This is a genomic window from Marinomonas mediterranea MMB-1 (assembly GCF_000192865.1).
GTDB classification, from domain to species: domain Bacteria; phylum Pseudomonadota; class Gammaproteobacteria; order Pseudomonadales; family Marinomonadaceae; genus Marinomonas; species Marinomonas mediterranea.
This window is the reverse complement of the sequence record NC_015276.1, coordinates 1-230,686: the sequence shown is the minus strand read 5'-3', so window position 1 is coordinate 230,686 and position 230,686 is coordinate 1. Positions and strand designations below refer to the sequence as shown.

The window sequence follows — 230,686 nt, the reverse complement described above, 5'->3', positions numbered from 1 at the left end:
CAGCAATATCACTCTTCGCCAGCAATTCATCACTCTTTTCACCATACCAATTGTTTTCTGCTCTTTGACACTTTTTGTACTGAGCATCATCAGAACGGTGCCAATCGCAAATTCGGTAACTTCCCTTTTCGCCATAATAAGTATTGTTAGGGTTTCCGATCACCCCCATATGAGACAGTCCTATAATTTTTTGATCTGGCCAGTAAGTATTCACTACCGCTTTTCGATCTGATTGAGCTTCGGCTTGAGTTCGACTGTATAAAAGAACTTGGTTGGTATTTCCAATCATAGCCTCATCAAATAAGGTCAAAGTAACCGACGAATCCACCGTCGCATCTTCCTCAGAAAGTGCAATAAACACAGGAATGTCTTTTGGATTATCGTGTACTAGCCCACGCACCTCTTTCGCAATACGATACGCCTCAACAATCGCGGGCGTGGGAATAGAAGCGTATTTGGCATAATCATCCGTTTTGTATCGATCTAACCAATCCGTGAACAACGAAACAACAGGGCTTAGCCAGTCGATACTGGTGTTGATTTTAAAAAGTGGGGAAAGAAGAATAACACCACTCACTTTATCTGGGTTATGCCAAGCAAACTCCGTGACAAGTGCACCACCAGTTGAAAACCCAGCGACAAACACTTGATCAAGCTTTGCGCTGAAATGAGCAAAAGACGCTTTAACAGTCTCGCGCCAATCATCACGCGACACAGTGAGCAGGTCTTCCTGTTTCGTACCGTGCCCCGGAAGTAACATCACCCGGACATACAAACATTGGGCCGCCAACGCCTTAGCTGTATCACGAACAGAATAAGGCGAGTCCGAAAGCCCGTGGAGTAACAAAACGCCACGCTTGACCTTTTCTTCAGTATCGCAATCCGTGCCTGGACGCCATTCTTTGGGCAAAACCGCCTCGACTTCAACCTCTTTATTGTCAGGGTTCACCCATTCTTTATTCGCCAAGAGATAAAGCTTGACCCTCGCTTGATACGTTTCAAACGATTCATTCATTTCAATCACGTAAGGGTTTGCGGCCCAAATGTGTGTAGCAAGCAAAGACACAACGCCCAAGACAAAGTAACGAATGAACACACTGATTCTCCCTAATAATATTGGCCAACTCTTTACTATGATATCCTATCTGAGTTAAATCACTAACATCGGTAATCAGTGCGATGCCTAATTATATTCCAGTTAAAGTCGAGCCTCTCTGGTTCCCACTCGTAAAAAAGTTTTACCAAGCCTATTACCCCAGTGGAAAGCCTAATAAATCAGAACCGTTATGGGTCATTAAAGATGGCGCAACGATTTTATCGGCGTACAGGTTAAAACCCATCGAAGGCGATATCCAGCTCCTCACTGCGATGGTAACACACCCGGACAAAAGACAAACGGGACTTGGCGCAACGCTACTAGCTGGCTCGTACTCCGCATTGAAAAGCAAACCTACATATTGCTTCGCTCTGCAAAACGTTGTGCCGTTTTATCTTAAAAACCACTTTAAAGAGATTACGCCCGAGACATTACCAACGGCGCTCAAGTCTCGTTATTTGAAGTACTTATCCAGCAACCCAGGTCTGACTCCGATGCTTTTCATCGGATAATACCCACAATAAGCCAAACTCTTTGCTTGAATACCAAGCTCGCCGATCTAGTCTTCAAAATAAATCCAAAATACTTATTTATAACGCGCTCCTTAACAAACACTTAATTTTCTAGATTCATCTGAATCCCCACTATCTGCATTGACCAAATCGTTTTATCTACATACCTTTCAGCAAAACAATAACGTTTCAGCTACCGAGGTGTCCTATGAGCATCACATTGCCAAACAATTCCATCATGTTAAAACCAGACTTTACGTTTGGTGTTGCCACTGCGTCATTCCAGATAGAAGGCGCAAACACTGAAGACGGCCGACTACCCTGCATTTGGGACACTTTTTGCGCGACGCCAGGAAAAGTACTTAATGGTGATGATGGCTCCGTCGCTTGCGATCACTACCACCTTTGGAAGGAAGACGTTCAGCTTATTAAAAGCTTAGGGGTTGACGCTTATCGCCTTTCTATTGCTTGGCCACGTGTTATGGACGAACAAGGAGAGCCTAATAAAAAGGGCCTATTGTTTTACCGTAATTTGATAAAGGAGCTAAAAGCGAATGGTATTAAGGTGTTTGCAACCCTCTATCACTGGGACTTACCGCAGCACTTAGAGGACAAAGGCGGCTGGCTTAATAGAGAAACCGCGTATCGATACGCAGAATATGCAAACCTTATAACAAACGAATTAGGTCAATGGGTCGATTCTTGGGCAACGTTCAACGAACCCTTCTGCGCCGCTCTTTTGGGCTACGAGGTCGGAGTCCACGCTCCTGGGCTTGCCAAGCCAGAATACGGGCGTCAAGCAGCGCACCACATTTTGCTTGCTCATGGCTTGGCTTTGCCTGCTATTCGAGCAAACTCCCCAACTGCCGATGTGGGCATCGTATTAAATATGAATAGAACCTACGCTGCCAGTGACAAGTCGGAAGACCAATTTGCCGCACTAATCAGAGAAACTTTGGATAACCAGTTTTTTATTGAGCCCCTACTCAAGGCTCAATACCCTAAGTTACTCAATAAAGTACTGCCTCATTATTTACCGACAATTCTCCCTGGTGATATGGAAATCATTGCTCGTCCTATTGATTTTATGGGCATGAACTTTTACACCTGTAATCACAATGAATACGATGAAGAAAACCTCTATCGGGAGGTCAAAAAAGAGAATGTGGAGTACACCGACATAGGCTGGGAAATTGCACCTCAAGCGTTTAGCGAATTACTTATTAACTTAAACGAGCAATATGACCTCCCCCCAATGTACATCACAGAGAACGGCGCCGCTTGCGCCGATACAATTGAAGCTGGGAAAGTAGACGATGATCAACGAGTGCGCTATTTACAAGGGCACATTAATGCAGTCAATGATGCAATCAATGTGGGGGTCGACATCCGTGGCTACTTCGCATGGAGCTTAATGGACAATTTTGAGTGGGCAGAAGGCTACAGCAAACGCTTCGGTTTAACGTATGTTGATTACGAAACTCAAGAACGCACCATTAAGCGAAGCGGTTACGCTTATCGCGACCTGCTCTTAAGTCGACAAAAATAAAACAAGGGCTGCGGTTGTATAGAACAATCGCAGCCACAAACGGCCATTGTATACAGCGATGAAAAAGCACAATTTTATCAGGCAGCTAGACTCGCTAAAATGCGCCAGACCTATTAACTCCTACTGAAACACACGTCACTTTTCTTAAACGTGCTAACCTGAGACTCGGGTGTTACACTCATACACGGACACATTTGGAATCAGGTTACGACAACGATAAGGATATTGACGTGATTTCTTTAAAACAGCTTTCTTACGCGCTGGCAATAGAAAAAACGCTTCACTTCAAAAAAGCAGCGGAGCAATGCCACATAAGCCAATCAGCTCTCAGTAGCGGCCTAAGTGACTTAGAAGAAAAACTTGGCGTGCAGATTCTGGAGCGAGATAACAAAAAAGTACTGGTCACTGACATAGGAAAAGAAGTTCTAAAACGTGCCCATAAAATCATGCTAGAAGTTCATGAACTTGAGCATTTGTCTGATCGCTTTAAACCACCTCTTAGCTTTCCTCTTAGCCTTGGCATCATCCCCACGGTCGCGCCATTTATCCTTCCAAAGCTGATGTCTGAGCTAAAAATAACCCACCCAAAATCCAATATTGCAATCATAGAAGAACAAACCGCCCAACTATTAGAAAGTCTACGTGGGGGCACTATCGATGCTGCGGTAATCGCTTTACCGTATCCATGCGAAGGGCTAGAAGTACTGGAGTTTTGGGAAGAAGATTTTTACTGGATTTGTCTCAAAGATCACAAATTCGCTCATCAAAAGCACGTTTCCAGTAAGCAAGTTGCCGAAAGCAACTTAATGCTTCTTAGCGAGGGACACTGCTTTAAAGATCACGCTCTTGATGTATGTGATCTCAAACACCAATTTCCACAACCCGACCTAAGAGCAAGCCATTTAAATACATTAATTCAAATGGTGCTGGGAAATATGGGAAACACCCTTATTCCCGAAATAGCCAAAGAGCAATTGACTAACATCAATTCTAATCTTCGTGCCGTTCACCTCAATGAGCCAGGCCCACATCGCCGACTTGCTTTTGTCATCCGTCCGAATTACACACAGAAGTCCAGTATTTTAGAACTAATAGAAGTATGCAAGCGCACACTAATGTAGTTTGAAAACAAGGATAAAAACACCAACAATCGATTTATCAAATCATTATGTTCGATTCTTTCTGATGTCCTTCTGAGCCTAATTCCTTTATTGCTATTGGGGTCGTTTCAGAACAAAACTAAGGGAATAAGAACATGAAACTGAAAATCACCGCCCTATCTTGCCTAGCAATCCTATCTGCCACCCATTTAGCTCACGCGAGCGCTGGAAATACTAGTCTACCGGAACCTAGCAATCGCTTTTGGTGGCCTAAGACACTAGACCTAAGCCCACTTCGAGCTCATGACGTAGCCTCCAATCCATATGGGAGCAATTTTGACTACGCGTCAGAGTTCCAATCTTTGGACTTAGCGGAAGTAAAGAAAGACATCGAAAAAACACTAAAAACCTCTCAGCTGTGGTGGCCCTCTGATTACGGACACTATGGCCCATTTATGATAAGAATGGCGTGGCACAGCGCTGGAACTTATCGTGTTGGTGATGGACGAGGTGGTGCTGGCGGAGGACAACAACGCTTTGCACCTCTAAATAGCTGGCCAGATAACGCCAACCTTGATAAAGCAAGACGTTTGATGTGGCCCGTGAAGCAAAAGTATGGGCGCAAACTGTCATGGGCAGATTTGATGATTCTAAGTGGTAATGTTGCACTAGAGTCTATGGGCTTTAAAACGCTCGGATTTGCAGGCGGACGCGAAGACGACTGGGAACCAGATCACGTCTATTGGGGGCCAGAGAACACTTTTTTAGACGACAAGCGCCGCACTAAAACAGGAGGCCTAAAAGGTGATCTCGCCGCCGTGCAGATGGGACTCATTTATGTAAACCCAGAAGGTCCTGGTGGCAATCATGACCCCCTTTCTGCCGCGCAAGATATGCGGCTATCATTTGGGCGAATGGCGATGAATGACGAAGAAATCGTCGCGCTGGTCGCCGGAGGGCACACGTTAGGCAAAGCTCACGGCGCACATAAGCCTGAACACTGTGTCGGAGCGGAACCGGAAGCCGCAGCCGTTGAAGAGCAAGGACTTGGCTGGAAAAACAAATGCGGCAAAGGCAATGCTGAAGATACCGTTACCAGTGGTCTTGAAGGCGCATGGACATCAACCCCAACTGAATGGTCTATGCAATATCTAGACAACTTGTTTAAGTTTGAGTGGGTAACAGAAAAAAGTCCCGCTGGCGCGACTCAATGGGTTCCAAGCGACCCTTTTGCCGACAACTTAGTTCCGGATGCGCACCAAAAAGACGTACGGCACGCACCCATTATGTTTACAACGGATCTAGCACTAAAGAGAGACCCTGAGTTTAGAAAAATTTCCGAACGCTTCTTAAATAACCCTAACGAATTTGACCATGCGTTCGCAAAAGCTTGGTTTAAACTCACTCACCGAGACATGGGACCAAGAGCTCGATATGTTGGGGCCGAAGTACCAAGTGAAGAAATGCTATGGCAAGATCCAATTCCAGCACCTAGCTATAAACTCATTCAAGCGGATGATATTAGCGACCTCAAAGCACGCATACTAAGTTCAAACCTTTCAGATCCGGCTATGATTAAAGCCGCTTGGGGCGCAGCATCTTCTTATCGCGCCACAGACATGAGAGGAGGAACAGATGGAGGGCGTCTACGCTTACTTCCGCAAAAAAACTGGACAGTAAATGACCCAGCTGAGTTGGAGGTGGTACTCTCAGCGCTTGAGAAGGTTCAATCGGATTTCAATGAAACCCAACAAGACGGTACTCAGGTTTCATTTGCCGATCTTGTCGTACTAGCAGGTAATACCGCAATTGAACACGCCACACATCAAAGCGACCCATCCATGAAGCTTTCTTTGCCTTTCAGCCCTGGTCGTGGAGATGCTAGCCAAGCACAAACGGATGTCGCGTCTTTTTCGTTCCTTGAACCCAAAGCGGATGCATTTAGAAACTACTTTTCAAAAGAAAGCTTTTACCCGCCATTAAAAGCGATGGTAGATAAAGCCAACACATTAAACCTCACAGTGCCCGAAATGACAGTCTTGTTGGGCGGTCTACGTACCCTCAACGTAAACACTGCGGGGGATCAACGGGGGGTCTTAACAAGCACCCCAGGCGTGCTCTCTAATGACTTTTTCATCAACCTCCTTGATATGTCGGTAGAATGGAAAAAGTCCGATATAGAAGGCGTTTACAAAGGCTATGATAGGGAAACACAGGTTGAAAAGTGGTCTGCCTCTTCCGTAGATTTGATCTTTGGCTCCAATTCAGAGCTACGCTCAATCGCTGAGGTTTATGCCTCAGAAGATGGCCGTATTAAGTTCATTGAAGACTTCATCAAAGCGTGGACAAAGGTGATGAACGCAGGTCGATTTAATCTAGAATAAGCAAACATCACGTGGCTCTTCTTTTACCTTGAAGAGCCACGTACACTAACATCAGGACTAAGTCAGTCCCCATAGTATAAACAGCCCTAGTACAGCATAAAGCAAACTAACCAAACGAATAAACTGCATATAGACCCAATTTACAGCATTCGCTTTGATGTAATCGGTCCCAATTTGCCAACCTGCTAAAACAGAATTTAAACAAACAATGAGCAAAGTGGCACTACTGTATAATTTGAACCAAAGCGGCGAAAACAGTTGGACCCATGATTCGTAATTCAATTGGGGAGCGGAGATAAATAGGCTAATAAATACAACACTCCACACACAAATCAAAAGATTCGAGAGCCTTTGAAACAGCCACTCTCTCGTCCCGCTTCTACAGTCTCTTTTCAATATTAAAGCCATACCCAAACTCCTGTGCAAAGACTCAGAAGAATCCCAATGGCAATAGCAACATTTGCAATCATTTTTCCACTTTCGAGCTCTTCAAAATATCCCATATCCTGAACAAGGTGCTTGAGTGTCGCCACCATGTAATACCCTAGGGCGGTTAACATCCCCCAAATGACAAATTGAATCACGAAGTAGTCCGCAAGAAGGGAAGATACATAGCCAAAGCCGTCTTTCGAGTTTAGTGAAAAGTAAGCGTTGACTAAAAACACGCCAAAGCCCACCCACAGGATGACTGCCGATATTCGATGTAAGATCGATGCAATAGCCGTTATCGGAAGACGAATTGTTTTAATGTCCAGATTCACTGGACGTGCCTTGCTCATATTGTAACTCCCTCAATTATTATTTTTTTATTTTATTGAAAATGAGACCTATTTTCATCTAATATTTTATATTGTTGTGTAACACGAGCATAGCCTCATGATCTCTATACATATTCAGCGTGGTATTCCCTCGCACTACCATCAAGATGTAGTCGACTTGTATTACTCAGAGTGTGAAAGATTCGTCGCAGGTACGACCATTGACGCAAATGTCCTTAAAACGGTGTTAGCGCACACGATTAATTGGGATTACGCGTTATACGCCTTTATCGATAGCAAGCTAGCAGGCGTTGCGGGGTTTCAGATAGAAAATCAAAGCTTCACAAGTAAGCTAACACCACCACAACTATTGAAGCTAATTGGCCTAAAAGCGTGGTTAAGTTATGCGTGGAACCTAATGCTTAATACTCCCCAGCCATTGCATCTGACATCAAAAAGTATCCTGCGACACAACGGCTTGGTCGTAGCGGACCATTACAAACGCCTTGGAGTAGGAGAAACGCTGCTTAACGCTCTGGCCTCATTTGCACAGCACCACGGGTTTGAGGCACTTAGCCTTAATGTCGAAAGAAATAATCAGGCGGCAACGTCGTTGTATTTGAAACTAGGTTATCAAACCGTGAAACGATCAAAAAAAGGGCAGGATTTAATGTTACGAGAACTAAAAAGCCGAATACTTCTCTCGAAATGCTCGGCTTTTTAATTAGAAAAGGAAGCTGATTTAAACGATTCGAGTAAGCCAGTTATGCGTATCTGGCGCCTTACCCCATTGAATATCATTCAAAGCCTGACGTAGTTTTTGAGCAATCGGCCCGGTTTCGCCTGAGCCGACTTTATGCTCTTGACCGTTATGAATCAAAGTACCGACAGAGGTCAGTACCGCAGCGGTACCCGACAGCATCGCTTCAACACCCGGCTTAGCGGCAAATTCAAGTAACTCAGTCACTGTAAAGTCGCGTTCCGTCACTGTCATACCCAGATCAGCGGCAAGTGACAGAATACTAGAGCGTGTTACGCCATGAAGGAAGGACGTATCCAGTGCTTTCGTAATAATTTCATTGCCATCAACGAGTAGAAAGTTCGCCGCTCCCGTTTCAGTCACATCGCCATTAGGACAGAAAAGCACTTGGTCGGCTTCTACATCTGCTTTCGCTTGCATCGTCGGTTGCAACGCACTCGCGTAGTTACCACCACTTTTTATCATTCCCATGTGAGGCGCACAACGCATGCCCGTTTCATCTAAAAGAAGACGAAGCGCACGCGAACCGCCCGCAAAATAGTCGCCCACTGGAGACAAAAGAACGTATAGCATTGACGTCAATGATGGCGCTGCTGCCTTACCAACGGCCGCTTCTGTTCCAAAGTGTGTTGGACGAATATACATTGAACCCGGTGGTTCTGGGACATCGTCAGCAAATTGCGCGACCACGTCTTTGATCATTTGAGCGACTTGCTCTTCATCAATTTCAGGCAGAGCTAACAAACGACTGCTTTGTGCCAAACGTTTAATGTTTTGATCCATTCGGAAAATATGAACGCTGCCATCTTCATGGCGAAACGCCTTCAAACCTTCAAAACACGTACTAGAATAATGCAATACGTGAGCACCTGGGTGCATTTGAATGCTGTCTGAAGAAACGATTGCTGCATCAGACCATTGGTTGTTTTCGAAATTTGTCACTGCCATCTTGGGCATGAACACGCTACCAAACGCTGCCATTCTATTTTCCTATCGACTCAAAAATATGGAAGGTCAACTTGTCACAGTTTATAAAAAGAGTTTCTTAGAAAGTGCGCAAGCTACAAGCTAAATAGTGAGATACTAAAACAGAAAACCAAATGAAGAAAGCCGACAAGGTCAAATGTTGAATATTAACCATAAAACAACGCAGATCGTGCTGGAAGGAATAGTGTACACACCTTAAACAGCGAACGCGCAAGAATCGCGTCCGCTCTTAAGAAAATACTAATGTAGGCTAATTACACGCGCTCCCCCAAATACTTTCAACCCATTGAGGATTATCGATAAATGGATTGCGGTTACCTTGTTGCTCCTGAATTCTATCGTTTCTTCGTTGTTCGTAAGAATCAACCGGATCTTCTTCATTCCACACATACAAGGTACACAAAACACCGATATTAGGATCACCTGACGACACGTTGGTATTATTCACAATCTCCAGATCGGGCATATTGCCATCACTACCATCGTAACGAGTGTCCATATAGAACATCATTCGAGCAACATCCCCTTTGACCTCATCACGAGGCTCCCAAGAATCACTGTCCGTAAAAGTGTTCGCGGCCTCACCTTGAGCGCTGCCGCCATTATCGAAGCTTTTGTTACCGCGAGAGCTGTTGACCGTTTTATCGGAAGGTCTTAAGTGATGTATATCTGTATAGCCATATTGGCCTGAGCTAGGAAACCCTAGCGATTTAGCCCAAACGTGCTCACGGTTCCAACTATCATTGTCAGAACCCGATGTACCGTCTCTGTCGTCTTTGTCGGCACTGCGTCCCGTGTAGATCAATATCACGTTATTCGTATTGTCAGGATCTTCATCTGTGTATTGCAATGCTGTCCATACTTCGCTGTACGTCAATTTAGTATGATTTGCACTGATGATTTCTTGCAGCTTTGATTTTAACGCACTTCCAGATAAACCAGTTGCGTCAGCGTAATACTCAGATTCATTGATTTCTGATCCCGTATCAGACGACGCAGCGCCACCAGAACAATCCTGAGTTAACGAACCCGTTCCAGGAGAATCGGTACCACTTACCGCCCAATCTGAAACAGAGTCCGTATCCGTGCTACTGGCTCTATAAATGGAGACATAACGCGCACTTATGTCCCAGCCTGATACTTTATTCTCCCATGCAACCAGATCTACAGCACTGGAGTTCTTATTCAGCTCAACCCAATCTCCACTGTTTCCCAATGACAGCGACAGTCCACTTATATCGGGTGAGGAGCCATACAGAGCATTAAAGCCGCTTGTACTGCGAGCAATAGTTATATAGCCACCTGCAGCGATCGTCCCAGTCAGAGAGAAGCTCGTTCCATTATCCTGCAAACTGTAACTACTTAAATTAACAGCGTCACAGCCTGGGTTATAAAGCTCTATCCATTCTTCACTACTGTCTGTGCCCGGAGTGTCATAAAGCACTTCCGATATCAGTATTTCCGAATTAGCGACCGAAGAGTAAAGCATTGCCGCTGACAAACAAAGCATGGTTCTTTTCATTATTTTTTCCCTTTTAAGGTCAATTATTTATCTATAAAACTCTCCTTGTATTAGTGCTTCCGATTTGCATGTTTCATGTTAATGTCTGTATTTGAATGAGTTATTACACTGAGAGAAACACATTCACTTAAAATATATGACAAACATAACACTGACCGAAGGGTCAAGAATTAGGCCAACTATATCTCGCTCAAATAAAGTCTTTTTTATTCAGATAATTACGAGTAAAACCATCTATATTTTTCTTTCTTACCATTTAAGAAGAAAAGAAAAAATGAATCGAAAAGGATCGATTATGCTCAAGGTTTGAACAATAGTGGTGCAATGAAGAAAGAGAATGTTCGAAGTAGTAACAACAGTTGACTTGATTATTGAATAGAGGCGATCACGTCATTTATCAGTGTCCGTGCCTCATTCAACTTTTTGCTAGAGCGTAATGAAAAAGGAAAGGCCTGCGAAGGGACACTTTCCTTACAAAAAATACTATTTTTAAAGTGGGATCGGTGCGCCAGATTTTACGGTCCGAATGGCAAAGTTGCTCTGAATGTCTTTCACATGAGGTAACTGTTGAATTTGCTTTAACACGATTTCGTAACTTTTTAAGTCCCGTACAACCACCTCAAGGCGATAATCAGACACTCCTGAAACCTCGTGACAGCTAATGACATTTTCCAATAGCACCAATGATGCTTCGAACTCGGAGGTGGCCGTTTCCTTGTGGCTGTCTAAAGAAACATCGACAAAAATAGTCATTCCAAACCCGACTTTGTCACGATTAATGACAGCACCATACCCTGTAATAACCCCCTCCGCTTCCAAGTTTTTCACACGTCGCAAGCAAGGAGATGGGGACAGATTCACGCCTTCGGCCAACTCGACATTTGACAGCCGTCCATCCTGTTGAAGGCGTTTCAAAATATCAGCATCTACCTTATCCATCACAATTAGCCCTTTTATAAACTTTATTAAATACAATTAGCATATTATGCCAACTATTCATCCATTTATAGCAAAAATAGCAAGGACATGCCTAAGCACTTTCACTGATAATGTAGCTCAGAAAATGTTCAATATTTAGTCAAAACATAACCTATTTAGCCATTTCTCTTTTATGGCATCAGCGACTTCTAAGAGGCCAAAAATGATAGCGACCGTAACAAGACCGAAAACTGCGCATTTTACATTTGCAAGTGGCTGGGAGTTTAAGCTGGGCATTATGGCCTCAATATTTACCACTCTCATTTGGGGTGTTTTTTTTATTGCCATGCGCGCTGGTGCGACTTCAGCACTGACCTCATTCGATCTCTCCATATTGCGTTTTGGCTTGGCGGCGATTCTTCTCTTCCCCTTCGTCATAAAAGATTGGCAAAAAATAAAAGCAACACCAAAAACACTTTTGCTGGGTATACTAGTCGGAGCAGGCGTTCCTTTCTTCTATTTATGCAGTTTTGGCGCCGCTTACGCACCTGCGTCGCATTCAGGTTTGATAATTACTGGTACCTTCCCACTTTTTGTCGCCGTTATTGCGGTCGTTATTTTTAAAGAAACGTTAAGCAAACAAAAGATCATCGGCTTGGCGAGTATTGGGCTCGGCATAGCGGCCCTTTTAACGCTGGCGTTTATCGGTGGTAATACAGAATATTGGAAAGGCGATCTTATCTTTCTATTAGCAGCGGCATTTTGGGCCATATTTTCCGTATGCTTGCGCGTTGCAGGTTTACCACCACTGGCAATGGCGGGATTTCTAAGTCTGATATCGACGGCTATTTTAGCTGCCCTGTTTGCATTTGGAATTGTACAAAGTGGATTTCCCAATACGCCGGTTGAACTTATCATCAGCCAACTTTTGATACAGTCAGTGTGTGTCGGGTTATTGGCGGGGTTTACTTACGGTTATGCGATCAACAAAATCGGCGCTGAACGAAGTTCAGCTATAGGGTCGTTAACGCCTGTTTTAGTGGGTTTGGCAGCAGCTCCCATTTTAGGAGAACAGCTGACCGCCGCCTCTGCCATCGGCATGATATTGGTCTGCCTTGGCGTTCTGCTCGCGAGCGGTCTAACCATTCCGACTAAGTTAAAGCTTAAACGTCGCCATCACATTAAGCGCTTGCTGCGATGAATCCGCTAAACTCTCACTCGTACTACTATTACGTTCAACCTGAGACGAAACATGCTTAGAAAGCTCTGCCACTTGCTCATTTAAAGCCTGCAATTTTTGTACAGCATCACTTTGTTGAGAAACACTCTGTATGACAGACTGACCAGCGTCATTTATTTCAGACACTGCGTTGGCTATATCCTGAAGATATTCAGACGTTTGGGATATCTCATTAGTAGTCAATTTCGATTGCTCATTACTGCTTGATATACGAGACTCAGCTTCCTTCGCGCCAGTCTGCAAACGATGAATCATATTTTGAATTTCGTCTGTAGAAGCCTGCGTACGACTAGCCAAACTACGAACTTCATCAGCAACCACAGCAAATCCACGTCCTTGCTCTCCGGCTCTTGCCGCTTCAATAGCAGCATTTAGCGCCAACAAGTTTGTTTGTTCTGCAATCCCACTGATCACATCTAATACCGACCCGATACTTTGTGAGTGTTCGGCCAGCTCAACTACGGCCTTCAGCCCTATTTCAAGATCTTTAGAAAGCTTGGTCAAGGCCTCTTCAGTCTTACGTAAAGACTCTTGCCCAATATCCGTTTTACTTACCATTTCGTGGGTAGATTGAAGCGTCGATTCCGTACTTGTTTCAACCTGGCCCTTAAACTGATCCACCTCTAAAATCGTGCCAGTCATATCAGAAAACATTCCTTCCCAGCGAGCCGTGGCGTCATAGGTATCTGAAGCTACAGACCTCAACTCCTGAGAATGGGTTTCGACATTACGGTTCAATGACACCCCTTTGGTAAGCACTTGGGAGAGCCGATCCACAAAGACATTGTAATATCGAGCAATATTCGACAGCTGATCATTGCCAGACTCAGGTAGGCGTGCGGTCAAATCGCCCTCTCCCTCAGCAATATTTCGCAACGCATTCTGAATATCGCGTAGTGGAAAGAGAATTGAGCGAAGTACAATAAACGATATCACCAAAGCAACAAGCACAATGCCTGCACCGATTAGAAAAACTCGAATCGCTTCACTTTGAAACTCATTATCCACGTCGTCTACGTAGATTCCCGTTCCCAAAATCCACCCCCAAGGACCAAAGCCTTTTACATACGAAATTTTCGAGAATGGAGTCTCACCGCCCGGCTTAGGCCAATAGTAATCAACAAAACCCTGGCCATCGGCCTTTACTATGTTGACCATTTCTTGAAAGATCGCTTTTCCATTAACATCTTTTAAGGCTAACAATGGCTTACCATCAAGTTTAGGATTTGCCGAATGCATGATCATGCTGCCTTGATAATCATTGATCCAAAAATACTCAGAGCCACTATAGCGGGTGTTTTTAATCGTTTGTGCAGCGAACTCCTGAGCTTGTTGACGAGTTAGTTTTCCAGACTGCTCTAAACTGTACATATGGTCGATTACGCCCATAGCAGTTTCGACAATCTCCCTCGTTTTCGAATACTTCTCTTCCAAGAGGCTTTCTTTACTCGCAGTGATCGTGAGATACGCTATTAGAAAAAGCCCTAACGAAAAAAATGCAACTAAACCGACCAAACGACCGTTAATCGATATACGTCTAAGATTTGTGACCATAATCACTCTACCCTAATTATTTTTATTTCAGCTTAGCGGAATATAGTAGCGTGTTAAGTAAATCAATGGCTAGTCTGATTATCATTTTTACAACTTCTTACATCACTCTTATCTTATTGTCTCAACGCTCAAATATTATGTCTGCCCATGCAGTATCGGCTTGCGCTTTATATTGCTGCCAATCGCCGTTTAGCCAGCGCTGACGGCCACGTTCTGCATAGAAAAGATAAAGTTTATCGCCAAAAAATTCCCATACTGTGCCATCTGTGCGTATTTTCCCCTCTCCTAAACTCAAAGCATTGGCACAAAAACCATTGTAGCTTGGGGCATATTCAGCAGGCTTCATCGAAAACTTATCCGCCGAGGCTTGTGATGCAAAATGCCACTCTGCGCCGTTCCATTTCACGGTAAAGCGTGGGCTTCCTTCCGCCAAACGCGATGGGCGATCTAACTCAACTTGATGGTAAGCGGTTGTATCATGACCACCAATCGCCGTATTGCTCCAGTAACTCGTACTGACCAGTTCGTTGGCAAAAAGCCCAAGGGGAAATAACAAAACTAGAGATAAAATAAGTCCACGCATGTCAGCGGTTCCTTTTGTGCAAGTAATACAGGTCTGTCGCACAACAAGGTTGATTTCTTACAAGAATCACTGAGATTCAATCTGAATCGCGACCGCTTTGCCTTGTAACCATTTAAAAGCGACGTGACTTTCGTTTTCCCACTGAATAATAGACCCAGCTAATACGTGAATTTCTTCGTTTGTTTCAGACTGTTGTAAAGCACTGTCAACCAAAGCATAGATGCCCTTAAATCTTGAAGGCAGTGACACCTCGAAAGTAAAATCACATACATCATTGAGCGGCTGAACATGAGCCTTAAACGCTCCTTTTCGAACCATAATATTTAGGTCCTCAATCGCACCACTATGAAGTGTTGCAATGGTTTCATCTCCGCCATAAAAGCAGGCCGTATCTAACGGCGCTTGCAACACATTCTCACTGCTAAATTCGCCCGAATGGGAAAGTGTCATTCCTTTTCCAGAGAGCAATACCAAGGTACGCTGTAAGCCCGAGAAATCGGAAAACATACCGTCTTCCACAACCGATGCCTGACTGATACGAAACAGAACGCCTTGTTCATCTTCCACTCGAATAATTTCCAGCGTTTCACCTAAGCCGTTTTTCCACGGCATCCGCTTGAACGAGCTTGATGGGGTAATTTGATATGTTTTAGTCACTAACCAGCCTCCTATTAAAAGATTGGTATAGTAACCTAAAAACAAGTTGTATAGACAAGTAAAATTAGCGCTACTATTTTTAGAAATACTCTAGTCAATCAACCCATTATGGAAAGTTTTGGATACGAAAAGGCTTACTCAATTCAGGGTGTTTACTTAATCGAAGTAACGCTTTTTGATCCAACGAACTCAACAGTTCTACCGTTTCTTTTTTAGCCAAATTAGTGGGCACTGCGAAAGACTCTATACGACGCAGTTCATACCACGCCTCAAGCTTTTCTGTGTCGCCAGATTCAACAGCGACATTAAACACAGCTAAAGTAAATGCACTTCGAGCATCAGACATACAGCGATCCATCGCTTTTATCGACAAAGCAAACAAAATTGTCTGTTGAGTATTTTCTGCCTGCGCCAAAAACCATTCGTCATTCAAGCTGACGGTATTCTGTTCCTCCTGTTCAAAACAATACTCCGCCCTATTTGATAAGCCCTGTTTAGCCTGCTCGAATCGTACGATTGCATCGCTCATGAATAATTTAGATTGAACAGCACTTTCATCAGCTAAAGCACATTCGCCGAAAAAGTACATTGAGAGGAGTAAAAGAACTTTGTAGCTATTATGATGCTGCATTCGCGACACACCTCCAAAACTTCTTGTCTTTACCTATAGAGCGCAAATAAGCCATAGATGCATGTTTGTAGATCATCCCTTTTCTTAATCTAGAAACAGAACTCAAAGCACTTTGAAACAGCTTCCAGTCATAGGTAGTCGCGTTCCAACCAGCGCTCAATACACCCGTTCCTGAGTATGAGGAACGCCCAGCAAAAATCTGAAAGAGCGGCGTTCCCGCTAAACCAAACTCAAGCACTTTACTTAAACGAGAGACTCTTTCTATATCATCCAGAACGGATAACGTTAAGCTACTGGGCTCGTAGCCTTCGATATGACAAAAACCTTTGTCCATTGCAAACCTTCCTTAGTTGCCTGAAACGTAAAACTAGCACGTATCTTCCGCCTGACGTTGCGTATAATATCGTCTTGGTACATAATTACCTTAACACGGCCCCTTTCAGAGACGTCAATTTTGATGCATCTGCTTAGGGGTTTTTTATTGCCAATTCCAATCTTTATACCCTTCAATCACTCCCATTGTTTCTAGAGTTATGCCTTGCTCATTCAGACACGGAAATACATCTAACAAATCTAATAGACGATTCCACCACGTAGAGTTAGGGTTTATCTTACTTAATAAGTGCTGTACCAAACAAAATTGTAAAAATGGTCTTGCCACAGAGTGAGAGCTTAGTCTTTTATGGATGTATTTGATGTCTTTTAGACCTTCTTGCTTGGGTTGCTCGATCATATTGCGATTCCAGAGGCGACTGTGATGCGCACAGACATTACGCAAATAGTTTAAACATCGTAGCCAAGACTCCAATGTTTCCCCCTTTTCTATATCGTACTTGCGTGCAATCACTGTCTGCTGCTCTGGCAGCATTCCCTTGAAAAGTCGAGATAAAGTGCCAAAATCCCATACTTCACAAGCTACCCAAATTGGAACGGGTAACCCATATTTTTCTTTTGCATGTAAGATAAACTCTTCTCTAGAACGGGATATAAGTTGTGCGTGGTTTTGAAGCCATTGATGCTGAGGTATTACGCCTGTCTTGGGGTTAAGACGCTTACTAAATATGTCTTTGAAATAGTCTGGTTCCAAATATGCAAAAGGGCTCAGTTGTCCAAGTAAATGCGAAATATCAACTCGAAGCGCTATTTCAATACGCTCTAACGCATCGAGCACTAATAGCCTTAGTTTCTTATCAAAGATATAAAGATTCACGGCACTTTCAAAGCGCGCACCACGCATAAAGTTATCAAAAACGAGTTTGGTTTCTCTTTTTTGTTTTTTATTCGGATTTTTAATAGTTGGACTATAGGCGCAACAAAGCTCCGACCTTTCTCTAAATGGATACCAATAACCACTTAGGCGGTAATATCCAATTCGTTCCAGAGAAGATAGAGCGTGACTTCTGCTGTCAACAATAAGTCCATTTGAAATGAGTTTGTCTAGTTGCTGTTCGTAGCTCAGCCACGGCTTTTCATACTTCATGTCAGCGTCCTTGCTGCACTTGGTTTACATTCTATCGCGCGTTTTAGTGCGCCTCATCCCAGTTATCACCTACACCCGCTTCCACCAGCAAAGGCACGTCGATTTCGGTGGAGTTTTGCATGATGTCGATGATTTTAGCCTGTGCCGCTTCGAGGTCTTTTTCAGCGACTTCGAAGATCAATTCATCGTGTACTTGCATGATCATTTTGACGCCTAGATCGGTGTCAGCCAGCCAATTGTGCATTTTGATCATGGCACGTTTGATGATGTCGGCTGCGGAGCCTTGCATCGGTGCGTTAATCGCAGTGCGCTCTGCTGCTTGTCGCATCATGGCGTTACGCGCTTTGATTTCTGGCAGGTACAAACGACGGCCAAAAATGGTTTCTACGTAACCTTTTTCTTTGGCGTTTTCACGAGTTGTTTCCATGTAAGTGCGCACACCAGGGTAACGCTCAAAGTAACGTTGTACATATTTTTGCGCTTCGGGGCGACTTATACCCAGCTGCTTAGCCAAACCAAATGCCGACATGCCGTAGATAAGACCGAAGTTAATCGCTTTGGCACGACGACGTTGCTCAGCTGTCACGTCATCTACTGCGACTTCAAAGACTTCCGCTGCTGTTGCTTTATGTACGTCTTCATCGTGGGCAAAGGCATCGAGTAGCCCTTTGTCCTGTGATAAATGCGCCATGATACGAAGCTCGATCTGAGAATAATCGGCCGCTACGAGTTTATGCCCTTCCGGTGCGACAAAGGCTTGACGAATGCGACGCCCTTCTTGAGTACGAATCGGAATATTTTGTAGGTTTGGATCAGTGGAAGACAAACGCCCTGTCGCCGTTACTGCTTGATGGTAGGAGGTATGAATACGGCCAGTATGCTGGATCATCTCAGGCAGCTTATCAGTATAAGTCGACTTCAATTTTGCCAGACTTCGGTGCTCCATAATCAAACGAGGCAGTTCGTAGTTCTCTGCTAACTCTTGAAGAATCGGTTCCGCTGTAGAAGGTTGACCTTTTGGCGTCTTCTTAATAACAGGCAGCCCTTGCTTTTCGAACAGGATTTCTTGCAGCTGTTTGGGAGAACTTAGATTAAATTCTTGTCCTGCTTCTTCGTGCGCTTTGATTTCAACTTCTTGCAGACGTGATGCAATTTCAGCACTTTGAGCATGAAGACGATCTGGGTCAATTAAAGCGCCTGTTTGTTCCATTTTTGCCAGAACAGGCACAAGAGGCAGTTCAATGTCACTGAACACGCTAACAAGCTCAGGCGTTTTCTCAAGCTTAGGTAAAATGGCTTGATGCAAACGCAGTGTGATATCGGCATCCTCTGCTGCGTAAAAAGCAGCTTGTTCAAGGTCAATCTGATTGAACGTCTTCTGCTTAGCGCCTTTTCCTGCGATGTCTTCAAATTTCACCGTAGAGTGACCAAGGAACTTAGACGATAAGCTGTCCATATCATGACGAGTGCCAGTCGAATTAAAAACATACGATTCGAGCATGGTATCGAATTTGATGCCACGCAATGTGATGTCGTAGTTATTCAGAACATTTGCATCGTATTTAAGGTGCTGACCGACTTTCGCTTTGCCTTCGTCTTCAAGCCAAGGTTTTAGTTGTTCAAGAACCCAGTCTCGGTCTAACTGCTCTGGGGCGTCTTCATAATCGTGTGCCACCGGAATGTAGGCAGCTTTGCCCGCTTCAATAGCAACCGAAACACCAACCAACTCAGCTTGCATGTAATTTAGAGAGGTCGTTTCTGTATCGAAAGCAACGAGCTCCGCTTGATTAAGTTGTTCTAGCCATTGGTTAAATTGGCTTTTATCCAAGACCGTTTCATATTGAACCTCAATATCGCTGACTGCAGGCGTGTCTTCGCCTTCATCCGAATCGTTCACTGTGGTACCTGCAGCCATCGGCGCTTTATCTATGTCACGTAACCAAGTTTTGAATTCCAGCTTTTGGAACCACTCTCGCAGTACCTCTTTGTTAGCCGGCTCGTTTTTCAATGCATGCATGTCAAAGGGTAACTCAACATCGCACTTTATCGTCGCTAATGTGTATGAAAGCTCCGCCATGTCGCGGTTGTCTTCCATTTTTTTCGACATGGTTTTTGAACCACGAAAACCAAGTGGTGCGATATCATCTAAGCGCTCATAGATATCTTTAATGCTACCAATGCCTTGTAACAACGCGAGGGCGGTTTTTTCACCCACTCCTGGTACACCAGGAATGTTGTCGACTTTATCGCCCATTAAGGCGAGGTAGTCGATAATCAACTCAGGGGGAATTCCGAACTTATCTTTGACGCCAGCGATGTCCATAACCGTATCTGTCATGGTATTTACTAGTGTTACTTTATCTGTAACCAACTGAGCCATGTCTTTATCGCCTGTGGAAACGATAACATCACGACCCGCCTCTCCTACTTGCTTAGCGATCGTACCAATAACATCATCCGCCTCGACACCTTCAATAATGACAAGAGGTAAGCCCATGGCTTCGATCATCCGATGGATCGGTTCGATCTGCAAACGAAGGTCATCTGGCATAGGTGGACGCTGAGCTTTATATTCGCTGTAGATTTCATCGCGAAAGGTTTTACCCTTTGCATCAAATATCACGACGATAGGCGATTCTGGGTATTTGCCGATCAGGCTACGTATCATACTGATAACGCCACGCGCCGCATTGGTTGGCTGCCCGTCACTCGTGGTTAAAGGTGGAATAGCGTGGAAAGCACGATATAAATAAGAAGAGCCATCAACCAAAACCATTGGTGCTGTTTTTGTCTGATCCGACATGGGGAATCCTCACAAATAGCCCAAATGCACTTAGACAAAAGCGCATCAAATACGGGCTATAAAATTAGTCATTAGAAATTGGTAATAGACTAACATAAGCCAGTACAGCACCCATAGCATGAACGAAATATTCAGGTCGTATAGAAACGAGTAAATTGAAGGACTGCTAGCGAACTAAGGAAAAAAGCTAATCAACGCGAGAGAAAACAGGCAAGCGTATTAAAAGAAACATTAAGGTAGGTGAAAGTAACTGGTTGTAGCGGCGCTGTTTTTCCCAAATTCATTCGTTTCTTGCGAAAACAGACGAACCTGATTACGACCACGCTCTTTCGCCTTATACAAGCAATGATCGGCTTGCTCAAAAAGCGCTTCGAATTGCGACAGTGGTCCCATGTTAGAGACACCAATGCTAACGGTTAACGCTCTTGGGGCTATGGCTCGATACTGTTCTGTACATAAACTAGCATGGAAATCATCGGCAATCGCCTTAAGCTGTTCAGGGTCGGGATTCACGATCAACACTAAGAATTCTTCCCCGCCCCATCGAACCACAAAATGCTCATTCAAATAAATCCCTCTTAGTTTAGAAGCCAGCTCCACTAATACCTTGTCACCGACTGTATGTCCGAAAGTATCGTTAATGTGCTTGAAATGATCGGCATCAACTAGAAGTGTCGCCACCTGAGTCTCACTCGCTAACGTCTCTTTTCTATTTTCAAAGCCGCGTCGGTTGTATAAATCGGTTAAGTAATCTCGTTCCGCCTCATGTTCCGTTCTTTTTTGCCGATTACGCAAGGTATCGACATATTTCCCGAAATGCATTTGATAAGGCAAGACAAAAATGAGCAGCAACATCATTGGGCCAAAATTAGTCATCAGCTCAACGCCACGCAGTGTCACAAGTTCATCCATATGAAACGCGAGGTAACTCAATACTGGAATGGTATTAAATAGAAAGAGCAGCAAGATAAATTGACGAAACTGAAACGAATGCGAAAACAAAATAGACAAGGACATGGCAACCAAGACCATGCCAGAAATCGGAGGGTACATGTCAATAAGACGCCACGTACCAAGCCATGCGCCTCCAACATAAAACCAAGTCAGCGGCGAAAAAGTCGACAAGGAAATTAACTGGATCCCAAGCTCCAATTTATTCGCATTCTCAACACTCGTTATTAAGGAGTAGAGTAATAGCAACGCCATTGCTATGGCGAAATAGCCGCAAAACCAAATATACAGCTCGGATATAGGAGGGAGTATCCAGAAAAAGCCGCAGAAAAATAGGCCAATTAAAGTGCAACCAAAGATCATAATGCGAAGAATATTAAACCCTCGTTGCTCCGCCGAAATAGAAGACAATGCGTTTTCATTTTTGACTGAAGCAAACCATTTCATCTTTGAGCCCAAACCCGCTCCTACAGTCCCATTTTCCGCTCACGAGATACAACCCACGGGAGATATAAATTTTAGAGATATAAGGCACCGTAAGACATAACCAACTAATTGTCTAGCAATAACCACCAGACTACGACTTTAGTCGTAAGCTATTTATGGCACTACTGATAAGATTGGAAACTAAGTCGTGGCTGACTGTACTCTCGTGGAAACACTCTCGACATAAAATTGCACTGGTGCACCTCCCTGCTCCTTAATATTGTCCAGAGCCTGATTCGCTTGGTCGACTAAGTCATCAAATTGTTCAAACGTTCCGATACTCGACACGCCTATATTGACAGCGACAGACTCATCATCAATGTCTTTGTACCCTGTCGCGCTCAACCAAGAATGAAAGTCGTCTGCGACATTCTCGGTTTCATCAATATCAGGATTGACCAATACAATTAGAAACTCATTTTCCCTGTATTTGGCAAGAACATGCCCCCCTTGATAAACAATGCGAAGTCTTGATGAAAACTCGACCAACAGTCGATCACTCGCATCGTGCCCATACTCTTTTTTTAGGTGAGAAAAATTATCAATTCTCGCCAACAACACCATAGAACGCGTTTTGATGCTAACGTGTTTTGCCCACTCTTCTAATCCTCTTTGATTTCGCAAATCAGTGACGTAATCTCGATCAGCTTCGTCTCGTGCTCTTTGCAATAAGGTCAACATTCGGTGGTATTTATTCGCAAATGTCATCTGATAGGGAACGACAAGCACAAAAAACACGCTCGCTGGCCCAAATGCAAACAGAAACTCCAATCCACGAGGGGACGTCAGTTCAACGGGATGGAAAAAAAGATAGGTAACGACTGGAATCGCAATTAGGAACCAGCTCCCAACAATATAATAGGGCAGTCTATTTACGTTCATCAGTAATATGACCATTGCCGATGACACAACGATAAAAGGCAAAATAGGTGGGAAGCTTTCCACTAATGTCCAGTGCTCACGCCATGCTTCGATCACAAAATACCAAGAAATAGGGATAAACGTCGTCACAAAACTAAATTGCAGACCAATGATGATCCATTTCAATTTAGACTGCGGGGCGAACTGCAAGAAAAGCCCCAAAATAGCGAGATTGCTAAAAGCATACAGCGCCCCCATCCAATGCGACTCAAATTCGGGAGGAAAAACACTATAGAGTGCGAGAAAAAATGCGGAACCGCCCAACGCCGCAACCACCATTCTCTTAAATGCGTTTTCAAACCCTAAAGGAATTGTTTTTTCATCCATATCAAACCCTTAAACAAGCACGTGGGGTCAACCTTGAGACCATAAACTACTCTGCATCCGATGGACGATAAAACTTCGTTTGGTTTCTACCATGACGTTTTGCGAACAACATCGACTCTTCAGCTTGTTTTAGCAGACATTGAAATCGTGCCGCTTTATCAATGCTAGAGACGCCCAAACTCAGCGTCACTTTATGCTCTAAGTCCTCTTTATATGGCATGTCATCTAGAGCGAGTCTGAAAGCATCCGCATTCTGTTCTCGCTTTTCTTCTTCTGGGTTTACCAGAATGATTAAAAATTCTTCTCCTCCCCAGCGGGCTAATCGGTGCTCTCCCTGATAAACCGTCCGCAATCGCGACGCCAGTTCCACTAAGGTTCGATCTCCTGCATCATAACCTTTAGTGTCATTAAGGCGTTGAAAATGATCGATGTCTGCCAAGATCACTGCAATGGACGTATCCATTGGCATGCTCTGTAACCACCGCTCAAGTCCCCGCCGATTGAGTAAATCGGTCAAAATATCTCGGTCTGCATCGCGTCGTGCCTTATTAATACGGTTTGTTAACGTTTTATACTTAAAGTAGATCCCTTTTTGATGAGGAATAATCACAAAAATAAATAAGCTGGTTGGGCCATAGGTCGCTAAAAGTTCCAGTCCACGAAGACTGAGCAATTCATCGACATGAAACACGAGATAGGAAAGCACGGGAATCGCTTGTAGCATCCAGCTGATCCCGACCGCCCAAAAAACATTTCTCGAATGCAGCAGGGTCAAGACAACGATGCTCGTCACAATGATAAAAGCAGTAATAGGGGGAAACGCATCGACTAAGCGCCACTTTCCCATCCAAGCTCCGACAACAAAATACCAATTGAGAGGAAGAAAGGTCGTTAGAAACACCGTTTTAAGAGCGGGGGCAATAAAAATAATATGGGACCGCGGCGCCAAATACGCATAAAGACTGATACAAATCAGTATGAATAAGGCATAGCAACCACTTATCAGGTAGGCTGAATACGTTGGTGGGTAAATCACGTAAAACAAAATAATCATCATACAGGCGGCAATACAGCCAACTAATATGCGATACGTCGCACTCACGAATGACTCATACTGAATAGGCGAATAACCCATTTATCACATGTCCTTTTGTCTGATCACTTCCTTTCATACTAGTTCATAATCAGAATTTTCTTGGTCGAATTGCTATTTAATCCTTGTTACGAATTGACCTTTGGATTTCAATTGTGGAGCATTAGCAGTCTTACACACGACATTCATAGAAACTATTCGAATTAGGTACCACAACTTGGCCGTTTACACTTCCCTTGCGGACTCAGACATGCGCGACTTGGTCGCTGATTATTACTTAGGCGAACTGATCTCGTATCAAGGCATTTCTGGCGGTGTTGAGAACACAAACTACTTTTTGACCACGACGACAGGGAAATACGTTCTAACTCTTTTTGAAGAATTTGAATATAAAGAGGTACCTTACTTCTTAGATGTCGTCGCACATCTGAAACACAAAGGCTTTAATGTGCCTGCAGCGCTGATAGATTGCCACGGGGAACGCCTACGTATTATTAAAGATCGACCTGCGATTATCGTCGATTGTTTTGCTGGCGGACTGCTCGATGAAACGACAATCAAGTCTTGCAAGATGATGGGGGAAACACTGGCCAAATTACATACCGCTGGATTGGATTTCTCAGAACATAGAGAAAGTCATCGAGGTATGCAGTGGTGGCGAGAGACATCGAAACAACTTGCACCGGAACTTGAACCAGAGCAAGCGCATTTGTTGCTCGAACAAATCAGTGAATTTGATGCGTTCATCGAGAAACACGACGATGAAATACCAAAAGGGACGATTCACGCTGACTTGTTTTATAACAATACGTTATTTGAAGGCGAAGAATTATCCGCTATTATCGATTTCTACAATGCTTGCTACAGTTGGTTAATGTATGACTTAGCAATCGTTGTAAATGACTGGTGTTCCGACATTGAGACTGGCGAGTTAGATATGGAAAAATATCACGCTTTGGTCAATGCTTATATTCACGAACGCCAACCAAATGCAGCAGAAATTAATGCGTGGCCTTATATGCAAAAAGCAGCTGCAATGCGCTTTTGGCTATCTCGGCTTGAAGCATGGCACGGAGCCAAACACGACGCTGAGCGACTCGCTCAACAACATGACCCGAAAGAGTTGCAGCGTATTCTAGAAGCAAGAATTCGTTACACACCAAATTTAGTGGAGTAGACCATGTCTGTTCGTCATTGTATTGCCGGTGCTCTTGCACTGCTTGGCTTTACCCTAGCTCAAGCACACCCTCATATCTGGGTGGACTCTGACTATTCGTTAAAAATAGACTCGCCGTCCGTAGATGCGGTATCGGCCCATTGGGAATTTGACCTTTTTACTAGCGCCAGTCTAATTGCCGAGTTTGATGTCGATGGGGACGGAACCCTTGATGGACAGGAAAAATTCAATACCGCCGAAGCACTAAAAAACTTAGAAAAGTCTAGTTACTTTATTCGAGTAAAAGTGGATGGCGAAGATGTGACTCCAGCTTCCTATACCGTTACCGATGTAGAAGTAAACAATCAATTGCTGCAAATGGAGCTTGGCGTTTCTCTTCCTAACAAGGTCAACCTTCAAAGCCACACGTTAAGCCTCGCGTTTGGAGACGAGTCCAATTATTTCGCGATGGTAGTACCTGAGTCTGGGTTACTCAACTTGTCAGGTAGACTAGCTGAAACCTGTACGCCAACGGTGCGAGACGCCGAAGCGTATCAGATCGAAGCATGGGTTGACTTGCGTTGTGATCCCTAACGATCACAACCATCACTATAGCGACCATGAGTGTAAAATAAACTAGTAAGTGCATCGCGTTTTTGAATTCGGTGCACACGGTAATTTTGCCTTTTCATTGCCCATATTTTCCGTACAATCCCATCTTTTAAAACGACCTTATGGCCACAAGCCATAGGGTCTTTCGTCCATCGACTTACCGGTCGATGGTGTTCATAAAATCAGCACGCTGGAAGCATAGACGACGTTTAGCCTTCCAAATCGTTGCTCTTTTAAGAACATAACGGCCCAATAGGGTCATTGTTTTCATTAGAAGACTTATGAAACGTGCTGCACTCGTTGGATACCCTTAATAATGAGTTTATTGATTTCAACTTGGATAAAGTTCTTTTTCCTATTCGCGCCATTTTTCGTTCTTTCCATGTTTCTCGCGTTAACGCGCGGCGAATCTGCCGAGGCGCGGAAAAAAGTAGCCAACAAAGCCATCATTGCAGCAATATCGATTGCAATCATATTGTTATTTTTTGGTGGGGCTTTATTCAAAGTATTAGGGATTACACTTGATTCGTTCCGAATTGGATCCGGCATTTTGCTGTTTATGTCAGCGCTCAGCCTTGTAAAAGATGGCACAAGAAACCATGTTACAGGAGGCATGCCAAACGAAGAACGAGACGATATTTCCGTCGTTCCACTTGCGGTTCCAACCATTATTGGCCCTGCCACGATAGGGACAATCTTAGTTTACGGTGCGGATTTCAAAGGCTGGGATTTAATTATCGGGTTAACTGGGCTGCTACTCGCATTAGCGACGTTACTCGTTATTCTTTATTCAGGCTCGTTAATCGAAAAATTGTTAGGTCGTACGGGCTTAAACATTTTATCTAAAATCACGGGATTAATACTCGCCGCAATGGCAGCCCAAATATTTATGAGTGGCGTCATGGGCTTTTTAGCCCCTGTTGACGTAACATAAGGACAAAACAGTTGCATCTTTAACGTCTTTGAATAAAAATGTTATAAAGTAACATTTTATAAAGATACCCTACGGAACTTTTACGCTTTCAATCACTCTGTATAGAATGTTGAGACAGTAGGAAGTACGGCTCAAACGCAGTAGGATTAGATGAAACAGAATAAAGGTTTAGGGTATTAGTGTGATAGCTTGGAAATGGTTAATCGGTTTTGGTCTGGCAATCGCTTCTGGCAGTTTATGGGCTTTTGACCTGTCGGTATATCAGGATTTTACACAATGGATCATGACGTATCAAAGAGAGTTTCATCGCAGTCTAGTTAGCGCCGTTCGAGGGCTCTCAAAAGGTGAGAATATGGCGCTGTTATGGTCCTTGGTCTCAGTCAGCTTTGGCTACGGTGTTTTTCATGCCGCGGGTCCAGGACATGGTAAAGCCGTGATCGCCTCTTATATGTTGGCAAGTAAAGCCCCTCTCAAAAAAGGCATCTCAGTTGCCTTTCTAAGTGCAATGGCACAAGGCCTTATGGCCGTTACGGTGGTTCTGATTATGGCGCAACTTTTTTCAGTTGCTGGAAAAGCCGTCCAGATAAGTCGATTTTTTGAGTTAGCAAGCTTCGCAGCGGTTGGTCTTATTGGCGTTTGGATGCTCTCTCGTATGCTTAGAGGAAAATCCAGTTGTGGTCATGACCACAGCCAAGACCATCTTCACCATCATGCTAGTACGTGTGATCACACTTACGAGCACACTTGTTCTCATGAACATGTCCATAAACATGACAATCAGCACGATCATGAACACCACGACGAACATAGCCACACATGCCAGCATGAGCACCACGAACACTCAAACGAACGAGACGTTCACTCTGAGACGAAAGCGGCAAAAAGAAGTGTTTGGGCTATGATCATGGCCATTGGAATACGCCCATGCTCGGGCGCTGTTTTGGTTTTGCTGTTCTCTGTTAGCGCCGATATTTTAAAATGGGGCATTCTATCGACCTTCGCGATGTCACTAGGCACAGCGATTACAGTTTCAATTCTTGCGATTGCAAGTGTTATGGTTAGGGGAGCAAGCACACATTGGAGTCACGGCATTTGGCGTCAACGCTTGCAAACAGGGTTTGGCTATTTTGCCTCATTTGCGCTTATCATTATTAGCGCCTCAATGATTTGGAGCGATCTGACAACCAGTCGCGCACTATTTTAATATGACAGAACAATCAAACGACACAACTCATTCAAGTCACAATCATGGCCAATGTATCGAGCAGGCGTTATCCACGGCCGAATCATTGTGTGCCGAGCATGGACAGAGACTGACCAAAGTACGCAGACGCGCGCTTGAGCTGATTTGGCAAAGCCATCGACCGCTGGGCGCGTACCAGCTGCTGGCTAAATTATCAGAAGAAGGCTTTAACTCTGCACCACCAACGGTCTATCGTGCACTGGAATTTCTACTCAGTGCAGGACTGATACACAAAGTAGAGTCAATGAACGCGTACCTAGGTTGTTCACATGCAGATAAGCCGCACAAGGGCTACTTTCTGATCTGTGATGAATGCCAAAACGTGATGGAGTTTGATTATCAAGATATTCACCAAAGCTTAATCAATAAAGCAGCAGAGCATGGCTTCCAACTTCGCTCGGAGACCATTGAATTAACCGGCTTATGCCAACGCTGCCAAAATAGCCAAAATGAGGGGCCACGCACTTGAGTACTTGTTTAGCAGAACTGTCCAATATCGGCATCACATTTGGCGAACGGAAATTGCTATCCAACATAGATGTGCGTTTACACCGAGGCGAAATCGTCACCCTGATTGGTCCCAACGGCAGTGGTAAAAGCACCCTAATTAGAACGCTATTGGGTCTACAAAGCCCAACTGAAGGAAAAGTAACGCGACATGAAGACTTGCGCATTGGCTACATGCCTCAAAAGCTTCATATCGACCCGACACTGCCATTGACCGTAAAACACTTTCTTGGGCTTGTCAGAAACGTTGATAAAAAAGACATCCTCCCAACATTAAAAAAACTTGGCATTGAACACCTAGTCAACTCTCAGGTTCGTGTACTTTCTGGCGGAGAAACTCAACGTGTTCTTTTAGCAAGAGCACTGCTTAATAAACCAAATTTACTGGTACTGGATGAGCCAGTACAAGGCGTCGATGTCAACGGACAGATAGAACTATACAAGCTCATTGTAAAAATTCGCGACGAGATAAATTGCGGTGTTTTAATGATCTCCCATGACTTGCATTTAGTGATGGCTCAAACAGACACCGTTGTCTGCATTAACCAGCATGTGTGCTGCTCTGGCACACCGCAACATGTAAAAGGTCACCCAGCCTATCAAGCCTTATTTGGAATTCCAGGCGCAGAATCATTGGCGATATACGCACACCATCATGATCACGAACACGATGAGCATGGCGACATAAAGGCCAAAACAAAAGATCAGAATGCGCATCAGCACACACAAAACTGTTCTCACTAACTCATTTAATTTTATTTACTCATATTCGGAGATTTATTCATGATCGAGCTGATGTTTAGAGCATTAGTCGGTGGACTGGGCGTCGCGGCCATTGCGGGCCCTTTAGGCGCGTTTGTCGTGTGGCGTCGCATGGCCTACTTTGGAGACACACTAGCGCACTCCGCACTGCTCGGCATTGCACTTGGGTTCCTTTTTGATGTGAATTTAAACTTAGCCATCATCGTTTTGTGTGTTGGGTTGGCAGCCGCTTTGGTGACATTACAAAAGAAACATATTATTGCGACTGACACATTGCTGGGCATCTTGGCTCATTCTTCACTCTCCTTAGGCATGGTCGCTGTCAGCTTTCTAGATGACGTGCGCATCGACCTGATGAGTTACTTATTTGGCGACCTGCTTGCCGTTAGTCAAAATGATCTTTACTGGATCTACGGTGGCGGCATTGCCGTTTTACTACTGCTTGCCGTATTTTGGAAACCACTTTTGGCAATGACGGTTAACGAAGAACTTGCAAAGGTTGAAGGGTACCCAGTTGAAACCACTCGTCTTTTACTGATGTTGCTGGTTGCCTTGGTCATCGCCATCGCGATGAAAATAGTGGGCGTTTTGCTCATTACCTCGCTAATGATCATTCCCGCTGCGACAGCGCGTAAACTGTCGCAAACTCCCGTTCAAATGGCGTCGATGGCCAGTTTGATCGGCTGTCTCTCAGTATGTGGCGGCCTCTGGGCATCGTATCAATGGGACACACCAACAGGTCCAAGTGTGGTCGTTTGCGCCGCAACGTTATTTTTGGTTGCCTACTCAATACCGACAAGGAGCAAAAAAGTAATATAAATACGCTCGCGTCTGTCATAAATCACGCCTATCCTTCGTCTAACGGTAATTCATACGAAAGGAGTGCGTTAACACTATGTTTACAAGTATAAAAAGCCGACTACGAGCTAGTTATATTCTGCTGCTCGTCTTGTTAGTCATGATTTCTGGGCTTTCTATTTCTCGCCTACAATCTCTCAACACTAATTTGGAAGAAATTGTTGAAGAGAACGCCGCGTTAGTGGAATTAAGCAGTGAGCTGAATATTCAGGCAGAAAGTCTTGCCAGTCGCTTGTTACTCTTATTTGTTTTGGAAGAGCGGGATCAACGCGTTGATATATATAAGGAGATCGACCAGCGAAACGCTCGAATGGACGCGATCCTAGAGGAAATGCAAGCCTTAGTCACTACCCAACAAGGCAGCAGTCTGGTGACTAAACTGGCGGCACAAAAAACGGCTTATCAAGCCGAACTGCAATCAACTGTTGAGGCCATTGAGTTTGGCGAACAATCTGATGCAAAAATGCAGATGGCAGGGCCCACTCGACAAGCGCTTCAAACCTTCTTAGATCAAGCAAACCAATTATCTGAACGTCAGCGTTCGATGATGGCAAAAAATCAACAAGACGTGCTCTATGAGACAGAAACGGCCAGCATCATCACTATTGTTGCTGGTATTACTGCGATCATCGCTGGACTGGTAATGTCGATCCTTATCACTAATAGTATCGTGACACCGCTTAAACAAGTGATCACGCTATTAACAAACGTGGCAAAAGGCGATCTAAGCCACAAAGCAAACATTCAAGCAAAAGGCGAATTCGAAGAACTCGTTTCAAGTGTTGAATCAATGCGCAATGGTCTAATAGAGGTCATTAAACGCATTGATAGCAGCGCACAGACCGTTGTGACCTCCACAGAGAACATGGGTCATACCGTTAACCAAGTACATACCAGCTCGCATACGCAAGACAGTATGGCAAGTGAAATAGAAAGCTCGGTCAACGGTTTAACAGACGACATCCGCAGCATGGCCTCGCATGTTTCCGTTTCACGAAACCAAGCTCAAACGGCCCACGAGCTTGCACAAAAAGGTTCGTCGGTCATATCAGCGACCTCAAAGGACATCATTTCGGTTGCAAGCTACATTGACGAAACCTCGCAAGCCGTAGCAAAACTCAATGAAGACGCGGCTGAAGTAGCCGAATTTGTCACTAATATTCGAAACATTGCCGAACAGACGAATCTTCTGGCGTTAAACGCCTCTATTGAAGCCGCGCGAGCAGGTGAAAGTGGCAGAGGGTTTGCTGTTGTCGCCGATGAGGTTCGAAATCTTGCGAATAATACAGCTGATGTTACGGAATCCATTGATAAGATCATCACGTCCATCAGTACACAAGCTTCTCAAGTGTCTAAGGAGATGGAACACGGTCAAGAGAAAATGCGCCAAGGAGTCGCGCAAATTGACAGTGTTGTAGAGCCTCTGAGCCAGTTAGAGCAAGATTCGGCCCAATCCTTAGAAAGCCTAGACAATTTAAACCAACTCGCTCAGCATCAAGCTGAGGAAGCCGAAGGCATTGCCAATAGAATTCGTGAAATTGTCGCGGCTACCCAAGAGAACAATCTCGCGGCGAAAACCTTGGCATCGCTGTCAGACGATCTAACAGGGGCAGCGAATGCCACCCAAAGCGCAACTTCGACGTTTCGTCTACCTTAGCCTAATATCTTGCTAATCATTGTAAGGTGGCTTATTTGATTGCCTTACAACATAAAAAGCCATAAAAAACGCCCACTTTTAGATGGGCGTTTTTTATGGCTTTCACATGCAAAGAGCTTTCTTTATCGCCGCATGACAATCACTCGGATAACGTTTTATTTTTTAAACAGAACACGATCCAATGACAGTGAGCCGGCTCCGCGCAGCATCAGCAATAAGCAAATGGCTAACCAAGTGCCGTGAGTTGGGTAGGCATCTGGGTACACAAAGGTTTGAATAACCAACGTCATCCCAGCAAGGCCGAGTGCGGCAAATCGAGTAAAGAAACCAAACAGAATTAAAACAGGCAAAACGTGTTCTGCAACAGTCGCTAACACAGCAGCGATCGCAGGCGGAATCAATGGTAACCCATATTCATATTCAAACAGAAAGGCCGTAGACTCAGCCAGTCTAGGCATCCCAAGTTGGAACTTCATGCTGATAATATCTAAGGAAAAACCTTCGATCTTAGTTTGACCCGATTTCCAAAATACGGCGGCGATTGAAAAACGCGCAACGAACAACACAAGAGATTCAGGTATTTTTTCAAATAATGTCGTCGATAGACAGTTAATTTTTTCAAGCATGCGGGTTCCTTAGTTGTTATTTTAAAGCTCGGTTATTCAGTTCTCGTTAGAAAAAGTGCAAAAGCATTCTAATTTGCACTTAGCTTTAGCGTTCATCTATTGCCTCAAAGAGTTGCCATTCCATGAATTTAGCCAATGATCCGCCTAAATCAAATGATTCACTGTTCGGAATAGCATCCTCAAACCCTTTACCCTCGATCAGTGCGTTTAAGAAATACGCTTCATCAGCGTTTAGCACAAAGCATTGCCCATACAAGTGTGCCTTAGCAAATAGCACATATTCCGGCATCTCAATGTCGATAGACGCAAGCTTAAACAAAGACTTAGGCTGATGCGCCCACCAAATCGACCCAACGGCATAACGGTATTGGCAAAGAAAGGTTGTTTTTGGAAGAACCAATACCAGTTTCGCGGGGTCCTGAATTTGACTTAATCGATGACGCGCTTCGTCGAGAGTCAGCGTTGGAGACTCCGCGCTGTGCGTCAACGTGAGTAAATTTCTCTCTACATAAGCAAGTTCTGCCAAATACGATACGCTTTTAGCAGGTTCAAACGCCTCTATAAACTCGGGAAAGCGGTCTCCATATTGACTCAAAATAGGAGACTGTGGCGGATTGTCTGCAATGTAAACTCGGGCCATTGCCCGAAAAAAATCCTCACCAACAAGTTGCTTAGACACCGAAAATATATCGCCTAATGCGTCGATTAAAGAAGAAAACACATTATTTCGATAAACATTGAATCTCGCTTTATTTTCTTCAGTACTGCCCGCCAACCCGCTCAATGCCGTGTCGTGATTATTCAAGAGGGAAATAACAAAGTCCGACTGATTCATACCACTTCCTTTTTCATCATTTTTCGCAACGCATCAGCGTGTTCGGCCTCTTGAATTAAGGCCGCTAACGAGGGCAAGTTCCCGTCACGTTCAATCAAAGTCGGCATATCGCCTGCTAGCTTGAGAGTATGCCGATACAAAGACCAGACATCTTGATCCACAGCAGCGTCATGGCTGTCTATTTTCAGAGGTCGAACAGGGTTTTCATCCAAGGTATGACCCGCTAAATGAATTTGCCCTACTTCGTGATGAGGAAAATTATTTAGGTAATCATATGGGTCAGTATCGTGATTGAAGCAGCTCACTTCGACATTGTTCACGTCTAATAGTAATCCACACCCCGTGCGCGATGCCATCTCGCTGATGAACTCAATTTCGCTCATATCGCTTGTTTTAAACGCGATGTAGGTGGAAGGGTTTTCTATCAAGACTCGCCTTTTCAAGTGATCTTGAAGCTCATCTATGTGATAACAAACACGATCAAGTGTGCGTTTGTTGTATGCCACTGGCAACAAATCATTGAGATACGCAGGGCCATGAGTCGACCAAGCTAAATGTTCGGAGAACACCTCGGGTTGAAAACGGTCTACAAGTCTCTTAACACGATCAAGGTGGTCTCTATCAATGGCCGTTTCAGAACCAATAGACATGCCAACACCGTGAATCGTAATGGGGTAAAGAGATCGTATCTTTTCGAGATAAAACGGGCCTGGCCCACCGTCACTAAGATAGTTCTCAGCGTGAATTTCAAAGAACCCGACTTTAGGACGAGACTCTAAAATTTCGTGGTAATAGGCAGGTTTTAAGCTCACCCCAGACAGCACCTGAGAAGGTGCGAAGGGAAAGCCAGAAGCGGAAGATCGACTTCCGCTTGACTTAAAACGGCTAAACATCAATCGTATCCGTTTTAGAATGCTTTCAGTTGACCGAATCCTGTCGAAGACGTTTCAGACTTCATATCAGTACAAGTGCCAGCGGGAACCAGTTTCCATGCATTTGCTTGATAATCCGTTTTCGAAGTACCTGCACAAGAAGTGCCCGGGCCAGCTGCGCAGTCATTTTGGCCAGCTAAGGCAACACCGTAACATTTTTCTTTGCTTGCAGCCTGAGCAGGAACAGCCACAGCCGAGATTGCGACAGCAGTACCAAGAGCCAGTGCCAAAGAAGCTTTAGATTTATTCATAACCAATTCCTCACTTTTAGACGATTAACAACAGATCATTTTATTTGTTACATTGCTTTGTCGTATCAAGTTAGGAGGTTCTTACAAAAAATTCGATATTTTTTTTGTTTTCTTTTATGTCTTACAAAACAAAGTTCTTAAGAATATAAGACGCCGCTTCTAACGGTGTTCCTTGTGAAAACTTTTCCCATGCAGCTTTAATCGCGTAATTCAAATCTGCGGTATTTCGATTCATGTTGACACCACTTGCCTCTAAATGAGCAGAGAGTTCTTCCATCCATTCGGGCTTGTGTAATATTGCGGCGGCGGTTGCAATATCTAACAATTCGTATTGTCCGCCAGTTTGGATTAATCGCACGATAAGTGCATGGAGGTGGTCAACTTCTTCTCTAGTGAAAGAAGTTTCAGATAAATGATCGATTGCCTGACCTGCATTTCCATCCCTAGAAAAGGAACTAGTTCGCATATCTTTTAGCATCATTCCCTACTCCATTTGCCAAAAACTAGTCTCTAGTAGAGAGCTTTAAAGCGTCTAAGTCAAAACTTTTAGAGCAATTAAAGCCATTTTTTTTATGCAATCCGAAATCAATTCGAATTTATTATTTTTACTATATTTATCATAAGGTTAACAACATAATTCCATATATGAAATCCACCTTTTATAGCGATTTCGTTTGTGAAATACCATATTTTTCCGCTTTGGAATCGTGCTCCGACGTTAGATGATCGAAAACGCAATGTTGCAAATTATTCGGAGATCAAAACATGATAATCAAAGGCAATTGTCAAATTGCGGGCATCGGTGCCTACTTTCCTGAACAAGTTGTGACATCAAAGGAACTGATGTTTGAAATCAACTCGGAGAAGAACTATGGCCTATCGGAAAGTTGGCTAGATGACGTATGTGGCATCGAAAAAAGACGCGTCGCTAGACCGGACGAATTACCGAGCACTCTCGCTATAAAAGCAGGCGAGGAAGCATTGAGAACGAGCGGAATCTCTCCGAGCGAAATCGATGCGGTTATTTTTTGCGGTATAAGCAAAGAGTGGATAGAACCTTCTATCGCTCATAAAGTTCAGTATGAACTAGGTTGTACTAACGCCATTTGCTTCGATGTGTCAAATGCGTGTCATGGTTTTATGAATGGCATAATGATCGCAGACCAATTTATGCAAGGCAGCAATGCCACTCATGTGTTAGTTGTTACTGGAGAAGTGACTACAGATATTACTTCCCACTACATAGATAAATTAAAAAAAAATAAGGCAGATTTAAAAAAAGAGATAGGAGCACTGACACTTGGTGATGGCGGAGCGGCTATGATTCTAACCCCCAAAACAGATACAAGAGGATTTCAATTCTATAATCTTTATACAAACGGAAAATATGCCGATCTTTGCAAAATAGGTGCAACAAAAAACGGATATAACGGACAAATGGTAATGGGAAAAATCAGTTCGATGATGATTCGCCTGCACTCTGCTATGATTGAGAAAACATACTCTTATCTGAACTGGAGTTCGCTAGATGTCGGACGCTTCATTTGCCATCAAGTCGGGAAGAAGCCCCATATTCGTATGTCTAGCATGGCTAATGTCTCGCCTGAAATTACACCCATTTCTTATAAAGACTATGGTAATATTGCTACAGTAACTATTCCGTTCAATATATACAATGCCAAACCGGAACACGGTGAAAAGGTTCTGGTTGGCGGTGCAGGAAGTGGAATGTCAATTAGCCAGAGCGGAATAATTTTTTAAGGATATAAAATGATCTGGGCGTTGCCATCAGCTCTAGCACTGTTAATTAAGTGCTATTTGTTTTTTTACTCAAATGTATCTAAGCAGAAGTATTTCTATTACTTTTTGCTGGCAACGCTTTTCCTGAACGCTATCGAACTACTTTGCTTTTTTCGACTGGGCTACGATTTCCTCCTTTTAAAGTTTTACTATTGCAGCGCAATCTTTGTTGCGCTTTATCTTTTGGTAGTATGTACAGAAATTTCAGGCGTTTTCAGGATTTTGCAGAATATTATAAGTCCCTTAATCGCCTACCTTTTGTCCGCAGGCATTTTGTTTAGCGATCTCTTGATATCAGGGTATCAGTTACTTCCAAATGGGTCTATTACCAGAATTACGGGCAACTATTACATAGTTTTCCAACTCTATATCTTAATATCTCTATTCCTAGCTATCTCTGCCTTGATCATTGGAATCGCCAAGGGTGGTGTGCTGACAAAAAAACGATGCACGGTCGCAATACTTTCATTTGCCCCCTTTATTACAATTGCGGTGCTCATCGTAATTCTAATGCAGCTGGGCTATAAGCTAAACATGGCAGGCTTTCTATCTCTAGCGAATTGCGTGATGCTATTTGCATTTATTTCCCTTACTGACAAACACAAGCTCTTTGTGATGATGAAGTTTGTGCCGTTCTCGAAAGAGCGCAAGTTTCACCTAGAGTTAAGATCCATTTTAATACGTTTTTCTCTTCCGGCATCAGGCAAAAGTGTCGATATGAAGCAGCTGTTAAAAGAAGTGGAGGAACTGGTGGTAAAACACACAAGCCAATATTTCGATACACAAAAAGAGGTTGCGAGAATCCTAAACATTTCTGAAAGCAGCCTAAGTAGAAAGCTACCAAAAAGAGAAAAGTCTTAGCGTGAAGAAGACTAAGAAATTTAACGTCAACTGTGCTAAAAGCGCACACAAAGATAGTAGAGAATAACAACCTCTAAAGTTCATAAAAACTCGACTACATAGTACAGTTTGTGAAAGGAGTAAATTATGCTATGGATAGTACCTTCAATTACAGCGCTACTAATAAAGTTTTTTTTGTTACTCAAGCCAGCCATTCGAAAACAAAGATACCTTTTGTCATTCCTTATATCGATTACTTTTCTAAATATTTTTGAACTGTTAACGCTATTCAGAATGGGATATGATTTACTAGTACTTAAGTTATATTATTGTGCAGCTTGCTTTGCAGCGGTATACCTCTTCATAATCTGCTCACAAATAACGAGTAGCTTCCGATATGTAAAACACGAAATATCTCTTCTATCCGCAGTACTCATGAGCGCAGTAGTCGTATTTTCAGATAAAATAATAACAGGCTTCACGTTGCTCCCCAATCACTCTATTACAAGAGTTGCTGGCGAGTTTTACTTTGCATTTCAAATATATGCTCTGGTCCTGCTCGCCTTGTCATTGAGAATTCTTATCATGAACACTTCGAAGCAAACAGAAGTCATTGCACGCAAAAGATCTACAATCGTATTCCTTGCTCTATCTCCTACGATCATCACTGCATTAATCGTAATGTTGCTCATGGAATTAGGAGTTTCAATCAATATGGTAGGCGTTCTTTCTGTTACACTTTGCTTTATGCTATTAATATTTAGAGGAAACTACGATGAACACGATGTATTTAGAACAATGAAATACATCCCCTATTCCAGTGAACGCGTGTTCTACTTAAAGCTTAAGTCACTGTCTAAAAAGCTGTATTTCCCTGCTTCTGGCGAAAGTGTCAATATGAAAGAAATTCTAAAAGAAGTAGAAGAGTTGGTTGTGAAGAATGCCAATCAGTACTTTGATACACAGAAGGAAGTCGCAAAAGCCCTCAATATTTCTGAAAGCAGCCTCAGCCGGAAATTACCAAAAAAGTAGAGATAACTCTCTACAGCCTCCGGCTGAGCACTTGAACAGGTTATTCTTTGGTTTCGACGTTATTCAGATCTTTGTAGACCTTAGTAATGTCGCGTAGCTCTTTCATTTGTTCGCCAAATTGACGACAAGGAGAGCACATTGCGGTATGTATGCTTAACGACAGCTTTTCTTTGGTAGACAACTTACGATCCAGTCGCTCGGACAACATCTGAGTAGCCTCTGTGCATTTCATCATCATTGTTTTGCCTCCGACTGATACCAGCAATCTTCAAGGCATTCTCGCAAACGCAAACGTGCTCGATATAACGTTACGTTAAGATGACTAACCGTCACAGCTTCATTTTCGCAAATTTCCGGCGTTTCCATTTCAAGAAATTCTCGCATCATAAACAAACGACTGTATCTCTCTGGCAGTTCGTTTAAGCAAGCATCGAACACGCGCCAAAAATGGTTGTTTTCCACACCATGGTCAGGGTCATCCCACTTTTGAGGGCGTTCGCTTTTATTCCAATGTCCATTTTTTGCAAACAGCACATCCATTAACGCATCACCGTTTAGGTTTTCGCCTTCTTCAAGCTGGCTCGCTGCAGTATGTCGTTTTTCTTTTCTTAGCAGATCAATGAGTTTGTTTTTCAATATTGAGAAAACCCATGTTTTAAACGCCGCTTTTCCCGTAAATCGATCGATGTGTTGGTAGGCCGCAAGCATAGCTTCTTGCACTGCGTCCTCAGCTAGCCCTTCGTCCCTCACTTGCAGGCGCGCAAACTTAATCATCTGATTGCGCAGTTCCTGCATATAAACAGGGTCACTAAAAGTACCAACAGAGGAAAATTCCCCTTCATTTTTGGATAACGCTGATTCCATAGTAAATCTCGGCCTGTCGTTTTATTCAAAGATTAGACGAAGCATTTGAGAAGTTATTACAAAATAATAATTTTTTATGTAATAACTCCTATCAATTACCTATTTAGAGCGCGCTAGATCAAATTGGTTCCGTCACTTTTAGTTCGATGACGCGGCTTCGGCAAGGTATTCGTCTTTTAATTTGACGTAGTTAAGGCCACTGTATCTAAAGTATTCTATTTCTTTTTCGGTTAAAGCGCGGGCTTGCTTTGCTGGTGATCCTAAATATAAGTACCCTGATTCAAGACGCTTGCCTGGGGGAACTAAAGAGCCCGCTCCGACTATGACCTCGTCTTCAATTACGGCGCCGTCTAATATAGTTGAACCCATACCCACCAATACTTTGTTGCCAATCGTACAACCATGAAGCATGGCCATATGACCCACAGTGACATCATCTCCGATCTCTAAAGGGAAACCATCGGGGTTGTACGTGCTGCCATGAGTTATGTGTAAACAAGAGTTGTCCTGAATACTGGTACGCTTGCCGATACGGATGCGATGCATGTCGCCTCGTATCGCAACCAAAGGCCACACTGAGCTGTCTTCGCCAATTTCCACATCGCCTATAACTACGGCACTGTCATCAACCCATACACGCGCTCCTAGAGTAGGTGTATGACCTCGGAATGCTTTCATTACCATCTTCAACTCCTGCTTTTTTATTAGATCAATTACATTTCAGACATTGAAATTACCACAAGACCACATATGTTATTAAACATAACCTGTGATACATATGATCATTGATTGTTATCTGTGTTATTCAGCCGATGTATATTTGGCCAACAACGACAGTACGCCACTTTCAGTTTTCTAATATGACCAACGCCAACCTACATAGATCTGCGCTGACGATGCGCCTGTCGAACTATTTAAAAAGGATACCATGTTATGTCTGAGTCCGTCTGGAGCGCGACTACCCTGCCTCAGTTTACAAAAGTCGATCCCTCTAAAATCGAATCGCAACTTGATGCTATTTTAGAAAAGAATCGATCAGCTCTCGCCGAGTGTCTAGAAAACATAGACAAACCGAGTTGGGATAACTTGATCATGGTATTGGATGAACTGGATGATGAACTCAGTCAGTTCTGGTCTCCAGTCAGCCACCTTAATTCAGTGCAGAATACGCCTGAAATTCGAGAGGCTTACAATGCATGTATTCCTAAACTCACTCAATACTATACGGAAATTGGTCAAAACCGCGCTTTGTACGATGCTTATAAAGCCCTTGAAGCGAGCGACTCAGCAGCGACCCATTCTCAGGCTCAAAAAGAATCGCTGAAGCAAGCCATTCGAGGTTTAGAATTATCGGGCGTCGGCTTAGACGGCGAGAAAAAAGAACGCTACAGCGAAATCAGCCAACGTCTGTCGGAACTAACGACCAAATTTGGTGAGAATGTCTTAGACGCTACTCAGGCCTGGTCTAAACTGATTACGGATGAAACGGAGTTAGCGGGCCTTCCTGATTCTGCATTGGCTCAAGCAAAACAAATGGCCGAAGCAAAAGGTCATGACGAAGGGTGGCTGTTCACTTTGGATTTCCCATCTTATATGCCCGTGTTAAGTTACTCTGACAATGCCGCACTACGAGAAGAAATGTATACCGCCTATGCGACCCGAGCATCAGAGCTAAGCAACGATGGTCAGTATGACAATCGTCCACTAATCGATGAGATTCTCTCTCTGCGTCATGAACAAGCACAGGTGCTTGGTTTTGAGAATTACGCGGAACTCTCAGTGGCAACAAAAATGGCGGACAGCGGTGATCAAGTGATTGATTTTCTTACTGACCTTGCATCAAAGTCAAAACCTTCCGCTGAATTGGATCTCAAACAACTGAAAGAGTTTGCGAAAGAAGAACACGGTTTAGATGACTTAAACGCTTGGGACTTAGGCTACTACTCTGAGAAACTACGCCAGCATAAATACGCGATCTCCCAAGAAGCATTACGCCCTTACTTTCCGATCAACAAGGTACTCGGAGGTCTATTCCACGTCGCCGAAACCCTGTTTGATATCGACATTCGCGAAGAGTCAGGCTTTGATACTTATCATAAAGACGTTCAGATGTTTACCATTGCAAAGAACGGTCAAGATGTCGCTCGTTTCTATTTAGATCCATTCGCTCGTGAAGGAAAACGTGGCGGTGCATGGATGGACGAATGTCGTGTCCGTCGCCGCTTAAGCGACAACCAGTTGCAACTCCCAGTGGCTTACTTAGTCTGTAACTTTACGCCACCAATTGGTGATAAGCCTGCCCTTCTGACTCACAACGAAGTCACTACACTGTTCCATGAATTTGGTCATGGTATTCACCACATGCTGACTCAAGTGGAAGTGCCCTCTGTATCGGGCATTAATGGCGTAGCGTGGGATGCCGTCGAGTTGCCGAGTCAATTTATGGAAAACTGGTGCTGGGAACCAGAAGCCCTAGCGTATATCGCGTCTCACCATGAATCAGGTGAGCCACTGCCAAAAGACCTGCTTGATAAGATGCTAGCCGCTAAGAACTTTCAGTCTGCGATGCAAATAGTCAGACAACTTGAATTCTCTCTCTTCGATTTTAGAATTCATAAAGAGTATAAAGCGGGTCTGAACGTTCAAACTGTCATCTCTGATGTCCGTGCAACCGTATCAGTAACAACGCCACCAGCGTTCAATCGTTTTCAAAATAGTTTCTCTCATATTTTTGCTGGGGGTTATGCCGCGGGATACTACAGTTACAAGTGGGCAGAAGTTTTGTCGGCTGACGCCTTTTCGAAGTTTGAAGAAGACGGTATTTTTAATACTGAAACAGGTGCTCACTTCCGTGATACCATATTGGCAAATGGCGGTTCTCAACCTGCGGCAGATCTTTTCAAAGCTTTCCGCGGCCGCGAGCCAAGCGTCGACGCACTACTAAGACACAGTGGCATCGCCGCATAAATCATCAAACTCCTCTGAAAAGCACTTTTTTAGAGGAGTGTACGAGGTACATAATGACGACGAAACGCTTTATTGCAGGGGCAGTATGCCCACGTTGCAGTGAAATGGATAAGATCCGTGCATGGAGAGACGACGAGGAAGAAAAGCAATACAGAGAATGTGTTGCTTGTGGCTATCAGGATGAGCAATCCACTAAAGTACAAGCTCAGCCGGTAGAAATTCCGACAAGAGTGAACGACCCACATGCGACGCCACCTCAAGCCGAAGCGACGGTGATCAACTTTATTCCGAATCCAGGAACAACAAAGCACTAATTGCTTATTCTGAGCAGTCTTTTTCTCATTGCCTTCTTATGATGACGCCCTTAAAGGGCGACTTAAGAAGGCAACCTTAGCTCTCATAACTCTAGCACTCAGTCCGCATAACCACTGCCAATTGCCCTAAACGACATGCTTAAGCCCAACTCTGGCACTTGCAAGCCGACCCACGCTGGAAATGTATTGCTGTTTGGTCCAGGGAAAAGGCGATATTCATTTGCCCAAGGGTAAACATCGATTGCCGCAGCGACTTTAGGAATAAGTTGCTCAGCCTTAGTACCTTGAACCGAGAGTACTTTGTCAGGTTTTGCACCAAACCAATATCGATCTGGTGTTTTTGTCTGATAATGACTGAGAGCCGGTAGCCCTCGTTTCACCCGCCAGCCAACGACTTCGTATACTTGGTAATGGTCAGCACCTTTGGCTTTAGTCGCAATCCATGTATGTACTGCAAACCACCCTCGCCAACTGAAGGCATCCGCAGCGTATACTTCAATAATAGCATCGTCCGTCGTATTAGGGTCTGCGGCAATACCTGCAGGCTCACGACTTGCCGTTCGCCAATTATCATTGGAACAGGCACTTAACATCATTCCAGCTAAAGCCAATAATACAACCCGCTTCATAACCTCCCCTTGGAGCACCTGACTCACTTTATTTAACGCTGCGCCTGACCCGCAAACCACACTAACCTGAGCATATACGAAGAATACGAGCGAGCTGGATGAGCACCGATTACCACCGTATGTAAAACAGCCTACTTTTTGGGCTGTCTCGCGTGGTATACCGCGAAGCCTCTATCGCGCTCTAATCTAGTATGGCCTCCCAACGCAGCATCTAGCAAAGGTGAGTAGCGTAGGAAATCATTAGCAACAACAAAAAGCTCACCGTTTAGGGTGAGGTGTTGCTTCACACCAATAAAGAAGCGTTCTGCAATACTGTAGTCCGTATTAATGCCTGTATGAAATGGCGGGTTGGTCACAACATAGTTAAAGCGTCCCTTCACGTGCTTCAAGCCATTCGATGCAATTGTCGTCAGAGAGTCCGTTGCGTCATTCTCGGCAAACGTCAGCTCGGTTGCTTTTAGGGCTAAGGCACTATCATCCAGTGACGTTACATTGGCGCCTGTGCGCTTGTGGAGCCACATAGAGATGACACCATCACCACAACCAAAGTCCAAAATACGCGCTTGATTGACGCCCGACATAAATCGATGTTTTTCAAGCTGTTCCAATAGTAACGCAGTACCTTTGTCTAATTTACCGTGACCAAATACGCCAGGAATGCTACAAAGCGTAAAAGTTTGCCCAGCAATGTCTTGCTCCCAGCGCGTTATCCAATCCGAGAACACAAAGTCTTGAGCCGCTTCGGTTTTCTGTGCTTGATACAACAAGCAATGTTTTGCGCCATCGAATTTACCGACTGAGGAAAGCGGCGCTTCCAGTTTTTTAACGGAGGACTTTACGCCACTCTTATTGTCGCCCACTAACCATAGAAAGCCGCCTGTTTTAAGAGCAGGCAAGACACAGGCAAGCAAGTAAGTGAGGAACTCTTTCGCTTTAGGTTGGTAAACGACAACATGATCAAACTGCTCTGCGGCGTCATTGCTTTCCCAATAGGCCGAAAATTGCAGCGCTGTGTCGTCCATTCCAAGACCACTCAAGCGCTCGAAGACAGCGTGTGACTGACACCAAGCCGACACATCGCTTTGACGCGATAACAATAGAGGAAAGTCGTCTTCTGGGTTTGCGACCAATACTTTTCCTTGAAATTGATCTAAGGAACGCTCAAGCAATTGGCTCGGGGGATTAAAGTTCATAAGTAACGGATAACTCTTCAGAGGTTAGTGGTGTGATTCGGCGCAGATACGGTGCCAGTATTCGCGTGTCTAGCTGTGTTTGAACACGAGGATAGCGTGGAGACAGTCGATCATTGAGCACAACACTATCCCAGCCTTTTGTATAGGTTATCAAATCTTCAAGAAAAGCATCACTGAATTCAAAACACCCCGTTAAAATAACATCGACATAGCTCAAAGCTATTGGACATTGTTGCGAAGGTGAATCGACACGGTCAGTGATGTAAATCCAATACGTACCATCAGGCAGCAAGGCGCCACTATAGGCTTCGATACTGTCAGGTGCAACACGCACTCGCTGATAGCCTTTTTCTCTTTCGTCGAATAGCGTCAGTTGGTCTTCAGGGACTTCAACGAGCACGCCATTACAAACGTGTGAACTGGCCGAGTCTTCTATTTTAAGAACCGCAACGGAGCTCATTCCAAACTCAGGAGACATAACGGACCAGTGGCGTTCATAGCCTGTTAATTTCACTGGCCATACCTGTCCCGTCTCACCCGTTTGGCTACGACTAATGGAATTAATAAGGCTACCATAGCCTACGATAAAATGACGGCGGATTGAGCTCATTGTCTACCTTAAAAGATCAAATCTAGGCGAGGTTAGGACAGCGCGAATTAAACGCGCTTTTCCACTGCATCCACCTAGGTTAGTGTCAGTATGAGAAGCAACATAGGATCTTGCTTCAATCAGGCAGATTGTACCTTATAAACGCATTTCGATCTTCTTTTCAAACAATAGACTAGTGGCATTATCGAGAGAATACGGAGCGGCTGGAGCATCGCAGAAACCACATAAGAAAAGGTTGGGCAACCCTTAAATAATACCGTCCAAGCTGTGTTTTCGCTCGGCCAGATACCATAAACAGGGTATCGGGTACGCCGCCAGCCAATACTAAATCATCCGATTCCAATCCCCGCTTTTTCACTAAGCTAACACGCAGACTAAAATGGCGCTCATCTTGTTCTAAAACAATCTCTTGGACTGAGGTTAAAATTAACTGGAAGCGGCCAATTTTGTCACCTTCAATATAGTCCACTGACGACTTTTTAAGATTAATATCGCCAATACAAGTGAGCTTATGACACCCAACCACGGACATGGCAAGATTCCAGACTCTTAGGACAGTCAATAACCAAAATGGGGATTTTAAATACACGCCAAGGAAATGACTAATCAGATCTGACTTAGAATGGGGGGCAGATGGCGAACTGAAGCTAAAAACCGGCCGAGGGTAATACGAAAAATACTGCATAACGGAATGTCCCTATCCTATTCAATCGCTAATCTGAGCAATCAGTTGCTCCCTATCGATTAACGTCTTTCCTTAGAAATCATGTGCGCGCATATTATACATAAGCAGATTTTATAATAAAGCTGCTAGCCGAAAGTTTGCTTAAAAAGCACGCAAAAAAAAGCGACTCAAAGCCGCTTTTTTTTGCCCATTCGCTTATACATAGCGCTCTTCATTAATGATGCTCAGTCTCATCGTCCATTTTCATATGCTTTTTATGCATACTATCAGAGCTGCCCATGTGCATTTTATTATCATGTTGCTTAATATCTTCCGGCGCGACCACTGGGGCATGAACCGCAATTTTTTCCCCATTTTTCAGAATCATCGTAAAGTGAACCATATCACCGACTTTTAATGTGTGATGCAACCCCATGATCATGATGTGATAACCACCAGGTTGAAATACAACTTGACCACCAGCAGGAACAACAATGTCCTTTACCTTGTGCATACTCATCACACCATCTTTCATTTCATGTGTGTGCAACTCAATTGACTTTGCAATGTCACTTTCGACGGCCACTAACGCATGAGATTGGTTAGACGGGTTTTCAACCACCATATAACCACCGCTGTTCGAAGCGCCAGGAGGCGTGGCACGCACTTGCAAATGTTCAAAGTTTAAAGAAGCTGCCATGGCAAAAGACGCAGACACAGAGGCAATAAGCAGTGCTGCACGAGAAATCATTCGAATCATTATCGAGACCTTAAATATTGTTAGATGCGTAGTACTAACAGAGTTAGTACTAATATTTTTGAAAGCGGCTTTTTAACGTTTACTTTTAGCGCTTGCTTCCAAATTCAGCTTTCGGAGCTCAAAACTCAGAGTCGTCACTCTAATTTTATTGCTCTCATTTCATCGTTCTAATTTCGCTAATTTAGTAAATTAGGCTAAGAAATGTGAGCAGGAGGTGCTCTACTAAACAAGTGTGGTCTAAAGGGCTGGTGAGCATCCGAAACATCGTCATATCCAAGAAGAATATAGGACGCTATCGTGTCATTAAACGGAACCTCCGTAGACAAAACTAATAGATGATCTACGTTTAGCCCACATTTACAGTTCGCGTGAATTTTATCTAAATCACTGCTCGATAGTGTTTTATCGATAACGTTGGCTGCAGAAAGGCTGTTTTCTAGGTTCTGATCCTCTAAACCTTGGTCTACCAAGCCCAGACCTTCAACTGACGCACGCGGGGAAGGCGTCACAAGCGGTAACTTCACATATTGCACACCACTCAAAAGGCTGCACACCCGAACCAACAGATAGTTGTCCTGAACAACCGGTGCACGTGGCGTAACGAGCGGCGCAATTAATACAAACACCCACACAAACAAAACTGCGTTTGCGTATTTTAAAAGGCTATTTGTATTAGGAGACTTAGGCATCATTAAACCTGATAAGATTCATGACGCCATTCTATCGCCTTACTTTTTAGAATCAAGCTAAGTAAGCCGTCAATAGCGTAATCTCCAAACGGCACTAACGCTTAGGGGCTTTTAAAAAGAACACTAACGGTATCGTGAGAATCGTAACCCACATCATTAGTCTAAAGTCTTGTAGATAAGCCAACGTCGCCGCCTGAGCATTAACTTGCTGATTCAACGCCACCAATCCTGCAGAAGAGTGAATCGAATACGTACCAGACGACTCCGCCATTTTCAGCCCCAAATTAAACGGTGTAATGAACTCCGAGAAAGCAGCATGATTAATCTGGATGCGTTGCGAAAGGTAAGTCGACACAAGCGAGATGCCAATACTGCTCCCGATGTTTCTCAACAAACTAAACAATGCCGTACCTTCGTTACGATAAATAGGATTCAATGTCGTAAACGCAATGGTAGAAAGCGGCACAAAAATCAGCCCTAACCCCGCGCCTTGAACCATACCTGTTCCAACAATCATGCTGCCTGAGACATTCAGGTTAAACTTCGTCATCTGCCACATTGACCAAGAAATCATCGACAAGCCAATCAGAATGAAAAGACGTGGGTCAACTTTTTGAGACAACTTCCCGACCATCAGCATTGCCAACATCGAACCAAAGCCACGTGGAGCCAACAAGGTACCGACATCAATAACAGGGTACCCCATGAGATTTTGCATAAAGGGCGGTAACAGCGCCATCGTCGCCAACAAGATCACGCCTACGATAAAAATAAACACTAACCCGACACTGAAGTTTCGATCTTTAAACATAACAGGGTCAATAAACGGGTTACCGGAGGTGTTGATATGGACTAAAAACATATAGCCAGCAAGCAGTGTTAGTATTGCTTCAATCACGATCTCAAGGCTGTTAAACCAATCAATTCCCTCACCTCGGTCTAACATCATTTGCAGACAGCCAATCGCAATAGACAGGAGAACAAAACCAAAGAAATCAAACTTCCTAGTCGAATCCAATGCCGTCTCTTTCACATAAGCTGCGATACCAAACCACGCCAAAATACCAAACGGGACATTAATATAAAAAACCCACCGCCAGTTATAATATTCCGTTAAGACACCACCCAAATAAGGACCAAGAATCGGCCCCACCATGACCCCCACGCCCCACATCGCCATGGCCGAACCATGCTTCTCTTTAGGGTAGGAATCCAATAAAACCGATTGCGAAAGCGGTACCAAACTGGCACCAAAGACACCTTGAAGAATTCGAAACAGAATGATTTGATCCAGTGATTGCGCTAAACCACACAAAACAGAAGAAACCGTAAAGCCCACCACAGACCAAAGGAAAATGCGCTTACGACCTAAGCGGGCAGACAAAATACCGGCCAGTGGCATACAGATAGCCGCCGCGACAATATAAGATGTCAGCACCCACGAGATTTGATCTTGCGTGGTTCCCATTGCCCCTTGCATATGCGGTAAGGCCACATTTGCAATGGTCGTATCCAACGCTTGCATGATCGTCGCAAGCATGACGGATATCGTAATAAAAAAGCGATTTACACTGCGACTACCCTCGATAACAGGTACGGATACGGCTCCACTCACGTTGCTCATAGCAATGCTCCTTAGAGAGTGGCGCCAAACAATTGACGTTGATGCTGAGTGTCGATGCTGACTTCCGAACTCATTCCAGCACGCAGTTGAGGTAAACCATTCTGAGGTTTGATATGAATACGGACAGGAAGACGCTGAGCCACTTTGACCCAATTACCTGTCGCATTTTCAGCAGGAATCACCGAAAACTCCGACCCCGTCGCAGGGCTAATACTGTCAACGGTGCCTTTCCAAGTCACGCCGGGGTAGGTATCTACTTTGATCTCGACATCTTGCCCGGGCTGCACGAAGGTTAGATCTTTTTCAGTATAATTTGCCTCAACCCATAGATTCTTATTGCCGACCAATACCATCGCGGTTGAACCAGGAGCAAGGTATTCTCCTACTTTTGGCAACTTAGACACGACCCCGTCCGCTGGCGCAGTCACATTGGCACGCTCTACATTCAGTCTCGCTTGCTCAAGTACCGCTTTTGCAGCCAAATACGTTGGGTGTAGCTCTATTGGTTGTTTAATATCCCCACCAAGCGCTTCTCGCAATCGGCGTAGGTCTTTTTGAAGTGTTTGAATTTTAAGCTGACTGACGGTTGTAGCCTGAGCACTAGAATCGAGCTGAGCGTCTGAAATGAAATGCTGGTTACGTAGGTTTTCTTGTCGCATTTGATCTCGTTTATTGAACTCGAATCGACTCTTTGCCAGCGTCACTTCGGCGAGTTTTTCATCGTATGCTGCTTTTTCGGAACGTAAGTCGATTTTCACTTGTTGAAGTTGCGCCTCTGCTTTTTTTACAGCAACTTGGTATGTCTTGGCGTCCAAACTAAATAGCAACGCGCCCTTTTTGACGACCTGATTTTCCTTTACAGCAAGCTGTTGAACCTTTCCAGAAATCTGCGTGGTGATGGGGGTAATATTCGCTTGAACATAAGCATTTTCAGTCTCAACGTAACGTCCACTCATCAAATATACGGCACTCGCTAGTAACACAGCGAGTAACGGCACACCAAACAGAAGCCCTTTTCTTTTCCAAGAGGACGAACTCACAGGCGTACCGCGTTCATGCGACGATGCCATTTCTGTCGCGGCTTCCGATTGGGCCTCAAGTGGTTGTACTTTACTCATCTCGCACCTTCTCAATGTCAATTGAATGAAAAGGAAACCGTAAATGGAACGAATTAAAAGCCTTTATTGATCACTGGGTGTAGAGAAAGAAGTATGCACTTTTTCAATTAAGTACATTAACTGTTCCACCTCTTCATCATTCAGCGCAGCCAGAGCGCGTGAGTTAATGGCCTCAACGTCATCTTTCAACACCTCTAATGTAGGCGCCGCATCTTCCTTTAAATAAAGGCGATACGCTCTGCGATCACTAGGGTCAGCTCTGCGTTCAACGAGGTTTTCGCTGGTAAGCAGATCAATCAGCCTTACCAAGGCGATAGGCTGAATGTCTAACCTATCCGCCAACTCTCGCTGACGAATCCCTTCAAAGCGTGCGACATACATCAACGCCCTTGCCTGCATGGGTGTCAACGTTTGCTCACCTTTAGAAAACTCACGAGTCATTAGCCTCTTAATGTCTGTGATATAGAAGCCGAAGTTTTTAATGTTCATCCTATTTACCGTTTCACCGTCAGTGTAAAATAGTATACATTGTATATTATATAAATATGATACTTTAAATATTCGAGGTTATTCCCTATTGCTCATTAAAAGAGGACGTCTCATCCATAATGTTTACCCCACTACGAAACAGTACTTCCTCAATACCGTTCTTCAAAAACACATCCATTAGCGTTATAACTTCTTAGTAGGCGAATCTAAATGGAGATAATACAATGACTCAGCCCTTGTTACTTATTACTGGAGCCAGTCGTGGAATAGGGGAAGCAACCGCTTTCAAAGCAGCGCAAGTCGGTTGGCATGTAATTATTAATTACAAGCAAAGCCGTGATGCGGCATTCGCATTACAACAGCGTATTGTTTCTATTGGAGGGCGAGCCGATTGCATTCAAGCTGATGTTAGTTCTAGCGAGGCTGTCAGAGCCATGTTTACAAAAATAGAGGCCGAGTTTGGACGTCTTTCTGGACTCGTTAATAACGCCGGTATTCTCGAACAGCAAATGCCCTTCACCGATACCGACCTTGACCGATGGCAGCGCGTCTTCAATACCAACGTAATCGGCACTATGTTGTGTTCAAAAGAGGCCTATAAACACATGTCTCCAAAGCATGGAGGCAACGGCGGCGCCATTGTGAACGTGTCGTCCCTAGCTTCCGTCACAGGCTCTCCGTTTGAATACGTCGACTACGCAACTAGTAAAGGAGCAATCGACACCTTCACGAAAGGTTTTGCCAAAGAAGTCGCCTCTGAAGGCATCAGAGTCAATGCAGTTCGTCCGGGGTTTATCGATACCGACATGCATGCGAGCGGGGGCGAACCGGACAGGCTGAATCGTCTTGCACCGTCGATTCCAATGCAACGAGGAGGCACCGCAGAAGAAGTCGCCAACGCCATCATTTGGCTACTTTCTGACGAGGCCAGCTATACATCCGGTACTTTTCTTGATGTGGCTGGAGGGCGCTAAGACACCAAGTCGAATATAGAAGGTTAAGCTAAATGCTTACCCATACTAATACGCTCTTCTACCTCAAACCCGACAGATTCATAGAAGGCGACAACACCTGCATTTGCAGTGCGAATCTGTAGATTCAATTTGCCACACCCAAGCGACGCGAGCGTCTCAAAGGCACTTTTAATCAATGCGGTTCCCACGCCTTTGCGACGATGGTCCGGGTGCACAGCTACTTCATACAGCCAACCGCGATGCCCATCATAACCAAGCATACACGCGCCGATAAGTTTTCCTTCTTCCCAAGAGACCAATATCAAATCATCGACTTCCAATTTTGCTGGCAAAACTAAATGAGGTGCATTGTGCGGTGGATCATTTGGGAATACGATTTCCCAAAGCTCGATCAGCTGCTCTAAATCGATAGGTTGTACTCGCCTTATTGTCATAATTATCGCTCCAAATCGTTCCCCTAGTTTTACAACAAAAATGAGGAGATCGCCATTTATCCTCGTTATGTTCAAATTTGATTGAAATAAGATCAATCAATATAAATTTTTGATCGAACTATTCACTCCACACACAGTCTTTAAGAAGGTAAAATATCGCTACAGCGTTTATTAGGCTACCTATGAAAATCAATAAATTCGAACTTATGTTCTACGCGGGTGCATTTGTTTCCATTTTTGGAGTGGCTGCCCTTGTGCGCGCCATTCATTCCGATGATCCTCTCCCAGACGATGTTGGACCCTGTATTTTGGAATCGGGGTTATGCACAGTCAATTCTCAGGACTTTAATGGGATCACCACTGTTCAGTTCGAAGATGGAATTCGCTTAAACCGTCGTATTCATACCGAATTACAATTACCGAAAGAAGCTGAAAACGCTCAGTCGATCACGTTAGTATTGGAAGGGCGAGAAATGTATTTGGGGGTGTATGAATACCCAATGTTTGAAAAAGAGAATAACCGCTGGATTAGTAAAGTCGTGATCCCCTTGTGTACGGACAACCGTATGCAATGGAAACTTCAAGTCCGCGCAATAGATGCCGACGGCGACGAAAAAGAGTGGGCTTATACGTTTGATATAGAGAACCCCAACGAGGCTGTATAATGCCTCATTAGAGTGATCAAGCCTTGATATACCGTTACAACACAGCGCCAATAAACTGACGCAGTTCTTCGGTTTCTGGCTCCGAGAGCAGCTTCTTAGAATTGCCTTCTTCCCATACTTTGCCTTCATGCATAAAAACCACTCTGTCGCCGACATCCCGCGCAAAGTTCATTTCATGCGTAACCAGTATCAGCGTCATGCCTTCTGCGGCAAGTTGCTCTAGCACTTTTAAAACGTCACCCACCAGCTCAGGATCCAACGCGGACGTAATTTCGTCGCACAATAGCACCTTAGGCGACATCGCTAACGCGCGGGCAATGGCCACTCGCTGCTGCTGGCCACCCGACAGTTTTTCAGGGTAACGATCAAATTTGTCCCCCAACCCTACTTTTTCGAGCATCTCCTCTGCGATGGTTTTTGCTTCCGCTTTGCTTTTGTTTAACACAATCGTAGGCGCTAACATGATGTTCTCACCCACTGTAAGATGTGGAAAGAGGTTGAAGCTTTGGAAAATCATGCCCACGCTTAACGCAAGACGACGTACTTGGATGTCTTCAGATGTCACTTCTTTTCCATCCAAGGTAATGCCACCTTTTTGATATTCTTCCAACCCATTAACACAGCGAAGTAAGGTGCTTTTTCCCGATCCACTTTTTCCAATAATGGAAACCACTTCCCCTGCTTTTACATCGAGATCGATGCCTTTAAGCACATGGAAGTCACCGTAATATTTGTGAACCTGATGTAGATTAACGAGAGACATTAAATTTTTTCTCCAGAATTTTGCTACTTAAAGACAACGGGTAACAAAGTAGGAAGTAGATAACCGCCACCATAGCAAACACTTTGAAGGGTTCAAAAGTGGCGTTGTTTAGCATGGTGCCCGCCTTGGTCAATTCCACAAAGCCGATCACTGACGCCAATGCTGTTCCTTTGACCACTTGCACTGAAAACCCTACCGTGGGTGCAATCGCAACCCGCAAGGCTTGAGGCAAAATGATATAGCGCAATATCTGTAGAAAGCTCATACCCAAACATCGGCTGGCTTCCCACTGCCCTTTGGGCAATGTATCGATACAGCCTCGCCAGATTTCCACCAAAAATGCACTGGTAAAAAGAGTGAGTGCCAATATCGCCGCACTCCATGCTGAAATTTCATAACCAAGCAATGAAACACCGAAGAAACAAAGAAACATTTGCATCAACAAAGGCGTTCCTTGAAACAGCTCAATGTACACCGCAACTAGCTTTTGCAATATCGAATTACGAGTCAAGCGAAGTGCCGTTAACACGAGGGCAACAAGAGTTCCACCGATAAACGCCACCAGAGAGAGAAGTACCGTCCACTGAGCAGCAAAAATTAGATTCCGTATAATGTCGTAGTTCGAAAATTCGATCATGATGACTCCCTGAATGAAAACAACCGTTTACCAATCAGTTTGAATACATATCGCATAATCATCGCCAAACCAAGATACAGGAGTGCTGTTACAAGGTAGCTTTCAAATGCGCGGAAATTGCGAGACTGAACGAGGTTTGCTGCATAAGTCAGTTCCTCCACAGAAATTTGAGAAATCACCGCAGAACCCAACATGACAATGATGCATTGACTGGTCAATGCTGGGTAAATTTTCTCAAATGCTGGCACAAAAATAACGCGTGTTAGAGTTTGCCTAAACGTCATACCCAACACCTTCGCCGCTTCGACTTGCCCTTTTGGAATGCTGCCAAGTCCGGCTCGAATAATTTCGGTACTGTACGCACCTAAGTTAATCGTCAAGGCAATCACGCTGGCCTGCCACGGCGTCAGCATTACGCCAATCGACGGCAGTCCAAAAAAGATAAAAAAGAGCTGAACAATAAAGGGCGTGTTTCGAATTAACTCGACGTAACTCGCAACAATACGACGAGGCGACGCGCCACCGTATTGACGCAATACCGCACACAACGTGCCGAGCGCAACGCCTAAAAGCGTGGTAAGTACAGTGAGTTCAACGGTGGTCATCAGACCACCGAAAAACACATCGCTGTACGGCAACAAGTCGCCAAAGTACAACATATTAGTCTGCCTTAAGCCCCAAAGCCTTTAGGCAGTGGCGCTTTCAACCACTTCATAGAAATATCGTTTAACGTGCCGTTTTCCAACGCAGTAGAAATAATGCCGTTGATTTTCGATTGTAATGCAGCTTCTCCTTCAGCTAAGCCGATGTAGCAAGGAGAATCTTTTAGCAAAAACTTCGTCTCTGGCGCGCGTTGTGGCTGACGCTTCGCAATTTCTGTCGCCACTAGGTTACCTGTTGCAATCAGCTTAACTTGACCGGTTAAATACGCGGTTAATGTTGTGTTGTTGTCTTCGAAACGACGTACATTGAGTGATTTTGGTGCGTATTTTTCAAGTTCTAAATCTTCAACAGAGCCGCGTGTTACACCCACGGTTTTGCCTGCCAAGTCAGCCATCTTCGTAACATCCACACTGCTTTCTCCAAACACACCTAAGAAGAAAGGTGCATAAGGTGTTGTGAAATCGATGGCTTTTTCACGCTCAGGATTTTTACCTAGACTTGAGATCACCAGATCCACTTTTTTAGTTTGTAAATATGGGATGCGGTTGGCACTGGTAACAGGAACAATTTTAAGATCGACATCCAGTTGATCAGCGATATAGTTCGCCATGTCAACGTCGATGCCTTGAGGTTTAAGGTCGGGGCCAACAGAGCCGAATGGCGGAAAGTCCTGCGGTACGGCAATACGAATTTCCTTACGATCTTGAATATCCTGTAATACATCCGCCCCTGCCGTCATTGCTGTCATCGCCGCGGCGACACTTGAAGCAACGATAAGGGTCTTACTTAAAAGTTGAGTCAATCTTTTCATAGTGAGGGTTCCTGCTTCCTTTGTTGATTAATCGTTTTAATTGTTGCCAATGAGGTGAAACAACTTTTGCAACCTATATGCCAAAATGAAACAAAGGTTTCCTGACTGATCGGACATAAAACAAAAAGATCTTTGTGCATCTATCTTCTACACTCAACGTCGTACGTTCTTGAGCCTTTCTAAAGCCAGCGCGAAGCATGACGAACACAACAAGAAAAAGTGAAAACCACAACTAACTTAGAGCGGGAGCGCTCTAAATCGCACCGATCGGGTGCAAGAAAGTGATAAAAACACGTATTTACTAACATGGTTGGCACGAAGAGCCGTTTCCATTACCGTATGCAATCTATTTATTAAATTGAGGTTTATCAGTGAGTACTAAGCAGGACGTTCTTGCCTTAATCGAGCAAAATTACCCTAACCTGTCGCCTTCAGCTCGTTCTATTGCAAACTATTTGCAGCAATATCCTCTGGCTATCGTAAGCCAAACATCCGCTGATATCGCTGAACAAACGAACACCTCAAAAGCAACCGTCAGTCGTTTTTTCCGACAACTGGGGTTTGAATCTCATCAAGATGCGAAACAAGCGCAACTGGCTTTGCGTGAAAGCGGCGTTCCGGTGGCGATTCAATCGGTTGGTAACTTCGATCAAACAGCTCAAGAATTTAAAAATCTCTCGTTAACGTTTGAAGGCTTGCGCCCTGAACTGCTGGACGACGTTTCCAAAAAACTGGCAACGGCCAGTCGCGTTACGCTCATTGGGTTCCGCAATGCTTATCCTTTGGCTTTGCATTTTCGCCAACAGCTTCAGCAAATACGCTCGTCAGTACGCCTACTTCCGATGCCCGGCCAAACATTGGGAGAAGACCTCTATGATATTTCTGAAGATGAAGTGGTCGTTTTATTTGGGTTTCGCCGTCGCACACACTTGTTTAAAAAGATCGTCTCGGCGTTAGAAGGAAAGACCACTCTTTTGATTACTGACCCGACAGGTCAGGTCTACAATCAGCAGGTATCTCATGTGTTGGTATGTCATATTGGAGGTGAAACCCCGTTTGACAGCTACGCAGCCCCCATGAGTTTAATCTCGATGCTAAGCAATCAAGTGTATTCCCATATGGGTGAACAAGCACACAAGCGGACTCAAGCAATCTCTAATCTGTATGACGAACTTGGAGAACTTGAGCCTTAATAGAGATTCGTACTAGGGCACTTCATACGTTTTAGGTGCCTATTCCCTCTACTCGGTTACTCGCTCTAGCCCTGCCTTTAGTATTTGTCTCGATGTCAGTCTCTCGCATCTCGATGGCTGACCTCCAGCTTCCCTCACAAACAACGCCATACGTTTCAGTTGACAAACATATGAAACGATTGTTTCATTGGAGATGGAATTGTTGCCTGAATCTTGCAAGTAACTCTTCGAAAACACTTCGAGAACTCGTCGAAGAGCGCCTTAAAAGAGAAAAAGTTCATGTTGGCTGGGAGACATTGCTGATGGATCATTCAATAACACAAAATCCGTTTATGCCGCTAAATGATCAAGCGTTAAAACAGACAGAACGTATGACATGCATGCAGGATTCAAAAGGCGTACCGCTTACAGGCATGCGCCTCGCGGTGAAAGATTTGTTTCACATAGCAGGCCTTCCTACTTCAGCTGGCAACCCTACTTGGTTAGCAACACACGAAACACCGTCACAAACCGCCTCATCTGTTCAAACACTGTTTGATAACGGAGCCTGTTTTTGCGGAAAAACAATTACAGATGAATTGGCCTATAGCTTAAATGGTCAAAACATTCATTATGGAACACCGTGCAACCCGACGAATCCGGACCGACTCCCAGGCGGTTCGACGTCGGGTTCTGCGGTGGCTGTTGCATCGGATTTTGCAGACATTGGTTTGGGCACAGATACCGGTGGCTCAATTCGAGTTCCGGCCAGCTACAATGGGCTTTTTGGATTACGTCCTACACACGGAGTCATTGCTGTTGATGGCCTTGTTCCACTCGCGCCTTCGTTTGATACCGTAGGCTGGCTCGCTCAGGATTTGGATCATTTGGAAGCGACGGCAAATGCACTCCTCGCCTCCAAGCATTCAGAAACGATTCAAAAAATCTTGATTGCAGACAATTTAATTCAGTCGGTCGAGCATGCTAACCAAATACAAACGCAGCTGGATACATGGCTCAATAACAGTGAAAAAACAGAATCGCTCGAAATTGACCTCGACGCTTGGAAGGCAAGTGAAACGTTTCGCACGCTTCAAGGTGCTGAAATCCTAGAACAACACGGTGAATGGTTAGCCGAACACAACCCCATTATTGCACCCGATATACGTATGCGCTTTAATTGGTGCAAGAGCATTTCAAGCGACGACCAAAAGCATGCAGCCATACAACGGGACACGTTTACTCGCTGGATAGATTCTGAGTTAAAAGGTGCTATTTTAATCATACCAACAACACCTGGCAGGTCTCCTCTACTGTCGACACCCGATGACGAGTTGGCCGATTACCGGATCCACCTGATGAATCTCACTGCGATTGCAGGTCTAGCAGGATTACCCCAGCTGCATTTACCAGTTTGTAACATTGATGGAGCACCGTGCGGTCTGTCACTCATCGGCCCAAAAAACAGCGATTTACAACTCATTCAACAAGCTAAAGTCTGGCTCACAAAAACAACAATAGAAGGGTAACAAAGTGACAAATTTCCGCAGCATGACCGAACACAGCCCAACCTCCATCGCGTTTACTGCGCCGCATTCTGCTGCGACAGAAGCGGGAACCAAAATACTTCAACAAGGTGGAACGGCAATCGAAGCAATGGTCGCTGCCGCAGCCACCATTGCGGTTGTCTATCCTCATATGAACGGTTTAGGTGGCGATGGATTCTGGCTAATCAGTGAACCGGGTAAAAAGCCAATTGCTATTGATGCTTCAGGAGTCGCTGCAAACGGAGCGACAACCGAATTTTATCAAGGACACGACGCTATCCCTTCCCGAGGAGGCAAAGCCGCGTTAACCATGGCGGGCGCGGTGTCCGGTTGGGACAAAGCGTTGCAAATCAGTCATGCATGGAGCAGCAATAATTCGAAAGACAATCTACCGGAAGATAGCCTCTCTTTGTCAGCACTGTTAAGCGATGCTATTAGCCACGCGAGAGGCGGCATAGAAGTCACTCAAAGCCTTGAAGATGCAAGCAAAAAAACGCATTCTGATCTGTCTGATTTACTTGGCTTCGAGACCTTTTTAAATCAAGGTAACGTGCTTAAAAAAGGCACAATCTTGGGTTTGTCCAAGCTTGGTGACACTTTAGAAGCACTCTCTCAACGAGGTCTACAAGATTTCTATCATGGGGAAATCGCTGCATCGCTTGCTGCTGACCTAGAACATGCAGGGTCACCAATACAGCTAGAGGACTTTGCGCAATACAGTGCTCAAATCGTGACACCGCTAGAAGTACGTACTCAAGCAGGCACCCTTTACAACTTGCCAGCACCGACACAAGGCATTGCGTCGCTTATTATCCTTGCTTTGTACGATCAGCTTCGCTCTCAGGTGGAAACAGACGTCGACAGCGTACACTTACTCATTGAAGCAACAAAACAAGCTTTTATCGCGCGCAATCAATACGTCACTGACTCGTCTCGCTTAGACATTGACTTGTCCTCCCTACTAAGTGAAGAGTCGCTTGACGCCATGCTAAAACAGATTTCAAACGAAGCGGCCCAACCTTGGCCGCATGTCGCGAAACAAGGCGATACTATTTGGATGGGCGCATGTGATGATCAGGGGCGGATGGTAAGTTACATTCAAAGTCTGTATTGGGAATTTGGCAGCGGCATCGTCAGCCCGTCTACAGGTATTGTTTGGAACAACCGAGGCTCCTCTTTTACATTAGAAGAAGGCTCTCTACAGCAGCTCGCACCGAAACTAAAGCCCTTTCATACGCTTAACCCTGCGTTTGCCGAACTCAGCGATGGTCGTCGAATGAGCTATGGCACAATGGGGGGAGAAGGCCAGCCGCAAACTCAAGCGGCGCTTTTCAGCAGATATGTGTACCACAGTAAGTCCTTGTCTCAAGCAATTAGTGAAGGCCGCTGGTTACTTGGTCGAACTTGGGGAGATCAAAGTCACAATTTGAAACTTGAGTCTGACATTGCAAACGAAATGGGAGACGCTTTAAAAGCACGCGGTCATGACTTGGTCACCGTTCCGGCGTGTAATGAATTAATGGGACACGCTGGCGCCGTTGTCTGCCATGCCGATGGCGCAACAAGTGCAGCCACGGACCCTCGTAGCGATGGCCGCGCAGATGCCAGCCGTTGTGAATAACGATTATTGGACGACCTTTTACGGTCAATTTTTTACAGATGTTTTGTGGAGTAGAAAGTAAATGTCATTTTTAATGGAAAATATTTCCATGTTAATAGCCATGATGGGCACAGGTGTGGTTGCAGGATTGCTGGCAGGGTTGTTGGGCGTCGGCGGCGGGATCGTCATTGTGCCAGTTTTGTTTTTCCTCTATCAAGGATTGGGCGTGAGCGCGGACTCGGCTATGCTCGTTGCAACAGCGACGTCTTTGGCTACGATTATTCCCACCTCGATCAGCTCCATTCGCTCACACAAGGCGAAAGGCAACGTTGATTTTGATCTATTAAAACAACTTGGTTTCTTTGTTTTCATCGGCGTTCTGGTTGGCAGTTATGTCGTCACGCAAGTGGAAGGTGAATGGCTCACGCTTTTGTTTGGCGTCATCGCGACCCTTTCCGCAATCAATATGCTGGTTGGCCGCAAAGAAGCCCTGTTCTCTTCTCTGCCGGGTAAATTGGGTCGTGGCATTATTGGTTACTGCATCGGCTTTTTCAGCAGCATGGTCGGCATTGGTGGCGGTACACTCACGGTCCCCACACTTACGTTCTGCAATTACCCCGCACACAAAGCAGTGGGCACAGCAGCGGCAGTGGGCTTGATCATTTCACTCCCTGCTGCGGTGACAATGCTAATCTTTGGACAAAGCCCTTCTGACGCTCCGTTCGGCACCGTCGGTTTGGTTAACCTCATTGGTTTTGCGTTTATCGTTCCTTTGACCGTATTGTTTGCGCCAGTTGGTGCTGGCATCGCAAACAAATTAGATGCCGCGAAGCTCAAAAAAGTGTTTGCCGTCGTATTAATCATTACAGGTCTACGCATGCTGTATCAGGTTTTGTTTTAAGCCCGTTTTAACATCAGCTCGTTTTGTTTAAGACCTTATCGCGTTAGCGAACACCGACTTTAGAATCCTTATAGGAGCGCATACATGCAACCTCTATCATTACCACCCAGATTGCTCATGGGGCCGGGGCCAATCAATTGTTACCCGCGAGTATTGACCGCGATGTCGACACAATTGGTCGGACAATATGATCCAGCAATGACAAACTATATGAATGAGGTCATGTCGCTTTATCGCCAGGTATTCAACACCCAAAACGAGCAAACCTTTTTAATAGATGGTACGTCCCGAGCTGGAATAGAAGCCGCCATCGTTTCGATCTTAGAGCCTGGCGATAAAGTGCTGGTGCCAATCTTCGGACGATTTGGTCACCTACTCGCAGAAATAGCAGAACGCGCCGACGCAGATGTTCACACAATAGAAGCACCTTGGGGTGAAGTCTTCAAACCAGAACAGATTGAAGAAGCCATCAAAAAAGTGAAGCCAAAATTACTTGCGATTGTTCAAGGTGATACGTCTACGACCATGCTTCAACCGCTTGATGAACTCGGCGCGATTTGTCGTGCTCACGATGTGCTTTTTTATACCGATGCGACCGCTTCGATAGCCGGTAATCCATTTGAAACGGACAAATGGCAGGTCGATGCCGTTACGGTTGGCTTACAGAAATGTCTCGGCGGCCCTTCAGGCAGTGCCCCTATCACCATGAGTGAGCGTTTTGTTCAGCACGTCCGCAAACGTCATCATGTCGAAGCAGGCATTCGGGATGCGCATCACCAAGACGCTAAAGGTCAACGCATTCGCTCGAACTACTTTGATCTATCTATGATTATGGATTACTGGGGCGAAGAGCGACTTAATCATCATACAGAAGCGGCCACTATGCTATTTGGCGCACGAGAGTGCGCACTCGCCTTGTTATCAGAAGGTCAAGAGAAGGTTCTAAAACGCCACAAGCTGGCTGGCGACGCCATGCTCGCGGGTGTGCAAGCAATGGGACTGACACCGTTTGGCGACCTACAACATAAAATGACGAATGTTGTCGGCGTCAGTATTCCTGATGAGGTCGATGGGGAATCCATCCGCAAAACGCTACTCGATACGTTTAACATTGAAATCGGCACCAGTTTTGGCCCATTAAAAGGCAAAATATGGCGTATCGGTACGATGGGCTATAACGCTCGTCAAGATGCCGTCCTACATACGCTACAATCATTAGAAACCGTATTACGTCGTGGTGGATGTAAACTGCCATTAGGTGACGCAATCGACGCGGCCATGTCTGTTTATTGCGACGAGAAATAATATGACGTCATTCAGCGAAATTAGGTATGCCAGTCTAGCAAAGCAAGTCATGCAACGTTGTGATGAACTGGGGAAAATCAGTCAATGCAGCGACTATCTCGATCGTCGCTACTTAACGACCGAGCATAAAGCTGCCAATGCTTTGGTCGGAGGCTGGCTTCAAGACGCAGGAATGACCACTTGGCAAGACGAAGCAGGGAACCTTTGGGGACGCTATGAAAGTAAAAAGCCTGACGCTAAGCGTTTTATTTTAGGAAGCCATTTAGACACGGTTCCTAATGGCGGAAAATACGATGGCATGCTGGGCGTCATTGCTCCTCTCACCTTGATCAAAGCGTTTAATCAATACGGTATCGAGTTTCCGTTTCATCTAGACATCGTCGGATTTGGCGACGAAGAAGGCACGCGATTCAGCTCAACGTTATTAGGCAGCAGGGCACTAACAGGGCAATGGGAAAAAGACTGGGAACACGTCGAAGACGACGACGGCATCAGCCTTAAACAGGCGCTAGAAGAATTCGGATTGGCATTCGACTCAGTCCTTAACGCAGCCATCGACAAAACAAACTTGTTGGGCTATTTGGAGCTGCATATAGAGCAAGGTCCCGTCCTAGAAAACCAAAATATGCCTGTTGGCATTGTCAGCGGTATTGCTGGGGCAAAGCGCTTTGATTTCACCGTACAAGGCATGGCGGGACACGCTGGCACGGTACCAATGCCACTTAGACAAGATGCACTTTGCGCCACCAGTGAAATGATCTTAATGGTAGAGAAAATCGCCACGCAACAGGACATTGTTGCAACCGTGGGGCGTATTGCTAACCGACCAAATGGCGTCAACGTCATCTCAGGTCTGACTGAATTCTCGCTAGACATTCGCAGCGCATCCGATGACAAACGCGAAGCAGCGTTAGACGACATTCTTAAAGGATTCCAACACATTGCAACAAAGCGCAATGTCACGCTGTCATCCAAACAAACACACAGTGCCAGCGCCGTTCACTGTGATGGTGCACTTCAATCAATCCTGAAAGAGGCAATCAGCGAATCGAACTATTCGCCATTAACACTGCTTTCAGGAGCGGGTCACGATGCGATGGCGATCGCAGATATTTGCCCCGTTGCTATGTTGTTTATGCGCTGTGAGAAAGGCATTAGTCATCACCCAGCGGAAGCCATCATGGAAAGCGACGTCGAGGTAACTCTGGAAGTATTAGGTCGAGCGCTGCGTAAAATTGAAGTGTAAGCGATAAGAAGAACAATGTAGATAAAGACACTCAAGATATTCTTACGAGCGCTGCCATCACAACAAAAACTGAGAAGCAGAGAGAGACTATGAACATCACACGAATCTACAACGACGCTGATGGCAGTAGCCATTTCGGTGAACTAAACATTGCGTTAAAAGAGGGTGGAGCGATTGGCTTCTTGTCTGAAAAATTTCCCGCTGGAAACATCATTTTTCGAGAAACGCCTGCCGACTATGATTTCAAATGGCACCCTGCTCCTACTCGACAGTTTGTATTCATAATAAAAGGTCGGTGCGAGTTTACGGTTTCTTCTGGGGAAACGCGCCAGTTTAGTGGTGGCGATTTAATTCTATTGGAAGATACACAAGGCCAAGGCCATTGTAGCAAGGCCCTGTTTAACGAAGTACGCCATTCAATTTTCGTGACTGTGCCGGAAGAAGTGGTTTTCGACTAACGTTGCTCTCAACAAGGCTACAACAACTATTTCTCAGGGGTCATTTAACATCCTAGCGTTTTACAACTTCGCTCCCACTATTCAGGTTGATCGAACTTAAACCGCTTATAAACAACGGCAACCCTTGGTAGTAAAAACATACATGCCATGCTAATAAAAGAGGCCTCAATAAGGCCTCTTTTAGCTTCTAACCAGTCAATCTAGACAATTTACTAGGCTTTTAGCGTAAATGCCTCAGACAATGCTTTTCTTAGCGCCTCATCCATATCAGCGTCTTTCATCTTGCCAGCTTCGGAATCAAATACATCGTAGAACTTAGGTACTGATAAGGTTGCTTTTACGTCCGCCGCAAAATAAGGCGCTGAACCTTTCGCAGCGGCTAACACACTCGCACCGCCCATTGAGCCAGGAGAAGACGCCATCATGATCATAGGTTTGTTCTGGAAAACCTTCATATCAATGCGTGACATCCAGTCAAAGATGTTTTTATAGGCCGATGAGTAAGAGCCATTGTATTCAGCAAAGGAAATGATAACGCCGTCTGCTGCCCCAATTTTGTTAAAGAACTGAGTCGCCAATTCTGGCATGCCTTCTTCGTTGCGCTCTACGCTATAGATCGGCATTTCGTAATCGTTAAGGTCTAGAATTTCAACCTCGGATGCGTCAACTAAAGACGCAGCGTACGTCACCAACTGCTTGTTGATGGACGTTTTGCTGTTAGATCCTGCAAAAGCGAGTAGTTTCATGTTCTCTCCATTTAAATATCTTAAAACACCAGTAAATTCTGGCTTATCTATAACAACCACTATAAAAGAATCGTCGTGACAGATTAACGTCACTGCGGTTAACTCTTTGTTTCCGTAGGCTCAATAATATTGGCGCATATTGAGACACGCCCTACCGCTTTGGAGGATGGTTCTCCATCCAATGCTTGGCAATATCACAGCGTCTAGTAATCCAAACCCCTTCATGAGATTGAACATAATCCAAAAAGCGCTTTAATCCCATAAAACGACTCGGCTTGCCAACCGTTCGACAATGCAGTCCTATCGACATCATTTTTGGTGCAGATGCACCTTCATCGTACAGGCAATCAAAGCTGTCTCGAAGATAATCAAAGAATTCAGTGCCATGACTAAAACCATAAGGCGACGAAAAACGCATGTCATTACAGTCTAGCGTATAAGGAATAATCAGGTGGGGCTTCGTTTTAGTCTGATCTTCGTAGTGAGGAACTTCCGTCCAAAAGGGTAAATCATCACCGTAATAATCAGAGTCGTATTGCAACTGTGGCTGTTCGGATACTAGCTTACGTGTGTTGGGAGAATCCCGTCCGGTATACCAACCAATTGGCTTAACGCCAGTCACCTCTTCGATAAGAGCCAATGCCTCGCGCATGTGCTCTCGCTCTTGCTCGATGGGCATGTCTTGGTAGTGAATCCATTTCAGACCGTGACAGACGACTTCATGCCCGCCCTCTACAATGGCTTTCGCGACCTCAGGGTTTCGCTGTAAAGCCGTTGCAATCGCAAAAATGGACAGAGGTAAACCGCGCTTCTCGAATTCGTTGAGAATACGCCATACCCCAGCGCGCGAGCCGTATTCATACAGTGACTCCATGCTCATATGACGATCTTTGTATGGTTGAGCGCCAAAAATATCAGATAAGAAGGTTTCAGCATGTTCGTCTCCATGAAGCACACAGTTTTCTCCGCCTTCTTCAAAGTTCAGAACAAACTGTAGCGCAATGCGCGCACCATTGGGCCACTCCACTTGCGGCGCTTCGTTTCGACCATAGCCTTTATAATCCCGCTCTAGATAATTTTTCATATAATCACCACCCTGTCTCAATATGAAAATATAAGCAAAAAACAAACCAAATGGTCAGCTTTAAGAGCAAAAAAATGCCCGCATTACACAATGTAAAGCGGGCATCTTATGTTTCTGAGTTGTGACTTAAATTAGTGGGCTAACATCACCAAATAATCTGGAGCCACCGCTCTAAAATCAATAGACATCGTAATGCTTAGAGCTGTTACTGTGATGATGGAAAAGAAGAACACCTGACGTGCCCAGCCATTCACATCGATATCTTTACGATATCCGCGTAGTGCCATTGCCAACCACCATAAGCTGGTTGCAGCAGCCACTACCATAAATCCAATGCCAACATAGCCCGTCAAAGGTAACAAAGCGGTCACCAATCCAAACACGGCGATATAAAGCACAATATGATGCTTGGCTTTTTGGATTCCTTCTGCAACAGGTAATACAGGAATACCTGCAGCGGCATAATCCTTATATCGGAAGATAGCGATCGCATAAGAGTGAGGCATTTGCCACAAACTGAACATCACTAACAAAATCGCTGCAGCAGCGTCAAATTGACCTGTTACAGCGCAGTAACCCACAACGGGAGGAACTGCTCCGGACAAACTACCTACCAACGTACCGTAAACGGAATGACGTTTAAAATACAAGCTGTAGAGTCCGACGTAAACGAAATAACCGAAAGCCGCAAAAAACACAGCAACTTGGTTGGTGAAATAGGCCAGCATCGCAAAACCAATTACTCCCAACACAATGCCGTGTGCAAGCGCGGCTTTTAAAGACATCTCACCTGTTACAGTGACACGGTTTCGCGTACGTTGCATCTTCGCATCAATATCTCGGTCGATACAGTTATTCACTGCACAGCCTGACGCTACTACCAAAGACAAGCCTATGACAGTAACCAGCATCAAGAACCAATCGATATCGCCACGGGCAGCTAGAAAAAAGCCGCCCGCAACCGAAATCAAATTGCCCATAATGATGCCGGGCTTCGTGACCTTTAGATAACGGTCAAAAACAGAATGACCGTTATCTTTTTGCGAGGATAAAGTTCGCTTAGTCATCAATACTGCCTAGTACATCATCATCAATACAGATTCGTAGATAATCCAAATAGACAATGCTACGACCATAATGATAATAATGGCGGTAAAGATGAAGGACAACGTATCCAGCTTACCTTCTTTCGTAAAGTTCAAGTGCAAGAAGTACTTCAAATGTACGAAGATCTGAACAACGGCTGTTACAACAATAACAGCGAACAAAGTTGCGCGATCGAAAGCACTTGTCATAACGGCCCAGAAAGGAATGACGGTCAAAACAACCGACAATACAAAGCCAACGACATATGAACTTACGCTACCGTGAGCGTCATGTGAATCGTGATCATGCTGACTCATTTACATAGCTCCCATTAAGTAGACGAAAGAGAATACACAAATCCAGATAACGTCTAGGAAATGCCAGAACAAGCTTAAGCAGCTTAAGCGAGTCACTGTGCGGCTTTCTAGCCCGCCTTTAGATACTTCGCAGAACATCACGATGATCCAAATCATACCAGCGGTAACGTGGAATCCGTGAAGGCCAACTAATGAGAAGAAGGCTGTCAGGAATGCACTCTTATCAGGACCGTGCCCAGCGTGGATCAAGTGATGGAATTCATAGACTTCCAAGCCTAGGAAGACTGCACCAAAGACAAAAGTGACCGCTAACCAAAATAGCGTGCCGCCTTTATTCTTTTTGTAAGCGCTAATCATCGCAAAGCCGAACGTAATCGAACTAAACAACAGTGCAGCAGTACCGCCACCAACCAATGTTAAGTCGAAAATATCCTTACCTGATACTCCGCCTGCAGTGTTCATAAAGAGCACTGCATATGTAGCGAAGAAACATGAGAACAGAATGCAGTCTGTCATCAGGTAGATCCAGAAACCGAACGTGGTATTACGACCGGTATCGTGGTGCTCTTCGTGGTGCGCATCAGCATGCGCAGACATGTTAGTACTCATGATTACCCCTTAGCCACGTTGTCCAGGTGAGCGTTCTCGATACGAGCCACTTCATCTGGTTGTACGTAGTAGTCAGTATCTTTCGCGTAAGCACGCATGATAAAGGCTACGATTAGACCGATGAAACTTGCACCCGCTAACCACCAAATGTGCCAGATCATAGCGAAACCAAATGCCGTTGCGATTGCACCCATAATTGGGCCAGCATTTGTGTTGCTTGGCATATGAATAGGCTCATAACTTTCTTCGCGCTTGTACGCGGTGCCTTTTTCTTTCATGTCAGTAAACGTATCGATGTCGTCAACATGTGGAATTTTAGCGAAGTTATAGAACTGTGGCGGAGAAGACAAAGACCATTCCAACGTGTGGCCATTCCATGGATCGCCCGTTTTGTCCAAGTTCTTGTCTTTTTGAATAAAACCAAGAATAAGTTGAACAAACTGAGCAGCAATACCCAATGCAATGATGAACGCACCGCCAGCTGCAATGTATAGCCAGATGTTCCAGTCAGGGTTATCCGTGTGGTTTAGACGACGAGTCATACCTAGGAAACCAAGTACATACAAAGGCATGAAAGCGACGAAGAAACCAATGAACCAACACCAGAAAGAGAACTTACCGATCTTAGGATTCAAGTGGAAGCCCATTGCTTTAGGGAACCAGAATGCAAAACCTGCAAGGTAACCGAATACCGCACCACCAATAATCGTGTTATGGAAGTGGGCAATTAGGAACAAGCTGTTATGCAATACATAGTCAGCACCAGGAATCGCTAGTAGAACGCCCGTCATACCACCAACAGAGAAGGTGATGATGAAACCGATTGTCCAAAGCATTGGCGGTTCCATACGAACACGACCTTTGTACATGGTAAACAACCAGTTGAACAACTTCACACCTGTTGGTACGGCAATGATCATGGTCATAATACCGAAGAAGGCGTTAACGCTCGCACTGGATCCCATCGTGAAGAAGTGATGCAACCATACGATAAAGCCAAGGATGGAAATCGCGCCACTGGCGTATACCATCGACTTGTAGCCGAACAATCGCTTACCGGTATACGTCGAAACAATTTCCGAGAAGATACCAAACGCTGGCAATACCAGAATGTATACTTCTGGGTGACCCCAAGCCCAAAACAGGTTGATGTACATCATTGAGTTTCCACCTAAATCATTCGTGAAGAAGTGGAAATCAAGATAACGATCAAGCGTTAGCATCGCTAGCGCTGCTGTTAAGATAGGGAAAGATGCAACGATCAGTACGTTGGCCCAAGTACAGGTCCAAGTAAAAATCGGCATTTGCATTAGTTTCATGCCTGGTGCACGCATCTTGATAACAGTTACCAAGAAGTTAACACCCGTTAGCGTTGTACCGATACCAGATATCTGGAGAGCCCAGATATAGTAGTCGACCCCGACACCGGGACTGAATTCAAGACCAGACAATGGCGGATAAGCTACCCAACCCGTCATGGCAAATTCACCAAGCCCCAAAGAGATGTTTACTAGAACAGCACCTGAAACGGCTAGCCAGAATGACAAGTTGTTCAGGAATGGGAATGCCACATCTCGTGCGCCAATTTGCAACGGTACAACAATGTTCATCAAACCGATCATAAATGGCATCGCCATAAAGATGATCATGATAACACCGTGTGCGGTGAAAATTTGGTCATAGTGATGAGGAGGCAGATAACCCTCGCTACCATTCGTCGCCACAGCAAGCTGTGTACGCATCATGATGGCGTCAGCAAAACCACGGATCAGCATCACGAACGCGAGAATGATGTACATGATACCTAGACGTTTATGGTCAACAGACGTTAACCATTCGCGCCATAGCCATCCCCACTTTTGCAATTTAGTGATAAGGCCAAACAAGGCCGCACCACCGATCGCAATCACGATCAACGTACCGATAACGATAGGATCGTGTGGGATTGAATCCCAGGATAGTTTACCTAACAAGTTCATTAGTGAGACGCCTCTTCAGTTTTAGGGGCTATACGCTCAGGCAGCACAACACCTTCCGGTTTTGTTGCGCCGTATTCAGGCTTACCGTAGAAATCGATACGACCCATATCGCCCATGTATTCCCAGATGATGTCGAAGAACAAACCATCTTTCACAGTACCGAAATACTCAACAGGGTGATATTCAGTCGGTTCAACAAGTTGCTCATAGCGCTCAGTTGTAAGCGCTTCACCACTTGCTTTTACCTTCTCAACCCAAGCGTTGAAGTCTTCTTTCGTTGGCGTTGCAATTGCTTTGAACTTCATGCCAGTGAAACCATGACCAGAGTAGTTCGCAGAAAGTCCGTCGAACGTACCTGCTTCATTAGCAATCAGGTGCAGTTTGGTTTCCATGCCCGCCATTGAGTAGATTTGACTACCCAGTTGCGGAATGAAGAAAGAGTTCATAGTACCTGCAGAAGTAATCTTAAACTCAACTGGCACATCTTTAGGGAAAGCCAGTTCATTGACAGTCGCAATACCTAGATCTGGATAAATGAACAACCATTTCCAGTTCATAGACACGACTTCAACCGTCATGTGATCTTCGTCAGATTCAATGGGTTTATATGGGTTCAACGCATGCGTTGATTTGTAAGTGATAACCGCCAAAATAACGATAATGACGATTGGAATACCCCATACAACAGCTTCGATTTTAGTAGAGTGGTCCCACTTTGGTTCGTAAGCCTCACCACTGCCTTCGCGGTATTTCCATGCGAAGTAAAGCGTCATAAGGATTACTGGGATAACTACAAGCAGCATCAGGATAGTCGCTGTAATGATCAGCTCTTTCTCCTGAGCACCGATTGAGCCTTTCGGGTCCAGCACTCCACCTTGACAGCCTGCTAGCAATGCTACCAATGCCGCCAACGCGATTTTACTTAAGTTACGAGTTAACAAGAGATTCATCCTCTAACCCTATTATTTACAAAGGCTGCAAACCTAAAGGATTGCAGGCGTTCGGTCCGACCGGTAGCCGGAAACTTCCAAACCCAACGTAACACCTCATTTCATTCATCCTATATAAAAACGCCATAAAGGATGATCCAGATCACATAGGGAATGATTATTCCTTATACGAACTGAATAGAAATTTGGTACACGTTAAGCGGAAAAAGGTGGCGCTCGGGTGGAATGTAGCCTTCGATGAAAAGAGGGTTTTACCTCTTCATTTAGCACTACATATCCCACACTTTCAAATGGTTGAAAGAGCGCAATTTGCTCGCTGTTCATGACGAACCAGCAAACAAACATAAATAGGCTGATGACACCCCAGAAAATGTACAGGGCGTATATAGGAATGTCCTTAAGGACACTATGGAAGAAATCACTGGGGTCATAAAAGCCGCAATGAGGAAATATGATCAAGTTGGCCGTAACAACAGCATATACAAATGCATACAGGCGAGCGCCCCACTTCGCATTGCGAAGGGGCTGAATCCACTCGTTTGTGCTGCTCTGCATGAATGTATTCGCCATAATAGCTCTCACGACCTACTCTAAACTCTGTCCGCGACAAATTTCCGTTAATTGTTTGAATAATTTGATTTACGGAATTTATTTCGAGGAAGTGTACACATTTGTCGCCATTTGCTCCAGTTAAGATTTGAATATTGCGGCTTTTTCGTGCGTTTTTATTCGTAAACAGACCAAATTACACTTAATTGTTAAGACACTTAAAAAAACACATGAAAAAGTTTCAACAATATTGCGTTTCTATGTAACAATATTTTAGATATGTTATGACATAACATTTAACGTTAAATTTACGCCTCTAACTCTGTTTGATATTTATACAGAATTAGATACGATCTTTTTTCAATAAGGGTTTACCAAAAATGTCTTTTAAAAAGATGAATGCGGCACTAGCCAGCTTAATCATTCTCTTCGCATCAAATGCTCACGCCGAAGCGCCGACTCCTGAGAATACTATCAAGGTTAACGCAGCCTTTGAATTTAACAGTATCGATCCGTCCGTTAGCGGCTATTTATATACACGCATGCAGGTTTTAGAGACATTAATCGATGTCGATGCCGACGGAAAGTTACAAGCAGGACTTGCCACCTCTTGGTCAACCTCTCGTGATGGGCTGACATGGCGTTTGCAACTCCGCGATGACGTTCTTTTCCATAATGGTGACGCTATGACAGCGAAAGACGTCGTCAGTAGCCTCAACGTTGCAAAAAGAAAGCAAGGCCCACTTCGTTCTGCTCCTATCGCCGATATAAGCATGGGCGACACAGCACAAGAAGTCGTTATTACTTTAACAACACCTTATAAAGTACTTGGCGCTGCCTTGGCGCATTATTCTGCCTCTATTCTTCCTGCTGGAAAATACAACTTCGAAGACAAGTTGACCGAGCTAGTGGGAACAGGACCTTACAAACTTTATGAATTTAAGCCACCTCACAAACTGGTCGTAGAAAAATTTGATCAGTATTGGGGACAAATGGCCTCAATGCCTTTCGCGAGCTATTTAACGGGACACCGCGCAGAAGCTCGCGTACTTCAGGCTCGTAGTGGACAATCGGATATCGTCTTTGGCTTGGACCCAGCGGCAGCTCCAATGCTAGCTCGATCAAATAAAGTCGAGATTATTAAATCGAAACTACCGCGTACACTTGTACTGAAGGTCAATGCTGCCCACCCTTACCTAAAAGAGATTGAAGCTCGTCAAGCGCTAAGCATGGCAATTGAGCGTAAGGGTATTTCTATGGCCGTTCTTAGAACGCCAGATTCAGCAACCACTCAATTGCTGCCGCCTTCAATGTCCGATTGGCATATCTCTGACGCGCCTAGCTTAGACAAAAACCTAGACAAAGCGCGTGCGCTTCTTGAGCAAATTGGCTGGAAACGAAACAGCGATGGTATGTTTGAGCGCGATGGCAAGCCATTCGCACTTCGTCTAATTACGTATGCAGATCGCCCAGAATTAACCACGGTTGCTACTGCACTGCAAGCACAATGGAAAAAGCTTGGCGTTGACTTGAAAGTGGACATCACCAACTCCAGTGCGATTCCAGCAGGACATCAAGATGGAACACTGAACCTAGCACTTATTGCCCGTAATTACGGTTTTATTGTTGACCCTCTGTTAACACTGATTAAAGACTTCGGACAAGAATCAGGTGGCGATTGGGGGTCAATGAACTGGCACAATCCGCAAATTCAAGTCGCGCTTAAAGGTTTGGTAAACGAAAATAACCCTGATCGTTACCGAGCAACCGCTCAAGCCTTTGCTGAAGCCGTCGCTACAGAATTGCCTGTCATTCCGATTGCTTCTTACACTCAACAGACGTCCGTTAATAAACGCATTGAAGGCTTTCGTTTTGATCCATTCGAACGTAACTTCTACCTGAACAAGATAACCATTAAGTAACCTATGAAAGACCTGTTATTTAAACGTTGTATACAGCTCATTATGGTTGCTTGGGGGGTCGGGACGCTGACCTTTATTCTGATGCGTTCGCTTCCGGGTGACATGGCGTATCGATTGGCTGCCAGTCGATACGGTCAGGATAATTTCGACTCATCAACTGCCGAGCTCATTCGCCACGAACTCAAATTAGACCAAAGTGCATGGAGTGCTTACTTCTCATGGTTAGGCGATTTACTTCAGCTAAACCTTGGTAATTCAATGGTCAGTGACTTACCCGTTATGGACACACTTTCTCACATGCTAGGGCATTCATTGCTTTTAGCCGGAGTCGGCATGGCCATAGCAATACTGTTGGCGTTTCCATTGGGCCTTTGGGCTGCAAAATACGGAGGCTGGGCGGACAGACTCACTCTGCTTTTTTCCACGTCTGTCAGAGCGTTACCTGTGTTTGTCATAGGCGTATTGCTTATACTGGTCTTTTCACTGGAACTTGAATTGCTGCCCGTTGCAGGCTTTGGTACACCCGCTCATCTGATTCTCCCTTCGCTGGCGCTGGCTATCTCGTTGGCGGCGGTTTCAAGTCGAATCATACGCAACGAAGCCAAACGTGTTTTCGATTCATCATTCTTTGAGTTCGCTCAGATCAAAGGTTTGTCTACTCGAAAAGCTTTTCAAAGACACGGATGGAGAAACCTACTAGTCCCTGTTATAGCCTTTTTTGCCATTCAGTTGATTACTGTTGTGGAAGGCGTTGTGATGATCGAATCATTGTTCTCTTGGCCAGGGATCGGGCATGGGCTTGCACATGCTATTTTCGCCAGAGACATTCCTATTATTCAGGGTGCTGCCTTGCTTATGGGCATTATGTTTGTCGTGCTTAACACGCTCGTAGACATAATCAGCTATTACTTGGACCCTCGAATTAAGCAAGAGTTTTCAGAATGATGTATACAGAAGCGAATTCACCTCCGACCCCGACGTTCAGACCTACTAATAGAGTGAAAAAAACGTTCCGTTCAGCGACGTCCCAACAGTGGTTTGGTTTCGCGATCCTCGCGACCTTACTGATATTTTCGTTCTTAGCCCCGTACTTTGCCTCCGTTGACGGTGCCGAACAAGATTTGGGCGCTATTTTAACCCCACCTAACGCAGAGCACTGGCTCGGTACCGACCATTTTGGTCGCAGTATGTGGGTTCGCCTTGCAGATGCCATCGCACTGTCGTTTGGTCTTGCCGCATTGTGTGTCCTTACTGCTTCGACAGCAGGTATAGCACTGGGCGTAATGTCCGCATGGTTCCCAACCCGCTTTGGAAAGGTTGTCGAATTACTCACAACCATTTTGCTCGCCTTACCAGGCCTAGTACTGGTTTTGATTTTTGCCGCGATCGTACCCGGCTCCTTCTGGATGCTTTACTTTGCGATCGCACTGATCCAATGGGTGGAATACTACCGAGTCGTACGAGCAATCTGCCAACCACTTATTCATTCGCCCGAAATGGAAGCATCACAGCTGATGGGATTCGGTCGTTGGTATTGCTTTAAACGCCATTTACTGCCCGCGATCTTACCTCAAGTGCTCACCATTGCAGCCTTTGGTGCGGCAAATGCCATCTTGATGATGGCGTCGTTGGGTTTTGTCTACGTCGGTATTCAACCGCCGCTTGCAGAGCTGGGCTTGATGACCGTTGAGCTTTTCCCATACTACAGCGACGCTCCTTGGTTACTCGCGGAACCCTTAGTCAGTCTTGCAGCTATGGTTCTTGGTTGTCAGCTGCTAGGGAGACGTAACGCATGAGCCTTTTAACCATCTCGAATGTGTCGGTTTATGTCGGCGACACTCAATTACTTGCTCCCGTGACGCTTACGCTGCAAGAAGGCGAACGCCTTACTATTTTAGGGCAGACAGGTTCCGGAAAAAGTCTTTTAGCCCAAGCTATCATGGGGAATCTGCCGAAAGCACTCACACGACGTGGCCAAATCGACCTTTTCGGAAAAACCAATCTTTCGCTTAAGGAACAAAAGGCTATGTGGGGCAAACACATCAGTATGCTTCCGCAAGAACCTTGGAACTCGTTAGACCCCTTGATGAGCGCCGAACGCCAGTTAACCGACACAGAATACTATGTGGCCGGAAAGACATGGTCGACCGCGTTATCCGATTCACTCGCAAAGCTGAAAAAGCTGGGGTTAGGTCACATCGGCCAAAAACGTGTCGACCAACTGTCTGGCGGTATGGCTCAACGTGTTGCCATTGCCTGCGCAACTGCTGGCGGCGCAAAGCTTGTCATCGCAGATGAACCAACAAAAGGCTTAGATGTGTCTCGTCGTGATCAAGTTGTTGCTTCATTAAAAGAGCAAACTGAGGGCGGCGCTCTACTGACGATCACGCATGACGTTGCCGTTGCAAGACAGTTGCCCGGTAAGCTCATGGTCGTAAAAAATGGACAGGTTGTTGAGCAAGGCGAATCAAGCGACATTCTTTCGAACCCCGCTCACGATTTTACCAAAGCACTGATTGACGCAGACCCTTTGCAATGGCCTAACAGTGAAAACTCGCCTTCAAGCCAAGAAAAGCTGATTTCTGCGGACGCTATTTCCGTCAAGCGAGGTAAACAAACGCTCTTTAATGGTCTCTCTCTCGATATCCATAAAAACGAGATTGTTGGCATTGTAGGCGACAGTGGTTGTGGCAAAAGTACATTAGGAGACACGTTACTTGGGCTATTGCCCGTCGAAAGTGGAAGTGTCGTAAAGCATGAGACGACTCAGCCGCAACGCTGGCAAAAACTCTATCAAGACCCGACGGCCTCGGTCACGCATTCAGTTTCATTACAAACACTATTAGAGGATCTCATTAAGTTACATAAATTAAATGCAAGTAAAGCCACGCCGCTTATGAAACGCTTAGGGCTAACCCATGAGCTGATGCAACGTACAGCATCGGAAGTGTCAGGAGGGGAACTACAGCGTTTTTGTTTGCTGCGCGCCTTGATGCTAGAGCCTGTGTTTTTATTTGCGGATGAGCCGACCTCACGTCTTGATCCGTTAACTCAAAAAGACGTCAGTGAACTACTGGTTCAAGTGGCGAAAGAACAAGGCTGTAGTGTTGTACTCGTCAGCCATGACCCAAATATGATCGAAAAACGTTGCGACCGAGTCATCCGGCTCTAAACACGATCATCGGAACCTTGCAGAGGGTGTTTGTCACCTTCTTTTCGCGGGCAATTTTTGCCCGCTTTTTTTATGCTTATCACAAATGCAGAGTGATTCAGTGTCCACCGGTTTTAGAAAATAAGTTGATCACCACTACTCCGCCGAGAATCATCGCTATGCCAATAAACGCTGGTGCATCAAGCTTCTGCTCAAATAAAACCCAACCTAAAAGAGCCGTGAGTACAATGCCAAGCCCCGCCCAGATAGCATAAGCAATGCCTACGGACATCGATTTCAACACCACCGATAAAAAATAAAATGCAACAGAATAACCAATCACGACAATCACACTCGGCACCAAGCGGCTAAAGCCATCACTGGCCTTTAAAGCAGTCGTCGCCATCACTTCAGCACCAATGGCAATAATAAGAAACAACCACGTTTTCATGTCGCCCACCTCTTTAATATTTATTATCTGAATTTAAATACTTATTGTCTGAATTAAGGAGTAACCTCACTCTATCACGGCGTGGTGAAAAGCTTAGCATTGGTCGCGACATAAAAATTTGCGTATCAATCGGGATCTATCAACAATACGATTCGAGGAACTTTTCTTTCTATTGCTGTCAGATTGAAGTACGAACGCCGTTTAAAACCCGCTCTTGGAAATCAGTGTTGATATGAAAGCATTCGCCCAACGTGTTTCTCTTATGACTCTATGCACTATCGCTGTCACTGCGTGCAGCGTTCCAGAAGATATTCGTCAGAATCAGGAAAAAACAGATCAAGTATTAGAAACGCCCGATTTGGTAAAAACGGCTTATGTTGACGCGCAGAATTCATTCGGGCCATACCGTTTGCACTACATGAGTAATGACCTACACAAAAAATTCCGAAACACCGTTGTTTTCGTACACGGGACACCCGGGAGTTGGTCGAGTTTTTCCAAATACTATTTAGAAAAAGATTTAGAACAAGAGTTCCGACTCATCTCCGTAGATCGACCCGGTTGGGGCGCATCAGGTTATGCGGGAGATTCTTTTCCTATCTCGTTGCAATCTCAGGCCACACTGATAAAACCGATGCTCAAAGCAATTTGGAGCCTGAATGACGAGCAAAAGTTCACCTTAGTCGGGCATTCGCTAGGCGGATCACTTGTTCCCTTACTGGCGGCGGAATATCCTGAATATGTCAAAAACGTCATCATTCTCGCGGGTGATATTGACCCAGAGCTCGCTGCTGCTAGATGGTATAATCACGTTTTAGATTGGGTACCATCGGCGTTAATTCCAGACATGTGGAAGCATTCAAACGACGAAGTCCTCGCCCTTTCGGACAGTCTTGAGAACAGCCAAAGTAAATTCAAAACACTCACACAACCCGTTTTGGTCTTGCAAGGCACAGACGACGAGTTAGTCCGGCCAGGAAATGCACCTCTGGCACCTAAGCTGTTTGAAAATGCATCTGTCGAGGTGAAATGGCTAGAAGGCGCAAGCCACATCATAAACCTAACGCACGTAGATGATGTGAAAAACGCCATACGCGAACTGGCGCAAAAGGAGACAGACACTCAACCTAACATTTAAGCGCGTCTCAACGAAGTAATATTGATCTTTTTACCACCGCTTTTAGAAAAAGCACGGCCAGAAGCGCAGCACAGATCACTGAAAGCCCGTTTGCCATATCCGAGTGATCGTGGCTATATGCCGGAACAATCGTAATCGATAGCTGTTCAAGCATATAATCTAACAAGAGGCCGAAAGACAATGCGCCTCCTATCACTCCGCCAAGATAACCGAATAAAGCACGTTTTCCGAGTTGGTGGGTTATCACCCCTAATGTGGCGATGTTTGTTGCTGGACCAGCCATCATAAAAACCAAAACTGCGCCGGGAGAAACGCCAGCAAGCATCAAGCCTGCCGCTATGGGAGTAGACGCCGTTGCACAAATATACATAGGCACAGAAATCAGGATCATTACAAGCATGGTCACAAAGCTATCCCCCCATTGAATCAGAAAATCCTTGGGTAAATACGTCTGAATCAATGCTGCGAAACCTAATCCAATTACCAACCATACCACCGTGTTTTCAATTAAATCCCCTGTCGCATAGCCAAAAGCCGATTTGGCTCGCTGGTAAATGCCGGAAGAAGGCGATTTTTCTGCGGTTGAGGTTTTCGAAGCGCAACAGTGAGATGAGCTCTCGCTATTGGCTTTAGGTTCTTCTAATTTCTTTTCTAGTCTCTTTTCTAATTTCTCTGGCGCGTGCTTTTGGGAGCAACAAGACGCTACTGTCGATGAAGAAGAGTGCGACAAGTTCGCCTCTTGATCACCTTTCTCCGATGACTCTACTTGGTTTTTTCCAACTAAAAGTCCCGCAAGAATGGCACTAGACACCGCAGCAATTGGCCGTACAATGGCCATAATAGGCCCCATTAACGCGTAGGAAAGTGAGATAGAATCAACTCCTGTTTCGGGAGTCGACACAAGAAAGGACGTCGTTGCAGCTTTTGATGCGCCAGCCTTGCGAAGTCCGATGGCCGCAGGGATCACGCCACAACTGCAAAGAGGCAATGGCGCACCAAACAAAGCGGCTTTTATCACGGATTTAAGATCGTCTTGTCCAAGCTGGTCTTTCATCCAATTCATAGGAATAAACGCATTCATTAAACCTGCCGCAATAAAACCCAACAACAGCCATGGAGCCGAGATAAGAAACATATTCACAAGCTCATTTAGAAATGCCATACAGACCTCCATCGTCTTCAAGCGTTTGCAAAATTGAACAGTTCAAAGCGCTTTCATCTCCACCGCAACAGGCATCCGACAACACTCTAAGGGAACGCTCAAATGCTTGTAATTCAGAGATTTTGGTCTGAATTTGTGCGCGTTTCAGATCAACCAGCTCTTTAACATCGCCGCAGGCAAAGTCCACCTTATTTTGATCAAGCGAAATCAACTCCTTGATCTCAGCAAGACTGAACCCCACGCTTTTTGCTCTTAATATAAAAGAAAGGGTTTGCTGATCTTTATCCGAATACAAACGATAGCCAGATTCGCTTCGCTTAGACGGTGCCAACAAACCGTTTTTTTCATAAAAACGCAATGTATCTGCGCTTACTCCAAGACGCTTCGCTAATGCTCCAATTTGATAATCCATTTGCCACCTCACACAGTGTTCAATGCAACTAATGCTCAATATGTGAAAGTATAAACCTTGGAGTTATATCCAAGGTCAATGACTGACTATCAATTTGTTCAACACGCATTTTTTACACTTCTAGATTTCAATTAAACAGAATGTAAAGCCCGCGAAGTCGGGTTGTCACTCTCCTCGTTTGAATCGTTGAGCTTCACTTTGCGACGATCGATAATGCCGACTTAACGAGCGATCACGCGCTCGTTTCTCAGCAAGCGTCGCGCCGTTTCTTTCTTGCTCTCTTAAAAGTTTCAAATAGTTGGCTAAGCGTCGTTCATCAAGACTTCCCTGAGCCAAGGCATTCTGTACAGCACACCCTTTTTCAGATTGATGAGAACAATCACTAAAACGACATTGTCCTGCTAAAGAGTGAACATCGGCAAAAGCCTCATTTACACCCGACTCACAATCGCTAAGTTGCAGTTCACGCATTCCAGGCGTATCCAACAATACACCACCGTTAGGGATCATATGCAGGGTTCGTGACACCGTTGTATGTCGGCCTTTATCATCATCGTCTCGGATAGACGCCGTATTCTGTACGGATTCACCCAATAGTCCGTTGATCAAAGTCGATTTTCCGACGCCCGACGATCCCATAACGGCAACGGTATTTCCCGCGGAGCATCCACTTTTTAGAAAAGCGAGGCTGCCTACATCAAGCGCATTAACCGCTTCCACAATTAGCAAAGGGTCTAATGATTGAACCTGCGAAACACAAGCATCCACATCCGTACACAAATCCGCTTTAGTGAGCACAACTGTAGGCTGTGCTCCCGCGTCTTTCACCATCGCTAAATACCGCTCAATACGATTTAAAGAGAAATCGTTATTTAGCGAAGTCGTGATAAAGACCGTATCAACATTAGCGCAAATGTATTGTTCAGAAACCTTTTCTCCCGCCGCTCGACGTGAAAACAAAGACACTCTTTCCAACACTCGATCGATCCTACCGTCTCGCAACAGAACCCAATCACCAACCGTCAAACTGGGTATATCAGATGAATGTAAAGATGAGGTAAGCACACGCTGTTTGCCCTGATCGGAATAAAAATCTAAATGGCCACGATGCTGACCCGCAAGCCGTGCAGGAATACAGTAAGACAATTCTTCAAGGGAAAGTTGTTGTTGGAAAAAAGGAGTCCAACCTAATTGAGATAGAGAGTAAATTTTAGTCATAACAAAGCCCTGATACAGGAAAAACCTGCATCCAAAATGAATCCAAATTAAGACAGAAAGTCTTAAGTTAAGGAAGCCGGGCTATAAAAACGCTAAATTGGCTTAGCGAGCTGCCCGGAAGGTCTTTATTACAATCATGAACACCCTCCAGATAAAAATAATCAGTTGAGCCTTCAATGTAGAGAAGAGTAAGACGTTAGTCAATCACGAAAGGCTGGTTACGTTGGGGTACGTCACATTAATAGGCTGGAGAATATTCAAACTTTCCAAGCCCTAACCCTCCAATAGCATCCTGACCGCAATCACCAAAGGAAGAATAAACACAACCCACTTCGCAATGATTAAATAGCGCCCGGTCGTAATCCTCGCTCCGAGCCACGCTCCGAGCATATTTCCAAACGCCAACAGCAACCCTAACTTCCACCAAAGATGACCAAACAACACCAGCAACAACAGCGATGTGGTATTAATAACCAACATCATTGGCTTTGTTTCGGCAATGGCGGAACGAACACTGGACACATTAAGAATCCGATGCGCGGCAATCATCAAAGGACCCGTTCCAATGCTAACAGCGCCTCCGTAGGCTCCCATAAAAGACCAGACCGCATTTTTCTTAAACGTACTTACGGTTCGTTTCGTATATTTCTCAAACCATGTTTGTGGCATCACTGAATACACAGAAACAAAGATTAAAATATACGGTATTACCACCGAAAGCAGCGCTTTACTTGATGCAAAATCGAGTGATACCGCCCCTATTAGCGAGAAAAAAGAAACCAGAAATAACGTTGCTCGATTGCGACCTTTTTTCTCAAACAAACCATGTTGAAAATAGTGCCTAATCGCTGCGAGCGAACCCAACGCATTTTGAAATTTATTCACCGTAATCGCATTGATAGGAGGGACACCACAGACCATCATACTCGGAATGAGTATCATCCCTCCACCGCCAGAAATAGCGTTCAATACACCAGCAAAAAACGAAACGGCAGACAAGCTAATCAACTGCTCGACCGTCAGACCCTCTATATAAACCATAATCGTCTCAATTATTTTTATTCTAATTCGGCTTCCACACTAGCTCTGAACAACAAGCGCTTTTCATTTCCGAACGCTTTGCGCGCATGTAATGCCCGCCAGTTGTTTACAATCAACATTTGTCCCGCTTTAAGCTTTTCACCTCGATTTTTCATGAACCCTGCTAAGTGAGATTCTAATTGCTCAATGGCATACACTTTCTTAGTAGACATGAGTTCTGGTTTACGATGAAAACCATTACGAATCGCCTTAATTTGAAAACGAATTGAATCATCCGACAGCACAGGCGCGACTTCTAATGGGAGCTCTTTTGACGAATCAACATGAAACGAAGGTGACATGCTGAAAGGAAACTCTGACTGACTCAAGATACTGATAATCTCCCTGCCATTTTCTTTTTCCCTCAGTGAGTCTAACAAGCGGCGATGACTTAAAATGAGATTTTCTCCACCCTGACTCGCTGGCGTGATAGACAGAAAAATCAGATATTTCATAGGGGCAGGATAGTAACTCGCATCCGTATGAAAAGGCGCATCATTTGATTGCTCAGAAAAAGACGGCATCGCTTTGTCGGGCTTAGACTCCACCCTCCAAATTGGTGACTCAGTTTTGCCTCGTTGTACTACTTTACCTAAACGGTTGCCTAATTTAATCAGTTCGCTTTGACAATCCACATCGCACAGTTCAAGCCACTGTGCAGCATCCAATAAGATCGAGCCAGACCCTTTATCTAAAGCAGTTCGGACGTCGGCTAATGACTGATCTTCGGTTAACACCTTTTCGATCGACATAGACATAGGAAGCACGTCAAACGTGCTATCACTCTGATCAACTTGAGTATTCAACATGATAATCGCTCCATCGTTAGCATATTTGAAACATATAACTAGGCACATTTACATTGCCATATCGATGAGACTAATAGATTATTCAATAGATAAATAACGATATTTATACATCAAGATGATTGGAAAAAGAGATCATGAAGAATGAGCAATTACAGGCATTTATTGCAGTAGTCGAAACCGGTACGTTTAGAGCCGCCGCTGACGCGCTTTATAAAACACAGTCAACAATCAGTTTGGCCATTCAAAACTTAGAACAAGAATTCGAGTTTAAATTGTTTAGCCGTGAGACGTACCGACCCACTCTGACACCAGAAGGGAAAGCCTTCTACAAAGAAGCCAAAGCGCTGCTCGTACAAGTACAAAACCTCACGACACTTGGTCACGAGCTTGCTCAGCCCAACGCTCCGAAACTGACAGTTTCTCTCAGCGCACGATGCGCGATTCCACCAATATTAAAAGCTATTTATCATTTTCAAACCGAGAATACCGACATTGATCTCATCATCAACTCCGACCATATGTCTGGGCTTATTGAACGGCTGGATGGCGGCGATTCAGATGTCGCAATCGGCACTCAACATGGCTTAGGAGATCAGTATGAATTTGTTCAGATAACCCAAATACCGATGATCTCCGTTGCCTCGCCCCGTTTATTCGACACCCCTTCTCAAGGACTGCTAACCCACGCCCAAATGCGTCGGCACCCACAAGTGCTCATAGAAGATCGAGGAGCCAAACCGTTTGAACATATCAACGTCATTCAGGGCGGGAAAAAGTTCTTTGTCGCCGATTACACCTTACAAAAGAACTTGGTCATGGAGGCGCTTGGCTGGGCAAGAGTGCCAAAATATATGGTCGATCAAGAAACGGCATCGGGAAGCCTACTTCCTCTCAATATCGAACACTTTAACAATCAAAGCGACGAACCCGTTTATCTCATTCGCTCTAAATCCCACCCGACCAACAATATCACTGAGGACTTTTGGAATGCCTTATTAGCAAATTTAAAAAACAGCGAATAAAAGACAATCAACTCGGTACTACCGAAACAACACTAGACGTTACCAACACCACCATCGACCAGCAGCTCAGAGCCAAGCATATAACTGGATTCATCCGACGCCAGAAAAACCGCCGCTTTAGCTAGCTCTTCGGTTCGTCCCATGCGACCCAAAGGCACAAGTTGACGAACCTGTTCCTTTAGCGCTTCTTTTTCCTTTTGAGGTAAACCGAACTTGTCGAAAGCGCCCGTCTCCGTCGGGCCAGGGCTTAGCGAGTTCACACGAATACCAAGATGTTTTAGTTCTCCCGAAAGCGTACGACTTAACGACTGTAAACCGGCTTTGCTCGCTGCATACACGCTACTTTGCGGTAAGCCAATGTGAGCCGATACACTGCCGCACAATATAATAGACGCAGAACCTGACAAAAGCGCTTGCAGTGATTGAATCAAAAAGAATGGACCTTTTAGATTGGTTGATATCACTCGATCAAAGGCCGCTTCATCCCAGTCTGCTACTGGAAGGTGTGTTACGTCGCCAGCATTAACAAAAACAATATCAAGCCTCGGAAAAGTGTCTGCAATGTAGCACGAAAGGGCTTGTTGACTGGCAATATCACCTGCGTCATTCTGGAATATATGAGCATTATCACCTAATAGTGCTTTCGCCTTTTCGAGCCCTTCGACATGACGCCCAGTAATCAAGACCTCTGCTCCTTCTGCGATAAACTGCCTCGCAGTCTCAAAGCCTATTCCTGCGCTTCCTCCTGTAATCAACGCGTATTTTTTGGCTAACCGTCCCATAAGAATTCTCCTTGAAAAAGTGATTTGGAGAAGCCAGTATGTTTACTAAAGTACCCTATTGATAGTAGGTACCAATTGGATACTAAAGGAACTTATAGCAATGACCACATTACTTCCACATTCTGACGAAGCGGATTGTATCCCCCCTTGTCCTATGGTTGATTTCGTTAACATCGTGTCAGGAAAATGGGCTATTCCAATACTGTATCGACTGATTGTAACTACCAACGCAGTTCGATTTGGAACCTTGCAACGTGCAGTCGCGCCTATCACTCAAAAAGAGCTGACCAAACAGCTTCGCGCTTTCGAAGACATCGGATTGGTAAAGCGCACCGCCTACCCAGAAATGCCGCCACGGGTCGAATATCAAATTACTGAGTTGGGAAGGACTTTAAAGCCAACACTCGATTCGCTGGCGAATTGGATGACGGAACATAAATCAGACTTGTTAGAAAAGAAGTCGCAGCCGTGAGTCGAGCACTAAGCGAATCAGACTAATTTATCGGCCTTCTCACGAGACGCTTCAATGATCAACTCCGCATTTAGACCGTCGTTTGTCATCACTCGTTGCCATGCTTGTGGAGCAGTTAAGCCGGTTTTAATATGACGCTCTGCAACGCGCTGGTTACTAACAGAAATTGGTACATCCAAAAACCAAGTTTCATCAAAGACTTCTGCCTTTAACCGATTCCAAGGTTCTTCATTGAGCAGCAGATAATTCCCTTCCACCAATACAATCTGGTCAGTCGACTTCAGCTCAATGTCATTTTCAATTGGATCACCTTTGTGATGGTCAAAACTAGGAAAAACTCCAGAACCGTTGTGTTTAGCTGCGACCAGTTCTAAAACCAATCTAACAGCATCAAAAGTAAACGGCGCACCTCGGCGGATATATGCCTCTTCTCGGTTTGGCATCTGATCAAGCTGATGACGATACAAGTGATAGCCATCCATTGGGATGATCACTAATCTATCGCCAAGCGCATCTTTAAGCTGCGCTGCAAAGGTGCTTTTTCCGCTACCCGGAGCGCCGACTAAACCGATCCAATATTGTTCACCTTGATCAAGCGTTGAGGCGAGTCGCTGAAGATATAGAATTTGGTTTGAGGAAGGCATTTTTGGTATTAACTCATTGATTAATCAAGATTTGGCAAAGACTCTCAATGCAACGCCTGCCGCCGCAGTGCGGTTTTCGACCCCTAACTTCGGAAAGATCTGTTCAAGGTGCTTGTTAACCGTTCTAGGGCTCATTTCGAGGATTTCGGCGATCTCTCGATTCGTTTTGCCGTTTGCGATCCAGCGCAATACTTCGGATTCTCGATCGGTTAGATTCAGCTCAGATTTCAGCAGTTCAACTTCCGTTGGCTTCACACCATCTTCAAGCTTGAGTAACGCTTCTTTCTGTTCTGTATAACCCATCATTTTGATTGAAAGCGGATACTCTAACCCGTCCAACTTTAACGTGTTTCCCGTTTCAGGGACGTGAGACAACCAGTGTCTGATTTGCTGGGCGAGTTCGGTTGTTTGCCATGCTTGGCTCGCTCGCGCTTTAGCTAACAAAGCATAGGTTTGCGGCGTCGCCCAAGCGATGGAACCTTGCTCCGTTGCGGTCATGAGGTATTGCCCCATACTGTCTAACGCCGATTGTGCATTGTTTGCCTGACGTGCATTGTTTAGATGTACTCGCATTCGTGCAATCAGTTCATTCGGCTGAATGGGTTTAGTGAGGTAATCGACGCCGCCCGCTTCGAGGCCTCGCACAATGTCATCAGTATCACTTAACCCCGTCATAAAAATAACAGGGATAGTCGAAAGATTAGGATCGGCTTTTAACGCTTTGCACGCTTCGAAGCCATCCATCGTGGGCATAATCGCATCCAACAAAATAATATCGGGGCGAATCCGTTTGGCAATAGTAAGCGCCTGCTTACCTTCTAAAGCCACAAGTACGTCCATGTTGGCGGCTTCCAACGTATCGTGAATTAAGCTTAATGCATCGGGCGAATCATCCGCCACCAGCACCACTTCACTTCTCACGAGATCACTTGTGGTGTTCATCATTGTTCGCTCTTAATTAACATTATGACGACGGTTTCTCTAGGTGTTGCGCCACATACTCTGCAATGGCTTCAAATTGAAAGGCTTGATACAGGGCATCAAGACTCTCACTGTGTTTTTTGGGCATCCATTTGATCTGATCGAGATTATCGAGTGTACTACGAATGCCTTTTTTATACCCCATTTCGGCGAAGGCGATCAGCTCTCTAACCAACTCATGATCTTGAATGAGTGCGTGTTGCTCCGACAACGCTTCGCTTTCTGAGGGCTCTAACCCAGATGCAAACTGCGGCTCAGACGATGCATTAGAAGATTGATAGACCCATTCAATGCCAAGCCATTGCTGTACGGTTTCAAGCAAAGTCACATTGTTAATCGGCTTAACGAGATACTGATTAAACGCGGCTTGCTCATCAGGCTTACGCTGACTTTCCTGAGCATCGGCCGATAACATTACGATCGGTGTTGTATCACCTCGATCACGCAAGAGCTTAGCAAGAGCCAAACCATCCATGCCCGGCATAGTGACATCGAGAATGAATAAATCTGGCGAGCTGGCCTCTAACTGATTTAGGCACACGCTTGCATCTGATGCTTCTAATACATTAAAGCCAATTGGCACTAAGATATCCGATAACAGCCCTCGTACAACGGGATCATCATCGACGACCATGATGGATCGTTGATAACCCTGATAACTTACGACACGCTGATGAAGATCCGTTTGTGTATCAGGCTGGTTGACCCAAGGTAGCAATAGGCTAACCGTAAACTCACTCCCGCTGCCTACCTCAGAGCGAGCTTTAAGGTCTCCCCCCATAATTTCGGTTAACAACTTAACAATGGTTAAGCCTAGCCCCGTACCTGGTAAGTTCGCGGAATAGCGGTCTCGTACACGTTCGAAAGGGTCAAAAATACGCTGCAAATACTCCTCTTTAATACCGACGCCAGTATCCACTATATGAAATTCAGCCACTTGGTTACGATAGTTAATGTCGAACGTCACTTTCCCTTTTTGCGTGTATTTCACTGCATTTGACAACAAGTTAATCAGTATTTGTCGCAACCGCTTTTCGTCGGTAATAACAAGGCGAGGTAAAGGTGCTCGAATATTAAGTTCAAATTCAATGCCTTTGCCTCGTGCCTGCATTTCAAACATGCTTTCAAGCTGCTCAATCAAATTCGGTAAATCGACTGTGTTGCGGTAAAGGTCAAACCGCCCTGCTTCGATCTTGGAAATGTCTAACAGGCCTTCAATTAAATCCGCTAAATACAGACCACTGCGCTGAATGATATCTAACCCATTTTGGTGCTGTGTCGGCGCATCTTTCTTATCGGATAACAACTGAGCGTAACCAATAATGGACTGCAACGGGGTGCGAAGTTCGTGGCTTATTCCAGTTAAATAGCGGCTTTTCGCTTCGTTTGCTCGCTCTGCCAGCTCCTTTGCATCCTGTAACGCTCGGTCCGTTTCTTGGTGGGCGTCTATCTCCTTCACCAATTTACGTGTTTGGCGGTTGGACTCCTTCTGTGCAACCACACGACTCTCATGCGCTAACAAAAACAGCCAAGATAAAACGCCCGATACAATCAATAGGGTAAAAAACAACGCCCACATCGTGTCTTGCAATAAGATGGCTTCACTGGGTGTCTCGGGTGACATTTGTCGGTAAATCAACAGCATTAAAGCGCCGTTGATTAAGTTGGTGAGCAACAGCAAAAAAGTAAAGCGCCCAAAGCGCGAGCTAATCGCCTTCACCGCTCGTTTAGGGAGAAACAGTTTTAGAAAATAATCACTCTGTGCACTGATATTCGCACTTGGCTTACAGCTCTCAAGGCAACGAACATCAAGAGAACAGCACAAGGAACAAATCGGTTGAATGTAAGCCGGACAAAAACTCATGTCTTCCGACTCAAACTCATTCTGACAAATACCGCAGGTTAAAGTCACGACGTTTGAATGTGGGCGTCGCGCTTGTTCCGCTTCGATCAAAGGAACCAGCTCTGGACTCTGACGCGCCAAGTAGTATTTTCCTTTGGTAAACCAAGCGATGCTGGGCACGCATACAAAACAGGTCGCGAGCGAAATAAAGTGACACAAGCTTTTCGCAACCTCACCAAAAGCGCCCAAATAACTGACTAAACCGATCACCGTTGCGATCAACATCGATCCCGTTCCGACAGGATTGATGTCGTACAAATGCGCCCGCTTGAACTCGACATAATTTGGGCTGAGGCCCAACGGCTTATTCACGAGTAAATCAGCCGCAAGACTGCCTAACCAGCTCACAGCACTGATCGCAAATACACTCAAGATAGCACCCAGCGCTTGGTAAATGCCCAGTTCCATTAGCAGCAAGGCGATGGTTACATTAAACACCAGCCAAACAACTCGTCCGGGGTGGCTATGGGTCAGCCGAGAGAAAAAGTTCGACCACGCAATCGAGCCGGCGTAAGCGTTGGTCAGATTGATCTTCATCTGACAAATAAAGACAAACACCGCCGCCAGAATTAACGCCGTTGTTGGCGAGGTCGTAAGAAAAAGAAAGATACGTTGATACAAAAAGGTTGGATCGGTTGCCTGAACCGCAGTCGCACCGTCCGATATGGCCAAATACGCTAAGAATGACCCTAGCAACATCTTAATCGCACCAATAAACACCCAACCCGGTCCCGCAAGCACTAACCAGAACCACCAGCGTTTTGCGTTTTCATTGGTTTTTTTCGGGAAAAAGCGCAGGTAATCCACCTGCTCCCCAATCTGCGCCATTAAGGCAAATAATACCGACGCCGCAGCGCCAAAGAGCACCCAATCAAAATGTGCGCCTTCCGGCAAATCAACGGGCGTATAATTCGACCAATCATCGATATGCTGGTACTCAGAAACCAACACCACCCCAATAGCGGCAAACTGCAACACAAGCCAAATCCATTGAGTACCGTTTTGAAAACGGCTGATTGCTCGAATACCATGGGTCACAATGGGGATAACAAACAAGGCAGACAACGCATAGCCAATCGAGAGCGGAATGCCTAGTAGAACTTCTAAGGCCGACGCCAGAATGGCCGCCTCAATCGCAAAGAATATAAAGGTGAAAGTCGCGTAGATCAGTGACGTGATGGTTGAGCCAAGATAACCAAAACCCGCTCCTCGTGTCAGCAAATCAATGTCGAGGCCGTGTTTGGCGGAGTAGTAAGCAATTGGAAAACCGGTCACGAAGAAAACGGCCAGCACCGTCAAAATAGCGGCAACAGCATTGGTAAAGCCGTAACTTAGAGTGATAACGGCGGCTAAACCTTCTAATGCGAGAAAGGCTGCTGCACCCAGTGCAGTATGACCCACGCGTTCAATCGACATGGTGTGACCTTGCTTTGACGTGTAACGCAAGGCGTAGTCTTCCATGGTTTGGTCTGCTACCCATTTATTGTAATGGCGTCTAACTTTAAAGATCTTTTGAGCAGCAGACATAGAAGCGCACCTTTAAAGCAAATCGAAGATCTTACCCCTAACCCTCCCCTTATAAAGGGGAGGGGATTAGAAGCTCCCAGTTCAGCCCCTCTCACTTAACAAGAGGGAGGGAATTAGAGGCTCTCGGTTTAAATCCTCCCCCTTAACAAGGGGGAGGTTGGGAGGGGGTAAGTGTTGTTTACGCTACAGCAAGAACAACACCAGCAAGCGCAATGACAGAACCAGAAATGCGCGTTACGATTGGTGTACCAAAGCGAGTTGCTAATTGACCTAGACCAACACCCACAAGGTGAAGTGCCGCTGTCGCAAGCGCAAAGCCCGCAGCATATTGAATGCCGTTTGCAGTAAGAGGCATTTCCGCACCGTGCGCAGCACCGTGGAAGATAGCAAATGCACCCGCGATTGCAGCACACGCCGCAACAGGAAGACGTTTAGCGCCCAGTACCAATGCACCCAACACAACAACCGACAATAGAATACCTTGCTCAACAAAAGGAACCTGCATACCAGCTACTGCCAATGCGCCGCCCATCACCATCGCAATGACAAATGCCATAGGCACTGCCCATAGCGCTCGGCCACCCATCGCTGCCGCCCAAAGGCCAACTGCAACCATAGCAAGCAAATGATCTAGACCGCCCATAGGGTGCATAAAGCCAGACATGAAACTTGATATGTGTTCATGGCCCGCGTGCGCGACTGCCGCACCGGAAAAAACTGCAAGAGAAGAAGCAGCCAATGTTTTAGCTGACATTCCTTTAGAGAAAGATAAATGCATGAAAGAATCTCCTAAATAAATAAATTAAACGACCGCTTTTGCCGGTGGTAGTTGTTTCGCTTCCAGCATCCCTTCGGACACAATAAATTGAATAATGTCATCTAAGCCTTCTGCTTTCTTCAGATTAGAAAAGACAAAAGGACGATCGCCACGTTGTGCTTTTGCGTCTTGATCCATCACATCCAATGACGCTCCTACCAAAGGAGCCAGATCCGTTTTATTAATGATCAACAAATCAGACTTAGTGATACCCGGTCCACCTTTACGAGGGATTTTATCTCCCGCTGAAACATCAATGACATAGACCGTTAAATCAGACAGTTCAGGGCTGAAAGTCGCAGATAGATTATCACCTCCTGATTCAACAAACACCACATCCAATTCACCATGACGTGCTAATAATTCATCTATTGCCGACAAGTTCATCGACGCATCTTCTCGGATGGCCGTATGCGGGCAACCGCCAGTCTCAACACCGACAATCCGATCCGCTTCCAACGCCTCGTGACGCGTTAGAAATTTAGCGTCTTCTTGTGTGTAAATATCGTTTGTCACCACCGCGATATTGTAATGTTCGCGCATCGCAGAGCACAGAGAACGTAGTAACGCTGTTTTACCCGACCCGACTGGGCCACCAATTCCAACTCGTAGCGTTTGCTTTGGTTTTGTCATTGTTTATTACCTATCTTTTAAAATTCTAATCTTGGTGGCGGATGCCTTAGACCCCTCCCTAGCCCTCCCCTTAGTAAGGGGAGGGAACAAAATAAACCTCAGTTCACCTCCTACCCCTTGCCAAGGGGAGGGGAAAAAAGAAGCCGCTCCTCCCACTTTGGTTTAGAGTGGGGAAAGAAACTGCTCCTCCCCCTTACCAAGGGGGAGGTTGGGAGGGGGTCTCGTCTATGATCTAAATAACCGTGAATACTGTGTTTCATGCAGACAACTCGCAATCGCTACGGCAGGAAGCCCTGCGCCTACATCGTCTTCATCAAGCGTTTTTGATAACTGAATGGCTTCGGTTAACACGGGCTGAAGCGAGCCAAACAGAATCTGCGCTTGAGTTTGTCCCAACGGAACCAATTTAGTCGCTGCGGCAATTTGGTTCTCAAGCCACGACCATGTAAAGCCTAATGCCGAGGTCTCAAATTCGATGTTCCAGTCCGTCACCGCTATCGCAAACAAGATCGTAAAACTCACCTCTTCAATTTTTAAAAACGGCACCTCTATCTCTAGGCTGCGCAATAACCGAGCCAAGGCTTCGCCCATTGCCGTGTCATTCAGCCTAAGCTCTTTGGTCTCTCGACACGCCAACACGAGATCATTCAATGCGACTAAGCGAGCTTCATCTCGTCGCTGCCAAGCGGACATTGCCATTCTCAAAATGGGCAAATCGACACGCGCAAACGATTGCATTAATTGCAGTGACGTCCAATCTTCAACCTGCGCTTGGTTCTTAATCCAACCTTGGTCGATGGCGTATTCCATCCCTTGTGAAAAAGCATAGCCACCCACTGGCAGACTGACGCTGCTCAGTTGCAGTAGTCGCAGTAACCCGCGATCAGTGGTGGTGATGTCCATGACTGTAAGCTCCCGATTCAGGGTTAAAGACCGCTTCTTCGTGAGTCACGACCAAACCTAGAAGATGCAACATCTCCTCCAATACATGATCGGGTTTGATCCTTAACCAACGCTCGCCAACCTCCACTTTGGTATGGCGATTTCCTAAGTGATAACACGCTTTTGAAAACGCAGCCCAATCATCACAACTGGCGTGAGCAACTGACTCAACCGCCCCGACAACTTGAATAATCTTGTCGCACTCTGAACGCAGATATTCCCCTACCAGCAACGGCTTTCCGCGCTCTAAAAAAACGCGTACTTCCTCACCATTCTCACCCGTCAACTTTAAACGGCCTCGTTCGCGCTGATCGGCGTCTAAGGTGACTCTTGTATACACGTCGTCATGGCAATGCGTGCCTAATCGAGTATAGATATCCAAAATATTCTCCGCGTTCGCTTTCATTGTTCGACTCGTCACACAGGTATAGAGGCATGACTTTCGAACCCGTTAAAAAAGGTTATACAACTGCGCCAAAGGCAGTTCTTTAGCTGGTTCACACGTTAGCAATTCACCATCTGCGCGCACCTCATAGGTTTGTGGGTCGACCATAATGTCAGGCATCCAATCATTGTGAACCATGTCTTTCTTGCTGACGGTACGCGTGTTTTTACACGCCACCAGTGAACGATCTAAACCAAGGCGGTCTTTAATACCATTTTTTAAAGCTGCATCGGACACAAAGGTCACCGACGTTGCCGCACTGGCCTTACCAAACGAACCAAACATCGGACGATAATGAACCGGTTGTGGGGTTGGGATAGACGCATTTGGGTCGCCCATCGGCGCACTTGCGATCATTCCGCCTTTGATGATCATCGACGGTTTAACCGCAAAAAAGGCAGGCTTCCACAACACCAAATCGGCCAATTTACCCGGTTCAATGGAACCCACTTCATGGCTCATGCCATGCGCAATTGCAGGGTTGATTGTATATTTTGCAATATAACGCTTAGCACGAAAGTTATCTGCACCCAGTTCTTGATCTTCCGGTAGCAGACCGAACTGTTGCTTCATCTTATGCGCGGTTTGCCATGTACGAGTAACCACTTCTCCCACTCGGCCCATTGCCTGAGAGTCAGAAGAGATCATCGAGAACGCACCACGATCATGAAACACATCTTCTGCCGCTATGGTTTCCTTACGAATACGAGAATCGGCAAACGCAACATCTTCTGGAATGTTGCTGTCCAAGTGGTGGCACACCATCAACATATCAAGGTGTTCATCAACGGTATTGTGAGTATATGGACGCGTAGGGTTGGTTGAAGACGGCAACACATTTGGCTGACCTGCTGCACGAATGATATCCGGCGCATGACCACCGCCTGCACCTTCCGTGTGATAGGTATGAATAACACGGTCTTTGAACGCACCTAAAGTGCTGTCCACAAAGCCCGACTCATTAAGCGTATCGGTATGAATCGCCACTTGTACATCGTACTTTTCTGCGACAGACAGGCAACAATCAATCGAAGCAGGTGTTGTACCCCAATCCTCATGCAATTTGAGCCCACACGCCCCCGCTTCTAACTGTTCTTCCAACGCGTCAGGCAAACTCGCATTGCCCTTTCCGAGAAAGCCTAAGTTCATTGGCATGCTGTCGGTGGCTTGCATCATTTTCCCAATATACCAAGGCCCCGGAGTACAGGTCGTGGCATTGGTTCCTGTCGCAGGTCCGGTTCCCCCTCCGATCATGGTTGTTACACCGGAGGTCAGCGCTTCTTCAATTTGTTGCGGACAAATAAAGTGGATGTGAGCATCGATGCCGCCTGCGGTTAATATCGAGCCTTCCCCTGCAATGACTTCAGTACCCGGACCAACGACAATATCGACGTTGTCCTGTACATCTGGGTTGCCCGCTTTGCCGACTTTAAAAATACGTCCGTCTTTGACGCCGACATCCCCTTTGACGATGCCCCAATGATCCATCACCAGCGCATTGGTAATCACAAGGTCGACGGCGACATCATTGGTCAATTGGCTTTGCCCCATTCCATCACGGATTACTTTACCGCCACCGAACTTCACCTCATCGCCATAGGTCGTAAAGTCTTTTTCGACCTGTATCCAAAGATCCGTGTCCCCTAAACGCACTTTATCGCCCGTCGTCGGGCCAAACATTTGAGCATAACTCGCACGATCCATCGTTTTTTTGGATGTACTCATGATTTACTCTCCTCATAAGCGGAGTCCGTTTTCAGCGTTCCCATCACATCGCCTCGAAAGCCGTAGATGGTTTTGCTGCCAGCGTATTCCACAAGCTCGACCTCTCGCCCCTGTCCCGGTTCGAAACGTACCGCCGTGCCAGACGCGATATTGAGTCGATACCCTTTCGTAAGTGCTCGATCAAACACTAACGCAGGATTCACTTCATAAAAATGGTAATGAGAGCCGATTTGAACCGGCCGGTCTCCCGTATTTTCAACGCGAAGTGTTAATGTCTGACGCCCTTCATTTAGCATGATCGCGCCTTCGGCAACGCAAATTTCACCCGGAATCATTGCAGTCCCTCCAAAAAAACAGTGCAAAAGCAAAGAATCATTTCACCCTGATGCAGAGCATCAGAGTATAAGAGTCGCTGCATTTTCTAATTAATAGGGTTATGAACCGTGACTAGCTTGGTTCCATCTGGGAACGTTGCTTCCACCTGAACTTCATGAATTAAGTCCGCCACCCCATCCATCACTTGATCAGCGCTCAGCAAGGTTTTACCGTAAGCCATCAATTCAGCCACCGTTTTACCATCACGCGCACCTTCAATTATTTCCATAGTGATGTAGGCCATCGCTTCGGGGTAGTTCAGTTTAAGACCTCGATTTAAGCGCCGTTCCGCTAACAATGCGGCGGTAAACACCAGCAGCTTGTCTTTTTCTCTCGGTAATAATTCCATTGTCGTCTCTTGGTTTTGTAAATTTTAATTGCCCTTTAGGAGATAGCCCTATAAGACATAATGACCCCACCCTAACCCTCCCCTTATTAAGGGGGGGGGAACCCAATAGATCTCAGCTCTACTCCTCCCCCTTAACAAGGGAAGAGAATCCAAAAAATCTCAGTTCTGCTCCTCCCCCTTAACAAGGGAAGAGAATCCAATAAATCTCAGTTCTGCTCCTCCCCCTTACCAAGGGAAGAGAATCCAAAAAATCTCAGTTCTGCTCCTCCCCCTTACCAAGGGGGAGGTTGGGAGGGGGTCGTTACTAAGTCGACCAAATCCTCGGCTCACACGCCGCCTTCCCCAGCAAAGCGGGGCGGATTAGTCGCCAACATTGAATAAACAGGTTCTTCATTCTCTCACTGTCGGAATTGAGGCTTCGGATCACGACAAACTCGCCCACCAACGTCGCACCAGACACGCCATCCATATCACGACAAGCTTGCTTTAACGCATCCACAAGCGCGTCATTCGCTTCACTCTGCTCGGTAAATGGCCCTGCAATCAAAACGCCGTTCACTGGGTTGGCCTGAAGACCCGCTTGCCCTGACATTAGGTCAAGGCTTTGCTTATCGATAAGTAATCTTTCCCTAAGTCGAATTCGACCATCTACATTAATTTGAATGCGTTGATCGGCTTTTCCCTCGTTGAAATCTTTTTGATTTGCTGGCAACCCAAAACACGTTATTTCCCAGCCAATAAAACGGGCGGAGCCCTGTAAGTCGATGTGGTTCGTCAATTTCGTATTGGCATCTGGATAAAGAATGGTTTCCTGAGGTAACCACTCCATCGCCGCCCCTTTCGCAACGTTTAAAAAAGTGGTTTGGCGCTGCAAGGTTTTATCAGGGCGTGCCTTATAAACTCGTCCCGCTCCGGGGGTGGTAATCAGTACATGGGTGTCTGTGGATTGTTTCGATTCGATCACCAACTCATCACCCGACACAAGGCCACCGGGCGGATGCAAAAGATAAACGTGGGCGGCTTCTTTCCCTTCTGGGTAAAACGGCTTTTGTACATACAAAGGGCCTTTGTGATCACAGGTTTTTAACACCGTGCCACGTGCCGTTTTGTCGAAACCTATCTCAAGATAGGCTTTCCATTGACTCGCTAGGGTTCTCTCACCCGCGTTGCTTACCATCGGCTCTGCCAATAGACTCATAACACCCCTTTGAGTGGTTTTAATTATTCGTTTAAGGGTTTTAAACTGCGAAAACTGTGCCGAATGACGTTACTCTTCCAAACCAATGTCGCGTAACGTCAGTCAGACAACATCACTTACACGGCCAAATACTGCTTAATCAGCTCATCATTTAGGTTTTCCATCTTGTCCGCTGCCACAATTCGGCCCTTCTCCATCAAACGGAACTCTTTTCCAACGCGCCGCGCAAAGCCCAACTTTTGCTCGACTAAGATGACAGTAAGACCTTCTTCTACATTTAATTTAAGAATCACATCTCCAATTTGTTTCACAATATTGGGCTGTATGCCCTCATTTGGTTCGTCCAAAATCAGCACTTTGGGTTCCAATACAAGCGCGCGGCCAATCGCCAATTGCTGTTGCTGACCACCTGATAGGTCCCCTCCACGTCTGTGCAGCATTTCTTTCAATACAGGAAATAGCTCGAAGATTTTCTCTGGAATGTCTTTGCTTTTTCGCACTGGTAAGCCAATGCGAAGATTTTCTTCTACTGTAAGCATGGGGAAGATATCTCTTCCTTGGGGAACATAACCAATGCCTGCGTAGGCTCGGCGCTCAGCACTTTGCTTATGCAGTGCCTCGTTATCCATTGTGATCTCGCCATTTTGAATCGGTAATAACCCCATAATGGCTTTGAGAAGCGTTGTCTTTCCAACACCATTTCGACCCATAATGCAGGTGATGGATTTTGGTACAATGTCCAAATCCAGATCCCACAAAATCTGAGTGCCGCCATACAGCTGATTTACTTTGTTAATAGAAATCATGCGTCTGCCTCTTCCCCTAAATAGACTTCGATCACGTCTTTGTTACTTTGGATTTGATCCATTGTGCCTTCGGCTAAAACGGAGCCCTGATGCAGCACCGTCACAGTACGGGCAATACTGCGAACAAATTCCATATCGTGCTCCACCACGATCACAGTACGATCACCCGCAAGCGAGGTCAGCAGCTCAGCGGTACGTTCTGTTTCCTGAGCTGTCATGCCCGCAACAGGCTCATCGATTAACAACAACCTTGGATCGGAAACCAGCAACATACCGATCTCCAGCCATTGCTTCTGTCCATGAGACAAGGCGCCCGCTTTCATAAAACGCTGCCCATATAAACCAATAATCGCCAGCACATCATTAATGCGCTCGATATCTGAAGACGACAAACGGGAAAGCAATGTCGGCAATACGCGCTTATCCGTTTTGAGAGACAATTCGAGATTATCGAATACTGTCTGCGCCTCAAAGACCGTCGGTTTTTGAAATTTTCGTCCAATGCCAAGCTGCGCAATGTCCGCTTCGTCTTTCGTTAACAGATTATGATTTTGACCAAAATAGACCGTCCCAGAATCGCACTGCGTCTTGCCGGTAATCACATCCATCAAGGTCGTCTTTCCTGCGCCGTTTGCGCCAATCAGGCAGCGAAGCTCACCGTCTCGTACATAGAGATTCAGATTGTTAAGAGCTTTAAAACCATCAAAACTCAGATTGAGATCTTCGACATAGAGAATCATTTGATTCGCAACGTCGACCTTCGCTTGCTCTGGTGTTAAAAAGGGCCACACTTGATCACGACGAAAGGTATCGCGAAGCCCTTGTAAAGGTTGATCAAACGCACTCATGACGTTGCCTCCTGTTTGGCTTTCGCTCCACGTTTTGATGTCAATTGCCCATACAAACCCACCAAACCTTTCGGTAGGTAGAGAGTCACAAGTACAAACATCGCCCCCAATGCAAATAGCCAACCGTCAGGCATAATCGCGGTAAATCGAGTTTTCGCGTAGTTCACGAGTAACGCACCAATAATCGCACCAATGAGCGTTCCACGACCGCCGACCGCCACCCAAATCACAATCTCGATGGAATTAATGGGGGAAAACTCGCCTGGATTAATAATGCCGACTTGCGGCACATACAGTGCCCCTGCAATACCCGCTATGACAGCGGAGTAGACAAACAACCAAACCTTATAGCGCTCGGTGCGATAACCGATAAAGCGCGTGCGCGCTTCGGCATCTCGTACGGCGAGCGTCACCTTGCCAAGTCGAGACGATAAAATACGTTGGCTCAAGACAAATATACCAGCAAGCAGAATCGCCGTGATCAAAAAGAGAGAGACGCGTGTTGCATCCGCTTGCAGATCAAACCCTAAGATTTCTTTAAAGTCTGTTAAGCCGTTGTTGCCTCCAAAACCCATCTCATTACGGAAAAAGGCCAGCAAGAGCGCATAAGTCAGCGCTTGCGTCATAATGGATAAATACACTCCAGTGACACGAGAACGAAACGCCAACCAGCCAAACACAAACGCCAGTAAACCGGGAACAATCACGGCCATCAGCATGGCAAACCAGAACTGATCCATGCCTAACCAAAACCAAGGCAATTCTTTCCAATCAAGAAACACCATAAAGTCAGGCAAAAGCGGATTACTATACACACCACGGTCGCCGATTTGGCGCATCAGATACATACCCATGGCATAACCGCCCAACGCAAAGAACGCACCGTGCCCCAAGCTCAATATCCCGCAATAACCCCAGATAATATCCACAGCCAACGCCAACATGGCATAACACAGGTACTTGCCCAGCAACGTAATACTGTATGTGCTGACATAAAGTGCAGAATCTTGCGGTAGCAACAGGTTCGCCGCTGATGCCAATACCGTGATGCTCAACAAGATCACCACAAACGGTAAGGTGTATTTTCCAGAGGTACGCCCTGCCGAAAACCAGTCTAGAAGCTTTGTCATTCTGCAGCCCTCCCTTTTTGCGGAAACAGCCCTTTAGGACGTTTCTGAATAAATAAAATGATGAACACCAACACAAGAATCGCCGCCAGCACAGCCCCCGTAGTCGGTTCCAAGAATTTGTTCGCAATCCCCAAGGTAAAGGCCGCCACCAGCGTCCCCATCAGGTTGCCAACGCCCCCAAACACCACCACCATAAACGAATCGATAATGTACGATTGCCCCAAATTTGGCCCAACATTCGTAAGCTGAGAAAGCGCTACTCCTGCAATACCTGCAATGCCTGAGCCTAATCCGAAGGTCATGGCGTCTACCCATTCGGTTTTCACACCCATAGCTTTCGCCATATTTCGGTTTTGGGAAACGGCACGCACATTAAGCCCTAACGAGCTTTTCTTAAGTAACAGCACCAGTGCCATAAACACCAACAGTGCGAACGCAAGAATGTATAAACGGTTTAACGTCAGCGATAAAACAGGGTTGATCTCTAGCGAGCCACTCATCCAACTGGGCGTTGAAACCTGACGGTTAAGCGGTGAGAAAATAGTTCGAACCAGTTGTTGTAAAATCAGGCTAATACCAAAGGTCGCCAACAAAGTTTCCAACGGCCGACCGTGCAAGCGACAAATCACCAAGCGCTCAATTAACACGCCCATTAAACCAGAGACTAAAAACGCAGCTGGGATCGCCACCCAAATCGAATAATCAATGTGGTTTGGCATCATGAGCTGAACAACGTAAGTCGTGTAAGCGCCCAGCATGATCATTTCACCGTGGGCCATGTTAATAACGCCCATCACACCGAACGTAATCGCAAGGCCAATCGACGCCAGTAAAAGCACCGACCCAAGACTTAAACCAAAGAAGAGTTGATCCACCAAAGCATAACGTTCGACACGTTGATTAATACTGACCAGCGCTTTCTCAGCCGCTGCCGCAATCGCCTCGTTAGAATCATTCGTAAGCTTCGTTAACCCATTGCGAACGTCATTTTCCAAACTCTCCGACAAATCTTCGATCGCGGAGAGACGAACACTTTGGCTGTTCGACTTATCCGATGCCGCAAATAAAGAAAGCGCCGTTCCCATCATGGCTTTTACATCGCGACTTTCTTCCTCGACATATAATGTCTCAAGTATGCCAATGAGGTTTTTATCCAGCTTCGCCAGTAACTCTCTTACCGCACCTTCTCGAACCTTTGGGTTTTCAGACGTCAGCTGAATACGGGCAATCACACTGCGCAGAAGGCTACGTAGCTTGTTGTTTACTTTTACTTTCTTGACCTGTTTTTTGGTTATATCTGGCCGAGACTCGCCTGAAAACATAACCTGATAAGTCACTTGTTTGCCCGATCCGACTTTTTCAACCAAAGTACGGTCAGACTTCACATAATAGAGATTGCCTGCAAGCCAAGTGCGAAAAAGAGGAAGGTAGGCATCGCCGCCTTCCGCTTCTAACTTTTCGAGCACGGCTGGCATCTTAGACAGTTTGGTTTTGGTCAGCTCGACCAGCATAGGGCTGGCTGACTGCGCCGAAGCTTCGCCCGTCGCCGCGTAAGCGGAACTAAAGGGCATCAAAGCACCTAACAACAAGCAAAGCGTCAAAATAACGTTCAAAGTTCTACTCCAAAATAGTTTGGAAGATGATCTAAAAAGGCTCTCAGCCAGCGCATGCCAGCTGAGAGATTTACCCCTGGGAGAGTAAAATTCGGATAGTTGTTCATTTACAGAAGCGCCTTAGACCTCTCCCTAACCCTCCCCTTGTAAAGGGGAGGGAATATCAATACTTCGGCCTGACTCCTCCCCTTTACCAAGGGGGGAAATAACAACACTTCGACCTGACTCCTCCCCTTTACCAAGGGAGGGAATATCAATACTTCGGTCTGGCTCCTCCCCCTTACCAAGGGAGGGAATATCAATACTTCGGTCTGGCTCCTCCCCCTTACCAAGGGGGGAAATATCAATACTTCAGCCTAACTCCTCCCCTTTACCAAGGGAGGGAATATCAATACTTAGGCCTGACTCCTCCCTTACCAAGGGAGGGAGTATCAATACTTCGGTCTGGCTCCTCCCCCTTACCAAGGGGGAGGTTGGGAGGGGGTCTCAGCACAAAGCGCTACAACTAATAGTTCTGACCAGAACACGCCTTAGTCTTCGTGTTGTAGTTGCCACACTTAACTGGGTCAGTCCAATCCGCAATCAAGTCTTTAGAACCCGGCAAGAAATCAGACCACGCATCACCTGCGACAACGCCGTCTGTTTCCCAAACCGTTTCAAATTGACCGTCGTCTTGGATCTCACCAATAAGCACTGGCTTGCTCAAGTGATGGTTTTTGTTCATGACAGCAATGCCGCCCGTTAGGTTTGGTGTTTCTTGACCGATCATGGCTTGTTCAACGGCATCAACGTCGGTCGTGCCAGCGTCTTTCACTGCATTCGCCCACATGTTAAAGCCAATGAAGGTCGCTTCCATTGGGTCATTCGTTACACGATCAGGGTTTTTAGTGAAGGCTTTCCACTGGGTGATGAACTCTTCATTCTCTTCAGTTTCAACACTTTGGAAGTAATTCCACGCTGCCAAATGGCCAACAAGCGGCGCGGTGTCCAAACCAGACAACTCTTCTTCACCTACAGAGAACGCGACAACTGGGATGTCTTCAGAAGAAATACCTTGGTTACCTAACTCTTTGTAGAAAGGCACGTTTGCGTCACCATTGATGGTCGACACCACCGCTGTTTTCTTACCTGCACTACCAAATTTGTTGATATCAGAGACGATAGACTGCCAATCAGAGTGACCAAATGGCGTGTAGTTGATCATGATGTCTTCTTCTGCCACACCCATGTCTTTTAGGTAGGCTTCTAGAATTTTGTTCGTCGTACGTGGGTAAACGTAATCCGTACCGGCAAGAACCCAACGCTCAACCCCTAGCTCGTCTTTTAGGTAATTAACAGCAGGAATCGCCTGTTGGTTCGGCGCAGCGCCTGTGTAGAACACGTTTTTAGAGGACTCTTCGCCTTCATACTGAACGGGGTAGAACATTAAGCCGTTTAGCTCTTCGATTACTGGCAAAACGGATTTACGAGACACGGACGTCCAGCAACCGAAAATCACATCCACTTCGTCTTGAGTCAGAAGTTCACGCGTTTTCTCTGCAAACAAAGGCCAGTTTGAAGCAGGGTCAACCACCACCGCTTCTAGCTTTTTACCCAGCAAACCACCTTTTTTGTTTTGCTCTTCCACCATCATTAAAACAGTGTCTTTCAGCGTTGTTTCAGAAATCGCCATCGTGCCAGACAAAGAGTGCAACACACCGACCTTGATGGTATCCGCCGCCATAGAAGGCAACGCAATAAGCGTCGCGCCAGAAAGCGCAATCGCAGAAGCAAGCGTTTTGATTTTCATGTTGAGGTTGTCCTATGTGATTTTGAATAAGTAATAGAAGTTGAGTGACGCGGCTTTTTCAGCTCTTATTCAGCTCAACTCACTCAACACAGTATTCAGAATCACATCGACAAAGGGTATGCGCGAAATGCACTAGGGGTATACGTCATTTGACGTAGTTGGGGCTAGAGAAACGCTCTCTGAAACGTCTGATATGAACGCCTAGAGCTTTCTTTAGGGATAAAATGAACTGCTCTGAACATTACAGACGAAAGCTCACTAAAGCTGCTTTTCACTTTAGTTATGAGCTTTCGCTAACTTATCTCAACGCCCTCCCTAGCTTTTATTGCTACTTAGGACGGCTATTCCCATTAAGACAAAGACACTTGAGGTGATTTTGGAGAGATATGAATTGAATTTCTTTTCGGAAAAGTACTTTTTTATATGATGGATACCAATCGAGTAGCCTATATGCACAACCGTTACGATCAAACATATCGTGAGAAACATAATCAAAAATTGCTCATTCGCGGAATGGTTAACATCGATAAACTGAGGCAAAAATGCGGATAGGAAGATAACGGTTTTCGGGTTGCTAGCCGATACTAAAAACGCCTCAAGAAAAATAGAAAAAGCAGTATTTTTCTTCACAGAAGCGCCATTATTATCTATATGAAATGACGAGTTTTTCTTAGAGAGTAAGCTCTTTAATCCAATATAAATAAGATAGCTTCCGCCAACCACTTTCGCATATAAAAACCAAGTTGGAGATGATTGGAGTAAGACACCAAAACCAAGTTGGAGATGATTGGAGTAAGACACCAAAACCAAGTGCGACCATACAAACAATCAAAAATTGGCAAAGCAAATTACCCAAAATGGTTATAAATGAGTATTTCCAGCCAAACTTTATGCTGTTTTTTAACACTAAAAAAACGTTTGGACCTGGTGCAAGCGTTGTTACGAAGTAGGCTAAAAAAAACATTAGCCAAACATGTATATCCATCTAAAAGCTCCTTCTATAAAACACCCTAACAATTCCTAAAAACACGATGAGAAAGAGTCACATCGTAGGGATGTATCTACCTCTTCCTGTGAGTCAAAGCGTTTCGCTCCCTAAATATAGTCGCGAATTCAACTCCGAAGTGCAATACCCTAAATCAATAAGCTCAATCGGCAACTAAACTAAGGGACACCCCAAATGACGTCTCTCGCATCAGAGAATAGCAATTACCCCTTGTGAGCAACCGCTTGTAAATCAAAGTTTAGAGCTTTCAATACTTTTACGACGGTGGAAAACTGCGGTTTGGAACCCACTCTAAGCGCCTTATAGAGGCTTTCACGACCAAGTCCCGAGTCTTTAGCGACCTGCGTCATTCCCTTCGCTTTAGCAACGTGGCCTAAAGCATGAATAAGCTCATCAGTATCACCTTCTTCCAACACCTGAGAAAGGTATTCAGCAATGTCCTCATCGTCTCTAAGTTGTTCTGCCATATCAAAATTTTTTAGTTGCATGATTAGCGCCACCTTTGCTCTTTAAGCTGTTTTGCAATCTTAGGTGCAGTATAAATATCATTACTTTGTGTGGATTTATCTCCTCCACCCAACATGACTATAATCTCATCACCAACTTGGGCGTAATACATTCTCCACCCAGGACCGAAGTGCTCTCTCATTTCAAAAACATCTTCACCTACGGCTCTAACATCCCCAAGTAGGCCACGAGATACTTTTTCTAGCCTGCGTGAAAGTCGAATTTTAGTTTTCTTATCTTTCAACCCGGTCAGCCAAGCGTCAAATTAGTCCGTGATTTGAACCTTGTGCATAATATTATTCCGTATCCAATTGAATACAGAATAGTTTGGTTTTGAATAGGCATCAAGATTAGGTTCCACGAATTTACACTGAACCCTCTCTTCCATACTTCGTCAAAATCAACGGAGCTATCACCAGCACCAAATACACCGTATTGAACACTAAGTTGGAAACCACACCCGATGCAACGGAACCAATGCCATCAATCACGTACCAAACAAGAATGGCGTAAAGAGTGCTTCGCATGATGGCTTTGTTTCCCGCTTCAATCGCGGGGGCAACGACCCGCCAAAAAAGAACCGCTATGGCGCCTAAAAGACCAGCGGCGATCGAGACAATCCACATGGTGTTGCGATCCAGCGGTTGGCTGAGTCGGTCTAATGGCCAATCCGAAACATCTAATATCAGCCTTGCAGGTAAGTTAATGGCGGTAAAAGGCGCGGTGGCCCAGAGTAACGCGTAGGCCGCAAATAGAATGGCGACGACTCGCATAAAAAGTGCACTCGCTGACGGTTTCATTTGGTATCCTCTTAGCAATGTGAATCTAAGTTGAGCTTACAATTCTCAAAGACGCCGAAACAATTACCTCAGAGGTAATGCAAAATGGGTAACAAGGAAAGCCATGAACGACAGCTACGGTGTGATTTTAAAAAACTGGCGTAAGCAAAGACGCTACAGCCAGCTGCAATTATCCCTAGAGGCAGGTATTTCGAGCCGGCACCTTAGCTTTCTGGAGACGGGGCGCTCGCTACCCAGTAAGGATACGGTGGTCAAACTCGGTGACTTTCTTAAGATTCCAAAACGAGAGATAAACCGAATGTTGAGTGTGTCAGGTTACGCGCCGATCTTTCGGGATAACAATAGCCAAAACGATAACGAAGGCGTCGACATGACGCCGATTCTGTTGGCGTTGGACACCCTCTTAGCGAACCATATGCCATTACCTGCGTTTGTTTTGAACCGTGATTGGGATGTGGTGAAAGCCAATCCAGCGGCCGAGCACATTATGGCTGAACTGGGGTTCGCTAACACACCGAATTTAATCGAAGGTTTTTTATTCGATGACCCGACCGACTCTCGTATCGTTAATTGGGGTGAAACCGCTTCCGTACTGCTTAGCCGATTAACCTATGAAATCGATCTAACAGGTGGTTCCAATCGTTTAGTAGAGCTGAAGCAAGCTTTGGCAAATAAGCTTCAAAGAGAGAAGCTGTCTCAGGATATCAATTACAATCAAGCGGCTTTGAGTGCCACCTTTCAACTGGGTGATCGGCAACTGACGTATTTTTCGCTTGTCACCCAAATGGGGTCCGTTTTGGACATTACGACCAGTGAATTCAAAGTTGAATTGATGTTTCCGTCGAATGAAGAAACTCGGCAATATCACGACCGACACTTAAATTCAGATCATAAATGCGACTAAGGGCTTAAAAGATAGGGACTATATGAACAATCTGAACTGGGACGATTTGAAGTTCTTTTTAGCGTTGCATGAAACCAACACAGTAAGTAAAGCCGCAGAAAGGCTCAATGTAAACTACGCAACCGTATCAAGGCGTATCGACAGGTTAGAAGACGCCCTTAAATTAAAGCTTTTTGATAGAACTCAGGATGGTTTTCTCTCGACGATTGAGGGACACGTCCTATACGAAAAAGCGCTTGAGATGCGAGAAAAAGTCGACGCACTCGGGGCAGATTTGTCACCGGAAACTCTATTCAATCAAAATACGAAGATATCCATGGTGCCTTTTTTAGCAGAACATGTCGTAATCGAAAATTTAGCACCGCTTCACCATCGGTTTCCAGAGCTTAGATTCGAAATAGAGACTTCAACCCGAAACGTCAATATCTCGAAGTTAGAAGCAGACATTGCGTTACGTCTAGAACTGCCTGAGAAAGGCGAATCCATCTGTAAAAAACTGGGTGACATAACATACGTCCTATATGGAAATGACTATTGGATTGATCGTTTGGAAAAGAACGAAAACGTTAACGTGATTACTTATTCAACGGCGTTTAGCCATTTGCCTGAATGCCAATATTTAATCGAACGCTTCGGTATAAAATCGATCAAGCTGCAAACAGACTCGATTTCTGCGCAAAAGAAAGCCTCCGAAGCGGGCTTTGGGGTCGCTCTTATTCCGAAAATCGCGGTCGATCCAAATTTAAATGTCTATCGAGAGCCGGCCAAAAAAATCAGTCGAGAAGTATGGATGCTGACATCCAAAAAAACAGCACATTCCACCGCTAAAAAATTAGTAATGGATGAACTCATCAAGATTTTCCAGCACACATTGTCCCTATAAAAAGGGAAGATTAAAGTAGGACGTTTTCCTTTTCAGTCAAACTCAATTTACAACACACATTTATGCTCATGCGATGTGCATAGATATAAATTCACTTTTCTTCATTCCAATTTAGAATCAGTTTATTCATTAAAAGGAGTGAAAAATGAGCCATTTAAATACATTACGTTCTATTGCAGGTCTAAAAAATACAGAAGTAAATTGGGATGATGCCGCTCTTCTACTGATCGATTTTCAGAACGAATACTGTGATGGAATGCTCAATCTAGGGCAAAACGGTACCGACGCATTAGCCAATGCGCAAAAGTTACTAGACATTGCTAGAGCTCATAGCGCACCCGTGTTTCATATCGTACACAAAGCAAGTGCAGCCTCCCCCGTTTTCAATTGCGAATCTGACATGTCAAATGTGGTTGATCAGCTTCAACCGACTGAAGATGAGCAAATCATTCCGAAAACAATGCCAAGTTCTTTCTTCAATACAAACTTAGAAGAACTCTTGCATTTAACAGGACGGAAACAACTCATTGTTGCTGGCTTTATGAGCCATATGTGCGTTACCGCGACAACAATAAAAGCCGTAGAATTGGGGTATAACGTTGTGGTTTGTGAAGACGCCTGTGCAACACGAAGCCTTCCTTATCACAGTGGTGAAAGTGTCGATGCTGTGACCGTTCACAAAGCTGCAATGGCCGCTCTGGGTGATCGATATGCGACGGTTGTGAAGTTAGGAGAATTCACCTAACAAGCACGTTTAAGTTAACCTGAATTAGAAGTGAGTGTGCAAAGATGCACACTCACTTCTCTTCTCTATTTTTGTCGTGTTAAAAGTAACTCGCGCCTAACACACTACTTGAGCAAGTGGACATCTATACTGCCTCTGCCGCCATCGTTAAAGGCTTTTGCAAAGTCATCGATACCATCGCCATTAAAGTCGCCCGTTATCCATTGTTGAGCATTCCAAAATCCACCTTGTTGTGTCGCCCAACGCTGCATTCTTAGGCTACCGTTGCCATTCGAAACATGTACATCAATGCTACCTTTGCCGCCGTCATTAAACGCCTTCGCAATGTCATCGTAACCGTCGCCATTAAAGTCGCCCGTTACCCATTGCTGAGCATCCCAGAATCCGCCTTGCTGCGTTGCCCAACGTTGCATCGTAAATTGGCCATTTCCATTAGACACATGCACATCGATGCTACCTTTTCCGCCATCATTAAAGGCTTTTGCCACATCAACAAAACCATCGCCGTTGAAATCCCCCGTTACCCACTGCTGAGCATCCCAGAAACCACCTTGTTGTGTCGCCCAACGTTGCATCGTAAACGCACCTTGGCCATTGGACACATGTACATCGATACTGCCCTTGCCATTGTCGTTGAATGCTTTTGCGATGTCGTCGTAGCCGTCGCCATTGAAGTCTCCGACAAACCATTGCTGTTTATCCCAGAAACCGCCTTGTCGAGTCGCCCAACGCTGCATAGACACACTGCCGTTACCATTTGAAAGGTGCACATCAATGCTGCCGCATCCGTTGTCGTTAAACGCTTTTGCTGCGTCGGCATTACCATCACCATTGAAGTCGCCAACTAGCCATTGCTGCGCATTCCAAAAGCCACCTTGTTTCGTCCCCCAGCGCTGTATTGCCATTGAATTGAGGCCATTAGAAAGGTGAACATCTAGACTGCCTTTGCCGCCGTCATTAAATGCTTTTGCTATATCAACGTTTCCATCGCCATTAAAATCACCAGCGAGCCACTGTTGGGCGTCCCAAAATCCGCCTTGTTTAGTGGCCCAACGTTGCATAACGAGTCCCCCTTTCACGTCAGATTTCAGTAGCAAATTCGGCGAATCCACGCCAGCATTCTGCACGAGATCTGCACTGGTCGCATTGATAAGGTTACGGCTCGTTTCGCTCGGTGAGCTGGTTGGGTTTGATTCAAGATACAAGGCAACCACACCAGCAACGTGTGGCGTTGCCATTGATGTACCACTAATGGTGCGTGTCGCTGAATTGTTCCCAATCCATGCGGACGTTATATTGCTACCAGGTGCGAATAAGTCGAGACACCGGCCGATATTCGAAAAACCCGATCTATTATCATCAATTGTTGTGGCACCAACCGTTAACGCCACTGGCGTTCTTGCAGGAGACACACCACACGCATCGGCGGAGGAGTCATTACCTGCGGCGACGGCATACGTTACCCCAGCATTGAACGAGTTCGTTATTACATCGTCTAATGGCGAATACGCGCCACCACCCAAACTCATATTCACCACTGCGGGACTAACATGGTTGTTTGTCACCCAATCAACCGCAGCTATAATGCCAGAATAGGAGCCACGTCCATTACAGTTAAGCGCACGCACTGCATGAAGCGTTACCTCTTTCGCGACGCCGTACGACGTGCCTCCAATAGTCCCCGCCACATGCGTTCCGTGGCCATTACAATCTTGAGGGTTAGCATCGTTATCAACGAAATCGTAACCATTACCAACCCGTCCGCTGAACTCACTATGGGACGCTAGAATCCCCGTATCGATGACGTAAGCGTGTACGCCAGAACCAGAGTTTTGATATTGAAAACGGTCGTCTAAAGGTAGATCGAGTTGATCGATGCGATCTAACCCCCAAGAAGGCGTTGGCTGTTGCACGGCATCAATCGACACCACGCCATCTGGCACAATGTATTTAACTTCATTCCGAGCTTTTAATTGTTCCGCTGCCTCATCACTAAGGTTTGCCGAAAACCCTTGAAGTGAGGAGGTGTATACGTGCTCTAATTCCGACGCGACCGAAGAAGTACTGTTTACAGAAACACTTTTAATGAGACTCTCTGCGACATCTCGTATGGACTTCCCAGCGCCAACTTCTGCTGACTGAGTTGAAAGACCTTCTTCATCGAAGACGGACTCTTTTAAGACAACCACCCACTGATTTGGGATGGTTTCGACATTACTTGAAATAAACGGCTCGACGCCTTCCGTTTGCGCCAAAGTGCTACCTGCGACAAGCATCCCTAGCGCTGTGACTAAAAACTGTTCCCTTATTGCCATTTTTCCCTTTTCTTATTCCGTTAATACTTTTTCATTAAAAAATATAATTCAGCTCCTGTGCGTAAAAAGCTACGCACTCCTTGGAGCACACAAGGTATAGGAATAAACCTTATAAATATCAATAACTCACGAAGAACCCTCTTAAAACACACACTTTTTACACATTTATAAAGTCACTGCTTTACCACTAACGGCCTTAAGACTCGCTATATCGTTCGCATACCTAGGAAAAATAAAAACCAACCTAAACGAACACCATTACCAACGAGTCATTTACAAACGCATCGCTTCTCGTGTTTGCTTGGACAAGAGTACATCAGTTAATCGTTCTAGTAGTTCCCCGCCTTCACGCCAGTAGTGCCAATACAACGGAATCTCGATGCTGGGCTGATCGGCAAATACATCGATAAGTTCACTCGCATTTTCTTCTGCTTGGTAAGTGGGTAACGCACCATAGGCACTGCCAGAAGCGACTTGTTTCACCATTCCAATGCTAGAAGGGCAAAGATAACGGGGCGACGATAGTTCAAAGCCCATTTTCATAAAGCCCTCTTCATGAATTTTATCTTTTACACCATAAATCACGGCGGGTGCGCGGTTTAGAGCATCTTGCGTCACGCCATTAGAAAAGTAAGTCTGATAGAAGGAGGGAGAGCAATAAAAGCGGTATTCCATATTGCCTATATAATGACAGCGCGTGCCACTTAGCGGTTTCTCAGTACTGCAAATGCAGGCGACAACCGAGCCTTCCTGAAGGTGCGCTAGACCCTGACTTTGATCTTCCGTGTTAATTTCAATTGCAACGTCATGCTGTCGAAGAAAAGGAGCCGTGGCGTCATGCCACCACGTCGATAGCGAATCGGCGTTCATCACGATTTTAAGCGTTGGTCTGGAGGAGTCAGGGTTATACACGCTGATCAGTTCATTTTCGAGCAGTTTGACTTTAGTAACGTGCTTTACGATTTCAAGCCCCGCGTCCGTCAGAGTTATAGGCCGTTCTCGTTTGACGAGAAGCTTTCCAACTCTCTGTTCTAAGGTACTGATACGTTGAGACATCGCAGATTGAGTGATGCCAAGTGCATTCGCCGCACGCTCAAAGCTACCTAGCGTTCCAACTATTTCAAGTGCCTCTAACAATCGATAATCCAGCATTAGAATCTCTTATTTATCATTAATTATTTTAACTTTACCTTAAGTTCGAATAAGGTCAATCTTAGCGTCATACCACACCGCGGACATTTCTATCTATGTTATCTATGATGTTAAAAGGCATCTTTTTATCCGGCAGCCTCATTGTCGCTATTGGCAGTCAAAATGCGTTTTTACTAAGGTCTGGCCTCAAAAAGCAGCATGTGTTTACCGTTGCCACCTTGTGTTTTATGGGCGATGTGTTGCTCATGTCATTGGGAATTTTTGGTATTGGTGCAATCATCCAGAGTTATGACATCGCCCAAATTATATTGGGCGCATTAGGTGCTGCCTTCCTGTTTTGGTATGGATTTTCTTCGCTAAAATCCGCTTTGCACAGCAAACATGCTCTGAATGTATCGTCTGATGATACGCAAAAGCGGGGAAAAACCTCGATTGTCTTAGCCACCCTAGCGATTACCTTTTTAAACCCGCATGTTTATTTAGATACGGTTGTCGTCATTGGCGGCGTTGCCTCTTCCTTTACATTGGATGAAAAACTGTGGTTTCTAATCGGGTCTGTCTCAGCGTCTTTTCTATGGTTTTATGGCCTAGGCTACGCTGCTACGAAGTTGGTGCCTGTGTTTTCTCGCCCAAGTACTTGGAAAATACTCGACAGCATCGTGGCTATTATTATGTTTTATATCGCGTTTGAACTTGCGAAATGGACGTACGGCATGATGGTTTAGAGGCTGTGTAATAAGCATAAAAAAGCCCCGAATCTCTTCGAGGCTTTTTCCAAAAAATATTCTGTTCGTTTTATCTTAGGCTTTTTTAACGAACTGAGACTTCAGCATCATATCGCCCGCACCATCAACTTTACAGTCTAAGTCATGATCGCCGTCGACTAAGCGTTTGATTGTCGCTTTGGTACCGATTTTAAGCACTTGAGACGAGCCTTTTACTTTTAGGTCTTTCGCCAAAGTCACTTTATCGCCATCCTGCAGTTGCGTGCCGTTTGCGTCTTTAATGAAAAGCGCGTCTTCGTCCACCTCGACTTCATTTGGATTCCAGTCGTGACCACACTCAGGGCAAACCAATAACTCTTGATCCTGATATACATACTCTGAGTTACATTTTGGACAATTTGGAAGACTCATGCTTATCGCTACCTCTTAAACCGGAATAAAAGTGCGGGCATTATACGCCTATTTTCAAAATGACGGTGAGATTAAACAAAAATGTGCATACATTGCACATTTGGTCAAACAACAGCAAAACACATGTCGGCTTCCCTACACCATGTCGGATTGATGTATTGAAACGATCTCAGTCAAGCCTTTGTCCTTAAGCGCAATCGTATAAGGTGCGTTGTGGTGGAAGTGGAAAGCCTCCTCTGAATCAAATCGCTCCCATAGCATCAGCTTCGTGGGTTCCTCTTCAAATTCATGCAGTTCAAAAAGGGTACAGCCAGCTTCTTCTCGCGTAATGGCACACAGCTCCTTAAATCGTGCTTTTGTTTCTTCCACTCGGTTTGGGTCTGTTATTCTCAATTCCGCCGTAATGAAATAGCCTTTGTCGAATTGAGAAGGTAGACCTGCTGAAGCTGTTCCATCAGAACCAGAGCCAATCTCGATGTCGCGCTCTTTGAATACTTCTTTTGCCGCGAACAATCCATTTAGCGCCGCTGGAAAACCTGCATAGAGGGCTATTTGCATCATGACTTCGACAATTTCCTGAGCGGTACAACCCACATTGAGCGCCCCATGGATATGGACTTTAAGCTGCGGGGCTGCATTACCTAGCGTGACAAGAGAAGCGATGGTCGCCAGTTCTCGAGACTTTAAATGCAGCGTTTTTCGACTATAAACATCACCAAACATGCCAATCAGGATAGTGGCAAAATCTGGCGCGATGTCCTGCAACGCGTCGATCACCCGTTCGCCTTGTTCCCCGTCTACTTCTGCCAACATGTTCCAACCAATTTGATAACGATCTGATTGCATTGCCCTTCTCCCATAGAGGTTATTACACAGTATGAAGATCGTGACATAGTTCATAACCAGAATATGTAGACCAAATTGGTAAGCCGTTTTTCAAATATGGAAAATAGTTTCTCAGATCAGACAATACCTTACAGATTTAGGCGTACAGTTAAAAAACGTTGTAAACGCCGAACTGAAATTACTTGGATGCCTATACCCGACTCGATAGGCCGTTTCGGCAACTTGGTAGCCAGATTCCAGCAGCTCCCACGCTTTTTGCATTCGGATTTCAAACAAGTGTTGTGCTGGACTGGTGTTATAAAGCTGTCGAAAACAGGATTTCAGTTTGTACTCACTGATCCCCAAAACATTGCATAAATACGCATTACTGATCGGCTTATCCATATGCGCCCGCATGTACGCTTCAACACGCGTAATGCACTCCAAATCTCTATCAGAGATGCGTTCATGACGTTTTTTGAGCGGCACATAATGACTCAACTGCTCAGACAACAAATTTAAGGCATGGAGACGCTGATTCAGCCCACAGCATTGATCTCCTAGCTGAGTCGTTCTGAAAAACTGCAAATGCGGGCTTATACGACTCTGTTCGTAAGCTAATGCTCTAAAGCTTTCACTTTTCTGCAACGGCCTTCCCATTATAGCTTGGCACCGCTCTTCTCCGACGAAGTTTTGTAACGTGCTTTCCGATACCACCAGCCTGAGTTGTTCAACCTTAGCGCCCGCGGAATACCGTCTTTCTCCACGTCCACTTCGAAAGATCGACATGGTGGTATAGCGTTCGCTAAACAAAAGGCCTTTGCCATTGATATCGGTAAAGTCAGAGGCGCCCGATAACCCAAACGTCACAATAAGATGGCGCTCGCTCCCGTCGTGGTCGGAATACTCTGTAAGTACATCGTTCGATTTAGAATACGATTTGACGACAGAAAAGCCCTCTTCGCATTCCAAACGCTCAATTCGAATGGGTTCGCAACTCCGACCAACCGCCCAGCTTGCGGTCACTAAACGTTGAACATCAGTTTGATCGTTAGGTTCGGCGTTCATTTTATTCTCCCTAATAAGCACTGAACGATTGCTCAGGCGGTGTCCACCTAAAAGGCTACCTCGAAAAAGACGACTTCTCACGACAGCATTTATGCAACACTCACATGCGAGACACTATGATCTAAGCCAGACAAACAAACGCTTTTGCAGCAATGCCATAATAGTAGACATGATGGGTACAATAACGATTGTCATAAGCAAGAGTCGAATAGGCAAGTTAAACTGCGCAACACCCGCCATTGCCGACAAATACGGAAACGCAATATCAAAGAGTGGAAAAAAGAGATTGAGTAATGGGTAGATTGCCAGCCATACAACAACCATCATTTTCCACTTTTTTGGGGGGATAAGCGCTAGGTTTTTATCCATCATAATTCTCTCCTGTTTGGATCTTTTGGTTGATTAAAAATCAGTACTAACCATTAATGATCTATCCCCAGAATAAACTACGGATGCCTCTTCCGCACTCTCCTGGGTAAGCCTTTACAAAAAACGGGGGTTATTGCGATGCATTTGACATCAGATGATGGGGGCTAGAACGCAGCATCAAGAAGGTAACCATCGTCACCGCCACGGCGCCGACTAACAACCCACCATATAGCCCCTGGTACCCGAGTTTGTCAAGTAACACACCAGCTAGAGCGGGAACCAGCATTCTGGACAACGCAAACAAACTTGACTGAAGGCTATAATCAAATGCTTCGTGCTGCTGGCGGCATTGGGTCATCATAATCCCCATTATCACGCCGGAGGACAATCCAAGAGCAATCGCTAACACCACGACCGCCGTAATAAGTTGCCACCTTTCAGGTACAGCCATGGTCAACGATAACATGATATAAAGCGCAATAATGTTGAAAACACTGGCAGACAATAACAAGCCACGACCCGGCAAGCGTTTTAATACTACGGCATAAGAAAAACTCGCTATCGCTGCAACAATACCGCCCAATGTTGCCAACCAAGCAATATCATCAAGACTGACACCAAAATCCAGTAGTGTGGGTTTCAAAAATAACCATGCGCAACCAATAAAAGGAAAATAAAAGACTAAAATAAGATGCCACCAACGCTTATCAGGTTGATGAAAATAGCCTTTTAATAAGGATAAGCCTCCCTTTTTTTTCATTGAATAGACACTCGTAGAACCGACGTTCTTCTCTTGCTTCTCTAATAAAAACAATAGAATTAACGAAAGTATTAACGCAAACATAAAGACGTAGATAGGCGCCTGCCAACCATAGTCACTGTATACGAAAATCATAATTCCACCTCCGACAATAGAGGCCAACGCCGCCACAGAAGATCGCAGAACACCATTTCTTAACTGTTCCTTTTCATCCAACAAACGAATGGCCAGAGCGTTAACAGGAATGTCCAGCCATGTCGCAAACACTGACGTTAGAATCGTGGCAAAAAATACCTGAGAAAATGAAACATGCTCAATATCTGCGCGACTCAATAAGAAAAGTCCAATAGCAACGCCGACACTCAATAGCAGACTCCATTTAAAGTAGTTCGCCTGCTTGAACGCAAAACGCTCAATGGGTGCGCCCATAAAAAACTTTAACAGAACGGGCAGCCCCGCGAGCTGAAACATGCCTATTTCAGCTCCGCTCCAACCATGCTGCCGCATCGCCAGTGGCATGCCCAAAAATAGATAGATAGTCATTGCAGTGAGAATAAAATTACTCCAACTCACCGCAAAGTGTTTGTACAGAATATGACGCTTCACGATCATCTCCCAATGGGGTGGTATTAAGAACCCTTATTAAAGAGTCCAGGTCAACTTGAGGCCAACTTCCCTCGGTGGGCTAAATACCGTCACGTAGCCATTTTGATAACCTACCGCGTTATAACTTTTATCCTCTAGATTGTTCACATAGCCAGACAAAAAGGCGTCTTCGAAAACAGGGTATCCTGCCGACAGGTTAATAACGCTGTAGCCTTTTTGCTCGTATGTATTCGCTGGGTTCAAATAGACTTTGCTGTTAAATACAGAAGAAGCGGAGACAAACCACTCGTTTTCACTGTCGTATCTCAATGTCACATGCCCATTCCATTCCGGTGCAAATGGATTCGTATTGTCTTTGTAATCTTGAGTTCCATCGACAAATTCATCAAAGCGGGTTTTATTCCAAGCCACACCGGTTTTAAGAATCAAGTTCTCAGTTAACAAATAATCAAATGATGCTTCGACGCCTTGTGATGTCGCTTGAGCAGCGTTCGTGAGATAAATAGTGCCAACAGACGGCATTTGCATCACCTGCATGTCATCGATATTCATGTGATAGGCCGCCACGCTGTATCGCAAGGACTTGTGCCTCGTCTCACCTTTCATTCCCACTTCAAAACTTTGTACTGTCTCTGGGTCGTACTCTTTATAATTCGCACTGGCTGCCGTGGTATTGAACCCGCCTGTACGCACACCTTCACTATAACTGAAATAGGCCTGATGATTTTTTGTATACTGCTTTTTAACTGACAGTTGCGGGGTCACATTTGTCCAGTCTTGCTTACGTTCGTAACTGCCTTCTGGGGTAATCTTAACTTCATCACGTGACGCTCGGGCACCAACACCAAATACCCAATTATCGGCATATTCGATGTCCAGATTTCCATACAAAGCATAGTGGCTTCCTGTCTGATCCGTTTTTAAGTCAGACAGGCCATAATAACTTTTAGAAATCGCCCTTAATGAGTGGTCCTGCGTTTCCAGATAGGCGCCGGTTAACCAATGCAAACCAGTACGCTCACCGTGGGCTCTGAATTCTTGAGACAAGGTCTTAAAATGATTATCTCTGGCAATATAACTCACTTCGCTTGCCATAAAATCAGTGTCTTGTTGCACCTTATCATCATAATCATTCAATGCCGTAATACTGGCTAAATGAATCCCTGATAGGGTGTCATGATCCAGATTAACTGAGAACAATTGACCAGAAGACTTGTTCCAACTCGCCGTTCCTGAGGACACGCTTGTATCAACTGCCGTACCGGATCCCCACAATGAGGCGCCATCATCGTAATCCAAGGTTCGATAGCGTACTTTTAAGTCCGTTCGATCTGACGCTTTCCAACGAATCCCCGCATTTAGATTACTACGTTCTCTATCATCGGCTTTTCCCCCGGAAGTTTCATTGTCAATAAAACCGTCCTGTTTCATGTACTCACCCGACAAACTAAAAAACAATTTATCCGGGCTAGCAGTCTGACTCGTGGCGAATTGCACCACTTGTTTATCTCGGCTACCAAGTCCAAGAGAAAGCAGAGTTTCATCTTGTCCATTCAGATCATTACTCTGAATAGAAATAACACCAGTCTCAGCATTGTGCCCATAAATCGCAGTTTGAGGACCTCGCGTCACCTCCACTCGATCCGTTCCGACCAAAGTGCTCTCAAAACCTTGTGCCATCAAGACGGGTACGCCATCCACCTGTAATAACGTAGAGCTGGAAAGAGCATTCAGATTCGACGTGACGCCTCGCATCACAGGAGAATTAACGCCCGATTGCCCAAAAGGTTGAAAGCTAAGTCCTGGGGCAACCCCTTCCAACGATTCCAGGCTGTCCACTCCAGTTCGGAGTAAGTCTTCAGAATAGTCTGTCGTGACATGCTGAGTCGTCTCAACTTGCTGTTGTTCCGTTTTATTCGATGTGACCAAAAGAGGAGGCAGAGACTCAGCGTTCTTAATTTCTTCAGCCATTACATTGACCGATATAACTAACGAAAACCCGAAACAACATTTACCCGGAACGCTATTGATTGAACGCTTCATTCATATCCTCCGACTCAAATAAAAAAGATACAAATAGGCTACCACTTAATGATATTGATTCTCAGTAGCATCAAATATGAGTTTGGTTCAAAAACGTATGTAATCCAGAGAAACAACCCAGAAAGGCGATTTCTACTCTTATTTTGATGCTTTAAGAGCCATAATAGCCATCTAAATAAAGGCATTTCGGAGCACTATGAATCATTTTAATTGGGACGATGCTCGTCTGTTTTTAGCATTGGCACGGCAAGGCACACTGACGGCAGCAGCAAGCGAGTTGGAATTAGGCATTGCCACCTTATCAAGGCGCATAGAGCGTTTGGAGTCCGCATTGAATACGCCGTTGTTCATACGCTCTCAAACAGGCTACAAACTCACAGAAGAAGGCGAGGAACTGTTGGAAAGCGCCGAGCACATGGAAGATGCGATCTTGTCCTTTCGCTCTCAGGCAAGCAAACAAAGTGAACTCAGTGGCACGGTTAAGCTTACCACAGCGGAAAGCCTAGCAAGTGTATTAATTCTCCCAAATCTTCCCCAATTCAGGGCGCAGTTTCCTTCCCTTGATATTGACTTGATTACGGATATTCGAACTTCAAATCTGCATAGAAGAGACGCGGATCTCGCGCTAAGAATGGTTCGCCCAACACAGGGGAATGTATCGTTTCGACGTATCGGTACTCTTGGCTACGGCCTCTACACTGGCGAAAATACGCCCGAAGGTAGCCACCTTGATCAAGAACAAACCTATATTGGCTGGAACGAACATTACCAAAATTTGCCAGCGGCTCAATGGTTAGCTCGACTCTTAAACGGTAAGCCTCCAGCGATCACCACTACTTCGGTTGGTACTCAAGTCGCCGCCTGTCAGGCAGGGCTTGGATTAGCGGTGTTACCTCACATAGTCGCCCAACACGTGGGGCTACGCTGTCTACAAACACTGTCGGATGTGGAGCAAGCCATCTACCTCGTCATCCACTCAGACTTAGCTCAATCAAAGCGAGTCAGAGCGGTGGCGGATTTTCTATCGGACTTAGTTGAGAAGCACGAAATGGCGTTAAGGACCTCAACCTAAAAGTAAGAGCAACAAAAGAAATCAGTACAACAAGAGAAAGTCGTACAACCGAGGGAGAAATTGGGCGAACCAAGCAGAAAGATCAAGCAGAGAAATCGCCCAACAAAATGTGCTTACAGGTATGAACAGCAGTAGTCAGTTACGGCGCGGATTTTAAGCTTAAACGACGCGTTAGCAGGTACGTTGAATTCTTCACCACCTTTAATCGTTTGCCACTCTGTTTCACCAGGAAGCAAAACGTCTAGATCACCCGCAGTGATTTCCATTAGCTCAGCCGCTTCAGTTCCAAACTCATATTCGCCCGGCATCATGATGCCTAGCGTTTTCTTTGTGTCATCGGCAAACATTACAACACGACTTGTTACTTTACCGTCAAAATAGACATTCGCTGCTTTTAGTACAGAAACATTATCAAACTGAGACATCTTATACTCCTAATCAGTTAGTTGGTCTTGAAGGAAGTGTATGATGAATTTGCACAACGCTCTACACAAATATAAAAAAACCTCCTTACACAAAACTCAGTATGAACCTAAAGTTCATACTGAGTCATTCAGATCTGGAAGTAACTTACCCTCGTTCTAAAACGCTTATTCTTTTGTTACGAGCCTTTTATTTAAAGTAACTTAAAATAATAGAAGGCAGAAAAATACCTGAGCCAATCGCCATTAAGCTCATTCCGATGATCGAGTAGACACCCGCTTCTACACTATATTGAAACGCGCGGACTAGCCCTAACCCATAACAGGTTGCACCTAAAGACAGGCCCATCGCTCTTTGGTCTTCAATATTAAACAGTCGAAAAATAGAAGGCGCAATGAGTGAGCCGATGATGCCGGTGCTGAAGACGAAAAATACGGCCAACGCTGAGTCTTCACCTATTTTTTCTGCGATGCATATGGCAACCGGAACCGTCACCGATTTTGACATGATGGCAAGCTGAAGGCTTTCCGATATCTGTAGGTAATAAGCAAACAAGTAAGACGCGACAGAGGCAACAAAACCAGCACAAATCACGGACACAATAATGGCGAACAGGGACGCCTTTATATGCGCAAGTTGCTTATAAAGTGGGACAGCAAGAGCGACGGTGGCGGTTCCCAACAGGGTGCTTATTAAGTCCATGCCTTCGGCAAATTGATCGTATGAAATGTCAAAGGCAATAAGGGCAACCAAAAGTAGTAGAACGGCAACAATGACAGGGTTAAAAGTATCGCGGTTGAGCTTCTTTTTCAGCACTAGCGCGACCGAGTAGCAGCCAAAAGTAAGCGCTAGAGAATATAAAGGTGGTGGCAACATGCTGACACTATTCATGATGGTCTCCTTCTCTGAAGCTTATCAGACTAAAGGTCACCGAGCACACAACAAGAGTCAGGATTGTACCGCCAACTGACGCGATTAAAATTCGCCACCACTGTTCTTAAATAAGTCCAATGTATAGCGTTATTCCCGCGCCTGCGGGGATAAAAAAGAACCCAAGGTTGTCCACTAACACACCGGATGCTTTCGCTACACTGTCGTCTACCTTCCCCCGAAAGCAAAGCCCCGTGAACAGAATCACCATACCAATAATGGCATCCGGAATAGGAGAATCAAGCATTTGAACAATAAGACTTTCTGCCATCTGACATAAAATGATGATGAAGAAAGCATGTATCATGGACGCTCCTATTTCTATGCTATTGGCTTGATAGCCTTATCGCCACTGCGCGACTCGGGCGATTTGAAGATGTCGGTCGCGTTCGACTTGGTCGATTGTCCAGTTGGCGAAGTGAACCTTGTCACCCGGTTTTTTCTGAGAAAGCAGCCCACCGCCGTACGGTGTGACACAACCCATTTTTGGATAGCCCCCAATGGTTTGCCGATCTCGCAATAACACAATCGGCTGGCCGTCATTCGGAATTTGAATCGCGCCGTAGGCAATGCCCTCTGAGATAATGCCTTTTTTGTTACCCCCTATTGGCTGACCTTGCAATCTGTATCCCATTCGGTCACTTTCAGTTGAAACAGCGTAATGATTGCCAAAGAACCGAGCCTGATCTAAGTGTGAAAACGTTGGCGCTTGGTAGCTCAAGACCATTGGTATTTCTTCACTGTTGTAGTTCGGAATCGCAAGACGAGGCACCATGCGTTGCCGATGTTGGCTGCACGCTATATACGCAAGCATATCGCCCTTTTGAAGCTTGTCTCCTTTTCCGCTGAGTCCGCCAATCTTTTCTCGAACCACCGTGGAGACGCTGCCCAATATCGGTTTTATCTGAAAACCCCATTTTACTGCGAGGTAAGCACGCAAGCCATTTTTTGGCTGCTGGAAAGCAAGCACGTCGCCAGCTTTAATCGCGTAGGTCTGCCACGGAATCACTGAGTCGCCGTTCAATGTCGCACCTAAGTCTGCGCCACATAAGGCAATACTGGTATCAGCTTGCGCCTCTAGTGTGAGCATGCCAAAGGTGATTTCAAGTTGGCTGTCATTTTCGTCGTTGTCTAATAGTGCATTTGCCCAACGAAATGCCATTTCGTCCATCGGGCCACCCGTGGTAACGCCAAGGTGCTGGTAACTATGACGACCTAAATCCTGAACAAGTGTTAATAGACCCGGTTTTATCACCTTAAAAGCCATCGAGGGAGCCTCCTTGGGCTAGAAATTCGTCTCGTGAAATGGGTTCAAACTTAACCGTATCGCCGACTTCAATGATCGCGAGGTTTTCACTTCCCCAGTCCACCAGCTGAATCGGTGTTCGACCTATTATTTGCCAGCCGCCTGGAGAGGTACTCGGATAAACAGCGGTCTGCCGTTCGGCAATGGCAACACTACCCGCGATGACTTTTAAACGAGGCGTTTCTTTTCGAGGGATATGCAAGGTGTCAGGCGTGTTACCGAGAAAAGCGTATCCAGGGGCAAACCCTACGGCGTAAGCGCGGTAACGTGTTGAAGAATGCAGACGAATGACATCGTCGACCTGAATACCACAGTGCTTCGCCACATCATCAATATCTGGGCCAACTTCCGCACCATAGTAAACAGGTATGACCACTTCACAGGTGTCGCGCTGGCCGAAATCCGAAGAGCTGATCGACGCGATCACCTCTTTAATTTGCTTCTCTATTGCGAAACGATCGTAATGGTCCATATCAAATACAACCAGCAATGTCGTATAAGACGGGACTAAATCGACGATGCCATCAATCGTTTTTAATGCTTGGTTCACGCGACTAATGTAGTCAGCGGTAAACTCGTCGATCACATCGCTGAAGGTCAGCAAACAGGCGTGGTCACTGACCAGCGCAAAGCTCGGTTTCTTTAGTTCTTGCTCGTTCATCGTCTTTTTTACTTATCAATTTAACGGCCACTTTCGCAGTCGTTAGGGCTTCACCCACTAAGGCTTCACTTATTGGACTTACATTGGGTTGAGCTAACATTGAGCTGAACTCAAAGTGGATTAGCCAAGCCCATCTACCAGGGTACGGATTCGCTTTACCGCCTCGACGGCATGTAACCCGTCGCCATGTACGCAAATAGTATCTGCGTGGACACTTAGATGTTGTCCAGACGCCGTAGTTAAGCCACCTTTTAAACTCAGCTCTTCGACTTGTTGTTCAATTCGCTCAAAGCTTTGATGTACTGCGTTTGCTTGTTTACGAGGCGTCAAACGCCCTTCATCGGTATACAATCGGTCCGAGAACGCTTCAAACCACAGCGTCACCCCATACTTACTTGCCAACGCCGTTACTTGATCTTTTTCGGGTACAGCCATCACCATAAGTATCAAACTAGGATCAATTTCAGACACGGCCTGTATGACAGTTTCTAACACAGTGAAATCTGTCATCATTGTGTTGTACAACGCACCGTGAGGTTTGACGTAGCTCACTTTGGTTTTCTGTGCCTGACAAATGCCTTGAAGTGCTCCCACTTGATATTGAATCAGGGCCTTTAATTCACTTGGCGCGATGTCCATATTGCGACGCCCAAAGCCGACTAAATCTGGATACGCGGGGTGCGCGCCAATAGTGACATTATATTGCTTCGCCAGAGCGACTGTTTTGCTCATCGTTAATGGATCGGACGCATGGAAGCCACAGGCGATGTTAGCCTGATCGACGTACGGCATAATTTGCTCGTCCATCCCCATTGCCCAAGCGCCAAACGCTTCGCCCATATCACAGTTTAATTTCATGTTTTTTCTCCTTTGAGGCTGCCACTTGAGCTGGTTGCTCAAGAACGGTGTCGGCAGCCTCGTTTTTGCTAGGCCGTTTGGCTCTATACGATGCGAGCGTTACCCGCTCTGAGACATGTTTGACGGTAAGTAAGTCACTATTTCAGGGAACATAGTCACCAATGCAATGGCTACTGCGATCAATAAGAAGAAAGGCAGTGCAGCACGAGCAACATACAAGATGTTCTTACCCGTCAAAGATTGAATAACGAACAGGTTAAAGCCGACTGGTGGCGTAATTTGCGACATTTCCACCACTAATACAATGAAAATACCGAACCAAAGCAGATCGATACCTGCGGCGTCTACCATTGGCAGCACCACCGCGACCGTCAGCACGACGACTGAGATACCATCTAGGAAGCAACCCAACACAACAAATAAGATCGTCAGATAGAAAATCAAAGCCATTGGAGACAAGTTCAAACTCGCTATCCAGCTCGCTAACTCTTTAGGGATGCCTAAAAAGCCCATAGACAAGGTTAAAAAGTGTGCGCCAATCAGGATAAAAGTGATCATACACGAGCTTTTTACCGCACCCATTAAACTGTCCATAAAGCTATGGAAGGACAACGACCCAGTAACCCCTGCGATGACTAACGCACCGGTGACACCAATCGCCGCTGCTTCGGTCGGGGTGGTAATCCCGCCATAAATAGACCCTAATACAAAGCCAATTAAGCCAACGACAGGAAGCAATTGTTTGAGTGCTTTAAACCGCGTTGACCAGCTAACTTGTGAATCCGTGTGTTTAGGTAATTCGTCTTTATGCAACATGCCCCAAATCATGGTGTAACCCATAAACAAGGCAACCAATAGAAGACCTGGTAAGGCACCAGCAATAAACAAACGCGCGATCGATACTTCTGCCGCGACACCATATACGATAAGAATAATGGAAGGCGGAATCAAAAGACCGAGCGTACCTGACCCAGCCAATGTCCCGACGGCCATACGCTCGCTGTAACCTTGCTTTTTCAGCTCGGGCAACGTCATACGACCAATCGTCGCCGCCGTCGCAGCGGAAGAACCTGAAACCGCCGCAAAAATACCGCAACTCAAAATATTCACATGCAGGAGTTTACCTGGGACACCACCCAACCAAGGCGATAGCCCTTTGAATAAATCTTCCGACAAGCGCGTTCTAAACAGCACTTCCCCCATCCAAATAAATAAGGGTAAGGCCGTGAGTGACCATGATGTGCTGGCGCCCCAAGACGACGTTGAAAACAACAGGCCGACTTGATAGTTCTCAGACAACACCAGACCTAGACCCCCAATAATAATCAGCGTAAAAGAGACCCACACACCAAATGCCAGCATAGTGAGCATGCCGACCGCTAGAATCAAAGAAACAATCGTTAAATCCAAGGTTTATTCCTCCATCGCCAATTCGTCTTCGTGACCGACGTAATTCGGCGCTTCGCCTTTTAACGCTTTGATCAAAGAATCTAACACCGCTAAATTCAACGCCAATGCACCAAAAGCAACGGGGATTTGTGGTATCCACAGTGGAACGGGGACATAACCGTACGACACTTCTTCGTATACATAGGACTCATACACCATATAAGAGCAGGCATAAGTAAGGTAGGTCGTCAGTGCAAAGCCCATTGCTAGGACGATTGCCTCCTGCCACTTACGACCCTTTTCAGAGAAACGCTGTATCAATAACGTAACGCGAATATGTCCGCCTTCGTTGAAGGTGTATGCCAAGCCAAAAAACGTAGCAGCGGCCAATGCAAAGCCGGCAAAATCTTCCGCAGACGGTACGATAAAACCAAACAATCGACCTATTATTTGCGCAAGCAACAGCAAGGTAATAGCGACGATACACAACCCTGATAGCCAGCCCGTTAGCTGGTAGCAGGTGTTTTTAAATTCATTCATATAATTCACTTGATTAGTCGTCTTGGATGGAAGAGGGATGCCAGCATTATTAATGTGCTTCTTTTTGCCAGCACCCTCTCTCCCTGACTGCTTTTTACGCTCCCCTACGTAAAAAACATAGGCTTCAACACCCACTGTCGCGGTCTTTGATTCCTCACGACAATGGGCATTCGATAACGCTCGCCTTAAGGGTTGTAACGATCAAGAATCGCGCCAACTTCTTTTGGATCTTCCGCTTTCCATTCCGTGATCATCGTGTCGCCGATCGCTTGAAGCTCTTTCACTAGTGTCTCTGAAGGCGCTTGAACGTTCATGCCATTTTCGATCAACTTAGCACGGTCATTAGCCGCACGCTCAGCTACTTTCGCCCAACCCATTTCTTCTGCGTGTTTCGCGGCATCCAATACGGCTTGTTGTGTTTCTTTGTCTAATCGACGGAATGCACGCTTGTTCACGACCACAATATTTTTCGGAATCCACGCACTGACTTCAGTGTAATTTGTCACGTAGTCCCACGCTTGGCTGTCAACACCGGTCGAAGGCGATGTGATCATGGCTTGGATGATTCCAGTACTAAATGCTTGTGGAATATCAGGCACTTGGATCGTCGTTGGTGTTGTGCCCATTAGGTCTGCTAAACGAGAAGTAGATGGGCTGTACGCTCGCATCTTCGCGCCTTCTAAATCACTCAACTGAGTGACTGGCCTTTTGGTGTAAAGGCTTTGCGCTGGCCATGCAACCGCATACAACAACTTCATGCCGCTTTTGTTTAGCTGTTTATCCACAGAAGGCTTTGCGGCTTCCCACAGTTTTTTTGCGTCCTCGAACGTCGTTGCAAGGAATGGGATGTTATCGTGCTTATAGACAGGGTGCTCATTACCCAAGATGCCTAGGAAAATCTCACCCGCTTGAACTTGACCCGTTTTTACCGCACGAGGAATCTCAGTATGCTTAACCAACGAACCACCTGAGTGCACAGTAATGTCGAGATCACCGTTGGTTTTTTCTTTGATCTCCTCTGCAAATCCATATGCAATCTGAGTCGGCAAGTTCCCGTCACCGTATGGCGTTGGCATGTGCCATTTGTCCGCAATGGCAGCCGTAGAAGCCAAACCGCTGATAAGAAGAGCTGAGGTTAACTTTTTCATTGTTCCTACCTTTTGTATGTGATGTTTAATTGAGTTTTATTATTGGTTTTTAGCAGCCATTGATGTGTCTATTACTTGCTCTCACCGTTTTTGCGTATTGAGGCAATGCAGCATTCACACCAACAGCGGGAAACGGATTAAAACACCGCCAAATCGGCGTCTAGCAAATCAGTCACCAGCATCTTGCCTGGTGCGTGTGTAATACAGATCGGCAGTTTCGCATTCTTAATCGCCAGTTGAGGCGTCACCCCACAGGCCCAAAAAACGGGGACTTCACCCTCTTTCACAGAGACTGGGTCCCCAAAGTCTGGGATTGCCAGGTCGTTGATACCGATCGAACTTGGATCGCCAAAATGCAGAGGCGCGCCATGTGCTTTAGGGAAACGGGTTGTCACTTGAATCGCTCGAATAGCGTCTTTCGGTGTATACGGGCGCATGGTTACCACGGTGTTGCCGTAAAAACGTCCAGCAGGCTTGGTTGGAATAGAGCTTTCGAACATAGAAACGTTGACGTCTTCTTCGATATTTCGAGGCGTCAGCCCGACTTGAGACAAGGCATTTTCGAAAGAGAACGAACATCCAAGAACGAAGGCCACCATATCGTCTTGCCATAACGAAGAAATGTCATAGCACCTTTCGGCCTCTTCACCATTTCGGTACACGTAATACTCCGGGATATCGGTGCGCATATCGATGTCTTCACCCAACATCGGCATCCGATAGTCGCCCACTGCGGAGACGCCGATCAACGGACATGGAACCGGATTGAGGTGACAAAACATCAAAAACTCATCGGCGTATTCTTTTGGCAAGATCACCACGTTGCCTTGCATCGCGCCCGTTGCTAAACCGCTGGTTGGGCCAGTATGCTCTTGATTGCGAATCGCCTGACGCAACGCAGACGTTTGTTGCATCAAAGTTAAAGGGCCATTTGTCATATCAAATTCCTAAGTTTTGCCACAATTTGGATTTTTTAAGAATAGAATTGGAAGCATAAAAAAGTCTAATCGTGTTTTTTTTAGGTTTTTGATCAATTTTTTTTATCAAGCGCGGGCGTCGGCATACTCCTTCGCCACTTCGGCGGCCATTTTTGCGGTCATTTCTGAGAATGGGTTGATTGGGTCATCAGAATAAGACGCAGTAAAATGCAGATCACTCGGGCTCCAGATCGATTTGATTTTCTTAAGTTTTCCTAGTTCGATATCTACATCGATCATAATGTCTGGCAAGGTTGCAATGCCCACGGCATCAATCGCTAAGCTGCGACATGCAGCGAGGGAAGTCGAGGCAAAAAATCGAGCAGGTGGGCCGTCTAAACATCGAAATCTATGGTTAATTTCCGTGTAGGGCTTGGTATTTCTGGCGTAAGTAATAATCGGCCAATTTGCTAACTCTTCCAGATAATGCAATCGATCCGGCAAATCAAGTTTAGGGCTCGCGACCCAGGATAAGGGATAGTGACAAAGCTCCACATTAACCACACTGGGCTCCGAAAGCGGCCCGAGTAGTAAGCCCAAATCCAGTGAACGCTCTTTCACGCCCACCGCCAAGTTCGTCGTCACATCGACCGTCATCTCCACTTCAAGATTGGGCATATCTTCATGAATGCGCGTGAGTAACGCAGGCAGCCAAGTGTTGGCAATGGTTTCGGAGACACCGAGTCGAAGCGTGCCTGAGTAGGCGGTCGCAACATCGGTGCGTTTTCGTAACTCCTCTGCCTGATAGAGAATTTTTTCGACATAGGGAAGCAGTTCTTTGCCTTTCGCTGTCAACGCAATGGGGCTCGATCCCCCTTCCCGTTCAAACAGTTTCACCCCCAATTCGGACTCTAAACCGGAGATGCGCGCCGAGATGGCGGGCTGAGTTGTATGCATTTGTTCGGCCGCTTTGCGAAAGCTGCCTAAGGTTGCCACCCAGATAAAGGTTTCGAGGCGTTTGTAGTTCACGTGAGACTCACTCGTTTGATCGTATTATTGTAAAAGTAGGCTCGAATCATCTTAAAATTGACTATAAATTACGCGCGCCTTTTTTATTTCAAACACAGTTATCAGGTGAAAATCAACTTAAAAGCGCAAAACGAAGAGATTCAACTCACATACCAAAAAAGCCCATTGAGCAATCAATGGGCTTCAAACGAAAATAACATCCAATAAAAACAAGGAATTAAAAAATAAAGAAAGGCCTTTCACAGCGTCGTGAGCAAAGGTCTCAAGATCGCTTAATAATCATATTTTCCCGCCGAGTATAAAGCTTGTGCTTTTTCCCAAACATCCCCGACTTGACCATCTCCAACGGGCTCGCCATCTAACTCAACGACAGGAACAATTTCTTTGCTCGAACTGGTCAACCATACCTCATCGGCATTACGTGCTTCGTCCATCGTCACCACACGCTCTTCAACTTTGATGGTTCCCTCTTTGCGTAAAATATCCAACAACACTAAGCGCGTAATGCCAGGCAGTACTTGATGGTCAAGCAGAGGTGTTATGGCGACGCCATCTTTGACAATGTAAACGTTTGAGGTGCTGCCTTCGGTGATTTCATTATTGGCATTAAACAAGATAATTTCGCTGTTACCCGCCTTATAGCCCTGTTGGAAATGCATCACATTCCCTAATAATGCCGTAGATTTAATATTGCAACGCTGCCAGCGCATGTCCTGCGTCGATGACACCACATATTGCTTAACCGTTGCTTTGTTTGCTTTTGGCTCAGGTGCAATTTCAAAGGAGAACGCATAGACCGTTGGTGTCACGTGCTCTGGGTAGGCGTGAAAACGCCTTGTATCAGGCCCACGTGAGACATGCAGATAAATACCAAGGTTAGCGCCGTCATTTTTCGACATGAGCGTCTCAGAAATATCGCGCCATGTTTCAATGCTGTAACCGAGTTCAATATCGATGGCATTTAGACCTTGCTCCATTCGCTCAATATGCGGGGCAAATCCGACCAACTTACCATCATACGAAGGGATGACTTCATAAATGCCGTCACCAAAAAGAAAACCTCGGTCCATTGGCGAAATTTTCGCTTCCGACATGGGCATGTATTCGCCATTAAGATATACAATACTCATCAATTTCTCCCATAATCAAGGTGATGTAGTGCGCATCGCAGTCGTATAGAACAACACTCATTTCCTTCTTATCTTTTCTTCTATCTTTTACCTGTTCACTCTACTTGTCCTTAAAACCCGTTAAGTTGCGTAGACCATGCAACATTTTGTCGCCATATTCGACACTAAGGCCATCTTCTGTAAGGGTGTTTTCCCGTGTAACGCCATCAACACTACCACGCTCTGACAAATAAGAAAGCACGTCCCTATTATCAAAATCTGCCAGCAGATCTTTACCTGATAACCAGCCCATCATCGCAACAAGCGCGTGGCCGCCCCAATTCGAAACATCCGCGACGATTAACTCGTTGCAACGCGTTACCGCAGGTTTAATATCAAGGCCACGCAGTGCGGGTCTGACATTCCCCATCCCGATTTCATTGCCACCATCTCCGATGGCAATGGTCGGGCAGCCAGCTTCATAAATGATTTCATCAAAGCTCGCGGAATTAACCACAATAGATTCACCGCGCATGTTGTAATAGCTAGCGTCCTCCGCTTGGCCTGGACGCTCTATCGAAATAACAAGCTGAGGTTGGTACTTTTCAAGTATGCGAGCCGCTTGTGCCATTCTGTCCGATATAAAAACGTCACCGATTGGCAATTTTTCAACGGTAAACTCCTCGGCTATCGCTGACGCTAAGGGGTCACCACACACCATAATCGGACGAGCGCCGACGGCTTCAAATGCCCGATATAGAGAAATCGCACCGACCGGCCCGTCTGTTTCAAAGGTGTCCGCAACAGGAAACCCCGTACCAATCAAGACATGCCCATCACATTCATGCATCATCATTGCAGCGCGAAGACAATAACCCTTTCGCAAGGAAGCTTGAACCGTTTTCATACCACGCAGATTACGAGAGACGAGCAAATCTTCGATCTGTGCACTTAGCTTGATCGCCTCCAGTACGCTTTCTGATGTGGTTTTCTGGGTCGTCACACTTTCATTGCCTCGTCAGAACGCGACCTTTTTTAAATCGCCTTTTACTTAAATTGCCTTTTACTTAAATCGATAAGTGTCTGAAACGGTCATTTCGCTCAGACACAGTGACGCCGCCTTGCAGATACCGTCTTGGCACTCGATCAGAAATGGAGCACACAATTTCATAGTTAATGGTTTGTAAGTCTTTTGCCGCCATGTCGACCGTACATTGATCATTGATAAGATCGACCTGATCGCCAGTCGTAATCGTTTCGTCTATTAGAATCATAGACTGATCCATGCAAATGCGACCGACAATCGGATAAAGTTTTCCTTTAATACTCACAGAACGGTTTTGGTGATAACGGAGCCAACCATCGGCATAACCAATCGGAATCACGGCGATCTTCATCGGAGCATTCGCTTCAAAGGTTGCGCCATAACCGACCTTATCCCCCGCAAGAATAGACTTTACCTGTGTGATGCGGCTATGTAGAGAAAAGGCCTGTTTCAAACTGACGGGAGAAGACATCTCATTATTGGGCGCCAAACCATACATAGCGATCCCCAGTCTTGCGCAGTTCGCGTTCGGTTGCGGCGTTTGATAAAGCAAAGCAGCACTGTTCGATTGATGTACATATTCAAACGTATTGAGATCAAGCCCCGCAGTCATCTCGGCAACGTTTTTAAGCTGCTGTGAATAATAATCTTTGCACGAATCCGCCGTGGCAAAATGCGTAAAGAGCCCCACTAGATTGATATGTTTATGCTCTCTGAGCGTCGAATTTGCTAACGCCAACGTCGCCGCGCTTGTCAGGCCAATTCGATGCATACCCGAATCCATTTTGAGGTGTACATTTACGGTAGGGCCACGGTAGTGTGCAGCTTGCATTATCCAATCCATATCATGGACCGTAATATGAATTTTATGCTCTGCGGCCAGTGAGATGTCTTCGACTCGAACCGGCCCCATGACCAAAATAGGCACGTCTTTAATCGCCAAACGCAAACTCAATGCCTCGTCTAAAAACGCAACGGCAAGGTGAGTCGCACCCGCGTCTAATGCCGCACGGGCAACCTCTACATCACCATGACCATAGGCATTGGCTTTTACAACCGCAAATAAATGCTCGTAGCCAGAATGCTCTTTTATATGACTGACATTGTGTGCGATTCGATCTAAATCGACCTCCACCCACGTATCGCGATAAAACATACGCCCCCTCAAATACTTTCAGCGCCAGTACCATCCACTGCTTAAATTACTTGTTTTGAAATTATACGCTGGAAAGAAAACAAGAGAAGGTATATAAAACTTAAAAATGAAACTATTTAAAAACAATTAACTTATAATTTTAAATTTTTCGATAAAATACTCCAACATGCCCGAAATACACAGAACTTTGCGCTAGCAGAAAAGCATCAAGAGGCACAGCCTTGTTGAATAAGGCCTCAGGTGAGAATGGGGGATGTGTAACAATGCGGATCGAACTAAAAAGGCAAAGTCATTAGGGAGTTGGCGTTTAAGAACTTAACCGTCAGGGTCAAAAACACCTTCGGTCATCAAATCCCGCAACAACACCACCCACCGTTCCATGTCTTCTTCTGCCGTATTAGAAAAACCGAGAACAAGGCCTTTCGGGGCGCTTTCAGGATCGAGGTAATGTTCTTCTAGTAAACTCAGTGTAAGGCCCTGCACGAACGCCTGAGACTTCAACCGCTGCGCGTGTTGATGATCCTCTGACAATGGTGATTTATAGCGTAAAAGAATGTGCATGCCCCCGGTTGGCTTTTCCCACTCAAACCAGTCCGACAAATGCAGCGTCAATAACGCCTCCAAAAAGTCTCGTTTCAAGCGATAATGCCGACGCATTTTGTTCAGGTGACGATAAAAAGCGCCAGACTCGATAAAATCAGAAAGAGCAGGTTGCATAGGCAAAGAAGCGGATTGCCCAATCATTATTTGACTGTCCAATACTGAACGAACAAAGCCTTTAGGCACCACCACATAGCTCAACCTTAGACCTCGAAACAGTGTCTTTGAAAAGCTACCAACGTAAAATACACGTTCTTCGGCATAAGGACGTGATTTGGCAGCTTGAAATAGCGTCACCGTCGGACGACCTTGATAGATGAATTCATTATCGTAGTCGTCCTCAATAACATAACCTTGCCCTTCGCTGAGCGACTGTAACCATTTTTCTCTATATTGAGAACTGTAACTAACACCAAGAGGATATTGCCGACAGGGCGTAAGCACGGCCGCCCAAGTCGCTTGAGTATCTGGCGGCGATACGCCACCCTCAATTATATTTAACCCTCTAAGTTCGCCAGTAAGCGAGGCATTAATCGGTAAGTACGTTGGGTTTTCCGTATACCAAAGCGCAACCTGGCTTTTCAAAAGATGTTGCAGCAATTGCAACGCATCACGGTTTCCCGCAGTGATAATAATCTGACTGGGATCGCATTCAATACCACGCAACGAATGTAAAAATTTCGCCAATTGCTCTTTCAATGCGGGGAAGCCCAAGCGGTAGTTCCCCATCAAGATATTTGGATCAGGGTTTAGCCAAGAACGCCGGACGCTCGCCGCCCACTCTCGATAAGGAAAGACGCTGTGATCCGCACTCGAATCGAAATACCGTGCAGGCGTGGCGTCACCTTTACTACCTTCATTCTTCTCGATATCGGTTACCGCGACGGAGTTTAAGCGCGCCGAAGGCAAGGTGATATGCGACACATTTGCAATGAAAATTCCTCGCTTTGGCATACTCACCAGCACGCCCTCTGCAATGAGTTGATCGTACGTATGCGTGACAACACTGCGCGAAATGCCAAGCGTTTTGGCTAAGTTACGAGTGGAAGGCAACCTTTCTTCAGACTTGACCCTTTTTTCTCGAATCGCAGTAAGGATTTGCTCTCGCAATTGTTGGTAATAAGGCGTTGTATTGTGACTCACACTGAGCGTTAAGCTGGCAATGGCACTCATAATCTGGACTGGTTGCTTATATATAAAGTGGATATTTATAACAATACCAGATCTCATTATGCTGACTCTATTGTTTCATACTATTTTTAACCGCCGTTTTAATTACTGTTTTCAACATAGTTTTAGCCATTCAATACGCTAAGCAATAACGGTCTAAAGGAGCACTTTATGAGTCAGACATCACAAGAACGAAACGAATCGATCAAAACAGAGCTTTCGACCGTTAAAAGAGGCTCTAATCGCGCTCTTTACGACACCGAAACAGTGTACAAAATCATCGATGAGACTCTTATAGGACATATCGCACAGTCTAAAGCCGGGCAAGTTTTTGTCACACCAACCTGCCATTGGCGTGACGGTGAGTATCTATACTGGCATGCTCACAGCAAAGCCCGAAATGTCCGAGATAGCGTCAAGGAAGAGAAGAAAATATGCTTTAATATCTGCGCACTTGATGGCCTAGTACTTGCCCGTTCTGCATTTCACCATTCCGTGAACTATCGCTCTATCAGTTTATTTGGTGTGCCTGAACTCATCGAAAACGACGATGAGAAAGTACGCCAATTTAAAAACATGTTGGATAAAGTCAGTCCTAATCGTTGGGATTCCTTAAGGCCGATCAAAGACATTGAAATTAAGGCGACTGGACTTGCTCGTATAAAAATTGAAGAGGCTTCTGTCAAAATGCGAGCAGAAGGTGTCAATGATGACGAAGACGACTTAGATTGGCCAGTATGGGCAGGAGTACTTCCATTAGAGCGCAGTTGGGGAAAAGCAGAACAAGATTCAGGGGCCAACCCAAAAATAGACATGAAAGAGCACCAATCATCGAATTTTGTCGAGCCAACCCCACCCTCTGCCTTTTAATAGTGCATACTTAACAAGGTCTCCTATTTTTAGTCCGCCTAAAATCGAGAGAAAAAATCGAAAAAGCCTATTACATTCAATGTAATAGGCTTTAATTTTGCATTTTATAGTCCATAAGAACAAAAAAATAGAAGAAACAAAGAACCACCTTACACCTTATTTGCACCTTTATTGTGCGCTAAATCCTTCCTAGCGCTTGATATATTTTAATAAATCGATAACCTTTGCACACTTTTTGTGCGCAAAGAGTATCAAAAGCCTTCTTTTAGTCCACTAAAAAGTCCCCTAACTCAAAAACATAACAAACGGGAGAGCCACATATGGCAGCAATAATTGATTTCCTAAACACGATATTTTGGGGTTATATCCTCATTTACGGCCTTTTGGCTGTGGGCGTGTACTTCACGTTGCGTTTAGGTTTCTTACAGATTCGTTTCTTCCCAGAAATGATTCGCACCGTTTTCCAAGCCCCCCAGTCAGACCGAGGTGGCATTTCCCCCTTTCAGGCACTCTGCACAAGCCTCGCTTCACGTGTTGGCACAGGTAACCTTGCAGGCGTAGCCGTCGCCATTGCGCTTGGCGGACCGGGCGCCATCTTCTGGATGTGGGTCGTTGCCTTAATTGGTATGGCGACCTCCTACGCAGAGAGCACCCTCGCTCAGCTTTATAAAATTCGAGATGAAAACGGACAATTGCGCGGCGGACCCGCGTTCTACATCGCAAAAGGCTTAAAAGCACCCTGGGCCGGCGCAGTCTTCTCACTCGCTCTCATTTTAGCGTTTGGTCTAGTATTCAATGCAGTTCAAGCAAACTCAATTGCGGGTGCTGTAGAAGGTGCATTTGGCGTCAACAAGGTTGTAACAGGTGTTGTACTAACACTGTTGGCAGCGATCGTGATCTTCGGCGGTATTAAACGGATCGCACGTATCTCTGAAATCGTAGTACCTGTCATGGCATTGCTATATCTGGTTATTGCTTTCTACGTTATCTTCAGCAATATCCATGATGTGCCAGCCGTGTTCGCATTAATCTTCAAAAGCGCTTTCGGCATTGAACAAGCTGCAGGAGGTGTTGCGGGTGCGCTGTTAAACGGTGTCAAACGTGGTTTATTCTCAAACGAAGCAGGCATGGGTTCAGCACCCAATATCGCAGCCATTGCAACACCAAACCCTCATCACCCGTCATCACAAGGGTTAGTGCAGGCTCTGGGTGTATTCATCGACACTATTCTGATCTGTACCGCAACAGCCTTGATGATTTTACTGTCTGGTGCACTAGATTCAGGCGAAACAGGTATTAAATTGACTCAAGCTGCGATGACCGAGCACGTTGGAGACTTTGGTAACTCCTTTGTTGCTATTGCGATCTTCTTCTTCGCGTTCACTTCGATTATCGGTAACTACAGCTATGCCGAAAATGCGTTAACCTTCCTAAAACTTGCCAACAAACCCGGTATTTTTATATTGCGCGTCCTCGCGCTTGCGATGATTCCTTGGGGCGCGTACGAAAGTGTGGCAATGGTCTTTAACGCCGCGGATGCCGCTATGGGCTTGATGGCAACCATTAACCTTATCGCTATTCTGTTCTTATCAGGACTGGTCGCTAAGCTAACACGTGATTACTTCAGCCAACGTAAGAAAGGCGGTAACCCGCGATTCGACGTCAATAACTTCCCTGAAGTAAAAGACGAAATTGATCTTAGCGTGTGGGATGAACACAAAAAGTAAACGACTCTAATAAGCTAGAATAAAAAAAGCACCGTAACAGGTGCTTTTTTTATTCTTCTAGGCCTTCTATTGCACACTCATATATAGCAACGCAGCGATATTACTTCAAGTGAACCTTATTAGCCTATTCGATAGAAGCCACATCTGTCATAGACAAATAAAAGAGTAGCAACTAACGGTTCTTTATCTGTACCCTTCGCCACTAATACTTTAGAAACAGTACTGTAGAAATGATATCTTAAAAGCTGTCGGCGACTTTTTTCGATAATTTTTGGACGATAGGCCCACTCACAAACACGATAATAAAAGCCGCCGGCCATGCAAGTATCCAAGCATGGATCCACGCGCCAAAAAAGTATGATTGTGCGCCAATGTTCAAAAAGGTAACCCAGCCAGACATCACCAAAGATAAGGTAAATGACATAAGCACGGCGAAGATAATTCGAAGCTTCATTGTTTGATCCGTATTTGTTTAGAAGTAGTGCTGCCAGTCACTTCTCTCATCAAAAAAGAAAGAAGTTCGGCTCTAAGACACCTTTTTTCTACGTTCTGATGACGAAGTAAAAAAGGTAGAATGCGATTCCACAATGTAATGACTATCTAGGCAAGAAGGAAGAACTGCCTGTATAGCAATACACTTTTATCTTAAGGCGAAGCTAATATCGCTGCAACCTACTAAAAACTGAAATACAAAGACCTTTCAGTTTATACAAGCAACATTGCTGACCGTGTGCAGAAGTGAACCCTACTTAAAGAGTACGAGATCATGGGTTTGCTAGAAGTTCGCAAGTACTCCAAATTTTGCCCAACCAACAAATAAGTCGAGTGAATCGCGACTCAGTTCTTGGTGATAAAATTCCGCGTAATCCGACACATTTTTAAACCCAACCTGAAACTCCGTTGAAATATTCTTAAAGTTATAGCCAATACCGACGGGCACTTGGAATCCTGTGAAACGTTCACTTCCGCCAGTGTATGTCCACTCCTCCTGAAATACGCCAACACCGGTAAAGCCATACCAGCCACGTCGATACAGAGACAACCCCACTAGGAAATTAGCGTTCATTTCCGTCGCGGAAAAGCCTTCAATATCGGATGTCCTAGTTGAGCTAGAGCCACCAACATCATTTCGCGTTTCTTTCTGGCCACTGGGCGCCCAATGAAAGTTAGCATCCAGCGCGACATTGTCGTTGAAGACGTATCGACTGTTAGCATAGACACCAGAAGTATAAACCGTCTGCTCCCGCGCACTGCCTTGTCCCTGTATCTCAGTACGACCAGCCCACGCAGATTGACCAAAGAATCCAACACCAAACTGAAATTTCGAATCGTCAGCAGATGCTGTGATTGGAGGTAATAAGAAAGAAGCGGCCAGACAAAGGCGTTTCATGACAGAACCCTCTAAACATGCAAAAGGAGAATACTAAACAAGCGATTCACACCCGTAAATAACACTTACAACTTTGTAAAAACCTTTACGCTTTGATGAAAGAACTCAACGACAACTTAATTAATCCCATACAGATGATTAAGTAATAGCGACCAAGCTATATTAGAGCGTGAGCTCCCACGAAAATTAGTTAAAAATAAAAGGCCTGACAGGTTCAAAAATACCGTGATAAGTGAATACGCTCAATATGTACAAAGATACTGCAGAAATTAGACAAATAATTTGCAAAATAATGTAAATAAAGGAGAGAATACGCCACTCAAATTATTTGTTTGTTATTTAAAGGATTTTAAAAAATGAAAAAAATCGTTGCTATCGCTTTGTCTTCTATGATTTTGCTACTTTCTGGCTGTGCTACTATCATGTCAGGATCAAACCAAACACTAACGTTTAATTCGAATGTTGAAGGCGTGAGCGTATATGTAGACGGTGCTTTGATCGGTAAAACACCTGTAAGTGCATCGTTCAAGAAAAACAAAGCGCAATCAGTGATGTTCTCGAAAGAAGGTTACCAATCAGTAACGCGTGAGATCACAAAAGAATTCGATCCAGTAGCTGCACTTAATATTTTCTGGGATCTTTCTACTACTGACTTTATCACTGGCGCAGTGTACGAATATGCACCAAATGCCATTTATGTAGAAATGCCTCCTAAAAACTAGATAATCGAATCTAGAGCTATCAAAGCCAGTATATGAAAAATATCGTATTAAATTGTATTCTGGCTTTACTCCTGTTTTCTCCCCCTTCGTTCTCAAATAGTTTTTCGTTTGAATATGGACTGTCAGAGTTCGTTCTTAAGAATGCGTCTCCTCTCCTTACCCAGATAAAGAAAAGGAAGGGGATGGGATATGAAAGTCTAAAAAATCAAATCGTATCCATGGGGTGCTCTCCTCAAATCCTGTCTTCTCCGTCACTATTAAATAAAACAGAAGCATATGCGTTCCATTCTGAGCTAATGCTTTATCTTAAGCGGTGCTCAACCAACAATACGAGCTCAAACCTTAGATCTGTCTTACGCAATAAAACCCCTTATCTCATCATTGCAGGTGAAAGCTTAAAGTCGCCTATGTCATACTTTGGTCACTCGCTACTCCTATTCTTAGATGAAAGAGACTTTTACTTTTCACCTGTTATTTCTGTCTTGGCTCCAACTGAAGGCCTAACCGCTTTAGAACAATTAGTAGATGGGGGTTTCTCTCACATAGACGCGGAAGTCAAGGTATTGCCACTTCATCAAATTATTGATTTTTATAACAATAAAGAATCAAGAGAGTTAAGATTTATTAGGCTAAATACCCCCGGCCTCAAGATCAAAAAGCTGATTAATTTCTTTGAAGAAAAAAGTCAAGAACAGCTAACGTACAACTTTTTCTATCAAAATTGCTCTACTTATATATTCGAAGCACTCAACCATTCATGTAACTGTTTTGGTGAAAAACCCAACATTGTCACACCATTACTCTTAGCGTATCGAGCCCAATCTATCGAAAATACTAAAGGCTTTGAATTGAAGTCACTGTTTGCTCAATTTAATGAGGGATACCGCAATTTGAGTAGCAATGACAAAAAAACAGCCAAGGAAATGTTTTTGGACCCAGACATCGAATACTCTGAAAACCCAAAAATAGGAAAGGTAGCAGTACAAGCATCGCGATTAAGCTTTGAAAGCTACAGAAGGCCATACTCATCTTACGGGAGACTACTGGACACCTATGGGAAAGATGATTCACTCTTAGATGGGCTACCCGAACATCAATCAGCAAGTGATCGAAGCAATGACGGGCTTCTCATTTCTTCTGCGAAATTTGGATTGCAAGACAATGCCATTAACTTAACACTCTCAGCCGTAGATTTTTCCCATTTCGAACAACGCAGTTTCAATGTTTTGTCTTCAACCCTCCAAGCAGCATCAATAGAACTGGTTGAAAGCAACGGGACAACTAAGATCGAATCCCTAGATCTAGTTAATATAGAAGCTATTACACCTCTAAACTTTGTAACGCGCACGCCATCTTGGAAACTAAGAATAGGTGCGGACAGAAATGAAAATAACCACCTTGAAGGTATTGCTACCGTGGGGATAGGAGGGGCCTTTTCCTATTCATCTTTCTTGTTCTATAGCATACCAAGTGTAGAAATCAGTGAACAAATCAGTTTCCCTATTTATTCTGGAATAAATTTTAAATCTGACTCTTTTTCGGCAAAATACGAATTCAGAAACCTTTCCAATCGTACTTTTAGTCTCAATAAAAGAATAAGTAGTCAGTTTGGAGCTGCCTATAGTGCTCATAAGAAAAAACACCAAGAGCTAGAACATCGGCTCACATTTTCTTATCACTTTTGATTGCAGCAGGTATTAAACGATACCTAGGGAAGGTACAAATAAGTCTTATGAGCTTCAATCTTATCAGCGAAACTTGTCTCGAATAAAGAAGCGTTATCCACACGCTGAAGCCAGTGGACTTGTTGATACCTTCCCTAGTCTCAGTCCATATTCTTTTTTGAGACTCACATTTAAAACCATACTTCCTGTTTCATATTCTTACGATAGCAAATCAATAGCGTCACCGCCCGAGCAACAAACAAACTCGCTTGCGCCAGCCAAAGCCCGTGGTTACCCATGCCTTGGCTTAAAAACCAAACAGGGAAAAACACACCAAGTACGCACAAGATCATAGTATCCTGCATTTGTTTAACACTGGTCGTGCCTATGAAAATACCATCGAGCATAAACGACCAGATCCCGAGTAGCGGTAAGGCAATCAACCAAGGTAGGTACTCTTTAGCGGCGAGCTGAACAGGTTCCACATTCGTTAATAACTCAATGATCGCTTCACCAAATAGCCAGAATATCGCGCTCAGGCCAATCGCAGCGATCAACGCCCATAAACTTGAATAAGCAATGACTCGTTTAAATAACGTCTTATTTTTACTGCCATAATACTCCCCACAAAGCGCTTCTAGTGCGAAGGCAAAGCCATCCAGTGAGTTGGAAATAATGGTTAAAAATATAAGCAATACAGCGTTTGCAGCAAGAACGTCATCGCCAAGACGCGCGCCTTGCGCCGTGAAAAACAACATAACGATCAACAGCAAAACCGTACGCACAAATAAATATCGATTTACTCTAATCAAGGCAACATAGCGTTGCCAATCGAGTACAGACGAGAGTTTCACCACCAAATTTAATTGTGCCAATTTTCGATAGGCTAGGAAAAACGCAAACAAGGTGCCTAAGTAATGCGCAATGACGGTCGCCCACGCCACACCCTCACTTGCCATGCCAAACTGATACACCGCGACATAGTCCAACACCATATTAATCACATTGATTACAAGCAGCATCCACAGCGGCCCTTTGGAGTACTGCACGCCAAAGAACCAACCAATGAGCGCATAGCCCGCTAACACCGCAGGGGCGCTTAGTATTCTCGCTTCGCAATAAAGCCGCGCCCACGGTGCGACTTCCTCACTTGGTGACATGAGATACATTGCTAGGTCAATAATAGGAGACCGAAATACGACTAAAACTAGACCGATGAAGACGCCCATTAACACTGACTGAACCAGCAAGGCTTGAACTTTATCGTTGTTTTTTTGGCCGAATGCTTGAGCCGTTAAGCCCGTCGAACCCATACGTAGAAAGCCAAATGCCCAAAAAAGGAAGCTAAAAATCGACGCCCCTATTGCCACGGCACCGAGATGAGTCGCGGTTCCTAAATGACCAACAACTGCGGTATCGACCAACCCAAGCAAGGGCGTCGTGATATTTGAAAGCATTGGGGGCCACGCAAGATGCCAAATTTTGCGATTTAACGCCGAGTTCGTCATTCAGCACCCTTTAGTGAAGAGAAATAGTCTAATCATACAAGCTCGCTATGTGGATAAAAGACAATCGAAACAAGTAAAAAATCATTGTGGAAAAGCATACAGGTTATACACATGATTTATATGAGATTACTCCGAGAACCGTCTTTTTTCTGAAACAATCTGTGGATTAATGAATTTTAACGCTTTTTACACACAACTTCGCTGAAATTATCTCCTTTTTGAGTCACTCATTCGAGATTTCAGATTTATTTTTCCACAAGAGGTTATTATACTGGCGCCTTTACTCATAAATAGCGCGAATTATCCACTGGAGTTGCAATGAAAAAATCATTCAAACCTATTCTTGAAGGCTTGGCGGTCGGCTGTGTGTTTGTCAGTATCACCATGCTGTTTGAGATCCCGATGATTATGAGCTTGATTATCGGTGCACTCGCAGCACTTGGCGGCTACCGTAATTCGATTAAAATGGATAAAGAAAAAGCGGCGAAGAATAGAATTCCTGACGAGGATAACTAAATTGGCATACGGTACTGGTGATGCGACCTACAGGGCGCTCGGGCAACTTGAAGGGATTCAAACCTTAGTTGAAGCCTTTTATCAAATAATGGAATCGGACAGCCGTTACCGCCCCCTATTTGATATGCACACAGACGAGACGCCGATTGCCATCGATAAACTGGTTGCATTCCTATCTGGTTGGACTGGCGGCAAGCGCTTGCTCGCTAAGACTTATGGTCAAATCAGCTTACCGCAAGCGCATGCACACTTGATCGTTGCCGAAAAAGAAAAAAAGATGTGGCTCGGCTGTATGAGCGATGCGCTAGACAGTCTAAATTACCCAGAAGATTTAAAAGTCTATCTTATCGAGAAACTAAAGTTTCCAGCAACACGCATCCATCAGGTAAGCCAAGCCCGTCATGGGCACGATGATTAGCTAAAAATCAGTTAGGAACGACACTTTTATGAACCGTAATCCCAAGCCTTTTTCCAAGCCGTACCAAATTAGCGCGATCCATGGATAACTCGCGTGCGGCCTGCGCCCAATTCCCCTCTTTTCGACGCAAAGCATCAAGAATGATACCTTTTTGATAACGCTCCGTTGCCTCTTTTAAATTCACGACTGGGTGAACATCAGCACTGGAAAACTCATCTTTGGAACTGAATTGACGGGCATCTTCACTGCTAAGTTGAGGTTCAGGTTGAGAGAACGGTGTATATTTCCCTTCCTGAATACCGGTTAAATGACTTGGTCCAATTACCGTTAATTCTGATTGTTGATCAGATCGTGCAAGCAACGCCGCTCTGGAAATAACGTGTTCTAGCTCTCTCACATTGCCCGGCCATCGATAGCCTCTAAGAACCTCACCAGCGGACTCCGAAATAATAAGCTGCCGTAAACCAAGCTTTCTACGGTACTGTTCAGCAAAATGTCCCGCTAATAGGAGAGTATCACCCTGCCGCTCTCTCAGTGGCGGCACATGGACAGGAAAAACACTTAGCCGATGGAACAAATCCGCACGAAACCGTTTGTTCTCAACTTCATCACTGAGGACGCGGTTCGTCGCTGCGATAATGCGCACATCGACGTTCTTCGTTTTATCTCGACCGACAGCCTGTATTTCTTGATTCTGAATCGCTCGCAATAATGTGCCTTGGACTTCTAACGGCAACTCCCCTATTTCATCCAGAAATAACGTACCACCATCAGCAAGCAAAAACTTACCGTCTCGATCCCTATCTGCACCTGTAAATGCCCCTTTTACATGACCAAACAGCTCACTTTCGATTAGGTGTTGCGGAATAGCAGCACAATTAACGTACACCATTGGCGCACTGGCACGTTGTGACAAGCTGTGAAGTTTTCGGGCGACCAGCTCCTTACCCACGCCTGTTTCACCTTCTATCAACACAGCAAAATCCGACGGTGCGACCAGTTCAATCGATTGCGTCAGTTTAGACATAACCTCACTCTGACCCAATATTGATGAACCTTCTTTTAAATGCTCATCCTCAGTAAGCGCTTGAACTAAAGACTGCGCACGATGCGATTTTCGTTCGAGCTTCGACATTAACATCGAAGTATTCAAAGCCATTGCCGCCATCGCTGCAATGATGTCCAAAGCACGACTGTCGATTTCATCAAATTCATTCGGCGCGATGCTGTCTAATGTGACCGCTCCGATCAAGCAGCCTTCCAAATACAACGGGATTCCCATACAGGAATGCACCGAAAGATCATCATGTCCAACAACCATGCCATCGTAAGGATCGGGTAACGGAGAATCGGCAGCGAATCGCACCGGATATCGATCTTCGCAGATGGCAGCTAACCTTGGATGCTCATCAATTACAAAGTGACGCCCTAAAACATCATCCAATAACCCTCGTTGAGCAAGCGGTACTAATACGTTTTCTCGACATTCCAACAACACAACCGCATCGCAATTTATCGCGCCACGTACCGCGCTAATAAGCAATTCAAAACGATTAGATTGAGCGGTCACACTGGCAAGATCCATCGCAAGGTTTAATAACGAACTTTGAGTCACTTTATTCACAGAGGTCGGCCTAATTTGAGTCATTTTGACTCTTTTATAATAAATAGACCGACTATTAATCAAGTCATTTTGACTCTTATATTCTGACAATAATTCATAACCTATTGATAATATTCGTTTTTAATTTTTGGCATGAGTTTCGCTATTTACTGCTTAGTATTCTGTAACACTCATTGCTCATAAGGAAAAACCATGCTGACTCAGACACACATTGATACCGTCAAAGCCACTATCCCATTACTAGCCTCTGCAGGCACGGCCATCACAACGCACTTTTACAACCGCATGTTCACGCATAATCCCGAGCTAAAGCATGTTTTTAATATGAGTAACCAACACACAACACGTCAGCCCACGGCTCTGTTTAATGCCATTGCAGCGTACGCAACATACATCGATAACCTTGATGTTCTAACAGACGCGGTACAACGTATTGCACATAAACATACCAGCTTCAATATTCAGCCAGAGCAATATGAAATCGTCGGGCATCATCTTATTGAAACGTTACGAGAGCTTGCTCCTGACGCGTTCACTAAAGACGTTGAAGAAGCCTGGGTTGCCGCGTACATGCAGCTCGCCGATATCTTTATTCAGGTAGAAGGTGACTTATACCGAACCAGAGCAGAGCAAGAAGGCGGCTGGGAAGGGTTTCGTTCCTTCAAAGTAATCTCAAAAACACCCGAATCTGAGTTAGTCACCAGTTTCGTTTTAGAGCCTGTCGATCAAAACGCAGTAATCCACTATAAACCCGGCCAGTATCTTGGGATTAAAATACATCCAACCGGACATGAATTCGATGAGATACGTCAATACTCTCTCTCGACATCGGCAAATAATCGCACTTATCGAATCAGTGTGAAGAGAGAAACCTCTGGAGAGTGCGAGGGCATCGTCTCAAATTATTTACACGATCACGTTCAAGAAGGTCACATCATTGAAGCCATGCCTCCGGCAGGTGATTTCTCTTTAAAAGAAACCGATCAACCCGTTGTTTTGATCTCAGCGGGCGTCGGCTTGACCCCAATGCAAGCCATGTTGGATACATTAGCGGATAAGAAAAGCTCTCAACCTGTTTTCTATTTACATGCTTGTAAAAATACAGCGTTACTTTCATTCAAAGAGCACGTTAAAGAGCAAAAAGCCGTATTGAACCTAACCACACAGTATTGGTTCGAACAGGCGAATGTTGTCGACGAGACGATGCAAGAAGGTTTAATGAAGCTTGAGCCAATGAAAGACATTTTGCCGCTTGAACAAGGGGATTTTTATCTGTGTGGTCCAGTTGGCTTTATGACCTTTATAAAGCAACAACTGCTAGAGTTAGGCGTGGATGCGAGCCGAATACATTATGAACTTTTCGGCCCTCATTTGGATATTTAACTCAACAACATCTAAGAAGCCTCAAACAGTTACGTCTGCTTAAACGGCAGCAATGTGTGGGTGTCTTGATGATACTCACGCACTGCTGTGGTTTCTTCATCACAAAAGCGCTCTATGGCATCACGAAAGCCAGAGTGCTCGATGTAATGAATACTGTGGCTAAAAACGGGTTCAAAACCACGTGCAATCTTATGCTCGCCCTGAGTACCGGGATCGAAATGTTGCAGCCCGCGCTCAATGCAAAATTCGATACCTTGATAGTAACACGCTTCGAAATGCAGACAGTCGAACTCTTCAATACAGCCCCAATAACGCCCATACAAACTGTGATTGTCGAAAAAACACCAAGAAGCGGCAACTCGCTGCTCTCCACGAAACGCCATTACCAACAGTACTTTGTCGCCAATACTATCGACGAGTTGCTCAAAAAAAGCTTGAGTCAGATAGCCTTCTTGACCACGTTTGGCATAGGTTGCCTGATAGCATTGGTAGAAAAAACCGATCTCTTCCTTGTCGAGCTCATTACCCAGTTTTCTAACAAGGTGTATGCCTTGAGATGCGACTTTTTCACGCTCTTTACGGGCCGATTTTCGCTTACGGCTCGAAAACGTCGAAAAGTAATGCGTCATGTCTTTGTAGTCACGATTGAACCAATGAAACTGACAAGAAACGCGATGCAGCAACTCCGGCTTTTGCACGAGCAACTCTGCATGATGTTGCTTCGTAAAGAGTAGATGCCAACTTGAAAAGTCTCGGGCTTTATTTGCATCCGTCATTAAGTCCGCCAACGCGGTGTACAGATGACCAAATTCTTGGCTTTCGCCCGTCGGGTCCAGTTGAGAGAACACTCGTGGTCCCGTTACAGGTGAAAATGGCACGGCCCAGATACGTTTTGGAAAATACGCCATACCATAGCGCTGATAGGCATCGGCCCATGACCAGTCAAACACAAACTCGCCCTGAGAATGTGTTTTAAGATACGTCGGAGCAATCGCAATCGGTTGGTCGTCGTCTTCTGTTACCAATAAGTACTCTGGATACCAGCCTGTGCCTTCCCCAATACTGTTGCTTTGTTCTAAAGCAAGGTGAAAATCGAATTGAGCAAACGGGTATGCAGTATCACCAATCGCCGTATTCCAACGATCTCGCCCTAGCTTTTCAACAGAATCGAACCATTGTGCCTTCAAGTAATTCTCCTAATACTCAATTGCAATTCTCACTCTGAATACCGTGATCACATCTCACTGCGTAATTGGGCGATAACGGGCGCTTGTTCAGGGCGAACATGACGCCATAAAAAGAAGGCTTCAGCCGCTTGGCCAACAAGCATACCCAGTCCATCAGCGCCTTTCGCGCCCAACCCCTGCGCCCACTTCAAAAAGACCGTCGGCTCTTTCCCGTACATCATGTCATAGCACCAGGTGTGTTCGCTTACTAGCTCGTCTTTTAATGGGGGTAGCTGCCCCGATAAGCTGGCAGATGAGCCATTGATGATGACATCAAACGGGCCTTCTAACGCATCAAAGGAAGACGCGACGCAATCAAATATTTTCCCAAGTGCTTCGGCTTTAGAAACAGTACGGTTCGCGACCGTGACCGAGAGAGGCGCTTGCGCGAATACCGGTTCAAGCACGCCTCTGACAGCGCCACCAGCTCCAATAATAAGTATACGTTTTCCTTTTAGCGGCTGGTTCAGTACATGAACGATGTCACGCACCATACCCGCGCCGTCGGTATTATCACCGTATATTTCTCCATTTTTCCCCAGCATCAGCGTATTAACTGCGCCAGCAAGTTCGGCCCGTTTGCTAAGTACATCGCACATTGCGAAAGCTCGTTCTTTAAACGGGACCGTCACATTCATACCTTTCCCGCCTTCAGAAAAGAAATCACGAACCTGTGCTTCAAAGCGTTCTTCTTCGCCGAGTAACGTACCGTAGTACACAGACTGATCTGTTTGTTTCGCAAACTCTGCGTGAATCGCAGGCGACTTACTGTGGGCAATCGGGTTCCCAACAACAACGTATTGATCCAATGTAAACCTCAAATAATAGAATTTAGCGCCCTAACCAATTTCGGGCCTGAAGATAATAATCGGTTAATTTTGCTTCTTCACTGCCTTGCTCGACCTCATAGCCGTAGCTCCATCGCACTTCTGGCGGCAACGACATCAAAATGGACTCGGTACGACCAGCGCCACTTTGCAATCCAAAATGCGTTCCGCGGTCAAACACTAAGTTAAACTCCACATAGCGACCACGTCGATGTAACTGAAAATCACGCTGCTGTTCAGTATGAGGCAACGCTTGCCTTTTCTTTAAGATGGGTTCGTAGGCTTTAATGTACGCGTCGCCCACAGAACGCATTAGCGCAAAGCTTTGATCGAATGGCAGCTCATTAAAATCGTCGAAGAACAAACCACCGATACCGCGAGGTTCTCCACGATGCTTCAAATAAAAATAGTCATCGCACCAGACCTTAAAACGATCATAGTAATCTTCACCAAATGGAGACAAGGCGTCGAATGCGGTCTGATGCCAAGAAATGCAGTCTTCTTCGAAGCCATAATAGGGTGTTAGATCGAAACCACCACCAAACCACCATACTGGATCCATACCGTCTTTATGCACTACGAATAACCGTACATTTGCGTGAGAGGTCGGGGCCATGGGATTCTTAGGGTGAATAACAAGAGAAACACCCATCGCCTCGAAGCGACCCCCTGCTAATTCAGGACGTTCTGCCGTTGCGGACGGAGGCAGCGTATCCCCCATAACATGCGAGAAGTTGACGCCCCCTTTTTCGATTACGTCGCCATCCGCAATGACGCGAGTTCGGCCGCCACCGCCATTTGGTCGGTCCCAAGCGTCTTCGTGAAATACAAGGTTAGGTTCAAATCCTTCTAAGGCGTGACAAATTTGATCTTGAAGCGACATTAAATAGGCTTTTACCGCTGCAATATCATTAGGGGAAAGGCTTTGAGGCACGCGTATCTCCATCTCTTTTAAGTAAGGTGGCTATAATAGTAAGAATCAGTAACTTAAGAAAGTTACTGATTCAAAGAAGTCACGGCCTCACATAGGAGGCCAGCAATAAAAGGCGCTGGTTGCTCTCACGTTACTTCTCTCTTACTCTCCCAATCGCTTAGCCAGATCACGCCAATGGCATGTCGCTTGGTTAAACATTTCTGGCTCACCCGTCACTTTTACTAAAACAGAACCGCCATGCAAGCTCGCCAGAATTTGGCTAGCGTAGTTGGAGATCTCTTCAGTGGTCATCCAATCTTTACGCATGTACGACACGACGCTACTAAGCCAATCAAGTTTAAGCTGATAAAACGCGCTTAATTCTTCTAACGTGGCGGGTTCTAATAGACTTTTTTCAGCCGACAAAACAGTACAAAGGCTTAGGTTATCTTGATCTACAACCGTCTCTTTAAAGCCATCAATAAACTTGTTTAACGCCTTTTGAGCCGCACTTTTTTTCTTCTTAGGTAATACTAAACGCTTAGCAAATTCTTCTTTGTAGCGCTGCATTACCGCGGTAACAAGATCCCCTTTTGTCGGGAAATGATAGTGAACACTTGCACTCTTGATGCCGACTTCAGCGGCTAAATCACGGAAGCTCATAGCCTTGTAACCGCTTTTCAATATCGCTTTTTCGGCAGCATCCATAATGGCAATTTTAGTGGGATTTACCGCTGTCGTTGCGGATTCGATAGTACCCTGCATATCCATACTCGTTCCTCTTATTTTTCTATCATATGGTAGACATTCTATTGACTAAGAAAAAAAATGCGAGCAAAATTTAGCCAGATATTATATATCAACTGATAGGTAAATACATAAGCCGTTTACTTCACAGATTCACTCACACGTTTGGAAGGAACAAAACAATGCATCATAGCAACAAGACAATGTATGACCTCGTTGTATTAGGAAGTGGTCCAGGAGGCTACGCCGCCGCATTTAGAGCAGCCGATTTGGGATTAAGCGTCGCCCTGATTGAGCGCTACGAGAATTTGGGAGGAGTCTGTCTAAATGTCGGATGTATCCCATCAAAGGCGCTCTTACACATAGCAGGCGATATTAGAACGGCACAAGAGGCAAAACATGGCGTTACTTTCTTGGCGCCTAAAATAGATCTTGATACAGTGCGAAAACACAAAGAATCCACGGTAAATAAACTCACAGGAAATCTCGCTCTGATGGCCAAGCAACGAAACGTTGCTCTCTACATTGGCGAAGGGCTTTTTAGCAGCGAACACACCATCAAAATACACTCGAATGACGCCAGCAAAGACGCTTCTACTGACACACTGACATTCAAACACGCTATTATCGCCATTGGCTCGACCGCCGTCCATTTGCCTTTTATTCCAAAAGACGATCGTGTTTGGAACTCGTCTCGAGCACTTGAATTACCTTACATTCCCAATCATTTAGTCGTTTTAGGCGGCGGTATTATTGGCTTAGAAATGGCCACTGTTTACGAAGCACTCGGAGCAAAAGTCACCATTGTTGAGCAAGGAAATCAGCTGATACCGGGTGCGGATGCCGATCAGGTACGCGTTTACCAAAAAGCAAACGCGTCCAGAATGAAATTTAAAACCCATACGAAAATGACCAAGGTCGACCCTTCTGGGGAGACTCTTAAACTGACGCTAACCACAGAAACAGGCGAGGAAACGTTAGAAGCCGATGCATTATTGGTGGCGGTTGGAAGAAAACCCAATGGATTTAACGCCGGCATTCCAGAAATAAATATAGACGTCGACGACCGAGGGTTTATTGTCACCGATGATAAGTGCAGAACGTCAATCAATCATATTTTCGCAATCGGAGACGTGACTCATGGCCCTATGTTAGCGCATAAAGCCAGCCACGAAGGGCACGTTGCAGCAGAAGTCGTTGCGGGACATCTTGCTCACTTCTCACCGTTAGGGATTCCCTCTATTGCATACACTTACCCAGAAGTTGCCTGGGTTGGACTGACTGAAACACAAGCGAAAGCCCAGGACATCAAATATAAAGTCGCGACCTTTCCTTGGTCTGCATCAGGCCGGGCAATCGCATCGGGTCAAACAAATGGTGCGACCAAATTAATCTACGAACCTGAGCACCATCGTCTGCTTGGCGCTGGGCTGGTCGGCGCTCACGCGGGGGAATTGCTAGGAGAACTAACCCTTGCGTTGGAATATGGTGCGACGCTAGAAGACATCGCCTTGACCATTCATGCTCATCCAAGTCTACATGAAAGTATTGGACTCGCTGCTGAACTCGGGACAGGCACCATTACGGATTTCCCCAACCCTTTTGCAAAGCGTCGAAAGTAATAGATCGTCAGAAAAACCGTCTAGGTAACGAAGTGCATGGCTCTTAAGGCATAGCTCTAAAAGCAATGCCGAACAATAATCAGCAGGTCGTAAACATAAAAAAGGCCGACAGAGACGTCCTACGCTCTGCCGGCCAAGGTGGTAGATGTCAGCGTCTACCAGTAAAGTCTTTGGGGATTCTCGACAAAAATTTGCTGACGGGTTTGATCACTTCCCATCCATTCCATCATTTTGTCCAATAGAATGGCGTCGTTGGGAGCATTCTCTATCGGCCCGGAAACATGCGGCCAATTGCTTCCCCATAACACTCTCTCGGGGAAACGTTCGATAATAGGCTTCGCTAACACTTCGATGTCTGAATACTCAGGCGCACCGACTTTCGAGCTTTCATAGACACCTGCCATCTTGTAATAGGCATTGCCGCGCTCAATTAAACCAAGCAGTGCATTGTATTCGATTGAATCGGGTTTAACTGGCGGAATAAACTTACAGAAGTGGTCAATGACATAATCACCCTGTATTTTCTCTAGCGTAGGGACGTATTCAAGTATCTCATTGCCGTAAAACTGCACGATACATGTCCATCCGAACGGCTTAATTTTTGCGTTGACCTCTAGCAGCTTATCAATACCAGCGGCACCTTGGGGCAGTTGCATAATACGAGCGCCTCTAGCGCCTCTAGCGTGCCACTCTTCCAACTCTTCTTCGGTTGTATCCGGTGTTACAACAACCACACCTCGGCCGCGTTCACCCAGTACATCGAGGGCTTCTAGCATCACGGTGTTATCTATTTGGTATGCATTTGGCTGAGTAATAACAACTCGCTTTAAACCAAGCCATTGCTGCACTTTTTGGTAATCTTCCAAACAAGCTGCATCTGCGGGCAAATCCGGTCCACCAAGCAGAGAAGGATATTGAGCAGAATAAACATGCATATGGCTATCAATGGCACCTTCAGGTAACGCTATTTTAGGCGCCTGTCCAAAAAGAATTCGTTTTGCAATCACGTCGTCACTCCTCATTTATGCAGAAATTGGCGCATAACGAGCCAATTTCTCACGGTCAATGGTGATCCCTAGACCCGGTTTAGAAGGCACCGCTAATTTGCCATCTTTTACGACAATGTCTTCTTCTACAATGCTGGTTCTAAACGGGTTGTGCGTTTGATCAAATTCAAGTCGCGGTGAGTCTGTGCCGAACGAGGGAGGATTAGGTGGAATAATCGCATGGAAATGCAGTCCCGCAGCAATGGCAACAGCGGTGCCCCAAACATGAGGAACACAACGCACGCCATAGACGTCAACCAAGGTTAAGATTTTTCGTGCCTCGCTAAGTCCACCCACACCACAAACATCGGGTTGAATAATATCAACCGTATTTTGTTTTAACGCCTCGTGATAACCCCAACGAGAATGCCATGTTTCTCCGCCCGCAATAGGAATCGGAGAAGTCTGTCTCAACTCTCGGTACTGAGTGTAGGCTTCTGGGACGACAGGTTCTTCAAACCATTTGATATCAAGGTCTTTTACCGCATCAATAACCCGCTTGGCATCAATAATGTCGTAGCCGTGGTTCGCATCGATCATCAATTCAACATCGGGACCTAATTGTTCCCGAGTTTGTTTGATCGATTCGATGTCTAACGCCACGCCAAAGCCGATTTTGATTTTTACCGCGTCAAAGCCCTGCTTTTTGTATTCACGAACTTCTTCTGACAAGCTAGAAAGGCGATCAAAGCCTACTTTGCGAAAACCGCCTGTTGCGTAAACCGGAATCTCAGAGCGGAATTGGCCACCCAATAGTTCAGATACCGGTTTATTGTGAAACTTACCGACGACATCCCATAAGGCAATGTCAATTCCACTGATTGCATTGATCACGGCACCACGTTGCCCTTGATCACGGAAGGTGTTGTAAAGGTTTAGCCATATTGGCTCGATGTCAAAAGCAGATTTTCCAATCAGGTGGGGCGTCATCACTTCAAGATATGCGGCGTTCACCACACGATTTCCCAAACATTCTCCCCAGCCGATCAATCCATTATCGCAAATAATTTCAACAAGTAAGTGCTCTCTAGACTGAAAAGACATAGAAGCAGATTCGAACGCGTGTTCCAAAAGATAAGTAAGCGGATGTAGTCGAATGTCTGTGATCTTCATGAAATGACCCTGATTGTTATTTTTATTGGATCATAGCATGTATTTTCAACTTATCAATAAATTCATACTATGACTTAGTTTTTTGTATTGCTCTCGCTAAATCTCGGTAGCGATTACAGCCGTTTGTCAGGTGGGTACGCATCGCATCACGCGCGCGCTCAACATCACGATCAAGCAAGGCATCCAAGATAGCCTTATGCTCTTCGTTCAGCGTTTGCTCTAAGTTTGGGTCTCGTGGCAAACCGGCTTCTTCACGTAGCCTTGCACGCGGTATGGTCTTTTTGCCCAATACATCAAGGAATTTCACAAACCGATCATTGTTCGTTGCTCGGGCAATCGCGAGATGAAATTCATAGTCTTCTTGCTCTGCGGACTTACCTAAAGCGACTTTCTTTTCAAACGCGTCAAAGCTACGACAGATATCCGATTCTTGCATCGCAGAGCGCCTAGATACCGCGAGTGCAACGGCCTCAACCTCTACTGCGGTGCGTAGTTCCAGCGACTCTATCGCATCACTTATGGTCAGCGTATCCGACGCTGAAAAGCCGCTGAAATCCATGGGTTTCGGTTCCGCGACAAACACACCAATCCCTTGTTTTGGGAGAACCCAGCCTTCTGCCTTGAGCGTCATCATTGCTTCGCGAAGCACCGTACGACTTACCCCCAGTTCCTTCATAAGGTTTGGCTCTGTCGGCAACTTATCCCCGACAGACATATTACTAGTACGGATTTTTTCCCTGATTCGTTCAGCAGCAAGCTCAGGTAAGCTAGTTTTAGAGCGTTTTATCGACTTCTTTCGTTCGTTATTCATTGTTTTATATACCTCTAATCATACTGCCATTACTCAGCGCCCAGTCGCACTGGAGAATGCACACAATTGCACTATATTGTAGTTAACAATAGCTGTCATTGAGTTTTTTTCAATAATTCATAGTATGAGTGTTGCGAATTAATAATATCAATGCTAATAATTAAAAAAGATCAAACGCAGAAACAGCAAAAGCTCGTCTTTATAGTTTTGTGTTTGTGAACTAAGTATGGGGGTATCCCCATCTAACTTAAGCGTATTTGGAGCTATAACAATGATAAAAAAAACCGTTATACAAAAAGTTAGTGGAGCTATATTAGTTGCTGCCACAGCCGCCGCTGTTTCAACGTCCGCTAATGCTGAGTGGAAAGGTTGGAACATACACAACCCAGGGTACCCTGTTACCACCGCACTTGAGTCTTTCATTGATGACGTCGAAGCTAAAACCGATGGCAGAGTCGCTGGTAGAGTCTATAACGGAGCCGTTCTTGGTAACCAAGCTGACAGCATTCAAATGCTGCAAATTGGCGCAATTCAGTTCGCAGAATTCAACTTAGGGCCTATTGGTGCCATCGTGCCAGAAGCAAACGTTGTTTCTTTACCGTTCATTTTCAAAAGTGTTGATCACATGCATCGTGTGATGGATGGCCCTGTGGGTGACGAGCTCAGTGCAGCAATGGAAAAACACGGCATCAAGTCGTTGGCTTGGTACGATTCAGGCGCTCGCTCTTTCTACAATACAGAGAAGCCGATCGAAGCACCTTCCGATTTAGACGGTATGAAGTTCCGTGTTATGAACAACGAACTGTACGTAGGAATGGTTGAAGCATTGGGCGGCAACGCTACCCCAATGGCTTATGCGGAAATTTACCAGTCGTTGAAGACAGGCGTTGTTGACGGCGCAGAGAATAACTGGCCGTCATACGAATCTAGTAATCACTTTGAGGTTGCAGGCTACTACTCTTTGACCGAGCACTTGATTCTACCAGAGTGTGTTTGTGTCAGCGTTGGTGCATGGAATCAACTGTCTGCTGACGATCAAGTCATTGTCAAAAAGGCCGCGCGCGAAAGTGCTGAACTACAACGTAAACTATGGGCAGAACGTGATAAATCCAGTCGAGAAAAAGTACTGGCGTCTGGCGTCGTATTCAACGAAATTTCAAACAAAGCACCTTTCCAAAATGCAATGAAGGTCGTCTATGAAAAAGCCTTTCAAGACAACCCTACGCTTAAGCCGCTTGTAGAAAAAATCCAAAGCGTCGACTAATTCCGTCGATATTACCCAAGAGCTCACCTAAAACCACCTTTGGGTGAGCTCTCTTCTAAGTTTTTGTTTAATAAGCGAGTAGCCTTATGAAGTCTACCTCTAAAAAAGTGCCTTTGGTTGAGCGCGTGTTAGATGCCCTCGCCTTCGTTGCAACCAATTTAGCCGGCGCCATGATCGTTGTCCTTGTAATGTCATTCGGATGGCTTGTCTTTGGTCGCTATGTGCTAAATGACACGCCAACTTGGGTTGAGCAAATGGCCATGCTCCTCATTGTTGGTATTACTTTCCTTGCCGCGGCTGTCGGCATCTATGAACGAACGCACTTGAGCGTAGAAATGATCACCTTGGTGATTTCTAAGAAAGTCGCATTATTTATAGAGTGTATTATTAACTTACTCCTCGCCGCATTTGGATTCGCGCTGGCGTGGTATACGAATGATCTTATGTCTTTTACTCAATTTCAAAAGATTCCGCTACTTGGTATCAGTGAAAGCTATCGCTACCTACCCGTGGTTATCTCTGGCGGATTAATCTTCATTTTTTCTTTATATCGTGCGTATCAGGGCCTAACAGGACTGTTTAATCCCTCCTCGAAAAACAATGAACTAGGAGGTCAGTAGCATGGGCTTAGCAATCTTATTAGGACTCTTTGCACTTTTAACCGTGATTGGCGCACCAGTGGCTTTTGCCCTCGGTATGGCAGCCATTGCCGCATTCTTTTATGAAGGTTTGCCGTTGATGATCGGCTTCCAGCGAATTGTTTCAGGCGTTTCTACGTTTTCATTGCTGGCTATTCCTTTCTTCATTTTCGCTGGCGAACTCATGCTACATGGCGGCATTGCTGCTCGCTTAATTCGATTGGCATCAGCAAGTGTTGGCTGGATGCGCGGTGGATTAGGCCAAGTTAACGTGTTCTCTAGTATGCTGTTTGGTGGTATTTCAGGTTCCGCTGTTGCCGATACATCGGCACTGGGTTCGTTACTGATTCCTGTTATGAAGGAAAAAGGCTACGACGACGATTACGCAGTTAACGTTACGGTGACGTCATCCATCGCAGGGATTATGATCCCGCCGAGCCACAACATGATCCTATATGTGGTCGCGGCAGGTGGTGGCATGTCAGTCGCAAGCCTCTTTGTTGCGGGTATCGTCCCTGGAATCTTGATGTGTCTTCTATTGGCCTTCGCCGCGAGAACCATTGCGATTCGCAAAAACTTTCCGACTGAGCCGTTTGCTGGTCTAAAAGCGATCTTTATCTCTTTTGTCGCCTCAATTCCGGGTTTAATTACCGCCATTATTGTTGTCGGTGGTGCCTTATCTGGTGTATTCACGGTCACAGAGTCAGGTGCAATCGGTGCAATTTACGCGATTCTAATCACCGCGCTCGTTTACCGCACATTGAGCTTAAAAGACTTCTGGGTAGCGGTTGTACGCTCCGTTAGAACGACAGGGCTTGTTATGGTCCTTGTTGGTTGTGCCTCTGCTTTTGGTTATATGCTGGCACTGTATGAAGTCCCTAAGCTGCTCGCGCATGCGTTAACGTCTTTGTCTGACAATCCAATAGTGATCTTATTGTTGATGAACCTGATTTTACTGGTTCTCGGTATGATCATGGACATGGCGGCACTTATTTTAATTTGTACTCCAATCTTTTTACCTGTTGCCGTTGGTCTAGGCATGGATCCAATTCAATTTGGCATCATGCTGATGATGAACTTAGGTCTAGGACTGTGTACGCCTCCTGTCGGTGGATGTCTCTTTGTTGGCTGTGCCATTGGTAACGTGCCAATAGAAAAAGCTGTGAAGTCTATTTGGCCTTTTTACTTAGCAATTCTAGCGGCTTTGATGTTAGTGACTTTTGTACCCGCGATCTCACTAACATTACCGAACTGGCTTAATCCATAATATGGTATAGAAGGACAGAACGGCGTCCTATCTAATTAAAGGTACAGATATGAAACGTATACTACTTACAGGCGCAGCAGGAAACTTAGGTAAAGCGCTGCGCAAACAATTGGCTGGATGGGCCGATGAACTGCGCTTGTCTGATATCGTCACAATTGACGACCTTCAAGAAGGTGAAAGCTTTGTCAATTGCGACATCAGCGACCTACAAGCGGTGATCGAATTGGTCAAAGATTGCGATGGCATTATCCATGCTGGCGGCCAGTCAATTGAAGGAACCTGGGATAACATTCTGGATAGGAATATTAAAGGCACCTACAACATCTACGAAGCAGCAAGACAGCAGGGTGTTAAACGTGTTTTCTTTACCAGTTCCAATCACTTAGTTGGTTTCCATGAGCGTGAAACCTTGCTGGATAATGACAGTCCAATGCGTCCAGACAGCTTATATGGTGTTTCAAAAGGGTTTGGAGAAGTGCTTGCTCGTTACTACTACGACAAGTTTGGCATTGAATCAACACTTGCTCGTATTGGTTCTTGCTTCCCTGAAATCCCAAATCGCCGCATGCTCAGCACCTGGCTCAGTGAAAGAGATCTCGCTGATCTCATCAAAACCACATTTGACGCCGATCGTCTTGGCTGCACCATGGTATACGCCGTGTCTAACAACAAAGCGGTATGGTGCGACAACCGACATGCCAGCTTTATCGGCTGGCAACCACAAGACTCTTCTGAGCCATTCGCCGACCAACCTCATCTTATTGAGGAAGGTAAACGCAACGATCCAAATGATCCCGCTATTCGGTATCAAGGAGGCGCCTTTGTGACCGCTGGCCACTTTGACGATGAGCAAGAGTAAGTAATCAAAACCACATACCAAATGATTAAGTCTCTGACTTAATCAAATAAACAAACACACAAAATTCAAATACCCGAATTAATGGGTAGGGGATTTTTTGTGTCGAAAATAAGAAATTAATCGTTTTTTGAGGTGATTTTATGAGTTTTTCAACTGAACAAATGAGAACAGCACTAAGTGATGGCCTACTGTCTTTTCCCGTAACGGATCTAGATGAAAACGGCCAATTCAACGCCGAAACATTCAAGTCTCGTGTTGAGTGGTTTGTTGAAAAAGGCGTTTCTACTGTATTCGTTGCTGGCGGAACAGGTGAATTTTTCTCTCTTAGTTATGAAGAATTCAAACAGGTAGTAGAAGTAGCGGTTGAAGCGGTAGGTGGACGTGTTCCAGTGATCGCGGCAGCGGGTAAAAGTGTTCCCGAGGCGCGTAAATTTGTCGCTGCAGCAGAAGAAGCTGGCGCAGATGGCATTCTTCTAATGCCTCCATTCTTAACAGAATGCCCTGAAGATGGCGTGATCGAATACGCGACACAAGTCATGACTGGCAGCAACCTGCACTTTATCTACTACAACCGTGGTAATGGCGTATTAAGTGCTGAGAGCGTCAAAGAACTGGCTGCACGCAACCCGAACTTGGTTGCACTTAAAGATGGTACAGGCAACATTGCGGCGTTGAATGACACAATCAAAACGGTTGACGATCGCCTAGTCTACATTGGTGGTGTTCCAACCGCAGAGATCTTCGCAGAAGCTTACCTGTCTATCGGCGTGAACACTTATTCGTCTGCTGTCTTTAACTTTATGCCTGACATGGCGATGAGCTTCTACAAGTCTCTACGCGCAGGCGAGACAGAAAATGTGAAGAAAATCATTCAAGATTTCTTTATTCCATTCTGTCGCCTACGTGACACTAAAAAAGGTTATGCTGTTAGCTTAATCAAAGCAGGCGCTGAATTAATTGACCGTTCAGCAGGCGATGTTCGAGCTCCACTGACTCGCCCAACAGAAGCAGACTTTGCGGCTCTTAAAGACATCATGGATCGCCAATAGGCCCCAGAACATAAACATAGATGATGAGGAGGCAGGTATGACCGCCACAATCGAACTAACTGGAAACCTAATTATCGCGGGCAATGAAGTAACAGGAACACAAAAACCTGTATCTGCGATTAATCCAGCCACAAACCAGAAAATGGATCCTGTGTACGCTGGCGGAACAGAAAGCCATGTTGATCAAGCGGCTAATGCGGCTTGGTCTGTATTCGACCAGTTTAAAGCAACTAGCCCTGAGACTCGTGCGCTTTTACTAGAAACCATTGCGGAAGAAATTTTTGCGCTTGGCGATACACTGGTTCAAAGAGCGATGTCGGAAACGGGTTTGCCACAAGCTCGAATTGAAGGCGAACGCGGTCGTACAATGGGCCAATTGAAACTGTTTGCTGGTGTTGTACGTGCTGGTAAATACCTTGATGTGCGCATCGACCCAGCAATGCCAGAGCGCGCACCGCTGCCTCGTGCTGACCTGCGCCTACAATTTGTTCCAATGGGGCCAGTTGCCGTTTTCGGAGCCAGTAACTTCCCACTTGCGTTCTCTGTGGCTGGTGGCGACACGGCTTCCGCACTCGCTGCGGGCTGCCCGGTTATTGTTAAAGCGCACTCTGCTCACCCAGGCACATCAGAGCTTGTCGGCAAAGCAATCACATCTGCGTTGAAAAAGATGGAACTGCCTGCTGGTATTTTCTCTCTTCTATACGGTTCAGGTCGTGATGTTGGCGCGACGTTGGTTGCTCATCCGCACATCAAAGCAGTCGGTTTTACCGGTTCACGTGCAGGTGGTACGGCATTAATGAACATCGCTGCGTCTCGTAAAGAGCCAATTCCTGTCTACGCAGAAATGAGCAGTATTAACCCTGTTTTCATGATGCCAAGTAAACTTGCAAGCGATGCTCGTTCACTTGCACAAGGCTTTATCGGCTCCCTAACCATGGGCGCGGGTCAATTCTGTACTAACCCAGGCCTTGTGATTATTAAAGAAGGTGAGGGTGCTGAAGCGTTTATAGACGAAGCCGCTCAAGCCATTTTTGCCAGCAGCACACAAACCATGCTAACACCGGGCATCTATGATGCTTACTGTCAAAGCGTTTCAGCGTTAGTTGAAAATGCCAATGCACAGCTAGTGGCAAAAGGTAAGACCGCTGATACTGGCTCAAACCAATGTCAAGCACACCTTTTCTCAACCACTGCTGATGCTTTTTTGAAAGACGACTCACTAGAAGGTGAAGTGTTTGGCTCAACCTCACTGATCATCAAGTGTAAAAGCGATGAAGACTTTATTAAAGTCGCAGAAAAGCTGGAAGGGCAACTGACCGCTACATTGCAAATCAACGAAGGTGATTACGAGCAAGCGCGTTCATTATTGCCTGTGCTAGAGCGCAAAGCCGGTCGTATATTGTGTAACGCTTACCCTACAGGTGTTGAAGTGTCTCACGCGATGGTACACGGTGGACCTTTCCCTGCCACTTCCGACACACGCACAACATCGGTTGGCAGCGCGGCTATCCAGCGTTTTGTTCGTCCAGTCTGTTACCAAGACTTGCCAGAAGCGCTTCAAGCAACGGCAATAACCGATGCAAACCCTTGGCAAGTACCTCAGTTGATTGATGGTAAATAAGGTTCGTTTTTAGAAGCTTACGCTTCAGTTCGACAATGCGTTTATCAAGGCCTTTTTGACTTCCGTCGAAAAGGCCTTTTCTTTCAACCTGCCACCAATTTTATTCCTCATAAATGCCATAACAACAGAGAAATCAGTCTTAGTTTTCCAATAAAAAAAACCTCCTCATACAGACTTAAAATATAATTTAAGAAGGCGATTTTTTTTGTGCTCTCTAAATATAATTTTTTGCTATACCTACCCAATACTAAAAAAAAACGGCTATAGTCTTAATACTCGAATTTGAATTTGCTTCGCTAACTAACACTCACAACAACATGCCGTGTTTATAACTGAGAGGAAAAGCTCAAGGATGATTGAAAAGAAGAGACACTCAGGTATTCCTCTCCAAGTGATCGTCAGTTCGGCCATCATAATCAGTATGCTAATTCTGGCCGCAGGGCTAACCGGAGTTTCATATTACTTAAACCGCAATACACTGATTGCCGAAGTCGAAAAAAAAGCCGTACAAGTCACCAATAACCTTAATCATCAAATCCAACAAGTTACCCAGTCCGTTGACGCGACCGTCAAACTGTTAGAGTTCGACACTATCACATCAATGCAAACCTTAGAGACACGCAAGCAACGTTTACCTGCGCTTGCTCGAATAATGCGCTTAAATCATGTTCTAAGCGCAGTCTATGTCGGCTATAACGATGGAGATTTCGTCTTACTAAGGTCACTTAAAAATGATCATTCTAAAGAAGTATTGTCTGCCCCAAATAATGCAGAATTCATGCTACAAAGCATCGAGAGAGACGCAGCAGGGAATGTCATTCGAACGTGGTGGGAATTTTTCGATACCGATCTCAACTCCATTTCTGTAAGCCAACCAAGCAGCTACCTTTTTGATCCTCGAAAACGACCTTGGTATCGACAAGCAAACACACAATCCTCTGTCGCCCTTACCGCACCTTATGTGTTTTTCAGTACTCTGGAAATAGGCACTACGTTTGCTATTCAAAATAAGACAACAGGCGCTGTCGTTGGCGTTGACGCTTCCATCCAAGACCTGTCGAGTTTCATGAAAGACTTACTACCGAATGAACACACGGCAATGGCACTCGTCGACCAAGATGGCTTAGTCATTGGTTCGCCTTCTGATGTATCACTCATACGCTATAACATTGATACTCCCCGTTTGATTACGGTTGATGAGCTCGGTGTGCCAGCACTTGATCAGCTTATTACTCAGTACGCACCGTCTAATTCCCTAGCCAAAATGGACGTCAATGGAAGCAACTGGTATGGATTTTTTCAGTCAGTCATTAATGAATCGGATCAAAATTGGCAGGTGTTATACAGTGTTCCAGAAAAACAGTTATTAGAAGACGTCAACGAGCACCTGATCCACCAACTGACGCTCTCGGGTATTATCATTGGCATACTGGTTCTATTTGGTTGGCTAATCGGTCGCTCGATCTCTCGCCCATTATTGCTTCTTTCTGAAGAAGTGGGCGCACTTGCCTCATTCGACTTTAATCGAAAAATTAGCGTGGCATCATCCGTTAAAGAAGTGAATTTGCTCTCCAGCTTGACCGATCATATGGCATTAGCCATTAAGAACTTTCAGTCGATAACTCAAGAATTATCCCGTGACCCAGACCTCGAAAAAATGCTCGAGCAAGTATCGAAGCATTTAGTCGCAATTACCTCATCGGAGGCTGGAGCCGTCTATCTGTGCTCTGATAAAGCGGGAGTAATGACCTTAGCCACTACGACAAACATGGACGCACCAAAAACGGTACTGTGCGGGACACACGACTGGTCTAACATGAAAACGTCCCTGCATAAGGTGTTAGATGACGCAGAGAAGCGGGTCTTTCTTGCGCCATTAGTTGATCGTGATAACAGTATGTTAGGCGCACTTGCGTTGCGTCTACCGAAAGAGTCAATGGCTGCCGATAATGCCTTCCAACGTTTTATGGAAGAAGTCTCAGGCGCCGCCGCAACAGCCATTTCGACCCGTAAGCAGTTTGAATCTCAACAAACCTTAATGGAGGCGATTATACGATTGTTGGCTGATGCCATCGATGCCAAGTCACCTTATACAAGCGGACACTGTGAGCGCGTTCCCGTTTTGGCAGAGAAACTGGTCGAGGCCGCAATTGATTCCAATGACCCCGAATATGCAAACTTTTCCATGACAGACACCCAGAAACGGGAATTTCGCATCGCTGCGTGGTTACACGATTGTGGCAAGATAACCAGCCCAGAGCACATCGTCGACAAGGCGACTAAACTAGAAACCATTCATAATCGAATCCATGAAATACGCACTCGTTTCGAGATACTTTGGCGGGATGCTGAGATTGCCTATTTAAGCGGTCTATTGGAAGGGCGAGAAGCACTTAGTTTAGAGAAGGCAAAAATTCGAACACAACGAAAGCTGCAAGATGACTTCGCTTTCATCGCCCGCTCAAACATCGGCAGCGAGCTGATGGCAGAGGAAGACATTGAGCGCATTGCCGCGATTGGTTCGCAAACTTGGCGACGACATTTTAGTAGCCATATTGGGCTTTCTCGCGAAGAAATGGCGCAGTTACCCAGTACACCGGATATTTTACCTGCAACAGAATACTTAATCTCAGACAAATCAGAGCACATTATTCCTTGGGGGATTCGCCGCCCTGCAGTCGAGAAAGACAACCCTCAGAATGTCTGGGGGTTTGATATGTCCATCCCCAAACAAGCTCTAAACAAAGGTGAACTTTACAGCCTAAGCGTAAAACGCGGTACGCTAACAAATGAAGAGCGCTTTGCAATCAACGATCACATTGTCCAAACCATCAAAATGCTCTCTGCCTTACCGTTCCCTGAAGACCTAAAGAATGTACCTAATATTGCCGGAAATCATCATGAAAAAATGGATGGCACAGGGTACCCAAGAAAATTAACAAAGGCGCAGATGTCGATTCCAGAACGCATTATGGCCATCGCAGACGTCTTTGAGGCCTTAACCGCGGCAGACCGCCCTTATAAAACCGCGAAAACGTTATCAGAATCAATGCGAATCCTCGCCTTCATGGTAAAAGACAACCACTTAGACAAAAACTTATTTAAGCTGTTCGTGACGTCAAAAGCCTATCTTGCTTATGCTGAAAAATATTTAAAACCCGAACAAATCGATACCGTATCGCAAACCCAATTATTTAATTGGGCAGGAATTGAAGTAGACGTTGTGCACCCAAGCTAGGGAAGGTGTGAACAAGTCCACTGGCTTCAGCGTGTGGATAACTCTTCTTTATTCGAGGCAAGTGTCTGGAGACAAATGTCGCTGTCCAATATTGAGCATATTGGCAAGAAAGTTAACAAGAGAATTAAAGAGAACTTAGCCCACGCTCGGCAACTGCTCCTGCGTTGCCCTAATGACCTACATCCATGTAGGCCTCCCTTTGGGTCTTCCATAGACAGCAATCTAACTGACTGCTATTTCATTGATTGCTTAATTGTCTCGCCAAAGCGACTGCACTCACAGCGAGACACTAGTGTAATCCCGTGTAATTGATGACTGAGCCGCTTTTGCTAGTCTTTAGAGTACCGACACTCTCACAAAAGGACTCATCAATGCAGACATGCAAACAATGGATAATGCCCATTAAAGGGCTGACCATCGGATCGCTCACACTCTTATTAGCCGCTTGCTCCAATCATCAAACAGATCACGCTTCACACGATATGATGTCGATGGACTCTGAGTGGACACCGAACTATATCAAGCTGGCCGACTACTCACCGCCAACGGCCGTTCCAGAAGGCGTTGGCGAGGGGTGCGAATACAAAATCATTCCTCCTGAATTTAAAAACGTCGCGACAGCCGATGTCCTTGAATCAGGAAACGGTGAGCTAAACTTTACGATGTCTGTCGCATATCAACAAAGAGACATTGCTGGGTGTAACACTTGGCTTAGAAACTATGCGTATGCACAAGGTGACGATGCGCCTAAAGCCGCACTAGTTGGCCCAACCTTGAAGCTCAAGCCTGGCGATATTTTGCGCTTTAGACTCGAAAACCGTATGCCAGACTGTGACGCCGCGCCAAACTTTTTGTGCTCTGGTCTTACTCACCATAATCATGCCGATTCATCGAGCACGCCTTTAACCGATGAAGAGGCGGCCCAAATGAACACCCCCCATAACTTCAATGTCACCAACTTCCATACCCATGGCCTCTGGGTTTCGCCGAGCAAAAACAGCGATAACGTGCTTTTAGAACTGCAACCCGGTTATGCATTTGACTATGAAATTCGTATCCCAGAAGACCACCCCCAAGGTACATTTTGGTATCACGCACACGTGCATGGTTCGACTGCACTGCAAGTATCAAGTGGCATGGCTGGAGCCATCATTATTGAAGGAGGCGACCCCGCAAAAGATGTAGGGCAACAGCCACAAATTAAAGGCAAAGTAGACCACACATTCGTCATGCAACAGGTGGCATACGACTGTAACGGGGTTATCGAATACTACGATGCGAATGACGTTCCTAACAATGTGGATGTCTGTGAGATTGATGGTAAACCCGCGAATATTTTTGGTCCAGGTGAATGGCAAAAAACCGAACGACGAACACTCGTCAACGGTCAAGTTGTTCCACGCATTACGTTAAAACCGGGAGAAATACAGCGCTGGCGCTTTATCCATGCAGGCGTAAGAGAGTCTCTCAAGCTCGTTACAGTCCGAAACTCTTCAACAATAAACTTGTTAAAAGGCATTATTGGGGAATCAAACGCCATTGGCACCTTAAACCAAATTGCGGTCGATGGTTTAAATACAGGCCAACTGGACGAATGGTGCTCAGGTCAGCCTCAGCTAAATTGCGATATAGAAGCGCTACAACCAGGTTACCGAGCTGACTATCTTTATCAAGCACCCACCACGCCAGGAACGTATTGGTTGATAGATGATCAGGCTTCTGATGCCAAATCCTTGCAAGGTGTGTTTGAGGATAAAGCCGCGTTAATGCAAGTGGTCGTAGAGGGTGAGCTGCAAACTGACGCATTACCGACGTCATCAAGCCTAGCGTCATATCAAGCGCATCCAACACCGACAGCAACCCAAATTGCTGAAATGGATCATGATACTGACAATACGCAGGACATGATGTTCTACCTAGGAAGTCGCACAAGCATCTCAAGCATTACGGACCCAATGTGCCTAACCACATCGGATAATGATCTAAATAATGGCCAGCCTGGCAGCGATTTAATATTTTCGATTAATGGCCTACCATTTGGACAAAACCCGGATCGAGATTTAACACTCGGACAATGGCAACGCTGGAACCTTTGTACTCGCGGCTTAGCTCCGATGCATCCGTATCATATTCATGTTAACCCTTTCTATGCTTACAGAACGGGGCCGGATGGCGAGCAGCAGGGCGTCTGGCGCGATACGCTCGCAATTGAGATAGGAGATAAAAACGCGCCATCTAATACCGTTGCGTATTCTGAAAACCGCTATCCGACTACCTTACCGGGTATCGACGATCCTCTTACTGTGAAACAAATGTATACCGGCGCATTTGTACTGCATTGCCATATTCTCGACCATGAAGATCAAGGTATGATGCAAAAAGTAGTACTCAAAGAATAAGCAGACTGGTGCATGAAATGTAAAAGCGAGCCAAAGGCTCGCTTTTTTGTATCTAGAAACTGAGATATTCCTCGATCGAAATACCATTCAGCTCTGTGCTTGAGAGCAGCTTACACTCGTTGAACATCCACTGACACGCTCAGTGTCTGGCTGTCTCCGCCTTCAAAAATCACGCCCTGGAGCGGCGTTACATCTGAGTAGTCGCGGCCAAATGCGGTCACTATATGCTGATCCGTTGGCATGATGTCATTCGTTGGGTCAAATTCAACCCAGCCAAAGTCAGGGATAAACACAGCAAACCAAGCGTGAGATGCGTCTGCGCCCGTCAGTTTTTCCTGACCCGGAGGAGGCAGCGTTTCCAGATAGCCACTCATGTAGCGCGTCGGTATGCCTAAAGAACGTAAGCAACCCAGTGAGAGATGGGCAAAGTCCTGACACACGCCGCTTTTTTGCTCTAGTACCTGTTCTAAAGGCGTGGCGACCGTCGTGCTGGTAGGATCAAATCGAAACTCAGTAAAGACTTTATGCATGAAGGCCTTTACGCCCTGAATTAGCGTCATATCGTCTGAGAAACAGTCTTGAGCATAGTCTGCAAGCGGTTTAGAGCAACGAACTTGTGGCGAGTTTAAAACAAACTCTTTCGCCATACGCAGATCGGCCGTGTTGGGCTGCGCTAACAAGGCTTTTAACTCACCGAGCGTCATAGGATGCGCTTCTGCCTGAGCAATAAAATCCGTTGTTTGTATTTCAAAATAGCTGATCACATCAATGCTGAGTTTTTGATGTGGTTCTTCAATCGAAAAGTAACACGTTTGATTGCCATAATAGTCCTGCCCTTCACTTTGATAAATCGGCTTAGGCCAGACTTTTATGCGTCGGTTTAGACAACGTTGATTTTGCGTATCTCGAGGAAGCAGGTGCGCCATGTTGTAACACAGAGCTACTGGCGCAGTGTATTCATACTCGGTTAAATGGCGCACTTTGTACTTCATATTCAATATTCTCCATGCCCACGTATTAGTTGCTGCGGACCAGATGCATGATCAAAGTACTTATCACTGATGTGTGAGGTAAAACGCTCTAACTGGTCAGTAAATTGCGTCATAAAGTCAGACAGCGCTGTCCTTTCATTGCAGATATCATCAACGTGCGCCAGTGTTTCTAAATCTGCCAGCTGTATATCATTCAACGATTTAATGATCATACGTTTTTCAGGGCTCAAGCCCAGTTCATTAGATTCGTTTCTTGGTAACTCTTCTAAGTATTTACGCAATAATTCAGTCTGGTATATCAAGGATCTTGGATTTGTTCTGTCTGCCATTAATAAATCGAGACCATAAGCGACGCGATTACGGTTTCGATAGCGACGACGGAAAGAGATCAAGGCTTCAACACTCAATAGAACAGATTCAAGCACCAAACTTTGCTGCATCGAAGGCAAGCGTTCAGTTAAGGTCGACTTCAACAGTTTAGCCGTTTGCAATGCCCGTTCGGTACGACGACCTACTTCTTGGAACATCCAGTCAGGCCCACGCAACATACTTTCATGATTCAACCCGGACAAAGCGAGAATCGACGTAACTAGGTTATCTAACGATTCTTCAGGTAACTCTGGCAAACCATTCGCATAAGCTCGATCCATCTGATGAATATGATCACGCAAATCGTTCAATATGATACGCGTATCAGCCGAGAGCATCTCTTTCACTTGCTCACCGCACGCGAGCATAGCGTTAAGATTCGATTTGATTGTGCCTGGCCGAGTCCCATCACAAATTAGCGAGGCTAACTCGTCATTTGGCTCATCAAATAGCTCAGGATCCGCTCGCGTAAAGCCGGGCAGACAGCCAGTTTGAATGGAGATGGCTTTGAGTAATATATCTCGGCTTTCCGTTGGCAGCGGTTCAACACCATTCATTTGCTTAAAGAAAGTTCGCATTAAGCGAAGTGATACTTCCGCTCGTTCCATGTAGCGACCAAACCAAAACAGGTTTTCAATCACTCGACTCGGTAAATTAGACTGTTGAGCGATGTCTTGTATGTTTGACCCGTCCACTGCAGCAGGCAATGTACTTTCAAAATCTGTTGCCAAAACCCAAGTGTCTTTACTCAGTGTATCTGAAATGTTGTTGCCAACAATTCGCTCATTACCTTGACCACCCACGCGGCTTAGGCCACCGGGCATGACTTTAAAGCCACCGTTACTGGCAACGGTAAACATGCGCATGATACTTGGGCGCTTTGTTAGCCCTTGATCCGCCGCCCATACTGGTAATTGGGCACCACTGACGTATTCCTGAGCAACCCAGCGGTGGGGGGCAAGGCGGATTTTTTCCAGCAACGCCTGTTTATCTTGTTCGTCCAACGTATGGCCGTAATAGCTGTCGCCGCCATTAATGCGCATGGCTGGCTTGATAATCAGTTGCCCCAAATTCGCTTCAACATACGAGAGGTTATCTAATGAGCCACACCAATAGGTTTTCACCGACGGGATTTGCAGTGTTTCACCCAGTAAAAATTGACTGATTTGGGGGAGAAATGCCATCAACGCGGGCGTTTCGAGTAAACCAGACCCAATGGGGTTGGCTATCACGACTCTACCACTTCGAGCGACTTCAAGAAGCCCAGGGACACCCAGAAGAGAATTGGGTCTCAGTTCAGCTTGGTCACAGGCGTCATCGTTAATACGACGCATAATCACATCGACGGGAGACAAGCCATTTAGCGATTTCATCCAAACTCGGCCATTACGTACCGTTAAATCGCCACCTTGAACCAAAGGGAAGCCAAGGTAGTTGGCCAAATACGCCTGCTCAAAATAGGTTTTGCTATTGGCCCCTTCCGACAACAAGACGATGCGCGGTTTGTCCGACACATGCTTGCCGATGTCCGTTAACGTATCACGAAGGGTTTGGAAAAAGTGAGAAAGCCTTTTTATGCGGCTCGTTCGAAACAATCTCGGCATCACGCGGGACAACACAACACGGTTCTCATGCGCGTAACCAGCACCACTAGGAGCTTGCGTTCGATCACCGACGATTTGGAACTGACCGTTTTCGTCGCGAACTAAATCAGAAGCATGCAATAGAATATCTTGCGCATGTGGCACGGTCATGCCATGACAGGCGCGCAAAAAACCAGGATGATCAAAGATGATCTCACTGGGTATGATGCCTTCTTTAAGTAAGATTTGCTCCCCGTATAGATCTTTCATAATCAGATCAAACAGTTTAGAGCGCTGCTCCATACCTCGTTCAAGCGTTGTCCAACTTTCGCTTTCAATTAGGTAAGGAACAATGTCCATGCCCCAGACATTCGGAGACAAAGGGTCGGACGTGAGATTATACGTTGCACCATCATCACTGAGAATTCTACGAGCTCTCTGTTGACGGTCTGCCACTCCTTCGGCACCAAGCGCATTAAAGCTCTCGATAATAGTTTGCCAATGGTCTCGCGGGAAACCATTCATATCAAAAGCCTCATCATAATGTTGCGACGAGGCAGGGTCGAAGTCCAGTGACGCCTGTTCGGGCGTCACTGGTGCAAGCGCATCTGTATGCATAAGCAAGAGTTCTAAACATCTAGTTAAATTTTAGAGCCTAGTATACTGCTTTCTAAGATCCAATGTGTGAGGATATTCATCACTCGGCTCTTCCGGTGGTGGAGACATGGCCTTAGGCCCGTCAGCATGTTCGTAAAAACCGCGCAATGCACTAAACTCTGGCGGCGGTGTCATAGCACCTTGCGTGAAGCCGTGATTCCAGAAGCGATTTACACGCCTTGCTTCTGCTTCATAGCTGTTAACAGGGTTAGTTTCGTAACTACGACCACCAGGGTGGCTTACGTGGTAGGTACAACCGCCAATTGAGACGCCATTCCATGTGTCGATGATATCGAACACTAATGGTGTGTCGGTATTCAACGTAGGATGCAAAGCCGATGGCGGCGCCCACGCTTTATAACGAACGGCTCCGACAAATTCCCCCTTACGACCACTGTTTTTAAGCGGTACACGACGGCCGTTACATGCTAGTACATAACGACCTTCCGTCAAGCCAGTCAGCTTCACTTGTAGGCGCTCAACGGACGAATCAACGTAACGCGCTGTCCCTGATTGAGTGACTTCTTCACCAAGTACATGCCATGGTTCAATCGCCCAACGCAATTCCAACTCAATGTCATCGATTTGTTGGCGGCCATAATGAGGGAAACGGAATTCTTCAAACGGCGCCAGCCATTCAATCTTAAATGGATAGCCATGCGCTTGTAAGTCATCCACTACCTCTTTTATGTCTTGCCAGACAAAGTGCGGCAACATAAATTTGTCATGAAGACTCGTGCCCCAGCGGACCAAAGGTTGCTTGTATGGTTCTTTCCAGAAGCGCGCGACCAAACAGCGAAGCAGTAGCATTTGAACAAGCGACATACGAGCATGGGGTGGCATTTCAAAACCGCGGAATTCCAATAATCCCAGACGGCCACTTGCGCTACCAGACGCATAAAGCTTATCAATACAAAACTCTGAACGGTGTGTGTTACCCGTAATGTCCACCAGCAAGTTGCGCATCAGTCGATCAACAAGCCACGGCTCTTCGACAAACCCTTCTGGCATATTTTGAAAGGCAATTTCCATTTCATAGAGCATTTCGTCACGCCCTTCGTCAGGACGCGGCGCTTGGCTGGTTGGGCCAATAAACATTCCAGAGAATAAGTACGACAAGCCAGGGTGATGTTGCCAAAAGGTCACAAAGCTACGCAGGATATCTGGACGGCGCAACATTGGGCTGTCAGCAGGTGTTTTACCACCCAACGTTATGTGGTTACCACCACCCGTTCCAGTATGCCGGCCATCAAGCATGAACTTTTCAGTTCCTAAACGGCACTGATGCGCCTGTTCATACAAGGTTTCGGTGTTGTACATGAGCTCTTTCCAGCTTTTAGCTGGGTGGATATTCACCTCAATGACACCCGGATCCGGAGTAATCAGGAATTTTTGCATACGTGGGTCGCCAGGCGGTTCATAACCTTCAATCACGACCGGCATATCCAACTTAGCTGCACTGGTTTCAATTGCATTTAACAAGGCAACATAATGTTCTAGATGCGTCAGAGGCGGTAAAAACAGGTGCAATCGACCATTTCTAGGCTCAATACAAAGAGAGGTTCGAACGACGGATACGGTATTTTTCGCCTTTTGTTGCTCTTTTTTAGTCTCTGACTTTTTTTGTACCTGAGTCTGTACGCTTTGAGCAACAGCTTTCGGCGCAGCTTGATGAACAAACTCCGTCGGCAATGGTTGCAGTGGCTCGAATGGATCGCGTTCAGGCTGAACATCTTCTTCCGCAACGGGCGGCAATGAACCTAACGGTAATCGATACCCCATTGGGCTATCGCCCGGTATTAGGGTGATCACATCACGTCGCATCGGCCATTTGGAGCTATGCCAATAGCCATTGTTGTGCTCTAGGGGAAGAATAAAGCCCGTTGGCGTGTTAAGCCCTCGTGTCAAAAGCTTCGCCAGGCGACGTCGTTCAAGGTCATCGCTTAGATCGGCCTTAGTCGGGTCAATTTCTTCCGGTAAGGATTGCTCTTGCAGTAAGTAATGCAGCGTGTCTTCATAGCCTGTTTGCAAGTATTCACTTTGCAAACCAAGGGTATCGCATAGCATCCGACCAAAGTCTTCTGCTTCTTTTATGGTGTGCTTGTAGTCTTTATCCACTCTAGCAAGCAGCGACTCGTCTTCCCATAAAGCGTGGCCGTCGGTGCGCCAATAGCAACCTAACGCCCATCTCGGAATCTCTTCACCCGGGTACCATTTACCTTGACCATAATGAAGTAAACCGTTGCCGCCAAACTCTTGCTTCATTTTCAGCAATAAGTTTTTAGCCAAGCTTAACTTTTCATCGCCTAACGCGGCCGTATTCCATTGATCCGATTCCATATCATCAATAGACACAAACGTCGGCTCACCGCCCATCGTAAGGCGCACGTCTTCTTGTACCAATTTTTCATCGACGGCAGCGCCTAATGCTTTGATGTTTTCCCATTCCTCATCGCTGTAAGGCTTAGTAACACGAGGATCTTCGTGAATTCGAATGACTTCATTGGTATAGGAAAATTCGCACTCACATTCATCAGTAAAGCCGGTAATCGGCGCTGCGGATTCGGGTTCAGGTGTACACGAAAGAGGGATGTGACCTTCGCCAGCAAACAAGCCAGAAGTAGGATCAAGTCCCACCCAACCTGCACCGGGAATGTACACTTCACACCAAGCATGCAAGTCTGTGAAATCTTCTTCTGGGCCAGAAGGCCCATCCAAAGATTTTACATCTGCGGTAAGCTGAACAAGGTAGCCCGATGCAAATCTCGCCGCCAGTCCCAAATGTCTTAATATTTGCACCAGCAACCATGACGTATCACGACATGAACCTTTCTTTAACGTCAGTGTTTCTTTGCACTTCTGAACACCGGGTTCCAGACGAATACCATAGTCAATTTCACTCGCTAATCGCGAATTAAGTTCGACCAAAAAGTCGACGATACGTTTGCTTTTTCGATCAACCGTCGATAGCCATTTATCGAGTTCAGGACAACTTTCACTGATCTTCAAATAAGGCGAAAGCTCTTCTTTCAAGGCACTGTCATAGGCGAAAGGAAACTCTTCCGCGTATTCTTCAATGAAGAAGTCGAATGGGTTAATGACCGTCATATCGGCGATCACTTCCACTTCAAAACTCAAAGAAGTGGTTTTCTCTGGGAATACTAAACGCGCTTGATAGTTGCCAAACGGGTCCTGTTGCCAGTTTACAAAATGTTCATCTGGCCCAATTTTTAACGAATAACCATGTATATGTGTGCGTGAATGCGGCGCAGGGCGAAGGCGCAAAGTATGAGGAAATACCTCGACCGGCCGATCAAACTCATAGTTTGTTTTGTGTTGTATGGCGACACGAATGGTCATGCAGCGTCTCCTTGACGAAAGTAAAACCAGTTTTCCGTAATTTGATGATTAAGCTCGATAATAGCCACTTGAATGTCATTTAAGTGCTCGCGATAGTCTTGGTTGAGCTCCTCTGACGATTCAACGGCGTTGGTTTCTTCGAGCAGTTTATCTATGTTTGCAGCAATCAGCCCAGAACGAGGCAGCGTCGAAGCGGCTTCTCGAATTTGAGTCATGCAATACTTTTGGCTACGAGGAAAATAGTCGTCCATCATCAAGAAAGACACCGCTTTCGCGCCGTTGACCGTCGAGCGAACCGTTCTACGGTAATTCAGCAGGGCACTTTGCGATTTCAGAACTTTCGTCCAGATCACCTGACCTAACTTAATCACTTCATCTTCTTCGGATAACAACATCTGAGAGACAGCCGCATCAAGAATACGCGTATTCATATCGGCACGCTCAATGTAACGTCCCATTATCATAAAATGCCAGCCGGCATCGCGACACATGGTTGCAGCCAACAAACCCACGACCTTCTGACACCCTTCGATGATGGTATTTAAGAACGCGTGACGCTCAGATCGATTAATGCCTTGTTTAATATTCTGACGGGCGAATAAATCCAACTCGTTTACAAGTTCCCACATTTCTTGGGGCAATACATCCCGTGTGGTTCGGATATTCTCTCGTACCATTTTCAGCGAACTCAGCATCGAGCTGGAATTGGTGTCGTCTGAAAGTAAGAACTTGACGACATTTCGCTCATCTTTGTTTTTATAGCGCTGTTCGAACGCTTCAGTACCACTGTTGATCGTAATCAGGTTATACCAAGAGATTTCAACCTCTCTTGGCAAGTCAAACAACAGCTCATCGTAGACACTGACTAAGCGAGCAGTATTTTCTACTCGCTCAAGGTAGCGAGCGCTCCAGTACAGTCTTTCAGCCACTCTTGATAACATACTACTCTCCTTTCGCCTCAGTACCTTTTGTATCAACGATCCAAGTATCTTTACTACCACCCCCTTGTGACGAATTGACGACAAGCGAGCCTTTTTTCATTGCCACTCGAGTCAGTCCACCTGTGGTGACATACGTATCTTTACTTTGCAGAATAAACGGACGCAAATCCAAATGACGTGGATCAATCTCACCTTTGTCCGTAAGGATAGGGGCAGTAGACAATTTTAACGTCGGTTGAGCTATATAGTTTCTGGGGTTTTCTTTAATTAACTTCGCAAACGTTTGCTGCTCTTTCTTTGTTGAGTGAGGGCCAACCAACATGCCATAGCCGCCCGATTCATTCGCGGGTTTTACCACGAGCTTATCTAAATGCGCTAACACAAACTCTCGATCTTCTTCTTTCTCACACAGGTAAGTTTCGACATTTTTTAAGATCGGTTCTTCGTCTAAATAATAACGAATCAAGGCAGGAACGTACGCGTACACGACTTTATCGTCGGCAACACCTGCGCCAGGAGCGTTCGCAAGCGCAACGTTACCAGCTCGCCATGCGCGCATTAAACCGGGCACGCCAAGCACAGAATCAGGCTCAAACGCTTCGGGATCGATAAACAAATCATCGATTCGACGATAGATAACATCCACACGCTCTGGCCCATAAATGGTTTTCATATAGACGCAATCATCTTCATCGACAAAGAGGTCACTACCCTCAACCAATTCCGCTCCCATTTGCTGCGCTAAAAACGCATGTTCAAAATACGCTGAGTTATAGATACCGGGCGTTAAAACCACGATTTCAGGCTGAGCAACTTGGCGAGGAGACAATGCCGCTAACGTCTCAAATAATTGCGCGGGGTAAGAGTCGAGCGGAAGAATACGGTCATTCTCGAACAACTCTGGAAGAACACGCTTGGTCAACGCACGGTTCTCCAACATATAGGACACACCAGAAGGCACACGTAGATTATCTTCTAAAACATAAAATTCGCCATCCGCATCACGCACCAAGTCGGTGCCACAAATGTGAGCCCACACACCAAATGCAGGCGATACACCTACGCATTCAGGGCGGAAGTTTTTAGAATCTTTGATAATGTGTTCAGGAATGACGCCATCTTTAATGCAGTTTTGATCGTGGTAGAGGTCGTCTATGAATTGGTTTAGTGCGGTGAGTCGTTGTTTGAGGCCGGCTTCGGCGATTTTCCAGTCTGTTGCGTCTATGGTTCGAGGGATAATGTCAAATGGCCAGGATCGGTCTATGTTCCCTTCGTCGGTATAAACAGTAAAGCTGATCCCCATTTCCTGAATCGTTGCTTCTGCTGTTTGTCGCCTTTTATCTAGTTCTTCGGGAGGGAGGGATTCGAGGTAGTGCAGAAGTTGTCTTGCAGGAGGCCGTGGCGCGCCCTCATGATCAATAAGTTCATCAAAAAAAGGGGCAGACCGGTAGTCTTGACTAAGTTTTTCCATATAAGTTTTCCTCACAAAAGGTCTAGGAGGTCGCAGCGCATTATCTTTGTTGTAATTACCATTGCATGCGTCAGGCAAAGCTGGCGAGCCGTCTGTTCAATAACGTACTCAATCCCTGTTTACCTAAAGTGCACCATTCGTGACCTTTTGTACAGTATTGATTGCGGACTTTAACAACAAATCACTTAATCGAGATCAATAGATAGATCAAGCAAGTATACTGTTAATCACCCTGATGTGGTTGCAAAGGTCAGGCCAATAATGAATGATGAGAAGCAACGCGGAGTAAGAAATGATCGACGTTCACTTTCACCGCTAATTTACCGTCAAAAACCTCAAACGAAACAAATTGTTTATTTTTTATAAAATGGATACAGATAAAAATGAAACGACCTCTTATCTCAACCGCTGCAGGTATTAGCAGCGTCCTACTCAGTTCTCTGTCCTTCGCCGGCCCAATGGACACTTTCAGAATGAATGCCCCTGCGGATACCGTGCTGTACTACGAAGGAGACCTTGTTGCTAATACAGCGGGGCTTTCTAGCCTCAACACGTCCGAAGCGGATACACAGCAAGCACTTCAACAAGTATTTTCGAACCCTAATGCCAGTGAATTTCTCACGCAGCTTATATCCGACATAACACGGTTTAGCCAAGGCGAAGACCCAACATTGCTTAATGTGTATGGTTTCAGTACTGAGGACTCTGCGGCGTTTTATTTCGATGGCGGACTGCCCATTTTTCAGGCTTCCTCACGTAACCCTCAAACGTTTGTCGAGCAGGTCACTGCCGTCGCAAAAGCACAGCAATTTGAAGCCACTCGCGAAATGTGGAAGGGTGCGGAAGTATTCACATGGCCACTGACAATCGACGAATTTGAGGGCGAGTCGCCTTATTTGGCCATCTCGACAAACCAGAACACAGTTTCCCTCGGCTTATTCTTTAAAAGCGACACCTTAGAGAAAAAACGTTTGCGATTGGGCTTGGTAAAGGAATCTATGTCCATTAACAAGACAAATAAAATGGATACCTTGATTGCTAACTTTAAGCTAAAAGGTACTGGCGTTGGTTTTGTCGACCTCGAACAAATGGCATTAATGGCCACAAGATCCAAAAATCATTCTGGCAGTCAGGACTTACAGAATCTTGGACTGAAAGCGACACCCAAGGCTTGTAGCGCAGATATTCAAATGTTCGCTCAAAGTGCGCCTATTATCGTCAGTAGCTTTCACTCAAAAACAGCCGCAGACGGAGCCTTTGAAGCGCACTATAAAACGATATGGGAAATAAAAAGCGACGCCATTAAATCGAACCTACAACAGCTTAATGGACACCTTTCTGCAACGACGCTAAAAAACAGCGATACACTAGCAAGCTTAGGCTTGGGAATTAATGTGAATACTCTCACGCCAGTACTCACAAACTTCTGGTCACAATTTCAAAATCTAGAATTAAGCTGTCCTGAACTAAAACAATTGCAAACCGACTTAAAGAGCCAGCATCCGTCTCAATTGGCCATGTTTGCGGGTCTAGCACATGGTGTAACAGGGCTCTCAGTTGACCTGTTTGATTTTGATTACTCTCCGTCAAGAGGGCTAACAAGTTTAGATGGTATTGTGTCCGTGTTTGCGGAAAATCCTGCCAACCTTGCCGCCATCGCAGCAAACATTGCACCCGTAAAAGGACTGCCTTTACCACAAGATGGAACGCCAGCAGATCTCGACATCCCCGATGTACCCGCTTCTATCAATGTTAAAGGCCGTGTGAAAGGCAAGGCACTTATGGTCTACGCTGGCCCTAACGCGGCAACACTTTCAGAAGAAAAAAGCCAAGAAATTCTGAATAAGAAAGGGCTGTTGGGGCTTGCGATCGACTACGCTGACACCGTCAATTTAATTGATAATATGCTCGGAATGAATGGCAACCCAGGCCAGCCTACCGTAGACACTTGCATCGCCGTTCATCAAGAGTTACAACAGATCAGCAACCAAAATGTGAAATCAACCACCGAGGTTACCTTTAATAATTACGGTGTCGAGATCGATATGATGGCATCCGCTCGTCCCTCAACCGAAGAAGTCCAACTAGCAGGTTCTTACCAAGTAGACACTATGGGAGACGATTGCCGCTGGAGCACGTATGGATACGAAACCATAAATGCCGATGGGACAGGCTCTTATAATGTAATTGATGATTCTGACTCGAACTGTGACCTATTTAACGTTAAATACGAGTGGCAGCAACAGGGCGACAAGTTCATTGTGGTTGAGAAAGAAGTGCTTGGTCGAGAGAGTTGTGATGCAGAACTTCAAATGCAAGAACCCAGCAGCTACCAATGCGAGCTATTAGCGACTGGAAACAGCGGTTTTGAATGTTTATTAGACGAAGAAAACCTTTATCGTTATCGCGTGCGATAACTTACGTTTCCCCAAGATACAAAAAGCTGGCTTAAGCCAGCTTTTTTCGTTTATTACCGCGCGTTTTTTAAAAATCGAGCTATTTTGAAACCGATCTAAGTTGGGTTATTTAACCAATCTTGAAACTCTGGTTTCTCCAATAATGCCTTGTATAAAGGCGTTCTAGAGAGTGTGTTCTTAGTAATAAGACGACCAAATCGCTTTCTTAGCACTCGCAACGCATCCCATGCCATATCCAGCTCATTCCGGCGGGCAAGCTCTGCGGCCAGAGTCCAGTATGCTGGTTGGTATTCAGGGTCGACGGACAATGCCTGATAAGCGCTATTGAGCGCGTTATCAAACTGTTTTATACGCAGCTCTTGCTCGGACCGATACTGATATATAGCAGCATCGCCATATTCGTTTTTCAGTACCTTATCAACGATTTTGACAGATAAGTGCGGATCCGAACTAGAATGGTATGCAGCAAGCCATAATACATCGCTAAGAGGCTGTCTTTGGAGATCGAGGAAACTTAGCCGTTTTTTATACTCGTTATCATCTTTTGTATTCGTTAATAACGTACTGACTTCCAGTAATTGCAAAAATTGCACTTCTCGCCCTTCGGTGTAGAGCTCATCAAAAAAGGTCTTGATCTCTTTTGCATTGGATTTTTTCAGTATTTTCGGCAATTTATTCCAATTTGTGCTCGTCGCTTTACGGCTTTTCCCTTTCTTAGAAGCCTCTGAAAGCATCGCGATTCTGGTAAGACGGGTACTTTCTGGCATCACCGACAACCACCTCCTAAAGTCGATAATGCGATAGTCCCCTTTGTAATTTTTACGGTAATACACTTCCAAATAGTCGAGTCGATTCCTGTTTAGGCGATACAATAATTTAGAATGCTCAACATCCTTATGCACCAGTGTAATTTGCTTGTAATGGTTACGCAGATCACTTAACTGATTAATAAGAAGGGATTGAATATACTTCGCAGGTGTATCCCCTTGTAGAGCCTCAAGAGAAAAGGTATTCGCCTGATATGAACGCTTCCCTCGATAAAGAAAAAGCGACATATCAACTCTATTCACCAAGCTTCTCCCATTGCCCCTAATAAGCTCGAGTTCAACATCATTGGCAAACTCAAGCAAGGCCTTAGAAGGAAACTTTGATACAAAAGTCTGTTCCGACTCACTAGCAACGTCTTGTTCTGATGATGACGCTCCTGATTTCGTTTGATTAGAGGCGCACCCAGATAAGCCCACTGTAGCCAGAACAAATAACCCTATGATAAAAGAGCATTTTTTCGCAATTAACGTCATTACGAACCTTCCTTAGTATAAATGAGCTGCTGAAGATCACTAATAAAATCGGCAAAGATACCATTGTCAGCTTGTTGTTCTGCCGCCCAGTAAGCATGCTCTGTATTATCATTAATCATTTCATAGAATTTTAAATAGGATTTCATATCCTTGGCTTGCAGTTCATCGCTTTTAATCATGAGCTCATGACGAATGGTAAGCGTTCGATTAAACCAGTCTTCCTCTTTCATAAACCACAACTGATCGGTTGTTTTTTCAACGCGTTTCGAATCAATGTTCATCGCTCCTTTATTAGGAGTGACATAGTCAATTTGATGACTAAGTTTTACAGGGCCTTGCAGCCACAAGGGTCCCTTTCTTCTGGTCACTTCTGGTTTCTTGATATACCCGTAAAGACCATAAGCATAAAGCGTGTAATACTTCCTGCCATCTTCCTCTGAGAAAAAGTCATGGATCAGGTAATGCTCTTCTACGTCGAATTGATTTTTGGCTTTATGGTCTTTAAATGTCATATCCTGAGTTTTTTCAATGCCAGGAAAAAAGCCACTTAGATAATTGATGTAATCCGACTCCAATGCTTCCAAGCGACTTGTTGCAACTCGGCGGCGCATTTGATCTGCACGCGTGCCCGTGTAAGTTGTTATCACCGTGTACTCGACCGGAGCTTCTGTACTCAAAACACTAAACCGATTTCTCGTTTCCACCACAGGGATTTGACTGTCTTTTAAGCCAACCGTTACTAAGGATTTTTTCTCTGGATGTCCTAGAATTAAGGCCTTGCCATAATCGTAATACCCCAGAGTTTCCAATGTGCCTTCTTGAAAACTGCGAGTAGGGTCTAACCAATACGCCTGTCCATCAAGTTCAACATACGTAATGACATGATCAAATACCCCAGGAGAAGGCGCATACAGATCCACACCGCTTCCTTTATCCCAGGAAACCAACGCTGGATAGGCTGTGATATTTAGTTTCTTTAGCAAACTGACCAGTAACTGTGTCTTGTCTTTACAGTCGCCATATCGGTGTTGAATAACTTCGTCAGGCGAATGGGGAAGATGCGAATTTAGTCCCAACTCTATGCCTAGATAACGAATTTCTTCTTGAACAAAATCCAAGGCAGCTAACACAGCATCGGATTTGCTTTTCTTAGACAGAGAAGCGACAAACTGGTTAAGCTCTTCATTCGTAAAATCATAGCTATAAAGTGTCTCTCCCCATGCATTGACCTTCTCCCAACTATCAAACTCTGACAAGCTCACCGTTTGTCTCGGAGAAAAACGTCTCGGATAGTTGTCTTCATAATAGTAGGTAGGGGTATTCTCTGCTGTCCATTCGTAAACCAGTTGGCTGCCGTTATCCGTAATCAGCGGGGCACTTTTATAGCCCGTATTTTTAATCGTTAACGGGTAATCAGGCGTTGTAATCACTTTGAGATAAGAGTAATTGACGGGGACTTGCCAGTTCATCGACCAGGAGCTGAAGAAATGTCCCTGAAAGACCGGATTGCGTCCCTCAATAGAGTAGGAATAATCCACTATATCGCCAACTCTAATGTCTTTTAGAAAAACAATCCCATCCACATACCCTGTAAACAACTCCTGAGATAGTTCATTCTCTTCTCGCACTAGAGAAATATCGGAGGGTTCTAAACGATTCATTTCCTGACCGTCACGAATGACACTGATGTTATGAAAAACAAGCTTCTGATACTCTGGATTAAACGAGATACTCAGTTTTGAAATATCTTCAACGCCATCCAAATTATTGGCTCGCTGGACAAGATGATAAAAATATCCGCTATCGTTGCCATCTGCGACTTCCTGTCGGTCAAGAAGTAGGTAAGACACCGACCCCTGATGCTGCGTAGGTAGCAGATCAGGCAAATGTTTAGGCGTTACCCATGACGGAAAGTCTTTGGTTTCAAACTGAAATCCGTTTGACTGATACTTTTCCGCACTCACTAGAAAAGAAGCGAGTAAAGACGCGCAGAGCAGAATAGGTTTCAAGCCTTTCCAAATCATTGCTTTTCCTTAGCTAAAAGAATGTGCGTAAAGCATAAAGAAAAAGAAACAGGGCGGAAAGGGCTTAATAGATCATAAGTCCATCAACCAATGATATGTAAACCACCCCGACATACTTTGCAATAATCAAAACTTGCTACCATGGAGACGGTTGATTTTCCCTCTTAGCAAAATTTGAGACCTTTTCACGACCACTGCGAACTCCAATACCGAATTGCAAAAAGTCTTAAACAACATTTTTATGATTTGCAACAATAAATACGACAGCATTTTCAACATGCTGCCAGTGCATTTTCGACGCATTTTAGCTGAATTTATGCGCAAATACCGATCAAAAAACCATTAATTAATAAAGTTTGAATGGCATCAAACAAAGCATTGATAGCTTCTCATTTTCCTTAGATACTGCATCTCCTACTATCGAAAACACACGTAGGTCTGCATGATCTACCTCAAACATATTGTTGTCTGGAGCGCCTTATGCAAGTGACCTTATCTCAGCCAAATTTGTTAAAGAACCAGTCTTACGTCAATGGTGAATGGGTTTCCGCTGACTCAGGTAAAACGTACGCTATTACGAATCCTTCGAATGGCGAACACATTATTGATATTGCTGACTTAGGTGCAGACGACACCACGCGCGCGGTCGAAGCGGCCGAAAAAGCACTTAAAGGTTGGCAAGCATTAACGGCTAAAGAACGTTCTACAGCGCTGCGCCGCTGGAATCAGCTGATCCTAGACAACCAAGAAGATCTCGGAAAATTAATGACATTGGAGCAGGGTAAACCGCTTGCCGAAGCAAAAGGTGAAGTCGGCTACGGTGCCTCTTTTATCGATTGGTTTGCGGACGAAGCACGCCGCCTGAATGGCGATGTGATTCCAACCTTTGCTAAAGACAAGCGTGTTTTAACCATTAAACAAGGTGTGGGCGTTGTCGCTGCGATTACGCCGTGGAACTTCCCAATTGCCATGATAACGCGTAAAGCAGGACCCGCACTTGCGGCAGGCTGTACCATTGTTATCAAACCTTCCGACGAAACACCTCTGTGTGCATTAGCTTTGGCAGAACTTGCGCATCAAGCAGGTATTCCAGCTGGCGTCTTAAATGTTGTGGTTGGTAAAAGCGCAAAAGACATTGGCGGCGTTCTAACAAGTAACCCGATTGTCCGTAAGCTGAGTTTTACTGGGTCTACGCCTGTCGGAAAACTACTGCTATCTCAATGCGCTCAAACCGTAAAACGTACTTCTATGGAGCTGGGCGGTAACGCGCCTTTCATCGTCTTTAACGATGCAGACCTAGATGCAGCAGTTGACGGTGCAATGGCTTCGAAATTCCGTAATGCGGGTCAAACTTGTGTCTGTGCAAACCGCATTTTAGTTCAAGAAGGCATCTATGACGCCTTTGCTGAAAAGCTCGCTAAACGCGTCGCCGAATTAAAAACAGGCGATGGCTTCGAAGACGGCGTGACAATCGGTCCGCTTATTAACCCTGCTGCAATCGAAAAGGTTGAAGGGCTGGTCTCTGACGCGCTTGAAAAAGGCGCAAAAACGCTAACGGGCGGAAGCACCTTATCGACAACAGGCGCTCAATTCTTTGCTCCGACCGTCCTAACAGACGTCACTGACGAGATGGATATCTTCTCAAGTGAGATTTTTGGCCCTGTTGCACCTCTTTTCAAGTTCAGTACAGAAGAAGAAGCGGTTGCTATGGCAAACGATACGCCTTTTGGTCTGGCAGCGTATTTCTACTCTCAAGACTTAAGCCGTATATGGCGCGTTTCTGAAAACTTAGAGTACGGCATGGTGGGTATCAACGAAGGGATGATTTCCAGTGAAGTCGCGCCTTTTGGTGGTGTAAAAGAGTCCGGTAGCGGACGCGAAGGCTCTGTTTATGGTATCGACGAATACGTTGAAGTCAAATACCTATGCATGGGCAACCTAAAGTAATTTTTAAAAACAGCGCACCATACCGGTGTGAAGTAGACACGATACGCGGCACGATCCCATTCGCGCCGCATACTATTTAGAGAGAAATACAATGACAACTAACGCAAATTTACAAGAGCGCAAAGTCGCTGCTATCGCTCGTGGTCAGGGTAACATGGCGCCCGTTTATGTTGAGCGTGCCGTTAACGCTGAAGTTTGGGATGTAGAAGGCAAACGCCATATCGATTTTGGTGCGGGTATTGCGGTATGTAATACAGGGCATAGCCACCCTAAAGTTGTTGCAGCGGTAAAAGAGCAAGTTGAACGCTTTTCACACACCTGTGTCATGGTCAGTCCATATGAATCTGCGGTGACACTTGCAGAGAAGCTAAACGAAGCGGCCCCTGGTAACACTCCTAAAAAATCTATCTTTATCACTACCGGCGCTGAAGCGGTTGAGAACTGCGTAAAAATCGCACGTGCCTATACGGGCCGCTCAGGCATAATTGCCTTTAACGGTGGCTTCCATGGCCGTACGAACATGACAATGGGGCTGACTGGTAAAGTAGCGCCCTACAAAGCGGGCTTTGGTCCGTTTCCGAATGAAATTTACCATGTTGCATTTCCAAATGAATACCATGGCGTCACAATAGAGCAGTCTCTTGAAGAACTAAAGATGCGTTTCACATGTGATATCGAACCATCACGTGTTGCAGCCATTATCATTGAGCCTGTCCAAGGTGAAGGCGGCTTCTATCAAGCACCAGCAGAATTTCTACAAGCCCTGCGTACTCTTTGTGATGAACACGGTATCTTGTTGATTTTAGATGAGATTCAATCAGGTTTTGGCCGTACAGGTAAAATGTTTGCGCACGAACACGCTGGAGTTGAGGCCGATCTAATGACAGCAGCGAAAGGCATTGCTGGTGGCTTTCCTCTCGCTGCTGTCGTCGGTAAAGCTGACATTATGGATGCGCCACTACCTGGTGGTTTAGGTGGCACCTACGGTGGCTCACCAGTTGGTTGTGCCGCGGGCCTCGCTGTCTTTGATGTTATTGAAGAAGAAAAGCTAGTGGATCGTGCGGTTGCCGTCGGCGAGCGCTTCATGACTCACTTAAAAGACATTCAAGCAGAATACCCGCAGTTAGTCGGTAACGTACGTAATACCGGTGCCATGATCGCAATGGAATTCGTTAATGACGGCGAAGCGAGCAAACCGAACCCTGAACTGACAAAAGCGCTGACTGCTAAAGCAGCAGAAAAGGGCCTAATTCTTTTATCTTGCGGTATTCGCGGTAACGTTATCCGTTTCTTGCCTGCTCTGACGATAGAAATGGAAATAATTGATGAAGGTATGACTGTCTTCAAAGAATGCCTTAAAGAACTCGTTTAATCGCAGTATCTTTATCTGCTTTAAGCAAGCAATTTACGTAAAACCGACGTAAATTAGACTTCCGTTTGCAAGGCCTCCCCTTGCAGCTTAGCCACTATTCATTGAATAGTGGCTTTTTTGTTTCGTTTATTAAGTGACTATTTTTAATAGAATTGTTTTAATCGCTTAAAGTTATTATTTCTATCGCCGATAAAGTATGTGCAGTTTTATAAATCCGAGAGGAGGATTATATGATTCATGATATTAGACTTGCAAAAGCGCTAACCATTGGTGTTTTAGCTGTCTCTTCGTCCATCGCAATGGCCGCAGAAACAGTCACGGGTAATGCCTCTGTCACCGTTCAGAATGCGTTCAACTTATCAGAAACAACTGCATTGTCTTTCGGGACAATCAGGGCAACAGGCGATACAGCAGGCACGGAAACAGCCGCCCTGCAAATTAGTTCCGATGGAACCAGCAACAACCCTACGTCCACGGATTCTACCGCGGCGGCGATCAGCGTCATTACAGCCGGAAATGCGGCCGTATTCACTATCGACAGTGCTGCACCAAGCTCCAACCTAACGATTACATTACCGTCATCCGCAATCACGCTAACAAGCACATTGAACGACGGTCTGTTCTCAATCGATACGTTTGAAGCTACCATTACCAGCGGCCCTCGTGACGGTACAGCGTACAGCGCTGGAAATTTACTAACAGACTCTACTGGTGCAGTAACATTCGCTGTAGGTGCAACTCTGACCACTGGAACAGGCGCAACCGACGGCGCTTATGATGATGGCAGCTATACCGGTACCTACTCAATCACGGTAGACTACTGATACGTTTGTTGAAGATGCGTAGTCAAAAGCGAGCCGGTCTATCTGCGGCCTTCATTGCTTTGAGCATAAGTACTCCTTTGAGTACTTATGCGGACGTAACGGAGTCGTCCAGTTTGGACTTCGGAACGGTTGTTGTCGCGTCAAACAGCAGCGCCCAAAGCTTGTCTGTCGGTTACAATGGTAATGTCTCGTATTCTAGTGGCATCTTCCCTATTACAGAGCCTACAAGAGCCGAATTTATTTTAACGGATTACCCTAATAACCAACGTGTTTTTTTATCAAGCAGCGTTACTACACCTAACAGTTCCAGCACAGGATATACCGTCGAGCAGTTTACTTTAACGGATCTCAGTGTACCTGCTGTCATAACGACAGATTCCTCAGGAGGCGCGTCCTTCTACGTTGGAGGCACGCTCACGACCTCGGGAAACTCGGGCTATTATGGAGATACGAATTATTCAATTACTTACCGGATTTCTATTAATTATTAGCCCGAATTTAACCATTAACGCCACATAGCCTTTATTTTTCTTATGCTTAAGCTCCTTATTTCAATACTGACCCTTTCATTCTGTAGCAGCCTACTTGCAGACCTTATGATTTCGCCAACACGGGTTGTTTTAGGAGACCGTGACCGTTCAGCAAAAGTGACTTTAATCAACTCAAGTAACCTATCCAGAAGCTACCGCATCGAGTGGACACAAAAAGTCGCATTACCGAATGGAAGTTACAGGGAATTAACTGAAAATGAGAAACAGCAATATTCGGGGTTAGAACGAATCGTCAGAATAAGTCCGAAACAAGTCACGATTCCAGCAGGCCAAAGCCAATCTATAAAATTACTACTACGTAAAAAAGGCAAGTTGAGCGAAGGCGAGTATCGCTCACATTTAAAATTTGTTGCATTGCCCGTTCAAAAAGCACCCGCTGCTCAGGGGCAAATGAGCTTAAACATAAACCTGCTTTTGAGCTACTCCATTCCCGTCATGTACCGTAATGGCACGGTATCCGTTCAACCTGCTATCCAAAACGTTTCCATCACAACGAAAAAAGAAACCGGACAAACTTTTGTAAAAGTGAGACTCGCACACAAAGACAAATACAGTGCGACGGGGCGTCTAGTCGCCTATTGGACACCTAAGAATGGTGCGCGTAGGAAAGTAGGTTTGCTTAATGGGTTTAACTTTTATCCAGAAACCCCAGTTACAAACGCCGAGCTATATTGGAAAGACTTTAAACTAGAAGCAGGCATTCTTGAAGTACGCTACGAAGGACAACAAGAGTTTGCGGGCAGATTGTTAGCCAGCCGAAGCATTGAAATCACAGATGCAATCGTGCGAAACGCAGCCCGACAATAACCTTTTTTGAAAATCAATTTAATGAGAATATGGACAATCTTATGCCTAACCTGTGTTGGGTTAGCTTCGACGCAGACTTACGCAAATAACGATGCCTTCGAGCGATTAAAAAACCGTTATCAGGCAATCGAATCGGGCGAGGAAACGCTACCCGATTTAAAGCAAAAAGTCGAAGAAACACAAGACACAGTGAGTATCCCCGTCGGAGAAGAGCTCATTTTTGAGCTTCAACTTGGCAAATATTTACTGGGTGACGTGATTGCGATCAAATCACCGGCAGGCGCGATGATGTCCTTGAGTGACGTATCAAACGTGTTGGATTTTCCAATAACAGTGAACGATGACGTACTCTTTAACACTGATGACGCTGAAACAGAAAACACACTGCAAGTTCTGGCGACAGGGTGGGTTAGAACACCTGACAATCACTTCGAGCTGACTCAAAGGGAAAACGAATTTACAGTCAAAATTGGCGAAACATTACGCACTATCCCGCAAGAAGAGGTACAGATTAACGACGATATTTACATAGAAAGCACTCAGCTCGCCCGTTTATTTTCCATTGAATTCAACATTAATTACCAAAAACTCAACGCGACCATATCCTCCAAAATTCCGATTCCATTAGAAGAAAGGCTAGCACGACAAGCGCGTTTAGAAGGGTTAAATAGCTATCAAAATAGATCCATCTTTCCATTACAGGCATTCGAGTACTCATCGGTCACACAGCCTCTACTAGACCTTAGACTTGGCGCATCTGCGGCGCATAACCAAGACTCAAAGTATTCGCTTTCTATGCAAGGCGCTAACGATCTCGCGTATTTCAGTACCAACTACTTTTTAGCCATCGACCAAAACAAAGAGATCACAACCTCACGATTTAATGCCAGTAGACAGGATAAAAGCGCATCCTTGTTAGGGCCACTGTCAGCAACAGAAATTCAAGTGGGCGATCTATCCACCACTGACATAAGCCCTTTAGAAAGCACGCAGTCTGGCGTCGGAATAAGAGTAAACAACAGTCCATTGTACCACTCTCAGAGTGACAACACGATAAACCTAGAAGGTGACATCCAACCCAATTGGGACATTGAGGTTTACCGCAATAAGCTACTGGTCGCCAGCCAACTCTCATCTTCCGATGGACACTATACATTTTCCAATGTGCCACTGGAGTTCGGTGATAACCAGATTGAGTTGATTTTCTACGGGCCACAAGGGCAAATAAAGCGTGAAGAAAAGTTCTACTATGTCAGCGCCGCAGGTCAAGGTGCAGGAAGTCTTAACTACGACATTACCATCGCTGAAGAAAACCAAAGACTGTTTGAGCACTATTCGTCACAAAACAGCGGAGAATCGGCACTGGCAATCAATGCATTAGTGAAGTTGTCCGTAACGGATTGGTGGAATATCCAAGCCGGCACTAAGCACTATCAAGAGACAACGGAACAAGCAAATCAAAACGCTTACAATTCAACGTTCGCGCTTTTCGGCAAAGCACTGCTTACCTTGGATTATCTCGAAGACGACAACGGTGCTTATAAACAAAAAACGCAGCTCTCCAGTAAAATAGCAAACCAAGCAGTTAACCTCATACACAGTACAGAGAAAACACTAACGGACGAATCAGTCGAGTCCAAGACAACCACGCAAGAAGCCTCTATCTCTGGCGCATTTTCAAACTTAAACCTGTCTTACTCTCAACGCATTTCCAGAATAAAATCGAATGCTTCAGAAGACTATGTACTGCAAAATCGCATTGGTACCCGATTGTTTAATGTGCCTATTACCAATCAGATCTCTTGGGGCTTTGGCGATAACGATTACGCGACGGGATCACTCCAAGCGCGCGATTTCTACGATATATACACGATAAAGGGGGGGATAGACTACAACATCGACCCCAGTATGAGGGTTAACACCGTCAACGCGGCGATAAGTCGGGCCTTTGGTGAAGATATTCAAGCTCAAATTGCGTATAAACGAAACATCAGCACCAAAAACAACGAATCAAGCCTCGACGTAAAATGGAAGCCCAACGAGTTTTCTATAAGCTCCAATTTATCCTACAGCGACCTAACAAAATGGTCAGCTCGCCTTATTGCCCAGTTTAGTTTCGGTGTGGCTGATAAAGCGGCCTTTACAACCAGTAAATCGCTCACCCGCGCAGGATCGGTTGCGGCGCGAGTGTTTCACGACCAGAACCATAATGGAATATACGACCTAAATGAGCCCTTATTAAAAGGCGTCACTGTGGAGAGTAAACAAAGTGTGCGCAAAGCCAAGACCAATGAACAAGGAATCGCGGTGCTCGCCGCATTGCCTGTTTTCCAGAAAACCGATATTGATGTAGATACAACAACTCTGCCGAACCCTTATATGATAAGAAGTGGCGCCGGTGTTTCCGTATCGCCAAGAAAAGGAACACTACAATCGGTTGATTTGCCGATCGTTATTGCCCGTGAAGTAGAGGGGTTTGTTAAAGAGTATAGAAAAGATGGTTCAGAAGGCATGCTTGCCTACGTTCCACTAGAGGTCGTTAACAAACAAGGCGTTGTTATAAAGACCGCAATCAGTGAGTTTGATGGCTATTATGCTATCGCGGAACTGCCTCCACAAGCCTTTACCGTGAGAGTCGCGCAAGCGTTTATCGACACCAACCAATACCTTCTAACAAAAGGTTCGTCAGTTGAAGTCTCTCAGGAAATGGGAACAGAATTTATTGAAGGTGTCGATCTAGTACTTCGAAAAGCCTATCAACGCAACGGATATAGCGCACACCTTGGTCAATTTAATAGTGTTCTGTCTCTTCGAAGCTATTGGACACTCTTGCGCAATGCCCATCCACAATTGGCAGACTATTCTTACTTCTACTTAAACAACAATGGCGTATTTGACTTATACGTCGGTTTTAGTAAAACCAAGCAAAATGCAGAAGCGGCGTGTTCCATACTTCGAAACCGTACTCGAAACGACAATAGCAGTGGCAATGAAAACAGCCCTTCATGTACGGTACGCGATATCGTGCGGCAATAATCTAGAATAAAGGAACAAACCGAGACTTAATCGTTGAAAGTTAAAAAGGAAGAAGAGGGAAGAGCGAGATATTAAGGTGAGGAGCGAGATATTAAGATGAAGAGGAAGCTCAATGGCTTCCCCGTCATTCACAATCATACTCATATAAAAGTTATCTCACTGTTAAGCGATGATTAAAGCGCCGTTCCACTAAACCGTGTTACCAGACAGTCTTGATTGTTCTTTTTTAATTGTGAACATAATGCTTTCCCAGCGGACCGCTTTACTATCGGTCCAACGATCAAGCGATAGAAATCACGGTCTCTAATAACAGAATGAGCAATCACTGGATTCAAACCTTTAATTAGACGGGCATTTTTCGTCTGTAGCTTAGGCCACGCTTTTTGCGCTTGAGAAAATGACAAATACGCAGCCAATTGCACACCAAATGGTTGTGATGGCACCGCGCTATCATTTGCCTTAGGCTCGTTAAAGAACTGTACTAAAATCGGTTTACTTCGCCCTAGCGCTTGCGCACTTTTCGTACTCGGCTCATCCGCCATGGCCTTCTCATCCTGTTCAACAACGTCGGTAACGACAGCATCACTCGAAGGCTCACTTTCCGCACTTTCAATGTCAATTAACGCTGTACTTGGCAGGATGGGAACATCGCTCGACGCCTGTTGAGCTTCTCTTGATGCAGTGGCTTGTTGTGTTAACGCCTCGGATGATTCTGGAACAGTATCTAAGGCTTCAACCAAAAGTTTAAGATCCGCTTCAAGCGCCAATATTCGCTCAAGCTGAGGCTTCATCGCATTCCATTCTTCTTGCTGCTCTAATAACTTCGCTTCCAGTTGCTCGTTCGTCATCACATCGGCTACATCAGCCGATTTTTGAGTGCTGCAAGCACAAATCGCACTCGTTAAGAAAACAATGGAGAATATTTTTAACTTCATATTATTTCTCTCCCTCAATACGCTTAATAATACGCTAATAAACAAAGGCTTGTCCTTTGAATACGCCAACAATTTCTTCAAAGTTACGCAATTTAACAGTCAATAAAGGTCGAACAAAATTAGATCAAGTATTGACCAATGCACATGGAAAGATATATTTTGTATCCAATATACATATTTTCCTCTAGACATTCATAGAGGAATCTTTGCCTGAAACCGCAAGCGAAGTCTCATAGCGTACTTAATGTAGCAGGAGTCACCAGATGAACACTCAAATCTTTAATGGCGTTATGCCCGCACTCATGACACCTTGCACTGCCGACAGAAAGCCCGACTACAGCGGGCTAGTTAAAAAAGGCAAAGAAATGATCGAGGCAGGCATGTCCGCCGTTGTCTATTGCGGTTCTATGGGCGACTGGCCTCTGCTAACGGACGAAGAACGCATGATCGGGGTAGAACGCTTGATAGATGCAGGCATCCCAGTTGTTGTCGGCACAGGGGCGATAAACAGTAAGTCAGCGGTGGCACTTGCAGAACATGCCCAGCGTGTCGGAGCCGCAGGGTTAATGGTCATACCCCGTGTTCTTTCTAGAGGCTCTGTCATCGCCGCACAACGTAATCACTTCAAAGCCATTCTGAGCGCGGCACCAGATATTCCTGCAATCATATACAACAGTCCAGTCTATGGTTTTGAAACGAAGGCGGACTTGTTCTTTGAGCTCAGAAAGGATCACTCAAATATTGTCGGCTTCAAAGAATTTGGGAGTAAAGAAGCCATGCGCTATGCGGCCGAAAATATCACTTCGAAGGACCAAGATCTGATTCTCATGATTGGCGTCGATACGGCGGTTTATCACGGCTATGTCAATTGTGATGCGGTCGGAGCGATCACAGGTATTGGAACCGCGCTGCCAAAAGAAGTGCTTGTGCTAGCCGCACTTTCTAAACTGGCAGCGAAAGGCAATGCAGAAGCGCGACGCCGTGCCCAAGAGCTAGAAGAAGCGTTCTCCGTACTGGCCAGCTTTGACGAAGGCCCTGAACTCGTATTATTTTTTAAATATTTGCTCGTTCTTAATGGTGAGGAAGAATATCGCCTACACTTCAACGAAACGGATGAATTATCACCAGCGCAACGCCACTACTGTGAAAATCAATATCAATTATTCAGAGCCTGGTACCAAAACTGGATAAGCCAGGGAGGAGTGATATCGCAATGCTTGTCATAGACAGTCATACGGAAGGCGAACCAACGCGAGTGGTCGCAAAAGGCGGGCCAGACCTCGGTACAGGGCCGCTATCAGAACGCGCAAGTAAACTTGCTATCGAGCATGAAGACTTTTATCGACCTCTGGTGACGGAACCATACGGACAAGAAGCGATGGTAGGAGCGCTTCTTGTCGAACCGACAAATGCAGAATGCGTTACTGGTGTCGTCTACTTTGACGCCGCCGCAGTCATCGGCATGTGCGGCCACGGTACAATAGGGCTGGCGGCAACGCTTGCACATATGGGAAAAATCGGCGTTGGCAGACACAAAATCGAGACACCTGTGGGGATTGTCGAAGTCGAACTCCGTGACAAAAACACCGTAACCGTGACCAATATAGACAGTTATCGATACCAAACCCAAGTTGAGCTAACTGTGCCAGGCGTTGGAAAAATCATCGGAGACGTTGCATGGGGGGGGAATTGGTTCTTTATCATCAATGACAGCCCAATTGACGTTAAGCCCGATAATATTAGGGCGCTCACCGAAGCAGGCATCGCCATTCGTGAGACGCTTTACGCCAATCATCTTGAAGGTGAGAATGGCGGAATCATAGATCATATCATTTTCTATGGTCCGGCTCTGACAACACACGGACACAGCCGTAATTTCGTCCTTTGCCCAGACAATGCTTACGATCGTTCGCCTTGTGGGACTGGCAGTTCTGCTCGCTTAGCCTGCCTCGCTGCCGACGACAAACTAGCGCCCAATACTGATATTATTCAAGAAAGCATTATTGGCAGCTCTTATACTCTTAGCTACCAATTAAGTGAACAACAGAACAAAGCATCCGTTTCCGTTGTTCCCAAACTATGCGGGCAAGCATTCGTTACTAAAGAAGCCATGATGGTAGATAACCCGGACGATCCACTACGTTTAGGCGTCAACGTCTAAACGTAAATGTTGATTTAGGTACAGATACAGAAATTCTCTAAACAATAACTTGAGATGCGTACATGAAAAAAGAGAAGCCAGATATCATCGTCATTGGCGCGGGAATCATCGGTATAAGCTGTGCGCTGGAGCTGCAATCAAAAGGCCTACAAGTACTCGTTTTAGATAGAAAAGGCGTTGCTAGTGAAACTTCAGCGGGGAATGCAGGGGCTTTTGCATTTTCCGACGTGATCCCACTGGCAACGCCCGGCATTATGAGAAAAACCCCCAAATGGCTACTCGACCCTCTTGGGCCTTTGTCTATTCCACCGGCTTACGCTCTTAAGATTACACCGTGGATGATGCGGTTTTGGCGCGCCAGCTGGAAAGATAAATACCAGCACGCATTAACCAGCCAAGCCAGCCTTATGTCGCATTCTCAATCAGCTTTAGAACGTCAAATTCTAAAGACAAATGGTGAAGTATTTATCCGACGAGAAGGGCAATTGCAGCTATACCAAGGGCAAAAAGAATATGAAAATAGCCTGAGCGGTTGGCAAACTCGAGAAGAGCACGGTGTTGCATTTGATCTATTGACCTCACCCGATGCACTGGCAGAGATACAGCCAGGCATTCATTCAAGTTTCACTCACGGCGCTTTTACTCCGCGCTGGAGTAACGTGTGTGACCCAAAAGAGTGGACACAACATTTAGCAAACCGTTTTCTAAAAATGGGTGGACGAATCGAACTCACCTCGGTCAGCAGGCTCTCATTAAAAGATCAGCATGTAGATATTCAATGTGTGGGAAAAACACTTTCTAGCGATAAAGTCATTATCGCTTCAGGCGCATGGTCGAACACACTCTGCAAGCAACTCGGTGACAATTTGCCTCTAGAAACAGAAAGAGGATACAACACAACGTTGCCTAATAGTGACTTCGAGTTGAAAACCCATTTATCGTTTAGCAATCATGGCTTTGTCGTGACAAAAGTCGGTGAAGAACTAAGAGTCGGTGGCGCAGTCGAACTGGGCGGACTGGAACTTCCACCGAACTTCGATCGGGCAAAAGCGCTTTTACAAAAAGCGGCTCACTTTCTTCCAGAAATCAATACTCAAGGGGGTAAGGAGTGGATGGGATTTCGGCCGTCTATGCCAGACAGCTTACCCGTGATCAGCACCGCGACCGACACAAACAAGGTTGTCTATGCCTTTGGCCATGGCCATTTAGGTTTAACCCAGTCTGCCGGCACCGCCGAAATCGTAGCAGATCTTATTATGAATAAAACGCCGGATATTCCCGTTGATCCATACTCGATAAAAAGGTTTAGATCCTAGCAGACGGCTTCAGGTCTTCATGATTTCCACTTGCCTAACGTATGGCCTTAATTAAATCAGTATAGAAGTAACTTTTTTCTATTTGCTCCAGTTAACTTGATAGCCGTTCAAATAACGAACGATGAAGAGCGAGAATTTGATTGGCCTCGTCATAATCTACTTTTAACGCACAAGCGAATTTTTCAGGGATAGACTGGGCCGCTTTCTTTAAGTCCTTACCTTCTTCAGTTAAATAAATTTCGACAATACGTTCATCAGATTGATTCCGAACACGATCCACTAATCCTCTCTGCTCAAGTCTCTTTAACAGTGGAGTTAGTGTTCCTGAGTCCAAATTCAGTTTATTGCCAATTTTTTTCACACTGATAGGGGAATCTTTCCAGATTACAAGCATGGTAATGTACTGAGGATAAGTTAACCCTAAGTCTTCTAACAAAGGACGATAAGTCCTCATTATTGCGTTGCTTGTTGTATATATAGCAAAGCATATTTGGTTCTCTACATCGAGCAAGGCGTCGTTCTCTTTCATCAGATAATCATCAATTCTAAATATTTCTATTAAATATACTTGATAAAACTGAAATTTGCGCAATAATAGTTTACACAATTAAATTGTGCACAATTTAATTAAACTAAACAACGAGGCTCCGCTCATGTTTGATTCATATTCAATCGCAGTATCAGCTCAAATGGCACTTATTTTAGTGATTGTTCTACAAGCGACTATCGCGACCGTCGCTCATCAAAAGCAACAGTTACCACCTGGTACTTTAGGTGCAAATTTAAAGCATGATTCTTTTGTTTTTCGAAGTCATAGAACTCATCAAAACTCATTAGAAAACGCGATACAGATATTCATACCTTCCTTTATCGCGATATTTATTGGTGTTGATGCCTTTTCTTTAAGTGCAGCCTTATGGGTTTACGTCATATCCCGAATATTACATATGGTGCTGTACTATCTAATCGCTACAGAAAAGAACCCTAGCCCGCGGACCTATTTTTATCTAATATCTTTAACTGCAAATTTCTATGTAATTTGGTTAGTCCTTGAGAAACTCATATTTGCATAGATACCAACTAGAATAATGAAATACATCGTTATCTCACAACCGAACATGAAATATATAAGGTTGTGAGATACGAATACGATCTCGTAGTAACCCAAGCCGCCGCTCCCATTACCAATATATCTAGCGAAGCTAAGAACAAGATGCATTCAGTCAAAACAGATCACATTATCGTACTCGGCGCAGGAATGGTTGGCATTACCTCCGCTCTTGCGCTTCAGGAATCAGGTTTTAACGTGACTGTCGTCGAGCTAGGCTCGCCTGGACGTGAGGCAAGCTATGGCAATGCGGGCATTATTCAGACGGAGGCAGCCGAACCCTATGCGCTACCTCAAGACTTTCCGACGCTTGCTTCGTATCTATTTGAACGTTCAAATGATGTTGTGTGGACAATGAGCGGCGTCTTATCGATGCGAAGAGCACTCACCTTATATAACCAGTTTTCGAAAGTGAATACTCACAAAGCGCTATCGCAAACCTATTCCCAACTGACCTCTCGTTCGACTCAAGACCATGCTCCACTCATAGAGGCAAGCGAGGCAACCCATCTTATCCGTAAAAGCGGACTGTTTCTGGTTTATCGCAACGAGCAAAAACTAGAGAAAGCGACAAAGCATGCGACCACAATAAAGGAACGATATGGTCGCAACTTCCGCATTCTTAACGGGCACCAATACAAAAACGAAGAACCCGCTCTAAAAAGCGCGCCAGCAGGTGCCATACACTGGCAAGACAGCTGGAGTTGCAGCGACCCCGGCGCATTGACTAACGCGTACGCGAGTCTATTTCTCAAACGAGGAGGGCAAATAGTCCAAGGCGACGCGAAGAAACTATCACAAACTCAGCAAGGCTGGCGCGTTCTAGAGACATCAGAAGGCAACCTTGAAGCACAGCATGCCGTTATCTGTCTTGGACACACCTCTCCAGAACAGTTAAAACCACTTGGGTATCGAATCCCAATGATTTACAAACGCGGATACCATGCTCACTTCGCATCAAAGTCATTACCCCGAGTGCCTTTTTTAGATGTTGAAAATGGCATCTTAGCCTCGGCCATGACAAAAGGAGTAAGGCTCACCTCAGGGGCAGCACTGGTTAGCCTAAACTCATTGTCTGACCCAAAGCAGATTCGCAGAGGACAAGTGGCCATTCGGGATTTACTTAATCTTGAGGAACAGGTGCAAGAACCACAATGGTTGGGGGTTAGGCCTTGTTTGCCAGACATGCTACCGCTCGTTGGACCCGCACCGAACCATAAAGGTCTTTGGTTCAACTTCGGTCATGGGCATCAGGGCTTTACCCTTGGACCGACAACCGCCAATATTCTTGCTGATCAGATGGAGGGAAAAGAAAACCCATTGTCTTCTATACTCTCACCAGCGGCGAGAACATGGTTGTAACCTATGAAAGTCATTCGATAGGTACAGCGTGTTTTTGCCTTTTATAACAGTCTATTTTTATAAGAATGAGTGCCGTGCTCAGTCACTCGACTTACGTGTACGCTCCACATACGCCAATACTTGTTCCTTCGTACTTTCTAGGTGGGAAGTCAGAGATTGCACTGCGTCTTCCACCTGACCGTTTTTTGCAAGCTCAAGCAGTGTTGTGTGGTCTGAACGTGCACTGTCGGTATGATTGAGTAGATCAATGTGCAAGGCAACATAGCGATTGGCTTGAAGGCTCACTCGTTCCAATAGACTGTTTGTCAAAGTACGATCTGCAGCCTCATATAAAGCACTGTGAAATTGACTATTTAACGGCCCCCAATCGGCGACTCGGCCAGCGGAGTAGGACTCGTCCATTTCTTCAAGTAGGTTCTGACAATGATGAAAGTCACTGTTTTTCATGTTTGGAATCGCACGCCGAAACAGATCCGCTTCCAATAGAATTCGTACATCGAAAATCTCAGCTATTTCTTCCAGCGTATGCTTTGTGACCGTGGCGCCTCGGTTATTTTGAAACACCACCAGCCCTTCTGCATCAAGGCGCTTTAGCGCCTCTCGTATTGGCATACGGGAAACATCGTATTCTTCCGCGAGCATTTCCTGTCGAATCAAGCACCCCTCAGCCAGCTCTCCGGATAAAATACGTTTGCGAAGATCTGACACAATCAAATCGGGTAAACTCTGACGAACGACCGCTCTCTTTTGAACCAACGACTATCCCCTTACACTACTCAAACGATGCTTTATTGCCTCCATCATAATACGTGAAAGAGTCGTTAGCCATAAGAGCCCACTAGGGAAGGTACGAATAAGTCTTATGAACTTCCGTCTTATCAGAGAAACAGCCGATCAAGGCGAGAGTGAGCAGACATGTTGAATAATCAACGCCTTAGAAATCAAATTTTCTTATCCTTTGAAAGCCTTTCACCATACGGAGCAATGCCCATATCTCGTTTTAAATAATCAGGAAGTGCATCTGCGGCCCGCTGTGCTTCACGTATACTTAGCTTTTCTTTATAGCGCTTTTGACTTTCTAAATAGGCATTATAGCGATCTAACACTTTCTGGTTTAACCATAAAAATAACGTCAACATAATAGACCTCCTCAATAATTAAGCTTTATTTTGGGAGGAAATAGGCGTAAAAACGAACGTTATAATCTAAACAATACTATTAGATAATCTTATGAGCACTCGTTTAGCACATTTAAAAGCAGCCCATTACTTCGTGGTCGCCAGCGAAACTCAAAGCTATACCGATGCGGCGCGTAAGCTGTCGGTTACGCAAGCGGCGGTCAGTCAGCAAATACGATTGCTGGAAGAATACCTTGGCGTGTCTTTGTTCTATCGATCAGGTCGAAAAATGCTGCTAACCAGCCAAGGAAAGACACTCACGGACCACTTAAGCTCAGGATTCGAACAAATTGAACAGGGGCTAAACAGTGTGAAGCTCGAACCCATGGCTGGCAGCCTGACGGTATATGGTCTGCAAAGTATCAGCTCACTATGGCTTATGCCAAGACTTTGGCGTTTCTCCGACATGCACAGCAATATTACGGTCAGGCTCTTTTCAGCAGAAGAGCTACCAGACCTACAGTCAGGCGATATAGACGTATCTATCTATAACGATCCAATACTAAGAGAGGATACAGAAAATCAAATATTACTTACCTCTCCTATTGTACCTATTTGTTCTCGTGAACTGTTTCAACGCATCGGTTTTAAAGACATCGAAGATTTTCTATGTTGTTGGCTCATTCAAACAACGTTACCCGAATACAGCTGGTCTCAGTGGGGCAAGGAATACGATTTAACCATTGCGGGGAAAGAACATTTATGGGCAGAGGTCAGCTCTTGGTATATGGGTATCAGTGCAGTCAAAGCAGGGCATGGCGTCTTTTTATGCCCCGAATTTATGGTTCAAGAAGAACTAGAGCGAGGCGAACTTGTGAAGCCATTCGACCTTCCACTCGCCGAACCTCTCACGTTTTACTTAGCACATTCAAAAAAGTCACCGAGGCTTGAGCGTATCAATGCCTTTGTGAAATGGATACAGCAAGAAAGCGAGGGAAACATACTAAACCCATACAGCCCAACGAAACTATAAAATTAGACCTTTGCAGAAAATCACACAATAGCCTCAACAGACAGATATTACGCCACTTTAATAGGGCGCAGCATCAAGCTCTTCTTGATTAAACACTTGCCTAATGGTTTGCAAAAACAACTCTCTAGGCTTACTTGGCTGCGCGGTCTTCTTTGTAGCAACCGCCATGCCCAAATCATAAAAACGTTCATTGACGGCTATGGCTTGAATATCGCCCGCTTCGACATAAGGCGCAGAATACTTTTCTGGTAAAAAACCAATGTATTGCCCAGATAAAATTAACGCCAGTCGGCTATCGTAAAAGTAGCTAATTGCAGACAAGTTCATCTTAGTTAAATGTTCACTGACACCTTGATGGGGCTTCAAGCCTCCGTGCGTCGCCTGAAACAAATCAAGGCTTTCTAACTGTTCGCTTTCAGACATACGAGTCAAAGGGTGATCTTTAGCCGCGTATAGATAGCAGGTATCGCTATAAAGATGGATGTAATCCAGACCGTCCAATTTACGGTGATAGGGGATAAAACCGACATCAACCTCATCATTTAGAATCATGCGCTCAATGTTATTCATCGAAGCAACATTTGTGGTGATAGAAACCTCTGGCGCTTCAACAGAAAAATGATGAACCAACTCAGGGAAGCGGCTGCGAGGGTCTAAACTTACTTTATCAGACAAGGCGATACGCAATGAGCCAGTTAAACTGGAATTCAGGTTATTAACGGTTGAGCGAAACGCATCCAGCGTCCCCAATAGCTTCTCAGTCATTGCATAAATAATCTCACCTTCTTCGGTGAGAGAGAAACCGCCTCGCCCCCGCTTACAAAGTACAAGGTTTAATCGAGATTCGAGGTTAGATATGTGCAAACTGATGGTCGATCGACCGATATTGAGCGACGTTTCGGCGGCCGAAAAACCTCCGCAATCCACAACGGTCTTAAACACTTTCAGTTGTTTTATCTCGTAATCGCCTACTTGGCCAAGTGAATAACTTTTAGCGCTCATCAGCTTACCTTAATAAACTAGCCTTAATAAACTTACCAAATAACAGGTGCCTTACCTCTTAAGCTATTAGAATACCTCTAATAAAATATGATACCTATCAAAAATTAAATATTAGTTCGATTCCAGCACAACTTTAAGTTGAATAGATTGGCTTTCATCAAACTGAAACCTTCTTTACCTTGTATAACGTCGATTTGCACGATGCTCTGTGTAACTTCCCATCGACAACACTTCTTTAGACCAACGTGCATTGTTCTTCTGAAGTCTTTCAGCAGTCTTTTGTTTTAGCCCGTAGGCTTACGTCTGCGGGCTTTTTTTATGGGTTAAAGAAAAAGATTAAAAAGAGGGCGGCATGATAGTTTTGCACCATAATCGAACAGGTTAATTTGGCTTTTATTGATCCACCGTTATCTCGATATGTGCTATTACGGTGATTATGATAAAAAAATGCATATAAAACGAACACCTATGATTTGTCCTATTTCCACTTAAACATCTAATGAAATCAATCATAAAGCACTGTTTAGGTGCGTTAATCCTCTCTCAGAGATCAGTTATGGTGCTCTATCATTCTGATTTATTGACTCTTTTTATTGGAAATTGATTGTTTGATGCTGATAAAACTTTAAGTAGATTTCATACGCTTTAACAGAATCCGCCTTTTTGAAAGGATCGAATTAAGGAAACCACTTCGAGGATGAAGTAATCCTTTAAATACAAAATTATCACGAGGTAACACATGCTCAATACAGTAAAAAAACTAAAGAAGCACTTGGTTACGAGCTCTCTTGCCGTAGCATTAGGTTTTAGTGCAGTTGCTTCAACTGCAGCTCAAGCAGCAGATCACAATTGGCGTTTCGCAAACCTATACGGACGCGGTACAGCGTTCGGTGCAGTATACGAAAACCTGGCGAAGAACATCGAGACAATGTCTGATGGTCGCATCAAAGTACAAGTTCTTTACTCTGGCGAAGGCGTCGGTACATCAGGCATCCTAGGCGCAACCAAAACGGGCCTAGTGACCATGGGTGCTCCATTCCAATCTATGCACGCAGGTGAACTTCCTGCAGGTGTTGTCGAAATCGGTCTTCCAGGCGGAACTGACGATGTCGCAGAGCTTTCTACACTGTTCCACGAAAAAGGATGGGGCAAGGTTCTAACCGAAGCCTACGGCTCACAAGGTTTAGTGTGGCTTGACCCTTATATTCAGCCACCGGTTTACATCATCACCAAGAAGCCAATTACGTCTATCGAAGACTTCAAAGGTTTGAAAATCCGTGCGCCAGGCGCTTACGGTAAGTTCCTACGTAACCTAGGTGCATCACCGGTTTCTCTAGCTTGGTCTGAAATCTACACCTCTCTTTCAACAGGTGTTATCGACGGTTCTATCGGTTCTAACATGATTGACCACCGCGATGGTAACCATGTTGAAGTGGCTAAATACATGTACAAACTGCCTCTAGCAGGCGCACAAGTGTTGCCGATCATCGTTAACCGCAACGCTTGGAACAAGTTGACACCAGACTTGAAAGCCATTGTTAAAGCAGCGACAACCATACATGCTCAAGAACAAATGACGAAGTCTAAGCTTTGGGAATCACAAGCCGTTGCTGAAATGGAAGCAAAAGGCCTTCAGTGGAGCCCAGAGCCAAGTGCCTCTGACCGTGAAGCATGGGCAGCAGCAGGTGCAGGTCTATGGGATGAGTACGCAGCCGAAGACAAGTACAGCAAGCAGCTAATCGACATCCTGCGCAAAGAGCAATAAGTCGATATTGTGTTCCCTCTCGGTGTCTAGCCGAGAGGTTCTAAGCACGACTCAGGGTGAGTTTACAAGGTTAACGCCTTCCCTAAACTCGCCTTTTTTCATTCATCCCCTGAGGTAATTTCCATGATAACAGCAGCGATACGCAGCTATTGTCTTGTAGTCCACAAAGTAGTGGAATTTACAGGAAAATCAGTATCTTATGTAATGCCTATGCTGGCATTTGTCGTGGCCTTCGAAGTATTCTCGCGCTATTTCCTGAATAAGCCGACCATTTGGGCATACGACCTTTCACTCTTTATGTTTGGCTATATCGCCGCTTTGGGTGGTGCGTACGCGCAACAGCGACGCGCTCATATTAATGTCGATATCCTTTACAACCAAGTTTCTCCTCGTGTCCGCAGTATCTTTAATCTGCTTTCGTTTGCTTTGGCGATCTTCTTCATGGCCATTGTTCTAAAAATGAGCATTGGTAAATTCGAGGAAGCGATTGAATACAACTACCGTCGCCAAAGCGAATGGGCACCTCACATGCACCACTACTGGGTCATGATGGCCGTTGCAAGTGTGATGCTGATATTACAATTCTCAAGCGATTGGATGCGCGACGCATACCACGTATGTACTGGCACTACACTCTTGCCAGAATTCGACATAATCGACGAGGAAGACTAAATCATGATGAGTATTGAAGTATTAACAGGCGTATTACTTGTCTGTATTTTAGTGACCTTCGCACTGGGTGCTCAAGTGGGCTTTGCACTTGGTGGTATCGCTATGGCGATCGGCTACATAACGTGGGGCGATGCGTTGTTTAACGTGATCCCAACAACACTTGAAGGCACGCATTTTAGCTTTATCCTGCTCGCGATTCCTCTGTATATTTACATGGGACAATTGCTCACACGCTCAGGCATTGGCGACGCAATGTTTAATGCCAGTCAGCTAATCATTGGTAAAGTACGCGGCTCTCTGGCAATTAGTGTCGTTATTGTTTGTTCAATGATTGGGGCCATGGTGGGCATCATCGGGGCAGGCATCATGACTTCGGGAAGTATCGCACTTCGCCCGATGCTCGAACGCGGTTACGATAAACGCCTAGCACTGGGAGTCATCATGGCCGGTGGTGGCCTAGGGATTCTTATTCCGCCGAGCATTCCTATGATCATGTTCGCATCATCGACCCAAAACTCAGTTGGTCGCATGTTCATTGCCGCCTTGGTGCCTGCGCTAATCACCATTGTGTTGTTGATCACCTACATCGTTATCTCATGTAAGCTGAACCCAAAGAAAGCCCCACTCGATGTGGTACCAGAAACGCCACCGACCACCAAAGAGAAGCTCCTTGTAGGTCGTGACGGTCTTTTGTCTTTGGTGCTCATTGTGGCCGTACTCGGCAGTATCATAATGGGAATCGCAACGCCCACCGAGTCGGGCGCGATTGGTGTTGTTGGCGCCATTTTATTAGCGATTCTGTTCAAACGCTTTAAACCGCGAATGGTGCAGAAAGCCGGATTTCAGGCAGCACTTTTGGTCAGTGTCGCTATGTGGATCATCTTTGGTGCAACGGTATTCAGTAACTTCCATCTGCTGATGGGCGTACAGAATATGGTGGCCAGCTTTACACAGGATCTCGGCCTGCCGCCCATTATGGTGATCATCATGTTCCAGATCATCATGTTGTTACTGGGCTTTATTATCGATGAGTTCATCATCGTCCTGATGTGTGCACCGATCTTTACGCCGATTGCCGTATCACTTGGATTCGACCCGATCTGGTTTGGTATCTTGATGATTCTTAACATCGAGATTGCAGTACAAACACCGCCCTATGGGTTTGCCTTGTTCTATCTCAAAGGCATTGCTCCACCAGGAGTGACCATGCTCGATATCTACCGCTCAGTAACACCGTTCGTATTAATCAAGCTACTCGTGTTGATTATCTGTATGTGTTTCCCAGACCTAGTAATGTGGTTACCGAACAAAGTGATGGGATGACGACTTTCAGTCTAATCTCCTCAGTAATTTGAAAACCAAAGCGGCGTTGCCTCCCTAAGTAGCGCCGCTTTTTTATATATCTCGAAGACGCTACAAAGAATGGCGACTCTCAAGGCAACATGTTGCTTGCGACCTATGTAGCAAATCAAAAAGTTTCCATTTGCTCATCAAGGTGTATAAAAAATGGATTAAAAATTACCCTAACGTTTGAATACGTTTATTCAAAAAATGTTCCCTAGATACAGATATTATTTTATTGCTCTGTATCCTTTTCTAAAAAGAGCACGAGATTATTGCTGTAATACGAAAGTTTTTCGAAGAAAAAGCAACGTGAGCCTCTCAAGATATTATCTAATTCAAAGGTTACTATTTATTAGATTATTATCTATACTTGTACGACATTTCCGTACAACTGAGAGGTGGATATGAATACGGTGAGCGTAAATCAATTCAGAGATAAACTGAAAGCCTTTATCGAGCAGGTAACGGAAAACCACACCCCGCTCAAAGTAACCCGTAGAGCAGGCGAAGATTTTGTTGTCATTAGCGCCGACGACTGGGAAAGAGAGCAGGAAACACTCTATGTTCTCCAGAACGCTAGCTTGATGAAACAAATTGCAGAGTCATTACAAACTCATTCGAGCAATCAGGGATATAAGCCAACCAGCGAGGAAATGAATGAGATCACTGGTATTTGAAGGGAAAACTTGGGAAGTCTACGAAGAACTTCGAAAACGAGATGCAAAACTACATAAGTCACTCTGTAACCTCTTAAAAAATCTAGTACGAAACGACCCAAGCCAAGGAATAGGCAAACCAGAGCAACTTCGCCACAACCTCACAGGACTTTGGTCCAGGCGAATCTCGCAAAAAGACCGCTTAATTTACTCATTCGATGACGGGTATATCTATGTCTTCGCAATAGGCGGGCACTACGAGGGCTACTAACAAAAATCATAAGATGCACTAACCAGGACAGTATGAAATTTACGTTTAGAGAGCTTTACTTCGCAATCCTCGGCCTATTAACTGGAATAGCATTATGTGCATTAATCATTGATCAATATGCCGTTTACAGTTTATTAAAAAAGGAATTTTTTAGTGCTCTCGCGGCGTTCGGTTCAATTTTTGCTGCATCATCTGGCATCTGGGTCGCAATTACTGGTTGGAAAAAGCAGGAGAAGGAAAAGCTCGAAGAGCACCTTAGATCAGAGTATAAAAAAGCTTTAAAGTCTGCCAATGTTCTTCATGCTCTCGCAAGGAGAGTTCTTCTTCTTTCGGACTCTAAATCCACGTGCTTTCAAACCCCAAATTGGCGTTCAAAAACTATCGAAGATAGTTTGCTCAATGTGGTCGAACACATTGAGTGGCGAATATATGACCTCAACTATCAATAGTATAGATAATCTCTTTAGGAAAGAAACGCCATTTGATGATGTTAGAAATTGCTAGAGCCAATAACAATATCGAAGCTTGCGCAGTTGAAACCTCCATCACAGGAAATACAGAAGACAATAGGAGAATTACATAACAGTAAGGACAGCAGAATCTCTGAAGCTAACAGAGCTTGGAATCAATGGAAGGAGAAAGAGAAGGAGGTTTCCACGAATAACACTTAAAATCCAGCTAATAGTTTTTCTATATACAGCGCGCCGACTAACAATTAAGTCGAGTCGACTCCAATCCAAAAACAAGTATGATTTAGATAAAACAAATTAGAAGGGCAATACAAAAAAAAGGATTTTGTCGACAGAACAAGGATGCCGTGCACGCAGTACCGCAGTTTACTTTAGTAAATGAGGGTTCGAGTACACGGCATACAAAGCTATTTCGGAAAAGGTCGTTTTCTATGACATTCTCTTTAATATTATCGCGGCGTTTACTCCCCCAAAACCAAACCCATTGCACAAGACATAATTCAATGCCTTTTCCTTCGCCACCAACGGCACTAGATCCAAATCCGCCATGCTGGCTTCGGGTTCCTCTAGATTTAACGTCGGTGGGATAGTTTGAGTCCTTAGTGCTTGTGCACTGAAAATGGCTTCAACACCACCCGCTGCGCCGAGTAAATGTCCGATTGACGATTTCGTTGAAGAGATAGAGACCTCGTGGACATGCTCGCCAAACAAGGCTCTCAAAGCATTGATTTCACCTTTATCACCAACGGGGGTAGACGTGGCATGAGCATTCACATAACCAATATCCGCTACGTCGATCCCAGCCATTTTTACGGCCGCCTTCATGGCGCGCGCAGCACCTTCTCCGCTTTCTGGACCAGCGGTTAAATGATATGCATCGGCACTGGTGCCATAACCTGCAATTTCAGCCAAAGGCGTCGCGCCGCGCGCTAAAGCATGACTTAAGGATTCAATCACGAGCAAGCCCGCACCTTCGCCCATAACAAAGCCGTCTCGGTCTTTATCAAACGGTCTAGAAGCTTGTTCAGGCGTCTCGTTTCGAGTCGATAGTGCTTTTAGTGCACCAAATCCCGCTAAGGAGAGCGGATCAATACAAGCTTCAGCGCCACCAGCAAGCGCAATATTTGCTTCACCGCTTCGAATCAAACGCATCGCGTCACCGATTGCTTGTATACCAGCGGCGCACGCGGTAACGGGTGTACCTAATGGGCCTTTAAACCCATATTTTAGCGACACGTTGCCCGCTGCGAGGTTGGCAAGAAACGCCGGTACCGTAAAGGTAGAAACGCGCTTTGGTCCCGAATTCAGCAAGGTAGAATGTGCTTTGGTGATGGTCGGGAAACCACCAATACCCGTGGCAATAATCGTCGCAGTCGATTCTTTCTCTTCATCGCTTTCAGGGCGCCAGTTGGCTTGATCTAGCGCTTCTTTAGCGGCAGCCAAGGCATAAAGAGTAAACAGATCAACCCGTTTTCGCTCTTTAGGTGACAGATAGTGTGACTCATCCATGCCGTTGTCGAGCACATCAATACTGGGTACTTGTCCGGCGATCTTAGTGGGTAGGTTTTCGCACAGTTCATCCGGCAATGGTCGAATACCCGATTCGCCATTTATTAAACGAGACCAAACCGAGCCAACACCTAACCCCAGCGGGCTCACTAACCCCATCCCTGTAATAACAATACGTTCGTGATCGGGCCGAGCTTCCGAATGCTCATTGTCGAATGAGTTAAGATTGTCTGATTGTTGCTTGCCAGTCATTGGAACTCTCCTCTATAGTTCTGATGTCCTTATCCTAGATATGGGCAATATATGATCAAGATAATATTTAGGTACGTATCATGTCTTATTCATCCGAACACAAAGAGCAATCTCGTCTGCGCATATTACAAGCTGCGGCTAAGCTGTTTTGCCGTTACGGTTTTGACGCTGTCACCCTAGGTCAAATAATGAAGCAGGCAAAAATGACCCACGGCGCGTTTTACGCCCATTTTTCGGGGAAAAGTGCGCTTTATGAAGAAGCGCTTAAATTCGCCGCGTCGAACTCTTATTGGGCTCGTGCGAAAGCCAAGAAAAATGCATTAGACATTAATCTTAAAGCGCTGGTCGCAAGGTATTTAGGCAAAGCCCACGTCAGCTTAGAAGAGAGTTTAAGTCCCATGACGTTTTTAGTGACAGACGCCTCTCATAAAGAAGAAAAGGTACGCAAGGCATACGAAACCTGCTATTTCGATTTGGTGGATAACCTGACCGCGATAATGGAGCGTAAAGGCGTAAGAAACGCAAAAGTGCTCGCTGAGGACACCATTGTCAGTCTAGTCGGAACCGTTACAGTCGCACGCTCTATTGTGAGCATAGAAAAACAAAAAGCGTTTTTAGAAAGAGCGCAGCAACGTGTATTCCAAAAACTCGAACATGCACCCACTCATGGAGAGGGTTAATAAAGTGAGTTAGAGAGAGTATGAGGTAGAGAGTTAGCAGCCTGTTACCGTATCTTACTGCTGTTTGGGTACAGTTCAAAAAGAGACTCTTTTAACACCTTGTTCAAAGCCAAGGCTGCTTCTGATGGTGTCACCTGAGAGGACAGCGCACACAGCGTCAAATCAGGCAAACTGGGCAGTTCATGATCGATAGAGATAAGGTCATCGGGCATGCCCACTTCGGTACGTACCGTCATTCCCAACCCAGCGCTAACAGCGGACCAAATCCCCGCAAGACTGTGACTCGACATAACCTGTCGCCAATGAATTTGATTTTGATCCAATTGGCAGATGGCCGCTTCGCGAAACAAACAGGTGCGTTCAAACATGATGAGGGGAAGGGCGCTTGTCTGAGGAGGCGGCAACGGAAATTGAGTCTGCTTGGATACAATCCAACGCATTGGAAATTGAGCAATGACTTCATGCCACTTTGATGCCACGCTTCCATCCGTCCATACCCAAGCAAGATCTAACTTACCCGTGCGAACCCCGTCCAATAAATCTTTGTTTCGCGCCACCTGTATTTCAATTTCGATATTTGGGAATGCCCGACTGAAGGTTGCCAGCGCGCCGCTCAGTAACCTCTCTCCAAAGTCCTCTTGCAGTCCAATTGAGACTTTGCCTGTCATTTCATACTCAGCAAAACTTACAAATGCTTCATCGTTTATCATCAACATTTTTTGAGCGTAAGTAAGTAATCGCTCACCGAATGGCGTCAGTATAAGTCCTCTTCCCGACTTAACCAAGAGCGGGTGCCCCGTTTGCGCCTCAAGCTTTTTAAGCTGCGCACTGACCGCTGAAGTAGAACGATTTAACTGTATCGCCGCTTTAGCAAAACTGTCGAGTTGAACGCCTGTTACCAGTGTTCGCAACGCTTCTAAATCAAGTGTCGGCCTTCTCACAATTCAATAACCATCCTGTTTTTTAGGATTAATGATTCCAAATATTTCGATTTTTTAAACCATAAAACCATCTTAGTCTATTTGTATCGACTTATTCCAGTAAGCCATCGTTCTTGTAACGACTTCTGGAATCAACACGGAGACAAAGCAATGACAACTAGAGACACACATTCACCCGCTCAAACAGCCTTTGGCGATATCGCGTCAGAGTTTGCCAACCTAACGGATGACATCTTGTTTAACCAAGTGTGGAAAGGGCAAACACTTTCCAGCAGGCAAAGAAGCTTAATCACAGTGTCGGCTTTGGTCGCCATGAACCGAGGGGAGCAATTGCCATTTCACCTTCATAGAGCAATCGAGAACGGTGTGTCTATAGAAGAGCTCAGCGCGGTCATCACACATTTAGCATTCTATTCAGGCTGGCCATGTGCCGCATCGGCATTTGAGAGGCTAAAGGATGTGAAGATAGCGCAGGAACAAAAATGACATGCCACGCTAAAAAGAAGGTTAAAAGCACAAGCGATAAGAACAAGCAGAGACCTTTGTACAAAATCACGAGCGAAGCCGCGAAAAGGTCTCAGATACAGTTTGAAAGCAATATTAGGAGCAATACCGTATGCCACTTGTACGTATTTATGTAGACCAAACGAGATCTGATGCTGAAACTGCATCCCTTTCGAATACATTACAGGAGTGCTTAGTGTCGGACTTCAATGTCCCGAGAGACGATCAATTTCACATCATTCATAAACTGGATCGCACGCAAAGAACGATCAATACATCTTACGCAATGCCAAAAGGAAAGCAACGCAGTAATGATTGGATCTTAATTGAGATTACAGGAGGAAAACCTCGATTAAAGGAAATGAAAGCGCGCTTTTACAAAGTTGCTGCCACGAAAATTAGCGTCGCACTCAATATAGACCCAGCCGATATCATGTTTGTGTTATCACACAACCACATCGAAGACTGGTCATTTAGTCACGGCGACATCGCCACACTCCCAAAGGAAGCTTAATATGATTGCCGCACAATACTCGTTTACGTTACCCGCCACGTTTCCAATATCTGATATTGAAACACGAGTTCGTAACCTTGGACATAAGCTGGACAGCTTTCCGGGCTTAGGCTTTAAAGCCTATCTGCTTTCTACACAACAAGCGGGCAGTAAAATAAATCGATATGCGCCGTTCTACCTTTGGAAAAGCGAGACTGGCTTGGTGAACTTTCTAAAATCAGATGGCTTTCGAGGTTTAGAAGACAGTTTTGGACGACCGCAAGTCATTCAAACGTTACCACTTACGGTCTATACATCAGACCAAATCAAGCAGGCAACTTTCGCTGTACGAGACAGTATTCCTGTATACCCCGATAACACGTTAAGCGATCTTTTCGAGCAGGAAGACACACAGGGAAGTTTGCAAAAACAAGATACAAACTGCGTTGCTTATGTCGCAAGCCTAGGGAAGGTTCGAATGAGTCTTATGAGCTTCAGTCTTATCAGAGAAACAGCCTATCAAGGCGAGAGTGAGCAGGAATGTTAATACCTTTCAATCACTCTTAACGAAGATAGGCTGTTTCTCTGAAAGACCCAAAGGGCGTGGGCTAAGCTTTCTTTAATTCTTTGTTAACTTTCTTGCCAATATGCTCAATATTGGACAGCGAAACTTGCCTCGAATAAAGAAGAGTTATCCACACACTGAAGCCAGTGGACTTGTTCATACCTTCCCTAGACACTCAGGGTTGGGAATTACAGAGATGGCGCTTTTATCTTGAGCAGCCGGATGAAATAAAGGAATGCGAGAATACGGTTATCTATCAAGTTGGTTACGTCGCGATTGGCCCCGAGACCAGCGAGTCCACCTATTAATACGTTAATAAGCGAGTAACCCGATTAATGACCAATAAATAAAGGGCGGCAGATAGGGTAGGTTTAATAAGCCTCTCCTATCTTACCTAAATAAGCCTTGCCTAAACCTCAGATTATCCGTTTTCTTGCTGCTTATACCAATTCACCACTCGAGCAGCGATCTGTGGATTCGCTATGATGAAATGGCCATTTAATAACGTGTCGCGCTGATTATAACGGAACGGATCGCCCTTTGGTGTAATCAATACACCGCCCGCACCTTCAACAACAGCTTGTTGAGCGGCAGTATCCCATTCACATGTAGGGCCGCGACGAAGGTGCAAATCAGCAATACCTTCAGCAATACGACATCCTTTAATAGAGCTTCCTTTTGGCAGCTCTCTGACATGCTCGTATTCTTCAATCAACAGTTGTTTAAAGTCTTCCGGTAACGCGGGGCCGTGACTTCGGCTCGTCATAGCGACAAAAGGGCTGTTTGGTTCTCTGACTTTTATCACTTCCACATCGTCGCCGCGCCACTTCATCGCGCCCGTTGGAAGGTCGTTCCAGAGATCGTGTTTTCTTAGTGATTCCGTCGCACCAAAATACCCTTCAGACGTTGTTGGCAAATAGACAATGCCCAACACGGATTCACCATCAATCACCAACGCGATATTGATACTGAACTCTCCATTGCGCTTAATAAACTCTTTCGTTCCATCTAACGGATCTACAACCCAAAGTCGACGCCATTTGGATCTTTCTTCAAACGGTTTAACATCTTCTTCTGATAGAATTGGAATATCCGGTGTTAATTTTTTTAAGCCTTCAGAAATCACTTTATGTGCAGCTAAATCTGCTTCCGTTACAGGACTGTCATCAGACTTTTGTTGAATACCCAAATCCTCTTGCTGATAAATTTCCATGATAGCATCAGCAGCATTGTGTATTATTTCTTGTAGAGCTTTAAAAATTGGGTGGCGACCAACATCCTGCATAACAGCCTCAGTACAAACAATTTAGGGTTAACGCGATAACATATGAGTAAAGCAGAAAAGCAAGCCTCACCACAAGCGGTAAGATTAGATAAATGGCTTTGGGCCGCACGTTTTTATAAAACCCGCACACTTTGTAAGGAAGCAATCGACGGAGGAAAGGTAATTTATAACGGATCTAAGGGCAAAGCCGCCAAGAACGTCGAAGTCGGATCAGAGATCCGCTTACGCCTTGGTTGGGATGAAAGAACCATCAAGGTACTCGCTTTGAGCGAACAACGCCGAGGCGCGCCAGAAGCGCGCTTATTGTATGAAGAGACCGCAGAGTCCATTGAAAAGCGCGAACGTCGTGCGCTGGAAAATAAATCCTATGGTGGACGGATTATGGCCGACCACAGACCCAACAAAAAAGAACGCCGAGATATACGACAACTCAAAAAAGATGTCTTTAACTCATTTGACTAAACTCAGCATAAGAACCGAGTTAACCGCTTAACTCGGTTCTTAGCATTTTAAATACATACCTTGTTGATTTGAAATTAAACTGTTTAACTCCAACTCCATGAGAGTCTGCATCAGATTGGGTGCAGGCCAATTTGTCAGACGAATCAATTCGTCAAAGTCCAACCCAACCCTTTCTCGGTCTAAATGCGAGAACACTGTTTTGGCGTCCTCAGATAAATAGTCCGGTAAGCGATTCTGAACGGGCACATCGAATGTTTCCTTTACGCTTTCCCCTCCTGAATTCGTCAAGAGAGGCGACGTTGAGAAAGCGAGCTCAGTTGAGGACACGGGCTCAAGAGACGACGTATACCCACTGTCTCTAAATGATCTAGATGAAATCGCGTAAGACATAAACGGCGACTCTAAGTCTTCTAACAGGTCATTCGCGGAACGTACAAGGGTCGCTCCTTGGCGAATCAATGCATTAGGGCCTGATGCGAGTGTATCGCCAATATGGCCAGGCACAGCGTAGACAGTTCGATTCTGCTCGAGCGCATACTTAGCGCTGATTAATGAGCCACTGCGCTCAGACGCTTCGACAACGAGTACACCAGAACTGATACCGCTGATAATTCGGTTTCTAGGAGGGAACAAGTGCGCTCTTACTTCTGTTGTTAGCGGGTATTCACTTACTAGTACACCACCTTGTTCAACAATCTTCGTAAACAATCCGATATTTTGTTTCGGGTAGAGATTAAGCAATCCCGTGCCCATCACAACCACGGTCTTTCCTTGAACATCCAATGCGCCTTGATGAGCATAAGTATCGACGCCCATGGCACCACCACTGACAATACAGATGTCTTTCGAGGCGAGCGTAGCGCTCCAATCTTGCGTGGTTTTACAACTAAAACTTGAAGCACGTCGAGCGCCAACAACACCTAAACAAGTTTGATGCTGCAACACAGCTGGATGACCTTGCACGTAAAGAAACGTGGGGACCACCGGTATTTCTCGAAGTAAACGAGGGAAGCGGTCATCATCGCGAAATACGATGTGATGCTGCTCGTGAGCTTGCAGCCAATGCTTGGTTACTTCTCGCTTTTTCTCTGCGTCTTCAGGCAGAACATTCGAGTGTAAAAAGGCCATAGCGTGAATGGCGGTCGGCTTAGGCCATTTGAGTTTCTGCAAGGTTTCAATATCTAAACGGTCTTTTAACGTCGTTGCGGCTTGTAAAGGCGTTGCCACTTTTAAAGGCGTTGCAACTTGGTCAGTTTCTAATGTCTTTAGATACGTATAAAGGCGCGCTAATCTCGTAGGGCCAACGCCGTCGATAAAGCTGAGGCAAAACCATTGCTCTAGCGAAAGGTCTAGGTAGGTTTGATCCATATACGGTCCTTGTATTGATCATATTGATTGTCGTCGTTATTACGTCACACTTACTTGCATCACGAGCGCTATTACCGAGCGGCGTAACATGAATGCTCCCTCAAAACACATTTCTGAGCACAGGCTTTCACTTAATCATGAGGTGATTAAGACTTTCTATTGGCGCTATTCAATCATATTGCACAAAATTCGGCCATAGGCACTCGGCGTTGTCGCCTTGTTTGAGTTACAATAAAGAGAATCGAATAAGGCTTTTTGGGGCGACCCAAAACAAAGTCAGTACAGAACTATTTGGAATACCGCTATGGCAGTTTTACCCGTATTAGAATACCCAGATCCAAAATTGCGCACCGTCGCGAAAGAGGTCGAGCAAGTCACTCCTGAGATTCAAGCATACATCGACGATATGCTGGATACTATGTATGACGAAAGCGGCATCGGTCTTGCCGCGACACAAGTTGATATACACCTACGTATTGTCGTTATGGATCACTCAGAAGAACGCAATGAACCAATGGTGTTTATTAACCCAGAGTTTGTTGTATTAGACGACGAGCCAAATGAGTTTCAAGAAGGCTGCTTATCCGTACCAGGGTATTATGAGCACATTTACCGAGCTGCAAAGGTAAAAGTCAAAGCCCTTGATCGCGACGGTAAGCCATTCGAAATGGAAGTCGATGAACTCATGGCAGTTTGCGTTCAACATGAGATCGATCATTTGGACGGCAAGTTATTTGTCGACTACATTTCTCCGCTAAAGCGCAATCGAATCAAGTCCAAACTTCAGAAGCTCCAAAAGAAGCGTGCATAGACATTGCCTAAGAAATGAAGCAGATGAATCCCTAAAGATCAGGCTCCGGCCTGATTTTTTTGTTATCGAATAAGGAATAATTGAATGTCACAAGACACCACAACCTCTCACGATAAACCCCTTAGAATTGTATTTGCAGGCACGCCAGAATTTGCCTCGGCTAGTCTTCAAGCGGTATTGGATAATGCGCAAGAAAACCACTACGAAGTCATTGCCGTTTATACCCAGCCCGATCGTCCAGCAGGAAGAGGGCAAAAGCTCGTTGCCAGCCCGGTCAAACAGCTTGCCCTTGAGAATAATATTCCCGTTTATCAGCCGTTAAATTTCAAACTAGACGAAGATAAAAACGCCTTAGCCAATCTAAACGCCGACATTATGATTGTCGCAGCGTACGGCATTATCCTTCCCAAAGTGGTATTGGATACGCCTCGATTAGGATGCGTAAACGTACATGCTTCCTTGCTACCACGATGGCGCGGTGCGGCGCCGATCCATCGTTCATTATTAGCAGGGGATGCAAAGACCGGAATCACCATTATGCAGATGGACGTCGGCTTAGACACTGGCGATATGTTACTCAAAGTAGAATGTGACATTCTTGAAGAAGACACCTCTGGTACTCTGCACGATAGGCTTGCACCGCTTGGTGGAGAGGCGTTGATTAGCGCGCTTGAGGAAATCAAACTTGGTACGATTACGCCGGAAAAACAAGACGAGGCGTTAACTTGCTACGCAGGTAAGTTGACCAAGACAGAAGGTGAGGTTAACTGGGAAACATCTGCTGAAAGCATTGCGCGTCAGGTACGAGGCTTACATCCATGGCCTGTTGCCTATACGCAAACAGAGTCTGGCGTAATGAAAATTCATTCAGCGACAACTGTTAACTCTGAAAGCATTGAAGGAATTAACGCGGATCAGGTTATTGCAGCAGGACAGTCTAACTCTGGAACCATAATCGCATCAGGAAAAGAGGGTGTATTCGTTCAAACAAGTAATGGCATCCTCGCTTTAGAAACGGTTCAGTTCCCCAGTGGTAAACGGATGTCGGTTCAAGATGCGTTGAATGGAAAGCATAAAGCCTCTTTGAGTGTCGGGCGCTCGATGTTAAAAGCCGATTCTTAAGCACGCCTTAGCGCTGTTCGTTAGAACGATTCCTTAACGATCACCCTTAGATCATTCTTTAGCACTACTCCTTAATAGATACCTTGATAGTTAGTAGTAGTGCTAATAATGTTAAGTAGAGCGAAGCGACTTACTAGGCCCTGTGAGTCAATAAAACAATTAAGAGAAAACACGAATGTCAGATGTTCAACAAAACCCACCTTCACTTAGCGCTCGCGAAGCCGCCGTTGAAGTAATCACACAAGTGTTGCTTCAACAGGGCTCTTTGTCGACTCAATTATCAAAGATTCAGGGCAAAGTAGATTTCGATCATCACGCATTGTTAAAAGAGTTTTGCTTTGGTGTTTGTCGTCATTTCCCGACGCTGAACTCGATTGCATTGAGCCTACTCGCAAAGCCTTTTGAAGAGCGTGATTACGATGTCTATTCGACGTTGCTGTTAGGCCTTTATCAACTTCAGCATATGAGTACACCGGATCACGCTGCTATAAATGAGTCGGTTGAACTTTGTCGCACGCTAAAAAAGGACTGGGCCACGAAACTCATAAATGCTGTTTTGCGCCGATATCAAAGAGACAGTGAAGAGATCATTTCAGAGATTTCGTCTCAGCCCTCTGTGGCATTTAATCTTCCTAAGTGGCTCGTGAAACGTATTAAAAAGAACTGGCCTGACAGTTTTGAGTCTATTGTTGAAGCCAGCAACGAACGTCCTCCGATGTGTATTCGAGTTAACCTTGATAAGGTTTCACGTGAAACATATAAATCATGGCTCGATGAGGAGGGCATTGTTTCACGTGAAACACTCTCTATAGACTCAGGATTGTATATTGAAAATCCAGTGCCTGTTTTTGTATTGCCAAAATTCGAAAGCGGATTTGTGAGCATCCAAGACGAAGCCGCTCAACTATCTGCTCGGATAATAAACCCTCAACAAGGCGAAAGGGTATTGGATGCCTGCGCAGCGCCAGGAGGAAAAACGGGGCATCTACTTGAGGCAATGCCGAATCAAGAACTAACGGCAATTGAACTGGAACCTTGGCGACTCGAACGCATTGAAGACAATCTAACGAGACTCGGCTATCAAGCCGAGTTGATCGTGAGTGATGCAGGTGACCTAAATAACTGGTGGGACAAAACAGCGTTCAACAAGGTCTTACTCGACGCACCTTGTTCTGCAACAGGTGTCATTCGACGCAATCCAGATATTAAGATTAACCGAAAGCCAGCTGATATTTCAGAGCTCGTCGAAATTCAGTCGACGCTACTGGATAACGTTTGGCAAGTGGTTGAAGAGGGCGGATACTTACTTTATGCAACCTGTTCCATCATGCCAGAAGAAAACAGCGAACAAGTAGATCGCTTTCTCGCTCGGACTTCAAACGCATTAGAAGTTCCTCTGAATACCATTAATAGTGGTTTTGCGATGAACATCTCAAATGCAAAAACGGATCACGGTATTCAGCTACTGCCCAAACGAGACGGACATGATGGTTTCTACTATTGCTTGTTTCAAAAAACGGCTGTCAAAAATTAAAAATGATCGTCACGACCGAATGACAGCTGTCTTTCTTGATAGAGCGTAGTCAAACGACTTTAGTAAACTGACTACCGCGCCCTCATCAACTACAACCTTACTCTGCAACTAACGCCTTAAAAGGAGTGTTTCACGTGAAACACTCCTTTTTTATTATCTGTCTAATGCAACTTACTTCTACGACAAGGCTCTCTGTAAAACAAAGCTCTCTGAAAAATAGAGCGATCTAAAACAAAGCTCTTTAAACAGAGCCTTTTGTAAAATAAAGCGCCGTCTAAATCGATCGTTTATCGACGACTTTCTTTGAAACACTTAACGCGCTTTCAATGACAATACTTAATTACAACACTAGAAAATATGGTAACGGAAACACATGCACAACTAGCGAGGGATTCAGGATATCGGCAGATGTCGGCAATAGTCGGCGTGATGAGTTCCGCTGTTCTGATGGTCGATCTGACGACTTAAGAGATAACAAGAGTGGTACGAGAGACTGTATAAAGAGTAGGTAAGTGGTCGGATGTATGCGGATATATTACGAATTACCACAGCCAATGAAAAAAAGAGTCAATTAATTTGAAATAGACATTAAAACTAACGAAGAAGGAGTTTAGAATTAACAAGATAGGAAACGACATTCGTACTTCAGGAAAACCCGAGCGAGTCGATATACTTCAGCGTGTGAGTAATCTCGTCTTGTTCACCGCTTCCTTAACATACTAGCAAATCAGAACCTGAGTGAGAGCCATCTCCTCCTAAGGCAGTATATGAAAATTATCATTATCGGTGCAGGCCAAGTTGGGGCCACTCTTGCAGAGAATCTTGCAAATGAAGATAACGACATTACCGTTGTCGACAGTAATCAACAAAGGCTGCGAGAGCTGCAAGATCGACTCGATATTCAAACTGTAGAAGGAAGTGGGTCACACCCAGACGTACTCGATCAAGCGGGTTGCAATGATGCCGATATGCTCATCGCAGTGAGTAACCAAGACGAGATCAACATGGTTGCCTGCCAAATTGCACACACGCTTTTCAAAACCCCGACAAAAATAGGCCGTGTTCGATCCAGCGCCTATGCGAAATACCCAAAACTATTTTCCGACGCTGCGTTGCCGATCGACGTGCGTATCAGTCCAGAGAAAGAAGTCACGAAACATCTAAGCCGCCTAATTCGTTACCCAGGTGCGCTTCAAGTGATGGAGTTCGCAGAGGGCAAAATCCAGTTAGTCGTGGTTAAAGCTGAGACAGGCGGGCCGCTAATCGATCAGCCAATTAGCTTTTTGAAAGAACACATGCCTTCCATCCAAACCCGTATTGCTGCGATTTATCGCGATGGTCAGGCGATTAAGCCCGATGGTAATACGCACATTAGAGCAAACGATGAAGTCTTCTTCCTAACGGCTCAACGCGATGTGTTGGACGTCATGAGTGAACTGCGCCCACTTGATACACCATACCGTAGAATCATCATTGCAGGTGGCGGTAATATTGGTGAGCGCCTAGCGCAAAGTTTGGAAAAAGAATATCGAGTAAAAATTATTGAGCGCAGCCCAGAGCGTTGTCGATATCTCTCAGAAACACTCAACAGTACAATCGTTCTAAACGGAGATGCATCGAAACAAGAGTTATTGCTGGAAGAGAACATAGAATCAACCGATGTTTTCTGTGCGCTGACAAACAATGATGAAGCCAATATTATGTCGTCCATGCTTGCAAAAGTACTGGGGGCGAGAACGGTCATGACCATCATTAATAACCCTGCTTACGTTGATATTGTTCAAAAGGGCATGATCGACATTGCGATCTCACCTCAGCAAACCACCATCAGTAGTCTTCTATCCTATATCCGTCGCGGTGATGTTGTGAACGTTCACTCACTGCGTAAAGGGGCAGCCGAAGCATTGGAAGCCGTCGCTCATGGCGACTATAACTCTTCTAAAGTCGTTGGCCGTAAGATCTCAAATATCCACCTTCCAGAAGGCGCAACCATCGGTGCCATCGTGCGAGGCGATGACATTATATTGGGATCGGGAGATGTGAAGATCGAAGCCGAAGACCACGTTATCTTGTTCGTCTCCAACAAGAAACAAATTCCAGCAGTAGAGCAATTGTTCCAAGTAGGACTTACGTTCTTCTAACGTCACCACAACACTCAGACAACCAAATGAAGATCGACGTGCTGACCAGTCAGTCGTATTAAGAGAAACGGAAAAAACATATGCGCATACAGGTTATTCTAAGGGTGATTGGTATCCTAGTGATGGTGTTCAGCTTATCGCTTATTCCACCCATCATTGTCTCCTTGATCTATCAAGATGACACACTCGGCGCGTTTGCCTCAGCGCTTGCGATTAACCTGTTGAGTGGCTTTCTTATTTGGTTTCCAGTCCGAAACCAACGAGCAGACTTAAAAATACGCGATGGGTTCGTGGTGACCGTTCTCTTCTGGTTCGTATTGGGGCTATCCGGTTCAGTCCCATTTCTTATCTCGACGGACCCCGTTCTGACTTTTACCGACGCGTTATTCGAATCTATTTCAGCATTAACCACAACCGGTGCAACCATCATTACTCACATCGATGGATTACCCCCTTCCATTTTATTCTATCGTCAGCAGCTCCAATGGTTGGGCGGAATGGGGATTATCGTACTGGCTGTGGCTATCATGCCGATGCTAGGCATAGGGGGTATGCAGCTTTATCGCGCCGAAACACCTGGGCCAGTGAAAGACTCCAAGCTCACGCCTCGAATAGCAGAAACCGCAAAAGCACTTTGGTATATCTATGCATCGCTAACAACGGTCTGTGCAGTCGGCTATTGGTTAGCAGGTATGACCTTGTTCGACGCAATCTGTCATAGCTTCTCTACTGTCGCAATCGGCGGCTTTTCAACGCACGATGCCAGTATCGGTTATTACAACAGTGTCGCGATTGAAGTGGTGTGTTCACTCTTTATGTTCATATCGGCAATCAACTTTGGTTTGCACTTTTACGCATGGCGAAATCAAAGCGTCTTACACTATTTCAAAGACCCAGAAGCGCGCTTCTTTATCTTTATATTGTTTTGTACCGTCACATTGACGACGCTCGGACTGACCTTAACTGCTACCTACGACTGGGATCTCGCGTTCCGTTACGCGGTCTTCGAAAGTATTTCAATTGCGACCACCGCTGGATTTGGCACCTCAGACTTTTCAGCATGGCCGCATTTCTTACCCTTCTTGTTAATTGTTACTTCCTTCGCTGGCGGTTGTGCAAGCTCCACTGGCGGTGGTATGAAGGTTATGCGTATCCTTCTGATTCTGAAACAAGGTGTACGAGAAATCCAAAGACTTGTTCATCCTAGTGCTGTGATCCCAATTAAAGTAGGCGGAAAAGCCATTCCTGAACGAGTCGTTTCGGCCGTTTGGGGTTTCTTCTCTGCGTATCTCATTGTCTACGTTATTCTGATGATTGGCCTTATGGCGACAGGCATCGATCAGGTGACAGCGTGGTCTGCGGTGGCAGCAACGCTTAACAATCTTGGACCGGGTTTAGGAGACGTCTCCGCCAACTTTGCGGGTATCAATGACCCAGCCAAGTGGATGCTTTGCTTCTCTATGCTATTAGGGCGTCTTGAGGTCTTTACCTTGCTTGTTTTATTTACGCCGATGTTCTGGCAACGATAAAACAAAAAGCAAAAGGAGAACGTTACGTGACACCAGCAATCAATCAATTAAAAAAAGCCAAAGTCGACTTTTCCCTACATGAATACGATCACGACCCGAGTTGTAAAAACTTTGGTAATGAAGCGGCTGATAAACTGAATTTACAACCCGAAGAAGTGTTTAAAACATTACTCGTGTCAGACGATAAACTCTTCTTCGTCTGCATCGTGCCGGTGACTGGAACCTTAAACCTAAAACGAGCAGCATCCGCGCTTAAGGTCAAAAAACTGCGTATGGCCGAACCTAAAGAAGCCGAGCGTCTCACAGGGTATTTAGTGGGCGGTATTAGTCCTCTTGGACAGAAAAAAGCACTAGGAACTCTGATCGATCAAAGTGCACTAGAGTACGATAAGATTTATGTCAGTGGGGGAAAACGAGGACTAGATATTGGTTTATCTCCCCAAGATCTAGCAGCTCAGTGTCGGCAGGGACAGTTTTCAGATATTCGTGAATCGTAAGGAGGTATTCACGCTTCACAACGCAGTATGGCGGCTAATCATTATCCGACGATCTAGGATACAAAGACGAACCATCCGCTTGCTTTTTAAAGCGCTTATACTCCCATTGATATTGCTCAGGGTGACGTAATATCAATGACTCAAGACTCTTATTTAGAGAAGCTGTAGAAGTTTGTAAGTCCTCACTATAGAAATTTTCATTTAGGGGAAAGACTTCGAACTTCAGACCTTTTTGAGTTTGAAAGACGGCACAGATAAACGCCTTCGCGCCAGACTTGGAAGTTAACTGACTCGCTAACGTCATGGTGTAAGCAGGCTGTCCAAAGAAGGGGACGTATTCACCACTGCCTTCTGCTGGAACCTGATCAGGCAGAATCCCAACAACACCGCCGGACTTTAATGCTTTCATGAGCTGCATGACACCGCGGCGATCAGTCGGTGCCAGTTCCGTCCCCGCTCTCTTGCGAGATTCAAGAATAAACGCATCCATTGCTTTGTCTTTCTGCGGACGATACATCGTCGTCATCGTGCGCATCTGAGAAACGAACGACGGAATGTATTCCCAACTGCCTAAATGCGGCGCCATTAACAACACGCCTTGCTCGCTTTCTAGTGCGTGTTTGAACTCATCTACGCCCTCACCAAATTCTAGCAAGGTCAGAAGCTCTTCTGGCGTATGCGTCCAAGCATGCAGCATCTCCATCCCCGTCTGTCCGATGTGCACTAAGCGTTGATTACGAAGTGCCTTACGCTCATCCAGTGCCATATTGGGAAAGCAGAGTGCCAAGTTTTGATCAATCCCTCTGACCGTGCGTTTATCTAACCGAATAAAGAAACGGCCAAATAATCGACCTAGTGTTCGCTTGACTGAAAACGGCAAAGCACCGATAAGCTTTAAACTTGTAACAAGCGCAGACTTAGGCTGATCTGAGGACATAGGCCACCATTAAATAAAAGCAGTTAAATACAAACACAATTAAAGACAACGAAAAACAACATGATAAGAAGCGCTATTGTACTCTATTTCTTCGACTCAAACGTCATCAATAAAAGTCGCATTGATCGAACAAACACAGTAAATTATAGGCTAACTTCCCTCGACTTCTTTGATTAACGCATTACCCAAAAACGTTCCTTGAGCGTACTTGAAAATACAGACATGCGAAAACAAGACACAATAAAAGCGACAGAAACGAAAATGCAGCAAACAACCGATAGAAACAACAGTAAAACTAAACCTATTATCTTGCTTGATAGAGACGGTGTTATCAATTATGACTCTGACGCCTATATAAAGTCGGTTGATGAATGGCAGCCCTTGCCTGGGAGTATCAAAGCCATCGCAGCATTGTCAAAAGCAGGGTTTCGGATTTTCGTCGTAACCAATCAATCAGGCATTGCACGCGGCTACTATGATGAAACGGAATTGAACGCCATGCACACGAAAATGCTGAATTTAGTTCATTCTGAAGGCGGGACAATCGAAGGCATAGAATATTGCCCTCATGGCCCAGATGATGGCTGCCATTGCAGAAAGCCTTTGCCCGGTATGATTGAAACCATTGAGTCCAAGATAGGCGTCGACTTTACGCAAACAAGCGCCATTATTGTCGGCGATTCAAAACGCGATTTAGAAGCCGGTCATGCTAGAGGCTGCCACCCTTCATTAGTTCTAACGGGCAAAGGTCGTGACACTCAGTACAAAGCGTTCGATTTTTACTTCGATGTCTATGCAGACCTTGCTGCATTTGCGCTAGCGACACTGCATAAGTTTAATTAATTAAGGAAGGTGTGAACAAGTCCACTGGCTTATTCTGCGCTTTATCTATCATTGTCTATAAAAAGTAAGTCCTATAGAAGATGATAGATAAAGTGCTTTTGCGAGCGTTTAATAACAATCGCAGGTTAATGTGATTTCGCTAGCTTCAATACATAAGTCCAGCTCAAAACAAAGAAACCAAATAGGATCATAAGCAATATCGGAAATGAGCCTACACCAAACGCATCGATTAAAGGGCCAGTTAGCGATGGCGCAACCAAGGCGCCCAAACCACAACAAAAGAAAATAATGCCCGTACGTTTACCTGTTAACGTTAGAATCCGATTGGCGAACGAGAAAATCATAGGAAACAACGCGGAGCAACCAAAACCAAGACCGAAGACCAGCATAGCCAACATCCCTTCACTAGAGCCACTGACGTTAATCCCTAGAATCGAAACCGCGCACACACACATCAAAGCATACACACAGGGCACTAACGCTAACCAACGCAATAAGGGGACAAATATCAGTCGACCTAAAGACATGGCCATAAAGAACCACGTCGCCAATACAACCGCACTGTCTTCACTCATGCCCATTAAACTGCCATACGTTGAAATCCAACCCGCCACAGTGACTTCAATTCCAACATACAAGAAGATGACAAATAGAAAAGCACCAAACAGCTTAGTCTGCTTTTTAGGTTCATCAGATTGAATACTAGAAGAGGTTTCTAATACGGGCGTTTTTTGTTTAAGCAACAGAATAGGGAAGAGCACAGAATACAAGCCTATCAGCCAGATTCCCCACCCATAGCTGCCACCTAACCCATTCATCGCCACAAATATAAGCGGTGCAACCATCGCACCTAAACTGTAACTTAAATGCAGAGCAGTGACATAGGACTCGACTTTCTCTCGATGCAACCACAGCATCATCAAATTACCGCCCGTATTGACGGACACTTCGCTTGCGCCAAGTAAAACAAACAATCCAATCAGTACCCACAGGGCGGTAGAGAAGGGCACAAGTAACGTAGCAGATATCATGATCACCAACATGGCGACCAGATAATGATGCCCTGAAAAGCGGTCATACATTCTAGATGCCACTAAGGCACCCAAAATATTACCAATGCCACGGGCAGTGAAAAGCACAGAAATTTCAGCGACGGACGAATCCGATCGGTTCGCCAAATAGATTAAACAAGGCCCTAACATACCGCTGACCGCCCCACAGGCGATAAACATCAGGCAATAGGTCACCGTGCGTTTCCATTCAAATATACGCATTTCTATGATCTCAAAGGCATTGCTAAATAAGCATAAGGGAGAAAAGAAGAAACGAATGCTCTTCCAAACAATGCGCATTTAATCACGGAGATCGTACAAAAAGAAGTAGTGAGCTTTAAAAACAAATACTTAATTTTCTAAAATATTAACCCACTATTTAGGTGCAGACTTTAAAGCAAATGCCAACTATCCTGCCCCTAATTTCTGCTCCATGATGTCGATGGTATTGCCTTCGATCCAACAAACCAATTCAAGCACCTTTTTACAGGCCTCGTGCCCTAACTCCGTCAATTGATACTCAACATGCGGCGGTACCACAGGGTAAACAATACGTTCAACCAGACCATCGCCTTCGAGTTGTTTTAACGTTTGTGCCAGCATCTTCTCACTGACGCCTTCAATACGTCGACGCAAATGACTGAAACGGTGCTTCTCTCGATCCCGCAGAACCACAAAAACCATAATGCCCCAACGGCTGGTTATGTGCTTCATAATCTCTCTAGAAGGACAGTTACTGGACAGAACGTCACCTCGATCGTATTCGGCAAACATCTTCTCAGAATCGATGTCCATCGGTTTACCATATATTTGCACAATTTTTTTCATACTTACCTTTTTGTACGTACTTACTTTTAGTTAGTTTATAGTCTAAATTAGTTTTATCGAATTAACCAACTACTTTCTCACAGAAAATAACATTTCATAAAGAATCTAACTTAGGAGTCAACATTATGATTTTAGTAACAGGCGCAACAGGCAAATTAGGTAAATTAGTCATCGAGAGCTTAGTAGCACGCGGCACACCAGCAAGCGACATCGTTGCCGGCGTTCGTTCACCAGAAAAAGCGGCAGACCTGGCTGACCAAGGCGTTGTAGTACGCAAAGCAGACTACTCAGATCCAGCAACATTGACGACAGCACTAGAAGGCGTAAAACGCGTTGTTTTGGTTTCTTCTAGCGAAGTGGGTCAACGTCTTCCACAGCACCAGAACGTCATCAACGCAGCAAAAGAAGCGGGCGTTGAGCTCATCGCATACACCAGCCTACTAAACGCAACTGAGTCTCCAATGATCTTGGCACAAGAGCACGTTGGTACTGAAAAAGCCTTGACGGAGTCTGGCGTTCCTCACGTACTCCTACGTAACAGCTGGTACAACGAAAACTACACTGAAAACCTAGGCTTAGCATTGGAACACGGTGCTGTATTAGGTAGTGCAAAAGACGGTAAATTCGCCTCTGCAACACGTGCTGACTACGCAGAAGCAGCAGCGGTAGCCGTTTCAACGGAAGGTCACGCAGGTAAAACTTACGAATTGGCAGGTTCTACCGCTTACACGCTAACAGAATACGCTCAATACGTTAGCGAGCTATCTGGTAAAACAGTAATTTACCAAGATCTTCCAGCAGAAGAATACACAAAAGTACTTGTCGGTGTAGGTCTTCCAGAAGGGTTCGCCGCTGTTCTAGCGGACTCAGATGTGGGTACATCCAATGGTGCGCTATACAGCGACAGCAAGGACCTAGAAACACTAATCGGCCGTCCTTCTACACCGATTCAAGACAGCATTAAAGCAGCGCTTTAAGCAACGACATAGCGTCAAAACTTGCGGCTCATCGTTTCCCCTACATTGAGCCGCATGCAAAAAGTAAAAAAGCCCGATTTAGAAAACTAAATCGGGCTTTTTATATTCTTACGCGAAACTAACGATTAATTAAACGTCCAAATTCGCTACAGACAATGCATTGTCTTGTATGAAGTTACGACGTGGTTCAACTTCGTCGCCCATCAGTGTGGTAAACATTTGATCGGCTGCAACCGCGTCATCAATGGTCACACGAAGCATACGACGAGAATCAGGGTCCATGGTCGTTTCCCAAAGTTGATCAGGGTTCATCTCTCCCAATCCTTTGTAACGCTGTACGTCCATTCCACGTTTCGCTTCTTTCATCAACCATGTTTTCATCACGTCAATGTCGGTTACGATCTGTGTGCGTTCACCACGTTGGATGTAAGACTCTTCGCTGAACAACTCTTTCACCGTCTCTGACAGCTCGACAATGCGAGCGTACTCTGGCGATGAGAAGAAGGTTGCTTCGAAGCGGTAACGGTTGTTTACGCCATGCGACATGATGTCGACAACAGGTAAGTAGACATTACGCTCTTCGTCTTTCTCTACAGAGAAGTCGAACTGGAAGCCCGTACGGGTATCCATTGGCATTTGCTGACGAAGTAGTTCTACCCATTCAGCGACCTCTGTTTCGTCCGTTAATGATTCAGAACGAAGCGGTGCAACATACAGAAGCTTGCTCATGACATCTTGTGGGTACACACGAGCCATACGCTCAATGTCTTCTTGAATTGCAATGTAGTCACGAATCAGCTTCGCTAACGCACTACCTTGAATGCCAGGCGCTCCTTCATTTACGTACAATGCGGCGCCGTCTAGAGCCACTTCGATTAGATGCTGCTCAAGTGCATGCTCGTCTTTAATATACAGTTCGTTCTTACGACGCGTCACTTTATACAAAGGCGGTTGAGCGATAAAGATGTGCCCGCGTTCTATAATTTCCGGCATTTGACGGAAGAAGAACGTCAATAAAAGAGTACGAATGTGAGAACCATCGACGTCGGCATCGGTCATGATAACAATGCTGTGATAACGTAATTTATCAGGATTAAACTCGTCACGACCGATACCACAACCCAATGCAGTAATCAGCGTGCCAACTTCAGCCGATGACAGCATTTTATCAAAACGGGCTTTCTCAACGTTCAGTATCTTACCTTTCAAAGGCAGGATAGCCTGAGTACGACGGTCACGGCCTTGTTTTGCAGAACCACCTGCAGAGTCACCCTCCACTAGGTAGATTTCAGAAAGTGCTGGGTCTTTTTCCTGACAGTCTGCCAATTTACCCGGTAAGCCTGCAATGTCCAATGCGCCTTTACGTCGCGTCATATCACGTGCACGACGAGCCGCTTCACGGGCGCGGGCAGCATCAATCATCTTGTTAACGATGATTTTGGCTTCATTTGGCTTTTCAAGCAGGTATTCAGCGAAACGTTTCGCCATTTCTTGTTCAACTGCCGTTTTTACTTCAGAAGACACCAGTTTATCTTTAGTTTGAGAAGAGAACTTAGGATCGGGTACTTTCACCGACACAATGGCAGTCAAACCTTCACGGGAGTCATCACCCGTTGTTGCCACTTTTTGTTTCTTCGCCAAGCCTTCTGACTCAATGAAATTATTAAGCGTACGCGTCAAAGCACCACGGAAACCAGCTAAGTGAGTGCCGCCGTCTCGTTGCGGAATGTTGTTGGTGTAACAGTAGATGTTTTCCTGAAAACCTTCGTTCCACTGCAATGCCACTTCCACAGCGATACCGTCTTCTAGGTCGTCGCGCTGACAAATAAAGTGGAAAATGTCATTAATCGGCGTCTTGTTAGTATTCAAATGTTCTACGAAAGAACGTAAACCGCCTTCGTAATTGAAGAATTCTTCCTTACCACTGCGCTCATCTTTTAAGTGAATCGCCACACCAGAGTTCAAGAAAGACAATTCACGTAAACGCTTCGCAAGGATATCGTAGATAAATAAAATGTTGCTAAAAGTATCTGCAGAAGGCTTAAAGTGAACCGATGTTCCGGCGCCATCCGTGTCACCTATGATGGCTAATGGTGCTTGCGGAACACCATGAACATAATTCTGCTCATAGATTTTGCCGTCTTTACGAATGGTCAACGTCAGACTTTCTGATAGGGCGTTTACAACCGAAACCCCCACGCCATGAAGACCACCAGATACTTTGTACGAGTTGTCATCAAACTTACCACCAGCGTGCAATACCGTCATGATCACTTCGGCAGCAGAGACACCTTCTTCTTCGTGCATGTCTACCGGAATACCACGGCCGTTATCCGAAACAGACACAGACTCGTCTGGGTGAATGGTGACTGTGATCGTGTCACAGTGGCCTGCTAAGGCTTCGTCAATCGAGTTATCGACGACTTCAAACACCATGTGGTGCAGACCTGTTCCGTCGTCCGTATCACCGATATACATACCGGGACGTTTACGGACGGCATCGAGCCCCTTGAGCACCTTTATACTGGACGAATCGTAATTGTTTTCACTCATTTAAGTCTCCTGCAACCCTCTGCAACTCGCCATTACGCATAGCAAAGTGACGAACATCTGTCGCATCAGACCAGACAAAATCCAAACTGTCTGATCCAACACTGGTTATAAATATTTGGCTGTTAAGCGATTCTAACAATCGACATAATTTTTGACGATGGTTGGCATCTAATTCGGCTGGTAAGTCATCCACTAAAAACACCAAGGGCCGACCCATATCAGTCAACACTTGTCCTTGCGCTATTTTCAGTGCGGACACCACCAGCTTTTGCTGACCACGGGAAAGCGTGTCTAGTGCATCACCCGCTTTGGTTTTTACTCGCAAGTCCGCTCTTTGCGGCCCTGAATGTGTGTAACCAAGCTCAATATCGCGATTTACTCCAGACTCAAGCGCTTCTGCGAGTGTCTTTTGAGCATCCCACCCTTGGGTAAAATTTAAAGAGACATCGAGCTCATCGGACAGCGCATTTAATACGGTTTTAAAGTATGGAATTAAATGCTTTACATAGGCTTGACGGACCTCATTGACGGTTCCACCAAGTCTGATCAGCTCTTGGTCAAAAGCAGCCAGTAAATTAGGTGAAATTTTACCACGTTTAAGCAAGCTATTCCGCTGTTTTAATGCTTTTTGCCAATCTCTCCATGCTGGCATGAATTGAACATCAAAGTGAAAGGCTCCCCAATCGACAAACTGACGTCGAATCTTAGGCGAGCCTTCTAATAATCGAAACGCATCGGGGTTAATCAATTGAACTGGGAGGCGCTCAGCAAGCTCGACAATAGAGTGGACCTTCTCACCTTGAACACGCACGTCTATCGCCCCATCGCGAGCACGTTTAAGGCCGATAGGAAAGACACTGGTGCTCGCTTTAAGTTGTGCGAATACAATGCATTCTGCCTGATCATGCTGAATATAGGTTTTGTGTTTATGACTTCGAAAAGAACGCCCGTAGGAGAGCAAGTGAATGGCTTCTAACACTGATGTTTTGCCACTGCCATTTTCACCGACAATAACATTGACCTGATGGGAAGGCTCAAACTGAATTTTTGTGAGGTTTCGCAGTTTTGCGATATCTAGACGTGCCAGTGGCATATAGGAAAGGCTATGTTAAAAGGCGTGGTGTGTTTAGACCACGCCTTTTATGTCAAAAAGTTAGAGACGCATCGGCATCACGACGTATTGTGCTGCGTGACTTTGCGCTTCTTCGATGAGAGCACTGCTGTTGGAATCGTTCATCGCGATACGAACTTCTTGAGCATCAACAACGCCAAGCACATCAAGTAAATAACCAACGTTGAAGCCAACTTCCATACCATCGCCCTGATATTGAACCAATACGGACTCTTCCGCTTCTTCCTGCTCAGGGTTGTTCGCGAATACCTGAAGCATGCCATTAGATAAGATCAAACGAACACCGCGGTATTTTTCGTTAGAAAGAATCGACGCGCGTAAGAAAACCTGACGCAACTCTTGGCGATCAGCAATGACCATTTTTTCATTATTGCGAGGGATAACACGATGGTAATCAGGGAACTTGCCGTCGACCAATTTCGACGTGAAGGTATAGTCATCAATCGTTGCTCGAACGTGATTAGAACCTATTTTCAGTTCAACCAGCTCATCTGTATCGCTCAACAAGCGGTTTAATTCCAGAACGCCTTTACGAGGTACAATAACTTGCGTTAAATCGCCGCTGACTTGCGCATCTTCAATGGCGGTTGCCAAACGGTGTCCATCAGTCGCAACAACACGCAATTGACCATCGGCCACTTCAAACAACATGCCATTCAAGTAGTAACGTACATCTTGGTTTGCCATCGCAAAACCAGTGCGATCGATTAGACGTCGAACACTGGACTGAGCCACATTAACCGTTAAATCACCCTGCATGTCTTGAATATTAGGGAACTCATCGGCAGGCAAAGTAGACAAACTAAAACGTGAGCGACCTGAGCGAATGATGGCTTTTTGCTCATCAAGTGAAAACTCAATCACGGCGCTGTCTGGTAAGCTTTTACAAATGTCCACCAGCTTACGAGCTGGAACGGTAATTCGACCTTCTTGGCAATCATCAAGTGGTACCTGACCGACTAATTCAACTTCTAAATCAGAACCTGTTAGCGTTAATACCTGGTCTTTAACCTCAACCAGTACGTTTGCTAATACTGGCATAGTCTGTTTACGTTCAACGACGCCTGCAACTAATTGTAATGGCTTTAGAAGCGTCTCACGGACGACTGAAAATTTCATATTTTCCTCGTTAACTTAAAGTCTTAGACCGATCAGGTGGTCAAAATTCGCATCAATTGTTTGTAGTCTTCTCGGATATCAGAATCCGTATCTTGTAACTCTTTTATCTTACGAATCGCATGCAATGCCGTCGTATGATCACGACCGCCAAACGCGTCACCGATTTCCGGTAAACTGTGGTTCGTAAGTTCTTTTGCGAGTGACATAGCAACCTGGCGCGGTCTTGCGACAGAGCGGCTGCGACGTTTCGACAAAAGATCGCTGATCTTTATCTTATAATACTCAGCAACAATTCGCTGGATATTATCAATGTTTACTAGCTTGTCTTGCAAGGCTAGCAAGTCTTTTAGTGACTCTCTAACGAAGTCTGGCGTTATCGCGCGTCCAGTAAAATGCGAGTTAGCAATCACTCGTTTTAGCGCACCTTCCAATTCACGCACATTTGAACGTATCTTTTGCGCAATAAAGAAAGCCGAATCATACGATAATTTTACGCCACTTTCTTCTGCTTTACGCATTAGAATTGCAACACGTGTTTCAAGTTCCGGCGGCTCGACGGCGACCGTTAAGCCCCAACCAAAACGTGACTTCAATCGATCTTCAAGCCCTTGAATTTCTTTAGGATAACGATCACACGTTAGGATCATTTGCTGACCACCTTCTAATAAGGCATTAAACGTGTGAAAGAATTCTTCTTGGGTTCGATCTTTTCCAGCAAAAAACTGAATATCATCGATCAATAGCGCATCGACGGATCGGTAATAACGCTTAAAATCGTTAATTGCATTGAGTTGCAGTGCTTTGACCATGTCTGCGACAAAACGCTCAGAGTGCAAGTACACCACTTTCGCATTCGGATTATGTCGCATCAGCTCGGTACCAACCGCTTGCATTAAGTGGGTTTTACCAAGACCAACGCCGCCATATATAAAGAGTGGGTTGTAGGCACCGCCAGGGTTTTCAGCGACCTGAAGTGCCGCAGCGTGCGCTAGCTGGTTAGATTTACCTTCTACGAAATTATCAAAGGTAAAGGAATTATTGAGATTTGCACCGTGATTAATACCACCTTCCACTTCCACTTTTCGGTTGGGCGGAGTAAGTGGTAACTGACCCTGTTCGTAAGGTTCAAGATCACCATTTAAAAGCACATCTGAATCAGACAAGGTCAAAGGTGCTTCAAATTCGAGACCCGATATCGGCTCTTCAACCGGTTCATACGTTACTTGCCCTGGACGATAGCCCGAGTCATTTTCAACAGTGGCCACAGGGGGCGCTTTCGTTTCAACCACAGGTGGTGGCGGTGGCGGTGCACTTGTTGCCGCAAAACCCGGTTGCTTAACCGCCAACATCAAATTAGGTGCGGGGTTTTCACCCGAGAATTCAGCAAGCAGTTCTTTGATACGAGCCTGATACTTATTATTAACCCAGTCCAAAACAAAGCGATTAGGCGCAAATAGACACAACTCTCCCGATACAGACTCTTCGGCCTGTAGTGGTCGGATCCATGTATTGAACTGTGATGCAGAAACTTCGTCTTGTAATTTACCAAGACAGCGTTCCCAAAACTCCAAAGACACTGAACAGCACTCCCAGAAACATTGGCGAAACAGAAGCGAAATAGTAACCCGACGCCAT

218 protein-coding genes and 1 pseudogene (1 of these 219 cut by a window edge) are annotated in these 230,686 nt (G+C 45.3%); 88 read left to right on the top strand and 131 right to left on the bottom strand.

All coding sequences use genetic code 11. From position 1 onward, the window contains the following. On the bottom strand, positions 1 to 1,096 hold the 5' portion of the coding sequence (locus tag MARME_RS01095) for an alpha/beta hydrolase (protein ID WP_013659431.1). It extends 80 nt beyond the left edge of the window; 1,096 of the gene's 1,176 nt are visible here — the first part of the coding sequence; it begins with the start codon at positions 1,094 to 1,096; its stop codon lies off the left edge, out of view. 83 nt (positions 1,097 to 1,179) lie between these two features. Here MARME_RS01095 and MARME_RS01090 point away from each other — a divergent pair, with 83 nt between their 5' ends. From MARME_RS01090 to katG, 4 genes are all read left to right on the top strand, one after another. Further along, entirely contained in the window at positions 1,180 to 1,608 is a 429-nt protein-coding gene (locus MARME_RS01090; protein WP_013659430.1) for a GNAT family N-acetyltransferase, read from the top strand. A gap of 208 nt (positions 1,609 to 1,816) precedes the next feature. Then, entirely contained in the window at positions 1,817 to 3,157 is a 1,341-nt protein-coding gene (locus MARME_RS01085) for a GH1 family beta-glucosidase (protein ID WP_013659429.1), read from the top strand. 230 nt (positions 3,158 to 3,387) lie between these two features. Further along, positions 3,388 to 4,278, top strand: coding sequence for a hydrogen peroxide-inducible genes activator (locus MARME_RS01080; RefSeq protein ID WP_041647727.1), 891 nt, complete (start codon positions 3,388 to 3,390; stop codon positions 4,276 to 4,278). Positions 4,279 to 4,412: 134 nt separating this feature from the next. After that, complete coding sequence (gene katG / locus MARME_RS01075) at positions 4,413 to 6,641, top strand: catalase/peroxidase HPI (RefSeq protein WP_013659427.1); 2,229 nt, start codon at positions 4,413 to 4,415, stop codon at positions 6,639 to 6,641. Between the two features lie 57 nt (positions 6,642 to 6,698). On the opposite strand, the gene sdhD is transcribed toward katG, so the two are convergent. Then, positions 6,699 to 7,049 (bottom strand): succinate dehydrogenase, hydrophobic membrane anchor protein, encoded by a 351-nt coding sequence (gene sdhD / locus MARME_RS01070; protein WP_013659426.1) that lies wholly within the window; start codon positions 7,047 to 7,049, stop codon positions 6,699 to 6,701. Further along, positions 7,040 to 7,420, bottom strand: coding sequence for a succinate dehydrogenase, cytochrome b556 subunit (gene sdhC, locus MARME_RS01065; RefSeq protein WP_013659425.1), 381 nt, complete (start codon positions 7,418 to 7,420; stop codon positions 7,040 to 7,042). The genes sdhD and sdhC overlap by 10 nt, the downstream gene beginning before the upstream one ends. Before the next feature lie 97 nt (positions 7,421 to 7,517). Here sdhC and MARME_RS01060 point away from each other — a divergent pair, with 97 nt between their 5' ends. Further along, the gene (locus tag MARME_RS01060) at positions 7,518 to 8,123 is read left to right on the top strand and encodes a GNAT family N-acetyltransferase (RefSeq protein ID WP_013659424.1); all 606 of its coding nucleotides are present in this window, start codon (positions 7,518 to 7,520) and stop codon (positions 8,121 to 8,123) included. An 18-nt stretch (positions 8,124 to 8,141) separates the two neighbouring features. Here MARME_RS01060 and MARME_RS01055 read toward each other — a convergent pair whose 3' ends face one another. From MARME_RS01055 to MARME_RS01045, 3 genes are all read right to left on the bottom strand, one after another. Continuing rightward, entirely contained in the window at positions 8,142 to 9,140 is a 999-nt protein-coding gene (locus tag MARME_RS01055) for a branched-chain amino acid aminotransferase (RefSeq protein ID WP_013659423.1), read from the bottom strand. Between the two features lie 256 nt (positions 9,141 to 9,396). Beyond that, positions 9,397 to 10,668 (bottom strand): endonuclease, encoded by a 1,272-nt coding sequence (locus tag MARME_RS01050; protein WP_013659422.1) that lies wholly within the window; start codon positions 10,666 to 10,668, stop codon positions 9,397 to 9,399. 489 nt (positions 10,669 to 11,157) lie between these two features. Next, positions 11,158 to 11,607 carry an Lrp/AsnC family transcriptional regulator gene (locus MARME_RS01045; protein ID WP_013659421.1) on the bottom strand — a complete coding sequence of 150 codons (450 nt, stop codon included), beginning with the start codon at positions 11,605 to 11,607 and terminating at the stop codon, positions 11,158 to 11,160. Positions 11,608 to 11,809: 202 nt separating this feature from the next. Between MARME_RS01045 and MARME_RS01040 the strand changes: the two genes are divergently transcribed. Continuing rightward, positions 11,810 to 12,787, top strand: a complete 978-nt coding sequence (locus MARME_RS01040) for a DMT family transporter (protein WP_013659420.1) — start codon at positions 11,810 to 11,812, stop codon at positions 12,785 to 12,787. Here the strand turns inward: MARME_RS01040 and MARME_RS01035 are convergent. The 10 genes from MARME_RS01035 to MARME_RS00990 all read right to left on the bottom strand — a co-directional run bounded on the left by MARME_RS01035 (position 12,743) and on the right by MARME_RS00990 (position 24,354). After that, complete coding sequence (locus MARME_RS01035; protein ID WP_013659419.1) at positions 12,743 to 14,380, bottom strand: methyl-accepting chemotaxis protein; 1,638 nt, start codon at positions 14,378 to 14,380, stop codon at positions 12,743 to 12,745. The two genes, MARME_RS01040 and MARME_RS01035, sit on opposite strands and share 45 nt — an antisense overlap. Before the next feature lie 121 nt (positions 14,381 to 14,501). Continuing rightward, entirely contained in the window at positions 14,502 to 14,963 is a 462-nt protein-coding gene (locus tag MARME_RS01030; RefSeq protein WP_013659418.1) for a YHS domain-containing (seleno)protein, read from the bottom strand. A gap of 66 nt (positions 14,964 to 15,029) precedes the next feature. Beyond that, positions 15,030 to 15,620, bottom strand: coding sequence for a HutD/Ves family protein (locus MARME_RS21250; protein WP_013659417.1), 591 nt, complete (start codon positions 15,618 to 15,620; stop codon positions 15,030 to 15,032). 106 nt (positions 15,621 to 15,726) lie between these two features. Next, positions 15,727 to 16,251, bottom strand: a complete 525-nt coding sequence (locus MARME_RS01020; protein WP_013659416.1) for a hypothetical protein — start codon at positions 16,249 to 16,251, stop codon at positions 15,727 to 15,729. Continuing rightward, the gene (locus MARME_RS01015) at positions 16,238 to 16,585 is read right to left on the bottom strand and encodes a hypothetical protein (RefSeq protein ID WP_013659415.1); all 348 of its coding nucleotides are present in this window, start codon (positions 16,583 to 16,585) and stop codon (positions 16,238 to 16,240) included. The genes MARME_RS01020 and MARME_RS01015 overlap by 14 nt, the downstream gene beginning before the upstream one ends. A 144-nt stretch (positions 16,586 to 16,729) precedes the next feature. After that, entirely contained in the window at positions 16,730 to 17,731 is a 1,002-nt protein-coding gene (locus MARME_RS01010) for an Abi family protein (protein ID WP_013659414.1), read from the bottom strand. Positions 17,732 to 17,774: 43 nt separating this feature from the next. Beyond that, positions 17,775 to 20,534, bottom strand: a complete 2,760-nt coding sequence (gene polA, locus MARME_RS01005; RefSeq protein ID WP_013659413.1) for a DNA polymerase I — start codon at positions 20,532 to 20,534, stop codon at positions 17,775 to 17,777. 231 nt (positions 20,535 to 20,765) lie between these two features. Then, positions 20,766 to 21,932, bottom strand: a complete 1,167-nt coding sequence (locus MARME_RS01000; RefSeq protein ID WP_049787736.1) for a GGDEF domain-containing protein — start codon at positions 21,930 to 21,932, stop codon at positions 20,766 to 20,768. Positions 21,933 to 22,112: 180 nt separating this feature from the next. After that, positions 22,113 to 23,219: a GGDEF domain-containing protein gene (locus MARME_RS00995; protein WP_013659411.1), complete on the bottom strand. Its 1,107-nt coding sequence runs from the start codon at positions 23,217 to 23,219 to the stop codon at positions 22,113 to 22,115. 46 nt (positions 23,220 to 23,265) lie between these two features. Next, the gene (locus MARME_RS00990; protein WP_013659410.1) at positions 23,266 to 24,354 is read right to left on the bottom strand and encodes a GGDEF domain-containing protein; all 1,089 of its coding nucleotides are present in this window, start codon (positions 24,352 to 24,354) and stop codon (positions 23,266 to 23,268) included. A gap of 175 nt (positions 24,355 to 24,529) precedes the next feature. Here MARME_RS00990 and MARME_RS00985 point away from each other — a divergent pair, with 175 nt between their 5' ends. The 8 genes from MARME_RS00985 to MARME_RS00950 all read left to right on the top strand — a co-directional run bounded on the left by MARME_RS00985 (position 24,530) and on the right by MARME_RS00950 (position 32,041). Beyond that, complete coding sequence (locus tag MARME_RS00985; protein WP_013659409.1) at positions 24,530 to 25,489, top strand: homoserine kinase; 960 nt, start codon at positions 24,530 to 24,532, stop codon at positions 25,487 to 25,489. A 3-nt stretch (positions 25,490 to 25,492) separates the two neighbouring features. After that, entirely contained in the window at positions 25,493 to 26,062 is a 570-nt protein-coding gene (locus tag MARME_RS00980; protein WP_013659408.1) for a DUF1007 family protein, read from the top strand. Between the two features lie 334 nt (positions 26,063 to 26,396). After that, complete coding sequence (locus MARME_RS00975; RefSeq protein WP_013659406.1) at positions 26,397 to 27,014, top strand: MarC family protein; 618 nt, start codon at positions 26,397 to 26,399, stop codon at positions 27,012 to 27,014. Between the two features lie 181 nt (positions 27,015 to 27,195). Further along, positions 27,196 to 28,218, top strand: a complete 1,023-nt coding sequence (locus MARME_RS00970; protein WP_013659405.1) for a nickel/cobalt transporter — start codon at positions 27,196 to 27,198, stop codon at positions 28,216 to 28,218. A gap of 1 nt (position 28,219) precedes the next feature. Next, positions 28,220 to 28,726 (top strand): Fur family transcriptional regulator, encoded by a 507-nt coding sequence (locus tag MARME_RS00965; protein WP_013659404.1) that lies wholly within the window; start codon positions 28,220 to 28,222, stop codon positions 28,724 to 28,726. Beyond that, on the top strand, positions 28,723 to 29,508 hold the full coding sequence (gene znuC / locus MARME_RS00960) for a zinc ABC transporter ATP-binding protein ZnuC (protein WP_013659403.1): 786 nt from the start codon (positions 28,723 to 28,725) through the stop codon (positions 29,506 to 29,508). Before MARME_RS00965 ends, znuC begins: the two co-directional genes overlap by 4 nt. 39 nt (positions 29,509 to 29,547) lie before the next feature. Continuing rightward, on the top strand, positions 29,548 to 30,345 hold the full coding sequence (znuB, locus tag MARME_RS00955) for a zinc ABC transporter permease subunit ZnuB (protein WP_013659402.1): 798 nt from the start codon (positions 29,548 to 29,550) through the stop codon (positions 30,343 to 30,345). 76 nt (positions 30,346 to 30,421) lie between these two features. Next, complete coding sequence (locus MARME_RS00950; protein WP_013659401.1) at positions 30,422 to 32,041, top strand: methyl-accepting chemotaxis protein; 1,620 nt, start codon at positions 30,422 to 30,424, stop codon at positions 32,039 to 32,041. A gap of 155 nt (positions 32,042 to 32,196) precedes the next feature. On the opposite strand, the gene MARME_RS00945 is transcribed toward MARME_RS00950, so the two are convergent. The 5 genes from MARME_RS00945 to MARME_RS00925 form a co-directional block, all read right to left on the bottom strand. Next, positions 32,197 to 32,667, bottom strand: coding sequence for a DoxX family protein (locus MARME_RS00945; RefSeq protein WP_013659400.1), 471 nt, complete (start codon positions 32,665 to 32,667; stop codon positions 32,197 to 32,199). An 85-nt stretch (positions 32,668 to 32,752) separates the two neighbouring features. Next, positions 32,753 to 33,502 (bottom strand): HvfC/BufC N-terminal domain-containing protein, encoded by a 750-nt coding sequence (locus MARME_RS00940; RefSeq protein WP_013659399.1) that lies wholly within the window; start codon positions 33,500 to 33,502, stop codon positions 32,753 to 32,755. Next, positions 33,499 to 34,395, bottom strand: coding sequence for an MNIO family bufferin maturase (gene bufB, locus MARME_RS00935; RefSeq protein ID WP_013659398.1), 897 nt, complete (start codon positions 34,393 to 34,395; stop codon positions 33,499 to 33,501). The genes MARME_RS00940 and bufB overlap by 4 nt, the downstream gene beginning before the upstream one ends. A 14-nt stretch (positions 34,396 to 34,409) precedes the next feature. Continuing rightward, positions 34,410 to 34,685, bottom strand: coding sequence for a BufA1 family periplasmic bufferin-type metallophore (locus tag MARME_RS00930; protein ID WP_013659397.1), 276 nt, complete (start codon positions 34,683 to 34,685; stop codon positions 34,410 to 34,412). Positions 34,686 to 34,806: 121 nt separating this feature from the next. Then, on the bottom strand, positions 34,807 to 35,166 hold the full coding sequence (locus tag MARME_RS00925) for a hypothetical protein (RefSeq protein ID WP_041647726.1): 360 nt from the start codon (positions 35,164 to 35,166) through the stop codon (positions 34,807 to 34,809). A gap of 284 nt (positions 35,167 to 35,450) precedes the next feature. Between MARME_RS00925 and MARME_RS00920 the strand changes: the two genes are divergently transcribed. The 3 genes from MARME_RS00920 (at position 35,451) to MARME_RS00910 (ending at position 38,357) form a co-directional block, all read left to right on the top strand. Then, positions 35,451 to 36,446: a ketoacyl-ACP synthase III gene (locus MARME_RS00920; protein WP_013659395.1), complete on the top strand. Its 996-nt coding sequence runs from the start codon at positions 35,451 to 35,453 to the stop codon at positions 36,444 to 36,446. A 261-nt stretch (positions 36,447 to 36,707) separates the two neighbouring features. Then, positions 36,708 to 37,346 carry a hypothetical protein gene (locus MARME_RS00915; RefSeq protein ID WP_223294998.1) on the top strand — a complete coding sequence of 213 codons (639 nt, stop codon included), beginning with the start codon at positions 36,708 to 36,710 and terminating at the stop codon, positions 37,344 to 37,346. Between the two features lie 126 nt (positions 37,347 to 37,472). Further along, on the top strand, positions 37,473 to 38,357 hold the full coding sequence (locus MARME_RS00910) for a histidine kinase N-terminal 7TM domain-containing protein (RefSeq protein ID WP_013659393.1): 885 nt from the start codon (positions 37,473 to 37,475) through the stop codon (positions 38,355 to 38,357). Between the two features lie 40 nt (positions 38,358 to 38,397). On the opposite strand, the gene MARME_RS00905 is transcribed toward MARME_RS00910, so the two are convergent. From MARME_RS00905 to MARME_RS00895, 3 genes are all read right to left on the bottom strand, one after another. Further along, entirely contained in the window at positions 38,398 to 38,595 is a 198-nt protein-coding gene (locus MARME_RS00905; RefSeq protein WP_013659392.1) for a zf-HC2 domain-containing protein, read from the bottom strand. Further along, positions 38,592 to 39,221 (bottom strand): RNA polymerase factor sigma-70, encoded by a 630-nt coding sequence (locus tag MARME_RS00900; protein WP_013659391.1) that lies wholly within the window; start codon positions 39,219 to 39,221, stop codon positions 38,592 to 38,594. Before MARME_RS00900 ends, MARME_RS00905 begins: the two co-directional genes overlap by 4 nt. 138 nt (positions 39,222 to 39,359) lie before the next feature. Then, a complete protein-coding gene (locus tag MARME_RS00895) occupies positions 39,360 to 39,905 on the bottom strand; it encodes a gamma carbonic anhydrase family protein (protein WP_013659390.1) in 546 nt (181 codons plus the stop codon). A gap of 249 nt (positions 39,906 to 40,154) precedes the next feature. Here MARME_RS00895 and prlC point away from each other — a divergent pair, with 249 nt between their 5' ends. Beyond that, on the top strand, positions 40,155 to 42,188 hold the full coding sequence (gene prlC, locus MARME_RS00890; RefSeq protein WP_013659389.1) for an oligopeptidase A: 2,034 nt from the start codon (positions 40,155 to 40,157) through the stop codon (positions 42,186 to 42,188). A 53-nt stretch (positions 42,189 to 42,241) separates the two neighbouring features. After that, positions 42,242 to 42,502 (top strand): YheV family putative zinc ribbon protein, encoded by a 261-nt coding sequence (locus MARME_RS00885; RefSeq protein WP_013659388.1) that lies wholly within the window; start codon positions 42,242 to 42,244, stop codon positions 42,500 to 42,502. A 98-nt stretch (positions 42,503 to 42,600) separates the two neighbouring features. On the opposite strand, the gene MARME_RS00880 is transcribed toward MARME_RS00885, so the two are convergent. The 9 genes from MARME_RS00880 to MARME_RS00840 all read right to left on the bottom strand — a co-directional run bounded on the left by MARME_RS00880 (position 42,601) and on the right by MARME_RS00840 (position 50,278). After that, positions 42,601 to 43,131, bottom strand: a complete 531-nt coding sequence (locus MARME_RS00880; RefSeq protein WP_041647725.1) for a DUF3750 domain-containing protein — start codon at positions 43,129 to 43,131, stop codon at positions 42,601 to 42,603. A 131-nt stretch (positions 43,132 to 43,262) separates the two neighbouring features. Further along, positions 43,263 to 44,324, bottom strand: a complete 1,062-nt coding sequence (locus tag MARME_RS00875) for a class I SAM-dependent methyltransferase (protein ID WP_013659386.1) — start codon at positions 44,322 to 44,324, stop codon at positions 43,263 to 43,265. Beyond that, on the bottom strand, positions 44,314 to 44,934 hold the full coding sequence (locus MARME_RS00870; protein ID WP_013659385.1) for a gamma-glutamylcyclotransferase family protein: 621 nt from the start codon (positions 44,932 to 44,934) through the stop codon (positions 44,314 to 44,316). Before MARME_RS00870 ends, MARME_RS00875 begins: the two co-directional genes overlap by 11 nt. Before the next feature lie 181 nt (positions 44,935 to 45,115). Then, the gene (locus tag MARME_RS00865; protein ID WP_013659384.1) at positions 45,116 to 45,619 is read right to left on the bottom strand and encodes a DUF2867 domain-containing protein; all 504 of its coding nucleotides are present in this window, start codon (positions 45,617 to 45,619) and stop codon (positions 45,116 to 45,118) included. Positions 45,620 to 45,833: 214 nt separating this feature from the next. Beyond that, on the bottom strand, positions 45,834 to 46,358 hold the full coding sequence (locus MARME_RS00860; RefSeq protein ID WP_013659383.1) for a copper chaperone PCu(A)C: 525 nt from the start codon (positions 46,356 to 46,358) through the stop codon (positions 45,834 to 45,836). 194 nt (positions 46,359 to 46,552) lie between these two features. After that, positions 46,553 to 47,047: a hypothetical protein gene (locus MARME_RS00855; RefSeq protein WP_013659382.1), complete on the bottom strand. Its 495-nt coding sequence runs from the start codon at positions 47,045 to 47,047 to the stop codon at positions 46,553 to 46,555. A 94-nt stretch (positions 47,048 to 47,141) separates the two neighbouring features. Beyond that, complete coding sequence (locus MARME_RS00850) at positions 47,142 to 48,671, bottom strand: DHA2 family efflux MFS transporter permease subunit (protein WP_013659381.1); 1,530 nt, start codon at positions 48,669 to 48,671, stop codon at positions 47,142 to 47,144. Between the two features lie 11 nt (positions 48,672 to 48,682). Continuing rightward, the gene (locus tag MARME_RS00845) at positions 48,683 to 49,789 is read right to left on the bottom strand and encodes an HlyD family secretion protein (protein ID WP_013659380.1); all 1,107 of its coding nucleotides are present in this window, start codon (positions 49,787 to 49,789) and stop codon (positions 48,683 to 48,685) included. A gap of 63 nt (positions 49,790 to 49,852) precedes the next feature. Next, complete coding sequence (locus MARME_RS00840) at positions 49,853 to 50,278, bottom strand: MarR family winged helix-turn-helix transcriptional regulator (RefSeq protein WP_013659379.1); 426 nt, start codon at positions 50,276 to 50,278, stop codon at positions 49,853 to 49,855. Between the two features lie 224 nt (positions 50,279 to 50,502). Between MARME_RS00840 and MARME_RS00835 the strand changes: the two genes are divergently transcribed. Then, positions 50,503 to 51,252 carry an SDR family oxidoreductase gene (locus MARME_RS00835; RefSeq protein WP_013659378.1) on the top strand — a complete coding sequence of 250 codons (750 nt, stop codon included), beginning with the start codon at positions 50,503 to 50,505 and terminating at the stop codon, positions 51,250 to 51,252. A gap of 23 nt (positions 51,253 to 51,275) precedes the next feature. Here the strand turns inward: MARME_RS00835 and MARME_RS00830 are convergent, their stop codons facing one another. Next, positions 51,276 to 51,686 carry a GNAT family acetyltransferase gene (locus tag MARME_RS00830; RefSeq protein ID WP_013659377.1) on the bottom strand — a complete coding sequence of 137 codons (411 nt, stop codon included), beginning with the start codon at positions 51,684 to 51,686 and terminating at the stop codon, positions 51,276 to 51,278. A 182-nt stretch (positions 51,687 to 51,868) separates the two neighbouring features. On the opposite strand from MARME_RS00830, the gene MARME_RS00825 reads away from it, so the two are divergent. After that, positions 51,869 to 52,351: a hypothetical protein gene (locus tag MARME_RS00825; RefSeq protein WP_013659376.1), complete on the top strand. Its 483-nt coding sequence runs from the start codon at positions 51,869 to 51,871 to the stop codon at positions 52,349 to 52,351. A 34-nt stretch (positions 52,352 to 52,385) separates the two neighbouring features. Here MARME_RS00825 and MARME_RS00820 read toward each other — a convergent pair whose 3' ends face one another. From MARME_RS00820 to MARME_RS00805, 4 genes are read right to left on the bottom strand one after another with little or no spacing between them, the layout of a single operon-like run. Beyond that, entirely contained in the window at positions 52,386 to 53,114 is a 729-nt protein-coding gene (locus tag MARME_RS00820; RefSeq protein ID WP_013659375.1) for an amino acid ABC transporter ATP-binding protein, read from the bottom strand. Further along, a complete protein-coding gene (locus tag MARME_RS00815) occupies positions 53,101 to 53,751 on the bottom strand; it encodes an amino acid ABC transporter permease (RefSeq protein ID WP_013659374.1) in 651 nt (216 codons plus the stop codon). Before MARME_RS00815 ends, MARME_RS00820 begins: the two co-directional genes overlap by 14 nt. Further along, positions 53,748 to 54,410 carry an amino acid ABC transporter permease gene (locus tag MARME_RS00810; protein ID WP_013659373.1) on the bottom strand — a complete coding sequence of 221 codons (663 nt, stop codon included), beginning with the start codon at positions 54,408 to 54,410 and terminating at the stop codon, positions 53,748 to 53,750. The genes MARME_RS00815 and MARME_RS00810 overlap by 4 nt, the downstream gene beginning before the upstream one ends. Before the next feature lie 11 nt (positions 54,411 to 54,421). After that, the gene (locus MARME_RS00805; RefSeq protein WP_013659372.1) at positions 54,422 to 55,225 is read right to left on the bottom strand and encodes a transporter substrate-binding domain-containing protein; all 804 of its coding nucleotides are present in this window, start codon (positions 55,223 to 55,225) and stop codon (positions 54,422 to 54,424) included. A gap of 371 nt (positions 55,226 to 55,596) precedes the next feature. On the opposite strand from MARME_RS00805, the gene MARME_RS00800 reads away from it, so the two are divergent. The 7 genes from MARME_RS00800 (at position 55,597) to MARME_RS00770 (ending at position 63,454) form a co-directional block, all read left to right on the top strand. After that, on the top strand, positions 55,597 to 56,418 hold the full coding sequence (locus MARME_RS00800) for a MurR/RpiR family transcriptional regulator (RefSeq protein WP_013659371.1): 822 nt from the start codon (positions 55,597 to 55,599) through the stop codon (positions 56,416 to 56,418). A 302-nt stretch (positions 56,419 to 56,720) separates the two neighbouring features. Beyond that, positions 56,721 to 57,926 (top strand): amidase, encoded by a 1,206-nt coding sequence (locus MARME_RS00795; RefSeq protein ID WP_013659370.1) that lies wholly within the window; start codon positions 56,721 to 56,723, stop codon positions 57,924 to 57,926. Positions 57,927 to 57,948: 22 nt separating this feature from the next. After that, positions 57,949 to 59,565, top strand: a complete 1,617-nt coding sequence (locus MARME_RS00790; RefSeq protein WP_041647722.1) for a gamma-glutamyltransferase family protein — start codon at positions 57,949 to 57,951, stop codon at positions 59,563 to 59,565. A 61-nt stretch (positions 59,566 to 59,626) separates the two neighbouring features. Further along, positions 59,627 to 60,445: a sulfite exporter TauE/SafE family protein gene (locus tag MARME_RS00785; protein ID WP_013659368.1), complete on the top strand. Its 819-nt coding sequence runs from the start codon at positions 59,627 to 59,629 to the stop codon at positions 60,443 to 60,445. An 84-nt stretch (positions 60,446 to 60,529) separates the two neighbouring features. After that, positions 60,530 to 61,750, top strand: a complete 1,221-nt coding sequence (locus MARME_RS00780; protein WP_013659367.1) for a pyridoxal-phosphate-dependent aminotransferase family protein — start codon at positions 60,530 to 60,532, stop codon at positions 61,748 to 61,750. Position 61,751: 1 nt separating this feature from the next. Continuing rightward, positions 61,752 to 62,996, top strand: a complete 1,245-nt coding sequence (locus MARME_RS00775; RefSeq protein ID WP_013659366.1) for an allantoate amidohydrolase — start codon at positions 61,752 to 61,754, stop codon at positions 62,994 to 62,996. Between the two features lie 89 nt (positions 62,997 to 63,085). After that, a complete protein-coding gene (locus MARME_RS00770; protein WP_013659365.1) occupies positions 63,086 to 63,454 on the top strand; it encodes a cupin domain-containing protein in 369 nt (122 codons plus the stop codon). 212 nt (positions 63,455 to 63,666) lie between these two features. Here MARME_RS00770 and MARME_RS00765 read toward each other — a convergent pair whose 3' ends face one another. The 8 genes from MARME_RS00765 to MARME_RS00730 form a co-directional block, all read right to left on the bottom strand. Continuing rightward, a complete protein-coding gene (locus MARME_RS00765) occupies positions 63,667 to 64,200 on the bottom strand; it encodes an NADPH-dependent FMN reductase (protein WP_013659364.1) in 534 nt (177 codons plus the stop codon). A 151-nt stretch (positions 64,201 to 64,351) separates the two neighbouring features. Beyond that, positions 64,352 to 65,284 carry an allantoinase PuuE gene (gene puuE, locus MARME_RS00760; protein ID WP_013659363.1) on the bottom strand — a complete coding sequence of 311 codons (933 nt, stop codon included), beginning with the start codon at positions 65,282 to 65,284 and terminating at the stop codon, positions 64,352 to 64,354. Between the two features lie 131 nt (positions 65,285 to 65,415). After that, on the bottom strand, positions 65,416 to 66,351 hold the full coding sequence (cyoE, locus tag MARME_RS00755; protein WP_013659362.1) for a heme o synthase: 936 nt from the start codon (positions 66,349 to 66,351) through the stop codon (positions 65,416 to 65,418). Between the two features lie 9 nt (positions 66,352 to 66,360). Next, positions 66,361 to 66,687, bottom strand: a complete 327-nt coding sequence (gene cyoD / locus MARME_RS00750; RefSeq protein WP_013659361.1) for a cytochrome o ubiquinol oxidase subunit IV — start codon at positions 66,685 to 66,687, stop codon at positions 66,361 to 66,363. Further along, positions 66,688 to 67,296, bottom strand: coding sequence for a cytochrome o ubiquinol oxidase subunit III (gene cyoC, locus MARME_RS00745; protein ID WP_013659360.1), 609 nt, complete (start codon positions 67,294 to 67,296; stop codon positions 66,688 to 66,690). 2 nt (positions 67,297 to 67,298) lie between these two features. Next, positions 67,299 to 69,275, bottom strand: coding sequence for a cytochrome o ubiquinol oxidase subunit I (gene cyoB / locus MARME_RS00740; protein ID WP_013659359.1), 1,977 nt, complete (start codon positions 69,273 to 69,275; stop codon positions 67,299 to 67,301). Then, positions 69,275 to 70,225 (bottom strand): ubiquinol oxidase subunit II, encoded by a 951-nt coding sequence (gene cyoA, locus MARME_RS00735; protein ID WP_013659358.1) that lies wholly within the window; start codon positions 70,223 to 70,225, stop codon positions 69,275 to 69,277. The genes cyoB and cyoA overlap by 1 nt, the downstream gene beginning before the upstream one ends. A gap of 195 nt (positions 70,226 to 70,420) precedes the next feature. Further along, positions 70,421 to 70,795, bottom strand: coding sequence for a hypothetical protein (locus MARME_RS00730; protein WP_013659357.1), 375 nt, complete (start codon positions 70,793 to 70,795; stop codon positions 70,421 to 70,423). Between the two features lie 359 nt (positions 70,796 to 71,154). On the opposite strand from MARME_RS00730, the gene MARME_RS00725 reads away from it, so the two are divergent. From MARME_RS00725 to MARME_RS00710, 4 genes are read left to right on the top strand one after another with little or no spacing between them, the layout of a single operon-like run. Beyond that, positions 71,155 to 72,696, top strand: a complete 1,542-nt coding sequence (locus tag MARME_RS00725) for an ABC transporter substrate-binding protein (RefSeq protein ID WP_013659356.1) — start codon at positions 71,155 to 71,157, stop codon at positions 72,694 to 72,696. A gap of 3 nt (positions 72,697 to 72,699) precedes the next feature. Further along, positions 72,700 to 73,641, top strand: a complete 942-nt coding sequence (locus MARME_RS00720) for an ABC transporter permease (protein WP_013659355.1) — start codon at positions 72,700 to 72,702, stop codon at positions 73,639 to 73,641. Continuing rightward, positions 73,638 to 74,492, top strand: a complete 855-nt coding sequence (locus MARME_RS00715; RefSeq protein WP_013659354.1) for an ABC transporter permease — start codon at positions 73,638 to 73,640, stop codon at positions 74,490 to 74,492. The genes MARME_RS00720 and MARME_RS00715 overlap by 4 nt, the downstream gene beginning before the upstream one ends. Further along, complete coding sequence (locus MARME_RS00710; protein WP_013659353.1) at positions 74,489 to 75,868, top strand: ABC transporter ATP-binding protein; 1,380 nt, start codon at positions 74,489 to 74,491, stop codon at positions 75,866 to 75,868. The genes MARME_RS00715 and MARME_RS00710 overlap by 4 nt, the downstream gene beginning before the upstream one ends. A 97-nt stretch (positions 75,869 to 75,965) precedes the next feature. Here MARME_RS00710 and MARME_RS00705 read toward each other — a convergent pair whose 3' ends face one another. Then, complete coding sequence (locus MARME_RS00705) at positions 75,966 to 76,298, bottom strand: DMT family transporter (RefSeq protein WP_013659352.1); 333 nt, start codon at positions 76,296 to 76,298, stop codon at positions 75,966 to 75,968. Positions 76,299 to 76,530: 232 nt separating this feature from the next. On the opposite strand from MARME_RS00705, the gene MARME_RS00700 reads away from it, so the two are divergent. Then, positions 76,531 to 77,436, top strand: coding sequence for an alpha/beta fold hydrolase (locus MARME_RS00700; RefSeq protein ID WP_013659351.1), 906 nt, complete (start codon positions 76,531 to 76,533; stop codon positions 77,434 to 77,436). A gap of 7 nt (positions 77,437 to 77,443) precedes the next feature. On the opposite strand, the gene MARME_RS00695 is transcribed toward MARME_RS00700, so the two are convergent. The 5 genes from MARME_RS00695 to MARME_RS00675 all read right to left on the bottom strand — a co-directional run bounded on the left by MARME_RS00695 (position 77,444) and on the right by MARME_RS00675 (position 82,117). Beyond that, positions 77,444 to 78,598: an SO_0444 family Cu/Zn efflux transporter gene (locus tag MARME_RS00695; RefSeq protein WP_013659350.1), complete on the bottom strand. Its 1,155-nt coding sequence runs from the start codon at positions 78,596 to 78,598 to the stop codon at positions 77,444 to 77,446. After that, the gene (zntR, locus tag MARME_RS00690; protein WP_013659349.1) at positions 78,582 to 79,010 is read right to left on the bottom strand and encodes a Zn(2+)-responsive transcriptional regulator; all 429 of its coding nucleotides are present in this window, start codon (positions 79,008 to 79,010) and stop codon (positions 78,582 to 78,584) included. The genes MARME_RS00695 and zntR overlap by 17 nt, the downstream gene beginning before the upstream one ends. 165 nt (positions 79,011 to 79,175) lie before the next feature. Further along, a complete protein-coding gene (rsgA, locus tag MARME_RS00685; protein ID WP_013659348.1) occupies positions 79,176 to 80,228 on the bottom strand; it encodes a ribosome small subunit-dependent GTPase A in 1,053 nt (350 codons plus the stop codon). A gap of 273 nt (positions 80,229 to 80,501) precedes the next feature. Beyond that, the gene (locus MARME_RS00680; protein ID WP_013659347.1) at positions 80,502 to 81,269 is read right to left on the bottom strand and encodes a sulfite exporter TauE/SafE family protein; all 768 of its coding nucleotides are present in this window, start codon (positions 81,267 to 81,269) and stop codon (positions 80,502 to 80,504) included. A gap of 17 nt (positions 81,270 to 81,286) precedes the next feature. Beyond that, positions 81,287 to 82,117 (bottom strand): TauD/TfdA family dioxygenase, encoded by an 831-nt coding sequence (locus MARME_RS00675; RefSeq protein ID WP_013659346.1) that lies wholly within the window; start codon positions 82,115 to 82,117, stop codon positions 81,287 to 81,289. Between the two features lie 134 nt (positions 82,118 to 82,251). Here MARME_RS00675 and MARME_RS00670 point away from each other — a divergent pair, with 134 nt between their 5' ends. After that, on the top strand, positions 82,252 to 83,139 hold the full coding sequence (locus MARME_RS00670; protein WP_013659345.1) for a LysR family transcriptional regulator: 888 nt from the start codon (positions 82,252 to 82,254) through the stop codon (positions 83,137 to 83,139). 32 nt (positions 83,140 to 83,171) lie between these two features. Here MARME_RS00670 and MARME_RS00665 read toward each other — a convergent pair whose 3' ends face one another. Then, a complete protein-coding gene (locus MARME_RS00665) occupies positions 83,172 to 83,921 on the bottom strand; it encodes an SDR family oxidoreductase (RefSeq protein WP_013659344.1) in 750 nt (249 codons plus the stop codon). A 100-nt stretch (positions 83,922 to 84,021) separates the two neighbouring features. Between MARME_RS00665 and MARME_RS00660 the strand changes: the two genes are divergently transcribed. Then, a complete protein-coding gene (locus MARME_RS00660; protein ID WP_013659343.1) occupies positions 84,022 to 84,393 on the top strand; it encodes a winged helix-turn-helix transcriptional regulator in 372 nt (123 codons plus the stop codon). Between the two features lie 17 nt (positions 84,394 to 84,410). Here the strand turns inward: MARME_RS00660 and MARME_RS00655 are convergent, their stop codons facing one another. The 21 genes and pseudogenes from MARME_RS00655 to MARME_RS00560 form a co-directional block, all read right to left on the bottom strand. Further along, positions 84,411 to 85,037, bottom strand: a complete 627-nt coding sequence (locus tag MARME_RS00655) for a nucleoside/nucleotide kinase family protein (RefSeq protein ID WP_013659342.1) — start codon at positions 85,035 to 85,037, stop codon at positions 84,411 to 84,413. A gap of 24 nt (positions 85,038 to 85,061) precedes the next feature. Further along, on the bottom strand, positions 85,062 to 85,982 hold the full coding sequence (locus tag MARME_RS00650; RefSeq protein WP_013659341.1) for a response regulator transcription factor: 921 nt from the start codon (positions 85,980 to 85,982) through the stop codon (positions 85,062 to 85,064). A gap of 19 nt (positions 85,983 to 86,001) precedes the next feature. Further along, positions 86,002 to 89,448, bottom strand: coding sequence for a hybrid sensor histidine kinase/response regulator (locus MARME_RS00645; RefSeq protein WP_013659340.1), 3,447 nt, complete (start codon positions 89,446 to 89,448; stop codon positions 86,002 to 86,004). A gap of 178 nt (positions 89,449 to 89,626) precedes the next feature. Then, entirely contained in the window at positions 89,627 to 90,226 is a 600-nt protein-coding gene (locus tag MARME_RS00640; RefSeq protein WP_013659339.1) for a HupE/UreJ family protein, read from the bottom strand. Between the two features lie 24 nt (positions 90,227 to 90,250). Then, positions 90,251 to 90,898 (bottom strand): urease accessory protein UreG, encoded by a 648-nt coding sequence (ureG, locus tag MARME_RS00635; RefSeq protein ID WP_013659338.1) that lies wholly within the window; start codon positions 90,896 to 90,898, stop codon positions 90,251 to 90,253. Positions 90,899 to 91,123: 225 nt separating this feature from the next. After that, the gene (locus MARME_RS00630; RefSeq protein ID WP_013659337.1) at positions 91,124 to 91,801 is read right to left on the bottom strand and encodes an urease accessory protein UreF; all 678 of its coding nucleotides are present in this window, start codon (positions 91,799 to 91,801) and stop codon (positions 91,124 to 91,126) included. Beyond that, positions 91,782 to 92,246 (bottom strand): urease accessory protein UreE, encoded by a 465-nt coding sequence (gene ureE, locus MARME_RS00625; protein ID WP_013659336.1) that lies wholly within the window; start codon positions 92,244 to 92,246, stop codon positions 91,782 to 91,784. Before ureE ends, MARME_RS00630 begins: the two co-directional genes overlap by 20 nt. A gap of 45 nt (positions 92,247 to 92,291) precedes the next feature. Beyond that, the gene (gene ureC / locus MARME_RS00620; protein ID WP_013659335.1) at positions 92,292 to 94,010 is read right to left on the bottom strand and encodes an urease subunit alpha; all 1,719 of its coding nucleotides are present in this window, start codon (positions 94,008 to 94,010) and stop codon (positions 92,292 to 92,294) included. Then, complete coding sequence (locus MARME_RS00615) at positions 94,007 to 94,345, bottom strand: urease subunit beta (protein ID WP_013659334.1); 339 nt, start codon at positions 94,343 to 94,345, stop codon at positions 94,007 to 94,009. Before MARME_RS00615 ends, ureC begins: the two co-directional genes overlap by 4 nt. A gap of 86 nt (positions 94,346 to 94,431) precedes the next feature. After that, on the bottom strand, positions 94,432 to 94,734 hold the full coding sequence (locus tag MARME_RS00610; RefSeq protein ID WP_013659333.1) for an urease subunit gamma: 303 nt from the start codon (positions 94,732 to 94,734) through the stop codon (positions 94,432 to 94,434). Between the two features lie 304 nt (positions 94,735 to 95,038). Beyond that, a complete protein-coding gene (locus MARME_RS00605) occupies positions 95,039 to 95,932 on the bottom strand; it encodes an urease accessory protein UreD (protein ID WP_013659332.1) in 894 nt (297 codons plus the stop codon). Between the two features lie 116 nt (positions 95,933 to 96,048). Next, the gene (gene urtE, locus MARME_RS00600) at positions 96,049 to 96,738 is read right to left on the bottom strand and encodes an urea ABC transporter ATP-binding subunit UrtE (RefSeq protein WP_013659331.1); all 690 of its coding nucleotides are present in this window, start codon (positions 96,736 to 96,738) and stop codon (positions 96,049 to 96,051) included. Beyond that, positions 96,735 to 97,586: an urea ABC transporter ATP-binding protein UrtD gene (gene urtD / locus MARME_RS00595; RefSeq protein WP_013659330.1), complete on the bottom strand. Its 852-nt coding sequence runs from the start codon at positions 97,584 to 97,586 to the stop codon at positions 96,735 to 96,737. The genes urtE and urtD overlap by 4 nt, the downstream gene beginning before the upstream one ends. Further along, complete coding sequence (gene urtC, locus MARME_RS00590) at positions 97,583 to 98,716, bottom strand: urea ABC transporter permease subunit UrtC (protein WP_013659329.1); 1,134 nt, start codon at positions 98,714 to 98,716, stop codon at positions 97,583 to 97,585. The genes urtD and urtC overlap by 4 nt, the downstream gene beginning before the upstream one ends. After that, positions 98,713 to 100,329, bottom strand: coding sequence for an urea ABC transporter permease subunit UrtB (gene urtB, locus MARME_RS00585; RefSeq protein ID WP_013659328.1), 1,617 nt, complete (start codon positions 100,327 to 100,329; stop codon positions 98,713 to 98,715). Before urtB ends, urtC begins: the two co-directional genes overlap by 4 nt. A 505-nt stretch (positions 100,330 to 100,834) precedes the next feature. Then, on the bottom strand, positions 100,835 to 102,118 hold the full coding sequence (gene urtA / locus MARME_RS00580; RefSeq protein WP_013659327.1) for an urea ABC transporter substrate-binding protein: 1,284 nt from the start codon (positions 102,116 to 102,118) through the stop codon (positions 100,835 to 100,837). A gap of 315 nt (positions 102,119 to 102,433) precedes the next feature. After that, a complete protein-coding gene (locus tag MARME_RS00575; RefSeq protein WP_263053295.1) occupies positions 102,434 to 102,919 on the bottom strand; it encodes a LysE family translocator in 486 nt (161 codons plus the stop codon). 76 nt (positions 102,920 to 102,995) lie between these two features. After that, a pseudogene (locus tag MARME_RS22825) lies at positions 102,996 to 103,082 on the bottom strand (LysE family translocator); the annotation flags it as partial. Between the two features lie 245 nt (positions 103,083 to 103,327). Further along, positions 103,328 to 103,612 (bottom strand): addiction module antidote protein, encoded by a 285-nt coding sequence (locus MARME_RS00570; RefSeq protein ID WP_013659326.1) that lies wholly within the window; start codon positions 103,610 to 103,612, stop codon positions 103,328 to 103,330. 2 nt (positions 103,613 to 103,614) lie between these two features. Beyond that, on the bottom strand, positions 103,615 to 103,884 hold the full coding sequence (locus tag MARME_RS00565; protein WP_263053313.1) for a type II toxin-antitoxin system RelE/ParE family toxin: 270 nt from the start codon (positions 103,882 to 103,884) through the stop codon (positions 103,615 to 103,617). Positions 103,885 to 103,996: 112 nt separating this feature from the next. Continuing rightward, complete coding sequence (locus tag MARME_RS00560; RefSeq protein WP_013659325.1) at positions 103,997 to 104,431, bottom strand: hypothetical protein; 435 nt, start codon at positions 104,429 to 104,431, stop codon at positions 103,997 to 103,999. Between the two features lie 103 nt (positions 104,432 to 104,534). On the opposite strand from MARME_RS00560, the gene MARME_RS00555 reads away from it, so the two are divergent. From MARME_RS00555 to MARME_RS00545, 3 genes are all read left to right on the top strand, one after another. Further along, positions 104,535 to 105,335 carry an MmyB family transcriptional regulator gene (locus MARME_RS00555; RefSeq protein WP_013659324.1) on the top strand — a complete coding sequence of 267 codons (801 nt, stop codon included), beginning with the start codon at positions 104,535 to 104,537 and terminating at the stop codon, positions 105,333 to 105,335. A 22-nt stretch (positions 105,336 to 105,357) separates the two neighbouring features. Then, positions 105,358 to 106,218 carry a LysR family transcriptional regulator gene (locus MARME_RS00550; RefSeq protein ID WP_013659323.1) on the top strand — a complete coding sequence of 287 codons (861 nt, stop codon included), beginning with the start codon at positions 105,358 to 105,360 and terminating at the stop codon, positions 106,216 to 106,218. A 145-nt stretch (positions 106,219 to 106,363) separates the two neighbouring features. Continuing rightward, entirely contained in the window at positions 106,364 to 106,963 is a 600-nt protein-coding gene (locus MARME_RS00545; protein WP_013659322.1) for a cysteine hydrolase family protein, read from the top strand. Positions 106,964 to 107,067: 104 nt separating this feature from the next. Here MARME_RS00545 and MARME_RS21245 read toward each other — a convergent pair whose 3' ends face one another. After that, complete coding sequence (locus MARME_RS21245) at positions 107,068 to 109,278, bottom strand: S8 family serine peptidase (RefSeq protein WP_013659321.1); 2,211 nt, start codon at positions 109,276 to 109,278, stop codon at positions 107,068 to 107,070. Positions 109,279 to 109,551: 273 nt separating this feature from the next. Next, positions 109,552 to 110,430 (bottom strand): ArgP/LysG family DNA-binding transcriptional regulator, encoded by an 879-nt coding sequence (locus MARME_RS00535; RefSeq protein WP_013659320.1) that lies wholly within the window; start codon positions 110,428 to 110,430, stop codon positions 109,552 to 109,554. Between the two features lie 95 nt (positions 110,431 to 110,525). Here MARME_RS00535 and MARME_RS00530 point away from each other — a divergent pair, with 95 nt between their 5' ends. Then, positions 110,526 to 111,155 carry a LysE/ArgO family amino acid transporter gene (locus MARME_RS00530; protein ID WP_013659319.1) on the top strand — a complete coding sequence of 210 codons (630 nt, stop codon included), beginning with the start codon at positions 110,526 to 110,528 and terminating at the stop codon, positions 111,153 to 111,155. Between the two features lie 75 nt (positions 111,156 to 111,230). Here the strand turns inward: MARME_RS00530 and MARME_RS00525 are convergent, their stop codons facing one another. The 6 genes from MARME_RS00525 to MARME_RS00500 form a co-directional block, all read right to left on the bottom strand. Further along, positions 111,231 to 111,566 (bottom strand): zinc ribbon domain-containing protein YjdM, encoded by a 336-nt coding sequence (locus MARME_RS00525; RefSeq protein WP_013659318.1) that lies wholly within the window; start codon positions 111,564 to 111,566, stop codon positions 111,231 to 111,233. A gap of 135 nt (positions 111,567 to 111,701) precedes the next feature. Further along, positions 111,702 to 112,412 (bottom strand): carboxymuconolactone decarboxylase family protein, encoded by a 711-nt coding sequence (locus MARME_RS22820; protein ID WP_013659317.1) that lies wholly within the window; start codon positions 112,410 to 112,412, stop codon positions 111,702 to 111,704. Positions 112,413 to 112,523: 111 nt separating this feature from the next. Next, the gene (locus MARME_RS00515; protein ID WP_013659316.1) at positions 112,524 to 113,459 is read right to left on the bottom strand and encodes a helix-turn-helix domain-containing protein; all 936 of its coding nucleotides are present in this window, start codon (positions 113,457 to 113,459) and stop codon (positions 112,524 to 112,526) included. A gap of 114 nt (positions 113,460 to 113,573) precedes the next feature. Next, positions 113,574 to 113,831, bottom strand: a complete 258-nt coding sequence (locus tag MARME_RS00510; protein ID WP_013659315.1) for a hypothetical protein — start codon at positions 113,829 to 113,831, stop codon at positions 113,574 to 113,576. A 127-nt stretch (positions 113,832 to 113,958) separates the two neighbouring features. Further along, positions 113,959 to 115,194 carry an MFS transporter gene (locus MARME_RS00505; RefSeq protein WP_013659314.1) on the bottom strand — a complete coding sequence of 412 codons (1,236 nt, stop codon included), beginning with the start codon at positions 115,192 to 115,194 and terminating at the stop codon, positions 113,959 to 113,961. Between the two features lie 36 nt (positions 115,195 to 115,230). Further along, a complete protein-coding gene (locus MARME_RS00500; protein ID WP_013659313.1) occupies positions 115,231 to 117,237 on the bottom strand; it encodes a TonB-dependent receptor in 2,007 nt (668 codons plus the stop codon). A 196-nt stretch (positions 117,238 to 117,433) separates the two neighbouring features. Here MARME_RS00500 and MARME_RS00495 point away from each other — a divergent pair, with 196 nt between their 5' ends. Next, positions 117,434 to 118,309, top strand: a complete 876-nt coding sequence (locus tag MARME_RS00495; protein WP_013659312.1) for a LysR family transcriptional regulator — start codon at positions 117,434 to 117,436, stop codon at positions 118,307 to 118,309. Positions 118,310 to 118,422: 113 nt separating this feature from the next. On the opposite strand, the gene ppnP is transcribed toward MARME_RS00495, so the two are convergent. From ppnP to pdxR, 15 genes are all read right to left on the bottom strand, one after another. Continuing rightward, a complete protein-coding gene (gene ppnP, locus MARME_RS00490; RefSeq protein ID WP_013659311.1) occupies positions 118,423 to 118,734 on the bottom strand; it encodes a pyrimidine/purine nucleoside phosphorylase in 312 nt (103 codons plus the stop codon). Positions 118,735 to 118,921: 187 nt separating this feature from the next. Further along, positions 118,922 to 119,623, bottom strand: coding sequence for an LrgB family protein (locus MARME_RS00485; RefSeq protein WP_013659310.1), 702 nt, complete (start codon positions 119,621 to 119,623; stop codon positions 118,922 to 118,924). A gap of 106 nt (positions 119,624 to 119,729) precedes the next feature. Next, positions 119,730 to 119,969 (bottom strand): CidA/LrgA family protein, encoded by a 240-nt coding sequence (locus tag MARME_RS00480; RefSeq protein WP_013659309.1) that lies wholly within the window; start codon positions 119,967 to 119,969, stop codon positions 119,730 to 119,732. A gap of 36 nt (positions 119,970 to 120,005) precedes the next feature. Continuing rightward, complete coding sequence (locus MARME_RS00475) at positions 120,006 to 120,929, bottom strand: 5-oxoprolinase subunit C family protein (RefSeq protein ID WP_013659308.1); 924 nt, start codon at positions 120,927 to 120,929, stop codon at positions 120,006 to 120,008. After that, positions 120,919 to 121,629 carry a 5-oxoprolinase subunit PxpB gene (pxpB, locus tag MARME_RS00470; RefSeq protein ID WP_013659307.1) on the bottom strand — a complete coding sequence of 237 codons (711 nt, stop codon included), beginning with the start codon at positions 121,627 to 121,629 and terminating at the stop codon, positions 120,919 to 120,921. Before pxpB ends, MARME_RS00475 begins: the two co-directional genes overlap by 11 nt. Before the next feature lie 120 nt (positions 121,630 to 121,749). Then, complete coding sequence (locus MARME_RS00465) at positions 121,750 to 122,487, bottom strand: 5-oxoprolinase subunit PxpA (RefSeq protein ID WP_013659305.1); 738 nt, start codon at positions 122,485 to 122,487, stop codon at positions 121,750 to 121,752. A 99-nt stretch (positions 122,488 to 122,586) separates the two neighbouring features. Further along, positions 122,587 to 123,897 (bottom strand): TRAP transporter large permease, encoded by a 1,311-nt coding sequence (locus MARME_RS00460; RefSeq protein ID WP_013659304.1) that lies wholly within the window; start codon positions 123,895 to 123,897, stop codon positions 122,587 to 122,589. A gap of 3 nt (positions 123,898 to 123,900) precedes the next feature. After that, the gene (locus MARME_RS00455) at positions 123,901 to 124,551 is read right to left on the bottom strand and encodes a TRAP transporter small permease (RefSeq protein ID WP_013659303.1); all 651 of its coding nucleotides are present in this window, start codon (positions 124,549 to 124,551) and stop codon (positions 123,901 to 123,903) included. Between the two features lie 50 nt (positions 124,552 to 124,601). Beyond that, positions 124,602 to 125,564: a TRAP transporter substrate-binding protein gene (locus MARME_RS00450; RefSeq protein WP_013659302.1), complete on the bottom strand. Its 963-nt coding sequence runs from the start codon at positions 125,562 to 125,564 to the stop codon at positions 124,602 to 124,604. A 137-nt stretch (positions 125,565 to 125,701) separates the two neighbouring features. Further along, the gene (locus MARME_RS00445; RefSeq protein WP_013659301.1) at positions 125,702 to 126,502 is read right to left on the bottom strand and encodes a putative hydro-lyase; all 801 of its coding nucleotides are present in this window, start codon (positions 126,500 to 126,502) and stop codon (positions 125,702 to 125,704) included. Positions 126,503 to 126,607: 105 nt separating this feature from the next. Beyond that, complete coding sequence (locus MARME_RS00440) at positions 126,608 to 127,510, bottom strand: LysR family transcriptional regulator (RefSeq protein WP_013659300.1); 903 nt, start codon at positions 127,508 to 127,510, stop codon at positions 126,608 to 126,610. A gap of 272 nt (positions 127,511 to 127,782) precedes the next feature. Further along, complete coding sequence (locus tag MARME_RS00435) at positions 127,783 to 128,640, bottom strand: aminotransferase class IV (protein ID WP_013659299.1); 858 nt, start codon at positions 128,638 to 128,640, stop codon at positions 127,783 to 127,785. 100 nt (positions 128,641 to 128,740) lie between these two features. After that, a complete protein-coding gene (locus MARME_RS00430; RefSeq protein WP_013659298.1) occupies positions 128,741 to 129,622 on the bottom strand; it encodes a DUF4392 domain-containing protein in 882 nt (293 codons plus the stop codon). A gap of 64 nt (positions 129,623 to 129,686) precedes the next feature. Then, the gene (gene alr, locus MARME_RS00425) at positions 129,687 to 130,820 is read right to left on the bottom strand and encodes an alanine racemase (protein ID WP_013659297.1); all 1,134 of its coding nucleotides are present in this window, start codon (positions 130,818 to 130,820) and stop codon (positions 129,687 to 129,689) included. Positions 130,821 to 131,135: 315 nt separating this feature from the next. Next, complete coding sequence (gene pdxR / locus MARME_RS00420) at positions 131,136 to 132,650, bottom strand: MocR-like pyridoxine biosynthesis transcription factor PdxR (protein WP_013659296.1); 1,515 nt, start codon at positions 132,648 to 132,650, stop codon at positions 131,136 to 131,138. Positions 132,651 to 132,761: 111 nt separating this feature from the next. On the opposite strand from pdxR, the gene MARME_RS00415 reads away from it, so the two are divergent. Both MARME_RS00415 and MARME_RS00410 read left to right on the top strand, forming a co-directional pair. Continuing rightward, positions 132,762 to 133,460 (top strand): pyridoxamine 5'-phosphate oxidase family protein, encoded by a 699-nt coding sequence (locus tag MARME_RS00415; protein ID WP_013659295.1) that lies wholly within the window; start codon positions 132,762 to 132,764, stop codon positions 133,458 to 133,460. A 320-nt stretch (positions 133,461 to 133,780) separates the two neighbouring features. Then, a complete protein-coding gene (locus tag MARME_RS00410) occupies positions 133,781 to 135,187 on the top strand; it encodes an alanine/glycine:cation symporter family protein (protein WP_013659294.1) in 1,407 nt (468 codons plus the stop codon). 238 nt (positions 135,188 to 135,425) lie between these two features. Here MARME_RS00410 and MARME_RS00405 read toward each other — a convergent pair whose 3' ends face one another. Both MARME_RS00405 and MARME_RS00400 read right to left on the bottom strand, forming a co-directional pair. Continuing rightward, positions 135,426 to 135,641 carry a DUF2798 domain-containing protein gene (locus MARME_RS00405; RefSeq protein ID WP_013659293.1) on the bottom strand — a complete coding sequence of 72 codons (216 nt, stop codon included), beginning with the start codon at positions 135,639 to 135,641 and terminating at the stop codon, positions 135,426 to 135,428. A 321-nt stretch (positions 135,642 to 135,962) separates the two neighbouring features. Further along, the gene (locus MARME_RS00400) at positions 135,963 to 136,577 is read right to left on the bottom strand and encodes an outer membrane beta-barrel protein (protein WP_013659292.1); all 615 of its coding nucleotides are present in this window, start codon (positions 136,575 to 136,577) and stop codon (positions 135,963 to 135,965) included. 356 nt (positions 136,578 to 136,933) lie between these two features. Here MARME_RS00400 and MARME_RS00395 point away from each other — a divergent pair, with 356 nt between their 5' ends. Continuing rightward, positions 136,934 to 137,299 carry a PEGA domain-containing protein gene (locus MARME_RS00395; protein ID WP_013659291.1) on the top strand — a complete coding sequence of 122 codons (366 nt, stop codon included), beginning with the start codon at positions 136,934 to 136,936 and terminating at the stop codon, positions 137,297 to 137,299. A 32-nt stretch (positions 137,300 to 137,331) separates the two neighbouring features. Then, on the top strand, positions 137,332 to 138,984 hold the full coding sequence (locus MARME_RS00390; protein WP_083799714.1) for a lipoprotein N-acyltransferase Lnb domain-containing protein: 1,653 nt from the start codon (positions 137,332 to 137,334) through the stop codon (positions 138,982 to 138,984). A gap of 170 nt (positions 138,985 to 139,154) precedes the next feature. On the opposite strand, the gene MARME_RS00385 is transcribed toward MARME_RS00390, so the two are convergent. Further along, positions 139,155 to 140,471: an MATE family efflux transporter gene (locus tag MARME_RS00385; RefSeq protein ID WP_013659289.1), complete on the bottom strand. Its 1,317-nt coding sequence runs from the start codon at positions 140,469 to 140,471 to the stop codon at positions 139,155 to 139,157. Between the two features lie 318 nt (positions 140,472 to 140,789). Between MARME_RS00385 and MARME_RS00380 the strand changes: the two genes are divergently transcribed. Both MARME_RS00380 and MARME_RS00375 read left to right on the top strand, forming a co-directional pair. Beyond that, positions 140,790 to 140,987, top strand: coding sequence for a hypothetical protein (locus MARME_RS00380; protein WP_013659288.1), 198 nt, complete (start codon positions 140,790 to 140,792; stop codon positions 140,985 to 140,987). 1 nt (position 140,988) lies between these two features. Then, a complete protein-coding gene (locus MARME_RS00375; RefSeq protein ID WP_013659287.1) occupies positions 140,989 to 141,405 on the top strand; it encodes a globin domain-containing protein in 417 nt (138 codons plus the stop codon). A 7-nt stretch (positions 141,406 to 141,412) separates the two neighbouring features. Here MARME_RS00375 and norR read toward each other — a convergent pair whose 3' ends face one another. After that, a complete protein-coding gene (norR, locus tag MARME_RS00370; RefSeq protein ID WP_013659286.1) occupies positions 141,413 to 143,053 on the bottom strand; it encodes a nitric oxide reductase transcriptional regulator NorR in 1,641 nt (546 codons plus the stop codon). Positions 143,054 to 143,221: 168 nt separating this feature from the next. Here norR and hmpA point away from each other — a divergent pair, with 168 nt between their 5' ends. Then, positions 143,222 to 144,412, top strand: a complete 1,191-nt coding sequence (hmpA, locus tag MARME_RS00365; protein ID WP_013659285.1) for an NO-inducible flavohemoprotein — start codon at positions 143,222 to 143,224, stop codon at positions 144,410 to 144,412. 29 nt (positions 144,413 to 144,441) lie between these two features. Here the strand turns inward: hmpA and MARME_RS00360 are convergent, their stop codons facing one another. The 4 genes from MARME_RS00360 to MARME_RS00345 all read right to left on the bottom strand — a co-directional run bounded on the left by MARME_RS00360 (position 144,442) and on the right by MARME_RS00345 (position 148,149). Further along, on the bottom strand, positions 144,442 to 145,599 hold the full coding sequence (locus MARME_RS00360; RefSeq protein WP_013659284.1) for a GNAT family N-acetyltransferase: 1,158 nt from the start codon (positions 145,597 to 145,599) through the stop codon (positions 144,442 to 144,444). A 47-nt stretch (positions 145,600 to 145,646) separates the two neighbouring features. Further along, positions 145,647 to 146,447 carry a shikimate dehydrogenase gene (gene aroE, locus MARME_RS00355; protein ID WP_013659283.1) on the bottom strand — a complete coding sequence of 267 codons (801 nt, stop codon included), beginning with the start codon at positions 146,445 to 146,447 and terminating at the stop codon, positions 145,647 to 145,649. A gap of 22 nt (positions 146,448 to 146,469) precedes the next feature. Further along, positions 146,470 to 147,411: an oxygen-dependent coproporphyrinogen oxidase gene (gene hemF / locus MARME_RS00350; RefSeq protein WP_049787735.1), complete on the bottom strand. Its 942-nt coding sequence runs from the start codon at positions 147,409 to 147,411 to the stop codon at positions 146,470 to 146,472. A 129-nt stretch (positions 147,412 to 147,540) separates the two neighbouring features. Beyond that, the gene (locus MARME_RS00345; protein ID WP_013659281.1) at positions 147,541 to 148,149 is read right to left on the bottom strand and encodes a TetR/AcrR family transcriptional regulator; all 609 of its coding nucleotides are present in this window, start codon (positions 148,147 to 148,149) and stop codon (positions 147,541 to 147,543) included. 158 nt (positions 148,150 to 148,307) lie between these two features. Here MARME_RS00345 and lpdA point away from each other — a divergent pair, with 158 nt between their 5' ends. Then, positions 148,308 to 149,747 (top strand): dihydrolipoyl dehydrogenase, encoded by a 1,440-nt coding sequence (lpdA, locus tag MARME_RS00340; RefSeq protein WP_013659280.1) that lies wholly within the window; start codon positions 148,308 to 148,310, stop codon positions 149,745 to 149,747. 155 nt (positions 149,748 to 149,902) lie between these two features. Here the strand turns inward: lpdA and MARME_RS00335 are convergent, their stop codons facing one another. The 3 genes from MARME_RS00335 to MARME_RS00325 form a co-directional block, all read right to left on the bottom strand. Next, the gene (locus MARME_RS00335) at positions 149,903 to 150,754 is read right to left on the bottom strand and encodes an amidohydrolase family protein (protein WP_013659279.1); all 852 of its coding nucleotides are present in this window, start codon (positions 150,752 to 150,754) and stop codon (positions 149,903 to 149,905) included. Positions 150,755 to 150,769: 15 nt separating this feature from the next. After that, positions 150,770 to 151,906, bottom strand: coding sequence for a mandelate racemase/muconate lactonizing enzyme family protein (locus MARME_RS00330; protein ID WP_013659278.1), 1,137 nt, complete (start codon positions 151,904 to 151,906; stop codon positions 150,770 to 150,772). Positions 151,907 to 151,973: 67 nt separating this feature from the next. Beyond that, on the bottom strand, positions 151,974 to 152,717 hold the full coding sequence (locus MARME_RS00325; RefSeq protein WP_013659277.1) for a FadR/GntR family transcriptional regulator: 744 nt from the start codon (positions 152,715 to 152,717) through the stop codon (positions 151,974 to 151,976). 271 nt (positions 152,718 to 152,988) lie between these two features. Here MARME_RS00325 and MARME_RS00320 point away from each other — a divergent pair, with 271 nt between their 5' ends. The 8 genes from MARME_RS00320 to MARME_RS00285 all read left to right on the top strand — a co-directional run bounded on the left by MARME_RS00320 (position 152,989) and on the right by MARME_RS00285 (position 165,052). Then, on the top strand, positions 152,989 to 153,981 hold the full coding sequence (locus MARME_RS00320; protein WP_013659276.1) for a TRAP transporter substrate-binding protein: 993 nt from the start codon (positions 152,989 to 152,991) through the stop codon (positions 153,979 to 153,981). Positions 153,982 to 154,067: 86 nt separating this feature from the next. Next, positions 154,068 to 154,601, top strand: a complete 534-nt coding sequence (locus MARME_RS00315; RefSeq protein WP_013659275.1) for a TRAP transporter small permease — start codon at positions 154,068 to 154,070, stop codon at positions 154,599 to 154,601. A gap of 1 nt (position 154,602) precedes the next feature. Further along, a complete protein-coding gene (locus tag MARME_RS00310) occupies positions 154,603 to 155,886 on the top strand; it encodes a TRAP transporter large permease (RefSeq protein ID WP_013659274.1) in 1,284 nt (427 codons plus the stop codon). Between the two features lie 49 nt (positions 155,887 to 155,935). Beyond that, positions 155,936 to 156,745 carry an NAD-dependent epimerase/dehydratase family protein gene (locus MARME_RS00305; protein ID WP_013659273.1) on the top strand — a complete coding sequence of 270 codons (810 nt, stop codon included), beginning with the start codon at positions 155,936 to 155,938 and terminating at the stop codon, positions 156,743 to 156,745. A 140-nt stretch (positions 156,746 to 156,885) separates the two neighbouring features. After that, positions 156,886 to 157,794: a 5-dehydro-4-deoxyglucarate dehydratase gene (locus tag MARME_RS00300; protein ID WP_013659272.1), complete on the top strand. Its 909-nt coding sequence runs from the start codon at positions 156,886 to 156,888 to the stop codon at positions 157,792 to 157,794. A 37-nt stretch (positions 157,795 to 157,831) separates the two neighbouring features. Next, the gene (locus MARME_RS00295; RefSeq protein ID WP_013659271.1) at positions 157,832 to 159,415 is read left to right on the top strand and encodes an aldehyde dehydrogenase (NADP(+)); all 1,584 of its coding nucleotides are present in this window, start codon (positions 157,832 to 157,834) and stop codon (positions 159,413 to 159,415) included. A gap of 352 nt (positions 159,416 to 159,767) precedes the next feature. After that, the gene (locus MARME_RS00290; protein WP_013659270.1) at positions 159,768 to 162,653 is read left to right on the top strand and encodes an HD domain-containing phosphohydrolase; all 2,886 of its coding nucleotides are present in this window, start codon (positions 159,768 to 159,770) and stop codon (positions 162,651 to 162,653) included. 371 nt (positions 162,654 to 163,024) lie between these two features. After that, entirely contained in the window at positions 163,025 to 165,052 is a 2,028-nt protein-coding gene (locus MARME_RS00285; RefSeq protein WP_013659269.1) for a multicopper oxidase family protein, read from the top strand. A gap of 110 nt (positions 165,053 to 165,162) precedes the next feature. Here MARME_RS00285 and MARME_RS00280 read toward each other — a convergent pair whose 3' ends face one another. Genes MARME_RS00280 through MARME_RS00260 form a run of 5 tightly spaced genes read right to left on the bottom strand, consistent with a single transcriptional unit; the run spans position 165,163 to position 174,425 of the window. Beyond that, positions 165,163 to 166,044: a transglutaminase family protein gene (locus MARME_RS00280; protein WP_013659268.1), complete on the bottom strand. Its 882-nt coding sequence runs from the start codon at positions 166,042 to 166,044 to the stop codon at positions 165,163 to 165,165. 2 nt (positions 166,045 to 166,046) lie between these two features. Then, positions 166,047 to 168,614 (bottom strand): circularly permuted type 2 ATP-grasp protein, encoded by a 2,568-nt coding sequence (locus MARME_RS00275; protein ID WP_013659267.1) that lies wholly within the window; start codon positions 168,612 to 168,614, stop codon positions 166,047 to 166,049. Between the two features lie 30 nt (positions 168,615 to 168,644). Further along, on the bottom strand, positions 168,645 to 172,013 hold the full coding sequence (locus MARME_RS00270; protein ID WP_013659266.1) for a transglutaminase family protein: 3,369 nt from the start codon (positions 172,011 to 172,013) through the stop codon (positions 168,645 to 168,647). Next, positions 172,010 to 172,954: an alpha-E domain-containing protein gene (locus MARME_RS00265; protein WP_013659265.1), complete on the bottom strand. Its 945-nt coding sequence runs from the start codon at positions 172,952 to 172,954 to the stop codon at positions 172,010 to 172,012. The genes MARME_RS00270 and MARME_RS00265 overlap by 4 nt, the downstream gene beginning before the upstream one ends. Before the next feature lies 1 nt (position 172,955). Next, the gene (locus tag MARME_RS00260) at positions 172,956 to 174,425 is read right to left on the bottom strand and encodes a circularly permuted type 2 ATP-grasp protein (RefSeq protein ID WP_013659264.1); all 1,470 of its coding nucleotides are present in this window, start codon (positions 174,423 to 174,425) and stop codon (positions 172,956 to 172,958) included. A gap of 383 nt (positions 174,426 to 174,808) precedes the next feature. Between MARME_RS00260 and MARME_RS00255 the strand changes: the two genes are divergently transcribed. Then, positions 174,809 to 176,842, top strand: a complete 2,034-nt coding sequence (locus tag MARME_RS00255; RefSeq protein WP_013659263.1) for a hypothetical protein — start codon at positions 174,809 to 174,811, stop codon at positions 176,840 to 176,842. A 95-nt stretch (positions 176,843 to 176,937) separates the two neighbouring features. On the opposite strand, the gene MARME_RS00250 is transcribed toward MARME_RS00255, so the two are convergent. Then, positions 176,938 to 178,143 (bottom strand): tetratricopeptide repeat protein, encoded by a 1,206-nt coding sequence (locus MARME_RS00250; RefSeq protein ID WP_013659262.1) that lies wholly within the window; start codon positions 178,141 to 178,143, stop codon positions 176,938 to 176,940. Beyond that, positions 178,143 to 180,167, bottom strand: coding sequence for a DUF3857 domain-containing transglutaminase family protein (locus MARME_RS00245; RefSeq protein WP_013659261.1), 2,025 nt, complete (start codon positions 180,165 to 180,167; stop codon positions 178,143 to 178,145). The genes MARME_RS00250 and MARME_RS00245 overlap by 1 nt, the downstream gene beginning before the upstream one ends. 480 nt (positions 180,168 to 180,647) lie before the next feature. On the opposite strand from MARME_RS00245, the gene MARME_RS00240 reads away from it, so the two are divergent. The 6 genes from MARME_RS00240 to MARME_RS00215 all read left to right on the top strand — a co-directional run bounded on the left by MARME_RS00240 (position 180,648) and on the right by MARME_RS00215 (position 188,704). Continuing rightward, on the top strand, positions 180,648 to 182,114 hold the full coding sequence (locus MARME_RS00240; protein ID WP_013659260.1) for an NAD-dependent succinate-semialdehyde dehydrogenase: 1,467 nt from the start codon (positions 180,648 to 180,650) through the stop codon (positions 182,112 to 182,114). A gap of 91 nt (positions 182,115 to 182,205) precedes the next feature. Further along, positions 182,206 to 183,486 carry a 4-aminobutyrate--2-oxoglutarate transaminase gene (gene gabT, locus MARME_RS00235; RefSeq protein WP_013659259.1) on the top strand — a complete coding sequence of 427 codons (1,281 nt, stop codon included), beginning with the start codon at positions 182,206 to 182,208 and terminating at the stop codon, positions 183,484 to 183,486. Between the two features lie 230 nt (positions 183,487 to 183,716). Continuing rightward, complete coding sequence (locus tag MARME_RS00230) at positions 183,717 to 184,310, top strand: DUF4402 domain-containing protein (protein ID WP_013659258.1); 594 nt, start codon at positions 183,717 to 183,719, stop codon at positions 184,308 to 184,310. 77 nt (positions 184,311 to 184,387) lie between these two features. Continuing rightward, the gene (locus tag MARME_RS21240; RefSeq protein WP_190273415.1) at positions 184,388 to 184,801 is read left to right on the top strand and encodes a DUF4402 domain-containing protein; all 414 of its coding nucleotides are present in this window, start codon (positions 184,388 to 184,390) and stop codon (positions 184,799 to 184,801) included. A 105-nt stretch (positions 184,802 to 184,906) separates the two neighbouring features. Continuing rightward, positions 184,907 to 185,668 carry a fimbrial biogenesis chaperone gene (locus MARME_RS00220; RefSeq protein WP_041647720.1) on the top strand — a complete coding sequence of 254 codons (762 nt, stop codon included), beginning with the start codon at positions 184,907 to 184,909 and terminating at the stop codon, positions 185,666 to 185,668. Between the two features lie 21 nt (positions 185,669 to 185,689). Beyond that, positions 185,690 to 188,704 carry a fimbria/pilus outer membrane usher protein gene (locus MARME_RS00215; RefSeq protein WP_013659255.1) on the top strand — a complete coding sequence of 1,005 codons (3,015 nt, stop codon included), beginning with the start codon at positions 185,690 to 185,692 and terminating at the stop codon, positions 188,702 to 188,704. Positions 188,705 to 188,877: 173 nt separating this feature from the next. Here the strand turns inward: MARME_RS00215 and MARME_RS00210 are convergent, their stop codons facing one another. Beyond that, positions 188,878 to 189,639 carry an SPOR domain-containing protein gene (locus MARME_RS00210; RefSeq protein ID WP_013659254.1) on the bottom strand — a complete coding sequence of 254 codons (762 nt, stop codon included), beginning with the start codon at positions 189,637 to 189,639 and terminating at the stop codon, positions 188,878 to 188,880. Positions 189,640 to 189,902: 263 nt separating this feature from the next. Here MARME_RS00210 and MARME_RS00205 point away from each other — a divergent pair, with 263 nt between their 5' ends. The 3 genes from MARME_RS00205 to MARME_RS00195 all read left to right on the top strand — a co-directional run bounded on the left by MARME_RS00205 (position 189,903) and on the right by MARME_RS00195 (position 193,116). Beyond that, on the top strand, positions 189,903 to 190,865 hold the full coding sequence (locus tag MARME_RS00205; RefSeq protein ID WP_013659253.1) for a dihydrodipicolinate synthase family protein: 963 nt from the start codon (positions 189,903 to 189,905) through the stop codon (positions 190,863 to 190,865). Beyond that, a complete protein-coding gene (locus tag MARME_RS00200) occupies positions 190,853 to 191,800 on the top strand; it encodes a 4-hydroxyproline epimerase (RefSeq protein ID WP_013659252.1) in 948 nt (315 codons plus the stop codon). Before MARME_RS00205 ends, MARME_RS00200 begins: the two co-directional genes overlap by 13 nt. Positions 191,801 to 191,862: 62 nt before the next feature. Further along, positions 191,863 to 193,116: an NAD(P)/FAD-dependent oxidoreductase gene (locus tag MARME_RS00195; protein ID WP_013659251.1), complete on the top strand. Its 1,254-nt coding sequence runs from the start codon at positions 191,863 to 191,865 to the stop codon at positions 193,114 to 193,116. A 91-nt stretch (positions 193,117 to 193,207) separates the two neighbouring features. Here MARME_RS00195 and MARME_RS00190 read toward each other — a convergent pair whose 3' ends face one another. Further along, positions 193,208 to 193,645: a MarR family winged helix-turn-helix transcriptional regulator gene (locus tag MARME_RS00190; protein ID WP_013659250.1), complete on the bottom strand. Its 438-nt coding sequence runs from the start codon at positions 193,643 to 193,645 to the stop codon at positions 193,208 to 193,210. Positions 193,646 to 193,769: 124 nt separating this feature from the next. Between MARME_RS00190 and MARME_RS00185 the strand changes: the two genes are divergently transcribed. Both MARME_RS00185 and MARME_RS00180 read left to right on the top strand, forming a co-directional pair. Further along, on the top strand, positions 193,770 to 194,189 hold the full coding sequence (locus tag MARME_RS00185; protein ID WP_013659249.1) for an MAPEG family protein: 420 nt from the start codon (positions 193,770 to 193,772) through the stop codon (positions 194,187 to 194,189). 62 nt (positions 194,190 to 194,251) lie between these two features. After that, complete coding sequence (locus tag MARME_RS00180; protein ID WP_013659248.1) at positions 194,252 to 195,586, top strand: NAD(P)/FAD-dependent oxidoreductase; 1,335 nt, start codon at positions 194,252 to 194,254, stop codon at positions 195,584 to 195,586. A gap of 78 nt (positions 195,587 to 195,664) precedes the next feature. On the opposite strand, the gene MARME_RS00175 is transcribed toward MARME_RS00180, so the two are convergent. Together MARME_RS00175 and MARME_RS00170 are read right to left on the bottom strand one after the other, a co-directional pair. Next, complete coding sequence (locus tag MARME_RS00175) at positions 195,665 to 196,342, bottom strand: GntR family transcriptional regulator (RefSeq protein ID WP_013659247.1); 678 nt, start codon at positions 196,340 to 196,342, stop codon at positions 195,665 to 195,667. Between the two features lie 185 nt (positions 196,343 to 196,527). Further along, positions 196,528 to 196,725, bottom strand: coding sequence for a hypothetical protein (locus MARME_RS00170; protein WP_013659246.1), 198 nt, complete (start codon positions 196,723 to 196,725; stop codon positions 196,528 to 196,530). Between the two features lie 91 nt (positions 196,726 to 196,816). Between MARME_RS00170 and MARME_RS00165 the strand changes: the two genes are divergently transcribed. Continuing rightward, complete coding sequence (locus MARME_RS00165; RefSeq protein ID WP_013659245.1) at positions 196,817 to 197,737, top strand: LysR substrate-binding domain-containing protein; 921 nt, start codon at positions 196,817 to 196,819, stop codon at positions 197,735 to 197,737. A gap of 57 nt (positions 197,738 to 197,794) precedes the next feature. Here the strand turns inward: MARME_RS00165 and MARME_RS00160 are convergent, their stop codons facing one another. Further along, positions 197,795 to 198,739 (bottom strand): LysR family transcriptional regulator, encoded by a 945-nt coding sequence (locus MARME_RS00160; protein ID WP_013659244.1) that lies wholly within the window; start codon positions 198,737 to 198,739, stop codon positions 197,795 to 197,797. A 739-nt stretch (positions 198,740 to 199,478) separates the two neighbouring features. Between MARME_RS00160 and MARME_RS00155 the strand changes: the two genes are divergently transcribed. The 6 genes from MARME_RS00155 (at position 199,479) to MARME_RS00130 (ending at position 203,896) form a co-directional block, all read left to right on the top strand. Next, positions 199,479 to 200,504 (top strand): TRAP transporter substrate-binding protein, encoded by a 1,026-nt coding sequence (locus MARME_RS00155; RefSeq protein WP_013659243.1) that lies wholly within the window; start codon positions 199,479 to 199,481, stop codon positions 200,502 to 200,504. A gap of 123 nt (positions 200,505 to 200,627) precedes the next feature. Continuing rightward, on the top strand, positions 200,628 to 201,176 hold the full coding sequence (locus MARME_RS00150; RefSeq protein WP_013659242.1) for a TRAP transporter small permease subunit: 549 nt from the start codon (positions 200,628 to 200,630) through the stop codon (positions 201,174 to 201,176). Positions 201,177 to 201,179: 3 nt separating this feature from the next. Then, positions 201,180 to 202,499, top strand: coding sequence for a TRAP transporter large permease (locus tag MARME_RS00145; protein ID WP_013659241.1), 1,320 nt, complete (start codon positions 201,180 to 201,182; stop codon positions 202,497 to 202,499). A 425-nt stretch (positions 202,500 to 202,924) separates the two neighbouring features. After that, entirely contained in the window at positions 202,925 to 203,197 is a 273-nt protein-coding gene (locus MARME_RS00140; protein ID WP_013659240.1) for a type II toxin-antitoxin system Phd/YefM family antitoxin, read from the top strand. Then, positions 203,178 to 203,447, top strand: coding sequence for a Txe/YoeB family addiction module toxin (locus MARME_RS00135; RefSeq protein ID WP_013659239.1), 270 nt, complete (start codon positions 203,178 to 203,180; stop codon positions 203,445 to 203,447). The genes MARME_RS00140 and MARME_RS00135 overlap by 20 nt, the downstream gene beginning before the upstream one ends. Positions 203,448 to 203,479: 32 nt before the next feature. Then, positions 203,480 to 203,896: a hypothetical protein gene (locus tag MARME_RS00130; RefSeq protein WP_013659238.1), complete on the top strand. Its 417-nt coding sequence runs from the start codon at positions 203,480 to 203,482 to the stop codon at positions 203,894 to 203,896. Positions 203,897 to 204,346: 450 nt separating this feature from the next. Here MARME_RS00130 and fabF read toward each other — a convergent pair whose 3' ends face one another. Continuing rightward, a complete protein-coding gene (gene fabF, locus MARME_RS00125) occupies positions 204,347 to 205,678 on the bottom strand; it encodes a beta-ketoacyl-ACP synthase II (protein WP_013659237.1) in 1,332 nt (443 codons plus the stop codon). 80 nt (positions 205,679 to 205,758) lie between these two features. On the opposite strand from fabF, the gene MARME_RS00120 reads away from it, so the two are divergent. After that, positions 205,759 to 206,358 carry a TetR/AcrR family transcriptional regulator gene (locus MARME_RS00120; RefSeq protein WP_013659236.1) on the top strand — a complete coding sequence of 200 codons (600 nt, stop codon included), beginning with the start codon at positions 205,759 to 205,761 and terminating at the stop codon, positions 206,356 to 206,358. Positions 206,359 to 206,402: 44 nt separating this feature from the next. Here MARME_RS00120 and MARME_RS00115 read toward each other — a convergent pair whose 3' ends face one another. Continuing rightward, entirely contained in the window at positions 206,403 to 207,299 is an 897-nt protein-coding gene (locus MARME_RS00115) for a LysR substrate-binding domain-containing protein (protein ID WP_013659235.1), read from the bottom strand. A gap of 150 nt (positions 207,300 to 207,449) precedes the next feature. Here MARME_RS00115 and MARME_RS00110 point away from each other — a divergent pair, with 150 nt between their 5' ends. From MARME_RS00110 to MARME_RS00100, 3 genes are all read left to right on the top strand, one after another. Then, entirely contained in the window at positions 207,450 to 207,785 is a 336-nt protein-coding gene (locus MARME_RS00110) for a carboxymuconolactone decarboxylase family protein (protein WP_013659234.1), read from the top strand. Between the two features lie 130 nt (positions 207,786 to 207,915). Further along, the gene (locus MARME_RS00105; protein WP_013659233.1) at positions 207,916 to 208,317 is read left to right on the top strand and encodes a tautomerase family protein; all 402 of its coding nucleotides are present in this window, start codon (positions 207,916 to 207,918) and stop codon (positions 208,315 to 208,317) included. Between the two features lies 1 nt (position 208,318). Continuing rightward, complete coding sequence (locus MARME_RS00100) at positions 208,319 to 208,843, top strand: DUF4865 family protein (protein ID WP_013659232.1); 525 nt, start codon at positions 208,319 to 208,321, stop codon at positions 208,841 to 208,843. 439 nt (positions 208,844 to 209,282) lie between these two features. On the opposite strand, the gene cysQ is transcribed toward MARME_RS00100, so the two are convergent. Beyond that, on the bottom strand, positions 209,283 to 210,146 hold the full coding sequence (cysQ, locus tag MARME_RS00095; RefSeq protein WP_013659231.1) for a 3'(2'),5'-bisphosphate nucleotidase CysQ: 864 nt from the start codon (positions 210,144 to 210,146) through the stop codon (positions 209,283 to 209,285). Positions 210,147 to 210,188: 42 nt separating this feature from the next. On the opposite strand from cysQ, the gene MARME_RS00090 reads away from it, so the two are divergent. Next, positions 210,189 to 210,608, top strand: coding sequence for an RNA-binding S4 domain-containing protein (locus MARME_RS00090; protein WP_013659230.1), 420 nt, complete (start codon positions 210,189 to 210,191; stop codon positions 210,606 to 210,608). 39 nt (positions 210,609 to 210,647) lie between these two features. Here MARME_RS00090 and dprA read toward each other — a convergent pair whose 3' ends face one another. Continuing rightward, a complete protein-coding gene (gene dprA / locus MARME_RS00085; RefSeq protein WP_013659229.1) occupies positions 210,648 to 211,976 on the bottom strand; it encodes a DNA-processing protein DprA in 1,329 nt (442 codons plus the stop codon). A gap of 304 nt (positions 211,977 to 212,280) precedes the next feature. On the opposite strand from dprA, the gene def reads away from it, so the two are divergent. The 6 genes from def to ybaK all read left to right on the top strand — a co-directional run bounded on the left by def (position 212,281) and on the right by ybaK (position 219,610). Beyond that, positions 212,281 to 212,787 (top strand): peptide deformylase, encoded by a 507-nt coding sequence (gene def, locus MARME_RS00080; protein ID WP_013659228.1) that lies wholly within the window; start codon positions 212,281 to 212,283, stop codon positions 212,785 to 212,787. Between the two features lie 84 nt (positions 212,788 to 212,871). Beyond that, the gene (fmt, locus tag MARME_RS00075; RefSeq protein WP_013659227.1) at positions 212,872 to 213,909 is read left to right on the top strand and encodes a methionyl-tRNA formyltransferase; all 1,038 of its coding nucleotides are present in this window, start codon (positions 212,872 to 212,874) and stop codon (positions 213,907 to 213,909) included. Positions 213,910 to 214,084: 175 nt separating this feature from the next. Continuing rightward, the gene (gene rsmB / locus MARME_RS00070; protein WP_013659226.1) at positions 214,085 to 215,443 is read left to right on the top strand and encodes a 16S rRNA (cytosine(967)-C(5))-methyltransferase RsmB; all 1,359 of its coding nucleotides are present in this window, start codon (positions 214,085 to 214,087) and stop codon (positions 215,441 to 215,443) included. A gap of 767 nt (positions 215,444 to 216,210) precedes the next feature. After that, on the top strand, positions 216,211 to 217,584 hold the full coding sequence (gene trkA / locus MARME_RS00065) for a Trk system potassium transporter TrkA (RefSeq protein ID WP_013659225.1): 1,374 nt from the start codon (positions 216,211 to 216,213) through the stop codon (positions 217,582 to 217,584). A gap of 80 nt (positions 217,585 to 217,664) precedes the next feature. Next, positions 217,665 to 219,113, top strand: coding sequence for a TrkH family potassium uptake protein (locus MARME_RS00060; RefSeq protein ID WP_013659224.1), 1,449 nt, complete (start codon positions 217,665 to 217,667; stop codon positions 219,111 to 219,113). A 26-nt stretch (positions 219,114 to 219,139) separates the two neighbouring features. Beyond that, entirely contained in the window at positions 219,140 to 219,610 is a 471-nt protein-coding gene (gene ybaK, locus MARME_RS00055) for a Cys-tRNA(Pro) deacylase (protein WP_013659223.1), read from the top strand. A gap of 34 nt (positions 219,611 to 219,644) precedes the next feature. On the opposite strand, the gene MARME_RS00050 is transcribed toward ybaK, so the two are convergent. Beyond that, on the bottom strand, positions 219,645 to 220,547 hold the full coding sequence (locus tag MARME_RS00050; RefSeq protein ID WP_013659222.1) for a lysophospholipid acyltransferase family protein: 903 nt from the start codon (positions 220,545 to 220,547) through the stop codon (positions 219,645 to 219,647). A gap of 222 nt (positions 220,548 to 220,769) precedes the next feature. Here MARME_RS00050 and gmhB point away from each other — a divergent pair, with 222 nt between their 5' ends. Beyond that, positions 220,770 to 221,390, top strand: coding sequence for a D-glycero-beta-D-manno-heptose 1,7-bisphosphate 7-phosphatase (gmhB, locus tag MARME_RS00045; RefSeq protein WP_013659221.1), 621 nt, complete (start codon positions 220,770 to 220,772; stop codon positions 221,388 to 221,390). Between the two features lie 125 nt (positions 221,391 to 221,515). Here the strand turns inward: gmhB and MARME_RS00040 are convergent, their stop codons facing one another. Continuing rightward, positions 221,516 to 222,664, bottom strand: a complete 1,149-nt coding sequence (locus MARME_RS00040; protein ID WP_013659220.1) for an MFS transporter — start codon at positions 222,662 to 222,664, stop codon at positions 221,516 to 221,518. A 186-nt stretch (positions 222,665 to 222,850) separates the two neighbouring features. Beyond that, a complete protein-coding gene (locus MARME_RS00035) occupies positions 222,851 to 223,270 on the bottom strand; it encodes a winged helix-turn-helix transcriptional regulator (RefSeq protein ID WP_013659219.1) in 420 nt (139 codons plus the stop codon). 125 nt (positions 223,271 to 223,395) lie between these two features. On the opposite strand from MARME_RS00035, the gene MARME_RS00030 reads away from it, so the two are divergent. Continuing rightward, the gene (locus MARME_RS00030) at positions 223,396 to 224,247 is read left to right on the top strand and encodes an SDR family oxidoreductase (RefSeq protein ID WP_013659218.1); all 852 of its coding nucleotides are present in this window, start codon (positions 223,396 to 223,398) and stop codon (positions 224,245 to 224,247) included. Positions 224,248 to 224,376: 129 nt separating this feature from the next. Here the strand turns inward: MARME_RS00030 and gyrB are convergent, their stop codons facing one another. The 4 genes from gyrB to dnaA are packed head-to-tail and all read right to left on the bottom strand — an operon-like array spanning position 224,377 to position 230,628. Next, positions 224,377 to 226,800 carry a DNA topoisomerase (ATP-hydrolyzing) subunit B gene (gene gyrB / locus MARME_RS00025; RefSeq protein ID WP_013659217.1) on the bottom strand — a complete coding sequence of 808 codons (2,424 nt, stop codon included), beginning with the start codon at positions 226,798 to 226,800 and terminating at the stop codon, positions 224,377 to 224,379. Further along, the gene (recF, locus tag MARME_RS00020; protein ID WP_013659216.1) at positions 226,793 to 227,893 is read right to left on the bottom strand and encodes a DNA replication/repair protein RecF; all 1,101 of its coding nucleotides are present in this window, start codon (positions 227,891 to 227,893) and stop codon (positions 226,793 to 226,795) included. The genes gyrB and recF overlap by 8 nt, the downstream gene beginning before the upstream one ends. A gap of 60 nt (positions 227,894 to 227,953) precedes the next feature. Then, a complete protein-coding gene (gene dnaN / locus MARME_RS00015; protein ID WP_013659215.1) occupies positions 227,954 to 229,051 on the bottom strand; it encodes a DNA polymerase III subunit beta in 1,098 nt (365 codons plus the stop codon). Positions 229,052 to 229,083: 32 nt separating this feature from the next. After that, complete coding sequence (gene dnaA, locus MARME_RS00010; RefSeq protein ID WP_013659214.1) at positions 229,084 to 230,628, bottom strand: chromosomal replication initiator protein DnaA; 1,545 nt, start codon at positions 230,626 to 230,628, stop codon at positions 229,084 to 229,086. Positions 230,629 to 230,686: the final 58 nt, after the last annotated feature.

What these genes read in the sequence shown, in the direction of transcription:
- MARME_RS01090 (WP_013659430.1), top strand. Translation starts at nt 1,180, where the DNA reads ATGCCTAATTATATTCCAGTTAAAGTCGAGCCTCTCTGGTTCCCACTC.
- MARME_RS01085 (WP_013659429.1), top strand. Translation starts at nt 1,817, where the DNA reads ATGAGCATCACATTGCCAAACAATTCCATCATGTTAAAACCAGACTTT.
- katG (WP_013659427.1), top strand. Translation starts at nt 4,413, where the DNA reads ATGAAACTGAAAATCACCGCCCTATCTTGCCTAGCAATCCTATCTGCC.
- sdhD (WP_013659426.1), bottom strand. Translation starts at nt 7,049, where the DNA reads ATGGCTTTAATATTGAAAAGAGACTGTAGAAGCGGGACGAGAGAGTGG.
- sdhC (WP_013659425.1), bottom strand. Translation starts at nt 7,420, where the DNA reads ATGAGCAAGGCACGTCCAGTGAATCTGGACATTAAAACAATTCGTCTT.
- MARME_RS01060 (WP_013659424.1), top strand. Translation starts at nt 7,518, where the DNA reads ATGATCTCTATACATATTCAGCGTGGTATTCCCTCGCACTACCATCAA.
- MARME_RS01055 (WP_013659423.1), bottom strand. Translation starts at nt 9,140, where the DNA reads ATGGCAGCGTTTGGTAGCGTGTTCATGCCCAAGATGGCAGTGACAAAT.
- MARME_RS01050 (WP_013659422.1), bottom strand. Translation starts at nt 10,668, where the DNA reads ATGAAAAGAACCATGCTTTGTTTGTCAGCGGCAATGCTTTACTCTTCG.
- MARME_RS01045 (WP_013659421.1), bottom strand. Translation starts at nt 11,607, where the DNA reads ATGGATAAGGTAGATGCTGATATTTTGAAACGCCTTCAACAGGATGGA.
- MARME_RS01040 (WP_013659420.1), top strand. Translation starts at nt 11,810, where the DNA reads ATGATAGCGACCGTAACAAGACCGAAAACTGCGCATTTTACATTTGCA.
- MARME_RS01035 (WP_013659419.1), bottom strand. Translation starts at nt 14,380, where the DNA reads ATGGTCACAAATCTTAGACGTATATCGATTAACGGTCGTTTGGTCGGT.
- MARME_RS01030 (WP_013659418.1), bottom strand. Translation starts at nt 14,963, where the DNA reads ATGCGTGGACTTATTTTATCTCTAGTTTTGTTATTTCCCCTTGGGCTT.
- MARME_RS01020 (WP_013659416.1), bottom strand. Translation starts at nt 16,251, where the DNA reads ATGCAGCATCATAATAGCTACAAAGTTCTTTTACTCCTCTCAATGTAC.
- MARME_RS01015 (WP_013659415.1), bottom strand. Translation starts at nt 16,585, where the DNA reads ATGGACAAAGGTTTTTGTCATATCGAAGGCTACGAGCCCAGTAGCTTA.
- MARME_RS01010 (WP_013659414.1), bottom strand. Translation starts at nt 17,731, where the DNA reads ATGAAGTATGAAAAGCCGTGGCTGAGCTACGAACAGCAACTAGACAAA.
- polA (WP_013659413.1), bottom strand. Translation starts at nt 20,534, where the DNA reads ATGTCGGATCAGACAAAAACAGCACCAATGGTTTTGGTTGATGGCTCT.
- MARME_RS01000 (WP_049787736.1), bottom strand. Translation starts at nt 21,932, where the DNA reads ATGAAATGGTTTGCTTCAGTCAAAAATGAAAACGCATTGTCTTCTATT.
- MARME_RS00995 (WP_013659411.1), bottom strand. Translation starts at nt 23,219, where the DNA reads ATGGATGAAAAAACAATTCCTTTAGGGTTTGAAAACGCATTTAAGAGA.
- MARME_RS00990 (WP_013659410.1), bottom strand. Translation starts at nt 24,354, where the DNA reads ATGGGTTATTCGCCTATTCAGTATGAGTCATTCGTGAGTGCGACGTAT.
- MARME_RS00980 (WP_013659408.1), top strand. Translation starts at nt 25,493, where the DNA reads ATGTCTGTTCGTCATTGTATTGCCGGTGCTCTTGCACTGCTTGGCTTT.
- MARME_RS00975 (WP_013659406.1), top strand. Translation starts at nt 26,397, where the DNA reads ATGAGTTTATTGATTTCAACTTGGATAAAGTTCTTTTTCCTATTCGCG.
- MARME_RS00965 (WP_013659404.1), top strand. Translation starts at nt 28,220, where the DNA reads ATGACAGAACAATCAAACGACACAACTCATTCAAGTCACAATCATGGC.
- znuB (WP_013659402.1), top strand. Translation starts at nt 29,548, where the DNA reads ATGATCGAGCTGATGTTTAGAGCATTAGTCGGTGGACTGGGCGTCGCG.
- MARME_RS00950 (WP_013659401.1), top strand. Translation starts at nt 30,422, where the DNA reads ATGTTTACAAGTATAAAAAGCCGACTACGAGCTAGTTATATTCTGCTG.
- MARME_RS00945 (WP_013659400.1), bottom strand. Translation starts at nt 32,667, where the DNA reads ATGCTTGAAAAAATTAACTGTCTATCGACGACATTATTTGAAAAAATA.
- MARME_RS00940 (WP_013659399.1), bottom strand. Translation starts at nt 33,502, where the DNA reads ATGAATCAGTCGGACTTTGTTATTTCCCTCTTGAATAATCACGACACG.
- bufB (WP_013659398.1), bottom strand. Translation starts at nt 34,395, where the DNA reads ATGTTTAGCCGTTTTAAGTCAAGCGGAAGTCGATCTTCCGCTTCTGGC.
- MARME_RS00930 (WP_013659397.1), bottom strand. Translation starts at nt 34,685, where the DNA reads ATGAATAAATCTAAAGCTTCTTTGGCACTGGCTCTTGGTACTGCTGTC.
- MARME_RS00925 (WP_041647726.1), bottom strand. Translation starts at nt 35,166, where the DNA reads ATGATGCTAAAAGATATGCGAACTAGTTCCTTTTCTAGGGATGGAAAT.
- MARME_RS00920 (WP_013659395.1), top strand. Translation starts at nt 35,451, where the DNA reads ATGATAATCAAAGGCAATTGTCAAATTGCGGGCATCGGTGCCTACTTT.
- MARME_RS00910 (WP_013659393.1), top strand. Translation starts at nt 37,473, where the DNA reads ATGCTATGGATAGTACCTTCAATTACAGCGCTACTAATAAAGTTTTTT.
- MARME_RS00905 (WP_013659392.1), bottom strand. Translation starts at nt 38,595, where the DNA reads ATGATGATGAAATGCACAGAGGCTACTCAGATGTTGTCCGAGCGACTG.
- MARME_RS00900 (WP_013659391.1), bottom strand. Translation starts at nt 39,221, where the DNA reads ATGGAATCAGCGTTATCCAAAAATGAAGGGGAATTTTCCTCTGTTGGT.
- MARME_RS00895 (WP_013659390.1), bottom strand. Translation starts at nt 39,905, where the DNA reads ATGGTAATGAAAGCATTCCGAGGTCATACACCTACTCTAGGAGCGCGT.
- prlC (WP_013659389.1), top strand. Translation starts at nt 40,155, where the DNA reads ATGTCTGAGTCCGTCTGGAGCGCGACTACCCTGCCTCAGTTTACAAAA.
- MARME_RS00885 (WP_013659388.1), top strand. Translation starts at nt 42,242, where the DNA reads ATGACGACGAAACGCTTTATTGCAGGGGCAGTATGCCCACGTTGCAGT.
- MARME_RS00880 (WP_041647725.1), bottom strand. Translation starts at nt 43,131, where the DNA reads ATGAAGCGGGTTGTATTATTGGCTTTAGCTGGAATGATGTTAAGTGCC.
- MARME_RS00875 (WP_013659386.1), bottom strand. Translation starts at nt 44,324, where the DNA reads ATGAACTTTAATCCCCCGAGCCAATTGCTTGAGCGTTCCTTAGATCAA.
- MARME_RS00870 (WP_013659385.1), bottom strand. Translation starts at nt 44,934, where the DNA reads ATGAGCTCAATCCGCCGTCATTTTATCGTAGGCTATGGTAGCCTTATT.
- MARME_RS00865 (WP_013659384.1), bottom strand. Translation starts at nt 45,619, where the DNA reads ATGCAGTATTTTTCGTATTACCCTCGGCCGGTTTTTAGCTTCAGTTCG.
- MARME_RS00860 (WP_013659383.1), bottom strand. Translation starts at nt 46,358, where the DNA reads ATGATTCGAATGATTTCTCGTGCAGCACTGCTTATTGCCTCTGTGTCT.
- MARME_RS00855 (WP_013659382.1), bottom strand. Translation starts at nt 47,047, where the DNA reads ATGCCTAAGTCTCCTAATACAAATAGCCTTTTAAAATACGCAAACGCA.
- MARME_RS00850 (WP_013659381.1), bottom strand. Translation starts at nt 48,671, where the DNA reads ATGAGCAACGTGAGTGGAGCCGTATCCGTACCTGTTATCGAGGGTAGT.
- MARME_RS00845 (WP_013659380.1), bottom strand. Translation starts at nt 49,789, where the DNA reads ATGAGTAAAGTACAACCACTTGAGGCCCAATCGGAAGCCGCGACAGAA.
- MARME_RS00840 (WP_013659379.1), bottom strand. Translation starts at nt 50,278, where the DNA reads ATGAACATTAAAAACTTCGGCTTCTATATCACAGACATTAAGAGGCTA.
- MARME_RS00835 (WP_013659378.1), top strand. Translation starts at nt 50,503, where the DNA reads ATGACTCAGCCCTTGTTACTTATTACTGGAGCCAGTCGTGGAATAGGG.
- MARME_RS00830 (WP_013659377.1), bottom strand. Translation starts at nt 51,686, where the DNA reads ATGACAATAAGGCGAGTACAACCTATCGATTTAGAGCAGCTGATCGAG.
- MARME_RS00825 (WP_013659376.1), top strand. Translation starts at nt 51,869, where the DNA reads ATGAAAATCAATAAATTCGAACTTATGTTCTACGCGGGTGCATTTGTT.
- MARME_RS00820 (WP_013659375.1), bottom strand. Translation starts at nt 53,114, where the DNA reads ATGTCTCTCGTTAATCTACATCAGGTTCACAAATATTACGGTGACTTC.
- MARME_RS00815 (WP_013659374.1), bottom strand. Translation starts at nt 53,751, where the DNA reads ATGATCGAATTTTCGAACTACGACATTATACGGAATCTAATTTTTGCT.
- MARME_RS00810 (WP_013659373.1), bottom strand. Translation starts at nt 54,410, where the DNA reads ATGTTGTACTTTGGCGACTTGTTGCCGTACAGCGATGTGTTTTTCGGT.
- MARME_RS00805 (WP_013659372.1), bottom strand. Translation starts at nt 55,225, where the DNA reads ATGAAAAGATTGACTCAACTTTTAAGTAAGACCCTTATCGTTGCTTCA.
- MARME_RS00795 (WP_013659370.1), top strand. Translation starts at nt 56,721, where the DNA reads ATGGATCATTCAATAACACAAAATCCGTTTATGCCGCTAAATGATCAA.
- MARME_RS00790 (WP_041647722.1), top strand. Translation starts at nt 57,949, where the DNA reads ATGACCGAACACAGCCCAACCTCCATCGCGTTTACTGCGCCGCATTCT.
- MARME_RS00785 (WP_013659368.1), top strand. Translation starts at nt 59,627, where the DNA reads ATGTCATTTTTAATGGAAAATATTTCCATGTTAATAGCCATGATGGGC.
- MARME_RS00780 (WP_013659367.1), top strand. Translation starts at nt 60,530, where the DNA reads ATGCAACCTCTATCATTACCACCCAGATTGCTCATGGGGCCGGGGCCA.
- MARME_RS00775 (WP_013659366.1), top strand. Translation starts at nt 61,752, where the DNA reads ATGACGTCATTCAGCGAAATTAGGTATGCCAGTCTAGCAAAGCAAGTC.
- MARME_RS00770 (WP_013659365.1), top strand. Translation starts at nt 63,086, where the DNA reads ATGAACATCACACGAATCTACAACGACGCTGATGGCAGTAGCCATTTC.
- MARME_RS00765 (WP_013659364.1), bottom strand. Translation starts at nt 64,200, where the DNA reads ATGAAACTACTCGCTTTTGCAGGATCTAACAGCAAAACGTCCATCAAC.
- puuE (WP_013659363.1), bottom strand. Translation starts at nt 65,284, where the DNA reads ATGAAAAATTATCTAGAGCGGGATTATAAAGGCTATGGTCGAAACGAA.
- cyoE (WP_013659362.1), bottom strand. Translation starts at nt 66,351, where the DNA reads ATGACTAAGCGAACTTTATCCTCGCAAAAAGATAACGGTCATTCTGTT.
- cyoD (WP_013659361.1), bottom strand. Translation starts at nt 66,687, where the DNA reads ATGAGTCAGCATGATCACGATTCACATGACGCTCACGGTAGCGTAAGT.
- cyoC (WP_013659360.1), bottom strand. Translation starts at nt 67,296, where the DNA reads ATGAGTACTAACATGTCTGCGCATGCTGATGCGCACCACGAAGAGCAC.
- cyoB (WP_013659359.1), bottom strand. Translation starts at nt 69,275, where the DNA reads ATGAACTTGTTAGGTAAACTATCCTGGGATTCAATCCCACACGATCCT.
- cyoA (WP_013659358.1), bottom strand. Translation starts at nt 70,225, where the DNA reads ATGAATCTCTTGTTAACTCGTAACTTAAGTAAAATCGCGTTGGCGGCA.
- MARME_RS00730 (WP_013659357.1), bottom strand. Translation starts at nt 70,795, where the DNA reads ATGGCGAATACATTCATGCAGAGCAGCACAAACGAGTGGATTCAGCCC.
- MARME_RS00725 (WP_013659356.1), top strand. Translation starts at nt 71,155, where the DNA reads ATGTCTTTTAAAAAGATGAATGCGGCACTAGCCAGCTTAATCATTCTC.
- MARME_RS00720 (WP_013659355.1), top strand. Translation starts at nt 72,700, where the DNA reads ATGAAAGACCTGTTATTTAAACGTTGTATACAGCTCATTATGGTTGCT.
- MARME_RS00715 (WP_013659354.1), top strand. Translation starts at nt 73,638, where the DNA reads ATGATGTATACAGAAGCGAATTCACCTCCGACCCCGACGTTCAGACCT.
- MARME_RS00710 (WP_013659353.1), top strand. Translation starts at nt 74,489, where the DNA reads ATGAGCCTTTTAACCATCTCGAATGTGTCGGTTTATGTCGGCGACACT.
- MARME_RS00705 (WP_013659352.1), bottom strand. Translation starts at nt 76,298, where the DNA reads ATGAAAACGTGGTTGTTTCTTATTATTGCCATTGGTGCTGAAGTGATG.
- MARME_RS00700 (WP_013659351.1), top strand. Translation starts at nt 76,531, where the DNA reads ATGAAAGCATTCGCCCAACGTGTTTCTCTTATGACTCTATGCACTATC.
- MARME_RS00695 (WP_013659350.1), bottom strand. Translation starts at nt 78,598, where the DNA reads ATGGCATTTCTAAATGAGCTTGTGAATATGTTTCTTATCTCGGCTCCA.
- zntR (WP_013659349.1), bottom strand. Translation starts at nt 79,010, where the DNA reads ATGGATTATCAAATTGGAGCATTAGCGAAGCGTCTTGGAGTAAGCGCA.
- rsgA (WP_013659348.1), bottom strand. Translation starts at nt 80,228, where the DNA reads ATGACTAAAATTTACTCTCTATCTCAATTAGGTTGGACTCCTTTTTTC.
- MARME_RS00680 (WP_013659347.1), bottom strand. Translation starts at nt 81,269, where the DNA reads ATGGTTTATATAGAGGGTCTGACGGTCGAGCAGTTGATTAGCTTGTCT.
- MARME_RS00675 (WP_013659346.1), bottom strand. Translation starts at nt 82,117, where the DNA reads ATGTTGAATACTCAAGTTGATCAGAGTGATAGCACGTTTGACGTGCTT.
- MARME_RS00670 (WP_013659345.1), top strand. Translation starts at nt 82,252, where the DNA reads ATGAAGAATGAGCAATTACAGGCATTTATTGCAGTAGTCGAAACCGGT.
- MARME_RS00665 (WP_013659344.1), bottom strand. Translation starts at nt 83,921, where the DNA reads ATGGGACGGTTAGCCAAAAAATACGCGTTGATTACAGGAGGAAGCGCA.
- MARME_RS00660 (WP_013659343.1), top strand. Translation starts at nt 84,022, where the DNA reads ATGACCACATTACTTCCACATTCTGACGAAGCGGATTGTATCCCCCCT.
- MARME_RS00655 (WP_013659342.1), bottom strand. Translation starts at nt 85,037, where the DNA reads ATGCCTTCCTCAAACCAAATTCTATATCTTCAGCGACTCGCCTCAACG.
- MARME_RS00650 (WP_013659341.1), bottom strand. Translation starts at nt 85,982, where the DNA reads ATGATGAACACCACAAGTGATCTCGTGAGAAGTGAAGTGGTGCTGGTG.
- MARME_RS00645 (WP_013659340.1), bottom strand. Translation starts at nt 89,448, where the DNA reads ATGTCTGCTGCTCAAAAGATCTTTAAAGTTAGACGCCATTACAATAAA.
- MARME_RS00640 (WP_013659339.1), bottom strand. Translation starts at nt 90,226, where the DNA reads ATGCATTTATCTTTCTCTAAAGGAATGTCAGCTAAAACATTGGCTGCT.
- ureG (WP_013659338.1), bottom strand. Translation starts at nt 90,898, where the DNA reads ATGACAAAACCAAAGCAAACGCTACGAGTTGGAATTGGTGGCCCAGTC.
- MARME_RS00630 (WP_013659337.1), bottom strand. Translation starts at nt 91,801, where the DNA reads ATGGACATCACCACCACTGATCGCGGGTTACTGCGACTACTGCAACTG.
- ureE (WP_013659336.1), bottom strand. Translation starts at nt 92,246, where the DNA reads ATGAAAGCGAACGCGGAGAATATTTTGGATATCTATACTCGATTAGGC.
- ureC (WP_013659335.1), bottom strand. Translation starts at nt 94,010, where the DNA reads ATGAGTACATCCAAAAAAACGATGGATCGTGCGAGTTATGCTCAAATG.
- MARME_RS00615 (WP_013659334.1), bottom strand. Translation starts at nt 94,345, where the DNA reads ATGATTCCGGGTGAAATTTGCGTTGCCGAAGGCGCGATCATGCTAAAT.
- MARME_RS00610 (WP_013659333.1), bottom strand. Translation starts at nt 94,734, where the DNA reads ATGGAATTATTACCGAGAGAAAAAGACAAGCTGCTGGTGTTTACCGCC.
- MARME_RS00605 (WP_013659332.1), bottom strand. Translation starts at nt 95,932, where the DNA reads ATGAGTCTATTGGCAGAGCCGATGGTAAGCAACGCGGGTGAGAGAACC.
- urtE (WP_013659331.1), bottom strand. Translation starts at nt 96,738, where the DNA reads ATGATTTCTATTAACAAAGTAAATCAGCTGTATGGCGGCACTCAGATT.
- urtD (WP_013659330.1), bottom strand. Translation starts at nt 97,586, where the DNA reads ATGAGTGCGTTTGATCAACCTTTACAAGGGCTTCGCGATACCTTTCGT.
- urtC (WP_013659329.1), bottom strand. Translation starts at nt 98,716, where the DNA reads ATGACAAAGCTTCTAGACTGGTTTTCGGCAGGGCGTACCTCTGGAAAA.
- urtA (WP_013659327.1), bottom strand. Translation starts at nt 102,118, where the DNA reads ATGAAAATCAAAACGCTTGCTTCTGCGATTGCGCTTTCTGGCGCGACG.
- MARME_RS00570 (WP_013659326.1), bottom strand. Translation starts at nt 103,612, where the DNA reads ATGCAACTAAAAAATTTTGATATGGCAGAACAACTTAGAGACGATGAG.
- MARME_RS00560 (WP_013659325.1), bottom strand. Translation starts at nt 104,431, where the DNA reads ATGAAACCGTCAGCGAGTGCACTTTTTATGCGAGTCGTCGCCATTCTA.
- MARME_RS00555 (WP_013659324.1), top strand. Translation starts at nt 104,535, where the DNA reads ATGAACGACAGCTACGGTGTGATTTTAAAAAACTGGCGTAAGCAAAGA.
- MARME_RS00550 (WP_013659323.1), top strand. Translation starts at nt 105,358, where the DNA reads ATGAACAATCTGAACTGGGACGATTTGAAGTTCTTTTTAGCGTTGCAT.
- MARME_RS00545 (WP_013659322.1), top strand. Translation starts at nt 106,364, where the DNA reads ATGAGCCATTTAAATACATTACGTTCTATTGCAGGTCTAAAAAATACA.
- MARME_RS21245 (WP_013659321.1), bottom strand. Translation starts at nt 109,278, where the DNA reads ATGGCAATAAGGGAACAGTTTTTAGTCACAGCGCTAGGGATGCTTGTC.
- MARME_RS00535 (WP_013659320.1), bottom strand. Translation starts at nt 110,430, where the DNA reads ATGCTGGATTATCGATTGTTAGAGGCACTTGAAATAGTTGGAACGCTA.
- MARME_RS00530 (WP_013659319.1), top strand. Translation starts at nt 110,526, where the DNA reads ATGTTATCTATGATGTTAAAAGGCATCTTTTTATCCGGCAGCCTCATT.
- MARME_RS00525 (WP_013659318.1), bottom strand. Translation starts at nt 111,566, where the DNA reads ATGAGTCTTCCAAATTGTCCAAAATGTAACTCAGAGTATGTATATCAG.
- MARME_RS22820 (WP_013659317.1), bottom strand. Translation starts at nt 112,412, where the DNA reads ATGCAATCAGATCGTTATCAAATTGGTTGGAACATGTTGGCAGAAGTA.
- MARME_RS00515 (WP_013659316.1), bottom strand. Translation starts at nt 113,459, where the DNA reads ATGAACGCCGAACCTAACGATCAAACTGATGTTCAACGTTTAGTGACC.
- MARME_RS00510 (WP_013659315.1), bottom strand. Translation starts at nt 113,831, where the DNA reads ATGATGGATAAAAACCTAGCGCTTATCCCCCCAAAAAAGTGGAAAATG.
- MARME_RS00500 (WP_013659313.1), bottom strand. Translation starts at nt 117,237, where the DNA reads ATGAAGCGTTCAATCAATAGCGTTCCGGGTAAATGTTGTTTCGGGTTT.
- MARME_RS00495 (WP_013659312.1), top strand. Translation starts at nt 117,434, where the DNA reads ATGAATCATTTTAATTGGGACGATGCTCGTCTGTTTTTAGCATTGGCA.
- ppnP (WP_013659311.1), bottom strand. Translation starts at nt 118,734, where the DNA reads ATGTCTCAGTTTGATAATGTTTCTGTACTAAAAGCAGCGAATGTCTAT.
- MARME_RS00485 (WP_013659310.1), bottom strand. Translation starts at nt 119,623, where the DNA reads ATGAATAGTGTCAGCATGTTGCCACCACCTTTATATTCTCTAGCGCTT.
- MARME_RS00480 (WP_013659309.1), bottom strand. Translation starts at nt 119,969, where the DNA reads ATGATACATGCTTTCTTCATCATCATTTTATGTCAGATGGCAGAAAGT.
- MARME_RS00475 (WP_013659308.1), bottom strand. Translation starts at nt 120,929, where the DNA reads ATGGCTTTTAAGGTGATAAAACCGGGTCTATTAACACTTGTTCAGGAT.
- pxpB (WP_013659307.1), bottom strand. Translation starts at nt 121,629, where the DNA reads ATGAACGAGCAAGAACTAAAGAAACCGAGCTTTGCGCTGGTCAGTGAC.
- MARME_RS00465 (WP_013659305.1), bottom strand. Translation starts at nt 122,487, where the DNA reads ATGAAATTAAACTGTGATATGGGCGAAGCGTTTGGCGCTTGGGCAATG.
- MARME_RS00450 (WP_013659302.1), bottom strand. Translation starts at nt 125,564, where the DNA reads ATGAAAAAGTTAACCTCAGCTCTTCTTATCAGCGGTTTGGCTTCTACG.
- MARME_RS00445 (WP_013659301.1), bottom strand. Translation starts at nt 126,502, where the DNA reads ATGACAAATGGCCCTTTAACTTTGATGCAACAAACGTCTGCGTTGCGT.
- MARME_RS00435 (WP_013659299.1), bottom strand. Translation starts at nt 128,640, where the DNA reads ATGAGTATTGTATATCTTAATGGCGAATACATGCCCATGTCGGAAGCG.
- alr (WP_013659297.1), bottom strand. Translation starts at nt 130,820, where the DNA reads ATGTTTTATCGCGATACGTGGGTGGAGGTCGATTTAGATCGAATCGCA.
- pdxR (WP_013659296.1), bottom strand. Translation starts at nt 132,650, where the DNA reads ATGAGATCTGGTATTGTTATAAATATCCACTTTATATATAAGCAACCA.
- MARME_RS00415 (WP_013659295.1), top strand. Translation starts at nt 132,762, where the DNA reads ATGAGTCAGACATCACAAGAACGAAACGAATCGATCAAAACAGAGCTT.
- MARME_RS00410 (WP_013659294.1), top strand. Translation starts at nt 133,781, where the DNA reads ATGGCAGCAATAATTGATTTCCTAAACACGATATTTTGGGGTTATATC.
- MARME_RS00405 (WP_013659293.1), bottom strand. Translation starts at nt 135,641, where the DNA reads ATGAAGCTTCGAATTATCTTCGCCGTGCTTATGTCATTTACCTTATCT.
- MARME_RS00400 (WP_013659292.1), bottom strand. Translation starts at nt 136,577, where the DNA reads ATGAAACGCCTTTGTCTGGCCGCTTCTTTCTTATTACCTCCAATCACA.
- MARME_RS00395 (WP_013659291.1), top strand. Translation starts at nt 136,934, where the DNA reads ATGAAAAAAATCGTTGCTATCGCTTTGTCTTCTATGATTTTGCTACTT.
- MARME_RS00390 (WP_083799714.1), top strand. Translation starts at nt 137,332, where the DNA reads ATGAAAAATATCGTATTAAATTGTATTCTGGCTTTACTCCTGTTTTCT.
- MARME_RS00385 (WP_013659289.1), bottom strand. Translation starts at nt 140,471, where the DNA reads ATGACGAACTCGGCGTTAAATCGCAAAATTTGGCATCTTGCGTGGCCC.
- MARME_RS00380 (WP_013659288.1), top strand. Translation starts at nt 140,790, where the DNA reads ATGAAAAAATCATTCAAACCTATTCTTGAAGGCTTGGCGGTCGGCTGT.
- norR (WP_013659286.1), bottom strand. Translation starts at nt 143,053, where the DNA reads ATGACTCAAATTAGGCCGACCTCTGTGAATAAAGTGACTCAAAGTTCG.
- hmpA (WP_013659285.1), top strand. Translation starts at nt 143,222, where the DNA reads ATGCTGACTCAGACACACATTGATACCGTCAAAGCCACTATCCCATTA.
- hemF (WP_049787735.1), bottom strand. Translation starts at nt 147,411, where the DNA reads ATGGAGATACGCGTGCCTCAAAGCCTTTCCCCTAATGATATTGCAGCG.
- MARME_RS00345 (WP_013659281.1), bottom strand. Translation starts at nt 148,149, where the DNA reads ATGGATATGCAGGGTACTATCGAATCCGCAACGACAGCGGTAAATCCC.
- lpdA (WP_013659280.1), top strand. Translation starts at nt 148,308, where the DNA reads ATGCATCATAGCAACAAGACAATGTATGACCTCGTTGTATTAGGAAGT.
- MARME_RS00330 (WP_013659278.1), bottom strand. Translation starts at nt 151,906, where the DNA reads ATGAAGATCACAGACATTCGACTACATCCGCTTACTTATCTTTTGGAA.
- MARME_RS00325 (WP_013659277.1), bottom strand. Translation starts at nt 152,717, where the DNA reads ATGAATAACGAACGAAAGAAGTCGATAAAACGCTCTAAAACTAGCTTA.
- MARME_RS00320 (WP_013659276.1), top strand. Translation starts at nt 152,989, where the DNA reads ATGATAAAAAAAACCGTTATACAAAAAGTTAGTGGAGCTATATTAGTT.
- MARME_RS00315 (WP_013659275.1), top strand. Translation starts at nt 154,068, where the DNA reads ATGAAGTCTACCTCTAAAAAAGTGCCTTTGGTTGAGCGCGTGTTAGAT.
- MARME_RS00310 (WP_013659274.1), top strand. Translation starts at nt 154,603, where the DNA reads ATGGGCTTAGCAATCTTATTAGGACTCTTTGCACTTTTAACCGTGATT.
- MARME_RS00305 (WP_013659273.1), top strand. Translation starts at nt 155,936, where the DNA reads ATGAAACGTATACTACTTACAGGCGCAGCAGGAAACTTAGGTAAAGCG.
- MARME_RS00300 (WP_013659272.1), top strand. Translation starts at nt 156,886, where the DNA reads ATGAGTTTTTCAACTGAACAAATGAGAACAGCACTAAGTGATGGCCTA.
- MARME_RS00295 (WP_013659271.1), top strand. Translation starts at nt 157,832, where the DNA reads ATGACCGCCACAATCGAACTAACTGGAAACCTAATTATCGCGGGCAAT.
- MARME_RS00290 (WP_013659270.1), top strand. Translation starts at nt 159,768, where the DNA reads ATGATTGAAAAGAAGAGACACTCAGGTATTCCTCTCCAAGTGATCGTC.
- MARME_RS00285 (WP_013659269.1), top strand. Translation starts at nt 163,025, where the DNA reads ATGCAGACATGCAAACAATGGATAATGCCCATTAAAGGGCTGACCATC.
- MARME_RS00280 (WP_013659268.1), bottom strand. Translation starts at nt 166,044, where the DNA reads ATGAAGTACAAAGTGCGCCATTTAACCGAGTATGAATACACTGCGCCA.
- MARME_RS00275 (WP_013659267.1), bottom strand. Translation starts at nt 168,614, where the DNA reads ATGCATACAGATGCGCTTGCACCAGTGACGCCCGAACAGGCGTCACTG.
- MARME_RS00270 (WP_013659266.1), bottom strand. Translation starts at nt 172,013, where the DNA reads ATGACCATTCGTGTCGCCATACAACACAAAACAAACTATGAGTTTGAT.
- MARME_RS00265 (WP_013659265.1), bottom strand. Translation starts at nt 172,954, where the DNA reads ATGTTATCAAGAGTGGCTGAAAGACTGTACTGGAGCGCTCGCTACCTT.
- MARME_RS00260 (WP_013659264.1), bottom strand. Translation starts at nt 174,425, where the DNA reads ATGGAAAAACTTAGTCAAGACTACCGGTCTGCCCCTTTTTTTGATGAA.
- MARME_RS00255 (WP_013659263.1), top strand. Translation starts at nt 174,809, where the DNA reads ATGAAACGACCTCTTATCTCAACCGCTGCAGGTATTAGCAGCGTCCTA.
- MARME_RS00250 (WP_013659262.1), bottom strand. Translation starts at nt 178,143, where the DNA reads ATGACGTTAATTGCGAAAAAATGCTCTTTTATCATAGGGTTATTTGTT.
- MARME_RS00245 (WP_013659261.1), bottom strand. Translation starts at nt 180,167, where the DNA reads ATGATTTGGAAAGGCTTGAAACCTATTCTGCTCTGCGCGTCTTTACTC.
- MARME_RS00240 (WP_013659260.1), top strand. Translation starts at nt 180,648, where the DNA reads ATGCAAGTGACCTTATCTCAGCCAAATTTGTTAAAGAACCAGTCTTAC.
- gabT (WP_013659259.1), top strand. Translation starts at nt 182,206, where the DNA reads ATGACAACTAACGCAAATTTACAAGAGCGCAAAGTCGCTGCTATCGCT.
- MARME_RS00230 (WP_013659258.1), top strand. Translation starts at nt 183,717, where the DNA reads ATGATTCATGATATTAGACTTGCAAAAGCGCTAACCATTGGTGTTTTA.
- MARME_RS00220 (WP_041647720.1), top strand. Translation starts at nt 184,907, where the DNA reads ATGATTTCGCCAACACGGGTTGTTTTAGGAGACCGTGACCGTTCAGCA.
- MARME_RS00215 (WP_013659255.1), top strand. Translation starts at nt 185,690, where the DNA reads ATGAGAATATGGACAATCTTATGCCTAACCTGTGTTGGGTTAGCTTCG.
- MARME_RS00210 (WP_013659254.1), bottom strand. Translation starts at nt 189,639, where the DNA reads ATGAAGTTAAAAATATTCTCCATTGTTTTCTTAACGAGTGCGATTTGT.
- MARME_RS00205 (WP_013659253.1), top strand. Translation starts at nt 189,903, where the DNA reads ATGAACACTCAAATCTTTAATGGCGTTATGCCCGCACTCATGACACCT.
- MARME_RS00200 (WP_013659252.1), top strand. Translation starts at nt 190,853, where the DNA reads ATGCTTGTCATAGACAGTCATACGGAAGGCGAACCAACGCGAGTGGTC.
- MARME_RS00195 (WP_013659251.1), top strand. Translation starts at nt 191,863, where the DNA reads ATGAAAAAAGAGAAGCCAGATATCATCGTCATTGGCGCGGGAATCATC.
- MARME_RS00190 (WP_013659250.1), bottom strand. Translation starts at nt 193,645, where the DNA reads ATGAAAGAGAACGACGCCTTGCTCGATGTAGAGAACCAAATATGCTTT.
- MARME_RS00185 (WP_013659249.1), top strand. Translation starts at nt 193,770, where the DNA reads ATGTTTGATTCATATTCAATCGCAGTATCAGCTCAAATGGCACTTATT.
- MARME_RS00170 (WP_013659246.1), bottom strand. Translation starts at nt 196,725, where the DNA reads ATGTTGACGTTATTTTTATGGTTAAACCAGAAAGTGTTAGATCGCTAT.
- MARME_RS00165 (WP_013659245.1), top strand. Translation starts at nt 196,817, where the DNA reads ATGAGCACTCGTTTAGCACATTTAAAAGCAGCCCATTACTTCGTGGTC.
- MARME_RS00160 (WP_013659244.1), bottom strand. Translation starts at nt 198,739, where the DNA reads ATGAGCGCTAAAAGTTATTCACTTGGCCAAGTAGGCGATTACGAGATA.
- MARME_RS00155 (WP_013659243.1), top strand. Translation starts at nt 199,479, where the DNA reads ATGCTCAATACAGTAAAAAAACTAAAGAAGCACTTGGTTACGAGCTCT.
- MARME_RS00150 (WP_013659242.1), top strand. Translation starts at nt 200,628, where the DNA reads ATGATAACAGCAGCGATACGCAGCTATTGTCTTGTAGTCCACAAAGTA.
- MARME_RS00145 (WP_013659241.1), top strand. Translation starts at nt 201,180, where the DNA reads ATGATGAGTATTGAAGTATTAACAGGCGTATTACTTGTCTGTATTTTA.
- MARME_RS00140 (WP_013659240.1), top strand. Translation starts at nt 202,925, where the DNA reads ATGAATACGGTGAGCGTAAATCAATTCAGAGATAAACTGAAAGCCTTT.
- MARME_RS00135 (WP_013659239.1), top strand. Translation starts at nt 203,178, where the DNA reads ATGAGATCACTGGTATTTGAAGGGAAAACTTGGGAAGTCTACGAAGAA.
- MARME_RS00130 (WP_013659238.1), top strand. Translation starts at nt 203,480, where the DNA reads ATGAAATTTACGTTTAGAGAGCTTTACTTCGCAATCCTCGGCCTATTA.
- fabF (WP_013659237.1), bottom strand. Translation starts at nt 205,678, where the DNA reads ATGACTGGCAAGCAACAATCAGACAATCTTAACTCATTCGACAATGAG.
- MARME_RS00120 (WP_013659236.1), top strand. Translation starts at nt 205,759, where the DNA reads ATGTCTTATTCATCCGAACACAAAGAGCAATCTCGTCTGCGCATATTA.
- MARME_RS00110 (WP_013659234.1), top strand. Translation starts at nt 207,450, where the DNA reads ATGACAACTAGAGACACACATTCACCCGCTCAAACAGCCTTTGGCGAT.
- MARME_RS00105 (WP_013659233.1), top strand. Translation starts at nt 207,916, where the DNA reads ATGCCACTTGTACGTATTTATGTAGACCAAACGAGATCTGATGCTGAA.
- MARME_RS00100 (WP_013659232.1), top strand. Translation starts at nt 208,319, where the DNA reads ATGATTGCCGCACAATACTCGTTTACGTTACCCGCCACGTTTCCAATA.
- cysQ (WP_013659231.1), bottom strand. Translation starts at nt 210,146, where the DNA reads ATGCAGGATGTTGGTCGCCACCCAATTTTTAAAGCTCTACAAGAAATA.
- MARME_RS00090 (WP_013659230.1), top strand. Translation starts at nt 210,189, where the DNA reads ATGAGTAAAGCAGAAAAGCAAGCCTCACCACAAGCGGTAAGATTAGAT.
- dprA (WP_013659229.1), bottom strand. Translation starts at nt 211,976, where the DNA reads ATGGATCAAACCTACCTAGACCTTTCGCTAGAGCAATGGTTTTGCCTC.
- def (WP_013659228.1), top strand. Translation starts at nt 212,281, where the DNA reads ATGGCAGTTTTACCCGTATTAGAATACCCAGATCCAAAATTGCGCACC.
- fmt (WP_013659227.1), top strand. Translation starts at nt 212,872, where the DNA reads ATGTCACAAGACACCACAACCTCTCACGATAAACCCCTTAGAATTGTA.
- rsmB (WP_013659226.1), top strand. Translation starts at nt 214,085, where the DNA reads ATGTCAGATGTTCAACAAAACCCACCTTCACTTAGCGCTCGCGAAGCC.
- trkA (WP_013659225.1), top strand. Translation starts at nt 216,211, where the DNA reads ATGAAAATTATCATTATCGGTGCAGGCCAAGTTGGGGCCACTCTTGCA.
- MARME_RS00060 (WP_013659224.1), top strand. Translation starts at nt 217,665, where the DNA reads ATGCGCATACAGGTTATTCTAAGGGTGATTGGTATCCTAGTGATGGTG.
- MARME_RS00050 (WP_013659222.1), bottom strand. Translation starts at nt 220,547, where the DNA reads ATGTCCTCAGATCAGCCTAAGTCTGCGCTTGTTACAAGTTTAAAGCTT.
- gmhB (WP_013659221.1), top strand. Translation starts at nt 220,770, where the DNA reads ATGCGAAAACAAGACACAATAAAAGCGACAGAAACGAAAATGCAGCAA.
- MARME_RS00040 (WP_013659220.1), bottom strand. Translation starts at nt 222,664, where the DNA reads ATGCGTATATTTGAATGGAAACGCACGGTGACCTATTGCCTGATGTTT.
- MARME_RS00035 (WP_013659219.1), bottom strand. Translation starts at nt 223,270, where the DNA reads ATGAAAAAAATTGTGCAAATATATGGTAAACCGATGGACATCGATTCT.
- MARME_RS00030 (WP_013659218.1), top strand. Translation starts at nt 223,396, where the DNA reads ATGATTTTAGTAACAGGCGCAACAGGCAAATTAGGTAAATTAGTCATC.
- gyrB (WP_013659217.1), bottom strand. Translation starts at nt 226,800, where the DNA reads ATGAGTGAAAACAATTACGATTCGTCCAGTATAAAGGTGCTCAAGGGG.
- recF (WP_013659216.1), bottom strand. Translation starts at nt 227,893, where the DNA reads ATGCCACTGGCACGTCTAGATATCGCAAAACTGCGAAACCTCACAAAA.
- dnaN (WP_013659215.1), bottom strand. Translation starts at nt 229,051, where the DNA reads ATGAAATTTTCAGTCGTCCGTGAGACGCTTCTAAAGCCATTACAATTA.